Here is a 222793-nt window from a genome sequence, read left to right as displayed (position 1 = left end):
ACGTCGTAGCCGGCGTCTTTTTGGGGGGAGACGTAGAAGGGGGAGAGCCAGATCGCGTCGATGTCCAGTTCGGCCAGGGTGGGGATTTCGGCGGTGATGCCGGGCAGGTCTCCGATGCCGTCCCCGCGCAGGTCGCGGAAGGAGCGGGGGTAGATCTGGTAGATGACCGAGGAGCGCCACCACTGCCTCTCCCGCTCGGGGGAGGCTTCATGGACCGGTACCAGGGCGGCACCGGGGAGGTCGACGGACGGGACGGCGATAGAGCTCAGCATGCCTTGCATCCTAGAGGAAGGTACGCCCCATCATGCAAACGCTTCCACATTCGGTCAGAATGCGCCTTCATGGAAAACTCCGCGCTCTCGCCTGTTGTTATACCCATTCCAGCAGTACGCGGTTCGGAGCGGGAAAAACTAGCTGTGTGTGACTGGACGCACAGTGCGCACACGCTTACACTTGCGTCCATGCCGTCGTCCGGATCCCGGACAGGCACCAATTACCTCCCCGGCATTCCGGGGCCAGAACACAGAAGAGGTACACCAATGAAGGTGCGCACAACGGGTACGACGGCGTTTGGCCGCCGTACCTTTACTCTCGGTGCGGTGTCGGTCACCGCTGCCCTCGTCCTGAGCGCCTGCGGCGGCGGCTCGGATACCGGTGAAGGGGCGGAATCCAGCGACCTCGCGTCGGCCGGAGCCACCACCCTGACCATGTGGGTGGACGCCGAACGCTCCCCGGCCCTGACTGAGGTCACGGAGAAGTTCAAGGAAGACACCGGCATTGAAGTCAAGCTGGTCACCAAGGACTTCCAGCAGGTGTCCGACGACTTCATTACCCAGGTGCCCACGGGCAAGGGTCCGGACCTGATCGTCGGTCCGCACGACTGGCTGGGCAAGTTCGTGCAGAACGGTGTTGTGGCACCGATCGAACTCGGGGACAAGGCAGGCCAGTTCCAGGAAAGCGCCATCAAGGCCATGACCTATGAGGGCAACACCTACGGCGTGCCCTACTCGATCGAGAACATCGGCCTGCTGCGCAACACCGACCTGGTCAGCGAACCTGCCGCCACCATGGACGAGGTCATTGCCAACGGAAAGGCCGCCGTTGCTGACGGCAAGGCAGAGTTCCCGTTCCTGGTCCAGATGGACCCCAAGCAGGGCGACCCCTACCACCTGTACCCGCTGCAGACCTCCATGGGCGTACCGGTCTTCGGCACCGACGAGACCGGCAGCTACGACGCCTCCAAGCTCGAACTCGGCAACCCCGGCGGCGTTGAATTCGCTGAGAAGCTGGTGGCCTGGGGCGATTCCGGCGAACGCATCTTCAACTCCAGCATTACCCCGGATATCGCCAAGGAGAAGTTCAACGCCGGCGCCTCGCCGTACCTCCTGACCGGACCGTGGAACGTGCCCGACGCCGTTGCGGCCGGCATCAACCTGGCCGTTGACCCGCTGCCCACCGCCGGTGACGCACCGGCACAGCCGTTCGTCGGCGTCAACGGGTTCTTCATCAGCTCCAAGAGCCAGAACGCACTGGCCGCAAACGAATTCGCCCTGAACTACCTCACCACCGAGGCTGTCCAGGACTCAATGTTCGAAGCCGGCGGCCGGCCCCCGGCCCTGACCGCGTCCTTCGACAAGGCCGCTGCCGACCCGATTGTTGCAGCGTTCGGCGAGATCGGCGCCAACGGCGTACCGATGCCCGCCATCCCGGAAATGGAAGCCGTCTGGGCCGACTGGGGCGGCACGCAGCTGGCCCTGATCAAGGGCGAAGCCGACCCGGCCACAGCCTGGCCCGCCATGGTCTCCAACATTGAGTCCAAAATCAGCAAGTAGCGGCACCTAACACGCCGCAGGCGCCAAGTGGCCCGAACGGGTTCGTCCTGTTCGGGCCACTTGTAGGAGAACTTCATGGCAGTTTCAACGGACGCACCCGTCCGCCCCCTCAAACCCGCCCCCGCCAAAACGCGGCGCCGGAGTCCTGACTCGCTGGCCGGAACGCTGGCGAAGATCGTACTGCTTGGCCTGGTGGACGCCTTCGCGGTCTACGTCCTTATGGCACTGTTCCTGAACGAACAGTGGCTGGTGTTCGGCGTGGCCGCGGCAGTCACTGTGATCATCAACTGGATCTATCTGCGCCGCGGCGGACTGCCGGCCAAGTACCTCGCCCCTGGTGTCCTCTTCCTGCTGGTCTTCCAGGTTTTTGTGGTGGTCTACAGCGGCTACGTCGCCTTCACCAACTACGGTGACGGGCACAACAGCACCAAGGAAGATGCCGTCGCAGCGATTCAGCTGACGGCCCAGCAGCGGGTCCCGGACTCACCGGCGTATGCCGTTTCGGTCGTTGAACAGGGGGATGAGCTGTTCCTGCTGGTCACGGATCCCGACGGCGCCGTGCAGCTGGGCGGCGCGGATCAGCCCCTCGAAGAAGTTGCCGGAGCGCAGATGGGCGGGGCCGGCAAAGCGACCGGCGCCGAGGGTTATGAAACCCTCGCCTTCAACGACCTGCTGAACCGGCAGTCGGAAATCCTGGAACTCAAGGTTCCGTTCTCCGAGGACCTCGACGACGGCACGCTTCAGACTGCCGACGGCTCCAATGCCTACGTCTACAAGCCGGTCCTGGTGTATGACGAGGCCGCCGACACCTTCACCAACACTGAGACCGGGACTGTCTACCGCGACGGCGGGGAGGGATCCTTCGTCTCCGACGCGGGGGAGCGGCTGGCCACCGGCTGGAAGATTAACGTCGGCTTCGAGAACTTCGAACGGGCGGTCACCGACCCGGAGCTCCGCGGCCCCCTGATGAGCGTAATCGGCTGGACGTTCACCTTCGCCGTTGCCTCCGTGGCACTGTGCTTCGGATTGGGACTGTTCCTGGCCATCACGTTCAACCACCCCACGCTCCGCGGCAAGAAGATCTACCGTGTGCTGATGATCATGCCCTACGCGTTCCCGGCTTTCCTGGCCGGGCTCGTCTGGTCCGGCATGCTCAACCAGGAGTTTGGCTTCATCAACGGCACCTTCTTCGGAGGTGCTTCCATCCCCTGGCTGAACGATCCCTGGCTGGCCAAGGCCAGCGTGCTGCTGGTGAACACCTGGCTTGGCTTCCCCTATATGTTCCTGGTCTGTACCGGCGCGCTGCAGTCGCTGCCGGAAGAGGTCAATGAGGCCGCCAGGATGGACGGCGCCGGAGCCTGGCGGATCTTCAAGTCCATCAAGCTGCCGCTGCTGCTGGTCTCCACCGCTCCGCTGCTGATCTCAACGTTTGCGTTCAACTTCAACAATTTCAACGTGATCTTTATGCTCACCGGCGGCGGACCGCGCTTCCCGGGGACCAGCCAGGACATCGGTGCCACCGACCTGCTGATCACGGTGGTCTACAAGGTTGCCTTCGGCCAGGGCACCGGGCGTGACTACGGGCTGGCCAGTGCGCTGGCAATCCTGATCTTCATCATTGTGGCCGTTATCTCCGCTGTCAGCTTCAGGCAGACCAAGTCGCTGGAAGAAGTAAATTCATGAGTACCTCCACCGCCCTTCCTCCCCGCCCGGATGCCCCGGCGGTGCCTGCCGCACCGGCAGCCCGGCCGTCCCGCCGCAGGTTCGGTGCCTGGTTCAAGGACACCGGGTGGAGGCACCTGGTTGGTCTGGTGATGACCGCCTTCGCGCTGCTGCCGCTGGCCTACGTCCTCTCCGCCGCGCTGAGCCCCACCGGTACCCTGGTGGCTTCATCCGGTCTGTTCCGCGACATCGGGTTTGCGAACTTCCAGGCACTGTTTACCGACCCGCAGAAGCCGTTTGGCCGCTGGTTCCTGAACACACTGGTGATCGGGCTGATCACCAGTGCCGCCACTGTTTTCCTCGGAGCGCTTGCCGCCTACTGTTTTTCACGGATGCGTTTCACCGGCAGGCGCATGGGCCTGCTGAGCCTGCTGCTGCTGCAGATGTTCCCTCAGATGCTCGGGGTTGTAGCCATCTTCCTGCTGCTCTCCGGCATTTCTGATGTGGTTCCGTGGCTGGGGCTGGGCAGCCAGATCGGCCTGATCATGGTGTACCTGGGCGGAGCGCTGGGCGTAAACACCTACCTGATGTACGGCTTCTTCAACACGGTTCCCAAAACCCTGGACGAAGCCGCGCGGATCGATGGTGCCGGCCATTTCCAGATTTTCTTCACCATCATCCTTCGGCTGGTCACCCCCATCCTGGCGATTGTTGGCCTGCTGACCTTCATCACCACCACGGGGGAGTTCATGATCGCCTCGATTGTGCTGAACGATCCCGACAGCCAGACCCTCGCCGTCGGGCTCTACTCCTTTGTTGGGGATAACCAGTCCCGCACCTGGGGAGTCTTCTCCGCCGGTGCCGTGCTCGCCGCCGTGCCTGTGATGGCACTGTTCCTGTTCCTGCAGCGCTACATCGCTTCGGGCCTGGTTGCGGGGGCCGTGAAGGGGTAGTCGCAGCGCTGCGGGGAGCCTAGAAGCCCACGACGCCGTGGGGGACATAGTGCTCGGACAGCAGGGCCAGGTCCTCGGCAGTGAGCTCCAGATCCAGGGCGGCGACGTCGTCGTCCAGCTGTGCCAGGCTGGTGACGCCGATCAGGGGTGCCGTGACCACCGGGTGCCCGAGCACCCAGGCCAGTGCAACCTGCGCCCGTGACACCCCATGGGCGTCTGCAACCGTGCCGACTGCGTCCGAAATCCTGCGGTCGGTTTCCTCGTGTGCCCCGTACATGGCATCGGCCAGGGCATCGTGTCCGCGGCGCCGGCTCTCGACATGCCAGGGCCGGGCAAGCCGCCCCCGGGCCAAGGGACAGTAAGCCAGCACACCGATGCCCTCGTCGAGGCAGAGCGGGTACATTTCCCGTTCCTCCTCGCGGTAAATGAGGTTGTAATGGTCCTGCATGGTGACGAAACCGGTCCAGCCGTTCTGCCGCTGCAGGTGCACAGCCTTGGCCAGCTGCCAGGCGTAGGTGGTGGATGCACCCAGGTACCGGACCTTCCCGTCCTGCACCAGCTGGTCCAGGGTGGAAAGGGTCTCCTCCAGTGGTGTAGATCCGTCCCAGCGGTGGATTTGGTACAGATCGATGTAGTCCGTTCCCAGCCGCCGCAATGACTCTTCGACCTGCCAGAGGATGTGCTTGCGGGAGAGTCCCCAGCCGTTGGGTCCGGGCGCCATTTCTCCGTGTGCCTTGGTTGCAATCACAACTTCCTCCCGGCGGGCGTACTCCCGCAGGGCCTGGCCCAGGATCCTTTCGCTGTCTCCGGCGGAGTAGACGTTCGCAGTGTCGAACAGATTGATTCCCAGCTCCAGGCCACGGCGGATGAGGTTCATGGATTCTTCCTCGCGCAGGGTCCAGGCATGGGTGCCGCGGTTGGGGTCTCCGAAACCCAGGCAACCCAGCCCGATGGCTGAAACGGTGGCCCCGGAACGGCCAAGCTTTACGTAGCGCATCGGGTTCATGGGCCTGGCCTCCAGAACGTTCGGCGGCGGTATTCCAGCCGTGGGGCCGGTAAAGCCGATGCTACGGCGGCCCCGGTCTCCGGGTACAGGGGTCTAGCCCGGCTCGGGCCTCCCGGACCTATACTGGGCCATGGCTTCCGCTACCGACCTCCCGGCCGCTGATACACGTGCACTGACTGGAACAGCGGGCGGGGTCCTGATGGCCTACCTGCAGGCGCAATACGCGGAAATGCTCAGCCAGGAGCAGCGGCTGCGGACAGAGGAGCCGGAGGCCGTGCACAAAATGCGTGTCAGTACCCGCAGGATGCGCTCGGTACTCGCCAGCTACCGCAAAATGCTGCACCCGGAGTCGGCAAACGGCATTCGGGATGAACTCAAATGGTTGTCCCAGCTCCTCGGTGCCGCACGCGATGCCCAGGTAATGCGCCACCGCCTGCAGGAACTCCTCGCTGCGCAGCCGGAGTTCCTGGTCAAGGGGCCGGTTTCGGTGAGGATTGACGAGGAGCTGCTCGGAGACTATTCCGCTGCGCTCGCTGCCATCCGCCGGGGACTCGACTCCCCGCGCTACGCCGCGCTGGTGCGGGACCTGGGTGTGCTCGTGGCCGCTCCCCAGCTGACCGGCCGCGCCGAACGGCCCGCAGCCAAAGCGGGGAAGAAACTGGTTCGGAAGGACCTGCGGCGGCTGAAAAACCGCGTTCGTGCCGCCAAACAGGAAACCGGGGGCGCAGCACGGTCAGAGCTCCTCCACGAGGCACGCAAGGATGCCAAGAGACTTCGCTACGCAGCAGAAGCGTTCGTGCCCGTTGGCGGCAAAGCTGCCGAATCAATGGTGGAAGCGGCCGAAGGCATCCAGAAGGTGCTGGGAGAGCACCAGGACAGTGTGGTCACCCAGGACCTGCTGCTCCGTCTGAGCCGGCGTCCAGGCCGGGGAGGCGGCGGCTTTACCTACGGACGGCTGCACGCCGTGGAGGAGCAGCGGCTGAAGGCAGCGGAAAAGCGTTTTCGCCGCCTGTGGAAGGGCTTTGCCGGAGCGCACGGCTGGTAGCCGGCGCCCCGGGTGGCAGTCCTGCTCCAGTCTTAGGCAGCGGTGTCCTTGATAACGGTGTAGGAAGCGACGGCGTTGGGTGCCTGCATGCCCGGGGCCTGGTCATCGGAGTGGGATGCCTTGAACGAGTCAGACTTCAGCCAGGCCAGGAAGCTCTCCTTGGAATCAAATTCCATGGTGGAGAGGTAAGTGTTGGAGGAACCTTCGGGACGCATCAGCGTGCTGCGTCCGAGCCCTGGAACTCCCTCAAGATGCGCCATGCTGTCGATGAAGGCCTTTTCAAAGGCTTCCGCGGTATCCGGCGTGATTTCCAGGGTATTGACTACCACATACATGTTTGGGGCATCCTTTCAGGAACACTGGTGCCTTGGGCAACCAATTTTGGTGACACGCTGTCAGGATACTCCCTTCGCGCCTTCGCTCTGGACGCCGCAGACCGCCGCAACCTACTCTGCCAGTGAGCGCTCGCGCCGGTTTGGGGCACCATCCCGGCAGCGCAGCGCCGCCACTGACGGAGGAATCCGATGGAATCTCCCTGGGCGCCGCTTCGCAGTAAATGGTTCCTGGTCCTCTGGCTGGCGCAGCTGGGCTCCAACATTGGCAGCTGGATGCAGACGGTGGGAGCACAGTGGTTCCTGGTGGAGACCGGCGCCAGCCCGGTCCTGGTGTCCTTGGTGCAGTCTGCGTCCCTGGCGCCGGCTCTCCTGCTTGGGCTGGTCGCCGGTGTGCTGGCTGATGCCTTCAACCGCCGCCGCCTGATCCTGGGGAGCAACCTGTTCGCTGCCGGTGCCGGCTGCCTGCTGACGGGAATCGCGGCACTGGGGCTGCTGGGGCCCGATTCCCTGCTCCTCTACACATTCCTCATCGGCTGCGGCGTAGCCCTGAGTTCGCCGGCCTGGCAGGCGGTCACCCCGTCGCTGGTGCCCCGCGAGCAGATCCGTTCTGCCTCCGCTCTGGGGTCCGTAGCGGTAAACACCGCACGGGCAATCGGGCCCGCCCTGGGTGGCCTGCTGGTCTCGGTGGCCGGCCCTGCTTTTGTGTTCGGCGTCAACGCCGTGTCCTTTATTGGTACGGCTCTGGCGGTGTTCCTCTGGCGCAGCGCACCCCAGAGTCCTGAAGACCGTGAACATTTTGGCGAGGCCATGGGTGCGGGGGTGCGGTACATCCGGGCAGCTCCGCGCATCCGGCGGATCCTGCTGCGGTGCATCCTCTTTATGGTTCCGGCCAGCGCGCTCTATGCGCTCCTGCCCGTTGCCGTAAACGGGCACCTGGGCCTGGGGTCCTCCGGATACGGTCTGCTGCTGGCAGCACTTGGAAGCGGGGCAATCCTGGGTGTGGTGCTGCTTTCAAGGACCCGCGCACTGCTCAATGACACAGCGCTGCTGGGTGCGTCCGCGGCGGTGTTTGCCGCCGCGGTCTTCTCCGCGGGGTACCTTCCGCCCCTGCCGCTGGGCCTGTTGCTGGTGCTGGCGGGCATGGCGTGGATCAACACGCTCTCCACCCTGAACAGTGCCATGCAGCTAACGCTGCCCGAATGGGTCCGTGCACGGGGACTCTCGGTCTACCTGATGGTGCTCACCGGCACCCAGGCTCTTGGGTCGGTACTTTGGGGCTCGCTGGCCACCGCCTACGGTTACGCCCCCGTACTGGCGGCCTCCGCCGTCGTGCTCCTGCTCGTTGCGCTCAGCGTCCTGCCGCTTCCCCTGCTTCCCGGAACCGGGAAACTGGACCGCAGCGTTCCGGAACCGGACCTCGGCCTGGAAGTCGAGGCGGAGCCCAACCCCGGGGACGGGCCCGTGACCATCCTGGTGGCCTACGAACTTGAGCCCGGCAAAGCATCCGAGTTTGTGGAGTCGATGCGCGAGGTCCGGCTTTCCCGGCTGCGCACCGGTGCGACGACGTGGGAGCTGGTCCACTCTGTCACGGACTCCCGCCAGTTCAGGGAGATCTACGACGTCCCAACCTGGCGGGAGTACATGCGCCAGGAACACCAGCGCCTCACCGGTGCGGACCGGCAGAACATTGAACACGCAGCGTCCCTCGCGGAGGAGGAACCGCGCACGCGCTGGTTCCTCCCCACCTCGGTCTAGTCCTCGGCCTCCGCCAGTGCTGCCCGGACCCTTGGGGCCACTTCGGTGCCGTACAGCTCGATGCACTTCATAAGGTTGGCGTGCGGCAGGGTGCCCAGGCTGTACTTCAGGTCGAACCGGGACAGCTCCAGTGTTCGTGCCGTGCGCGTGATCTTGTCCGCAACCGTTTCCGGGGAGCCGATGAACAGGGCTCCGTCCGGTCCGGCACCGGCCTCGTACTCGGCCCGTGTGACAGGGGGCCAGCCCCGTTCGCGGCCGATCCGGTTCTGCATCTGGGCGTAGTGCGGCCAGGCTTCGTCGAGGGCCTGTTCGTCAGTAGCGGCGATGTAACCGGGGGAATGCGCTCCGATCGGCAGGGACGGCTTGCCGAATTCCTTCAGCGCCCGCTTGTACAGCGATACGAAAGGCGTGAAGCGCGCGGGTTCCCCTCCGATAATCGCCAGCATCAGCGGCAGCTCATAGTGCGCCGCGCGCACCACTGACTGCGGGGTACCGCCCACTGCTATCCAGGTGGGGATTCGTCCGTGCCCGGTCTGCGGGTACACCTGCACGCCGCGCATCGGAGGGCGGATGCTGCCTTCCCACGTGACCGGCTCTTCGCCCAGCAGGCGGGTGAAAAGATCAAGTTTCTCTTCGAACAGCACCTCGTAGTCCGCTAGGTCAAAGCCGAACAGCGGGAAGGATTCGGTGAAGGAGCCGCGGCCCAGGATTACTTCGGCCCGGCCGCTGGACACGGCGTCCAGGGTGGCGAAGCGCTCGTAGACCCTGATGGGGTCATCGGAGGAAAGCACGGTCACGGCGGAGCCGAGCCGGATGCGGCTGGTCTGTCCGGCAATTGCCGCAAGGACGGTTTCAGGCGAGGTCACCGCGAAGTCGTCGCGGTGGTGCTCTCCGATTCCGATGAAGTCCAGGCCCACGGAGTCGGCCAGCACGGCTTCAGCCACCACATTGCGGATCACTTCATGCATGGGCAGCTTCGCTCCGTCCGCCGCCTGCGTCACGTCTCCGAACGTGTCCAGTCCCAGTTCAATCTGCTGTGCCACTACCGCCGCCTTGTCGTCGTAAATATGCGTATGCATCTATTGTTGCGCACAACCGCCGCAGTGGCCGGGCTATTCCCGTGCCCGGCCGGGCGGCGTCCGTCCGGCGCGCCGGGGATCGGCCGTGCAGGGTGCCCCCCGCCCGGCAGATAGACTTGGAACGGCCCGGAGCCGGTGCTCCGTGCGGGGGCGGAAGAACGATCCACCAACCGAGGACTAGTTGAGGAATTTTGCGAGACTTTAGTGCACGCCTGGCCACCGCCGAGGAGATTGCGGACTGGGACAAGCTGGTTCAGTCCAACCCAAACGGCGGCAACGTCCTGCAATCAGCCGCTTACGCCGAGGTCAAGTCACACCACGGCTGGAACCCTATCCACGTTGTGTTCAGCTGCCCGGAATACACCTCCTACAACCTGGTCATCGAGAAGAAGGTTCCCGTCCTGGGCAGCCTCTGGTACCTCATCAAGGGCCCTGATGCAGCTGCTCCAGAGGACGTGCCGGCCATGGCCCGGGCGCTGGGCCGGTTCATCAAGGAAACCCGCCGCCGCGTCTTCGCGCTGAAAGTGGAGCCGGACATTATTGACGGTGACGACATCCGGGAGCTCTTCTCTTCCGCCGGCTTCGTCAAGACGTTCAACCTGCAGCCGAACGACTCCACCGCTCTGCTGGACACCACCCCGGACACCGAGCAGATCCTCAAGAACATCTCCTCCCGCGCCCGCAATGCGGTCCGCCGCGCCATCCGTGAAGGCGCCGACGTGCGCCGCGTGGAGCCCACCGAGGAAAACATGCGGGCCATGTACAAGCTGATGAGCCACATCGAGGACCGCTCCGATGCCCGGATGCGCTCCTACGAGTACTACCACCGGTTCTGGTCCAACTTCGTGGCCGCCGGACAGGGCCGCTTCTACTTTGCGTTCGACGAAGACGGCGAACCCACCGTTGGTGCCTTCGTCATCGCCTATGGGAAAAAGGGAACTTACAAGGACGGCGGGTCCAAGCCGCGCCGCAAGCAGTACGGTGATTCCCACCTTGTGCAGTGGACCGCGCTCACGGAACTCAAGGAAGACTTCGGAATTGAGGAATACGATTTCTGCGGCACTCCGCCCAGCAGCGAGCTGAAGAACAAGGAACACCCGCACCACGGGCTGGGACTGTTCAAGACGAGTTTCTCCAAGACCGTCACGGACTTTGCCGGGTGCTGGGACCTGGTGCTGGACCCGCTCCGGTACCGGATCTGGAACACCATCGGGGAACGGGTGACGCGCCAGATTTACTGGCGTCGCCACCACCAGCCGTTCTACTAAACCGCATTCACCAGGAGGGAAGCAGGGGTGGACACCGTGGATAACGACGACGACCGCCGCAAGCCTGCGCCCGCGAACGATCCGGTCGTGGGGTTGATTCCCATCATCAAGGTGCCCGAGCGCCGCGAGGGGGAGAAATCCAGGAGGCCGCCGGCAGCTGCACCGGGTGCCCCGGTGGAGGGGCCAGGCGCCAAGACGCCCGCAGCAGGCCTGCCCGCGGTGCCCGGAACCGGCGGAATCCGCAGCACTAAGCCGAAGCCCCCGCCTGCCACTTCCTCGGTTCCCAGGATGCCGAAGGGTTCCTCCAAAGCCGCTGCGGCACGCAAGGCTGGTGAGGCCAGGGCCGGCGACCCCAAAGCAGGGCGTCCTGCCGGCACTGTGCCGCGGACCGGTAAGCCCAGGGCCCGCAAGACGACCCCCCGCCAGCACAGTCCCTCGGCCGCGCAGCGGACGGATTCATCCTCCGCTGCAGCCCGGCGCGTTCTCCGCAGGCTGGTGCAGGGCGAGACTCCGCCCACGCAGGCCATGTCCATCGTGGAGCGGCTTGCCGGCAGTCCGTACGCCAACCCGCGGGTACGCTCCGGCGGCCCGGACGCCAGTGCCCGAAAGACCCTGGACCTGGCACTGGGCATGGCGGAGACCATGTTCCGTTACGGGGCGGGTGCCCTTGAAGTGGAAACCGCGATGATCGCCGTCACGGCCGCATACGGCCTGGAGAGCATCGAGGTGGACATCACCAATCAGTCCGTCCTGCTCAACTATTCGCCCAAGGACCAGACACCCATCACCGTGATGCGTGTGGTGCGTTCCTGGACCAACAACTACGCCGGGCTGGCGCTGGTCCATCGTCTGGTGACGGACATCGTGGACGGTAATGTCACCCGTGCGGAGGCATCGCAGCAGCTAAACGCGATTGTCCACAAGCCCAAGCCCTTCCCCCGGTGGGCCGTTACGGCCTCAGCCGGGCTCTTCTCTGCAGCCATCGTCGCGTTCATTGGCGGCGGGCCACTCGGTTCGCTTGTTGGCTTCGTCAGTACGATCCTGGTGAGCCTGCTCCAGCGGGTTCTAGGCCGCTGGCGCGTTCCGGATTTCTTCACTACGGCGGCGAGCGGGTTCCTGGTAACCGCGGTCGCCATGCTGTTCTGGTGGCTGGATGCCACTGACGTGGCCGACGTCGATATGGCGCCTGGAATCGTCGTAGCGGGCGGAATCCTGCTGCTGCTTCCCACGGGTCGTCTGGTTTCCGCGGTGCAGGATGCCATCAACGGCTTCCCTGTCACTGCCGCGGGCCGTTTCCTCTCCGCCTTCCTGACCTTCGGCGCGATTGTGGCGGGCATCGCCGTCGCGCTGGTCGCTGGAGCCCTGGCCGGGATGCCGCGCCTGGAAGTGACCGAGGTGGCTTCCTCCCAGTACCCGTTTGCCGTGACCGTCCTCGCACTGGCCGTTGCCCTGGCTACGATCAGCATCACCGAACAGTCGCCGGCGAACCTGGTGCTGCCAACAGTGCTCATTGGAGCGGGCGGGTTCCTGGTGTCCGTCGCCTCCGAAGCGGTCGGAATCGGGCCCCGGCTGACTCCGGCGATCGCCGCGATCGTGATCGGCATGGCCTCACGCATCGTGGCGCTTCGAATGGGGGCCCCGCAGCTGGTAATCGCCGTCCCGGCGATTCTGTTCCTGTTCCCCGGACTAAGCATCTTCCGCTCGATGTACGGGCTGAGCATTGGACTCGAGGACATTTCTAACGGGGTGATTGGCCTCTTCAACGCACTGACCGTGATCCTTGCGATTGCGGGGGGAGTGGTCTTCGGCGACAACCTGGCCCGGCCGCTGACCCGGAACCTGAACGGCAACGACCGCCGTAACCGACGCCGCTAGCGCAGGGGTGCGCGGGCTTAGAGGATCTTGCCGATGGGGGTGCGCTTCTCTGCCTGGAAGGTGTCTTCCGTGCGGCCGTCGGCCCAGTAACCGGAGAGCGAGACCCGGCTGCGGTCAAGCTTATGCCGGTTGAAGAATATGTCCCGCAGCCCCTTCATCGCCTCACGCTCGCCGTGGGCAAACACCTGCACATCGCCCGGATGCCAGGGCAGGGCGTCGACGGCGGCGATCAGCAGGTTACCGGTGGGCTTGGCGCCGCCGCGGTACAGCCAAGTGACTACTACACCGGCGGGGGCGGTTAGCGGGAGCTCATCAGCGGGACCGTCAACTTCAATAAATGCGTGTCCGACGGCGCCTTGGGGCAGGGCTTCAAGAGCAGCGGCAGTGGCCGGCAGGGCTGATTCGTCTGCTGCGAACAGGTACCAGTCCGCTTCGGGATCCGGTGCGAAACCGCCTCCCGGTCCGCCGAACGTCAGGACGTCTCCCGGCTGGGCGTTCTCGGCCCATGGGCCGGCAAGGCCTGCGTCTCCGTGCACTACGAAGTCCATTGCCAGTTCCCGCCGGGCCATGTCCACCCAGCGGACGGTGTAGGTGCGCGAGACAGGCCAGTCCTCACGTGGTGTCTGCTCCCTCAGCGTCTCCAATGAGACGGACCCGTCCAGCGGGCGGCCGTCGCGGCCAAACCAGATCTTGCAGTACGCGTCGGTGCTCTCACTCGGAGTGAAAGTATCGAAGCCAGCGCCCCCGGCAACGATGCGCACCAGATGCGGCGAGAGCTGCTCGCGGCGCAGCACAGTCATGGTGTGGGTTGGCCGTGCACGCCGGGCCGGAGCCGGAACGCGGGTGGCAGGGGCATCAGGCATTGCTGTGTCTCTCCTTGACTTGCGGTAGTTCCTCTACCGTACCCCGGGCAGTCTCCAGTCAATTGGTGAAGCTCCCTGCTCCCGCAGCAGGGCGTTAACCCTGCTGAACGGACGTGAGCCGAAGAATCCCCTGGACGCGGAGAGCGGACTGGGATGCGCGGACTCGATCCGTGCCGTCGTGCCAAGCAGCGGTGACAGCGCCTGGGCCTGGCGTCCCCACAGAACAGCTACGAGCGGTGCAGGCGACCCGTCCGCGCGCCGGCGTGCGGCAAGGGTGCGGACAGCAAGTTCCGTGATGGGTTCCCAGCCCAGGTTCCGGTGGGAGTTTGCCTGCCCGGCGTCCACGCTCAGGGCACGGTTGAGCAGGAGGACACCTTGGTCTGCCCAGGCGCTGAGATCACCGTGCGCCGCAGGCTCTATCCCAAGGTCGTCCTTCAGCTCCCTGTATATGTTCACGAGGGAACGCGGCAGCGGCCGTACCGTGGGGGCGACGGAAAAGCTGAGCCCGACGGCATGTCCGGGTGTGGGATAGGGGTCCTGGCCAATGATGAGGACCTTGACCCGTTCCGCCGGGAGGGCAAAAGCACGCAGGATGCTCTCAGGCGGCGGGAGGATGTGCGTTCCACTCCTGCGGCGGCGCTCAAGTTCATCACCGATGCTGTGGAGCCGGGCAGCCTCGGGAGCCAGTGCCTCTGCCCAGTCCGGGGCCATGAGGTCCGCCAGGGAGCTGCCGGTTGTGAACGGGACGGGAGTCTCCGGTGCGTTCGCGGCGGCAGAAGCGGCGGCGTCGAGGTCAAAGAGGGTGGGTTCAGGACTGCTGTTCACCCTTCCAGTCTTGGGCATAGCGGGCCAGGATCCCAGCCGGAGTGCGGCAGCGCTTGAATGACAACGGTGTTATTCCGGTTTACGATTACAGGTGGAAGCACACTCTTTACCCAGGCCATGCCCTTTTGCGCCTGTGTCCGGGTACAGCAGGAAACGGGGACCATAGATTGGCAGGATCAGCCGAAGCCGCGGCGTTTTCACTCGACGGTGCGGTCGATCCCCAGAGTCCCCTCAGCGAACGGGACCAGCAAATGCTCGCCCTTGAGCGCTCGTGGTGGAAGTACTCCGGTGCAAAAGAGCAGGCCATCCGCGACTTGTTTGGCATGTCGGCCACGAGTTACTACCAGGTCCTTAACGCCCTGATCGACACCGAGGAAGCACTGGCGCACGATCCCATGCTGGTAAAACGCCTGCGTAGACTGCGTACTACACGCCAGCTCGCGCGTACCGCCCGCCGCATGGGCACGGACGCCTAGGGCAATTCCCCTTATACCAAGGACAGACAACGCAGCCATGAGCCAATACCCCAGGGATGAGTTCGATAAGGTCCCGGAGACCTCGACCCGCCAAGGCGTTCACCGTGAGCGGTTGATTCCGGCGCGCTCCAGCGGTGTTGGCCTCATCATTACCGTGGGTGTCCTTGCCCTCCTCGTGGGTCTTGCCGCGTACTTCGTCCTTCCAAGGCTCGGCATCGGCGCAGACAGCAGTGCCAGTCCCGGGGTGTCCGAGTCGACTAATCCCGCTGCGGAAGAATCCCAGGAGCCGCAGGAGTCTCCGAGCCCCAGTGTTTCGCCCTCTCCTGCAGAGACCCCAACCCCGACTCCCACTCCCACTCCGACCCCGGAGGCCGTGCCGGCGGATAAGACGCAGCCTGTTGTTGTGCTGAACGCCAGCGGCATTTCCGGCCTCGGTGCCGGGATCTCCGGCCGGATCGGTGCTGACGGGTGGACCACTGCCCAGGTGGGCAACTGGGCAGGCGCGCCGCTCCAGACATCCGTCATCTTCTACAACGGTGAAGCGCAGCGGGTCAATGCTGAGGAGCTCTCGGCACTACTGGGCATTCCGACAATTACGGACTCTCCCGAGTTCTCCTTCGTCACCGTTGTGGCGGGACCGGGCTTCCAGTGAACCTCCGCGCACGGACCATTAGTTAAGACTCAATAACTATCCTCTTTTCCCCGGGGTGCGCCGTTCTACGCGTGGTTAGAGTAAGGGCCAGCCGTTTCGGGACGGCAGGTAAACCACCTTGCCGTTCCGGTTCGGCTGCTGCCGTGGAACACCATCGCGGGAGTGGAGCCGAAAAGGGGAGAAAGAGAATGGCGCAGGGGATCGTCAAATGGTTCAACGGAGAAAAGGGCTACGGCTTCATCACTGTTGACGAGGCCAAAACCGACGTATTTGTCCACTGGTCTGCAATCCAGTCCGCCGGTTACCGGACGCTGGAAGAAGGACAGAGGGTGGAATTCGAGATAGGTGAAGGCCAGAAGGGGCCGCAGGCCGAGGACGTCCGGACGGTCTAATCACTAACCAGCACGTCCTGCCCGAAAACGCGGTGAGCCGGTGTCCCTGAGGGGCATCGGCTCACTCGTCTTCGGAAGCGCTTGGGATCCGGCGCTTACTCCCGGAGGGGAACCCCGCGGGAGTCAGTCCGGAAGGACTGGGCCCCGGCGAGAATCATGATTCCTTCGACGAAACCCCAGATGGCACCGAAGCCGAAGGTGAAGAAGGTGACAAGGAGCTGCACGACTCCCAGCGTGGTGTACCCGAGGTAAAAGCGGTGTATCCCCAGCCCGCCGAGGAAGATCCCCAGCAAGCCGGCCGCAAGCCGGGACTTGGGTTCGGGGAAGCCGTAGTACGGTCCGGCGGCGCCCTGTGGATATCCCTGCGGGTAGGCGCCGGGCGGAGGGACCTGCTGATAGGGCCCGGGGGCCTGGGATTGGTGGTACCCCTGCGGGGGCTGCTGGTATCCGTGCGGAGCCTGCTGGTATCCCGGCTGCGGTGCCTGCTGATACCCCTGTGGTGCTTCCTGGTAGCCGGGCTGCTGCGGATCGTACTCCCCCGGGGGTTTGCCGTATGGAGGCGGCGGGGGAGTGGCACTGGCGCCGTGCGCCTGGGGTGCAGGGGTATGTTCTCCGCCGTTTTGCTCGGCAGAAGAATCGTTCGGGGGCTGGTCGGTCGCCATGGCCTGCTCCTGGAGTTTGTCGTTAAGCCACTGCCTGCAATCGGAGCAGGGGGCACAACCTCCAATCTACGCTTGCGGCGCGGGCTGCGGGGGTATGACCCGGCGGTTTCTCCGCGCTTTCCTCAGCCAGCCTCCGATCAGGGCGCTGCGCCGGTCACAGGGGCGCGTGACTGCTTGCACTCAAAGGTTGGGAGTGCTAATTATTGAGTTAGCACTCTTGCGGACTGACTGCTAAGTCAGCGGCGTTGAGTGAACCAGCAAGCCACTGGGGTGAGGGATTAGGGATGCGCGTAAAGAGATCGTGCTCCTGCTCCCGTCCGTCGCGGGCACTCCAGCCAGGAATGCAACACCCAAGCATGACTGTTCCGGAAGGACGATAGCCGTTATGGCCAAGATCATTGCATTTGACGAAGAGGCACGCCGCGGCCTCGAGCGGGGTCTGAACACCCTCGCCGACGCCGTCAAGGTCACCCTCGGCCCGCGTGGCCGCAACGTCGTACTCGAAAAGAAGTGGGGTGCCCCCACGATCACCAACGATGGCGTTTCCATCGCCAAGGAGATCGAGCTGGACGATCCCTACGAGAAGATCGGCGCTGAGCTGGTCAAGGAAGTTGCCAAGAAGACGGACGACGTCGCAGGCGACGGCACCACCACGGCAACCGTCCTGGCACAGGCACTGGTCAAGGAAGGCCTGCGCAACGTTGCTGCCGGCGCCGATCCCCTGGGCCTGAAGCGCGGCATCGAGAAGGCAGTTGCGGCTGTTACCGCCGAGCTGCTCGCCTCCGCGAAGGAAATCGAGACCAAGGAGCAGATCGCCGCTACGGCTTCCATCTCCGCCGGTGACCAGCAGATTGGCGACCTGATCGCCGAAGCACTGGACAAGGTGGGCAAGGAAGGCGTCATCACCGTCGAGGAGTCCAACACCTTCGGCCTGGAGCTCGAGCTCACCGAGGGCATGCGCTTCGACAAGGGCTACATCTCCGGCTACTTCGTCACCGACGCAGAGCGCCAGGAAACGGTCCTCGAAGACCCGTACATCCTGATCGTGAACTCCAAGATCTCCTCGGTGAAGGACCTCGTCGCTGTCCTCGAGAAGGTCATGCAGTCCGGCAAGCCGCTGCTGATCATCGCCGAAGACGTTGAAGGCGAAGCCCTGGCTACCCTGGTGGTCAACAAGATCCGCGGCACCTTCAAGTCCGTTGCCGTCAAGGCTCCGGGCTTCGGCGACCGCCGCAAGGCCCAGCTCGCAGACATCGCCATCCTCACCGGTGGCCAGGTCATCGCCGAGGAAGTTGGCCTTAAGCTGGAGAACGCCACGCTGGACCTGCTCGGCAAGGCACGCAAGGTTGTTGTCACCAAGGACGAGACCACCATCGTTGAAGGTGCTGGCGACCCCGAGGAGATCGCCGGCCGCGTCAACCAGATCCGCGCTGAGATCGAGAACTCCGACTCCGACTACGACCGCGAGAAGCTGCAGGAGCGCCTGGCCAAGCTGGCCGGCGGCGTCGCAGTTATCAAGGCCGGTGCCGCTACCGAGGTCGAGCTCAAGGAACGCAAGCACCGCATCGAAGATGCAGTGCGCAACGCCAAGGCAGCTGTCGAAGAAGGCATCGTTGCCGGCGGTGGCGTAGCCCTGATCCAGGCTGGTCAGAAGGCCTTCGCGAACCTGGTCCTGGAAGGCGACGAAGCTACCGGCGCCAACATCGTCAAGGTTGCCATTGACGCTCCGCTGAAGCAGATCGCCTTCAACGCCGGCCTCGAGCCCGGTGTTGTGGTGGACAAGGTCCGCGGCCTGGCTGAAGGCTTCGGCCTGAACGCTGCCACCGGCGAATACGAGGACCTGCTGGCTGCCGGCGTCAACGACCCGGTAAAGGTCACCCGTTCCGCACTGCAGAACGCGGCATCCATCGCCGGCCTGTTCCTCACCACCGAAGCCGTTGTTGCTGACAAGCCCGAAAAGGCTGCACCGGCAATGGGCGGCGGAGACGACATGGGCGGCATGGGCGGTATGGGCGGCTTCTAAGCCCCTTCCGCAGCCGGGTTTCTGCCCGGCCTGCACAACCCCAAACAGGAGCGCGGTACCCCCGGGTACCGCGCTCCTGCGTGTTTGAAGCGAATGACGAGAATCGGTTTACCGGTGATCGAAGCGAGTCGGAGGAGGTGGCGGCCTAAGGCCCGCCCGGGTGTTCCTCATTGTCCGGGTCCTGGTCCGGCGAGCCATCGGCCGGGATGAACGGCAATCGGATGGACATGGTCGCTCCGCCGCCCTCCGTTTCGGTGAGCCGAACGGTGCCGTCGTGCTGGGCTACCAGGGCTGCGACGATCGCAAGGCCCAGCCCCGTACCGCCCGTCTCACGGTAGCGGGACGAATCAGCCCGGTAGAAACGCTCGAATACCCGCGCAGCGTCCTCTTCGGAGATGCCGGGGCCATGGTCCCGGACTTCAAGTACGGCATCCATCCGGTTGTGGATCACTGGTGCCACACCGACGGCTACTTCGATGGGACTGCCGGGCGGGGTGTAACGCAGGGCATTCGTCATCAGGTTGGCCACCACCTGCCGCAGCCTTGCTTCGTCGCCCATGGTCGGTGCGCTGCGCGGGGAATTGCCGTCCAGGCCGATCACCCGGATCTCCCGGTCAGGAGCGCTGGCCCGGGCATCAAGTGCTGCATCATTGCCCAGAATCATCAGGTCCACCGGCTGGTACTCCAGAGGGCGCTGCTCGTCGACCCGGGCAAGGGTCAGCAGGTCTTCGACCAGCTGGCCCATGCGTTTGGCTTCGCTCTCAATGCGGCCCATGGCCGCAGCAACGTCCTCAGGTTTCTGCAGGGCACCCTGGCGGTACAGTTCGGAAAAACCCCGGATGGTAACCAGCGGAGTCCGCAGTTCATGCGAGGCGTCCTGGACGAACCTGCGCATCTTTTGCTCAGAGGCGGTGCGCGCTGCGAAGGCCGTTTCGATGTGGGCCAGCATGGCGTTGAGGGAACGTGAAAGCCGGCCGATTTCGGTGGCAGGGTTGCCCACTTCCACACGGCGGGAGAGATCACCGGCGGCGATGGCGGCCGCTGTCTTCTCCACTTGGCTCAACGGCCTGAACTGGCGGGTCACGGCCCAGTAAGCGATACCGGTGGCGCCCAGTGTCCCGAGCAGACCCACCGAGAAGACCAGCGAGGCCGCCTCATCCACCGTTTCCGCAACTGAGTCCAGGGGGACGGCGACGGCGATCGAGCCGGGGAAATTGGCTATGTGGAAGACCTTCACCCGCCAGCCCTTGCTGCCCGGGGCGGTACCGGGGACGTCGAATCCGCGGCCGCCCAGGGCATCCACGTCCTCAGACGTGAGCGGGTCGATGACGGGGGTGTCGAAGGTTGGCTCCGAATGGGTTTCCGGACCGTGCGTGCCGTCTTCGTTGAGGTACAAACCGTAGAAGCGGAACAGGGACGCGTCCGTGCTTGCGCTGCCTGAGACCAGATACCGGGAGATCGCCCCGGCGTTGTCCTGGATATCGGTGTCCAGCCGGCTGATCAGGATCTGGCGGAGCACATAGATGGTTGCCAGTCCGGTGATGGTAACCGTCACGACCATCAATACGGCCATGATGACCACCAGCTGCGACCGCAGCGAGGCGGACTTCCAGCGCCGGAGCAAGGCTTAGCGCTTCTCCGTCGTACGCAGCAGGTACCCCACGCCGCGCTTGGTCTGGATCAGTGCCGGCGCATCGGGGCTGCGGTCAATCTTCCGGCGGAGATAGGAAATATAGGACTCCACGATCGACGCGTCGCCGTTGAAGTCGTACTCCCAAACGTGGTCCAGGATCTGTGCCTTGGACAGCACGCGGTTGGGATTGAGCATCAGGTAGCGCAGCAGCTTGAACTCGGTGGGGGAGAGCTCGATCGTCACTCCGCCCCGGCGCACCTCGTGGGCGTCGTCGTCGAGCTCCAGGTCTTCCACGCGGATGACGGCGTCGTCATCGTCAAGCGGCTGGGTGCGGCGCAGGACGGCGCGGATCCGTGCCACGACCTCATCCAGGCTGAAGGGCTTGGTTACGTAGTCATCCCCGCCCACGGTGAGGCCGGTGACCTTGTCCTCCGTGTCGTCCCGGGCGGTGAGGAACACTACCGGGAAATGCCGTCCGGCGGCACGCAGGCGGCGGGTCAGGGTGAAGCCGTCCATATCGGGAAGCATGACGTCGAGTACGGCGAGGTCGGGGCTGTGTTCATCCACCGCGGCCAGTGCCTCGCGGCCGTTACCCGCAGCGACGACGTCGAAGCCGGCAAAGCGCAGCGACGTGGAGAGAAGCTCACGGATGTTGGGTTCGTCATCGACAACAAGGAGCCTGGCCTCAGGAGCAGATTTAGTCACGTGTCCTAGTTTCTAGCATTTGGCTGATGGTTCCCTGAATGCTAACTCAGCGTCTGCTGGATGAATAGCGGGAACTGCAGTCAGCTGGGGACACGCTTAGAGGGTGAAGTTGGGGATGAATGGCTGCTTTCGGAGGACCACCGGGAGCCGGGACCGGGGAGCATGGTTTGTAAGCAAAGTGCAGCTGAACCGGCGAAAGGGAACAAGATGCTGGGAACGACACCCGGGCCCAGGCAGCTCTCTCTCCGGCATGCGGGAACCGAAACCGGCACGCCGCCGACAGGCAGCCGGCCACCGGCCGGCGACCCGGCACCGCGGGACGCAGCCGCACCCGGAACAGCAGCAGAGCGCAGCAGGCCGCTCCCGCGCAGTGGCCCAATGCTGCAGGAGCGTGGTTTTTCCTGCTCCGTCCGGGCCGCGCACGAGCGTGAGCGGGGCAGCAGCGGCGTCGTCGAGCGCGTGCAGCAGCCTGGCGCGGGAGAGGACGAGCGGATTCGGGCGCGGGGGGCCCGGGACTACGGCGAAGTGCGGCATGTGGCTGGATCCGGCTCGGCGGGACGTGGATGCCCGAAGCCGCGCTGAAGCGCGCCCGGAAGCAGTTTCAAGATATCCGCTGCCAATCCCGGGGCGCTATTATGTGACGCCGTCCCAGGTGTGTGAGGCGGGCAGCCGGATGAGCCAGGAACTCTGTTCCTGGGGGCGTCAGGATCCTGTGAAGGCGGAAACGATGTCGCGGTACGCCATTCCGGAGGTCACCGGCTCAAGCGTGGCATGTTTCTCGTCGGGATAACCAGCGCTGGGCCGATGAAGAGGCGAATTGAAGGGAGCTAGGCGGGCTTTTCGATGTCCGCGGCGTCCTGGATGGAGTAGGCGTAGCCCTGCTCGGCGAGGAAACGCTGCCGTTTGGCCGCGAAGTCCTGGTCCAGGGTGTCCCGCGCGACGACGGTGTAGAAGTGAGCAGCCCGGCCATCTGACTTCGGGCGCAGCAGGCGGCCGAGCCGCTGGGCTTCCTCCTGGCGGGAGCCGAAGGAACCGGAGACCTGGATGGCCACCGAAGCTTCCGGCAGATCGATGGAGAAGTTGGCAACCTTGGACACAACCAAGGTCTTCAGTTTGCCTTCGCGGAAGTCGTTGAACAGCCGCTGGCGTTCCTTGACCGGCGTTCCGCCCTTGATTACGGGTGCGTCCAGCCGCTCAGCCAGCTCATCCAGCTGGTCGATGTACTGCCCGATCACCAGGATCTGGTCGCCCTCATGCCGGCGCACCAGGTCCTGCACCACCTTGGACTTCGTTTCCGAAGTCGAACACAGACGGTACTTGTCCCCGTCCTCGGCCATGGCATAGGCAACCCGTTCATCCCGCGGCAGGTCCACCCGCACCTCGATGCACTCGGCCGGGGCGATATAGCCCTGCGCCTCGATGTCCTTCCAGGGAGCGTCGTACCGTTTGGGGCCAATGAGGGAAAAGACTTCGCCCTCGCGTCCGTCTTCGCGGACCAGGGTGGCAGTCAGGCCAAGCCGGCGCCTGGCCTGCAGATCCGCTGTCATCCGGAAGATGGGTGCCGGAAGCAGATGCACCTCGTCATAGATGATCAGGCCCCAGTCATTGGCGTCGAGCAGTTCAAGATGCGGGTAAAGCCCGCCGCGCTTGAGGGTGAGCACCTGGTAGGTGGCGATGGTGACGGGACGGACTTCCTTGACCGCACCCGAATATTCGCCAATCTCGTCTTCGGTAAGCGAGGTCCGCTTGAGCAGCTCATCTTTCCACTGCCGGGCCGAGACCGTATTGGTGACCAGGATCAGCGTGGTGGTGGAACTGGTGGCCATCGCTGCGGCACCAACGAGTGTCTTGCCGGCACCGCAGGGCAGCACAACCACCCCGGAGCCGCCGGCCCAGAAGTTCTCGGTGGCAACCTTCTGGTAGGGCCGCAGTGTCCACCCATCGTCGTTCAGGAGGATCGGGTGCGGGGTGCCGTCCACATATCCCGCAAGGTCTTCAGCCGGCCAGCCCAGCTTCAGCAGCAGCTGCTTGAGCTGCCCGCGCATGGCGGACTGGACAACTACGGTCTCACCGTCGATCCGCGGCCCAAGCAGCGGCTGGATCTTCTTGGCGTGAAAGACCTCTTCAAGCACGGGGTAGTCATTGGTGCGCAGCACCAGTCCGTGCTGGGGGTCTTTCTCCAGCCGCAGCCGCCCGTAGCGGGACATGGTCTCTTCGATGTCCACCAGGAGGGTGTGCGGCACGGGAAAGCGTGAATAGGTCAGAAGCGTGTTCAGCACCTGCTCGGCGTCCAGCCCCGCGGCACGTGCGTTCCAGAGTCCCAGCGGGGTGAGGCGGTAGCTGTGGATGTGCTCCGGTGCGCGCTCAAGCTCCGCGAAAGCGGCAATCGCGTGCCGCGCTTCCACAGCCTGGGGATGGTCCACTTCCAGCAAGATGGTCTTGTCGCTCTGGACGATCAACGGTCCGTCAACCATGTGCTGGGCTGCCCTCCACTATTTCCACATCCATTATCCGATGTATCGACACTACGCGTTCAACGTCCCTGCGCGGATCGAAGACCCTTACCCGGCCTTCACTTACGGAAAGAGGAACGAAGATCTCCTGCCGTTCATTCCCCTGGCTGTCCACAACACCCATTCGGACCGAGGACTTGGTCCGAATGGCCTTGCGCAGCGTTTCCAGCCCTACCAGCGGAACGGATTCATCTCCCTTTGGCGCCACCGCGGGTCCTCTCCCGCGGAGGGCCGCCAGCTGCGCTTCAAGGTCGTCCTCGCCGAGTTCCCACTGGTTTATCCGGGTGGGGGAGGACGACGGCGCCGGCACGGGCGGGCGGGCGTGGGAACCGTTCGCTTCGCGGGCGCGTCCTTCCATGACCGGGGAGTAGCCCAGATCGCGGATCGCCAGGGCGAGCTCCTGCGGAGTAGCGGCCGAAGAGATCACAGTGGGTGCAATCCTCGTCAGTCCCAGTGCCCCGGCACGGGGGTCTGCCATGAGTGCGTTCAGCCCGGTTTCGTCGTCACTGCGAAGGTAGGACCAGGCTGCACCGATGCGCAGCCGCCCGTGCCGTGCTGCCGTGTCCTCCACCAGATAGCGCAGCGGCTGCGGGACCTCCGTGGCCGAATAGTGGGCCAGGAACTCAAGGATCGACGCCGCATCCATGTCAGCGTCCAGGGCCCGCCGGACCGAATTCGCGGAGAAACGGTAGATGGTCGCTGGTCCCTGCCCCTCGGCGTCGGCCACCAGGGAAAGCTGGCGGGCCACCTTTGGCTCCAGGTAACCGGGGGCAACCGCGGTCAGGTCCGCCTGCAGCAGGAAGGAGCTCAGCGGTTCGGGAAGTGCCTCCCGCAGCCTCGCCGCGGCGCGGTCAAAATCTCCGGCGGCAACGGCGTGCCCCAGCTCGGTCAGGGCGCCGGACCCAACCAGTCCCAGCTGGGCGGCTTCCTTCAACATGCCCGGAACCAGGCGGGCGAACCGGCGCTGCAGCCGCGGCTGGTGCCAGGTCAGGGCACCGATCAGGTCTTCGGCGTCGTAGGCTCCCGAATGTGCTTCCTCAAGCGACTCAGCCGCAGCAAGGGAAGCGAACATCTCCAGCATCCGGCGGCGGACAAGCGGTGCATCGGGACGGGAGAGTTCCCCCGCCAAAGCGTTGACGGAGCCGCCGCCTGGAAGCGGCGCACCGATAAGTGACGGCGCCCGTTCCGCGTCCAGCCAGGCTTTCACCAGATGCTGCCACTGCAGCTCGCGGTCCAGCGTGGGCCAGTCTGTTTCCGCGGCGCCCCAGCGGGACGTGGCCGCATCCAGCACGAGGAGCCCGGACAGTGCCGAGAGCTCAAGGAGCCAGGCAGTGGCCAGTGCATCCAGCCGGAGGGCATCGGACACCCGCCTGACTTCCCGGACGCCGACGCCGCCTGAGCGCAGGGTCCCCACGGGTGCTTCGGCTGCCACTGCCAGCAGTTCGGTGACCAGCCGGAGTGTTTCCGCCACGGCACCGTACGCGGCGTTATCCCGCAGGTTGTGGGGCACCGGGCGCGGAGTCGGCGGAACAGGATCCAGCTGGAAGTCCGAGACGATTACGTGCCCCCGGGACGCCTGGCCAACCGGCCGCGGCAGCTCCACATGCAGGGCGTCCAGGGGGACAAGGAGACCATGCGCCACCAGCCACTCCACAGGGGTGGGGGACGGATTGTCCAGCACCGCGCGGCTGATCGCAGCCTTGCGGGGGATGGTTCCCACCGGCGAGTACTTGAACCGGCGCAGCAGGTCGTGGGTCTGGGGCGGGGCATCGGCCAGCAGTGCTTCCCAGCCGGCGGGGTCTGACACCAGATGGTGGAGGGAATGGGCTGCGGTGGACGGCGTATCTGCTTTTTCAATGGGCAGCCCGCGCTGGCGCAGGCCTTCGACAATGCCAACGAGGCGCTGACCGAACTCAGGCTGCTGGGCAGCGAGCGTTGAATAAGGGCGTCCCAGCCCTGCCGGGTAGGCGCCCAGTGCTTCACCCAGAACCGAAACCGGGAGATAGAACTTGCGTCCGGCGTCGGCTTTTGGTGCACCGGGATGAGGTGTGGCGCGGCGCAGCAGGGCCAGTGAATGCAGGTAGCTCAGGATCACGTCCAGGGACTTGATTGTCGATCCGGAGATGGAGGCCTTCAGCCACGAGGCCGTTGTGCTCAGGTGGGAGTCTTCGTTCGTTGTCAGGTCCAGGGCTTCCAATACCTGGAGCTGTGGTGCCGTGAGTTTTTCAAGCACGCGCTGTACGCTGATGCGCGTAGAAGCGCGGGCGGCCAGGGCCTGGAAATCCGGTACCGGAGGCAATGCCAGATCCGGCCGGGCGGTAAGGAGCTCACGCAGTTGTTCGTCACTGCGCGCTGCAAGGTCTTCGGCCAATGCTCGGATCGCGGACATCGTCCAATACGTTACCCGAGTGGGACCGAAAACAAACGGGTTAGCCTCGGCGCCGCCGCACGATTGAGTCAATTACCAGCCCGGCCATCAGCAGGAAAGCTATGGGCAGGGCGTAAAACGCCCCGGCGGCGAACCCGGGCCAGATGACTTCTCCGCGGAATGCTTCCAGCAGGAGCGCGGCAAGGCTGCCAACACCGGCCACAGCCAGGATGCCGGCCAGCACGGTCATTACAACCCTCAGCGGTGAACGCTTGGAATGCACCGGAGCTGTACCGGCGGTTGCAGTGAGTTTTTCCCCGCCGATGCGGGGGGTGGTTTCGCGGCCGTTTGAGGCGGCGTTTGCGGGGTTTGAACCCAAGTGCTCCATGGTCTTTAACGCTAACAGCTAAAAATCCGTGAACCCAAAGCCGGGCACGCCGAGGATTAGGGAGCTCGGGATATTCTAATGGGAAGACTCTTCCCCGTAGTATCTCAACAGGCATCCGCCGCCCGCATGATCCAGTGCTGGCATGGAAGCGGCCGGATGACTACGCGCGGATGTACCACCCTTTCATCACGAGATGCGCTCGAGAGACTGCATCCCACAGCAAAGAACGAGGTAAGCGAAGTGCCCATCGGCAAGGTCAAGTGGTTCGACACTGGCAAGGGATTCGGATTCCTGGCCACTGACGACGGCCAGGAAGTCTTCCTGCACGCATCTGCGCTTCCCGCTGGCGTGAGCGAGGTGAAGCCCGGAACGCGCATGGAGTTTGGTGTGGCTGACGGACGGCGTGGCCCGCAGGCTCTCTCGGCCCGGATCCTGGAAGCGCCGCCGTCGGTGGTCAAGGCCACCCGCAAGCCTGCCGACGACATGGCCGTGATTACCGAAGACCTCATTAAACTGTTGGATGGAATCTCCAACGGACTGCGCCGGGGCAGGTACCCCGAGAAGAAGCATTCGGCCAAGGTGGCTGCAGTGCTGCGGGCCGTTGCCGACGACCTTGATGCATAGGGGCAGAACCACCGAGTGAAAACCACCGACGCGACCAATACCGACCAGACGCCGAAGCCTGCCGCGCGGAAACCTCCGCGCAAACCGTCGAAGCCTGACGCAGTGCTGGCCGCTGCCGTGGAAAGCGCGCGGGCAGCTCTGCTGGAAGTCGTGCCGGAGGAACAGGTGGGGGAATGGCTGAGCGTCGTTCCCGATGCAGACCGGCTCGTGACCCACCGGTTCCGGGCCAACCGTCCCGGCTACCGGGGTTGGGAATGGTATGCCACCGTGGCACGCGTGCCGCGCGGCAAGGTTGCCACTGTCTGCGAAGTGGGCCTGCTGCCCTCAGCCGACGCGGTACTGGCCCCTGAGTGGGTGCCGTGGTCTGAGCGGGTCCGCCCCGAAGACGTCGCAACCCAGGAACCGGGCGAAGAAGCCGCAGCTGGGAGCCAGCCTGATGGTGCCCCGGTGAAGGATCCCGAAGCAGCAGCGGAGGCTTCCCCGGCTGAAACTGAACCTGAAACTGAAGCGGAAGATGAACAGGAAGCCGCAGCGTCACCTGCGGCCGTGGAGGACGAATAAGCGGTGAGTGCATGGAACGCGGTTCACGATCCCGGACGGGAGAAGTGAACCCAAAATGTTCCGTTCGCTTCGAATCTTCAACTACCGCATCTGGTTCCTTGGAGCCCTGGTCTCCAACATCGGAACCTGGATGCAGCGCACCGCCCAGGACTGGCTTGTCTATGACATCCTGACGAACCAGGACGCCGCGGCCATGGGTATTGTCATGGCCCTCCAGCTTGGACCGCAGCTGCTGCTGGCGCCGTGGGCCGGGCTGGTGGCAGATACCTATGACCGGCGCAAGGTGCTGCTCACCACGCAGGTCTCCATGGCGGCGCTTGGTGCCGGACTGGGCCTGCTGGTCCTCTCCGGCCACGCACATCTGTGGCATGTCTACGCTTTCGCCCTGGCGCTGGGCGTGGTCTCCGCCGTTGATGCCCCGGCCCGCCAGAGCTTTGTCTCCGAAGTTGTCAGCGAGGAGAACCTTCCCAATGCCGTCGCGCTGAACAGTGCGTCCTTCAACGGCGCGCGGATGGTCGGTCCGGCAGCCGCCGGCCTGCTTACCGTTGCCGTCGGACCGGGATGGGTCTTCCTTATTAACACCGTGACCTTCGCGGCAATGGTCCTGGCACTGCTGAAGATGCGTTCTTCCGAGCTGCGCGTGCTGCCCAAGGCCCCACCCGGCAAGGGCCGCATCCGCGCCGGACTGAAATATGTGCGCTACCGTCCGGACCTGGTGATGGTCCTGGTGGCGATCTTCATCGTGGGTACCTTCGGGCTTAACTTCGCTGTCTATATAGCTGCCATGGCACGTACCGAGTTCGGTCAGGATGCCGGGATCTTCGGGCTGCTGAACTCGATCATGGCCATCGGGTCCGTTGCCGGTGCGCTGCTGTCTGCACGCCGTGACAAGCCGCGGCTCCGGTTCATCTTCGGAGCAGCCGGCGCTTTTGGAGTTGCCTGCATGCTGGCCGCACTTTCGCCGAATCTCTGGATCTTTGCGCTTTCCCTGATTCCGGTGGGACTGTTTGCCCTCACCCTGATGACCAGTGCCAACGCCTACGTGCAGACCACCACAACGCCGGTGATGCGCGGCAGGGTCATGGCCCTGTACTTCGCGATTTTCCTCGGCGGCACCCCGCTGGGAGCACCGATCGTGGGCTGGGTTTCCAATGCCTTCGGTCCACGCTGGAGCCTGGGTGTTGCGGCTGCCTCCGGTCTCATTACCGCCGTGATCGGCCTGGTCTGGGCCTGGCGGGCCCACCATCTGCGACTGCACTACGACCGCACGATGCCGCGGCGCCTCTACCTGACAAGCAACGCCACTGAGTCCATAACCGAAGAGGACCCCAGACCGTAGAACGGTGCTGGGGCCCTCTCTAGGCGGCCACGGCCGCGTACGTTGTGTCTAGGAATGCTCGATCACGTAATCGATGCACTGCAGCAGGGCACTGACGTCGTCCGGCTCGATCGCGACGAAGGTGGCGATGCGAAGCTGGTTGCGTCCAAGCTTCCGGTACGGCTCCACATCCACCACGCCGTTGGCCCGCAGCGTCTTCGCGATCGCAGCGGCGTCGATTGAATCGTCGAAGTCGATGGTGGCAATGACGTTGGAGCGGTCCTCGGGCCGGGAGACGAACGGCGTTGCGACGCCTGACTTCTCAGCCCAGGAGTAGATGCGTCCGGCAGAGTCCGCAGTGCGGCCTGCAGCAAACTTCAGGCCGCCGTTGGAGTTCAGCCACTTGATCTGGGCATCCAGGGTGACCAGCGTGGAGAGCGACGGCGTGTTGTACGTCTGGTTCAGGCGGGAGTTGTCGATCGCCGTCTGCAGGTTCAGGAAGTCCGGGATCCAGCGGCCGGAGGCATTGATCCTGGCTGCGCGCTCAATCGCGGCGGGTGAGAACATGCCAAGCCACAGGCCGCCGTCGGAAGCGAAGTTCTTCTGGGGCGCGAAGTAATAGACGTCGGCTTCGGCCAGATCGACGTCGAGCCCGCCTGCTGCGGACGTCGCATCGATCAGGACCAGTGAGCCGGCGTCAGCCCCGGCCACCCGGCGGACCGGGGCAGCTACACCGGTGGAGGTTTCATTCTGCGGCCAGGCATAGACATCAACGCCGGCCTCGGCCGCAGCCTCGGGGCGGGTGCCCGGTTCGGCCTTGATGATGCTGGATGAAGCCAGGAACGGGGCCTTGTTCGTCGCGGCGGCGAACTTGGAACCGAATTCACCGAAGGAGAGGTGCTGAGCCTTGTTCTCAACGAGGCCGAAGGACGCGATGTCCCAGAAAGCGGTCGAGCCGCCGACGCCGAGGACTACCTCGTAGCCTTCGGGGGCAGAGAACAGGGAGGAGAGTCCTTCGCGGACGCTGCCCACCAGGTTCCGCACCGGAGCCTGTCGGTGGGACGTGCCCAGAAGCCTGGTCCCTGCGTCGGAGAGGGCCTGGATCTGCTCGGGCCGGACCTTGGACGGGCCGGCACCGAACCGACCATCCTTGGGGAGGAGTTCTGCGGGAATCGTAACGGCGGTTTCGCCCATTTTCTGTATGCTCCAAGCGGGTTGGCAGGGTGCTTCACGTACCTTTCCATTCAACACCCGGCGGCCGTACCGGTCCTATTTGTGACCGCTGGGAAGTGAGCGATTCACAGGGGTGGATAATTCTGTCCGTCTTGCGCCGATGGGCTAACGTGGAGACGAAACCGGCGGCGCGGTCTGTGCCGCAGCGGTTATTCACTTCCGCACGATTGCTAGGAGCGGCTGGTCATGACGGACCTCATCGACACAACTGAGATGTATCTTCGAACCATCCTTGAGCTCGAAGAAGAGAACATCGTCGCACTGCGGGCACGCATTGCAGAGCGTCTGCGCCATTCCGGCCCAACCGTTTCACAGACCATCGGGCGCATGGAGCGCGACGGGCTGGTAGTCGTTTCCGGTACCCGTCAGCTTGAACTGACGGATCTGGGCCGCAGGCGAGCCACAGAAGTGATGCGCAAGCACCGGCTCGCCGAACGGCTGCTGGCTGACGTGATCGGCCTGGACTGGGCGTACGTCCATGACGAGGCGTGCCGGTGGGAACACGTTATGAGTGAGCGGGTGGAGCGCCGTCTCTACGATCTGCTCGGCAAGCCCACCGAGTCTCCCTACGGAAATCCAATCCCCGGCCTGGAAGCACTGGGCGGAGCCGCCGCCGTTCCTCCCGCGATGCCCTACCAGGACCTTCTCTCCGCCGTCGGGACGGCAGGTGCAGGGCAGTCGATGGTCCTGGAACGGCTCGCCGAACCTATCCAGGTGGATCCGGAGCTCCTGACCCAGCTCGACGAAGCCGGGCTGCGGCCCGGTGCCACCATCACTGCCGAGGTTGTGGGAGGCTACGTCTCAGTCCGCGTCCCGGGGATCGAAGGCGCCCTTGAGCTTCCCGCTGAAGTCGCTTCGCACGTGTTTGTCTCCGCCTCCGGTTCGTGACCTTCCGCCGCTGAAGGTAACGGAATGGTATCTTTCAGGCTTTTTCCCCTATAGTGGCTTCTGACTACAGCAACAACACCGTTAACCGGTCCAACAGCCTAACCCTGCCACTGGACCGCAGGTGCCACCGTTCGCGGGCAGGGGCGGAGGACCCAACAACCGGCAGCCCAGCTGCCTTGGGGTGAAGCCTCCGAGCACCACAGGAACATCCAGGACTGGATATCCCTGTGCGTCGGGGGCCGAGTTTCTCTACTCGAATCCGACAGCTAACTTCGCAGGCTTGTAGAGAGGGAACCACTTGTCGAAGCATGCTGCTTCGGGCAGGCGCAGGGCCGAATCACCGGCCATGGAACTGCGCCCACGCACCGCTAACCGGTCCGCCGGCAGGCGCCGCGCCGAACCTGCCCACCGCCCACTGGGCGGTTCCGCCCAGAAATTTGCCATCACCGCTGCGGCTTCCGGACTCGTCCTCACCGTCGTAATGCCTACGACGGCGGCCGCCACGGACCCCGTCATGGAACCGGAGCCCACAGCAGCGGAGATGCCGGTCTCGGCTGATCCGGATGCGGTCCTGTCCTTTGACCGGGCGGCGCTGACTTCCAAGTTCGATCCCGACGCCAAGCTTCGCGGGCTGACTGTCGCAGGGGCGGACGTCATCCCGGCTGCGGCCAAGGGGACGCTGGCCAACCCGCTGGACTCCGAGCCCGTCCAGACCTCCGCTTTCGGTTACCGGGTCAGCCCGATCACCGGCGCAGCCGGAGAGCTGCACACGGGTCAGGACTACGCGGCAGCCTGCGGGACCGAGGTGACCGCCGCCGCTGCCGGGACTGTGAAGTCGGCCGGCTGGCATCCGTACGGTGGCGGAAACCGTGTTGTTCTCGACCACGGCAACGGAGTGGAGACGACCTATAACCATCTCTCCGCCATGAGCGTCTCGGTAGGCGACACCGTGGAGCGCGGACACCTTGTTGGCGCCAGCGGAAGCACCGGCGCATCGACGGGATGCCACCTGCACTTCGAAGTACTCGTAAATGGCACTCCAGTCGACCCCCTGGCCTGGTTGTGACCGCCGCAATACCCTTTCGTGACCTGAGCGTGACATTTCAGTGATGTTGTTATATTCTCGTCACCGTGCCTGATTCGCCAAAGATCAGGCACTCTCGAACAGATAGCCGAGCTCTGCCACTGTCCGAGATCCGTTCGCAAAATCGCATGGCAGAGGCGGGGGAACCAATTTCGGGTTTCGCAAGAAGCCCTAGGGGTTAAGTTGCCGGACTTAGCAGTCCAGCAACCGGGTGACTCCCATCCGAATCCGACAGCTCACCTCGTAGGCATTGGGAGAGGCAAAAACTGTGTCATCAGTCAATTCTGGCCGCCGTCGTGCAGCCACCCCGCAGGTAAGCACGCTTACCGCACTGTCCAAGGCCGTAACCGCTAACGCAGGTTCGGTAGGCCGCCAGGCAGCCGTCGTCGTCGCAGCTTCCGGCCTTGTTCTGGCCGCCGGCATGCCGGCCCAGGCAGCTCCGGTTTCCACCGATCGGCAGGCTCTCGAAGCCACCCCCCTCAACGTTGTGACCTCGAACGGAACCGTCACGGTTTCCGAGCAGGCACCCTTCGAACTTCCGGTCCAGCCGCTGGCCGGCTCCCTCTCCGGAGCCGAGACCCGCGCACAGATCGCCGCCGCAGAGCAGGCAGCAGCCGAAGAAGCAGCAGCTGTTGCTGCCGCTGCCCAGCAGGAGGCCGTAGCCGCTGCTGAGGTGGCTGCCCAGCAGACCGCCGCTGCCCCGGCTCAGGCCGCCGGCAACGTCACCACCGCATCTTCCGCTCCCGCAGCGCCCGAGGTTGGCGCCAGCGGCGTCGCCGCCGGGCTCGTCGCCTCCGCCTACGCCCAGATCGGCGTTGCCCAGGACTGCACCGCCATGGTTGAGAACGCTCTGCGTTCGGTTGGCAAGTCCGTTGGCGACCTCGCACCGGGCCAGTTCTTCGCCTTCGGCGCAGTTGTTGGCAGCCCGCAGGCCGGCGACCTCGTTATCACCGGCGGCCACGTAGCTATCTACGTAGGCAACGGCCAGGTCATCAGCGGTGGCCTCAACGGCATGAACACCGGTCTGCACTCCCTGTCTGATCTTCCCGGCGCAAGCTTCGTCCGCGTCAGCTGACGCTCAGTTGCCAGAACCAACGGAGAAAACCCCTAAATGACCACGTCAACTGAGCGTGCGCGCCACCGCGCGCCTGTACAGCGCAACAACTCCCTGTCCGCCCTTGCTGACGCTGTCAGCAGTGCCGGCAACGTTGGCCGCCAGGCAGCCGTCATTGCGGCCGCTTCCGGCCTCGTCCTGAGCACGGGCGTTGCAGCAAACGCTGCGGGCCCTGAAATTTCCCGTGACGTGCAGACCAGCAAGCTGGACCTGTCTTCGATCCCTCTGCAGGTTCCGGCCGACGCAATCGGTCCTGACCTGACACTTACACCCGTTCCGGGCGTAACCGTGGCTCCCGAAGTTGCTGTCCAGTCCCAGGAAGTAGCCGTCCAGGCAACTGAGGAAACCGTGCAGGCGGCTCCCGCAGCCAACGGCACTTCCACGGCAGCTCCGGCCGCCGCGCCGGTTGCTTCCCCGGCTGCCGCTCCCGCAGCTGCCTCCGGTACCGCCGCAACCATCGCAGCTGCTGCATACGCACAGCTTGGTGTTATGCAGGACTGCACCATGCTTGCCACAAACGCACTGGCTGCTGCCGGCATCAACTTCCACGACTGGCCTGCCGGCTACCTGTCCCTGGGCCGCACGGTGAGTGCTGCCGAGGCAATTCCCGGCGACCTGATCTACTACGCCGACGGCGGCATGGGCGTTGCCCACATCGCTGTCTACGTTGGTAACGGTCAGGCCGTCCATGGAGGGTTCTTCGGCAACCAGACCGTTGTTGCTCCCGCTGAGCTTGGTTCCGGCGGAGTCTACATCCGCGTAGGCGGCTAATAGCTTTACGGACTCTGACACAGTTCCATGAAGGGCCCTGCTGGGAACAGCAGGGCCCTTCGCCGTTTCCAATGCTGCCCCGCGGCATGCTGAAGCCTCCGCCCAACTGTTCTCGTGCCCTTTAAATAGCGGGATCGGGCTTGGCGGCTTACCCTTGCAGTGAACATTCGAAGTACCGCGGCGCCGGTAAACACGATTTCTCTCCGGCTGGCGGGTGGGGCGAAGAGGAACGTGCATGCGAACCCTTGTTCTGAATGCGGGCTATGAGCCGCTGGCGGTAGTGACCTTTCGGCGTGCCCTGGTCCTCGTGCTGTCCGGAAAAGCGAGTGTGCTGGCTGAGAGCGGTGACCCGGTAGTTGGCCCAGGCGACGTCTTTGGGCGGCCTTCCGTAATCCTCCTAAACCGCTACGTGAACATTCCTTACCGTGATTCGACTGTGGCCACCCGCCGTGGCGTACTGCGCAGGGACGGGCATTCGTGCGCTTATTGTGGAAAAGCAGCATCTACCGTCGACCACGTAGTACCCAAATCGCGCGGCGGCCAGGACAGCTGGGAAAACATGGTGGCGTGCTGCCTGCGCTGCAACAACAACAAAGGGGACAAGACTCTGAACCAGTTGGGTTGGAAGCTGCGGTTTACACCGCGGGCTCCCCGGGGAACCAGATGGCAGATCCGTGAGCTGGAACGGCCGGCGGAACAATGGAGCCCGTTCCTTGGGGACACCGCAGCATGAGCGGACCCGGCGAAGAGAGTTTCAACGCGGTAATCCTGGCCGGCGGTCGTTCCTCCCGGCTTGGGGGCGAGCCAAAGGCGGGACTCCTGGTCAACGGGGAACCCCTCCTGGTACGCACCCTGCGGGCGGCTGGTGACGCTGTTCAAACCGCAGTCGTGGGCCCGCCCGGGCTGGCCGGCCTGCTGTCCGGAGTTCCTTTCGCCGGAGTCATAGTGCGTGAAGATCCTCCATTCTCCGGACCCGCTGCGGCGGTGGGAGCTGCGGTCACTGCCCTCACAGAGCTGCAGGACGAGAACCCTCCAAGTCCGTGGACCCTGGTCCTGGCCTGTGACATGCCGGAGTCAGCGCGCGCCGTTGACGCGCTTCTGGAAGCGGCGCGGCTGGGTCCGCCGCAGTCCGTGCTCGCGGTGGATTCAAGCGGGAAGGCACAGCCGTTGGCCGGGATCTACCGGACAGATGACCTGCTTGCAGCGGTAACCGGATCTCCGGACGGGCTGGCAAATCTTTCAATGTTCAGCATGCTTGCTAGGGTGCAGTGGAGAGAGGTTGCCGTCCCGGAAGGAAGTACCGCGGACGTGGACACCTGGGCCGATGCCGGGAAATGGGGTATTCAGCGCGGACCACGTACCGCCTGACTCCGTCCCGGGCCCGCAGCCGCAGTCAAGGACGAAGGAGCCAAGATGGGAACCCAGCAGCAGGAACTCGAGGATTGGACGCAGCGTTTGCTGCGGGCCTTCGAACTCGATGAGACGCAGGTGGACATCAATGCGGTACTGGACCTGGCCGCCGCAGCAGCGCACAATGTGGTTCGTCCGGCAGCACCCCTGACGACTTTCGTTGCCGGCCTTGCCGCGGGACTCGCGGCAGGGAGCGGCCAGGCCGATGAATCCGTGGCAATACGGGCGGCGATCCGTGCAGCCCAGCGCGAATGCGATGCGGTCTCAACACAGGAGGAAACCCAGTGAACGGTCCTGTCCCGGTGATACTTCCCCTGCAGCCGAACACGTCATGGGAACAGGCCCGCAGGGCGGCCTACGCTGCGGCCCGTCCCCTTCCTTTTGAAACGGTGCCCCTTGCCGAAGCCCTGGGACACACTCTTGCCTCCGACGCCGTGGCCCTGCACGCCGTGCCGCACTACGCCTCTTCTGCGATGGATGGCTGGGCCGTGTCCGGACCGGAACCGTGGACGATCGTGGTGCCCGAACCTGACCCCGAGCCGTGGCAGATCCACAAGGAATCCGGACGCCGTCCGCTGAAGTCAGGGGAGGCAGTGTCCATCCTGACCGGAGGGCTTGTCCCAGCCGGTGCTGAGGCCATCCTGCGGTCCGAGAACGGCATCCTGAACCCCACTGAGCCGGCGACGCTCGTTACTGCAGCCACAGCCAGGGAGGACGAGCCCCGCCTGGGCGAGCACATCCGGCCGGCCGGAGAAGAAGCTGCTGCCGGGGAAACCACCATCCCCGCCGGGACTGTGCTCAATCCGGCGCACATCGCCCTGGCGGCGGTCTGCGGCCATGACATGCTTCCGGTCCTGCGGGCACCGCGCGTGTCCCTGCTCTTCACAGGGGATGAAGTCATCGAGTCCGGCCTGCCGGACTCCGGGCAGGTTCGCGACACCTTCGGGCCGCAGCTGCCGCAGCTCGTTGAGATGCTGGGAGCACGTGTGGATGCCGTCCGGCGCCTCCCGGACCGACTCGATGACGTTATTGCGGCGCTGAGCACCGACGCTGTGGACGAAACCTCGCTGGCAATGTCTTCAGGGGACGTCCTGGTGACCACCGGCGGCACCGGAATATCCGACGCCGACCACCTGCGGCGCGCACTGGAGGCCGTTGAGGCTGAACTGCTGATTGACGGTATTGCGATGCGGCCAGGTCATCCGACGCTGCTGGCCCGGCTGCCCGACGGCCGGTTTGTCGTAGCGCTGCCCGGCAACCCGCTCGCAGCCATGATGGCCGTCTTCACCGTGCTCCAGCCGCTGCTGGAAGGTCTCCGCGGAGCGGCGCCGGCGCCCGAACACCATGTCCTCGCGGGTGTGGACGTTGCGCCACTGCCGGGGCGCACCCGCCTGGTTCCGTGCCGGATCCAGGACGGGCGCGCTCTTCCCTCGCAGTACTTCAGGTCCGGCATGCTGCGGGGCCTCGCAGAGGCCGACGCAATTATGGTGCTGCCTGAAGAGGGCTGCACCGCAGACCAGTCTGTTAGTGCGCTGCAGCTGCCGTGGCCGGTGAAGCAGCCTCCAGCCGGATAATCACGGACTTGGACGTTGGGGTGCCGCTGACTTCGGCGACGGAGTCCAGCGGCACCAGCACGTTTGCCTCAGGGTAGTAGGCCGCTGCGCAGCCAACAGGCGTGTTGTAGGCAACCGCCCGGAAGGACTCGGCACGGCGTTCGACGCCGTCCTCATACTCCGAAACCATGTCCACCATGTCCCCGTCCTTGAGCCCGGCGGCCGCCAGATCCTGCTTGTTGACGAATACCACGCGGCGTCCGCCGTAGATGCCGCGGTAACGGTCGTCCTTGGCGTAGATGGTGGTGTTGTACTGGTCATGGGCCCGCAGGGTCTGCAGGATCAGCCGGCCTTCGGGCACCTTCGGGTAGGCAAGTTCGTTGGCGGTGAACCGGGCTTTACCGGTCTCCGTGGCGAATTTGCGTCCGTCGCGGGGGCCGTTGGGCAGGACGAATCCGCCTCCGCCGTGCTTGATCTTCGCCTCGAAACCCTCAAAACCGGGAATGACGTTTTCAATGTGCCGGCGGATGAGCGAGTAATCGGCACGCGCGCCAATCCAGTCCAGCTGGGGAGCGTTCGCACGGAACGGGGCGTTGTCTCCGGTGAAGAGGCGTTCCGAGAGCTCACAAACAATCGCGACCTCAGACCGGACCTGCGGACCCGGAGGATCCAGCCTGCCCTGGGAGGCATGAACTGCGCTCATCGAGTCTTCAACGGTGACCCGCTGGTCTCCGCCGGCCTGGGTGTCGCGGTCTGTCCGTCCCAGTGCGGGCAGGATGAGGGCGCGGCGGCCGTGCACCAGATGGGACTTGTTGAGCTTGGTGGAAACCTGGACAGTGAGTGCCGTGTTGCGGAGGGCGTCCTCGGTGACCGCGGAATCCGGAGTTGCCCGAATGAAGTTGCCGCCCATGGCCATAAAGACCCGCACCTTCGAATCCCGCATGGCACGGATCGCATTGACCGTGTCGAACCCGTGCCGCCGCGGCGATGCGAAGCCGAATTCGGCGTCGAGCCGGTCGTGGAAGGGCTCAGGCATCCGCTCGAAGATGCCCATGGTGCGGTCGCCCTGAACGTTGGAGTGCCCGCGGACCGGGCAGACACCGGCGCCGGGGCGGCCGACGTTGCCCTGCAGGAGCAGGACATTGACAATGTCGCGCAGCATCGGCACGGAGTGCTTGTGCTGCGTCAGGCCCATGGCCCAGCACACCACAGTGGATTTTGAGGCGGTCAGCCTGGCGCCGGTGGTCTCAATCTGCGGGCGCGTCAGACCGCTGGCGAGGCAGATCTCATCCCAGGATGTTTTCCGGAGCTCAGCCAGGTAGGCATCCAGGCCATCGGTGTAGGCACTGATGAATGCATGGTCGAAGACATTGCCGTGCTTTTCCTCCTGCTCCAGCAGGTACTTGCCAAGGCCCTGGAAAAGCGCCTGGTCACCGCCGAGGCGGATCTGCAGGAAGTCGTCCGCGAGCTGGGTGCCGCCGCCGAACTTGGTTCCGAGCAGGCCCGACGCCGTCTGCGGGTTGTCGAAGCGCAGCAGGCCCGCTTCCGGCAGGGGATTTACCGCAATGATTGTGGCGCCGTTCTTCTTGGCACGTTCCAGGGCGGTCAGCATGCGCGGGTGGTTGGTGCCGGGATTCTGCCCGGCCACGATGATCAGGTCGGAGTTTTGCACGTCGTCCAGAGTGACGGTTCCCTTGCCTATGCCCAGCGTTTCGGTCAGCGCGGAGCCCGAGGATTCATGGCACATGTTGGAGCAGTCGGGCAGGTTGTTGGTTCCGAGGCCGCGGACCATGAGCTGGTACAGGAACGCTGCCTCATTGGAGGTGCGGCCCGAGGTGTAGAAGACGGCCTCGTCCGGGCTGTCCATTGCAGCCAGTTCCTCGACAATGATGCTGTAGGCGGCATCCCAGCCGATGGGACGGTAGTGCGTGTCGCCGGCCTCCAGCACCATGGGGTGGGTCAGGCGTCCCTGCTGTCCCAGCCAGTAATCGTCCTTTTCAAGCATGTCGGCCACGGAATGCTCGGCAAAGAACTCCGGTGGAACCTTGCGCTTGGTGGCCTCTTCGGCCACAGCCTTGGCGCCGTTCTCGCAGAATTCGGCTGCGTGCCGCTTGTCGCCTTCAGGCCAGGCGCATCCGGGACAGTCAAAACCCTTTTTCTGGTTGACGTTCAGCAGCGTCTTGGCGCTGCGCAGCGGTCCCATCTGGTCGAAGGAAATACGCAGGGAGTTGATGACTGCCGGCAGTCCGACGGCATGGGTTTTCGGATCACCGACCCGCAGCTCTGATTCGTTGATTCCATCTTTCGGAGCCTTGCTTGGCACAGCCACCACGTCCTTGTGTAGGAAATCCCCTAGTCTGAAGTGAGGCCAGTCTAAGACTTATTGAGGAGCGATGGGATGGGACGGGTTTCACGGCGTGCCCGCGTCACGAGGTTCCGCACGGACGGCACGGTGAGCCGGCGCGATGACGTGCTCGCCGGAGAGGAGCCGCTGGAGATCCGTTTCCAGGGCAAATCCTTCACCGTAACCATGCGTACTCCCGGCGACGACTTTGACCTGGTGGCCGGTTTCCTGGTCTCTGAGGGTGTTATCTGGGAAGCCGGCCAGCTGATCTCCATGCGGTACTGCGCCGGCGTGGACGAGGAGGGCCAGCAGACCTTCAACGTGGTCGATGTGCAGCTGCGGCCCGGGACGGCCTTGCCGGATACCGGCATGGAGCGGCATGTCTACACCTCCAGTTCCTGCGGTATCTGCGGCACGGCGTCCATCGAAGCGGTGCGGAAATCGTCCCATTTCGACGTCGCGGACGACGGCGTCCGGGTGCCGCTTGAGGTCCTGGCCGCTTTGCCCGACCGGCTGCGCGAAAGCCAGGCGCTGTTCGAGAAGACCGGAGGCGTCCACGCGGCCGGACTGTTCACCGCCGACGGGGAACTGCTGTGCCTGCGTGAAGACGTGGGACGGCACAACGCCGTGGACAAGGTGGTGGGCTGGGCGCTGCGTGCAGGAATGCTGCCGCTGCGCGGCAAGGTCCTGCAGATATCCGGACGGGCATCTTTTGAACTTGTTCAAAAAGCCCAGCTCGCCGGCATCCCGGTGCTGGCTGCCGTTTCCGCGCCGTCGTCGCTGTCAGTAGAACTGGCGCACGACGCCGGGATGACACTTGTTGGCTTCAGCCGCGGCAACTCGCTCAACTGCTACTGCTATCCGGAGCGGATCGAGGCGCACGCGACCGTCGGCGTCCAGTAAAGGCCTAGCTTGCCGGGAGCTTTACCTCGGCGCAGGTTCCCTTGCCCATCTCGGATGTGATGCAGAGCTTGCCGCCGTGCTGGTTGACGATGTCCTGGACGATTGACAGGCCGAGTCCCGTTCCCGGGATGGCAGCCGACGTTGCGTTGGACGCCCGGAAGAACCGGCTGAAGAGTTTTGGGAGGTCTTCCTCGGGGATCCCAATTCCGGTGTCACGGACGCACACGCGGATCATGGGCGGGCTGCCGTCTTCGGCCTCGGCCAGGTCTGCTCCGATCCGAACGGAGCCGTTGGGCGGCGTGAATTTCACCGCGTTGGAGATCAGGTTGGAGAAAACGCGTTCAAGCTGCTCCCTGTCTCCGTCCAGCCTCAAATCCAGCCGGAGCTCCGGATCGGTTTCATCCAGGGTCAGGGTGATGTTCCGGCTGGTTGCCGACGGCGTCAGGGATGCGATCACCGGTTCAAGGAGATCCCGCAGCACAAGCTCTTCGACGTCCATCCGGGTTTCCTCAGCATCGGAACGGGAGATGGTGAGCAAATCCCCGATGAGGTGGTTCAGCCGGTTGGCGTTGCGGCCGACGATTTCGAGCATCTGGGCAATCTCCGGGGAGATTCCCTCTCCCGTGGTGTCAAGAATGAGGTCCAGGTAGCCGGTGATGGAGGTCAGGGGAGTGCGCAGCTCGTGGTTGATGGTGGCCACGAAGTCTGTCTTTTCCCGGTCCAGTTCCCGCTGCCGCGCCAGCACTGTTCGCTGCGCAGTGATCAAATGGCCCTGCACCAGTCCGTGTGCCAGGTTGCCGCTGACGTGCTGGATCAGTGACAGCTCAGTGGGTGTCCAGACGCGTTCTTCGTACTCTCCGGCCAGCCAGATGATGCCGAAAGGGCGGTCTCCGTGGCCCAGCGGAACAATTACCGATGTGCGAAGCCCAGCCTCGCGCGGCGCCGGGTACAGGATGGGGTGTGTGTCGCAGTCCGGGTCCAGATGGTCACGGGCGGCAAGCATCTTGCCGTTTCCCCACAGCAGCCTGGCCACCTGGCCCGCCTGTTCCGGATTCGGAACCGGGATCTGCGCACTGGTGCCAGGACGGCTCCAGCAGTTTTCCAGGGCTGGCACACGCTCATCGGCAAAGGTGGTCAGGAGCACATGGTCTGCGCCGAACGCGTCCCCCAAACCCGACACAACGGCGTCGGCCATGACATGCGGGTCATTGGTTGCCCGAACTGCGGCGGAAATGACACGGGTTTTCCCGCGCAGGAGTGCATTGACCTCGCGGCGGCGGCGTACGGCCAGTGATTCGGCGCGGATGAGGGCTGCCCGGTAGGTAAGTTCGTCCATGGAAACCGGAGCGAGGACGAAATCGGTGATTCCCCGGCGGACCATGTCCTCAACATCAAGCAGCTCACCGGAGGAGATGAGAATTACCGGCGGCCCGGAACCGTCAGCAGCGGGCAGGAGCCAGCGCCGGAGATCAGGCCCGGCCGCCTCTAAGGCAGCGGTATCCACCACGGCCAGGACCGGCAGCGGTCCCTCGGCATCCCCGCCGCGGCGGACGGGACGCAGCCGGGCATGCCCAAGGGCCCGTTCAACGTCGGCCGTCAGCGATGAGTCACCGACGGCGACCAGCGCCGGCAGGTCTTCGCTGAGGCTGTCCGCGAACATGCTCTCCTGGGTTGGCGCCGTCGGCATAGCGGCCTTTCGTTCAGTGGCCCGGGCGGGTGCGGGCAGTTTGCAGTGTATCCCAGCGTGAGCTGTGTTACCCGTGGTGCAGGGCACAACCGAGCGTGTCCTTATTCCGGCCTTGTGGGAAGGGAATTCGCCGATGCAGGGCGGTGTTATGTCCTCGGGTCGCGGCCCGTACAGCGACTAGGCTGGAAGGCAGCGCTAAGTAAGGAAGACAAGACATGAGCATGGAAGGCGCGGCCTGGAGTTCGCTGCACAAGATCTCCACCGCCAAGGGCACCGACCGGAAAATCTCGCGCGAGACATTGAAGCGCATTCTGGCCTTCGCATCGCCGTACCGCCGGCAGCTGATCGGGTTCCTGGTCCTGTCCACCGGCGGAGCGTTCCTGGCTGTGGCAACACCGGTCCTGGCAGGGGAAGTGGTCAATGCGATCGTGGCCGGTTCATCGGTGGACACCGTGATCTGGCTGGCCGCACTCATCGCCCTGGTCGCAATTGCAGACGCCGCGGTATCCCTGGCTACGCGCTGGTTCTCCTCCAAAATCGGTGAACAGGTGATCCTGGACCTTCGCACCGCTGTCTTCGACCACGTGCAGCGCATGCCAATTGCATTCTTTACGCGTACCCGCACAGGGGCCCTGGTGAGCCGGCTCAACAATGACGTGATCGGCGCCCAGCAGGCCTTCAGCGGCACGCTCTCGGGGGTGGTCAGCAACCTCGTTGCCCTCATCCTCACCCTGATCGTTATGCTCACGACGTCGTGGCAGGTCACTGTCCTTGCCATGCTTCTGCTGCCGGTGTTCCTGATCCCGGCCCGCCGGATGGGGAGCAGGCTTGCCGCCCTGCGGCGTGAAGCCGCGAACCACAACGCTTCCATGGGCACCCAGATGACGGAGCGTTTCTCCGCGCCGGGCGCCACACTCGTCAAGCTGTTTGGCCGGCCGGACCAGGAATCGACGGAGTTCGCCGTCCGCGCGGCACGGGTGCGCGACATCGGCGTCAAGACCGCCATGATGCAGACGGTCTTTGTCACCGCACTGACCCTTGTTTCCGCCCTGGCCCTGGCTCTCGTCTACGGTCTTGGCGGCTGGTTCGCCCTGCAGGGAACCCTGAACACCGGTGACGTGGTGACTCTGGCCCTGCTGCTGACGCGCCTGTACGCACCGCTGACTTCCCTGGCCAACGCCCGGGTGGAAATCATGAGTGCCGTGGTCAGTTTTGAACGGGTCTTCGAGATTCTGGACCTCAAGCCGCTGATCCGTGAAAAAGAGAATCCCGCACCCGTCCCGCAGGGACCGCTGGGAGTTGAGTTCGACGACGTGACTTTCGCGTATCCGACGGCGGACAAGGTCTCCCTTGCATCCCTGGAGGACGTTGCAGTCCTGGACAGCCGAGGCGGCGAAGACGTCCTGCACAGTGTCTCCTTCCGGGTTGAGCCGGGACAGACGGTGGCGCTGGTGGGCAGCTCGGGCGCGGGCAAGTCAACGATTGCCCAGCTGCTCTCCCGCCTGTACGACGTCGATTCAGGCGCCGTGCGCTTCTCCGGCACCGATGTGCGGGACTTGAGCTTTGAAGGAATGCGCTCCGCGCTGGGCATGGTGACCCAGGACGGGCACCTGTTCCACGAGACCATCCGCTCGAATCTGCTGCTGGCGAACCCGGGTGCCTCGGATGAGGAGATTTGGGATGCACTCCGGCGGGCACGGCTGGAGGAAATGATCCGTTCGCTTCCCGACGGACTCGAAACCATGGTGGGGGAGCGAGGCTACCGTCTCTCCGGCGGAGAACGGCAGCGCATGACCATTGCCCGGCTGCTGCTGGCCCAGCCGCGGATCGTGGTCCTGGATGAGGCGACGGCCGCGCTGGACTCGACGTCGGAAGCCGCGGTTCAGGCTGCCCTGACCGAGGCACTGGAAGGGCGCACCGCCGTCGTGATTGCCCACCGGCTCTCCACGATCCGCAACGCCGACCGGATCCTGGTGATCGAGGACGGGCGGATCGCCGAACAGGGAACCCAAACGGAGCTGCTGGCGAAGGGCGGACGTTACGCCGAGCTCTACAACACCCAGTTCGCAGCGGCGGAGCCCGAGGCTGTCGGCGGGCAGGGACAGGCATAAAAAAGTGCCCCCGGCCGGAATCGAACCGACGACCTGCCCTTTAGGAGAGGGCCGCTCTATCCTACTGAGCTACGGAGGCGTGGCCGCCGGCGTCCGGCAGCGATAAACAGCTTACCTGTTTTCGGCTCCGGGTGCCGCGCGGCCTGCACGGACGCCCTGCCGGGGCGTGGCCGGACGGGCGGATGGGTCCGGATGGTGGCCGTCGGCGCCGTCGATCCGCTGTAGGTAGGTGTTGTAGGCCTGCCGCATTCCGGTGAGGAAGCCGTGGATCGTCTCCAGCTCTGCCTCGGAGTAGCGGTCCATCACCTCAGTAGTAAGGGCACCCAGCGGTCCGAAGTACGCTCCGGCAAGCTCGCGGGCAAGTGGTTCAAAGTGAAGCGTGACTTTGCGCCGGTCCTCTTCCGAGCGTGCGCGGTGGATATGCCCGATTTTCTCCAGGCGGTCAATGACTGCGGTCGTGGCCCCGGTGGACGTGCCCAGCAGGGCGCTCAGGCGCCCGGCAGTGAGCGGTTCCCCCCGGACCTCTGCCTCCATCACCAGGGTAAGTGCCCGCATGTCCGTGGAATTCAATCCGTGGTTGTGGGCGAATGCGTCCGCAACCAACTGGCCATCCAGGCCCATGCCACGGACAGCATTGACTATCTCCCGACGCAGCGCGTTCATCTCCACCATCACATAGTAGCTTCACGTTGAAGTATCTCTAAATAAGAGATACTTTTTTCTCTAGTTACTTTGCTTCCTACCACCAGGAGTACCACCCATGAGCTCGAAGATAGTTAAATCCGCGAGAGCAGCGTTAATCACGCTGTTCCTCGGCCTGGTGGTGATCGTGGGGCTCTTCTCCATCCCGGTCCCCGAGAATGAGTCCTCCACGGTGGGCCAGCTCAGCGACAAGTACCAGGTCACCCAGGTGCAGGAGCTGCTCAAGGAGTTCCCTGATGCGCAGCAGTCCACCGCGCTCGTTGTCGTTTCGCGCGAAGACGGCGGCGAAATGACGGAGACAGACATTGCGGGCATCGCTGACATTAGTGCGGCGGCAACGGAAGCCGGCGTCGGAGCCCCTCCCGCGCAGGTTCCGCCGCTGGTCTCCGAGAACGGCGTTGTGGCCCTTATCCCCGTTACCCTGCAGGCTGCCAGTGACGACGGCGATGCCGTGGGCGATGAAGTCGCAGCCCTGCGTGAGGCAGTCAGCGACGCCGCGCCCCAGGGTCTGAAGGCCGAACTCACCGGCGGAGCTGCGTTTACCGCCGACCTTGCCGGTGTTTTCGCCGGCGCAAACTTCACCCTCCTGGCGGTCACGGCTGCAGTTGTGGCACTGCTGCTGATCATCACCTACCGTTCGCCGTGGCTGTGGATCGTGCCCCTGGCCATCGTGGGCACCATCGAACAGCTTTCCCTCCGCATGGTGGACGTGCTTGCGCCGCTCGCGGGGATTGAGGTTGACCCGTCCGCCGTCGGCATCACCAGTGTCCTGGTGTTCGGTGCCGCGACGAACTACGCCCTTCTGCTTATCGCCCGCTACCGGGAAGAACTCCGGGTACACGACAGCGTCTACGCTGCGATGGGCAAGGCACTCAGCCGCACCCGCGAAGCGATCATCGCCTCCGGCGGCACCGTCATCCTGGCGCTGCTGACCCTGCTCTTCACGGACACCATGAGCTACCGCGGCCTTGGCTTCTCTGCAGCGGTGGGCATCGTCTTTGCCATCCTCAGTGCGCTCTTCCTGCTTCCAGTGGCTCTGGTGCTGCTGGGACGCAAGCTGTTCTGGCCGTTCGTGCCCAAGGTCGGAGACCCGGCACGTGAAGGCAAGTTCTGGGGCAAGCTGGGCGACGCAACGGCCCGTAAGCCGAAGACGATCGCCGGCATCGCCGTCATCGTCCTGCTGGTCATGGCCAGCGGTCTCTTCAGCGCCAAGATCGGCCTGAGCGAAAACGAACAGTTCACTGACAAGCCCGAAGCGGTGACTGCCGCAGAGACGCTTTCCGAAGGCTTCGCCGCAGGTTCAACCTTCCCGGTGATCGTGCTGGTGGACTCGGATGAAGCAGAAGCGGCAGCCGAAGAGCTGGGCAGTGTGGACGGCGTGGACAACGCCACCGTCATTGCCGAGCACGACGGGCTGACCCGGATCGACCTGATTACCGCCTACGAAGCCGGCACCGACGAGGCCAACACCTTCATCCGGGACCTTCGCTCGGACCTCGCGGAAAACCCGGACTACGGAGCCCTGGTAGGTGGCGAGGCAGCCGAGCGGGTTGACCAGCTGGACGCAAATACGCATGACGTGACGCTGGTTGTTTCCCTGGTCATCATCCTGGTGTTCCTCGTGCTGCTGGTGCTGCTGCGGTCCCTGGTAGCCCCGTTCCTGCTGGTCGCCTCCGTGCTGCTGACCTTCTTCGCGGCAAGCGGCCTGAGCTGGCTGCTGTTCGAGAACGTGCTGGGCTTCCCGGCGCTGGACACCCTGACACTGCTGTACAGCTTCCTGTTCCTGGTGGCCCTGGGTGTTGACTACAACATCTTCCTGGTCACCCGGGCCCGGGAGAACGCCGGCACCATGGGAACCAAGAAGGGCATGCTGGCAGCACTGCGCTCCACCGGCGGCGTGATTACCAGTGCAGGCATCCTGCTGGCCGCGGTATTCGTGGTGCTCGGTGTGCTGCCGCTGGTCACCCTGACCCAGGTGGGCATCACCGTGGCGATCGGCGTCCTGTTCGACACCCTGATCGTGCGGACCGTTATTGTGCCGGCCCTAGTGTTTGTCCTCGGTGACAAGTTCTGGTGGCCGTCCCGGCCGGGCGCTAAAAACGGCAAACACGGACGCCACCAGGCTGAGCCCGAGGAGGACCCAGCGGGCGACCGTGAGGATGCTGGCCAGGCCAGCGTCACCGGCCGCTAGCTCCGCGGACCCCAGAACGCCGTCAATGGCGACGTTCTCCCAGAGATCCGCTATGACAAAGAGGATCGGAAAGGCCCACAACACCCAGCGGAGCGAACGCCGCCGGGTATTGAGCCCGATGATCAGCAGCCACGCGAATCCGAAGATCAGGGGAAAGAGGGTGCCTGCCGTTTTGTGGACGTAGCTGAGCTGGCCCAGCGCATCGGCATCCAACGCCGAGCGCAGGGCCGCCAGGTACTCCATGTCGTACCCGCCGATCAGCGAGTCCGGCATGGCCAGGCCCCCGGAAAGCTGGGTCATCTGGTCCAGCACCAGCAGGTGGTAGTACCAGAACATAAACAGCGCGGTGGCCGCCGCGGCAATCACGACCAAATTGGCGTTGGTCTTGGCCTGCTGCGGCGTCCGCTGCGTTGTTGGATTGGCAGGGACCTGTGCCCCTGCCGGAAGCTGTGCCTTGTCGCCGTGCTTGGCGGCGCGCTGTGCCGGAGTTTTACCCATACCTCCAGTATGGCGGAGGCCTGCCCGCTCCTTGCTGCATGTGGCAGCCGGGCTAGGCTAAGGGCATGAGTGCCTACGCCGCCGAAGAAGATTTCGCCCTGGCCGCCTCCCTGGTCCGTGAGGCAGGGGCGCTCGCCCTGGCCATGCGCCGCGAAGGGCTGACCGGGAAACAAAAAACCTCAGTCTCAGACGTAGTGACCGCAGCTGACCATGCTGCGGAAGAACTCGTCCTCGAGACCCTCCGCCGGCTGCGGCCAGAGGACGGGATCCTCGGTGAAGAGGGTGCCAGCCACGAGGGGACCTCCGGGCGCACGTGGGTCATCGATCCTGTGGACGGCACCTACAATTTCCTCTCCGGCTCTACCTACTGGTGTTCTGCGCTCGCTCTGCGGGACGATCGGGAAGCGGACACGGTGAGCGGGAACCCGCCCGTGCTGCTTGGTGCGATCTTCCAGCCCCAGGAGGACCGGCTGTGGCTGGGCGGACCCGGGCATCCGGCAACCCTGAACGGTGAAGAGCTTCCCGCGTTGAAGGATGCCGACCTGGACCGGCTCAGCGCCGGCACCTACCTCCACCCGACCTGGCTGAAGCGCGAAGATGTTGCCGGCCCCTGGACCCGTGCGGCCTCAGGCGCAGCAACCCTGCGCATGCTGGGTTCGGGATCCTGTGACCTCGGTTCCGTGGCAACGGGCCGGCTGGGCCTCTGGTTCCAGCACAGCTGCCCCGAATGGGACTGGCTGCCGGGCAAGGCAATCGTTGAAGCGGCTTCCGGCACGACGGCGGTGATCGAGGTCCGCGGCTTCCGCTGGTACATAGCCGGACCCGCAGCAGCCGTCCGCGAAGTCCAGCGCCGGCTGGCGGACAGCTAGGCAAAAGGTCCAGGGACCGGACGCCGGAAACGGCGTTCGGGAAAATGTCCGGGCCAGCACCTAGACTTAAAACCACCATGGACTATCTCTTTGATCCGTACTTTTCCACGCCCGCGAAGACCAAGGCCTCCGCGGACTCCGCAGACGAGCAGGGCGGCCAGGACAAAACGGCGGAAGCTGCCAGGCAGGATGCAGGGCATTCCCGCGGCCGTTCCCCGCGCGTGGATGAAGCACGGGCCGCGGATCTGCTGCGCGGTCTGAACCCGCAGCAGGAGGAGGCCGTGAAGCACGCGGGATCGCCGCTGCTCATCGTGGCCGGCGCCGGGTCGGGCAAGACCAGGGTGCTCAGCCACCGGATCGCCTACCTGATGGCTACCGGCCGCTCCAATCCCGGCCAGATCCTGGCCATCACGTTCACCAACAAGGCCGCAGCGGAAATGCGTGAGCGGATTGAATCGCTTGTGGGCGGGGTGGCCAAGACCATGTGGATCTCCACCTTCCACTCATCCTGCGTGCGCATCCTCCGCCGCGAGGCCAAAGCCGTGGGGATGAACTCCAACTTCTCCATCTATGACTCCGCAGACACCCTCCGGCTGATCACGCTGGTGGCCAAGGGCCTGGACCTGGACCCCAAGCGGTTCGCGCCCAAGGCGATCGCCAATAAGATTTCGGGGCTCAAAAACGAACTCATCGACGACGAGTCCTATGCGTCCAGCGCCAACTATTCGGATCCGTTCGAGCAGGCCGTGGCCCAGGTCTACACCGGGTACACCCAGCGCATGCGCCAGGCCAACGCCATGGACTTCGACGACCTGATCGCCCAGACCGTCTACATGTTCCGGGCCTTCCCCGGTGTGGCGGAGTACTACCGGCGGCGCTTCCGGCACATTCTGGTCGACGAGTACCAGGACACCAACCACGCCCAGTACGCCCTGGTCCGTGAACTCGTTGGGGTGGAAGGCGAAGGCCACCTGGACATTCCGCCCGCCGAACTCACCGTTGTCGGCGACTCCGACCAGTCCATCTACGCCTTCCGCGGCGCAGATGTCCGCAACATCGTGGACTTTGAGAAGGACTACCCTTCCGCCCGGACCATCCTGCTGGAACAGAACTACCGCTCCACGCAGACCATCCTCTCGGCGGCGAATGCGGTGATTTCCCGCAACCCCAACCGGCCGGAAAAGAAGCTCTGGACCGCCGAAGGGGACGGCGCCAAGATCGTGGGCTACGTGGGGGAGAACGAGCACGAGGAAGCCCGGTTCATCGCCGAGGAGATCGACCGGCTGCAGGACGAAGAGAACCTGCGGCCCGGCGACGTCGCCATCTTCTACCGCACCAACGCCCAGTCCCGTTCACTTGAAGACGTGCTGGTGCGCGTCGGCCTGCCGTACAAAGTGGTGGGCGGCACCAGGTTCTACGAGCGCAAGGAAATCAAGGACGCGCTGGCGTACCTGCGCGTGCTGGCCAACCAGGACGACGTCGTGAACCTGCGGCGCATTCTCAACGAGCCCAAGCGCGGCATAGGCGACCGCGCGGAGTATTCCGTGGCCGCATTGGCCGAGCGGGAACGGATCAGCTTTATGACGGCACTGCGCCGGGCTGAAGAGGCTCCCGGCCTGGCCACGCGGTCACTGAATGCCGTGAACGGATTCGTGAAGCTGATTGACGACTTGGCGGAAGTCGCATCCGGATCCGGAGCATCCGCAGCACTGGAAGCCGTGCTGGAACAGACCGGTTACCTGGCGCAGCTGCGTTCCAGCGCCGATCCCCAGGACGAATCGCGGGTGGAAAACCTGGCTGAACTGGTCGCCGTCGTGCGTGAATTCGAACGCGACAATCCCGAGGGGACGCTTGAGCAGTTCCTGGAGCAGGTGTCCCTGGTCGCGGATGCGGACCAGATTCCGGACGCCCCGGAAGGCTCCGCCGAGGAAGTCGCCGCCGCCGTCGAGGAATCCCGCCGTCAGGGCGTTGTCACGCTGATGACGCTGCACACCGCCAAGGGCCTGGAGTTCCCGGTGGTGTTCCTGACTGGTATGGAACAGGGCATCTTCCCGCACCAGCGCTCCGCTACCGATCCCGCAGAGCTGGCAGAAGAGCGGCGCCTGGCTTACGTGGGACTGACCCGCGCCCGCCAGCGGCTCTACCTGACCCGGTCCGAGGTGCGGAGCATGTGGGGGCAGAGCCAGTACAACCCGGCCAGCCAGTTCGTGGGGGAGGTGCCTGCGGACCTCATCGAATGGAAGCGTGAAGGCATGGACCGCCCAACCTGGGGAGGCGGCGGAAGCATCACCTCCAGCCGGTACAGCGGCTCACACTGGGGCGCGGGCTCGTCCTCATCAACGGGCGGCAGCATTGCGGCCGCACCGGTGTCCAAGGCCATGGGCCGCGTCCAGCCGCAGAAGGAAGTCATTTCGGTGGCGGTCGGAGACAAGGTCAACCACACATCCTTTGGCCACGGCACCGTGCTCGCCGTTGAAGGGGCGGGGGATAAGACGGTGGCGAAGGTTAAGTTCGACGCCGGGGAGAAGCGCCTGCTCCTGCGATACGCCCCGCTGACCAAGGAGTCCTAGCACACAAGGTCTCCATAACGGACAGCCGGATTTTCTACAAACCATAGAACTGTGCCCTTCATCACTAAAGCGGTAGTCTGTGAGGGGCCTGAAGAGCCGAGGGACTAAAGTTCCAATGGGGCAGCCCGGCTTCATGCATCTGCTTCGCGATCAGCTGATCGAATGTAAACCTACTTCGACGTAGAAGGACACTAGCCCGTGGACCTGTTTGAATATCAGGCGCGCGATCTGTTTGAGGCGCACGGTGTACCCGTGCTCGCCGGAATCGTGGCGCACACTCCTGAAGAAGCCAAAGCTGCAGCCGAGAAGATTGGCGGCGTTGTAGTCGTCAAGGCACAGGTGAAGGTTGGCGGCCGCGGCAAGGCCGGCGGCGTCAAGGTGGCAAAGACCGCTGACGAAGCCTTCGAGCACGCCAGCAACATCCTCGGGATGGACATCAAGGGCCACACGGTCAAGAAGGTCATGATCGCCCAGGGTGCCGACATCGCCGAGGAGTTCTACTTCTCCGTCCTGCTGGACCGCGCCAACCGCAACTACCTGGCCATGTGCTCGGTTGAAGGCGGCATGGAAATCGAGCAGCTCGCCGTTGAGCGTCCCGACGCCCTTGCCCGCGTCGCCGTTGACCCGGCAGTTGGCATCGATCAGGCCAAGGCCGAAGAAATCGTCGACGCAGCCGGCTTCGCTCCGGAACTGCGCGAAGGCGTGGTCAACGCCATCCTGAAGCTCTGGGATGTCTTCACCAAGGAAGACGCCACACTCGTGGAGGTCAACCCGCTGGTCAAGACCGGTGCAGGCGACATCGTTGCCCTGGACGGCAAGGTCTCCCTGGACGAGAACGCTGACTTCCGCCAGCCCGGCCACGCCGAGCTGGAAGACAAGGATGCAGCCGACCCGCTGGAAGCCAAGGCCAAGGCGAACGACCTCAACTACGTCAAGCTCGACGGCGAAGTTGGCATCATCGGTAACGGTGCCGGCCTGGTTATGTCCACGCTCGACGTCGTTGCCTACGCCGGCGAAAAGCACGGCAACGTCAAGCCCGCCAACTTCCTGGACATCGGCGGCGGCGCCTCCGCAGCCGTGATGGCTGCCGGCCTGGACGTCATCCTCAACGATGAGCAGGTCAAGTCTGTCTTCGTGAACGTCTTCGGTGGAATCACCGCCTGTGACGCCGTTGCCAGCGGCATCGTCAAGGCTCTGGAGATCCTCGGCGACGAGGCCAACAAGCCGCTCGTAGTCCGCCTGGACGGCAACAACGTCGAGGAAGGCCGCCGCATCCTGGCCGAGGCCAACCACCCGCTGGTCACCCTCGCAACCACCATGGACAACGGCGCCGACAAGGCTGCCGAGCTCGCCAACGCAGCTCGCTGACCGAGCCGATCCCCAGAAAGAGAATTCACATATGTCTATCTTCTTGAACAAGGACTCCAAGGTCATCGTTCAGGGCATCACCGGCGGCGAAGGCACCAAGCACACCGCCCTGATGCTCAAGGCCGGGACCCAGGTTGTGGGCGGCGTCAACGCCCGCAAGGCCGGCACCACCGTGACGCACGGCGATGTTGAGCTGCCCGTCTTCGGCACCGTTACCGAGGCCATGGAGAAGACCGAGGCTGACGTCTCGATCGTCTTCGTCCCCCCGGCATTCACCAAGGACGCCGTGATGGAAGCAATCGACGCCGGCATCGGCCTCGTTGTGGTCATCACCGAAGGTGTTCCCGTCCAGGATTCGGCTGAGTTCTGGGCACACGCCCAGTCCAAGGTCGACGCCGACGGCAACCAGGTCACCCGCATCATCGGCCCGAACTGCCCCGGCATCATCACCCCCGGCGAAGCACTGGTCGGCATCACGCCGAACAACATCACCGGCAAGGGCCCGATCGGTCTGGTCTCCAAGTCCGGCACCCTGACCTACCAGATGATGTACGAACTGCGCGACCTCGGCTTCTCCACCGCCATCGGCATCGGCGGCGACCCGGTCATCGGCACCACCCACATCGACGCCCTCGCAGCCTTCGAAGCTGACCCCGAGACCAAGGCGATCGTGATGATCGGCGAAATCGGCGGCGACGCCGAAGAGCGCGCAGCCGAGTTCATCAAGGCCAACGTCACCAAGCCGGTTGTCGGCTACGTGGCCGGCTTCACCGCTCCCGAAGGCAAGACCATGGGCCACGCCGGCGCCATCGTCTCCGGTTCCGCAGGAACCGCCCAGGCCAAGAAGGAAGCCCTTGAAGCTGCAGGCGTGAAGGTCGGCAAGACGCCGTCCGAGACCGCTGAACTGCTGCGCGAAGTCTTCGCTTCGCTCTAAGCTCCACCAGCACGGCCCCCGTGCCCGGATTCATTTCCGGTGCACGGGGGTTTTGTGCGTTCACCATCAGAAAGACAATTCAATGAGTTCCAAGCCAGCCGCTTCCCGCAAAGTACCGGGGGACCACCGCCGGGCACTGCGCCGGGCCACCTGGATAGCCACCCTTGGCGGTTTTCTCTTCGGTTACGACACCGGAGTGATCAACGGGGCGCTGCCTTACATGCAGGATGATCTGGGGCTGACCCCCTTCACTGAAGGCCTGATCACCTCCAGCCTGCTCTTCGGTGCCGCATTTGGCGCCGTTGGAGCCGGACAGCTCGCGGACCGGCTGGGCCGCCGCCGCCTCCTGCTGATCCTGGCCGTAGTCTTTATGGCCGGTGCCGCGGGCACCGCTGCTGCGCCGGGCGTGGGACTGATGGTGCTCGCCCGCGTTGTGCTGGGCCTAGCCGTCGGCGGCGCGTCCGCCGTCGTGCCCATGTTCCTCGCCGAGCTGGCCCCGGCGTCCCGCCGCGGCCAGCTGGTCACCCGCGACCAGCTGATGATCGTTACCGGCCAGCTGGCGGCCTTTGTCTGCAACGCGGTGATCGGCAACCTCTGGGGTGAAGAGGGCAATGTCTGGCGGTGGATGCTGCTCGTGGCCACCGTTCCGGCAGTCGCGCTCTGGATCGGCATGCACTTCGTGCCGGAGAGCCCGCGCTGGCTGGGGTCAAAGGGCCGATACGCGCAGATGCTGACGGCGCTGCAGGAAATCCGCAGTGCTGAAGAAGCCCAGGCGGAGTACGAAGAGATCAAGGGGCTGGCAGGCACCACACGCACAGGCCGGCTGAAGGACTTCGCCGAGCCGTGGCTGCTGCGGGTGCTGCTGATCGGCATGGGACTCTCCATCGTCCAGCAGATCACCGGAGTCAACGCGATCATCTACTACGGCACCCAGATTTTGGCTGACGCCGGCTTCGGCACCGAAGCTGCGCTGACGGCCAACATAGCGAACGGCGTTGTCTCCGTTGCCGCCGCCCTGATCGGCATCTGGCTGCTGGGTAAGGTATCGCGCCGGCCCATGCTCATCACCGGCCTGCTGGGTACCACCACCACCCTTGCGCTCATCGGTGCTGCCTCGCTCCTCATGCCCGAAGGCACCGCCCGCGGTTTCACCGTCCTGTCCCTGACTGTCCTGTTCCTGGCCTTCCAGCAGGGTGCTGTCTCCCCGGTGACTTGGCTGATGCTGGCGGAGATCTTCCCGCTGCGCGTCCGTGGCCTGGGCATTGGGCTGTCCGTGTTCGTTCAGTGGATGGCCAACTTCGCGGTCGGCTTCTCCTTCCCCATGCTGATGGCCGCCCTGGGTATTTCCAACACGTTCTTCATCTTCGTTGCCCTGGGCATCTGCGCGGTGCTGTTCGTCAAGCGGTTCATGCCGGAGACCCGCGGTCTGTCCCTGGAAGAGGTCGAGCTTAAGCTGCGCAAGGCCTAACCCCGGGTGCGGCCCTTTTGCCGGGCCGCACCCGGGCCCGGTTACTGCACCACCGGGTAGTCGGCAATCACGGGCAGGGACACCGACGCCGTGAAGGACGTCAGCGCCGTGACCTTCGGGGATGTGTAGACCGAAGAGCTCGGCGTCACCTGCAGCACCAGCCTGCTTTGCGGCGTCACCAGGTAGGAGATTTCCTCCAACGGGACGGTGACCGTCCGTTCGGTGCCGTCCAGAATGAGCGGCACCGGCGTCACCTGGTTACCTGCCACCAGTGAGCTGCGGGACTTGTCGATAATCTGGACGTACACATGTGTGTTCGGGGTCCGCGAAGTTCCGCGGTAGGTGAGCGTCAGCTGCGGCGCACCAAAGACCTGGGTTGCCGCGGCCGGGGCGGTGACGGGAGCGTTGACGGCTACCGGCGCCCAGGCCGCCGCAATGACGCCTCCGCTGACGGCAGCGGGGGAGAGAAGCAGGGTTCCCTTCCCGGTTCCGGTCAGTGAACCGACGGGAGCGGGATAACCGTCCGCGGCACGGCTGGTTCCGAGCTGGTCGATGAACTCAAAACCGGGACCGGTTGAAACATCGTTGCCGTCCAGATGCTTGCTGAACCAGTTCAGGACGGCGCCGGTGATCCGGTCCTGTCCGGCCACGCCGGAAGTGCACAGTCCGTGTCCGCCGCAGAACTGCAGCATCTTCACTTCGGTGCCGGCTGACTTGATCAGGTTGTAGTTCCGGGTGGCTTCGTTGAGCGTAAACAGGGTGTCCACAGTGCCCTGGATTATCAGTGTGGGCGCAGTGATCGACGTGAACATGCTCTGCGGAGTCAGGGATTCGAAGTACGCCAGGGACTCCGGACTCAGGGTGTTCGGATAGCGCATTCCCTCGCGGCAGGCCTTGCGCACCGGCGCGGCAAGGGCGCCGCTGTTGCCGACCAGTTCGCCCAGCTGGCCGGTAAGGGTACCTTCCAGGCAGAGCAGGCTGCCCCAGCCGGATTTAAATGACCCTTCCTTGTACAGGCTGGTGGTCAGGTTGTTCCACGCGATCGTCGGCGCGATGGCGTCCACCCTGTCATCCATGGAAGCAAGGACAAACTGGATGCCGCCGCCGTAGGACGCTCCGGCCATGCCCAGTACCGGATCGCCGGGAGCATCCAGGGCGGCCTCGGGCTGGTTGGCGATGAAATCAATGAGGACCTGCCCGTCCCGGCCCTCATAGGCGGGATTGTTGACGTACGCCTCGCCGCCGCTGAAACCGAAACCGCGGGGATCCCAGGTCAGCACGTTGTAGCCGGCTTCCCGCAGCGGGGCGAGTCCGATGGAACCTATCAGGGTACTGGTGGAAGTGGACGGGATACGCCCGCCGGGCAGGCCGAATCCGGGGCCGACCATGACCGTCGGTGCCTTTTCGCCCGCCTGCAGGCCCAGGGCGGGGAAGAAATTGGTGTGTATCGGCGTCCCGTCGAAGGACTGGACTACGACGTCGGTGCGGACCTTGGGTGCTGCGGCACCCGCGTCCGGATCCGTCAGCGCCGAGGCAGGCGGGGCTGCCAGGACGGAGGCGGCCACAAGGGTACCCGCAGCGAGCAGGGCTGGGAGCTTGCGCAGAGGAGACCTCATTCGGTGACTTCCTTGTCAGAGAGGTGTAAAGCTACCGGTCGGTAGGTAGCCAGAGACTAGGATCCCTAACGACTGGGAGACAAGACCCTGGCCCTACTTCGGGGGCTTTTCGGCGGGAACCGCTTATCCACGCACTCCGTCAGGAGGGGCCTAGGTGACAGGATTTCCGGTGGCGGCCAGCGCCGGGTCCGAGGAACATGCAGAGGTGATCTGCAGCGTCTGTTCGTAATCGGTGGCCGAGAACTTCACGATGCCGCCCGCAAAGGATGCCGTGAAGGTGTAGGCGGTTTCCGGCGGCGCATCAGGTCCCGGGGTCAGCGCTGAGAGCATATCCGCACCCGAGCCCAGCAGGACCCGCTGGGCACGGTCACGGGCGGATTCGGGGGAGGCAGGTGCGGGGCCGGCCAGCTGGAGTTCCAGCAAATGGCGCCGCGGTCCTGCGGCGCTCCCGGTTCCCTGAGTCACGGCTGTCCCGGACGAAGCCGGGCAGCCCACGGGCCGCGGTACCGGAGGAGTACCTGGCCTCAGTGCGCTGCCATCCTGGTAGGTCCAGCCGGCCGGGTCCAGTGCATCCGTCAGGGACCCGGCCAGCACCTGCTGTTCTTCGCCGAGCTCAGCGGCGGTAAGTTCGGCGCCGCCGGCTGGGGGACCGGCGGCGGGGGCAGCAGGCGGCATGGGGGATACCGAGCCTGCTGCCAGCACGATCCCGGCGGCTACGACGCACATGGAGCGTGGATCTGGCCTTCTCATCTGCGGCATTTTGCCGGTGAGAAGAAAATCTGTCGAGAGTAGTACGGCCTAGGCTGCCCTGACGCAGCCGGGAATGCGCTTCCACGTGCGGCGGCAGAGTGTCCGCGGTACCCGTGCCTGTGGAGCCAGACAGACTGGCAGACCCTTGCAGTGCCTAAGCATTTTCCACCCGTTTCTTGCTCGTATCCTGCCATCAAAGCCGTGTCCGGCAGCGGAGCCTTCCCAGGGGAACTGGACTGGGAACTGAACCGGGTCTCGGGCTGCCGTTGGCCCTCACTGCCCACGGTAATCCAGAATTCGTGATCCGCACATGGGGAGAACTACCCATGCACCTGGCTTTCCCTTACGCCGTTAGGCTGGTATGAGAACCTTTGCCCGCTTACAGAAAGGCCATTATGCGCGCCACCATCATCCACGGTCCCGGCGATATCCGCGTTGAAGACAGGGAGTATCCGCAGGTGCTGCGCGATGGCGACGCGGTTGTCCGGGTGAGCGCGGCCTGTGTCTGCGGATCCGACTTGTGGCCCTACCGCGGTATCCGCGAAACCCGCGAGCCGCGGGCGATTGGCCATGAATTCGTGGGTGTAGTTGAAAGCGTGGGAACCGGCGTTGCGTCTCTGGCCCCGGGCGACTTTGTGATTGCTCCGTTTACCGGTAACTGCGGGAAATGCCCGCCCTGCCGCTCCGGCGTCACGGTCGCGTGCGAAGAACTGGTCAGATGGGGAAGCACAGATACCCGCGGGGACTTTGTCCAGGGTGCGCAGGGCGAAGCGGTCCGGGTGCCCAATGCGGAGGCAACCCTGGTGAAGGTTCCCGGCGTCGTTGATCCCGATGACGCACTGCTGGCTGACCTGCTTACGCTCTCCGATGTTATGGGCACCGGCCACCACGCTGCCGTCAGCGCAGGCGTGGGTCCGGGGCAAACCGTAGTCGTGGTGGGAGACGGTGCGGTCGGCCTCTGCGCCGTCCTGGCCGCCTCGCGACTGGGCGCCGGGCGGATCATCGCCATGTCCCGGCACGAGGACCGGGCAGCGCTTGCCCGCGAATTCGGAGCCACCGACGTCGTAGCCGAACGCGGCAGGGAAGGCGCGGCCCGGGTCCGTGAGCTGCTCGGCGGCGTGCCCGCGGATGCAGTGCTGGAATGCGTTGGGACGGCGGAGTCGATGGACCAGGCCCTGCGCTGCACCCGTCCCGGCGGGCGCGTCGGATTCGTCGGAGTGCCCGCGGGCGGGGCGGAACTGCCCATTGGAGTACTTTTCGCCAAGAACATCACGGTGGGCGGCGGGATGGCGCCTGTGCGCACCTATCTGCCGGAGCTCCTCGAAGACGTTCTGGCGGGAAAGATCCATCCCGGCAGGGTGTTTGACTCCGTGCTGTCCCTGGAGAAGGCCCCGGAAGCTTATGCGGCCATGGACCAGCGGCAGGCCGTGAAAGTCATGCTCAAGCCGTAAAAATGCTCAGCCTCCTGTGATTCTTTGCACAACTGCAATTTTGCAGTTGTGAAAATTACCCCCTGATGACAAAGTAGTTCGGTGAGTCAACTACTTTCCCTCCGCGATCGCAAGCGCGCCGAAACCTGGGCGGCGCTGCACGCCGCCGCGGCCCGCCGCGCCGTCGAAGACGGACTGGAAGGGGTGAACGTTGAAGTCGTCGCCGAAGAGGCAGGTGTTTCAGCGCGGACGTTCTTCAACTATTTCCCGTGCAAGGAAGATGCCGTCCTGGGCCTCCGGGATCCGTGGGTGGACCCGGCCATGCTCGAGTCCTTCGACATCGAAGGGGACCTGCTGGCCGAAGTCAGCACGCTGATGCTCTCCGTCCTGCGCACCATCCAGGGTGGGGAAGACTCCGCTGAACAGCGGGCCCGCATCTATGAGGCCTTCCCGCACCTGCGTCATCAGCGCTACCAGTACATCCTCAAGGTCGAGCAGCTGGTCCTTGAGACTGTCCGGAACCAGCTGGCTGAATCCCGCCGCTGGCGCGAGCAGGGACCTGACTCCGGCTGGTATGGACACGACGTCGACGACGTCGCCTTCACCATCGTCCTCACCGCCAGCACCCGCATGCGCTACGTCATGCAAAAAACCTGGCTTACCCCCACTTCCACCGCACAGTTCGAGGCCCTCGACCAGGGCCTCGAACTCCTCCGAGACGTCTTCAAGGAACTTCTATGACGAAAACAGCTGCCAAAGCAGCTCCCACGAGCAACGGGAAGAAACCCAGCCTCGTCCTGGTATTCACCGCACTGGTCCTGGCCATGCTCCTTTCAGCGCTGAACCAGACCATCCTCGGCACCGCACTGCCCACGATCGTGGGTGAACTCAACGGTGCCAACCTCATGCTCTGGGTCATCACGGCCTTCATCCTGGCCTCCACGGTGATGATGCCCATCTACGGCAAACTGGGCGACCTGATCGGACGCAAGTACCTCCTGGTCGCGGCGATCATCATCTTCCTGGCAGGTTCCGTTGTCGGCGCACTGTCACCGGACATGACCTGGCTGATCATTGCCCGCGTCATCCAGGGCATTGGTGCCGGCGGCCTGATGATCCTGTCCCAGGCGATCATTGCCGACGTCGTGCCTGCCCGTGAGCGTGGCAAGTACATGGGCTGGATGGGCGGCGTCTTCGCGTTCTCGTCCGTAGTTGGCCCGCTCATCGGCGGCTGGCTGACCGAGGGTCCGGGCTGGCGCTGGGCGTTCTGGTTCAACATCCCCGTCGGCGTGCTGGCACTGCTGGGAGCACTGTTCTTCCTCAAGCCGCGTGCCGTGACGTCACGTCCCAGGATCGACCTGTGGGGCATGGTCTTTATTGCGCTGGCCACCACCGGCCTGGTGCTGGTGAGCAGCTGGGGCGGCAGCACCTACGAATGGACCGACCCGGTAATCCTGGGCCTGGTCGCCGGTACCATTGTTTCCGCCGTCGTCTTCGTGATGGTTGAACGCCGCACCGCCGAGCCGATCATCCCGATGGAACTGTTCCGGGACCGGAACTTCAACCTCTCCACCGCCTCCGGTCTGCTGACTTCCGTGGCCATGTTCGGCGCCATCGGCTACCTGCCCACGTACCTGCAGATGGCCACCGGCGCCAGCGCCACCGAGGCCGGCATGCTGATGATCCCCATGATGGGTGCCCTCCTGTTCAGCTCAGTGCTGTCCGGTTCACTGGTCTCCAAGACCGGACGCTACAAGTGGATGCCCATTGCAGGCTCGGCCATCATGATCCTGGCGCTGCTGCTGATGGGGTCCATCACAGCCGACTCGCCTGTCTGGCAGCTGTGCGTCTACATCGCCGTCCTTGGCCTTGGCCTGGGCCTGAACATGCAGATCCTGGTGCTGGTGGTGCAGAACTCCTTCCCCATGCGGCAGGTGGGCACCGCCACGGCAGCGAACAACTACTTCCGCCAGATCGGTGCCACCCTGGGCTCGGCCGTAGTCGGCAGCCTCTTCGCGCACCGGCTTTCGGACCTGCTCGGCGAGCGGCTTCCCGCCAGCGCCGCCTCGGCAACCGGAGGCGGCAATTCGCTGACGCCGAAGCTTGTCCATGAGCTGCCCGAAGCCATTCAGGACATCATCATCCGGTCCTACAATGAGGCCCTGATTCCGCTGTTCCTCTTTATGGTGCCCATGGCAGTTGTAGCGACGATCCTGTGCCTGTTCATCAAGGAGAAGCCGCTGGCTACCCGCCTTGAGCCGGAAGTCATGCCCGAAGCCATCGGTGAAGGCAACGTCCTGATCAGCGCCGAGGACGAGGGCAACGGCCCCAGCACCACGGAGCTTCGCCAGATCAGCGCGTCCACTCCGCGCTAGCAGACGCTGGGAGGGGCGGCTAGAGCGGGCCGGTCCCGAACAGCAGGCCCAGGGCGTAGGTGACTGCAGCAGCACCCAGTCCAATACCGAGCTGGCGCAGTCCGCGCTTGAGCGGGGACGCCCCGGAGAGCAGCCCGACAATTGACCCGGTCAGCAGGAGGGCGATGCCCACCAGGACGCAGGAAAGGACGACGGCGGACAACCCGCCCATCCCGAACAGGTATGGCAGGACGGGAATGATGGCGCCGGAGGAGAAGAAGCAGAAGCTGGACAGGCCTGCTCCGATACCCGTGCCGACGGTCTCATGGTCCTCTCCGCTGGCTTCCTGCATTTTCTCCGGCTGGAGGGACAGGGACGGGTCGCAGTCGCAGGTATACAGCCCCATGCGTTCGGCCGCGCGGTGCTCGGCGGCTTCCCTGGACATGCCCCTGGCCCGGTAAACCAGCACCAGTTCATTGGCATCGATGTCCAGGGATTTCGCAGCGGACAGCGTCACCTGGGTAGGCCGGGAGGCTTCCAGGAGTTCCCGCTGCGAACGGACTGAGACGTACTCCCCGGCACCCATCGACAGTGCTCCGGCAAGAAGGCCGGCAATACCGCTGAACAGGACGAAAGTGCTTGATGCTCCGGTGGCCCCAATTGCCATCACCAGTGCGAGGTTGGAGACCAGGCCGTCGTTCGCACCGAAGACAGCGGCCCGGAAGTTGCCCGAGAGGCGGGTGCGTCCGCGCGTGGCCAGGCCACGGACCACTTCTTCATGGATCTGTTCATCAGCTGCCATGGCGCTGGTGGCGCTGGGGTCGTCGCTGTAGGGGGAGCGGCCCTCCGCGCGCTGCGCGAGTGCCAGCACAAAGACAGAACCGAACCGCCGGGCCAGCAGGCCAAGGAGCCGGTTGCGGAAGGAGGGGCGCATCGGCTTGTCCGCTTCCGGTCCGAGCAGGCGGCGCCAGTGCTCTTCATGGCGGCCCTCCGCCTCGGCCAGGGCCAGAAGGATGTCCCGTTCCTCTCCGTCGCGGCGTTCGGCGAGGTAGCGGTAGGTAGCAGCTTCAGCCTGCTCATCGGCAAGGTACTGGCGCCAGCGGCGTCGTTCGGCGCTGGTGGGCTTGGATCGCTCAGGGGGTGACTGCCCGTGAGTTGGTGGGATGTTCACACACGCTCCTGGTCACGGCCGGAGCAAAAAGGGGGCGCTCCGGCCAGCTTGATAACTGGCCGAAGGTCTCGCTCGCCGGGTGCCGTGCACCGCGGTGGAGTGCCGGGCTGCTGCTGCAGCCAGTATGTCGACAGTCCTCGGAAATCCGTTCCAATTTTTGTGCGGCCGAAGCCGAAACTAAGATTGGACGTGTACCGGAGCTACTCCCCTTCAGCTTTCAAGTGTAGCCCAGGCCAGCCGCGATTCCCCTCAGGAGGGTGAACGAAAAATGCAGGTCTTCCCCGCCCGCCCAGGGGGCATGCGCCCCGCCCAGCAGCGGATAGAGTTCAACCGTGAGTAAAGCTTCCAAGGGATTCCCTGACTTTCACCGGCCGTGGACACGCCATTATGCGGAAGGCGTGCCGCAGAACCTAAAGCTCCCCGAAGGGTCCCTGGTGGACATGGTCGAGGACTCAATCAGCAAATACGGTTCCAAACCCGCGCTGCAGTTCTTCGGTGCCACCACAAGCTACCGCGATATGGGCGACCAGATCCGGCGGGCCGCCGCCGGGCTGAAACGCCTTGGGGTCAAGCGCGGTGACCGTGTGGCACTGGTACTTCCCAACGCCCCGCAGCACGTTGTGGCGTTCTACGCCGTCCTGCGCCTGGGCGCGGTGGTGGTGGAACACAACCCGCTCTACACCGACCGCGAGCTGCGGCACCAGTTTGAGGACCACGGCGCCACGGTGGCGGTGGTCTGGGACAAGACAGTTGACCGGATCCAGTCCCTGCCGGCAGACATTCCCGTCCGGACCATCGTTTCCGTAGACCTGATCAGCGCCATGCCGCGAACCACGCAGCTGGCGCTGAAGCTCCCCATCCCGGCCGCCCGCCGCAGCCGTGCAGCGCTGGCTCCGGAGAAGAAGCCCCGCAGCGCCGGCCGCCGCGTCGTGGCGTGGAAGGATCTCCTGGACCACAGGCCGCTGCCGCGGCGCCACCCGCATCCTAAGGCAGCGGACCTGGCTGCCATCCAGTACACCTCCGGCACCACAGCGGACCCCAAGGGGGCAATGCTCACCCACGCCAACCTGATGGCCAATGCTGCCCAGGGACGGGCATGGATTCCGGGACTTCGGATGGGCAGGGAAACCGTCTACGGCGTACTGCCCATGTTCCACGCGTACGGCCTGACGCTCAGCCTCACCTTCGCGATGAGCATTGGGGCGAGGCTGGTCCTTTTCCCGAAGTTCGACGTAGACCTGGTCCTGAAGGCGGCCAAGAAGACGCCCCCGACCTTCCTGCCCGCGGTTCCGCCCATTTACGACCGGATTGTGGCCGGGGCCCAGGAGCAGGGCATCTCCCTGAAGGGAGTCCGGTTCGCGATCTCCGGTGCCATGAACCTCCCGGCAGCAACCGTGGATGCCTGGGAAAAGGCCACCGGCGGCTATCTGATCGAAGGCTACGGACTGACCGAAACCTCGCCGGTGGCATTGGGAAACCCGATGGGCCCCACCCGCAAGGCCGGCACCGTGGGAGTGCCGTTCCCGCTGACGGACATCAAGGTGGTTGACCCGGAGGATCCAACCAGGGAACGCCACCGCGGCGAAGCCGGTGAGCTGCTGATCCGCGGACCCCAGGTCTTCCAGGGGTACTGGAACAAACCCGCCGAAACTCGGGCCGCACTGCTCGACGGCGGCTGGTTCCGTACCGGTGATATCGTCTCGGTGGACGACGACGACTTCGTGACCATCCGGGACCGGATCAAGGAACTTATCATCACGGGCGGTTTCAACGTCTCTCCGACAGAAGTCGAGGAAGCACTGAAACGCCACCCGGCCGTCGCCGAGGCTGCCGTGGTGGGGCTGACCCGGACCGGCGGCGGAGAAGACGTGGTGGCTGCCGTCGTTGCCCGTCCTGACATGCAATTCGACCCCGATGAGCTGCGTTCGCACGTCCGCAAGGAGCTGGCAGCGTACAAGGTTCCCCGCCGAATCGTGCAGATACCGGACCTGCCAAGGTCGCTGATCGGCAAGGTCCTCCGGAGGCACGTCAAGGAATCACTGCAGACCAAGGACGCCGGCCCTGAAGCCGGACCCACAACCTAGACGGGAAAACACATGGACAGCCAACCCGGCTCCAGTTCGAACCTGACCGAGTCGAGGAGGCTGCAGGGGTACTGGAACGACGGCCTCGGCCACGCTGCGCTGCGTTCGGCACAGCTTCTGCTGGTCCTGCTGCTCGTTGGCGTGGCGGTTTATGCCCTGACCCGGGTGACGCTGGTGGTCATTCCGGTGCTGCTCGCCCTGATCCTTGCAGCGGCTATTGCACCGTTCGTGAACTGGCTGCGGCGCAAGGGCTGGCCGGGAGCACTCGCAACCGGCACATCCTTCCTGCTGCTCCTTATTGTCTTCGGCGGTTTGGTCACCGGAATCGTGTTTGCGGTGCGGAGCGAGTGGTCCACACTCGTGGACCAGGCGGTCGCGGGATTCGATGAGCTGTACAGGCTGGTGCAGGAAGGCCCGTTTGCAGTCGACGATTCCGCCATGCAGGAAGCCCGCGACGCCGTACTGGACTTCGCGACGTCCTCGACGGTGGGCAGCGGGGCACTGGCCGGGTTGTCCGCTGCCGGTTCCTTCGCCACCGGGTTCGTGCTCATGGCCGTGGTGCTGTTCTTCTTCCTGAAGGACGGGGACAAGATCTGGGCGTTCGTCCTGCGCTGGTTCAGCGGGGAACGGCACCGGAAGGCATCACTTGCCGGCGCAAGGGCCATGGAAGTCCTGGGCGGCTACGTCCGCGGGACGGCCATCGTCGCCGCCGTCGACGCCATCTGCATCGGCGCTGCCCTGTTCATTCTTGGGGTGCCCCTGGCTCTCCCGCTTTCCGTGATTGTGTTCGTTGGTTCCTTCATCCCGCTGGTCGGAGCGACTGCGGCCGGCATCCTGGCGGCCCTGATTGCCCTGGTGGCCAACGGCCCGGTGGTGGCCCTGATCGTGGTGATCGTGATCATCGCGGTGAACCAGCTCGAAGGCAACTTCCTGCAGCCGGTGGTGATGGGCCGGACCCTGAGCATCCACGCGCTGGTGATCCTTCTTGCACTGACCGCCGGAACGATCCTTGCCGGCATCGTCGGAGCGATCCTGTCCGTGCCGATAGCAGCCGTCTCGTGGGCCGTGATCAAGGTCTGGATTGGTGAGGACCAGGGCGACCCCGCGGAGGTCCCTGAAGTTGCGTCCGACGACGGCGAGTCCCCGGAAATGGGAAGCACCGGGGCCGGACGGGCAGGGGATTAACCGTCCGGACCCGGTGCAGTACTGGGGAACCGGCCGCAGCCGGCATATGTCGCTGGGAAACTATTGTTTACTTACGCTAGTGCGCGGCTGTGGCACCGGTCAATTAGTGTGAAGTATGCCGCCTCGGCACTGCTTGCGTAATGACCGGACGGCGGTTACAAACGCGCTTCCCGGGATCCCGGCGGGCACTGATTACCGGGTTGGAAGGACGGCTGGATTGATGAAGGCACTGTCGGTGGAACCGAGCAACGCTCCAATCGCCATCGGATCCAGGATCCGCACCGCCAGGCAGGCACGCCACCTCACCATCGAACAGGTCGCGGAGTCAACCGGACTGACCAAGGGTTTCCTGAGCCGGGTGGAACGGGATCTCACCTCACCGTCCGTGGCGTCGCTGGTCACGCTCTGCCAGGTGCTTTCAATTTCGATCGGTGACCTGTTCCTTCCGCCGCAGACCACGCTGGTGCGCTGGCCGGACGCGCCGGGAATCAACCTCGGCGGCAGCGGAATCAACGAGCGGCTGCTGACTCCGCGCACCGAACGCCAGGTCCAGGTGATCCGTTCGGAAATCGGCCCGGGAGGCAGCGGTGAAACGGACCTGTACTCCGTGGACTGTTCGGTTGAGGTGCTGCACGTCGTCGAGGGCAGGCTTGACCTTATCTTCGCAGCCGAGACCATGAACCTTGCCGCCGGTGACACCGTGACCTTCCCGGGCAAGGAATCACATTCCTGGCGCAACCCGGACACCGGGGCCGCCGCCGTCGTAATTTGGACACTGGTTAGCCCCGGCTCCGCCTAGCAACCTTCCCAACGGGCACCGCGGCGCGCAGAGTGGGCGCATGCACCCGGACCGCGATCTTGCTGAACGCCGTATTGCCCGTTTCCTGGCCCAGCGTCTGCCTCCGTATCTGTGGACTTCGCTTGCGCCGCTGCAGGCCGAGGTCTGGGACTGTCCCGGCGAACCGGTCAGCTTCGCCGAGGCTGCTGAACAGGCGTACCGGCCCGTTTCGCCCGGCGCACGCTGGGGTAAACCGTGGCGCACCACCTGGTTCCGGCTGACCGGGACGGTCCCTGCTCCGGCCCCCGGCTTCGCAGCTGAAGCGCTGGTCGATTTGGGCTTCAGCGCCGATATGCCCGGGTTCCAGGCCGAGGGACTGGTTTACGACGCCGGCGGCAGGGTGCTGAAGGCGCTCGAGGCGACCAACATGGCAGTGCCGCTGGAGCAGGAGCCCGGCAGCGCACTGCTGCTCTGGGTAGAGGCCGCCGCCACCCCGAACGTCATAGGGGATTTCAGTTTCCGTCCCACCCCGCTGGGCAGCTGGGACACTGCCGGTGAAGAACCGCTGTACGTCTTCCGGCGGGCAGACACGGCGCTGCTGGATGAACAGGTTTGGAACCTTGCCCAGGACTTCTCCGTGCTGTGGGGCCTGATGCATGAGCTGCCGATGGACTCACCCCGCCGGCATGATCTCCTGCGGGCCATGGAACGGGCCGCCGCCGCGGTCGCACCGGAGGACGTTTCCGGGACGGCGGGCAGGGCCCGTGCGCTGCTGGAAGAGGCGCTGAGCGCCCCGGCCGCCTCCAGCGCCCACCGGATCCACGCGGTCGGCCATGCCCACATTGACAGCGCCTGGCTGTGGCCGGTGCGGGAAACCCGGCGGAAGGTGGCACGCACCTTCTCGAACGTCCTGGCGCTGATGGATACCGATCCCGACTTCGTCTTCACAGCCTCCTCCGCGCAGCAGTATGCCTGGCTGGAGGAGGACCATCCGGAGCTGTTCGCACGGGTGGCCGCGCGGGTTGCTGAAGGCCGGTTTGTGCCCGCCGGGGGCATGTGGGTGGAAGCGGACACGAACCTTCCGTCCGGAGAATCGCTGGTACGGCAGTTCACCTTTGGGAAAAGGTATTTCCTGGAGGCCTTTGGGGTCGAGCCGCTGGACGTCTGGCTGCCGGACTCATTCGGCTATTCCGGTGCCCTTCCGCAGCTGATCCGCGCGGCCGGCTCCCGGTGGTTCCTCACCCAGAAACTGAGCTGGAACGAGTCCGATGTGATGCCGCACCACACGTTCCTCTGGGAAGGAATCGACGGCACCCGGGTGTTCACGCACTTCCCGCCGGTGGACACCTACAACTCTGCGCTAACCGGGCAGGAACTTGCGCGGGCCCAGCGGCAGTTCCGGGAAAAGGGGGCCACGAACCTTTCGCTGGTGCCTTTCGGGTGGGGCGACGGGGGCGGCGGGCCGACCCGGGAAATGCTGGCGGCCGCCTACCGCACCGCATCCCTGGAGGGATCTCCCCGGGTACAGCTCTCCAGTCCCCGGTCCTTCTTCGAGGCAGCGGAAGGGGACTACGCGGATCCGCCGGTGTGGTCAGGCGAGATGTACCTGCAGTTCCACCGCGGCACCTACACATCCCAGGCACGCACCAAACGCGGCAACCGGCGCAGCGAAGCCCTGCTGCATGAGGCTGAACTGTGGGCGGCCACGGCAGCGGTGCGCTGCGGCACGGACTACCCGTACCAGGAGCTGGACGCCGCGTGGAAAACGGTGCTGCTGGGACAGTTCCATGACATCCTGCCCGGTTCTTCCATCGCCTGGGTCTACGAGGACGCAGAGCGGGAGTATGCCGGGGCAGCCGCGCATTTGGAGCGGATCATTGCCCGGGCCCAGCGGGTTCTGGCGGGGGAGGGGAATGCGGTCCTCACGTTCAATGCCGCGCCGGTAAGACTCCGGGGCATCCCGGCTATGGGCGGTGAGGCCGAAACGGCCGCTCCCGCTGCGGCGCGGCTGGAAGCCGGCGACGGCGGGTGGCAGCTGTCCTCGGATCATCTCACCGCCCGGGTCAGTTCGACAGGGGCCATCACCTCGCTGCGCGGGGACAGCGGACGGGAGCTGGTGGTTCCCGGTGAAGTAGCCAACCACTTCCAGCTCTTCCGCGACACTCCCAACCAATGGGACGCCTGGGACATTGACGCGGCAGACCGGACGGCGCCCGTGTCCCTGCACGGGGTGATGACCGGTTCCGGGGACCGTTCAATGACATTCAAGTACAAGTTTGGGAGCTCAGCGGTGACCCAGACTCTCTCGCTCAGCCCGGACGGGAGGGCCCTGGACCTAGACATTGAGGCTGACTGGCATGAGGAGCAAAAACTGCTCAAGCTGGGATTCCCGCTGGCAGTGCTGGCGGACCGGGCCTCAGCTGAGATCCAGTTCGGCCACGTCCAGCGTCCCACCCACGAAAACACGTCCTGGGACCATGCCCGCTTCGAGGTTCCGGCCCACCGGTGGATCCATGCGGGCGAACACGGAAGGGGTGCCTCGCTGGCCAACGATTCCACCTACGGCTACGACATCACCCGGACCGGGACCAGGGACGCCGGAACCGGAACCCTGCTGCGTGCCTCCCTGCTGCGTGCACCGCTTTTCCCGGACCCGGGTGCGGACCAGGGGGTGCATACCTTCAGGTTTTCACTTCGCCCGGACGCGACCGTGGCGGAGGCAGTGCAGGACGGTTACCGGCTCAATCTCCCGCTGCGGACCGTGGCTGGCGCTGGCGCTGGAAGCGTCCCTCCGCTCGCTGTCCTCACGCCGTCCAGCGTCCTGGTCGAGACAGTGAAGCTGGCAGATGACCGCAGCGGCGACGTCGTCCTGCGGCTCTACGAATCGCTGGGAGGCCACACCAGCGCGGTGCTCACAGCCGGCTTCGCCGCCCGGGCGGCAGCAGCGACCGATCTGCTGGAACGTCCGGCCGCCGCGGGCGCGGAAATTCCACGCCGCGCGGACGGACGCTGGGACCTCGAGTTCAGGCCCTTTGAAGTGAAGACCGTGCGCCTGCTCCGATGAGCCGCTCCAGGTAGGCCACGGCGCCGGTGATGTCCGTGCCAGAAGACCGGTAGCCAATGTAGCCGTCGGGCCGGATCACCAGGACTTCCGGCCGGCGCGGTGAGAGGCCCAGCCGCTCAAACGCCAGTCCGCTCACGTCTTCGATGACGCCCGGGCCGGAGGGGGTGAGCTTGCTGCCCACCACCAGGCGCTGCACGGTGAGCAGCCGGCCGAGCCCGGCCAGGGCAGCATGGATCTGCTGCGGAGTATCCTCAGGCCAGCCGGGTCCGGTCAGCAGAAGGTGGAATCCGGGGGCGGCCACCAGGTCCTGCAGCCGCCGTTCCTTCTCCTGGTAATGCACAACGGCGTCAGGCAGCCGGTCGCCGGGCCTCGGCCCGGAGGTCAGCAGCGCCGGGCGCCGGTTCAGCGCGGATTCAGTCATGGTGCTGCCGCGGTAATGGATGCCGAGCTGGGACATGGTGCGGAACGCCCGGCTGCGCAGCCGCTCGTTCGCAGCGATGGACGGCGCCAGGGCAGGCAGCAGCTTGGTACGCGGGAGTTTCTTCAGTCCGCTTCGGCTCGTTGCCAGTTTGAAGAGGCGATCGGTGAACCCGACGATTCCGCGGGCCACCGGCCGGCGTTCAGCGTCGTAGCTGTCGATCAGCTCGTCCGTAGCCAGCCCCCGTGCGCCCAGGGCGAGCTTCCAGCCCAGGTTCAGCGCATCCTGGATACCGGTGTTCATTCCCTGACCGCCAATGGGGGAATGAACGTGGGCGGCGTCGCCGGCCAGGAACACGGAGCCCGACTGGAAGAATTCGGCCATCTGGTGCGAGAGCCGGAAACTGCTGATCCACTTCGGATCGTGCAGGACCAGGCCGCCGCCGGAGAACTTGTCGGCAACCGCCTGCAGGGATTCAAGGGTCACTGCGCTGTTGTCCCCGCGCTCCTTCAGGCTGATCATCCGCCACGAAGCAGGCCGGCCCAGGGGGAAGAGGACCATAAAACCGTCCTCTGTGGGGTAAGCGTGTACAGCGCCGGGATCTGCGCCGTCCACCTCAAGGTCAGCGAGGACAAATGTGTCGGCGTAGCCGGAGCCGCGGAAATCCATCCCGGCGCGGCGGCGCACGGTGCTTTCGGCGCCGTCCGCACCCACGATGTACCGGGCGCGGATCCGGTCAATTCCACGGTCCTGGCGCTGTACCCGTGCTTCCATGCCCGCGAAGGGATCGTCGGGAACCAGGCGTTCAAGTTCCAGCAGCTCGGCTCCCCGCTCAACACGCACTCCGCGGCTGGCCAGGTAGGAGAGCAGGATCTGTTCGGTCTCGGACTGCGGCAGGAACAGCAGCTGCTGGTGGGCGGAGTCTTCAATGCCGACGTCGAACAGTCCAACCGAGACTGTCTCCTCCGGAAGGTGCAGCTTCAGCTGATGCGCCGGGGTTCCCCTGCCGGCCATGGCGGCACTGATCCCGAAGGGCCGCAGCGCCTCCAGGGTGCGCGGCTGCACTGCCAGTGCACGGGACTGGGTCGAGGGACCCTGCCGCCGGTCGATGATCCTAAAGCTCGTTCCGTAGCCGGAAAGCTGGGCTGCGAGGGCCAGCCCGGTGGGCCCGGCACCCACGATCAGGACATCGACGTCGTAGTTCATTCCATCATTGTTCGCATAGGAAACCCGGTCCGCCATAGTCACAGCCTAGTCTTGACGCCGATCGCGGTTCCACTTTAGCCTTCCGATAAACATTTGATGCCTATTAGATAACTCCTAGCTGGGTTTCCGGTAGGCTCGGGCCCTCGGCACCCAACGAACCGGAGAGGCACTCAATGGATTCACCACAGACGCAGCCGCGCATCAACGTGGACGGCAAAGTCGGCCCGATCGACGCCGCCAAAGTCCCGCGCTATGCCGGTGCCGCCACGTACGCCCGCCTTCCGCGGCTGGACCAGGTGGAACGCGCCGACGTCGCTGTCCTCGGCGTGCCGTTCGACACCGGAGTTTCCTACCGCCCGGGCGCCCGCTTCGGTGCAAACCACATCCGTGAGGCGTCCCGGCTGCTGCGCCCGTACAACCCGGCGCAGGACACCTCGCCGTTCGCTAACCTGCAGGTTGCGGATGCCGGTGACCTCGCCGTGAACCCGTTCAACATTAACGAGGCCATTGAAACAGTCCAGGCCGGGGCACTGGACCTGACGGCGGACGGTGCCCGGCTGCTGACCCTCGGAGGGGACCACACCATCGCCCTGCCCCTGCTGCGCGCCGCGTCCGAACGGGCCGGGGAACCTGTGGCGCTGCTGCACTTTGACGCACATCTGGACACCTGGGACAGCTACTTCGGCGCCGAATACACCCACGGCACACCTTTCCGCCGTGCTGTGGAGGAAGGGATCCTGGACACCGAGGCGATCTCCCATGTGGGTACCCGCGGCCCGCTGTACGGCAAGAAGGACCTTGAAGACGACCGCCGCTTCGGCTTCGGGATCATCACCAGTTCCGACGTTTTCCGCCAGGGTGTGGATGAAGTGGTGGCGAAGCTCCGGGACCGGATCGGCGGCCGCCCGCTCTACATCTCCGTTGACATCGACGTGCTGGACCCTGCCCACGCACCCGGAACGGGAACTCCGGAAGCCGGCGGCATGACCAGCCGGGAACTGCTGGAGATCCTCCGCGGTCTGCGCGGAATGAACCTTGTTGGAGCGGATGTGGTGGAAGTGGCACCTGCCTACGATCACGCGGACATTACCGGTGTGGCTGCCTCCCACGTGGCGTACGACCTGATTACGCTCATGGGGCTCACCAAGTGAGTGCCGGTATGGGTGCCGGCAGCACCGTGGCCGACGGCGTGGTCCGCAACGGCGGCGACCTGGTGGTGGAGACCCTGGAAGCGCTGGGCGCCACCACGGTGTTCGGCATTCCGGGCCAGCATGCCCTGGGACTGTTCGATGCGCTTTCCCGCTCCACCCTTGAATTCGTCTCCTCGCGGGTCGAAAACAATGCAGCCTTTGCCGCCGACGGGTTCACCCGCGCTACGGGCAAGGTGGGTGTGCTCTTCCTTTCAACGGGCCCGGGTGCCCTCACGTCGCTGGCCGGGCTGCAGGAAGCCTATGCCACCGGGGTGCCCATGATCGTGGTTGCCAGCCAGATCCCGATCGAAGGCCTCGGAGCGCGGCGGCGGGGAATGCTTCACCAGCTGGATGACCAGAAAGCCTCGGCGGCCAACGTCACCAAGAGCCAGCGCCTCATCCAGCATGCCTCGGGCATTCCGTCGGCTATCCAGGACGCCTGGACCGAAGCTATCTCCGCACCCATGGGGCCGGTCTGGATCGAGGTGCCGCAGAACGTCCTGCTGGCCCCGGTCGTGGTGCCGGCAGTGGAGGACGCGCTCGCCGAACCGTTCGACAATCCGCCCCGCAGTGAACTTGTCACTGAAGCGGTGAAGTGGCTGGCCGGCGCCCGCCGTCCGGCAGTCATCGCCGGCGGAGGCACCCGGCGCGGCCGGGGCGAAGAATCGCTGCTGTCCCTGGCCGAGAAGCTCCGTGCGCCGGTGATCTGCACCCCGGGCGGCAAGGGAGCCTTCCCCTGGAACCATCCGCTGTCCCTGCAGTCCTGGGTGGAGGACCGGTGGGCCACTGACCTGCTTGAAGACGCGGACGTCCTGCTGGTGGTGGGTTCCTCGCTGGGGGAGATCACCTCCAACTACTTCACCTTCGCGCCGCGCGGGCGCATCATCCAGATCGATGCCGAGCCTCGGGTCCTTGAGTCCAATGGGCCGGCGCTCGGAATCCGGGCAGATGCCGGACAGGCACTGGCTGCGCTCGACGCCGCGCTGCCGGTGCCGGCCACGGCTCCGGACTGGCACGGGCAAAGCGCCGAAGAGATCACCGCGGACACCCTGGCAAGGATTTCTGACCGGCTCGATGCCCAGGACCTGGCGCCGGAGCGCAAGTTCATGGCAGACATCCGCGAGGCGGTTCCGGCGGACATGCAGACCTTTTGGGACATGACAATTGCCGCGTACTGGGCATGGAGCTGCTGGGACACCAAGACCGGCGCGTTCCACTCCGCCCAGGGTGCGGGCGGGCTCGGCTTTGGCTATCCCGCAGCCCTCGGTGCCGCTGTGGGAACCGGTGAACGGGTGCTCGCCGTATCCGGCGACGGATCGGCGATGTATTCGATTTCCGAACTCGCCACTGCCCGCCAGCACGGCGCCCCGGTCACCTGGCTGATTGTTGACGACGGCGGCTACGGGGTGCTGCGTGAGTACATGGTGGACGCGTTCGGGAAAGCCACCGCCACGGAGCTGGCCGGGCCGGATTTCGTGAAGCTGGCCGAGTCCTTCGGGATTCCGGCGCGGCGTGCAGAACCAGGAGGGGTACGGGAAGCCCTGGAGGAGTCGTTCGCGCAGGAAGGTCCGAACGTCGTGGTTGTCCAGACGGTGCTGCGCCTCTTCGCCCCCACCCACCTGGCGCCGTAACTTCGGAAATCTCCCAGAGTGCTGGGTTAAAGTTCTATTAGGCAACTAAACCTGGGAGGTTCCGTGACGAAACCCGGCCGGACTAGGCAGCCGCGTGCTGCCAGGAGAGGATTCCAGGCATGGAATTCCTGATCATGCTTATCGGACTGCTCTTTGGCACGGTGCTGGTGGTGGGGATCGGCGAACGCATCCGCCTGCCCTATCCGGTGCTGATGCTGATCTTCTCTGCGCTGTTCGCTTTCCTGCCGGTCATTCCGGAAATCCATATCGACCCGGAACTGATCCTGCCCCTGTTCCTTCCCCCGCTGCTCTACGCCGCAGCCCAGCGCAGCTCCTGGTCCGTATTCCGGCTCCGCTGGCGCTCCCTGGTGCTGTTGGCGGTCGCGCTGGTGGCAGTAACGGTGGGAGTGGTTGCCGGAGTCTCGTGGGCCATTGTCCCCGCGCTGGGCCTGCCGGCCGCGATAGCGCTTGGGGCAATCGTTGCCCCTCCGGACCCCGTGGCCGTCGAAGCCGTGGCCGGCAAGGTGAACATGCCCCGCAGGCTCATTACCGTCCTGCAGACTGAAGGCCTCTTCAACGACGCCATAGCGATCGTGATCTTCCAGGCGGCCGTGGCCGCTGCGGTGAGCGGCGGGGACGTGGGCTGGTCCATTGTTCCGAGTTTCCTCATCGGAGCTGCCGGCGCCGTCGTCCTTGGGCTGGGAATGGGCTGGCTGGTCGGTGCGCTGAACCGCTTTGTGCCCAACCTGGTGGCGCGGTCCGCAGTCACGCTGGTGGCGCCCTACGCGGTGTATGTCCTGGCCGAGGAGCTGCACTTCTCCGGTGTGGTCGCGGTTGTGGTCACGGCACTGGAACTGGGCCGCCGCGCCCGGCCGCAGGACTCGGAAGAGCGGCTCACCCGTACGGCGTTTTGGGAAGTCGTCGAGCTGCTGACCACCGGTGTTGCCTTTGGCCTGGTGGGCATCGAAATGCGGTACGTCATCGAAGACGAGGGCCGCGAGATCTTCGGTTACATTCCCGGCGTCGCAGCCGTATGTGCTGCCGTAGTGCTCGTCCGTTTCCTGTGGATGTACTGCCTGTACCGGTTCGGCGGGACAGAACGGCGCAACCGGGTGCCGGGTTCGGCCAAGGAAGTCCTGGTGCTTACCTGGTGCGGCATGCGCGGACTGGCGACGCTGGCGCTGGCGCTGGCACTGCCGTCCACCACACTCGCGGGGGAGCCCCTTCCCGGCCGGAACTTCATGATCATCGCAGCCGGATCCGTCCTGCTGGTCACCCTGGTGCTGCCCGGCCTCACCCTGCCGTGGCTCATGCGCCGGCTTAAACTGCCCAGCGACCACGGAGCTGTTGCCCGGCAGGAACGCGAACTCGCACGGCGGGCTGAACGGGTGGCCATGGAGACCATGAAACGGTCCAAGGCGGGAGACAAACTGCCGCCTGAACGCCGTGCCGCGCTGGCCCGCCGGATGTCCTCCCTGCACTCCATCCTGGAACGTGACTCCGAAGCCGATCCGCAGAAGATGCTCCAGCTCAAAGCCACCCTGGAGATCATGGATGCCGTACAGCGTGAAGCGCTTGCAGCGGCCCGGAAGGAAGTGCTGGCTGCCCGCAACCAGTCCGGAATGGACCCGGAGGCAGTGGACAGGGTGCTGCGGCGCCTGGATCTGCGCACCGTGACCCTGGACCGCGGCGGCCACTAGGAGCACCGCCCGGCTACTGCATGGTGAAGCGCTTTGCCACCAGGCCGGCCAGGCGCCGGGACCGGAACAGGCGCGCCAGCCCGGCATTGCGCGCCTGCATCAGCCGCGGCGGCAGCGGACGCCCGAGTGCCATGTTCAGGCGGGCCTGGGCGGAAGCGACGACGGCGGCCCGCCGGCGCCGCAGGTCAAAGGCAGCCAGCTGCCGGGTTACGTCGGCCCCGCCCACGGCAGCGCTGAGCAGCGGCGCCAGCTCTGCAGCGTCCAGCCAGCCCAGCGTCATGCCCTGCCCTCCGATTGGACTGACCTCGTGGGCGGCGTCGCCAATCAGCACCGTCCGGCCGTGCACCAGCTGCCGCAGGGCGGTTGTCCGCACTGAAAAGGCACTGAGCATGGTGCTGGCACCGGCATCGGGTTTCTTCCCGGTGCGGGCGGCCACGATTGTTGCCAGGTCCTTGGCATCGGCGTCAGACAGAAGCGTCCGGGTGTGCGCTACCCAGCGGCGTTTTCCGCCGGGAAGCGGGAAGGACTCCACAATTCCCTCCGGTTCCAGGTACAGGACGCCCACCGGCCCGTCTCCCGTGGTGTCCGGGAAATCACCCATGAGATAGGAATCCCGCAGCAGGGTGCCCGTGGCTTCGATCCCCAGCAGCCCCCGGACAGGGGAGCGGGCGCCGTCGGCGGCAACTACCCAGGAAGCGCGAAGGGAGAATTCTCCGCCCGGGCCGGCACCGGTGAGCGTGACCCCGGCGCCGTCGTCCCTCAGCCCCGTGACCTGGTGCCCTCGCTGCAGCGCATCCGGGTCCAGCTCCCGCAGCCTGGCCTCGAGCACCGTCTCGGTGCGTTCCTGCGGCAGCGCCACGACATAGGGATAGGCAGTGGAGGTCTTGCTGAAGCTGATGGAGATCAGGTCCCGGTCCCGGGTCCGGGCTGCCCCGCGGCGGATCTGCACCCCTTCGGCTGCGAGCTGCCCGGCGACTCCGGTTGCTTCCAGCGCAGCCATGCCGGGGGGATGGATGCCGATGGCCCGGGAATGGGAGCTGCGCTCCGTCCGCCGTTCCAGCACCCGCACCCGCAGCCCGTCCTGCAGCGCCAGGATGGCCAGTACCAGTCCCACCGGGCCGCCGCCCACAACTGCGACGTCAACGTCCCGCAGGTCCCCGTGACCGGAAGCAGCCATCACCGGCCGCTCCGGTACAGCAGCAGGTTCTGCCACGGGCGCTGCTGCCGGGTTTCCCACCCGGCGGGCGCAACCGCAGCCAGTTCCCCGGCGGTATAGCTGCGCCGGATCGAGGTCAGGCCGTCCTCACGGATGAAGGACCCGTGGAAGAACGGAAGGGTGCCCGCCGAAAACAATGCGTAGCCCCACCGGCTGCGCTCAATGTCGCTGTGCAGGGCCAGTGACCCGGCGAGTTTCTCCGAATCGGCGAGCAGGCCCCGGAACGCCGCATCATCGAGGTGGTGAAGCACGTGGTTGGAGAGCACGACGTCGAACACCGCACCTTCCGCCGCCAGGTCGGAACTGAGCGCGGCGCGGAAGGACAGGCCGGGCACCGGCCGCCGCGAGGCATAGGCGTGGGCACGTTCATCGGGATCGATGCCCGTGACCTGTACGGCGAGTCCGTCCCGGCGGGCCCAGCGCGCCAGCGCACGGGCCAGGTCCCCGCCGCCTGCTCCGATATCCAGGACCGTGCCCCCGCCCTTCACGGCCAGGACCGGGCGCACATACCGCCGGTAGTTGCGGCGCCAGCCGGACACGACGGCGTTGATCACCGGGAACTGGGCATAGGTGCGTTCCAGCCGGGCCAGGTCGCAGTCGGGGCTGTCCATCTGCTCTGCTGCGTTCACTGCCCGCCGGCTCAGGTCCGGCGGCAGGAACGGCGGTGTTTCGGTGTTCAGCAGGCTCACCGGATTATCCGACTGGCGCGGGAACCGGCTCAGCAGCCAGGGTGTGTTCCTCGGCTGCCGCTGCCGTTCCGGGCACACGCGTGAACAGCCCCGTTTCGACCGTCAGGCCCGGGCCAAAGGCCATGGAGCAGATCCGCTCGTTGCCCCCGTTGAACGGCTGGTCCAGGATGTGCTTGAGCACGAACATGACGGTAGCGGAGCTCATGTTGCCGAAGTCCCGGAGGGTTTCCCGCGCGGGCACCAGCTGCTCTTCGCTGAGCTCCAGTTTTGCTTCCACCTTGTCCAGGATGCTGCGGCCGCCGGGATGGATGGCCCAGTGCTCAATGTCGTTGTACGCCAGCGGGGCCAGGGAGGGATCCCGGGCCAGCAGCGGTTCAAGGGCGCCGACAATGTGGTCGTCAATGATGTGGGGAACATAGGTGCCCAGCACCATTTCGAAACCGTGGTCGCCAATGTTCCAGGCCATCGATTCCTCACCGACCGGCGTCAGTGTGGTTTCAAAGTGGTCCAGGACGATTGCCGGGCTCTCACCGGGAAGGTCGCGAGCGGTGATGACCGCGGCGGCGGCGCCGTCGGCGAACAGGGAGGAACCCATGATGATGTCAGGGTCGTTGGAGGAGCGGACATGCAGGGAGCAGAGTTCTGCGCTGACAACCAGTACCACGGCGTTGGGGTCGGCGTCGCAGAAGGACTTCGCTGCGCGCATTGCCGGGAAAGCCGCGTAGCAGCCCATGAACCCGAGGTGGTAACGCTGCACCGACGGGTTCAGGCCCAGGGCACGTACCAGTTTGTAGTCAGGGCCGGGATTGAAGAACCCGGTGCAGGAAACCGTGATGACGTGGGTGACATCCGCGGCAGTGATGCCGGGGCAGTTCTCGACGGCCTTGCGGCCGGCTTCAATAAAGAGTTTGGTGGCTTCGGTGGCAAAAATGTCGTTGCGGGTCTTGGTGGAGGGCATCAGCAGCAGTCCGGTCTTCGGATCGAAGAACTGCGGGTTTTCAGCCGTGGAGGAGAGAGTCAGCTCCTCCAGTGCCGTGCGGCGGGTGTCAATGGCAGCGGAATTGAAGCAGGTGTTCACAAGGCGGGTGCCCAGCCGGGTGAGTCCCGGCTGCGCGGCGAAAACATCGCGGACCTGGTTCTGAACCAGGACAGTAGAAGGGACAGCAGTTTCCAGTGATCTGAGCGTAACTGTCATCCTCCATTGTTAGGTGAACTACCTTCCGGGCACAATGGCACCGCGTGGCGTACCCGGTGTGTCCGGGGTCTGAAACCGTGCTGGAACACAATGGCCTGTGCATTTGTGCAGATACGCCATGCGGGATTGGCGATTGAGCGAGGTCACCGCGGGCACCATACTCTTCCTTACTCCGCCGGATGCCTTTGTGCCCGGTTGAGGCCGCAGTGTCAACGTGGACACCAAAGGAGAGAATGGATGAGCACTGATAATCCCAGGCGGACCGCACGCCAGAAGGCGCCGGTGCCGGAGGGCCTGCGCAAGGTCGTCGTGGCCTCCATGGCCGGAACAGTCGTTGAATGGTACGAATTCTTCCTCTACGCAGCGGCATCGACGCTGGTCTTTGCGCGGCTGTTCTTCCCCAACGCCAACACCGAACTGGACGGCATCATTGCCGCCTTCGTGACCTACGCCGTCGGGTTCGTTGCCCGCCCGGTGGGCGGAATCGTCTTCGGCCACTTCGGTGACAAGTTCGGCCGGAAGAAGCTGCTGCAGCTAAGCATCATCCTGGTGGGCGTCTCCACCTTCCTGATGGGCTGCCTGCCCGGCTTCGACTCGATTGGCTACTGGGCTCCGGCCATGCTGGTGGCGCTGCGCTTTGTCCAGGGCTTTGCCGTGGGCGGGGAATGGGGCGGAGCCGTGCTGCTGGTTGCAGAGCACAGCCCGAACAAATCCCGCGGTTTCTGGTCCAGCTGGCCGCAGTCAGCGGTTCCCATGGGCAACCTGCTGGCCACCGGTGTGCTGTTCCTGCTCTCCGCCACCCTCACCGATGAGGCCTTCCTGGGCTGGGGCTGGCGCGTGGCGTTCTGGCTCTCGGCAGTGATTGTGCTGGTGGGCTACTACATCCGCACCAAGGTCTCCGACGCACCGATCTTCCTCGAAGCACAGAAAGAGGTCGAAACCGAGGCGAAGGGCTACGGCGTCATGGAAGTCTTCCGCCGCTACCCGCGCGGTGTATTCACCGCCATGGGCCTGCGTTTCGCGGAGAACATCCTCTACTACCTGGTGGTCACGTTCTCCATCACGTATCTGAGGACAGTGGTGGAAACGGACACCTCGCGCATCCTCCTGCTGCTGCTGATTGCACACTTTATCCACTTCTGTGCAGTTCCGGTGGCAGGAAAGATGTCCGATGCGCTGGGCCGGCGGCCGGTATACCTTGCCGGTGCTGTCCTCGGCGCAACGTGGGGTTTCTTCGCCTTCCCCATGATGGATACGGCAAACGACCTGATGATCCTCTCGGCCGTCACCATCGGACTGCTGTTCCACGCCCTGATGTACGCCGGGCAGCCGTCCATCATGGCCGAAATGTTCCCCACCCGGATGCGTTACTCCGGGGTTTCGCTGGGCTACCAGGTCACCTCGATCGTCGCCGGGTCGCTGGCGCCGATCATCGCGACCTCCCTGCTGGCCCGGTACGACTCGTCCACCCCGGTGGCGCTGTACCTGCTTGGCGCCTGCATTGTGACGGCGATATCAGTCCTGGTGCTGCGGGAAACCAACGGCATCTCACTGCACGACGTCGATGCCGCCGACGCGAAGGGCACGGCAGACCTGCTGGCCGCGTCCAAGGCTGCAGAGGAAAAGCCCAGCCAGACGCCGGCCGACAAGTAGGCTGCACGCAAAAGCCGCTGCCCGTCAGAAGTCCAGATGCTCCTGACGGTCAGCGGCTTCTGCGTGGACGGCTTCAATGACTGCCTGCACCCGCCGGGAACGCAGGGCCTCCGGGCGGGCCACGGCCCAGATGGGCAGGCGGCGTTCAAAGGATTCCGCCAGCACGGGAACAAAACCGTCCCGGCCAGCCACCATGAAGTTCGGCAGCAGCCCAACGCCGGCTTCCCGGCGCACCGCTTCGACCTGGGCGAAGATGCTGGTGGCCTGGAAACTGGAACGAGGTTCGGGCAGCCCGGTGGAACGGTGGCCGAGTTCCTCGACGAGGAGGGCGGATTCGACGTAGGAGACAAAACAGTGTTTGGCCAGGTCCGCCGGTACATGCGGGGTTCCGTGGCGCTGGAGGTAGCCTGGAGCGGCGTAGAGCCGCAGGACATAGTGGCCCAGCAGGATCGCCTGGGCGGTCCTGACATCGGTGTGGCCAACCACCACCTCCAGGTCAACGCCGGAGCGGTTCTGGCTGACCTTCCGGGTAGCTGAGAACATTTCCACGCTGATGTTCGGATGCGAGGCCTGAAGCCGGACCAGTGCCGGGGTCACGAACTCGGCGCCGAACCCGTCCACGGTACTGATCCGCACAACTCCTGCCAGCGGGTCAGCGTCCTTGGCCAGTGTGCAGCGCAGCGCGCCCAGGCTCTCCTCGATGGCTTCGGCTGCCCGGACCGCCTCGGCTCCAAGCGCCGTCAGTTCCCAGCCGCGGGGCGTGCGGGAGAGTGTTCTTCCGCCCAGCTGTTTCTCCAGGGCGATGATCCGCCGCGAAACGGTGGTGTGCGTGGTTCCGAGGGTTTCGGCCACGGCGGTGAAGCGGCCCAGCCTCGCCACGGTGAGGAGGATCAGCAAATCGTCGGGACTGGGCAGGCGGCCGGCGGTGTCCAGGATGCTTCCTCCTCCCACAGCTGTGCACGGCTGCACATAGGGTCTGTGGATTCTGGTCTTGAACGCACTCTAGCGCAGGTGCCAGTCTGGTTCCGCGGCGGACGCGCGGCAGCACCAGAGCAGCACAGACCCAGCACAACTCAGGCAGCACCAACTAGGCAAAGGAGCTTAGCGATGGCGGAAGTGGGATGGATCGGACTGGGGAACATGGGTGCCCCGATGGCCGCGAACCTGGTGAAGGCGGGCCACAATGTCCGTGGCTTCGACCTCAGCCCCCGGGCAGTGGCTGCGGCAGAAGCCGCAGGAGTGCAGGCCGTGGGCAGCATCGCCGAGGCAGTTGCCGGCGCCGACGTCGTGTTCACGATGCTTCCCAAGGGGGAGCATTCCCGTGCGGTGTACCTTGAGCCGGACGGCGTGCTGGCATCCGCGTCCACGGAGACGCTTCTGGTTGACTCCTCAACGATCGACGTCGAGTCTGCACAGGTAATTCACGACGCCGCTGCTGCCGCGGGATTCCGGTTTGTCGATGCCCCGGTCTCCGGCGGGATGAGCGGCGCCGAGGCCGGAACGCTCACCTTTATGGTGGGCGGGGCCGAGGACGCGGTGGCCGATGCGTCCGGGTTCATTGAGCCGATGGCAGGGAATGTGATTCCCACCGGAGGACCCACCACCGGGCAGGCCGCAAAGATCTGCAACAACCTCATGCTCTTCATCAACCTCGCCGCGACGGCAGAAGGGGCTGTCCTTGCAGACCGGCTCGGACTGGACAAGCAGGTGTTCTGGGACATCGCCTCTGTCTCTTCCGGGGACAGCTGGGCGCTGCGCACCTGGTACCCCGTGCCCGGCGTTGTAGGCACGGCGGCGTCGAACAATGACTTTGAACCGACCTTCACCACCGAGCTGGCGAACAAGGACATCAACCTGGCGATCGCCGCTGCGCAGGACACCGGCACCCCGCTGGAGATCGGTGAGCACGTCCAGCAGCTGTTCTCCCGGCTGATCGACGCCGGCCACGCCGGCAAGGACTGCTCCATGATCGTCAAACTCGTGGACGGTTCACTCACCGGCACGCCCGACCAGGTCCCCGCGCCCTAACGGCGCCGTACGAATCGAGAACCCATGCAGCGCATTCCCCACGTCATCAACGGACAACACGTCACCGACGCTGAGCGGTACGGCCGGGTGTTCAATCCCGCTACCGGCAGCCAGGAGAAGGAAGTGGCCCTGGCCTCGGCAGCCCGCGTCGAAGAAGCGATCCAGGCCGCCCAGGCAGCGCTCCCGGCCTGGCGGGCCACCTCGCTGGCACGCCGGACAGCGATCTTCTTCAAGGTCCGCGAGCTGCTGACCGAACGCAAGGCCGAGCTCGCGGCGATCCTCACCAGCGAACACGGCAAGGTCCTCTCCGACGCCGAAGGCGAGATTACCCGCGGCCTGGAGAACATCGAGTTCGCCTCGGCGCTGGCCCTGAGCCTGAAGGGCGAACGCTCCGAACAGGTCGCCTCCGGCGTCGACGTCCATTCAATCCGCCAGCCGGTGGGCGTGGTCGCCTGCATCACGCCGTTCAACTTCCCGGCCATGGTCCCGCTGTGGATGATCGGCAGCGCCCTGGCCTGCGGCAACACAGTGCTGCTGAAGCCCAGCGAAAAGGACCCCTCGGCGTCCGTGTTCATTGCGGAACTCTTCGCCGAGGCAGGCCTGCCGGACGGTGTGCTCAACGTGGTGCACGGGGACAAGGAAGCCGTGGACGTGCTGCTGGAACACCCGGGCGTGAAGGCGGTCAGCTTCGTGGGATCCACCCCCATCGCCCGCACCATCTACCGGCGGGCAGCGGAACACGGAAAGCGGGTGCAGGCCCTGGGCGGTGCCAAGAACCACATGGTGGTGCTGCCGGACGCGGACCTGGACATGGCTGCCGACGCCGCGGTCTCGGCTGCCTACGGCTCGGCAGGGGAGCGCTGCATGGCTGTGAGCGTGCTGGTCGCGGTGGGCAGCATCGCCGATGACCTCGTGGAGGCTGTGCGCTCGCGGATGGTGGACCTGAAGATTGGACCGGGAACCGACCCGTCCTCCCAGATGGGACCGCTGATTACTGCGGAGCACCGTGACAAGGTTGCCTCCTACGTCGCCGGTGCGGCCGAGGAAGGCGCCACCGTGGTGGTCGACGGGCGGGACGAGCAGTTCGACGGCGGCGGCTTCTTCCTGGGCGTCAGCCTGCTTGACCATGTGAAGCCGGGTATGAGGGCCTACGACGACGAGATCTTCGGTCCGGTACTCTCCGTGGTCCGGGTGGAGACGTACGCCGATGCGGTCCAGCTGGTGAACGAGAACCAGTACGGCAACGGTACCGCGATCTTTACGCGCGACGGCGGCGCCGCCCGGGCATTCGAGTTCGACGTCGAGGCCGGCATGGTGGGCGTCAACGTGCCCATTCCGGTGCCCGTGGGATCGTTCTCCTTCGGCGGATGGAAGGACTCGCTCTTCGGGGATACCCACATGTACGGACCGGATTCGATCCGTTTCTACACCCGGGGCAAGGTGGTTACCACCCGCTGGCCCGACCCGTCGACGTCGGAAATCGACCTCGGTTTCCCGCAGGTGCTGTAGCCCGGTCAGGCGCGTCGGATCTGGGGCAGCAGTGGGGCCGTGCCGCGCTGCTGCCCCAGCAGGAGAAGTGCCAGCACTGCCTGCACGGCGAGCCCGGATACCAGCAGGACCAGCGCGCCGGCTGTGCTGCTGTTTCCCTCCGGCGGAACTACCAGCAGCCCGGCCGCCAGTCCCGCGTGCACGGCCGCAGCTGTCACCAGAGCTGCCGCACGCAGGCGGAAACTGTGGGAGACCGGTGCCGAATCCAGGACTGAGGCAGTGAAGAGGCAGCCAGTCGCCGCCAGATAGGCGGTGACCATCCAGTGCACCGGCATGGATTCCTGCATGGCACCCAGCAGCGGGGTGTGGAACATGCCCCACATGCCGGCGGCAACCAGCGCTGTGGCCGTCACCGGGTGCGTGAGGAACCTGGCCAGCGGCCCGTTGACCGCGCGGCGCAGGCGTGCTGCCGGAACGTCGTCGAGCGTCAGCAGTGCCAGATCGGCCGGGCGTGAAACCACAATCAGCAGCGGCCCGGCCATCCCGGCCAGGACGTGGGAGAGAGCCAGCGCACCGAAGTCCGAATGTGCCCATCCGGCCAGGGGTTCAAGCACGGTGAGCAGCACGGCCAGGACTCCGGCAATAAAGCACACCAGCCGCCAGGGCGGCCACTGGCCGGACTTTTTGGAAACCACTCCGGCCCAGTACGCGGCGACGGCTGCAACCGCCGGAATCAGGAACAGGGACTCCGCGGGAAAGTCGCCGTGGTTATGCATGCGGTACTTCCCTGCGGGTCGTGAAACGCACTGCCTGGGAGGCCGTCATGCTTTCGAAGCTAACACCGCGCCGGTCCCGGTTGAACCCTGAAGCGAAAACCGGAACGTTGACAGATCCGGATCAGCGGCGAGGATGGACACCATGTGGACGGGGACGCTTGAATTCGATCTGCTGCTTGACGATGTCCATTCGCTGAAGCAAAAACGGTCACTGGTGCGCCCACTGGTTGCTGAACTGCAGCGCAAGTACTCTGTCTCCGCTGCCGAGACGGGCCAGCTGGACCTGCACCGGCGCGCAGAAGTCGGCATTGGGATCGTGGCTGCGGACCGGGCCCACGTCGTCGAAGTCCTGGACAGTGCTGAACGGCTGGTGGCATACCGGCCAGAAGTACAGCTGCTCAGTACCCGCAGGCGGGTACTGAGCAGCGAGGACGAGTAAACGGAACTGGACTGGACGGCGAGGGGAAGACCCAAAGGGTTGCAGGCACGCTGCGGGACGGCGGTAACTAGCCGGCGGGTGTTCCCCGGGGCGAGCAGGGCCCGGGGAACGCGTGCCTAGTACGCCTTGACCCGCTGCTCCACGAGCAGGTGGATCAGCGCGAACTTCTTCTCGCTGTCGATAGCCCTCAGCGCCGCCTCAACGGCAGCCGGCACATCGGCGTCGTTCTCCACCCGCACACCAAAGCCGCCGAACGCCTGCGCCATCAGCGCGAAGTCCGGGTTCTTCAGCTGGGTGCCGGAGATCCGGCCAGGGTAGTGGCGTTCCTGGTGCGTACGGATGGTGCCGTACTCCTGGTTGTCCATCACGATCACCAGCGGTGTGGCACCGTACTGGGCCGCTGTGGCAAGTTCCTGCCCGTTCATCATGAACTCGCCGTCACCGGCAATCGTGACGACCCTGCGTCCGGGTTCCGCCAGCGACGCCGCGATGGCGGAAGGTACTGAATAGCCCATTGAACCGTTCCGGGCGCTGAGCATCGAGGCGTAGCGGCGGGTGGGGAAGTAACGGTGAGCCCAGTTGGTGTGCTCTCCGGCGCCCAGCGTGATGACCGCATCCTCCGGCAGGCTGGGCACCAGGTTGGCCATGAGGGTGTCCATCCGGGCGGGGCCGTTGGCGGGCTCAGCCGGCGGCAGGGCAGCGAACTTCTCCTGTTCCTGCCGCATGCGGGAGGTCCACGCCTTCCACTCGTCCTTGACCGGCAGGTCCATCATCACCAGGTCCCGGACGAAGACATCCGGCTTGGCGACGATCTGGTAGGACACGGGACCGGAGCGGCCCCGCAGCGAGGGGTCGATGGTGACCAGGAAGTTCTTTTTCTCCCAGTCCTGCCGGACCACAAAACCATCGGTAATCACATCGCCGGGGACGGTGCCCACAAAGATCAGCAGGTCGGTTTCCTCGAGCAGGTCGTAGGTGGGCTTGGGGCGGCCGTAGCCGATCGGCCCAACGTACGACGGCGAGTCGAAGGAGACGGTGCCCTCGCAGCGCCATTCCGCGGCGGCAGGAAGGTGGTGTTCTTCCAGCCAGCGGGTGAGGGTTTCGGCACCCTCCTGCGTCCAGTCATTGCCGCCGGTGACGAACAACGGCTTGTCCGCGTCCTTCAGTGCAGCCTGCAGGGCCTTCCAGTCCGTTACGGTCATGCCGCCAGGGGCCACCGGGATGGGCGGATGGAGGGCGCCGCTGATTTCTTCCCGGATGATGTCTTCCGGCAGGCCGATGACGACGGGGCCGGGGCGTCCGCTCATGGCCGAGAAGAACGCCTCTGCCACGATCTCGGACGCGCGCTCGGGGTGGTCCAGGACCATGACGCGCTTGGCCCCGGTATCAAACCAGGCCTTGATGTCGAATTCCTGGAAAGCTTCGCGATCCCGGTGCTCGAAGGGGATGAGGCCCACGAAAAGCACCATGGGTGTGGAGTCCTGCCACGCAGTATGAAGTCCCACGTGCGCATTAGCCGCCCCTGGCCCGCGGGTGACCATGGCGACGCCGGGGCGCTGGTTCATTTTTCCGTCAGCCTCGGCCATGTAAGCCGCGCCGCCCTCGTGCCGGCACACCACGGTCTCGATGGGACTTTCGTGCAGCCCGTCCAGGACGTCAAGGAAGCTTTCTCCGGGCACCACATAGGTGCGCTGAACGCCATGGGCAATAAGGGAATCGACAATGACATGGCCGGCGGACTTCACCCCCTGCCCCTGGGCAGCGGAAGGACGTACCGGAGCACTCTGAGTCATCTTCGACCTTTCTTCATTAAGACTTACGACTGTGGCTTCCGGCGCGGCGTTGCGGCGGAGCGGGCGTTCCTATGTTGTACCCCATGCGCTCCCAGGTTCCGCAGATGATGTGCCAATGTGTCAGCGAAGGCTTTGCATGCAGCATCCGTGGGGGTGCGGGATTCTCGGCAAAAGGGGCCGTCATGAGGAACAATTGGGCGGGTGAGTCTCACCGTGCCTTCCCAGTCCCAGCCCAGCCCTGCCGCTTCCGCCCAGCTGGACGGCGCCGACCGGATCTATGCGCAGATAGCCGCCGAGCTTGGCGTGGCGTCCTGGCAGGTGCGTGCCGCCGTCGAACTGCTGGACAGCGGCTCCACCGTTCCCTTCATTGCGCGCTACCGCAAGGAAGCGACCGGCACCCTTGACGACACCCAGCTGCGGGAACTCGACGAGCGCCTGCGGTACCTGCGCGAACTCAGCGACCGCCGCCGGGCCATCCTGGAAGCCATCCAGTCCCAGGGCAAGCTCACGGACCAGCTGCGTACGGCGATTGAAGCCGCAGACACCAAGTCCCGGCTGGAAGACATCTACCTGCCCTACAAGACCAAACGGCGGACCAAAGCCCAGATCGCCCGCGAAGCCGGCCTGGAACCGCTGGCCGATGCCCTGCTCGCCAACCCTTCCCTGGTTCCGGAAACGGAGGCCGCCCGCTATGTAGGGGAGGGCGTCCCGGATGCTGCCGAAGCCCTTGCCGGTGCCCGCGCAATCCTGGTGGAGCGTGCCGGGCAGGACGCCGACCTGCTGACGGACGCGCGCGAGAAGCTCTGGAAACAGGGAAGGCTGCGCTCGCAGGTCCGCCCCGGGAAGGAAAGCGAGGGGCAAAAGTACGCCGATTACTTCGACTTCGCGCAGGCGCCGTCGGGCATGCCGTCCCACCGGGTGCTGGCCCTGCTGCGTGCTGAAAAGGAAGGCATCGTAGAGCTGGGGCTCGCCGAAGCCGATCCCGCGGACGGGGATGCCCTCGCTGCAGCCCGGCAGCGCTTTGAGAATTCAGTGGCTTCCCGGTTGGGAGTGGCTGCCCGCGGTGGCGCAGCCGATCCGTGGCTGCGCCAGACCGTGCAGCTGGCCTGGCGCCGGATCCTGGCCAAGCTCTCCGTTGATCTGCGGGTGCGCCTGTTCCAGGACGCGGAAACCGAGGCTGTCCGGGTCTTCGCCGCGAACCTGCGCGACGTCCTCCTCGCTGCTCCGGCCGGCAACCGTGCCACCCTCGGGCTGGACCCGGGGCTGCGCACGGGCGTGAAGGTCGCCGTCGTGGACGGCACCGGGAAAGTGGTGGACACAGACACCGTCTATCCGCACGCTCCTGCCCGCCGCTGGGACGAGGCACTGTCCCGGCTGGCAGCACTGGTGCGCAAACACCGGGTGGAGCTGGTGGCCATTGGCAACGGCACAGCGTCGAGGGAAACGGACAAACTGGCTGCTGAACTTATCCTGGCGGTGCCGGAGGCAAAGCTGCAAAAACTGGTCGTCTCCGAGGCCGGCGCCTCCGTGTACTCGGCGTCGGCACTCGCGGCCGCAGAGCTGCCGGGTATGGACGTGTCCCTCCGCGGCGCCGTCTCGATTGGCCGCCGGCTGCAGGACCCGCTGGCCGAACTGGTGAAGATCGATCCGAAGTCGATCGGTGTGGGGCAGTACCAGCACGACGTCACCGCAGCGAAGCTGGACCGTTCCCTGGACGCTGTGGTGGAAGACTGCGTCAACGCCGTGGGGGTGGACCTGAACACGGCCTCGCCGGCATTGCTGAGCCGGGTGGCCGGCATTGGTGAGCTGCTGAGCGAGAACATTGTGGCCTACCGCAACGCCAACGGTCCCTTTGCCAGGCGGGCAGACCTGAAGAAGGTTCCGCGCCTGGGCGCCAAGGCCTTTGAACAGTGCGCGGGATTCCTGCGCATCACCGGAGGAACCGAGCCGCTCGATGCCTCCAGCGTGCACCCGGAGTCCTACCGGATTGCCCGGCGCATCCTCGACGCCGCCAACGCCAGGATGTCCCCGGCCGGTGCCGATCTCTCCGGCCTTGACCCTGCGGCCTTCGTCGACGAGTCCACCGGCCTGCCCACGGTCCTGGACATCATGGCGGAGCTGCGCAAGCCCGGACGTGACCCGCGTCCGGCGTTCCAGACGGCAACCTTCTCCGAGGGGATCGAGAAGATCTCCGACCTGCGGCCGGGGATGGTGCTCGACGGCGTGGTTACCAACGTGGCAGCCTTCGGCGCCTTCGTGGACATTGGCGTGCACCAGGACGGGCTGATGCACATCTCGGCCATGTCCTCCAGCTTTGTTTCAGACCCGCGCGATGTGGTGAAGTCCGGCCAGGTGGTGAAGGTCAAGGTCATGGAGGCGGACCCTGAACGCAAAAGGATCTCACTGACCCTGCGGCTGGAGGATGAGGTGCCCGCTGCCGGGGAGAGCTCCGGCGGCCCGCGCCCCCGTGTTGTCTCCAGACCGCAGGGCAAGAACCAGCAGGGCAAGAACCAGCAGGGCGGGGCAAAACCCAGGGGAAGCAAGACAGGCAACGCGCCGCGGAAGCCCGCGGCTCCGGACAGCGCAATGGCCGAAGCCCTGCGCCGTGCCGGCCTAGCCTAGGGCCGTTCGGAGCGGCTAACCGTCCGCACTGTCCGGTTCGTTCAAGGCGTCCTCGGGGTGCCGTGCCTGCCCTCCCGGTTCGTCGTCATCGCCGGAATGCGCCGGCGGCACCGTTCCGGCTGCATGGGTGCCCTGCGCCTCACGGATGTTTCCGGCGGATTCCTGTTCCTGCCCGGGCATACGCGGAGCGCCGGTGGGTTCCGGCTGCGGAGCGCTGGGGCCCAGGGGATCCTCGGCCTCGTTGGCCGGACCGGTGGGTTCGGTGGTCATAGCAAGTCCTTTCGGATGGGGTGTGCTAGCCGGCGTCGGTCTGGCCAAGCAGGCTGTCCTGCAGGTTCTGCAGCAGCTCGCGCGGCGAGGCGCAGACCTGTTTGGCTCCGGCGTCGAGCAGTTCCGCTTCGCTGGTACCGCCGCAGGTCAGGCCGATAGTTGGGATCCCAAGAGCCGCAGCGGACTTTACGTCCCACACGGAGTCGCCCACGAATACGGTCGCCTCCGCCTCCAGATCAGCGGAATCCAGCGCCGCCTGGAGGATGTCCGGAGCAGGTTTGCTCTCATCCGCATCGGAGGAGCTGGTGGCGCTGCTGATCGCATCGTCGGCATCGATTGCCCGGCGCAGTGCCTGCAGTTCCGGTTCGGAGGCAGAAGAAGCCAGCACGACGGCGAGGTCGCGGGACGCGCACGCGCGCAGGAGTTCGGCGGCGCCGTCGAAAGCACGGAGGAAAGGCCAGGAGGTGGAGAAGATCGCCCCGTGGCTTGAGTCGAGTTTTTCCTCCACCTCGGCTTCGGGGTCGCTGCCGAGCAGATGCCCAATCAGTTTGTCCCTGCCCATGCCGATGGCCCGGTGAATGTTCGCCATCGGAATGTCATAGTCCAGCCGCCGGAAGGCCTGCCACCAGGCGACGGTGTGGAGGTAATTGGAATCAACGAGTGTGCCGTCCACATCGAACAGCACTCCGCGCAGCGGCCGGGAGCTTTCAGTCATCACGTATCCCTCGGGTTGGCTGCAGTGTGTCTGAAGAGTCTAACGAGGTCATGCCTCATCGGGTGCGGACACGGGCTTGCCGGGCGGTCCGAGGAAAGCGATCAGCTCATATTCCAGGGCACTGGTATTGCGCAGTTCGCATTCCCACACCACCAGCGCTTCCCAGCCTGCTGTCCGCAGTGCCTGCAGCGCAGCCGCGTCGCGGGCTACCGTCCGGGCCCGTTTGGCGGCCCAGAACTCCGGGTTGGTCGCGGGGGCATGGGTGCCCGCCGGGCATGAGTGGGTGTGCCAGAAACACCCGTTGACGAAAATGACTTTGCGCCGGCCGGCGAAAACCAGGTCCGGTTTGCCGGGCAGCGCACCCCCGCGGGCTGCACCGTGCAGCCGGAAGCGGTAGCCGGCCCGGTGCAGCAGCTGCCTCACCTTGAGCTCGGGTTTGGTGTTCTTGGACCGGATGCGGGACATGTTCCGGCTGCGCTGTTCTGCGGAGACCGTATCTGCCATGCCGCCAGTCTAGGTCCAGCTGCAGGTTTGCCGTCGGCAGCCGGCGGAAAGGCCGGAGCTCCTAGGCAACGGGTCCTCCGCGGGCATATGTTGGCTGTGGTGTTGCCGGCGAGAGGACAGCAGTTCCATGGCCCACATCAGAATCTTGGCGACCGGGGGAACCATCGCGTCGCACTCGGGGCGGGACGGCGCCGCATCGGTTGGACGCGCGGAGGACATCACGGCATCCCTGTCCGGGCGGCACAGTTACTCCGTCCAGGACATCACGAATGCCAACAGTTTCCGGCTGCGTCTTGCGGAGGTCCGCGCGGTTGCCGAGGCTGTCCAGGCTGCCGTGGCGGACGAGGGGGTGGACGGCGTCGTAGTTACCCATGGCACGGACACCATGGAAGAAACAGCCTTTCTGCTGGACCTGGTCCATGACTCGCGCAAACCCGTCGTCTTCACGGGAGCCCAGCGTCCGGCGGACAGCCCGATGGCAGACGGCCCGGCGAACTTGGAAGAGGCCGTCACCGCCGCTGCGGCCAGTGGGCTGCGCGGAGCGGGTGTCCTCGTGTCCTTTGCCGGTCAGATCCGGTCCGCCCGCGGCATCCGCAAGACCCATACGGTGGCAGCAAACCCGTTTGGGGGCGGCGTCGAGGTGGCGCACTTCGTTGCCGGTGCACTTCACATCACCGCCGTTCCGGTCCGCCCGGCCCCGCTGCCGCTGCCCGGCGAGGACTTCGACAACGTCCGGGTGGAGATCATCGTGTGCGCGTTGGGGACCACCCCGGACCTGTTCAGCCATGCAGTCCATACCGGCGCTGACGCCGTTGTGCTGGCAGGCACGGGAGTCGGCAACGCCGGTGCCGGTTTTGCCGAGGCGGTGCAGGACGCCGTGCGCGGCGGATGCCCCGTAATCCTGTGCAGCCGGGTGCCCGCAGGTCCGGTGGTTCCTGCCTATGGTGCGGGAGGCGGACTGGACCTGGTGCGCGCCGGTGCCATTCCGGGAGGAGACCTGGCACCCACCCAGGCGCGGATGCTCGCGGCCCTGCTCACGTCGCTGCCCGCCACACAGGATGAAATCCTCCAGGCACTGACCACCGGCACTTCACGGAATAACTAGGGCTGCCGTGCCTAGGTCTCGATCCGGCATCGACCGCCAACAGTTGCCGTCCAGGGGGTCCTAAAATCCATCAGTCGGCTTAGTATTAACGGCACTGATGGTACCCCTTACAAGGAGGTAAGAGATGTCGGGCTACTTCAAGCTGGTGGACGCCCACGACGGCGCTTTCCGGATTAAGCTCATTTCCGGCGACGGAGCACTCATGGCAGTGTCCGCGATGTTCCCCACCAAGGAAGCCGCGGCTGCGGGCATTGAGCAGCTGCGGGAGATCGCAGGAACCGGACCAGTTGTGGACCACAGCAGGGATGCCGATGTCGTGGCAGAGGCCAACCGCAATACCGGCAGGGCCAAGGCTTCCTGACCTGCCGCAGGCAAGACGTTTAGGCCTTTCGTTCCCGACGCCCGTTTAGGACGCCGGGAACGGGAGGCCTTTGTTATGACTGCCCCTCATCTCCCTCCGCGGCGTCCTGGGAATGTTCCCGGCCGGCTTCCGGCTCGGACGTTTCTCCGCCTTCAGACGGGCTTTCGTTGTGCGTGCGGTCTTCGTCATTCGGAGTGGTGCTCATGAGTGCCTCCAATAGCTGGGTTTTGGCCTCGGTTTTTCAAGTCTAGGAACCTGCGGTCCGTCCCAACAGGGGCGGCGGGTGTCCCGGATGGTCCCTAGGCAGAGTCCGGAAGTGCCGGTAGCGTGAGCGGATGCAGCCAAAAGACGCAGATGTCATTGTGGTGGGGGCCGGGCTTGCCGGGCTGGTGGCCACGGCCGAACTGGTGGACGCCGGGCGTTCCGTGATCCTGGTGGAGCAGGAAGGCGAGCAGAGCCTGGGCGGGCAGGCCTGGTGGTCCTTCGGAGGGCTCTTCTTCGTGGACTCCCCTGAACAGCGACGTCTGCGGGTGAAGGATTCGGTGGAACTGGCCTGGCAGGACTGGCAGGGGACAGCCGGGTTCGACCGGGATGAGGATTACTGGCCGCGGCGCTGGGCCGAGGCATACGTCCACTTTGCCGCCGGTGAAAAGCGGGCGTGGCTGCACCAGATGGGACACCGGGTCTTTCCCGTCGTGGGCTGGGCGGAACGTGGCGGCTACGGAGCCACCGGACCGGGCAACTCCGTGCCGCGGTTTCACATCACGTGGGGAACCGGTCCCGGAATCACCGCACCCTTTGAATCCAGGGTGCGCGACGGCGTCGAACGCGGTCTGGTGCGCTTGGCCTGCAATCACCGCATGCAGTCCCTGGTCAGCACCGCAGGAGTGGTCACGGGCGTACGCGGATCGGTCCTGGAAACGACGGCGTCGCCGCGGGGCCGGTTTGCAGAGCGGAACACGGTGGGCGACTTTGAGTACTCCGCCGGCGCTGTAATAGTCACGACCGGCGGGATAGGCGGGGACCATGACCTGGTGCGGTCCGCGTGGCCGTCACGGCTGGGAACGCCGCCCGGGGCAATGCTCAGCGGCGTGCCCAAACACGTGGACGGACACGGGATCAAAGCTGCCCAGGCAGCAGGCGGACGGGTGATCAACCCCGACCGCATGTGGCACTACGTAGAGGGAATCAAGAACTGGGATCCGGTTTGGCCAAACCATGGGATCAGGATCCTGCCGGGACCGTCCTCCCTGTGGCTCGACGCCGCCGGAAACCGGCTGCCCGTCCCGCTCTTCCCGGGCTTCGACACCCTGGGCACACTCGAGCACCTTCGGCGCACGGGACATGACTACAGCTGGTTCGTATTGAACAAGGCGATCATCCGCAAGGAATTCGCGCTTTCCGGCTCGGAGCAGAATCCCGACCTGACCGGCAAATCAGTCCGCGGTGTCCTCGGCCGGGCTACCGCAGACATCCCCGGACCGGTCCAGAAGTTCCTGGACCACGGTGAGGACTTCCTCACGGCCGGCAGCGTCCCGGAACTGGTGGCGGCGATGAACGCCCTGGCCAAGTCCTCCACGGACGGCAACGCCCCTGTTCTGTCAGTGGAAGCCGTACTGAACGAACTCCAGGCGCGCGACCGGGAGATCGCCAACCCATTCAGCAAGGACGGCCAGGTCACTGCCATCCGGGGCGCACGGGCCTACCTGGGGGACCGGCTAATCCGGACCGCAGCCCCCAGGCCGATCCTGGAGCCCAGGGACGGTCCGCTGATTGCCGTCCGGCTCTCCGTCCTGACGCGCAAGACCCTGGGAGGACTTGAAACCGATCTTGACTCCCGCGTGCTTGATGCGGAGGGTAAACCAATTCCGGGCTTGTTCGCCGCCGGGGAGGCTGCAGGCTTTGGCGGCGGAGGCATGCACGGATACCGCTCCCTGGAAGGAACGTTCCTGGGTGGCTGCCTGTTTAGCGGCCGGGCAGCCGGACGGGCGGCGTCCCGATAAACCCGGGAGGCAAGAAGGGCCGGTACCGCGTATGCGGTACCGGCCCTTCTTCAGACTCGGGAAGGTTAGGCTCCCGGGTTGTACTTCCTGAACTGGCGGAAAGCCTTCGACGCGTTGAAGTACTCGGTGGACGGCTTCATCCACAGCATGACGACGGCGACGATCGGCAGCAGGATGCTGAGCACGGTCAGGAGAGTCATCAGGGCGCCGGCCGTGGACAGGTTAATCAGGCCGAACGCGCCAAGGGCCGCGAAGACGGTGGCAACGATGCGCGCCCAGTTGTGCCCCTTGCGGATGAAGAAGGCAACCAGGAGTGCGATTACCACGCTGATGGCGGAGAAGAAGATGGTGATGGCCGCAGTAACCGCGATGATGGCGTCCATCTCCGAGCCGCTGATCGGCGTGGTGCTGGTCTCCGCGAGCATTTCCTTGAACTCAGAGGAGTTCATCCAGGAAAGAGTCACGGGAATGCTGATGACCGAGACGACTGCCGCGGCGATCAGCAACCAGAATCCCAGGTCAACCTGCTTCGGGCGCACCGGCGCAGGCGGTGCTGCGGGTGCCTGGTTGCTTGAGTACGCGTTGTAGCTGTAGTTGTTTGCCGGAGGCTGCTGCTCGGACATGATTCCCCTCATTGAAGTCTGCGATGCACGTATTTACCGGCAGTTGTGGAAACCACCGATGCATGACAAGACCAGCCTACTGAGCAGGAGTTCTTTCTACCTCCCCAAAAAGGCGGAGTTTTCAGGAAAAGTCCCACTGGTCACTGGGCCGCCGGAACTAGAAACGGCTTTGCCCGTGTTTAGGCGGAAGCAATCCGGTGCTTGAGGCCAAGGCGTACCGAGGACCACTCACTGTCCAGGATCGAAAACACAACCACATCACGCCGTGAGCCGTCCACCCAGATTTCGTTGGACCGCAGCACCCCGTCCTGTTTGGCTCCCAGCCGGGCTATCGCGGCCCGGGAGGCGTGGTTGTGCCAATGGGTACGGAATTCAACCGCAATGCAGTCCAGTTCCTCGAACGCACGGGTAAGGAGCAGGTACTTCATCTCTGCGTTGATCCCGGTTCGCTGGGCGCTCGCGGCAAGCCAGGTGGAACCAATCTCTACCCGGCGGTGCTCGGCCTTGATGTTCATGTAGGTGGTCATGCCGCAGAGCGCACCGGTATCCAGCCGCCGAATCGCCCAGGGCGCCATTGTCCCGGCTGCCTGCTGCTGCAGTCTGGACTGGACCTCCGCGGCCATGCCCTCCGGAGTCGGAATGCGGGTGTACCAGAGGTTCCACAGATCCCCGTCCCGGACGGCTTCAATCAATCCGGGAACATGATCAGCAGAGAGCGGTTCCAGACGGACCGTTTTGCCCTCTATCGGGACGGGCGTTGAAAAACCGGCAACAGGCATCGACATAAGGCCAATCCTAGGATTCAGGGAACTCCACGGCGGCGATCAGCGGGAACGTCGGAGTGGCGGATCCGCCTTCGGGCTCGATCGTCAGCGCTGCGCCGCCGGCAGGCACAAGATCTCCCGTGAGCCAGGTCCGGACTGCTCCGCCGGAGAACCGCACATCGGGCAGCGCAGCTCCATCATCCAGGAGCCAGAGCTGATATTCCTTGCCGGTTCCCGGGTCCGGCAGTCCGGAGGCTACGAACAGGGCGGAATCCTGCTCCCTGGAGTAGACGAGCGTTGCCGGCTCGCCATTGACGTCAACACTCTCCGCGGTGACGTCAGCCGCGGTCAGCAGCCGATTCTCGCGTTGCTGTTCCTGGGCCGCCGCCTGTTCCTGCTGCTGGCGCTCCTGTTCAGCTCCCAGACTCCAGCCGGCAACGGCGATTCCCGGTATGAGCACTGCGGCGGCAGCAGCTGCCAGCAGCCGCCGGTTCCGGCGCTGCCGTCGCTCCTGCAGCGAGGAAACCCTATTACCCGGCGGGGCTGCAGGCTCCTCGACAGGAACTGCTTTCAGCCGGCTATCGGTCCCGGGCCTAATACCGTGGATAGCTGAAAGCACGGACGCCCTCAGCTCAGCGGGCGGCTCCGCCGCCGCGGCTGATGCGAGGTGTTCACTGGCCTCGGCGTAGCCCGCAACCTCCTCGCGGCACTGGGGACAACGGGCCAGGTGCTTCTCGAAAGCCGCGCGCTCCGCAGGTTCAAGTGCATCCACGGCGTACAGGGCAGCCAGCTCATGCAGATCGGCGGCGCCTGCGCCGTCGGTGTAACCGTTGTTCATGGCTGTCCCCCCAACGCCGACCGCAGGTTGCGTAAGCCGTCCCGGATCCGTGCCTTGGCTGTGCCCAGGGGGATATCAAGCTGCCGGGCGACCTCTTGGTATGTGCATCCCTGATAGTAGGCCAGGCCAAGAGCCTCACGTTGAAGCGGCGTCAGCGCGGTAAGCCCGGCACGGACCTCTGTCACGTCCATAGCCTCTTCGACTTCCTGCCAGGTTTGGTCCGGTGACGTGATGTTCTGGCGGCGTTCATAGACTTCTTCACGGTCCCGTTCCTTCACAACCTGCCGAATCCTGTCCACGGCGCGCCGGTGCGCCAGCGTACACAGCCAGCCCAGCACGGTGCCGCGTTCCGGGACGAAACTGCCCGACTGCTGCCAGGCCATGAAGTACACCTCCTGGGTGACTTCGGCTGCCATCTCAGGAGAGCGGGTGACTCGCAGAGCCAAACCGTAGACCTTCGGGGAAGTGGCATCGTAGAGCGCTGCGAAGGCGGCTTCGTCTCCCAGGCTGCTGCGCTGCATCAGCTCCACGAGCAGCTCAGCGCCTGCCGGATCCCGGGGCTGCCTGCGGCCGGTATCAGGATCGGTCATCGGCTCCCACTGGGTATCCCTTCGGCGGATCCCCGGCTTCGGGGCGTTTCTGAACTCTGCCACATCCACCTCCGCGGGCGCCACCTCATCCTTCCCGGACAAGGCCCGGGACGGGGAGGGTAACAACTCGCTCTGTGAAACCGGATCCGGCATGCCCCTAATTCGGTGCCGGAGGCCCGGCGGATGCCACCGGCGCAAAAGTATTTCGGCAGGGGACCCATCCGGCAGATCATCTGCTCCGAATGAGTGCTGTATCCGCGCAAAACGTGCGCACCGTCACAGAAGGAGCACACCATGAACACGAAGACGCGACTGCTTGCCGTTCCAGCCCTGGCACTGGGTGCGCTGGCGCTCTCCTCCGCTCCAGCGCTTGCCCACGGGGACGACTTGTGGTCCGGCCAGGCCACCCTTGGCACCATGAACAACTCCGGAACTACCGGACAGGCCATGGTCGATGTACACGGTATGGACGCCACCGTCACCGTCAATGTGTCCGGAGCGGCCGAGACATTTATGGACGGGCCCTTTCCCCACGCCCAGCACATCCACATTGCAGCCCAGGGAACCTGCCCGGGGCCGGACGCAGACACGGACGGCGACGGCGTGGTCAACACCACCGAGGGCCACCCCTTCTATGGGCACATCGGAACATCGCTGACCACTGAAGGCGACACCAGCGCGGACTCAGCGCTCGCCGTCGAACGCTTCCCGGGCGGGTCGTCCTACACCTACGAGCGGACGCTCGAACTGACTCCCGAGACCGCCGCGTCGCTGAAGGACGGTTCCGCCGTAGTGGTGGTCCATGGTGTGGACCCGGAGCGGATGCCTGAGGCAGCAGCGGCCAAGATGTCCGACCTGGACCCCGCACTGCCTGCCGCTGCAACCCTTCCGGCCGCCTGCGGCACCCTTGCCGCCTCCCAGATGGCAGCAATGCCGGAAGGGGGAGCTGCCACGGGCATCGAGGCCGGGGCATCGAACTCCGCAGGGCTGACCGTCGCCGGAGCCGGAGCCGGACTCACCGCGCTGGCCCTGGGAATCGCAGCGGTTGCCCGCCGCCGTACCCGTGCCTGAGATATGGCCGCCTCGGGTTCCGGCCACCGCGCAGGGAGAACTCTCTGCGCGGTGGCCGGCGTACTTCTCGCTGCGGGCTGCGCTGGCAGTCCTTCTGAAACCGGTCTTTCGGACAGGCCGGAGAGCGCTGCGGCAGCCGCGTCGCCGTCTGCCGCGCTGCCGCCTCCCGCATCCAGTCCAGCGCCGGAGGCTGCGCAGCGCCCGTCCCCGCCGGAATCCCTGCACATCCCGGCCACCGGCACGCAGTCCCGGTTGCTGCACCTGGGGCTCCGGGACGACGGGTCACTTGACGTGCCGCCGGAACCGCCTGGATCTCCGGCGGGCTGGTATACCGGTTCACCGGCGCCCGGGCAGCAGGGTCCGGCAGTGCTCCTGGGACACGTGAACGCCACGGGCGGCGGGCCGGGTGTGTTTGCCGACCTGAAGTCCCTGAAGGCGGGAGACGTCATTGAAGTGGGACGCGAGGACGGCACCACAGCTGTATTCACCGTTGACCGTGGGGAGCAGTACGGGAAGGAGGGGTTCCCGACCCTCGAGGTCTACGGGAACACAGAAGGGGCAGAACTGCGCCTCATAACCTGCGACGGGTTCGATCCCGCCACCGGAGAGTTCGAGGACAACTACGTGGTGTATGCCGTGCTGGATCCCGGGGCCGGTGGTGCAGGGGAATAATCGGGAACCCCAGCCCCTTGGATAGATGCAATAACATGTATCTATCCAAGGTCGAGGAAGGTGCCGTCGTGGCCGAACGCAGGATTGTTGCAGTAACCGCCGGGCTGGGGACGCCCTCATCCAGCCGAATGCTCTCCGACCAGCTGGGCGTTGCAGTCCAGGCCCGGCTGCAGGAGCTGGGACACGATGCCGCGCTCACCACGTATGAGCTGCGCGAATACGCCGTGGATATCGCGAACGCGATGGTTTCGGGCTACGCGGCGCCGAAACTGGAGGCGCTGCTGAACGAAGTGTCCGACGCCGATGCCCTGATCGCCGTCTCGCCTGTCTTCAGTGCTTCGATGAGCGGCCTGTTCAAATCCTTCTTTGATGTCATGGACAAGAACGCGCTGGACGGCAAACCCGTACTCGTCGGCGCAACGGGTGGCAGCGCCCGGCACTCGATGGTGCTGGACTTCGCCCTGCGTCCGCTCTTCGCGTACCTGCGGGCCCGGGTTGCCCCAACGGCTGTTTACGCTGCACCGGATGACTGGGGCGCCGGCAGTGCTGGAGTGCTTGACCTGGACGGGAGGGTTCGCCGTGCCGGCGCCGAACTGGTGGCCCTGCTCGGCGATGCGCCGGCGGCTAAACCGCGGCGGGCTCCCAGTGAGTCACTGCCCTTTGAGGAACTGCTGGCCCAAATCCAGCCGCGGAGCTAGGCATTATCGGCGGAGGGGATCTAAAGCGCCCAGCTCCGGCGCCGAGGTTCCCTCCGCGATGGAATCTGCCAGGAGGCGGCCGCTGACAGGGCCGAGGACGACGCCCCACATCCCGTGTCCACCGGCTGCATAGACCCTGTTGGAGCGCAGTCGCCCCAACACGGGCAGGCCGTCTGAGGTAACCGGACGGGAACCCACCCAGGTGTCCCGGAGGGAGGAGAAATCCACCCCGTGAAGCACGGGACTGGCCGCCGCAACGATGGACTTTACCCGTGCCTGCACCAGTTGCCCGTCCGGGCTGCGGAATTCCATGGTTCCCGCGATGCGCATGCCGTCTTGGTACGGGGTAGCAACCACACGCTCTTTCGGCAGGTAGATCGGCCCGTCCAACGGGAATGCCGAGTCCACGGTGAAGGAATAGCCGCGTCCGGCCTGAAGTGGGACGCGCAGCCCCCATTGGCGGGCCAGGCGGGGGAGCCAGGCTCCTGAAGCGAGGACCAGCACATCGGCTTGGAGGACCCCTCCCTGGGAAGAAACGACTTGGACACCTTTGGCGGATTCCGCAGTTGTAACGGCCTTCCAGCCCTCCAGTACACGCCCGCCCCTTCGGCGGACGGCCGCACACAATCCCTGCACGAAGACTCCGGGGTCCACATAGCCCTGGCCCAGCACGGTTAATGAACTGGTGATAGCCCTTGAAAACTGCGGTATGTGGGCTGCGGGACCCACGCTGAGAGGCTGGCCCAGCGCTGCAAGTTCGCCGAGATGCTCCCGAAAGTGCGCGGCGTCGCCTTCATTGCGAAAGCCGACGGCGTAGGGAGCCGGGGTGACGGACGGTATTTCGGCCTCCACCGCCATTTCCTTGAACGCTTTGTCCGCCTGCCTACAGAGCGGCACCAGTGCCTCGGCGGTCCGCCGCCAGCGGGATGGGGTCATGTTCCGGGCAAACCTTGCCAGGAAATGCCATAGCGCCGGATTGGGCTGCATTGGTATGTGCAGCGGTGCATCCGGCCGGAAGAGCCCTTCAACGCCGTGTTTCCACGCTCCGGGTTCAGCCAGGGGAGTCACGAGTCCCGGTACTACCCAACCCGCGTTCCCCCAGCTCGCTCCGGAACCTGGACGGCCGGCATCGACGACCGTTACCTTCAGGCCCCGTTCCTGCAGGTGCCAGGCCGTGGACAGGCCTACGATCCCCGCCCCGACAATTACGGCACTCGACGGCGCCGTAGAAGATGACTGTTCCAAGTTGCTCCTAGAGGTGTCGGCTCATCCGTTTTTCGGCCAGCACTGACAGCCAGGTGGCGGGAATGGATATTGCCGCGTACAGCATTCCGGCTGCTATGAAGGCCGGCAGGTATTTGAAGGTTGACGAGCCTGTTGAATACGCCTGGCTCATGAGTTCGGGGACTGCAACGGTGTATGCGAGCGAGGTGGCTTGGAAGAGCAGCACAGCGAATCCCATCAGCGATGGCAGCGCGATCCTTAGCCCCTGCGGGATCACGATGAACCTCAGGCGGTCGCCGGCACTTAGCCCCAGCGCGTCAGCGCCCTCAACTTCTCCGGAGGGGACCGCCTGGATACCTCCGCGGATCAGTTCGGCGGTGTACGCGGCGGTGGTCCAGGTCAGGGCCAGGCAGGCCGAAACCAGTGACGACAAAGTGATTTGGACGTTCGGCAGGCCGTAGTACATAAGCTGCAGGAGCACCAGCGCCGGGGCGCCGCGGCCCACCTCGACGAAGAACACCGAAATCCACCGCAATACCCGGTTGGGGGTTACGACGCCGAAGGAAAGAAGGAGGCCAAGCGGAAGACCCAGCAGCAGGCTCGAGACCGTGAGCACCAGGCTTGTCTGGAGTCCTCCCAGCATGGTGGGAAGCAGGGCTGTGACGTCTGGGAGGAGTCCGTTCACCGGGCCACCACCTTCCGCATTTTGGTGTCGAGGTGTCGGGACAGGACGCCCATGGGCAGGCTGAGGGCAATGTAGACACCCGCTGCGATAAAGAAGATGAGAATGCCCTCGCCGGACTGGCGGGCATACTGATTGGACATGTAGACGATTTCCGCCACGCCAATGGTGGAGGCGATGGAGGAATCCTTCAGCAGGCCGATGCTGTACGTGGTGTAGGAGGGGATCGCGGTGCGCCAGGCCTGGGGACCCACCACGCGGCGCCAAAGGGTCGTCCGTGTGAACCCCAAGGCACTGGAGGCTTCCCATTGTCCGGAATGCACGGAACTGATCGCCCCGCGGAATATCTCGGCGAGGTAGGCGGCCGAGACGAGCCCGAGTCCGATTACTCCGGCCTGCAGGGCGGTAAGGCGGAGCGCGCCGACCGATACGCCGTAGTACAGGATGAAGAGCCAAACGACCGGCGGGACGCCCCGCAGCAGGTCGATGATTCCACGACTAAGCAGCCACAGCAGGCGGTTTCCGCTGCGCAGGCCTGCCAGCAGCGGCAAAGCGGCGACTGTGCCGAGTGCCAGGGAAAGCACCGTCACAAGGATGGTCATGGGCAAACCGATCAGGATGGCCTGGAGCATCTGCATGGGATCAGCGCTCCAGGACGGCACGCAGGAAGCGGCGGGTCCGTTCGTGCTGCGGATCGCTCATGACCTCGTGGGGATCTCCGGATTCGATGATGCCGCCGTCGGCCATGACCACCAGCTCATCAGCCACATTGGCCGCGAAGCCCATCTCGTGGGTGACCACAATCATCGTCATGCCCTCGGCAGCCAGCTCCTTCATTACTTCCAGCACCTCGACGCCGACTTCCGGGTCCAGCGCGGATGTGGGTTCGTCGAACAGCATGACGCGCGGACCGAGTGCCAGCGCCCTTGCGATCGCGATTCGCTGCTGCTGCCCGCCGGAACACCTGGCGGGGTACTGGTCGGCCTTATCTGCCAGGCCCATCCTGGTGAGCAGTTCCATTGACTTGGCATTGGCCTCTTCACGGCTGCGCCCGAGTACCCGTTCCTGCGGCAGGCTGATATTCCGCAGTACGGACATGTGCGGGAACAGGTTGAAGTGCTGGAAGACCATGCCTGCACTGCGCCGAAGCGCGGCTAGATTCCGGGCTGATACCTTGGCCCCGGCATTGATGAGGTGGCCGTCAATCTCAATCTCACCGCTGTCCGGTTTCTCCAGCAGGTTCATGCAGCGCAGCACTGTGCTTTTGCCGGCGCCGCTGGGACCGATCATTGCTGTTACCGAACCTTCCGGGACGGACAGCGAGACATCACGCAGGACTACGTGGTCGCCGTAGGCCTTGGCGAGGTTCCGGACCTGGACTACCAGGTTGGTCGATACGGGAGCGATACGGGACATGGTGCGGTCCATCCTTCTACTTCGTGATGCGGACCGGTTGCCCCAGGTCCGCAGCGGCCACTGCACGGGCAACGGCCAGGTCTTCCCACGGCATGCCTGTGGTCTTGAATACGGCGGGTACGCCTTCCCGACGGGACCTGCGGCCCGTCACCAGGTCAGTCAGGGTGATCAGGTCCGGCGGGTCAGCCATTGCTCCCAGCTGCACGGCCTGGATGACGTCTCCGGCTTCCCGGAGTGCGGAATCGCAAGATTCGACAACGACGGCGCTGCGCCCCATCAGCGCCTCGTCGACTTCACGGGCGCTCGGCTCGTGTGAACCGACGGCGATCACCACAGTGTTGGAAGAAACGAGACCCGAATCAAAGAGCGGTTCCCTCGCCGCAGTGCAGCAGATGATTACATCCGCTTGCGCTGCTGCTCCGGCGTCCGCAGCGCGTGCAGCAAGCCCGAGTTCACGCTGTGCACGCGCTGCGAGCGAGGCCGCCGCCTCGGGATTTCGCCCAACCACTGCAACCTCGCTGATGGTGAAGACGTCGTCGAAGGTCCGGACGTGTTCCCACGCCTGCACGCCCGTGCCGAAGACCACTATTCTCATTCCGTCGCTCTCCACGAGCAGGCGGGCTCCGAAGGCGGAAACAGCAGAAGTCCTCAGGTTGGTCAGCTCGATCCCATCCAGCACCGCCCTTGGTTCGTTGTTCGGCCCCCCGAACAGGACATACAGTCCCTGGATAACGGGAGCATTCCGTGACGCGTTCTCCGGAGTGATGGTCAGCAGTTTCGTGCCGACCGCACCGTCGAAGGCAGAGGGCATTTGCAGGAACTGGCCGGAGGGAAGCTCCACGCGGGTCCGTGGAGAGTCCTTCTCCGGATCCAGTCCGGAGAGCAGCGCGGTGTGCAGGGCATCCACCGCTCCGGAAGGACTTAGGGCCCCGCGCAGCCGGGCACCGTCGATAAACCGGACCGTTGCGGCATCCATTTGTTTTCCAGCGCCTTACTGGATCAGCCGGGGTTCGCCGGTTTCCGCTGCGGATTCAGGTAGACCGTTGGCGGTCAGGATCTCGGCGACCGTGCCGTCCTCCTTCATCTTCTCGATGCTGGCGTCCAGCGCCTCGGTAAGACTTGTGTTTCCCTTCGTGTGCGGGAAGCCGATCTGTGCAGCGTCCTTGGACGCAATAACCCGGTCGTCCGGCTCAACAACTTCCACCGAGAAGTCTGGGGAATCCTTGTACATCTGTGCTGCGGAGCCGAATCCGTCCAGGCCTACCTGGATGCGGCCGGACTTCAAGTCAGCCTGCATTTCCACGGCGCTCGGATAGATGGTGAGCGCATCACCCAGCACAGCCTTCATATCGGCAACCCACAGGTAACCGTCAACCGTTCCCACCTTGAGCGATTCCATGGCGGGAATGGAGGTAACGCCGTCGGCGGAGATGGATGACATGTCGTCGGTGTAGACCGGTGCGGAGAGGTCCACGATTTCGGCGCGCTGGGCGGTGCGGTAATAGCAGCCGATCGCAACGTCGGCGCGGTTGCTCTGAACAGCGGGGATAGTGCCGGCATATGAGGTTGGTTCGAGCTTGAGCTCCAAGCAGTTCTCTTCCGCGAACGCGGCGATCAGGTCTGCGTCGGCACCCGTTGCCTTGCCGTTGGAGACGGAGGAGAAGGGTGGGAATTCAGGGGCTGCCACGGTCAGCACGCCCTCCTGCAGCGTCTCGACTTCGTGCTGGGGCACGCAGTCATCGGCAACGGAGGAGGCAGAGGTATCACCGCCGCAGGCAGTGAGGGCCAGTACCGCAAAGCTGGTGGCGGCGAGGGCGAGAGTGCGTTTAGCCATTGGTCTGTCCTTTGAGTGGAGTAGGGTGAGATATGACCTGTAATACACAACCGGTTGTCGATAACTCTCGGGGTATGCGGATTCGATGTCAAGGTTTTTCTGTATATGGCGCTGTCCAGAGGCGAAATTCATTGACAAATATGGCCTATCCTGATTTCGACAAGATAAGGGGCTCTTCTTATGCTCGAAAGTGATTCCGCCCCCGTGATTGGACTTCACGGGCTCACCCTCCACCGGGGCACCCTCAAAGACGAGGCGCTTGCCGTAGTCCGGTCCGCCTTGCTGTCCGGAGACATGAAGCCGGGACGTATTTATTCGGCAAACTCACTGGCGGCCCAGTTGGGGGTTTCCAACAGTCCTGTGCGCGAAGCAATGATGGATTTGGCCGGCAAGGGACTGCTCGAAGTCGTACGCAATCGTGGCTTCCGCGTTGTGGAAATGACGGATGCCGACCGGCAGGAGGTTTACGACCTGCGGATGCTGGTGGAAGTCCCGGCGGTTGTACAGGCAGCGCAGCGCGGCCTCAGCAACAAGGAGCAGTCGGAGGTCCGGCGTCTGCTGCAGGAAGTGCTGGACACAGCCGAGACCGGCGATCTGCGCAACTATTTGGATGCCGACCAGGCCCTGCATATGGGCATAGTTGCCCTGCTTGGGAATCGCCGACTGTACGGCATCGTCGAAAACCTGCGCGACCAGAGCCGGGTGCGCGGTTCCTATCACCTAACTGAACGCGGCGTCCTCGCGCAGAGCGCACAGGAACACCTCCCGATAGTCGAGGCCCTGATTTCCGGCGAGTCAGAGGTGCTTCAGCGGCTCATGGTGGAGCACCTCTCCTACGCCCGACCGTAATCCGGAGGAAGGTGCGGCGGCCTCCACCAGTGCCTCCAGGAGCCGCTCGACGCTTGCCCGCCGCAGCATCGCCGGCCTGGCCATAGCGACAATCGTCCTTTCTGCGCCCGAACCTAACCGCATGATGGTCCTGTCGGCTGGGTACAGGGCGAGCATGGATGCCGTGGCCAGCGTTGCCCCGGTGCCCTGGTCTGCGAGTGCCAAGGCAAGAGCCGTATCCATAACCGTGTGTTCAGTCTCCGGGACAATGTCCTCGGTTTCGAGGGCGGAGCGTGCAGCCCGGCCGAACGCTGAGGCAGCTGGCGGCAGTATCCAATGGCGGGCTTCGGCTGGCCGGCCTGCGGCGCCGGGCCGGCCAGCCGCGCACACCACCAGAAGGTCTTCCCGCACCAGCGCCCGCCGGGTGATTTCCGCCGGGGTCTTCACCGGAACAGCGCTGTATTCCAGCCCCAGGGCGGCGTCAACACTGCCGGACAGGATAGCGGCGAGGGCGTGGTCCGGCTCTACTTCCCGGAGTTCAACCCGCAGTTGCGGATCTGTCCTCGCCAGCAGGCCCAGTGCGGGAACCGCGCAGGCGAGAGCGGCGGAGCCGAACACACCCAGCCTGACTGCCGAATCGATTCCAGATCCCATCTCGTCCAGGGCGGCCGAGGCTTCCGATTCGGCTGCGAGCACCCCGAGAATGTGCCGGTGGAGGATTCGGCCGGCATCAGAGAGAAGCAGCCGTCGTCCGTCGCGGATAAAAAGCGACTGGCCGGTTTCCTTTTGCAGTGCCGTCATCTGCTGCGAAATAGCGCCAACGGTGTAGCCCAGCTGTTCGGCAGCTCCGCGCATGGACCCTTGCTCAGCCACCGCAGCAAGCATCCTCAGTTGTCCCAAGGTCCAGTTCCTCATGCGAGCTCCTGCGTTTAGCTTTCCTAAAGGATTTTGGAAAGAAAATTTAGCTTGACCTTCTCAAGGCGCCATCTAGAGTGTTATATATAACCCGTAACCAATAGCCGAAATAATCCACTTAGCTTAGCGGCTTACGGTTTCATCCTTTCTTCTCGTGCTGTTGGATCGACCGCAACGGCACCCTTCCCCATCTCAAGAGGAGGTCCGCCTTGGCGAACCAGGTGGTATCACTCTCCGGAGAAACGACGCAGCCAAGCAGGGCAGACGTCGTCATTATCGGCGGGGGAATAATGGGGGTCAGCATCGCCTACCACTTGGCGTCCGCAGGAGTCCGCGGGGTTGTTGTCATAGAACGTGCGGCTCTGGGCTCCGGGTCGTCCGCCAAGCCGTTAGGCGGGGTGCGTGCAACGTTCTCCGATCCGGCGAACGTCGCCCTCGGGAAGCGCAGCTTGGACGCCTACAAACGTTTTGGCGAAGAATTCGGAGCAGACATTGGGCTGCGTCAGGTTGGCTACCTCTTTCTCTGCCGCAGCGAGGCTGAAGTGCTGGACTGTGAGGCAAGTGTTGCCGTGCAGAATTCGTTTGGCAGCAACTCCAGGATGATCTCCGGCGCCGAGGCAGCGCGGATCAACCCATTCCTTGATCCGGAAGTGCTGCTTGCCGCATCCTTCTCCCCGCAGGACGGTTATGCCGAGCCTTCCCGTGCAGTTGCGGCATACGCCGCCGCGGCACAGGCGGCCGGGGTCCGGTTCCTGACCGGGACGGAGGTCCTGGCAGTGGAAACCGCGGCGGGGTCCATTCGCTCGGTCACCACCAACCGGGGGACCATCCGGACGGATTCCGTTATCTGTGCTGCCGGCGCCTGGTCCCGCCACGTTGGCCAGATGGTGGGAGTGGAGCTGCCTGTCACGCCCGTTCGCAGGCAAATTGGCATGACACGCCAGCAGCCGCAGCCGTATCCGGAAGTCCCGTTCACGTTGGATCTCTCAACCACGATGTACTTCCACAACTATGGCAACGGCATGCTGCTCGGGATCTCTAACCAGCAGGCACCGGGTTTCGGACGGGATTTCAGTTTCGAGTGGCTGGGGGAGTTCAACGCGGCCGCACGGATCTGCGCGCCGTCCCTGGCCGAACCGGACCTGGAGTTCGGCTGGGCGGGGCTGTATGAAAACACCCCGGACCACAACGCCCTGATCGGTGCTTCCGACGAAGTATCGGGCTTCTTCTACGCCACCGGTTTCTCCGGACACGGATTCCTGCAGGGGCCCGCCGTTGGGGAACTGGTCCGCGACCTCTATCTCGGCCGACAGGGGTTCATGGATGTTTCAACTTTCTCCGTAACCAGGTTCCACAACGACGACGAAACGCTGGTACGCGAAGTCCACATCATTTGATTGCCGGACCACGGCCAACCGGACTAGTCACTCCCCAGGAAGGACAAAGATGAGTTTCCACCACCTCTGGCAGCTGAGGGCGGAGTTCGCCCGCAGGCTGTCAGCCATGTACGGCACAGAGGTCCCGGCCTACAACACCCTGGTAGACGTTTCAACACAGGTGAACCAGGCCTACCTCCTACAGCACGGAGCGGACGCGGAGCGCCTAGGCAGCATCGACCGCGTCACAGCGGAAAGGCATGGCGCCATCCGTGTTGGGTCCGAACGCGAAATGTCCCAGGTGGCACGGATCTTCGCAGCATTCGGCATGTACCCGGTGGGCTTCTACGATCTCCGTGACGCCTCCAAATCAGCAGTGCCCGTGGTCTCTACAGCGTTCCGTCCCGTCACGGCAGATGAACTGGCCCGCAATCCGTTTCGGGTTTTCACATCAATGCTCGCGGTGGAGGACCCCCGGTTCTTTGACCCGGCCCTGCAGAGCGAACTCAAGGATTTCTTTGACCGCCGGGAACTCTTCGGCCAGGAGCTCCTGGAGCTGGCTGACCGCGCCGCCGCCGGCAGCGGACTCGAGGAAGAGGAAGCCGGACGGCTGCTGGAGCTGGCAACCGGGGCCTTCGAGCTCTCCGCTGAACCCGTGGACCATGACTGGTACCGGCGGCTGGAGGCGATCTCCGCGGTCGCCTCGGACATTGGGGGAGTCACCAGCACCCACATTAACCACCTCACTCCGCGGGTCCTGGACATTGACGCCCTTTATGCAGGCATGGAAGCCCTCGGAATCACCATGATCGACGAAATCCAGGGTCCGCCGCGGTGGGACGGACCGGACGTCCTGCTGCGGCAGACATCCTTCCGTGCCTTGGGTGAGGAACGGCTCTTCCGTTATCCCGACGGTTCCGTCCGGAAGGGGGAGCTCCGGGTGCGGTTTGGAGAAGTCGAAGCCCGCGGCATTGCCCTGACGCCTGCCGGCAGGGACCTCTACGACCGGATGGTCGCGGATGTGGACCGGCGTCTGCAGGATGGCTCTTCCCAGGACAGCCAGGGCGCTGCACGCGCTGTCTGGGAGGAGAACCTGCCCCGCACGGAAAAGGAGCTGGCCGCCCGCGGCCTGGCCTACTTCACCTTTACCGCGGACAATGCAGCCGCAGCCGGCCTGCCCCAAGGCCCGTTCACACTGGCTGAACTGATCGAGTCAGGGGCCGCCGTACCCGAGCCGATCGTCTACGAGGATTTCCTGCCCCGCTCCGCAGCCGGAATCTTCCAGTCCAATCTCACTGACGAGGGATCGAAAAATGAATCCGAACTGGCAGCGGACTACGACATGGCGCGGATGTCCGGCATTATCGGGCGCCCCGTGCACGATCCCTATGAGCTGTACCAGCGCCAGCAGGACGGCTCGGTGCGGGCCCTTGCGGATGCTCTCGGCATAGATCTCCTCCCCTCCCCGGCCGAAGCCGCTGCGGCAGCAACCGGCGCGGGCAACTGAACGAACACCACGTCCATCTATCCGTTTGGCATTCGGTGCCATCCATCCACAGACAGGAACCCACATGACTTCGATCGCCCAGACCACGGAGCTGGCCCCACGCATCCAGAACGCACTTGCTGCCTGCGGTGTTACGAATGACGCCTACGGCGAGGACCGCGCCACCCGTTCGCCGCTGACCGGCGAACCCCTCGTCAGTCTGCGCAACACTACGGACGAAGAGGTGGAGGCAGCCATCGCGGCAGCCCATTCCGCCTTCCTCTCATGGCGGGAGGTTCCCGCTCCGGTACGCGGAAATGTGGTCAAGCGGTGGGGCGAGCTGTTGACCGAGCATAAGGAGGACCTGGCCGCGATTGTCCAGGCCGAGGCCGGCAAGATCACCTCGGAAGCGCTCGGCGAAGTGCAGGAGATGATCGACATCTGCGACTTCGCAGTCGGGCAGTCCCGCATGCTTTACGGCAAGACCATGCCGTCGGAGCGGCCGGGTCACCGGCTGATGGAAACCTGGCATCCACTCGGGGTGGTGGGTGTGATTTCGGCATTCAACTTCCCGGTCGCCGTGTACTCATGGAACACCGCCCTGGCCTTGATCGCCGGTGACACAGTGGTCTGGAAGCCGTCCGGCACGACCATGCTCTCCGCGCTGGCCACCAACGCCCTCCTAGCGAGAGCGGTGGCCGAAAGCGGCGCACCGGCTGAGATCCATCAGCTCATCGTGACTGACCGCGGCGGAGCGCAGCGGCTCATTGAGGACGAGCGTGTAGCACTGGTATCCGCGACCGGGTCCGTGCGAATGGGCCGGGAAATCGCTCCGAAGGTGGCAGAGCGCTTTGGCCGGACCATCCTGGAGCTGGGCGGAAACAACGGTGCAATCATCACCCCGAGTGCTGATTTGGATCTGGCACTGCGCGGCATTGTGTTTGCCGCCGTCGGGACCGCAGGGCAGCGCTGCACCTCGATGCGGCGGCTGATTGTGCACGAATCGATCGTGGAGGAACTCATCGGGAAACTCGTTGCCGCCTACTCGAGCCTGAACATTGGCCTTCCGCTCGATGAGAACAACCTCGTGGGTCCGCTGATCAACGAAGCGAGCTACGACGCAATGCAGCGGGCCCTGGCCCAGGCCAGGGAAGAAAGCGGTACGGTGCTCACCGGCGGGGAACGCGTGCTCGCCGAAACCTACCCGGAGGCGTACTACGTGGAGCCGGCCATCGTCCGGATGCCGGAACAGAGCCGCGTGGTGCACGATGAAACCTTCGCTCCGATCCTCTACGTCATGACCTACACCGACTTCGATGAGGCCATCGCTCTGCACAATGCCGTTCCGCAGGGACTCTCTTCGGCGGTGTTCACCCAGGACCAGGCCGAAGCGGAGCGGTTCCTCTCCGCGTCCGGTTCGGACTGCGGGATCGCAAACGTCAACATAGGTACCTCCGGTGCCGAGATCGGCGGGGCCTTCGGCGGCGAAAAGGAGACCGGCGGCGGGCGGGAATCCGGATCGGACTCGTGGAAGGCATACATGCGCCAGGCCACTAATACCGTCAACTACTCCGGACAGCTGCCGCTGGCCCAGGGCGTGGAGTTCCTCTAAAAGCTGTTGGTCTTACACCTACTACCCAGGCGGGTTACGCAGAAGGAGCAGCGCAAAAGTGGTCGATGATGTTTTCAATTCGATGGACGAGTGGGGACCGGAAAAGATCGTCGCGGTCAGCGACACCAAGACCGGAATGAAGGGCGTCCTGGTCATCGACAACACAGCCCGTGGGATAGGCAAGGGCGGCATCCGCATGCTGCCGACCGTATCGGTCCGGGAAATCGCCCGGCTCGCGCGGGTGATGACTTGGAAGTGGGCAGGTGTGGACCTGTTCTACGGCGGGGCAAAGGCTGGTATTCAGGCCGATCCGCAATCCCCGTACAAAGAGGAAATCCTCCGCGCCTTCGTCCGCAGGCTCAGCAATGAGGTGCCCGCAGAGTACGTCTTCGGGCTGGATATGGGCCTAACGGAAGACGATGCGGCAATCATCAACGATGAGCTGGGGGACCGGGGCGCAGCGGTGGGAACCCCTTATGAGCTAGGCGGAATACCGTACGACAAGCTGGGCATCACCGGTTACGGGGTTGCCGAGGTAGTGGACCAGGCCGCCGTCAGGATCGGCTTGGAAGGGCGGCGCGTGGCACTCCAGGGGTTCGGAGCGGTGGGCCACGCCGCCGCGGCCCGCCTGCATGCCTTGGACTACAGTGTGGTCTCGATTTCCACGGCCGCGGGGGCGCTGCATGACCCCGCTGGACTGGATGTGCCGCTGCTGCTGCAGCTCCGGGAGGACCGGGGAGACACGCTGGTCGATGCTCTGCCGCAGCTTCGGATCGAACCCGGTTCAGAGCTGCTGGTGGACGCCGACATTGCGGTTCCGGCCGCGCTGCAGGACGTGATCACCGTCAACAACGCGGCGGACATCAAGGCACGTCTTCTTGTAGAGGGAGCCAACCTGCCGACTTCTCCTGACGCGCAGACGCTGCTGCACCGGCGTGGCGTGACCGTCATCCCAGACTTTGTGGCCAATGCCGGAGGAGTGGTGAGCGCTGCCTTCGCCATGGATGCAAGGTACTCGGCGTTCAGACCGGAAACCGAGCAGATCTTCACCACGGTGTCGGCGAAACTGCGGACGAACGCCGACCAGGTCCTGGATGAGACGCTCCGGCGCGGCGGGACGAGTCACGAGGCGGCCCGGGCAATGGCACAGGAACGGGTCCTTGTGGCGATGGAGCTGCGGGGCAAACCGCGGCGAAACAGGACGGCTCTTCCCGCTCTTTCGGCCAGCCGCTAGCCGTGGTGACCGTGAGTGCAGAAACTGACCTGCCTGCCCTGCTGGCCGAACTCCGCCAGGCGTTGAAGGGCGAGGTGGACGGCGGCCCTTCGCGCCGTGCGCAGTACTCATCTGATGCGTCCAACTATCGGATCGCCCCGCTGGCAGTCGTCCTTCCCCGGGATGAGGACGATGTCCGTGCTGCGTTGAAGATTGCCGGCCGCCACCAGGTGCCTGTTACTGTCCGCGGCGGCGGGACCTCCTGCGCAGGCAACGCAGTAGGCCCGGGGCTGGTGCTGGACATGAGCAGGTCTATGAACAGGATCATTTCCATCGACCCGGAGACCCGGACGGCGGTGGTACAGCCGGGCGTCGTACTCTCAGATTTGCAGGCAGCAGCTGCCGCCTTTGGACTGCGTTTTGGGCCAGACCCGTCCACGGCCACGCGCTGCACGCTGGGCGGGATGATTGGGAACAACGCCTGCGGGCCGCACGGCCTGGCTTACGGCCGCACGGCAGACAGTGTGCTGGGCCTGCGGCTTCTGACCGGTGACGGCCGGGTGCTGGAACTTGGTGCAGGGCGGGAAAGCTTCGACCAGGTGCCGGGTTTGGAGCAGTTTGTGCTGGCTCGTCTGGAGACCATACGCACCGAATTTGGTCGGTTCAGCCGTCAGATTTCCGGCTACAGCCTGGAACACCTCCTGCCGGAGAATGGCAGGAACCTGGTCGCAGCCCTGACGGGAACGGAGGGGACCTGCGGCATCATTCTCGAGGCCCGACTGCAGCTGGTCCAGCGTTCGCCGGCGCCGGCACTTGCCGTGCTGGGGTACCCGGACATGGCTGCAGCAGCAGATGCTGTTCCGGGCCTGCTCCCGCACGGACCGCTGGCGCTCGAAGGGCTGGACAGTGCGCTGGTGGAAAGTGTCCGCCGATCCGGCGCCGATTTGCCGGATCTCCCGGCAGGCGGCGGCTGGCTGATGGCGGAAGTCGGCGGCGCCACCGAATCCGAAGCAGTTGCCTCAGCCCAGGCGATGGTTCGTGATGGCGGGGCGCTGGACGCTGTGGTCCTGCCATCAGGGCCAGAGGCGCGGAAACTGTGGCAGGTCCGGGCTGATGGTGCCGGACTCGCCGGAAGGACGGCCGGGGGCCTGCAGGCATGGCCGGGTTGGGAAGACTCTGCAGTTCCTCCGGAACATCTGGGCGATTATCTGCGCTCACTGACGGCGCTGATGGAAAAGCACCGGCTTTCCGGGCTCGCCTACGGCCACTTCGGTGACGGCTGTGTTCACCTGCGTATCGACTTTCCACTCGACGCGGATGGAAAAGCCATGCGGGCCTTCCTTTTCGCTGCGGCGGAGCTCGCGGCCTCCTACGGCGGTTCCCTCTCCGGCGAACATGGTGACGGACGGGCGCGCAGTGAACTCCTGGGCGCGATGTATTCCGCAGAAGCTATTGCCGCATTCGCCGCGTTCAAGGCGCTGTTCGATCCGCAGGGGATTCTTAATCCGGGGGTGGTAGTGGATCCGGACCCACTGGATGCCGCACTGAGACGGCCTCAGGCCGTTGAGGTGCGGGCGGGAGACGGATTCGCCTTCTCCCACGACGCCGGCAGCGTCACCGATGCGCTGCACCGCTGCGTGGGCGTAGGCAAATGCAGGGCGGATCTTCGCGCTGAAGGAGGGTTTATGTGTCCTTCCTACCAAGCCACGCGCGACGAGGCAGAATCGACCCGAGGCAGGGCGAGGGTACTGCAGGAGATGCTCAACGGTGGAATCATCGAGATCGGCTGGTCAGCACCGGAAGTCCATGAGGTCCTCGACCTGTGCCTGAGCTGCAAAGCCTGCGCCAACGATTGTCCCACCGGCATCGACATGGCGATGTACAAGTCCGAGGCCCTGCATCAGACCTACAAGGGCCGGGTCCGGCCCCTGACTCACTACACCTTCGGAAGGCTCCCGGCCTGGCTGCGGCTGGCCGGACCCGTGGCACCACTGATCAACCTAGCTGGAAGAATCCCCGGCTTTGGGCGGCTTGCCATGCGTCTGGCTGGCGCTGACCCGCGCCGTGCCCTTCCCAAACTCCCTAACCGTCCGTTCCGAGCCCTGCACCAAGCCCGTAACCGGCCAACGGAGAACGGGCCCGAATCGGGGCACCCGGTGCTGCTCTGGGTAGACTCCTTCTCCGACACACTCAGCCCCGACGTCGCCAAAGCGGCTTTGAAACTCCTCACCGCGGCCGGCTGCGACGTCCAGCTGGCCGGGCCGGGAGCGTGCTGCGGCCTGACTCTCATCACCACCGGCCAGCTGACAGCGGCAAAAGCGAAACTCAGCCGGACCCTTGATCTGCTGTACCCCCATGTCCAGGCTGGTCGAGTCATCGTCGGGCTGGAACCATCCTGCACCGCGGTGCTCCGCTCGGACATTCTGGAGCTGTTGCCGCAGGACCCGCGTGCCCAGGCGGTGTCACGGGCGACCAAGACCGTAGCGGAACTCCTCGACTCCATTGGGTGGACACCGCCGCAGGTTGGGGAGGCACTGCTGGTGCAGCCGCACTGCCATCATCACGCCGTCATGGGCTACAGCGCGGACCTCGCCTTGCTGGAGAAGGCTGGATGCGACGTCGAAGTATCTTCCGGCTGCTGCGGCCTGGCAGGCAACTTCGGTATGGAAAGGGGACACTACGAGATCTCCGCGAAGATCGCCGGCGACGGGATTCTTAGCCGGGCTGCCGCAGACCCGGACCGGGCTGTGCTGGCTGACGGCTTCAGCTGCCGAACCCAGGTTGCTGACCTGGCGGGGCTCCCGGCACGCCACCTGGTGCAGGTCTTGGCCGACGCTTTGGATAAACCGGAGGACTCCCGCCTCTGAGCGGCCCGGGCACTGACACGGCACAGGCCCCGGTCCTAGACTGGCGCAGGGGACCACACCGCTACGAGCAGGGGCCAACGCCATGGACGCCGCACCGGTCATAACTATCCTCCCGGAAGCACCAGCGCATCTGGCTGATGCCGTGCGCGACGGCGGCGGGGTCACCGCACCGCTGTCCGACCAAACCACGGGGCTGATAGTGCTGGCCGGAGAATCCCTGGCTGACCTGACGGACATCCTGAAGAGCCACCCGGCCATCCGCTGGATCCAGGTCTACCTTGCCGGAGCGGACGCCTGGGTTCCGCTGATTCAGCAGTACCCGGAGATTCGGTGGACCAGTGCCAAGGGTGCGTACGGTCAGCCCGTAGGGGAGTATGCGCTGACCCTGACGCTGGCCATGCTCCGTGCGGTCCCCACCTTCGCGCGGGCCAGGAGCTGGGGCCCGCCGCAGGGGACATCCCTGTATGGAAAACGGGTGGTGATCGTCGGGGCAGGCGGCGTGGGCCGGGAGATCCTGCGCCTCGTGGGCATCTTCACCCCGCACATCACGGTGGTCCGCCGCCATGACGAGCCGGTGCCGGGAGCCGAACGCACCGTCACCGACGCCGGGCTGGATGACGCGCTCGGAGGCAGCGACGTCGTAATCCTGGCCGCAGCGATGACCACCGCAACCCGGCACCTGATCGATGCGAGGCGGCTGGGGCAGATGTCACCCCATGCCGTGCTCATCAACGTTGCCCGCGGACCGCTGGTGGACACCGATGCCCTGATCGCAGCACTTGCCGAGGGCCGCCTCGCCGGAGCGGCGCTGGACGTCACGGACCCGCAGCCGTTGCCGGACGGCCATCCGCTGTGGAGTGAGCCGCACGCCCTGATCAGTCCGCACACAGCCGAAACCGAGGCAATGATCCGCCCGCACCTGGCCGCGAGGGTCCGCGAGAATGTCCGGAGCTTCCGGAACGGCGATCCGCTGGCCGGCCTGGTGGACCCGGCGAAGGGCTATTAGGGCTGCCGCTCCACGAACGCCAGGACGCGGGCGGGGCTGGCTGTGCCTCCCACGATCTTGAGCGGGGACACCACCACCATGGCGCCGGTGGCGGGCAGCTGCGCAAGGTTCTGCAGCAGCGTGACGCCGTACTTGTTGTTGCCCAGCAGGTAGTAGTGCGCCGGGAAGGGCGGGTCGAAGGCGCCCGCGTTGCCGGCGTCGATTCCCACAGTCTCCACGCCCAGGCCAGCGATTGGAGTCTCCTCCGCCAGCCACTTGGCGCAGGCGGCGGAGATGCCGGGGGTGTGCGAACCGGTCTCGTCGAAGTTCAGGAAGGCGTCGGCGTCGTCAACGAATTTGTCCCAGCCGGTGCGCAGCAGCAGCCAGGCACCCTTGGGCAGGGCACCGTGCTCGGCTTCCCAGGCCTGGATGTGTTCCGGTTCCACCAGGAAATCGGGGTCCGCGGCAGCTTCGGCACTGAAATCCAGCACGACGGCGGGGCCCACCAGCCGCTTCACGGGGATCTGGGAGACATCGTCACCGTCGCGCCCGGTGATCCAGTGCGACGGCGCGTCCACGTGGGTGCCAATGTGCTCGCCGGTGTGGATGTTGTTGTGCTTCCAGAACGGTCCCGGCTCATCGAAGGCACTGACCTGCTCCAGGCTGAAGTCGATCAGGTTCACGAAGGGATCGGGCAGCTTGAGGGTGGGGATGGTGCTGCTCAACGGTGCGGTGAGGTCAACAACTTCGAGCGCACCGCCGTCGAGCGCAGCGATGAGGTGCTGGAGCAACCCGGGTTCCGTGCGGGGGAGAGACATGGTTCGTATTCCTGTCCGAGGCCGAAAACGTTTGCCTGAGAATACCCGGCACAGGGCCGGGACGGCGTTCATGGGTCGATACATGACGCGGCCCAAGTTGGGCAGGCCCCGCTGCCGGGCCATACAGTTCTAGGAAATAAGCCGCACAGAGTTACAGGAGCTTCCCCTCGATGGACAACGTTGCCGAAGCCATTGGCCGCACCCTCGCCCAGCTCGGAGCCAGCCACGCCTTTGGTGTGGTCGGCAGCGGCAACTTCCACCTGACCAATGCCCTGCGAGCGAACGGCGTTCCGTTCACCGCCGCCCGGCATGAGGGCGGTGCCGCCACCATGGCTGATGCCTACTCCCGAATGTCCGGCCTGGTCTCCGTGCTGACCACCCACCAGGGCTGCGGGCTAACCAACGCCGCCACCGGCATCGGCGAAGCCGCGAAGTCGCGCACGCCCATGATCGTCCTGACCGCCGACGCCGCCGCGCCGGCAGTGCGGTCAAACTTCCGGATCGACCAGGACGGACTGGCACGCAGCCTGGGCGCTGTTCCGGAGCGGGTCCATTCGGCCGCCAGTGCAGTAGCGGACACCATCCGGGCGTTCCGCACCGCCCAGAACGAACGCCGGACAGTGGTGCTGAGCGTGCCGCTGGATGTCCAGTCCCAGCCGGTTCCCGCAGGCCTCCCGGACCGTGCGGTCCCGGTGCCGCCCACCGGGTTCGTCCGGCCCAATGCCACCCTGGTGCGGGGGCTGGCGGACATCCTCGGCACTGCTAAGCGTCCGGTCTTCGTTGCCGGCCGCGGTGCCCGGGACGCGGGTCCGGAGCTGAGGGCCCTCGCCGCCCAGTCGGGTGCGCTCCTTGCCACCAGCGCCGTCGCGAACGGACTCTTCAACGGCGAGGAATTCAACCTCGGCATCGCCGGAGGCTTCTCCGCGCCGGAGACTGCAGCGCTTATCAGCGAGGCGGACCTGATTATTGGCTGGGGCTGCACCCTGAATATGTGGACCATGCGGCACGGTTCGCTGATCAACCCCGACGCCGTTGTGGTCCAGGTGGACCTGGAGGACTCCGCACTCGGAGCCAACCGGGAGATCCACCTCGGCGTTATCGGCGACTGCGCTGCAACCGCCGCCGATGTCCTGGCAGAGCTGCAGGCAACGGTTTCCGAACCGGCCGAAAAGTACCGGACCCCGGAGACGGCGGCGCGGATCGCCGCTGGTTCACGCTGGCAGGACGTTCCGCTAGAGGACCTCTCCACCGCAGACCGGATCGACCCGCGGGTCCTCACCCTTGAACTCGACGACCTGCTGCCCGCTGAACGGCTGGTGTCCGTGGATTCCGGCAACTTCATGGGCTATCCCTCCACCCACCTAGCAGTGCCGGACGAGTTCGGTTTCTGCTTCACCCAGGCGTTCCAGTCCATTGGCCTGGGCCTGGGCACCGCGGTCGGGGCGGCGCTGGCCCGCCCGGACCGGCTTCCGGTGCTTGGCACCGGCGACGGAGGCTTCCTGATGGCCATCTCCGAGCTCGAAACAGCTGTACGCCTGAACCTGCCGCTGGTGGCCATCGTCTACAACGACGCCGCCTACGGTGCCGAGGTCCACCACTTTGGGGCAGGCGGCGCCGAAGCGGACATGGAGACGGTGACCTTCCCGGACACGGACATTGCCGCAATCGCCCGCGGCTATGGCGCTGAGGGCATCACCGTCCGCACGCGCGGTGACCTTGCCGCAGTCCGCCAGTGGCTGGAGGGTCCGCGGACCGTGCCGCTGGTTATCGATGCAAAGATCGCGTCCGACGGCGGTGCCTGGTGGCTGGCGGAGGCGTTCAAGGGGCACTAGTCCCGGCTTTCCTCCCGGGCCGGACGCAGCCTCGCCGGGGTGCCGCCGGGCGGGAGGGGCGGAAACTCACAGGTGAACTCGCCGCGGTAGCCGAACAGGAAGCCGAAAACAGGGTTCCGCACCTGGAGCTGGATGGTGAAAACCTGGCGCTCGTCGTCGTAGGCCTCATACAGATCCGCGGTGCCGGTCAGGAACCGCGGCACCGTGAAACGCACCGGACCCTCATAGAAGCGGAGGTCCGTCGACCGCAGGTGCAGGGAGCCGTCCGAGCGCACTGAAAGGTCCAGGTCGGTGGCCAGGTGCTGGTGTGTGCCGAGGTAATCCACCACGGTGCCCCTGCTGCCCAGGATCATGGTCGCATCAAAGCGGCGGGGTCTTCCCGCCCGTGCTTCAAGGGTCCGCGTGAACGTCACCGTCGTCCGGCCCAGACCGTCCACGTACGGGTAGTTCTCAATAGTGAAGGGAACGTTGTTCCCATGCTCGGGGAAAAGGATGTTCCGGAAGGCTCCGAGATTCAGGAACGGCACGGTCCACCATGCTCCGCGGCGCAGCTCGGAGAACACGCCGCGGCCCACGCAGGCATAGCCGGCACCGGGATCTACTCCGAAACGAAGCTGCAGCATGGGGTGCAGCCGCTCAAAGTCCGCTCCCAGCGCGCGGGCAAAAATGGAGGGTCCGGTATTCATGCCGGTTCCTTCAAGGACGCGAGAGACGACGGCGCCACGCCGGTCTTGCCGTCCCGTGCCCGGCGCAGGCACCGGGCGGCCCGGGGGACTTCCCGGCGGGCGGGAGCCAGGCATGCGGCGGCGACGGCGGACCCTGCCACCAGGCCAGCCGCCGGCCCGGGTCGGACGGCACAGAGGGTGACTGCCGCCGCAACCGCGGCGGCGCGTGCCCCGGCGTCGAGCAGCCAGGCGTTCCGGGTGCGCTCCGGCGCCAGGCCTTCTTCAGCCCACAGCCGCAGGCGGTCAAAGCTCCATGCCGTGGCCCAGCCAAGCGCTGGCCGGATTAGGGGCGCGTCCAGCCAGCGCCCCAGGCGGCCCCACCCGGGGGAGTAGTCGTATCCGGTGATGAACCGGGTCCTCTCTCCGTCAGGGACGTAGCGCCAGTAACCTGCGCCGGGGCCGATGGGTGAGAGCGGATCCGCGGTGGTGAACTTTAAGACCGAGGTGGCGTGGCCCTGGGCTCCTGTCCGCGTGCCAAGGGACGTACCGGTTCCATGGATTGTGTGGAAGGGAAGGCGGAATTCGTACCGGAACGTCAGCGGTTCGGCGGCGTTCGTGGCAATGATGCGGCTGAACCGAAGGTCCCACCGGGAATGGCAGGACAAATCCTGCGTGAGATGCCACAGCCGGTCCATCGGCGCGCTCACGGGTATTTCAACGTAGATCCGTTTCCCCATGCCCGGAGACTACCTGCATGAGCGGTCCCGACGGCGGTACGGCCGGTTACATCCCAGGCGTGTCCTGGGTGTCCGGGCCGTCCTTCCAGCCCAGGTTGGCGGCCATCCGCTGCATTACGGAAACCAGCGCCGTGTACTCTTCCTCCGAAACATCAACGGTCAGCTGCTCCCGGATGCGCTCGACGGCGCCGCGGAGGTTCTCCAGGCTGCGCGTCCCCAGATCTGTCAGTGCGTACTCCTGCTCACGCAGTTCCACCCAGCCGCTTTCGGCGAGTTCTTCGATCATCTCAGCGGAGGTCCCGGCTTCCACCGTGGGAAAGAAGGGTTTGAGCTGATCGGAGAGCTCCTTCTCGCTGGCGGGCCCGTTGGTGAGCAGATTCATCATCTGCCACTGCCTGCGGGTGACGCCGTGCTCCTCAAAACTTGCGCCGAACTGCTCATCGACCAGCTGGTCCAGCAGTTTGAGCCAAAAGCCTATGGGACGTTCCTGGGTAGCCATCCACCCACTGTACAAACCGGGACCGGTGCTGGGAATGGCTCCCTAGAGGCGGGCCTGCATTCCGCAGGAAGGGCAGGGACCGGAACGGGCCAGCTCCACGCACACCACGCAGACCGGCAGATGGGCGTTGTCGCTGCGCAGCGGCCGGTTGGGCATGGTTTTGCCGCAGTACGGCTTGGGGCGCCTGGCATGCTGCATAGCCCGGCGCTTGCAGGGGGTGCAGAAGACGTGCACCAGCTCGTCGCTGTCTTCAGGGGGCGTTTCGGCGGGACGGACGTCCGCGTTCGGACGGATGGCTTCTTTGAGACTCAAGTCTGTCTTTTCCTTGCTGGTCTTCGGGTGCCGGCCCGGGTCCGGCAACATTCCCAAAATACCCATTTCTACAAGGGGTAGAAATTCTGGCGGAAGCCGCGCAGGCGCGGAAATCCGCGGATGCCGGGTGAAACGCTGTGCAGGAATTCACTGCTGAATGTGGCGTGGGCGGAGTTCGGGCTGATCCGGCGGTTACTGCAGGAGTTCCCGGATGTCCTCAGCCGTCAGGGCGGAACTGAACACTGCGTCGTCGTCCAGTACGGAGGAGAACAGTGCGGCCTTCTGCTCCTTGAGTGCCATGACTTTTTCCTCGATGGTTCCGCGGGCCACCATCCGGTAGACCATCACCGAACGGGTCTGTCCGATGCGGTGCGTGCGGTCCACGGCCTGCGCTTCCGTGGCCGGGTTCCACCAGGGGTCCAGGAGGAAGACGTAGTCGGCTTCGGTTAGGTTCAGCCCGAAACCGCCCGCTTTCAGGCTGATCAAAAAGACCGGGGCCTGGCCGTCCTTGAAGGCGGCGATGACTTCAGCGCGGTTCCGGGTGGAGCCGTCCAGGTAGGTGTAGGTGATTCCGGCGTCGTCCAGCCGCTGGGCAGCCAGTTTCAGGAAGGACGTGAACTGGCTGAACACCAGTGCCCGGTGCCCTTCAGCGGTGACGTCCTGGAGCTGTTCGAGCAGGGCATCGAGCTTGGCGGAGGGGACCCCTGCGTTTTCCGGGTCCACCAGCGAGGCGTCCAGGCTGAGCATCCGCAGCAGGGTCAGCGACCGGAACACGATCATCCGGTTCCGGTCCATGTCCTCAATCAGGCCCATCAGCTTCTGCCGCTCGCGCTGCAGATGCGTCTCATAGATCTTGCGGTGCTTCGGGGTGAGGTCCACCTCCAGCACCTGCTCCTGCTTGGCAGGCAGATCCGAAGCGACTGCTTCCTTGGTGCGGCGCAGCATCAGCGGCTTGATCCGGCGGCGCAGCTTTCCCAGCTGGGCCATGTCCTGGGACTTCTCGATCCGGCGCTGGTACTCCTCGGCGAACCGCCGGGCGGATGGGAAGAGTCCCGGCGCCACGATCGCGAACATGGACCAGAGCTCCATCAGGTTGTTCTCCATTGGAGTTCCCGTAATGGCAAGTTTGAAGGGAGCCGGCAGGTCCCTGGCGCACTGGTTGGCCCGGGTGGTGCGGTTCTTCACGAACTGGGCTTCATCCAGGATCAGCCCATCCCACTCCTGGGTCCGGTAGGCAGCGAAGTCGAGCCGGAACACCGCATAGGACGTCACCACAATGTCCGCACCGTCGATCAGGTCGCCCAGCTTGCGGCGGGACTTGTTGCTTGTGTCCGGGATCGAGACGGCACGCAGGCCCGGGGTGAACCTGGCAGCTTCGGAAATCCAGTTCGGTACCACTGAGGTGGGGGCAACCACCAGGAAAGGCCGGCGGGGCCCGTTCCCTGCTGGTCCGGCCAGCTGCACTTCCCGGGCGCGGGCAATGAGCGCCAGCGCCTGCAGGGTCTTGCCCAGTCCCATGTCATCAGCCAGGACACCCCCGAGCCCGTGCTCCCAGAGGAAGGACAGCCAGTTATAGCCCTGAACCTGATAGGGCCTCAGCTCTGCCCGCAGTCCCGCCGGCAGAGGGGCAGGTTCCACGGATTCGAGTTCCAGCAGCCCGCTGACCGCGGCGCGCCACGCTGCTGCCTGCTCGGTTTCCTCCGCCAGTTCCTCCAGCTCAGCCCAGAGTCCGGCCTGGTACCTGCTGATACCCAGCTCTCCGGTGTCCCACTCCTGCAGGGCCTGGGCTTCTTCGATCAGGGCATGCAGCCGTTCAAATTCGGGCCGGTCCAGGGACAGGTAGGTGTTGTCCACAAGTTTGATCTTGGTCTTGCCCTTGGCGATGGCCTTGAATACATCGGCGAAGGCGACCTGCCGGCCTTCGACCGTGATCATCACCGCCAGGTCGAACCAGTCCCGGCGTTCGGTTTCAACGGTGGTGATCTTCAGCTGCGGAGCGGACGTCAGCTCCCGGTAGTCCGGCCGTTCACCCAGGATGTCCACGCGGATGCCGTCCGCTTTCTGCAGCTTCGGCAGGGTGTACTCACTGAACTCGGCGGTTTCGATCTCGTGCAGCACGGTGTTGTGCGGTGCAGACCCCAGCACCTTCCGTGCCGTTTCCAGAAGCTCGGTCTCCGCTCCCACGTCCCGCGCGGCCGGGTCTGACGGGGAGGGGCGCGTATCCAGGGCAATCCGGATGGAGGTGGTTCCCTGCCGGTATTCGTATTCCCAGCCCAGGGCCAGCTCGTCCTCCGGCTGGAAGGCGGCAGTCAGGACCAGGACCGGCGGCTCAACCTCCGGGAACTGGACCGATTCGTCGCTGCTGGTCACCGGGAGCACCTGGCGCAGCTTCGGATAGAACTTCTCCAGGAACAGGCCGGTGTCTGACTCCGGGATGGTCACCGGGGCGTTGCCGGCCAGCAGTGTCCGGTCCTGTTCCGTCAGGGTCCGCGGGCTCGGTGCCAGCAGGATCATGCCGCTGGCGGCCTGGACATACAGGCCGTGGCTTCCGATGATGCCGGCAGTATCCAGCGGGTAGGACTGTCCGTCGATTTCCAGGCTGGGCAGCAGCTGCAGCGGGCCGTGCTCCTGCGCAGCAGAGCGGACATCGAGGGCAAGTATGGCTTCGGAGCCGACGTGCACCGTGACGTCTTTTTTGGTGCCGACGAACTCCACGCCCAGCCGCCGGGCTTCGCTAAGCAGCTGCCACAACAGGGGGTTGGCGAAGTCGTCCAGGTAAAGCCATGAGTCGTTCTGGCCGAAATAGCTCACGCCGTTGGACCGGTGCAGGGCAGGGAACTGGGAAAACCAGCGGTGCTGCTCCGGATCCAGCTTCAGTCCGTAGGTCTGATAGGCCAGGTTCGTCCACGCCAGGTTGTTCTTGACCCAGGCGCCGCGGGCATTGCGGACCACCGGCCGGACTCCCAGCCGCCAAGCCGGTGCCCGGACAGTCCGTCGGGATGCGGGCGGCCCCCACACTCCTGAGGAACCGCCGTCGCGCCGCCGCAGTTCAAACTGCAGGCCCAGGGGAGTGATTCGGCTGGGTTCGCTGCTGGTGCTGCCCTCCAGCAGGCTTTGCAGGGACGCCTGCCAGGCGGGCACGGCAGGCTGGGCGGAGGCGCTGCGCAGTTCCTGCCGGCCGATGAGGTGCTCGGTGTTGCTCTGCAGGGCCGCGGCAGCCACATGCTTGCAGTCGTACCCCACCGGGCAACTGCAGTGGTTGTCCACCAACCGGTAATCGCCCTGGCGTTTGGCTTCGAGGACCAGCATGGTGCTGTAAGGGGTGCTGGCATGGCCGCGGACCCGGGCACGCAGGACATGGCCGGCGCCGTCCCAGTCCAGGGATTCGACGGACCCTCCCTTGGCATAACCCTGGCCCCGCTGGAACGCGGAACCACCCACCACTCGGATGATGTCGGTGACATCGATCAGGGGCATGGTGTCGGGCATGGTTTTATCGTCTCACGCAGTCCTGACACGCTGGGCCGTTCGTCATAACTGCAGGTCAGGGGATGTGGTGAGGTCGGTTTGGCCTTTTGGTTCCCTAAACAGGTAGCATCACCTGTAACGCAGATCACAAAGGCGTGATCTGCGTGCAACGCTTGGATCACCGCTGGAAAGCCCCGGGATCACCCTCCGCCGGCACAGGCCGAGCGAACAAAACCGTACACCGCAGCCGTGAACTCTGCCGGCGGTTCAAGCCGCAGCTGAATCACCGATGGCTCATCGGCAGCGTCCACTTCGATTTCCCGGGGCCACGGCTGCCCCGGCGCCTCGCTGAGCAGTGTCGTCGAGCCGATCCTCACATTGACCATGCCCGAGCCGCCGCTGGGAGTTACCAGAATGCGGACGACGGCGGTGCGGCCGTCCGCTGCAACCTCCAGTTCCGGTGCCAGGGCAAAGGAGGCGACGGCGTCGACCTCCTGCTGCAGACAGTCCTGCCCGTGTGCCTGGGCGACGGTTCGGTAGGGGTCGGCTGCGGGAATAATGAGTTCCCCCGCAGCCCCCTCCACTTCGGTCTCCAAGTCCAGGCGGACGGCGGCGTCGAAGCCTGGTCCGTTATTGCTGCATGCCGCCTCCGGCAGTTCAACCGGCAGTGCCACACGGCCGCCGGGACGGAGCGTGGTGGCATCGCCGTCGGCGGGAGTCCATGGCGCGGGGCTGGAGTAGGCGGCGGTTTCCAGCTGGGCTGCGGTGATCACCATATCCGTCCCCGTGTTGTTCTCCACCAGCACATTCAGGCTCCGTTCCCCGAAGCTCAGCCTGCTCGCGGCGAGGCTGGCGCTGGCTGCAGGTGGGTCTTCCGGTGCCTCGGGAGCCTGTGCGGGCAGCAGCGCCGGTACGGTCTGGATGAGGACACCGAGGGCAACGGTGAAGATCACGGCCGCGAAAATACGGCTGACCACCGTCTGGTTGAGCCGGTGCGCCAGCCGCGCCGCCGCGAGTGAGGCGGCCATCGCCATGGCGGCGAAGCTCAGGGCCAGGGACCAGTCGATGGCCAGGCCATCCAGGTGCGCCGCGAATCCCGACGCTGAATTGACGGCGATGATCACCAGCGAGGTGCCGACGGCGCGGGCCATGGGTACGCCCAGCAGCAGGGTCAGCGCCGGAATGATCAGGAAACCGCCGCCTACCCCGAGCATCCCCGTGAGGAACCCGACCATCAGTCCCACCGGAATGCCGCGCAGCGCCAGTCCACCCCAGCTGCCGTTCTCCGCGGGCCGCACTGGGGGAGCAGGGTTCCGGGCGCTCGCCAGCATCCGTATCCCGGCGATGATCATGATCAGGGCAAAGCACAGCATCAGCCAGTCAGGGTTCAGCAGTTCTCCCACTGCAGCCCCGGCCCAGGATGCCGGGACGCCCGGCACAGCGATCATCAGCACCAGTGGCCAGCTCACTTCCCGGCGCAGCCGCGGCACTGCGCCGGCCAGCGATGCCAGTCCGACGACGATCAGCGAGGTGGGTACGGCATCTTCCGGGTCCAGTCCCACCACATAAACCAGGGCGGGCACGGCAATGATGGCGCCGCCCGCGCCGACCAGGCCCACGATGGCGCCAACCACCAGTCCCACTGCCAGGCCGAGCAGCACCGTCTCCATGGAGCAACATTCCCAGATTGCGGCGGCGGGGCATAGAGGCGGCCATATACCCCCGGGGGTGTTTTGCATACCCCCATGGGTATATGGGATTGTTGAAGTTCCCCCCACTTCCTCCGAAAGGACCCCCATGACTGCGAACACCCCCGCGGCCGTAACCTCCGTTGATGCGCAGACCCTCCGCACCTGGATGAAGGACCCGGACGACCTGATCGTCATCGACGTCCGTTTCGCCGCAGAGTTCGAAGCCATGCACATCCGCGGTTCCTACAACGTGCCGCTTCCGCTGCTGTCCGAGCACACCGATGAACTCGCCGAGCGCCTGGGCAAGCGCGTTGTGCTCGTCTGCCAGTCCGGCACCCGTGCCGAGCAGGCCCGCACCCGCCTTGGCAGTGCCGGCATCGGTTCGGCGCACGTCCTGACCGGCGGCGTCCCCGCCTTCGCAGCGGCCGGCGGCGACGTCGTCCGCGGCCAGAAGCGCTGGGACCTCGAACGTCAGGTGCGCATGGTGGCCGGCTCCGCCGTCGTTCTGGGCCTGGCCGGCGGACGTTTTGTCTCGCCGAAACTCCGCGTGCTCGCCGGCGGCATCGGCGCCGGCCTGACCTTCTCCGCTGCAACCAACTCCTGCGCCATGGGCGCGGCGCTGGCCAGGATGCCGTGGAACAAGACTGCTTCCGAGCCGACGCGTGAGTCGGCCATCCGGTCGCTGCCCAAGCAGGGCGGACCCGCAGCCTCATGACCCCCACCCTGGTGCTGGTGCTCAGCCTGTCCCTGCTGATCGGACTGTCGCTTGGCCTGCTGGGCGGCGGCGGTTCGATCCTGACTGTGCCGATCCTGGTCTACGTCGCCGGGTTCGGCGCCAGGGAAGCAATCGCATCCTCACTGTTCGTGGTGGGCGTGACCTCCGCGGTAAGCGTGATAGGCCATGCCCGCAACGGCCGTGTGCGCTGGCGGACCGGACTGATCTTCGGTGCCGCCGGCATGGCCGGAGCGTTCGTGGGGGGCCTGCTGGGCAGCCGCATTCCTTCCGTGGTGCTGATGATCGCGTTCTCGCTCATGATGATCGCGACGTCGATCGCCATGCTCCGCGGCCGGCGCAAGGCCGACCCGGACAAGGCTTACTCCGACTTGCCGATCCTTCGCATCCTTGCCGACGGTGCCGTTGTTGGCCTGGTGACCGGCCTGGTTGGCGCCGGCGGCGGGTTCCTGGTGGTGCCCGCCCTGGCCCTGCTCGGCGGCATGCCGATGGCGATCGCTGTGGGTACCTCGCTGGTGGTTATTGCCATGAAATCCTTCGCTGGCCTGGCCGGATACCTGACCACCGTGCAGATCGACTGGAGCATGACCCTGGCCGTCACGGCCATGGCGATTGTCGGCTCACTCATCGGAGCCAAACTGGTCGGCCGGATTCCCGAGGCCGCCCTGCGGAAGGCCTTCGGCTGGTTCGTACTGGCCATGGGCGCGTTTGTCCTGGTGCAGGAAATCCTGGGCATGTAACAACGCGGCGTCGAGCACAAAACACCCGGCTGGGTTTACCAGCCGGGTGCTTTTGTGTACTTGCTTCCGGGCCGGTGCCGGGGTGTCGGTGCGGTACATGGTGCGTGGTGCAGAAACTGGGTCCCGGGACAGCGAAAAACCCCGGCCCGCGAGAAGCGGACCGGGGTTATATCGCTGGTGCTACGAAGCGTGCGCGGCAGCCCAGGCGGGGTAGGCGCCTTCGAGCTCGACGACGTCGTACCCGGCGTTGCGCAGGGCGTGGCCGACGATCGAGCTGCGCATGCCGCTGGCGCAGTACGCCACGATCTTGCCTTCGGAAGGCAGCTCGTCCAGGTTCCACAGGGCGCGTCCGCCGTGCAGCTGGTGCGAGCCCGGGATGTTGCCGGCCGCGTGCTCGGTGCGGGCGCGGACGTCGAGCACCATTGCTGCGTCGAACGAATCAAGGTCCGTGGCGGAGATGGTGGCCGGTGCTGCCTGCGGGAGTCCCTCCAGGCTGGTGACGAACCCGGCGACGTCGTCAATGCCGACGCGTGCCAGCGAATCGCGGACGGCGTGGGCCTGGTCCTGGTCTGCGGTGAGCAGGATCAGCGGACGCGTGCGTTCGGACTCAGGGTCCACGGCCCAGGCGCCGAAGCTGGCGGTCTTGCCGCCGGCGGGGATGTGCAGGGCGCCGGGGACCGTGCCCTCGTGCAGTTCGGGAACGCTGCGGGTGTCCACGAAGGTGGCTACGCGGGTCTCGAGCCTGGTCACGACGTCGGCGGCCGGGATTTCAGCCAGCGGTTCGCGCGGGCCCATCACTGCCGGACCCTGCTTGTTCTGCTTCTTCATCCGGGCGAAGTAGGCGTGGGCCTCGGGCTGTCCGTCGAGGAGTTCGTTGATGAAGCCCTGCTCATCATTGGCCGCGAGGTAGGGGCCCCACCAGGCGTAGAGGCGCTCGTAGCCCACGGTGGAGGAGGGGATGGCGCCCAGTGCCTTGCCGCAGGCGCTGCCCGCGCCGTGGCCGGGGTGGACCTGAACGTAGTCGGGCAGGGTGAGGAACTTGTCCCGCAGGCTGGCGAACATCTGCTTGGCGCCTTCGAAACGGGTATCGACGCCGCCGGCTGCTTCATCGAGCAGGTCGGGACGGCCGAGGTCACCGGCGAAGACGAAGTCGCCGGAAAGCAGGTAGCCGGCCTGATCGGTGAACGCACCGTCGGTGACCAGGTAGGAGAGGTGCTCGGGGGTGTGGCCGGGGGTGTGGAGGGCCTTGATGGTGAGGTTGCCGATCGTGATGGCATCGCCGTCGTACATCCGGGTACCGTCGAAACCGTACTGCCAGTCAGCTCCGCCTTCGCCGGAGATGTAGATCTGTGCGCCGGTGGCGGCGGCCAGTTCGCGCGTGCCGGAGAGGTAGTCGGCGTGGATGTGGGTCTCGGTCACCGCGGTGATCTTCATGCCGTTCGCAGCAGCGAGTTCAAGGTAGGGGGCGACGTCGCGGCGGGCGTCGACGACGATCGCCTCGCCCAGGCGCTGGCAGCCGATGAAGTAGCTGGCCTGTGCCAGGTCCTCGTCGTAGATGCGTTCGATAAGCATGGGTACTCCTTTGGGGGATCGGGGTACCTCCACGGTAATACCCCCTAGGGTATAAATCCAAATACCCAAGGGGGTATATCCGCTGATCGAACGGCCGGATTTCCTCCGGAACAGCGCCGGTGGTGATTTGCTCGGCGAGCAGCTTTCCGGTGGCCGGGCCCAGGACGATTCCCCACATCCCGTGGCCGCCGGCTACATAGACTCCCGGAGCCCTGGTGGCGCCCACCAGTGGAAGGCCGTCCGGCGTGACCGGCCGCGGGCCAACCCAGATGTCCTCCAGGTCATCCAGGTCCATGTTGGTGAACAGCGGACGCACCGAGGCGAGGATCGCGTCAATGCGCCCCGTCTGCAGCGGCTCATCCGGCCCGCGGAACTCCATGGTTCCGGCGATCCGCAGCCTGCCCTGGTAGGGGGTGCAGGCCACCCGGCGTGCCGGGAAGTAGATGGGGAATTCGGCAGGCTGGTCAGTTGCCACGCTGAAGGAGTAGCCGCGGCCGGCCTGTACCAGCGTCTTCACGCCCAATGGCCGCGCCAGGCGGGGGAGCCAGGCGCCTGTGGCGAGGACAACGACGTCGGCCGTTACCGGTTCCTGCGCGTACGTTTCCACCGCGATGCCATGGGGGCCGTGCCGCAGTGACTGCACTTCGGCACCCGTAAGGATTCGGCCGCCCCGGGACTGGACGGCTTCCGCGAGGGCCTGCACGAACGGGCCGGGCTCAATAAAGCGCTGGCCTTCCATGGCGAAGACTGATTCAACGTTGCCGGAGAGCTGGGGGACCTTCAGCTGGGCGTCCTGGAGCCGGTTTAGCGGAACGGACTGCCCGGCCTTCTCCACGTGGTGGATCTCCTGGATGAACGGCGCACTCTGGGCATCCTTCTCAAACCCGATGATGAACGGGCCCTTGTGTGTGGAGGCCTGGACCCCGGCGGCCGTCAGTTCGTCAAAGGCTTCAAGTGCCATCCTGTCGATCGGTGTCAGTGCGGACATGGTGCGGGCCCAGGCGCGTGGGGTGGCATGGGCGGCGAAACGCAGCAGGAAGGAGAACAGCTCTGGGTCCAGCCGGGCCGGAATGTGCAGGGGTGCCGAGGGGTCCAGCAGTGCCTTGGCGCCGTAGCTCCAGAGCGACGGGTCCGAAAGCGGCATGGCCATGCCCGGCGTCAGCCAGCCCGCATTTCCCCAGGATGCTCCGGCGCCGATCCCGGAGCGGTCCAGGACGGTGACCTCTACTCCGCGTTCCTGCAGGTGCCAGGCGGTGGAGAGGCCCACCATTCCTGCTCCAACAACGACGGCGGTGCGGGGTGCTTCGGCGCGGGGGTACATGGCGGCTCCTTAACGTGGTCAGTCTTGCGGCCATCGTCGAATAATCCACGTCGTGGGAGCAATGGTTTTGCAGGAGATTCTGTATAGGCTCCGCGTTATGAGTGAAGATTTGATAATCGGAGTTTCCGTAGGGGCTGGACCGAAGGAACGGCGGGTGCTGGATCCGGTTGACCGGAGGATCCTGGAGCTGCTCCGCTCCGATGCGCGGATGCCCAACAATGCGGTTGCGGCCGCCGTCGGCATTGCTCCTTCCACCTGCCATGGCCGAATCCGGGCGCTGCAGGAGCAAGGCGTGATCCGGGGTTTCCATGCAGACGTGGATCCCGCGGCTACCGGACGTGGCCTGCAGGCAATGATCGCCATCCGGCTGCACGCCCACGCACGTTCAAACCTGGCCACCTTCAAGGACTATCTCGCGCAGCTGCCGGGTGTGGAGAGCATCTTTTTCGTCACCGGGGACCGGGACTTCCTCATCCATGTGGCGCTCGCTGACTCCGGGGCGCTCCGGGACCTGGTGGCAAACAACATCAGCGTTCATCCCGAGGTTGCGGGTACCAACACCAGCGTGATCTTCGAGTATGTATCCGTAAAACAGTCTGTCCGCTAGTGTGCTGCACTCGGTACCCGTCCGGGGCCGTGGATGATGTGCTACTTTTGACCTGATAAATCTGATTTATTAGTGGTCCATGCCATATCAAATCAGATGTAATGGAGCGTCTGAGGAGTTTGGCCATGCCATTGGCGAACAATCTTTATCCCCCGCTGGTCGTTATGGGCGTCCAGGGATCGGGCAAATCCACCGCGGGCCAGGCGATTGCCGCCGAACTCGGAATGCCGTTCCTTGACGGAGACGACCTGCACCCCGCCAGCAACAAAGCCAAGATGGCATCAGGCCATCCGCTGACTGACGAGGACCGCGAACCCTGGCTGCGTGCCATCGGCCGCGAGCTCGAAGCAGGACTGCAGAACGGCACCGCCACCGTGGTTGCCTGTTCGGCACTGAAACGGAAGTACCGGGACCTCATCCGGTCCTACGCTCCGACCGTCGAGTTCGTCCACCTTGAGGGATCCCGCGAGCTGATCGCTGAGCGGCTTTCCCGGCGCGACCACGAGTACATGCCGCCGAGTCTCCTCGACTCCCAGTTCGAAACCCTTGAACCACTCGGCGAGGACGAGGCCGGAATCCGGCTGAGCATCACGCTGAGCCTCGACGAAATTGCCGCTGGTGCGGCAGCCGCAGTCGGACCCGCCGGGCGTTAGCCCGGACTTTCCCCACTGAGTTACTTACCCCACCAAGTCACTCTCACCATCCTGATAGGACAACGATGACCGATCTTGAGCTCAACTGGACGCTGGGTACTCCCGGCCTCCTGCTGATCGCCGTCGCAGCAATTGCCCTGCTGCTCGTGATGATCATGAAATTCCGTATCCACGCCTTCCTGGCGCTGATCCTGGTCAGCCTCCTGACCGCGGTTGCGACAGGCGTGCAGGCCGGGGACATTGTCCCCACCATGCTCAGCGGCTTCAGTTCCACGCTCGGAACCGTGGCGCTTTTGGTGGGCCTCGGCGCCATGCTGGGCCGCATGCTGGAGGTTTCCGGCGGCGCTGAAGTGCTGACCAATGCGCTGATCAACAAGTTCGGCCAGAAGCGCGCCTCGCTGGCACTCTCGGTGGCCTCGCTGCTGTTCGGTTTCCCGATCTTCTTCGACGCCGGCCTTGTGGTCATGCTGCCGATCATCTTCACCGTTGCCCGCCGCATGGGCGGATCGCTGCTGACCTACGCCTTCCCTGCAGCCGCGGCTTTCTCCGCCATGCACATCTTCGTTCCGCCGCATCCCGGCCCCGTGGCCGCCACCGGCCTGCTGGGCGCCGACGTCGGACTGGTCCTGATCTTCGGCCTGATCGTTGCAATTCCCACCTGGTACCTCGCCGGTTACCTGTTCGGCCACTTCCTGGGCCGCAAGTTCAACATCCCGGTGCCGTCCATCCTCGATGCGCCCAAGGGTTCGGTCGAGTCCGAGTTCCGCTCCTCGCCGAGCCTGGGCACCATCATTACGCTGCTGCTGCTCCCGTTCGTCCTGATCTTCCTGAACACCGGCCTGAACATGGCTGACGCCGCCGACCTCGTTTCCCTTGACGACACCTGGGTGCAGATCCTGCGCATGCTCGGTGAAACTCCGGTTGCCCTGCTGATCACCGTCTTCCTTGCCATGTGGCTGCTCGGCCGCCGCCAGGGCAAGAACGGCACCCTGATCGAAACCGTGGTTGACTCCGCACTCGGCCCGGTCTGCTCCATCATCCTGATCACCGGTGCCGGCGGTATGTTCGGCGGTGTCCTGCGCGCCAGCGGCATTGGCAACGCGATTGCGGATTCGCTGGACGCTGTCGGTCTGCCGGTTATCGTGGCCGGCTTCGTGATCGCTGCGATCGTCCGTGTTGCGCAGGGTTCGGCCACCGTTGCCCTGACGACCGCCGCCGCCCTGGTGCAGCCGGTTGTGCTGGATAACCCCGACTTCAACGCGGTACAGACCGTGGCGATCGTGCTGGCACTCGCTGCCGGTTCCGTCTTCGCCGGCCACGTCAACGACTCGGGCTTCTGGCTGGTCAGCCGGTTCTTCCAGATGGACACCAAGACCACGCTGAAGACCTGGACCGTTGGCCAGGCGCTGATCGGCGTCGTCGGGTTCGTCCTGGCGCTGGCGATTTACCTGGTCGCGTCCGGGTTCTAGTACATCCATCCGGCCGGGAGCAGCTCTGTTCCCGGCCGTTTTGGTACCCGGATTCACCGGGTGCCGGAGAGGAGCCGCAGTTTTGGCTGCCAACATGTTTGATATTTCCGGGCGGATTGCCCTGGTCACCGGATCCAGCCGGGGCATTGGCAACGCGATTGCCCGCGGGCTCGCAGGTGCGGGCGCCGTCGTCGTGCTCAATGGCCTGGATGCCGACCGGCTGGAAGGAGCGCGGGCTGCGCTGGCCGCGGAGTTTGGAGAGGACCGCGTCTTCGCGCGCCGGTTCGACGTCACCGACGCTGTTGCGGCGGCCGACGGCGTGGCCTGGGTAGAGCGCGAAATCGGTCCGCTGGACATCCTGGTCAACAACGCCGGTGTGCAGCACCGTGTGCCGATGCTGGAGCTCGACGTCGAGGACTGGGAACGCGTGATGCGTACCAACCTGACCAGCGCGTTCCTGGTGGGGCGTGAAGCTGCCCGGCACATGATTCCGCGCGGGCGGGGCAAGATCATCAACATCGCCTCGGTGCAGGCGGATCTGGCACGGCCTACCATCGCTCCGTACACGGCATCCAAGGGCGGTATCCGGAACCTGACCCGTGCGATGACGGCGGAATGGGCTGCCGAAGGGCTGCAGGTCAACGCGATCGCCCCGGGGTACATCCACACCGAGATGACCCAGAACCTGGTCGACGACGAGGCCTTCAACTCCTGGATCCTCGGCCGTACTCCGGCCCGACGGTGGGGGAGCGTGGAGGACATCGTCGGTCCGGCGATCTGGCTGGCATCGGATGCGTCGAACTTCGTCAACGGGCAGGTCGTCTTCATTGACGGCGGCATGACCACAGTGGTGTGAAAGGCAGGACCATGGAGATTCTTGGAGTAGTAGCGCACGGTGCGGGTGACCTGCGGGTTGAACCCGTTGAGCTGGATGCCCCGGCCGCCGATGAGGCCGTTGTGGAGATCGCGTACGGCGGAGTGTGCGGGTCCGACCTGCACTACTGGCAGCACGGCGCTGCCGGTGAGTCGGTTCTGAAGGCTCCGATGCTTCTGGGCCACGAGGTTGTGGGGCGGGTTGTCCGCGCTGCCGCTGACGGATCCGGGCCTGCTGAGGGTGCCGCTGTGGCGGTTCATCCGGCGACTCCCGGTCCCGGTGACGGGTCCCGGTATCCCGAGGACCGGCCGAACCTTTCTCCCGGTTGCACTTATCTGGGCAGCGCAGCCCGGTTCCCTCACACCGAGGGTGCTTTTGCCCGCTTTGTGAACCTTCCGACCAGGATGCTGCGGGTGCTGCCGGAGACGCTTCCGATGCGCCGTGCCGCGCTGATCGAGCCTGCGGCGGTGGCCTGGCATGCGGTTTCGCGTGCCGGCGATGTGCGGGGGAAACGGGTATTGGTCACCGGGTCCGGTCCGATTGGTGCGCTCATCACTGCGGTGCTGAAGACCCGGGGCGCTGCAGAGATCATTACGACGGATATGCACGAGTTCCCGCTGCAGACCGCTCGCGCGGTTGGAGCGTCGCGGAGCCTGCTCGCAACCGACGCGGAAGCGATTGCGGCCGTGGATGCCGACATCTGCTTTGAGTCGTCGGGAAGCTACCGGGGCCTGATGTCTGCCGTTCAGGGTGCGACGCGTGGCGGACGCGTGGTCATGGTAGGTCTGCTGCCGTCGGGCGAACAGCCTGCGCTGATTTCCCTGGCAATTACACGGGAACTCGAGCTGGTTGGGTCCTTCCGGTTCAACGACGAGATCGACGAGGTGATCGCTGCCCTGGCCGACGGCAGCCTGCAGATCGATCCGGTTATCACCCACGAGTTCGCTGTAGAGGATGCACTGGAGGCCTTTGCGGTCGCGAAGGATGCTTCGGTGAGCAGCAAGGTGCTGCTGCGCTTCGGCGAGTGACGGCGGCGGCAGCGGCATAGACTCAGCCGCTTTCCCCGGTGGTGGTGCTCGTGCAAGTGGCGATGTCCCCGCTCCCGGGGAGAGCCGGCGAGGCGGATAGGTAAGCGTGCCCGGTGGGCGTGGTGATGCGGACCTTGTGCCGTGGCTGGGGCAGCTGGGGTGGCTGGGGTACTGCTTCTGGCGGCCGAGGCGGCCGTTGCGGTTGGAACGGTTGTTGCGGCAGCTGTTGCGGCTGGAGGGTGGTGGAGTTCCAGCCGGGTGCTTGCTTGGCATGGTTGCATGCTTCGCAGAGGCCCTGCCCGTTGGTGTAGGTGGTAGGACCGCCCTCGGCGTGGGACTGGATGTGGTCGATGTGGCGGATCGGTGCATCGCACCAGGGTGTGCGGCAGGTTTGGTCCCGAGTCCGGATGAGTCTGGCCAGCCCGGGCGGAAACGCCCGTGCCCGGGACTCCATCGCGGCCAGCTCGCCCGAGACCGGGTCCAGGTACAACCGCCGCAGCATCACCACATCCGCCGGTTCCGGACCACCCGGCTCGCCGATCTGGGGACTGTTGCCGGGCCCAGGTGCGGTCTGGTGCGAACTGTTGCTGTTTCCTGGTGCGGTCTGGGGACTGTTGCCGTTTCTGGGTGGGCTCTGGGGACTGTTGCTGCTTCCTGGCGGGGCCTGGGGACTGCCGCGTCCGAGCGGGCTGCGAGGTCTGCTGCTGTTTCTCTGGGTACTGTTGCCGCTTCGGAGCGGATTGAGGGGCACGGTGCTGTGTCCTGGCGGGTTGGTCAGGGCTTTGCTGATCAGTTCCCTGGCCCAGTACCCCGGAACGGTCCCGTAGCCGGGGAAGTATGCCGGCTCGTCCGGCCCTGACTGCCGGAACAAGGACCGGTCCGTGATAACCAGCTGCACCTCTACCGGTACCCGGTCTGCACTGCCCTGCCCGGTGACGCGTTCAACCAGGGTGTCGGCCATGATCTGACCGCGCCCGCGCTCATCCCCTGAGGCCCGCAACCCATCCGCTGCCCGGGACAACGCCGCATACACGGCCACACCCTGCGCGACGGGCAGCAGAGCGCTCAGATACGACATGGTGTCCGGGGCCGGACGGCAGGACACGTACCGGTCTGCCACGGCCTTGGCGTTGCGCTTCACCTGGGAAGCCTGATCCAGGGCCTGGGTAACCGTCCGGATCCGGGCGATCAACCTGCGGTCACCCAGCCCTTCGAGCTTGTCCGGGTCCTTGCAGATCAGCTCATCAACCCGGGCACGGTCTTCCAGGTCCAGGCACGCGGTTTCGCGGACCAGCAGGGTGGCACGCCATTCACTGAGCACCCCGGCCGACAAGGCCGCCAGGGTATAAGGCATCTCGTGGACCAGGGCCTTGCCAAAGCCCAGATGCCGGGCGCCGCGGTGCGGTGAGTCCCTGCGGGCCAGAGCGACCTGCGCTCCGATCCCACGGCCCAGCTGATCGGCAGGCACCCCGGCACGGGACTGCGCGCGTCTCTGCGAAGCGTCAAACGCTGCCGCGGCTCGTGCCTGCACCGCCGCAGCAGCTGACTTCAACTCCTCCAACACCCGCATCAAATCAACAAGGTCGGAGTCGGCGATCTCAGTGGCGATGTCCGCTTCGTGCACGGGATCCTGCAGGTAATGCAGCCAAGCAGTGACGTTCTCACGGAGCGAGTTCGTTGCGGGAGACGAAACAGGGAGGGGGTGGTCACGGCGACCAGGAGTGAGAGGTTGCCCGGCATCGCTCAGCGACGGCCCGGTCTGGTCGGGCATAGCCGTGGATCGGCCTTTGACGGGCAGCCGCGGATCGAAGCTGCAGTTCTCGGTGCCCTCTAGGCTCTTGGAGCGCCGGTGCAGACTCGGCGAGGCGCCTGTTGATGTCGGTGCCGCAATCGGAGGCACTGCTTCCATTTCCAACATGCCCACACGCTATAAATGCACGGCTCCCGTGTGGCCAGTAGGTCCAGCGCCTGTGGATAAGGATTTCTGCGCGCCGAGAGATGCCATGGCTGTGGAGGAATAGAGGGCTGGGCTGACGGGCTCGAGTTGCTGCCGCTGCCGCTGCCGCTGCCGCTGCCGCTGCCGCATCGCCGCTGCCGCTGCCGCATCGCGCCGCATCGCGCCGCATCGCCGCTGCCGCTGCCGCATCGCGCCCGCATCGCCGCTGCCGCATCGCGCCCGCATCGCCGCTGCCGCATCGCGCCCGCATCGCCGCTGCCGCCGGGCTACCGTGCCGCAGACAGCAACCCCCGTCAGCCCGCTCCCGCGGCGTTCCCGGCGTTCCCGACGTCCCCGACGTTCCCGACGTTCCCGACGTCCGCCGTCGAACTACCCCTCCACAGCCCCCGGCTGCCGCTCTGGCTGCGTGAAGATCCTCGGCTCATCCCGCCAGACACCCTCGACCTCAGACTTTGTCCGGCGCATGATCTGGTCCATGGCTTCGCGTGCGGCGTCGGGGTTGCCGGCCTGGATGGCGTTCGCGACGTCGACGTGCCACTGCAGCGCCTCCTCGTGCGGACGGGACGGCATCAAACCGTAGTCGGTGCGGCCCCGCAGCACCTCGGCGATCATGGACTGCATCTGTGCGAACATCTCGTTCCCCGAGGCGGCCAGAACCAGGGCGTGATAGTGAATGTCGAGCTCCAGGAACTGCTGCAGATCACCGGCCCGCCCCACCGCACGCATCTTTGCGGCAACGGCCATCAGCTCTGCAGCCATGTCCTCGGGTGCGTGTTCGGCGGCCAGTTCGGCTGCGGCAGGCTCGACGGCGGAACGGAGCTCGGTCAGCGAGCGCAGCTGCGCACCCTTGCCGGGGACTGAGGCAAGCCGCCAGCGCACGATGTACGGGTCAAAAACGTTCCAGGATGTCTCCGGCAGCACGCGGATCCCGACCCGTTTGACCGTCTCCACCAACCCCAGGGACTGCAGCACCCGGACAGCTTCACGGGCAACGGAGCGGGATACGTTCAGCTCGGTCTCGAGCTGTTCCGAGAGCATGGTGTCTCCGGGCTTCAGCTCCCCGGAAACGACCCGCCGCCCCAAAGACTCGATAACCAGGCTGTGCAGGCGCGAACTCATGCGGGTCTCGGGGTTGAAGTCACCGTTTCATCATAGGCAGTTCCGGGCTCAGGGCTGGGGTTTGACTACCGGAAACAGTCCGTCGGGTTCCTCGCCTTCCTCGTAGTGGCTGGCGGCCGGACCAACAATCAGCGGGTCCGGAGCATGCGCGACCCGGCGGTCCTTGTTGGGGTAATCCACACTGTCGAGGACAAATCGCATGGCTTCGAGGCGGGCCCGTTTCTTGTCGTTGGACTTCACCACTGTCCATGGCGCATCTCCGGTGTCCGTGTAGAAGAACATGGCTTCCTTGGCCTGGGTGTAGTCATCCCACTTATCCAGGCTGGCAAGGTCGGTGGGGGAGAGCTTCCACTGCTTGACCGGATCTGTTTCCCTCGCGGCAAACCGGGCCAGCTGCTCGGCGCGGCCAACGGAGAACCAGAGCTTGCGCAGCAGTACCCCTGAATTCACGAGCATGCGTTCCAGTTCGGGAACCTCCCGCATGAATTCCAGGTACTGGGCCGGCGTGCAGTAGTTCATCACGCGTTCGACGCCGGCACGGTTGTACCAGGACCGGTCCATCATCACGATCTCCCCGCCGCTGGGCAGCCGGGCGATGTAGCGCTGGAAGTACCACTGCGTGCGTTCCTGGTCGCTGGGCTTTTCGAGCGCCACCACCCGAGATCCGCGGGGATTCAGATGCTCATTGAACCGCTTGATGGCACCGCCCTTGCCGGCAGCGTCACGGCCTTCGAAGATGATGAGCATCTTCTGCCCGGTGTCCTTGACCCACAGCTGCATCTTCAGCAGCTCGATCTGCAGTTGCCGTTTCTGCCGTTCGTAGCTTCGGCGGCTGAGTTTCTTGGTGTATGGATAGTTGTGCCGCCAGGCAGCGTCGTCGCCCTTGTCCCGAACCTTGGCGGTCTTTGAATCAAGTTCCCCGAGCTCATCAAGCTCTGCCGCGTAGTCCTCCGCGACCGAGACCCGGCTTTTCCCGCCGTCGGATGAGGCTTGGCGTTCGGTGAGTTCTTCCGCAAGCTCATCCTCTGCCTTCCCAATGCGGGCAGAGGTTTTAGTGCCTGACTGTGAGCCGTTCTTACCCGTGGCCATGTGCATCTCCTTGCGACGGCTTTGACCCGAATCTACGCGGCCCAAGGCGCCCAGCGGAAGGGTGGCGCTTGGAAGGGCCAGGCTCGGGACCCCGCGAGCCTGCACGGGAACGGCATTCGGGGCACGGATAATTAGGGGCGATGAAACACCTGCGCCCCGCCCTGCTGTCCCTTGCCGTCCTCCCCGTAATTCTCTTCGGAACTGCCTGCGTCCCCCAGGAGACGGATTCGGCAGCACAGCTGCCGGCCTCACCGGCCGCTTCTTCCTCAATAACAGAGCCACAGGCCGGAACGGCGCTGGAACAGCTGAGCGGGATTCCCATCAAGGGCCGCGCTCCAAAGACCGGTTACAGCCGCGAAGAGTTCGGGCCCGCCTGGGCGGACGTGGACCATAACGGCTGCGACACCCGGAACGACATTCTTGCCCGCGACCTGACAAATGAGACGTTCAAACCCGGCACCAAGGACTGCGTTGTCGCATCAGGAACCTTCGTTGATCCCTACACCGGGAGCACCATCAGCTTCGTGCGTGGAAACACTACGAGCACGGCCGTGCAGATCGACCACGTTGTAGCGCTCTCGGACGCGTGGCAAAAGGGCGCCCAGCAGCTCTCGGCGGAGGAACGCCGCCAGCTGGCCAACGATCCGCTGAACCTCTTTGCCGCTGACGGCCCGGCGAACGGCGCCAAATCGGATTCCGACGCCGCTACCTGGCTGCCGCCGAACAAGGCCTTCCGCTGCGAGTATGTCGCACGCCAGACTGCGGTCAAGGCGGAGTACCGGCTGTGGATGACGCAGGCAGAACACGATGCCATCGCCTCTGTCCTTGCTTCCTGCCCGGACGAACCCGTTCCGGCCCGCGAGGGAACAGCGTCCCGGACTGTCGGTCCGGCGCCGGAGGCTGCCGTATCCAGTACGACGCCGATGTACGCCAATTGTGCGGCCGTCAAGGCTGCCGGAGCAGCACCAATCCGTCCGGGAGATCCCGGCTGGGATCCGAAGTTCGACGGCGACGGCGACGGAATTGGCTGCACGTCCTGACCGGATTTCGGGTCATGGAAACCAGCAGGTGAACCTGCGGACAAAACCTGTCCGCGATGCGTTTCAATCCGGACTCAAGCTGTCCTGATAAGCGTCGTTTCGCCCCTTGACCGCTTCTAGCGTTGAGGCAGTTCTGCAACAGTGGGAGCGGCCACGTATCCACGGAAGCTCCCGTTCGCGGAAGGAAGCGGACGAGCGGAAACGGTCCTGCGGAAGCGGACCGGCGGATGCTGCCCGGCGGAAGCGTCAGAAGTGCTGAGGGATGATGAACATGAGCTTGATGGAGATAGAGCTGGCGAAGCTGGATTACCGGCAACGCATGGTTGAAGCAGAGCAGTACAGGCAGGAACGGCAGAGAGTCGACCGCCTCCGTGGGACCGGCCGCCTGACCCGAAGGGCGAAGATGGACATCCCGGTCTTCGGATTCAGGATTGGCGGTTTCCGGTACCGGCTCTGGTTCACCCGGACTGTCGCGCTGTAGCTCCAAGGACCCTGGACGAATCCGTGAGGGGAACCGGTCTGGGCAAGCGGCTGTACGCAGCCCTCGTGCAGCGGCTGGGGAGCAGGGCTACGGCACCCTGGTGGCGGGCATGACGCTGCCCAACCCGGCCAGCGAAGCGCTGCACGGCTCACTGGGGTTCACTCTGGTGGGAGTCTTCCGCCGGGTCGGGATCAAGCACGGCGCCTGGCACGACGTGGGCTGGATGCAGCTGGACCTGCTGCCCGGATCGCCGCCTGACAGCGAGGGCTATTCCATCCGCTCCAGTACAAAGAGCGGAATCTCCCGGTCGGTCCTGGCCTGGTAATCGGCATAGGGCGGGTACGCCGCAACGGCACGCTCCCACCACACTGCCTTCTCGTCCCCGGTCACTTCACGGGCCTGCATGTCCCATTTCTGCGGTCCGTCCTGCAGCTCCACGTGCGGGTTCGCCACGATGTTGAAGTACCAGACGGGATGCTTCGGAGCGCCGCCCATGGACGCGACCACCGCGTAATCGCCGTCGTGCTCCACCCGCATGAGCGGAGTCTTGCGCAGCTTGCCGCTCTTGGCACCCTTGGTGGTCAGCAGTACCACCGGGCGTCCGTTCAGGGTGGTGCCGCGGGTGCCGCCGGAGGACTCGATTTCCTCGGCCTGGTCGCGGGAGCGCTTGGAGGTGCTGGGGGCATATTCACCGGTTAGAGGCATGCGCCCCAGTTAACACCCAAGTCCGGACGGTGCACCACCCCGGATCTCAGGAAGCGGAGGGAGCCGCCGGTGGCGTGAAGATCCACGGTTCCCGCGGTAGCCGGCCCGGATCGAAAACCTCCAGCGCTTCAGGGAGGGTGCCGGGAAGCCCGAGCGAGCCCAGGATCATCGCCGCTGCCTCCGGTGCGGAAATCCCCAGGTCCGCCAGCGCGCCCAGGGTGACGGCGCCGTCGCGCTTGGCCAGCCGCTTGCCGCTCTCAGAGAGGACGAGCGGCACGTGGACGTATTCCACCGGCGGCAGGCCGAGCAGCGAGGCGAGGTAGGCCTGGCGGGGTGTGGAGGAGAGCAGATCGTCCCCGCGGACCACCTGGTCAATGCCCTGGGCTGCATCATCGACCACGACGGCGAGGTTGTACGGCGGAACCCCGTCGTTGCGCAGGAGCACCAGGTCATCCACCACACCGGTGTAGTCCCCGTACAGGGCGTCATGAACCGTGTACTCACTGACATCGGCACGCAGGCGCAGGGCCGGAGGACGTTCGAGGCGGCGCCGGGCGCGTTCAGCTTCGGAGAGGTTGCGGCAGGTGCCGGGGTATGCGCCGGGCGGAGAGTGCGGGGCGCGCGGCGCGTCGGAGATTTCCGCGCGGGTGCAGAAGCATTCGTAGACGCGGCCGTCGGCACGCAGCTTCTCGATGGCATCCAGATACACCGGGGTGCGGTCGGACTGCCGGATCACCTCTCCGTCCCAGTCGAGCCCGACGGCGGCAAGATCCCGCAGCTGCACAGCTTCCGCCCCGGCGCGGGCGCGGTCCAGGTCCTCCACGCGCAGGATGAAGTCCCTGCCGGTGCTGCGGGCGAACAGCCATGCCAGCAGGGCAGTGCGGAGGTTGCCCACGTGCAGTTCGCCGGACGGGCTGGGGGCGAAGCGGCCCGCGCCGGTCACGGCAGAGGACGGGGAAAGATGAGGGAGCACGCCTTCCAGCCTACAAAGCCCGGACGGCTTCCGCGCACGCCGGCAGCCGTTAGACTGTCCGGCACCATCACCGGAGCAAGGAGACAGTTATGCCCGACTACGGCCGCGACCTGCTCTTTGGCGCCTTCATCACACCGGTGGCATCGCCTCCGCTGCGGGCAGTCGAGCTGGCTGTAACAGCGGAAGAGGCCGGACTGGACCTGGCCGCTTTCCAGGACCATCCCTATCAGCCGCGGTTCCTGGATACATGGACACTGATGTCCTACGCAGCCGCGCGGACCTCGCGGATCCGGCTGGTGCCCGACGTGCTGAACCTGCCGCTGCGGCAGCCGGTCATTATTGCCCGCAGCGCTGCCAGCCTGGACCTGCTCAGCGGCGGACGGCTCGAGCTCGGACTGGGGACTGGAGCCTTCTGGGACGCCATTGCCGCAGCAGGCGGCGAGCGGCTTGCCCCGGGGGACGCCGTCACCGGACTTGAGGACGCGATCAGCATCATCCGCGGTATTTGGGACACCGGGGCCACCGCTCCTCTCCGGGTCGACGGAAAAATCCACCAGGTTCACGGAGCCAAGCGGGGTCCGGCACCGGCACACGACGTCGGAATCTGGCTCGGTGCCTACAAGCCGCGCATGCTGCGCCTCACCGGAGCGGCAGCGGACGGCTGGCTGCCGTCGCTGGGATACCTGCGCGGAGGCCCGCCGGACCTGGCTGCGCTGAATGCGGTGATCGACGACGGCGCAGCCTCCGCCGGGAGGGACCCCGGCTCGGTGCGGCGGCTGCTGAACATCAGCGGGTCCTTTGGCTCCACCAACCGGGGACTGCTGCAGGGACCGCCGGGCCAGTGGGCCGACGAACTAACGGACATGGCACTGCAGTACGGGATCTCAGGCTTCATCCTGGCCTCTGATGACGCTGAGGAGATCACCCGGTTCGGTACCGAGGTGGCCCCGGAGGTCCGGGAACGAGTGGAAAGGGCCCGGACGCACAGTCACGGCTGAGCGGAGCCGCGCCCTTCCGCACGCAGGACACAGGGCCCTAGTGTGGGGCCATGACATCGGAGCTGCTGCTGCCCGCCCTGAACGCCGCACGCAAGGGCAAGGAAGAAGGCGGAATACCCATCGGCGCCGCCCTCTTCGTGGACGGCACGATTGTTTCCACCGGACGGAACCGGCGCCAGCAACTCGGCAGCGTCATCCGGCACGCAGAAATGGACTGCCTGGAACACGCCGGACGCCTTCCTGCAGGTTCCTACACCAGGGCCACAATGGTCACCACGCTCTCTCCGTGCGACATGTGCACCGGGGCCATCCTGCTGTACCGGATTCCACGCGTCATCATCGGTGAAAACCGCAGTTTCCGCGGACCCGAAGACCTGCTGAGGCAGCGGGGCGTGCAGGTTGAGGTCCTCGACGATCCGGCCTGCGCCATGCTCATGGAGGAATTCATGACGGATTACCCGACGCTCTGGAACGAAGACGTCGGGATGCTCTAGTTTTCCTTGCCGGTTGCTCCGGCGTCGTGAAGGATGACCCCAGCGGGGGGAACCATCTGCAACGGCGCAGGAAGGATCGGAACAAGGCATGAGAAGACTGACTACCTTGGGAATTGCCGTGGCACTGGCACTGGTCGCAGCACCGGCCACCGCCACTGCCACATCCACAGCGGCACCGCCGGTGACCGAACTGGGCGGCACACTGGCCAACGGAGCAACGTGGGCAGCGGAAGTACCCGCCGGCTGGAACGGGAAACTGGTGCTGTACAGCCACGGGTTCCGTCCCGGGCCGGATAACCCGGCCTGGGACCCTGGCTTTGACTCCACCGCTCAGGCCCTGACGGACCGCGGATTCGCCGTGGCGGCGTCGTCGTATGCCAGCGCCGGATGGGCGCTGGGAACAGCCGTCCAGGACCAGCTGGACACGCTGGCGGCATTCTCCGCGGCAGCAGGGGAACCGGACCGCACCATCGCTTTCGGTACGTCCATGGGAGGGCTGGTCAGCAGCCTGATCGCCGAAACCCCGGACAGCGGAGTGGACGGGGCAGTGAGCACCTGCGGGCTGCTCGGCGGCGGCATCAACCTGAACAACTACCAGCTGGACGGCATCCACGCGCTCGCCGAACTGCTGCTGCCGGGCCAGGACCTGCAGCTGACCGGCTTCCGCACGTCCGCGGAAGCCGGAGACACCATCACCGCCCTGATGCAGGCGGTGCAGCAGGCGCAGGCCACTCCGGAGGGACGGGCCAAGGTTGCGCTCGCCGCGGCACTGATGAATACGCCCACCTGGTTCAGCGGCGAAAGCGCTCCGGACCGCAGGGACTTCGCGGCCCAGCAGGAAGCGCAATACAACTGGCTGCTGCAGACCATTCCGTTCGTAGTCGGTTCCCGCGTTTCGATTGTCACTGCGGCCGACGGCGACAGCGGCTGGAACCAGGGCGTGGACTACCGTGCCCTGCTGCAGCAATCCGCACAGAGGCAGCAGGTGGACGCTCTCTACCGTACCGCCGGACTGGACCTGAAGCGGGACCTGCGCACGCTCACCGCTGCTGCGGACATTGAGCCGGATGAGGAAGCCCTCGACTGGATGGACCGCACCTCCACACCCCAGGGAGACCTGCAGATCCCGGTCCTGACCATGCACACCCTGGCGGACATCCTGGCGCCGGTGGAATACATGGAGGAATATGCCGAAACCGTGCGGGAGGCACGGGCGACGCCGCTGCTGCGGCAGTCGTTCGTCGAACGGACAGGGCACTGCACCTTCACGGACGCTGAGCGGGTGGCGGCCGTGCTGGCAATGGATGAGCGGCTGGATACCGGCCGGTGGGCCAACCTCGCCGATCCCCGGCAGCTGGACCGGCGGGCCGAGTCCCTGGGGCTCGGGGAAGCTGACTTCATTCAGTACAAGCCGGCCGAGTTCATCAATGACCGCGTCTGGAACCCGGGCACGGGACACGGCCACGGGCCGGGCAAGGGGCATGGGCCAGGCAAAGGCCACGGTCCCGGGAAAGGCCACGACCCCGGGAAAGGGAGCGGACACGGCCCGGGGAAGGGCAACGGACCGGGCCATGGCCGCTAGCCCCTCCATCAGACCGGCTTAGCTTTCCCGCGTTTACGTCCTGGAGCGGACCTCGTTGGCCAGAGTGCTGACGTTCCCGTTCCAGGGCGTGCCGTGCCCGGGCAGCACCCAGCCGACGTCTGAGAGCTGGGTGAGCTTATCCAGCACGTCCAGAGCCTGCGCCGGATCGTCGGTGAACGGCGACGGCTGCAGGCCGGCCTTGCCGGAGAGCACATTGCGGGTGGTGAGCGCGTCACCCACAAACAGCGCCTTGGCCTCCGGGACGTGGATGGCCACACTGCCGGGCGAGTGCCCGGGAAGGCCAATGATCCGCGGTGATCCCGGAAGGCCGAGGACATCTCCGTCTGCAACCGGCACGACGTCGGTGAGGTAGGTGGTGCGCCAGCCCTGTTTCCGGACAGAGTAGGCCAGGAACCGGGCGGTAGGGCCCGGCCGCATGCTGCCGGCGGAGCCCGGAGCAGGCTTGTAGCGCTTCGTTCCGCGCGCCCGGGCCTCATCCGCGGCATGGACATAGACGGGTACGCCGGTTTCCCGGCGCAGCCGCTCGGCAAAACCAATGTGGTCCGTGTCCCCGTGGGTCAGCACGACGCCGCGGATATCGGTCAGTGGACGGCCCAGGGCTGCCAGTTCCTGCTGCAGGTCCCGCCAATGGCCGGCGAGCCCGGCGTCGATCACCGTGATGCCGTCGTCGGTCACCACCAGGTAGGCGGCAACTATGTCGTTGCCGATCCGGTGCAGGTTTGGTCCGAGCTTCATGGCTTCTCCTTCTGGCAGACCGGCGTGTCCGGCCACATGGCTAACCTAATTAGCTATGATGGCTAATGTCAATAGCCAACGATTGTCAGGAGAAGCCATGCCGGCACCCCAGCGCACGTCGCTTGAAGCCATTGTGGAAGCGGGCAGGGCTGCCCTGGAAGGCGGCGGTCCTGAATACGTCACCATGAACGCGGTCGCGGAGCGGGTGGGTGTCCGGGCGCCCTCCCTTTATAAGCGGGTGAAAGACCGGGAGGCACTGCTTGCCCTGATCGCCCGGGCAACGCTGGAGGAGCTTCGTGAACTTATGCAGGCTGAGGACTCGCTGGCCGGACTTGCCCGTGCGTACCGGTCCTTCGCCCATCAGCGGCCGGAAGCGTTTCGGCTGATCCAGACGCGGGCGGCCTCGCCCGATGACCTGGCCCGTGCCAGCGAACCGGTCCTCGCCGCAGCCCGTTCCGCCGTCGGGGAAGCAGATGCACTGGAAGCGGCGCGGTTTATGACGGCGTGGCTGACCGGCTTCATCACCATGGAGCTGGCCGGTGCCTTCCGCCTGGGCGGTGACCTGGACCGGGCCTTCGAGTACGGCGTCGAGCGGGTCGCCGCAGCCCTGGGGGACTGAGGCGGCCCGCCCGCCGTCGTACTGTTTGGTTGCGCGCCTAGATTCCTTCGCCCGGCTGCGGCCGGGCGCTGTAGGGGATCAGCGGATTCGCCGCGCGGGCCTGGATCTGCTGAACCACCCAGGTGTTGCCGTCCGGGTCCGAGAAACCGAACATAGTGCCGCCGTCGCGTTCGTCGATGACGTTCACGCCGCCGGCCTCCACGCCGCGGGCTACCAGTTCCTCGCGGGCGGCCCGGGCGTCGGGAACCACCAGCTGGAGGCCCTTCAGTGAACCGGGTTCCATCTGCTCCTCGCCGGGAAGGGAACCGATGACGATTGAGCAGCCCGAACCGGGCGGTGTGAGCTGGGCGAAGGCCATGTGCTCGTTGACGGTGTGATGGTCCAGGTCGAATCCGATCTGGTCGGAATAAAAGGCGATGCTGCGGTCAAGGTCGCTGACCGGGACGCGGATTACTTCCAGGGTCCAGTCCATGGCTCCTCCAAGAGTGGTCGTGTGGACTCAGGCCGTGGCGAATGCCAGCAGCTGCTCGAGCTTGTCGTACCCCTCGGCCATGCCGGATTCCATACCCGAGGACACGAAGTTATCCCGCGTCTCCACTGAGGGATAGACCGAATGTCCCACCAGGCGGGACCGGCCGTCGGGAAGGTCCTCGAACCGCAGGTAATCCAGGCTCGCCTGGTCCGGGTAACCCTCAAACTCGAAGGTCTGCAGGATGAACTCGTCTGCCCGGATGTTGTGGAACACGCCGCGGAAGGCGTACTCCTCCCCGCCCTCGCTCTGGACGAACCGGTATGAGCCGCCGGGGGTCGCCTCGAAGGCATCGATCCGGGTGTCCAGGCCCTCCGGCCCGACCCACTGGACGTAGGAATCCGGGCTGACGTGGGCGCGGAACACCTCCCGTGCCGGGTAGTCGAACTCCCGGACGTAGTCGATGTATGGGACGCCGTCGGGAACGGTGACTTCCAGTGCGTTGGTCATGATGCCTCCTGGGGGCTCCTGGCGCCGGCAAGGGACGCGAGCAGTTCTTCGAGGCGGTCATATCCCTGGCCCAGACCGTCTTCCATGCCTGAGGATGCCATACCGTCGCGGGCCTCCATGGTGGGATACACGCCGTGTGAAGTGAGACGGGTCCTGCCGTTTCCCAGATCCTCGAATGTCAGGGATTCAATGCTGACGACGTCCGGGTAGCCGGAGAATTCGAAGGTCTGGATCGCGAATTCGTTTTCCCGGACCGTGTGGAAGATTCCGCTGAAATCGTAGGGAACGCCGTCCGGGCCGGTATGGGTGTACTTGTAGGTGCCGCCGGTAACGAAGTCGTAGTGGTCCATTTCCATCTTCATTCCACGCGGACCAAGCCACTGGCTGATCAGTTCAGGATCCCGGTGGGCGTTGAAGACGTCTGCTACGGGGAAGTCCACCTCCCGTGAGTAGTCAATATAAGGGACGCCGTCCGGTACGGACAGCTGTAGTGCGTTCGTCATGTCTGGGTGTCCTTTGCCTGCTGGCCGTGCTGCACGGCCTCGGATTTAAGCACGGCATCCAGGCTGCGGAACTGCCCCTCGAGGACCAGCCGGTACCGGTCGATCCAGGCGGTAAGCGCCTCCAGCCGTGCAGGGTTCAGGTGGACGGGCCGGCGCTGTGCATCCCGTGACCGGGTGACCAGCTGCGCCTGCTCAAGAACCTGAATGTGCTTCGAAACCGCCTGCTTGCTGATTTCGAAGGGTTCCGCCAGTTCGTTGACCGTTGCCGGGCCCCGGGAGAGCCTGGCGATGATCCGCCGCCGTGCCGGATCGGCCAGGGCCAGAAACGCCCGGTCGAGCAGCACGTCCTCTGAGGCTTTGTTCATGGGTAGCCAACGTTCGCGTCGCTTCAAACTGCTGTAATCAATCTCTGCTTTGATCAACCTTTCGGTTGATTACGGACGAAGCTACGCCCGCCGGCTGTCCGGCGCAAGAGGATTTGGGAAGAAAAAATGGCAATCGTTGCCAGCAACTTCACAGGGGGCTCCCGGCGACGCAGCGGGGCAGCAGGCGTACCGTGTTTTCTTCTGGTCGGGCGCACCAGGGGCCCGCCGCAGCGGGAAGGGACAGACCATGAGCTCAATGGACCACAGCCAGGCAGTTCATCGGCACCACAACGAGACCGGCTTCCACTGGCCGAGTTTCGCACTGGGTCTAGTCCTGCTGCTGTTTGTGCTGGCACAGGGCGAGGACAACGGAGCTCCCGGCTACGTCGGGATGGCCGGGCTCATCTTCCTGATCACGGGGCTCTACTCCGTGGTGTCCCGCAGGCGATCATGGATGCGGCTGACCACCCGGACAGCGGCCTGGATAGTTGCGGCCGGGGGAGCCGTCCTAATGCTGCTGGCGCTGGTTCTGCGGCTTGCAGGAATGTGACGGCGGTTCGTTTCCTTGGTGTCCGGCGGCATGGCTAGGCTGGGCGGATGCTCACCGACAACCGCATTGACCCGCCCGACGCTGCGGGCGAAAGAGAAACCCTCAACGGCTTCCTGGACTACCTGCGCGCCAGCGCCGTATACAAGGCACAGGGGCTGAGCGACGCCGACGCCGCCCGCCGCGTCCTTCCGTCCCTCACCACCGTGTCTGGCCTGCTCCGCCACCTCGCCGATGTCGAACGGAGCTGGTTCCGCGAACGTATGGACGGCCAGGACGGCGTTCCCTCCCGCTGGAGCGACGAAGACCCCGACGGCGAATTCCGCGTCTCCGAGTCCGACAGCCTTGCCGGGATCATCGCGGACTACGAGGCAGCCTGCGCCGAGTCCCGCGAGGTGGCTGCCCGGTACGCCCTGGACGATGTGGCCCGGGCAGAGACGTGCCCGCACAACCTGCGCTGGATCCTGGTCCATATGGTCGAGGAAACCGGAAGGCACTGCGGCCACCTCGACGTCGTGCGGGAACTGCTCGACGGCGTGACCGGGGAGTAAACGAAGGCGCGTTTGTCCTCGGGCAGCTCCGCTCACGGAAGCAATGTCAGAGGCGGCTCCTAGTGTTGGCCGCAGCAGAGACAAAGTGTCCTGCGGCGGCCCCACGGCCGTCCTGCTTTTGCATCCTATGGGGGATCCGCAATGGAAAACGCAACCTATTCACCCGCGCCGGCACCGCTGCCGGCCCCACCGGCCAAGCCCGGCAAGGGCCTGGCTGTCACCGCCCTGGTCCTGGGCATCGTGGCCTTCGCCCTGTGCTGGGTTCCGGTGCTGAACAACCTCTTCCTGTTCGTTGGCATCGCGGGCCTCGGCTTCGCCGTCGCCGCCCTTGTTGTCGCCTCCAAGCGGAGGGCGCCGAAGGGTATGCCGATTGCCGGCCTCATCCTCAGCGTCCTTTCGATCATCGGCGTGTTCGCGACCCAGGCTCTGTACTCAGCTGCCATCGATTCAGTAGTCGAGAGCATTGAGGACGGATCCGACGGCGTTGTCGCAGCAACGGAAGAGGAGCAGGAAGAAGCCGGCACCCAGTCCCTGGCGATTGGCGATTCTGCGGAAATCGGCGAGTACACGGTCACCGTCACCGGCGTGAACCTGAACGCGAACGAACAGGTCCTGGCTGAAAACCAGTTCAACGAGCCTCCGGCCGGGCAGTACGTCCTGGTGGACATGGCCGTGGTCTACAACGGCGCTGAGGAAGGCGATCCGTGGATTGACCTCAGCACGGAGTTCGCCGGTTCCGACGCTCGCCAGTACTCCACCACTACATGCAGCGCGGTGTCGCCCAACCCTGCGCACGAGGTTCCGACCCTCACCAACGGCGGCGCCGGCGACTATTCCGTCTGCTTCGATGTGCCGGCCGAGGCAGTGAACGATGCGAAGGTCCTGGTGAAGACCTCATTCTCGTTCAAGGATGACCGGGTGTACTGGGCCGCTCAGTAGCCCGCCGGCAAAAGGCGCCTTAAACTGAACGGCTCCCCGGCTGTCGCCAGGGAGTCGTTCCAAGGTCCGGCCGATGAACCTACTGGTCCCGGCCAAGTGGACCTGTTCTGGTCCCGCCTTAAGGAACCATTTCCAGTTAAGCACCGGCACATAAAAAGGGAACCCCCGTGCTTCAACTTTTTTCTGGCCGATGACCGTCGACCAGCATTTGCGCAGGTCAGCGTTGCAGATGTCAGAACAGAACGTGATAAACACAAGCTATGGCAACCACAGCATTTAAGCAGTCCCCTGTCCGCACCGCCGGCGAGCTCCCCGCCACCGGCAGCTCCGCTCCGGCCTTCGACCTGGTCGGTACCGATCTCGCCCCCGTCACCGCCGGTGACTTCGCCGGCCGCCGCGTAGTCCTCAACATCTTCCCGAGCGTGGACACAGGCGTCTGCGCTGCCAGCGTCCGCCGGTTCAACGAAATTGCTGCCGGACTGGAGAACACCACGGTGATCTGCGTTTCAAAGGACCTGCCGTTCGCCCTCGGCCGCTTCTGCGGATCGGAAGGCATCGAGAACGTAGTGGCAGCATCCGCATTCCGCAGCAGCTTTGGCGAGGACTTCGGCCTGACCCAGACCGAAGGTCCGCTGGCCGGCCTGCTGGCCCGCGCCGTCGTCGTAATTGATGCAGACGGCACCGTTGTGCACTCCCAGCTGGTTCCGGAAATCACCACCGAACCGGATTACGACGCCGCCGTGGCGGCTCTCGCGTAGCCTCCGCCTTCAACATTCGGGCCCGTTCCACATACCGTGGTGCGGGCCCTTTTTGTGTTTCCGCAGGTCAGCGGGCCGCCTCGGGTCCCTTAGGATGGTTCGGGGTGGCCGCTGGAGCTGCCGTGAACCTAAATACCGGACCACATTGGGGGGAACGATGGACAGGGAACAAGGACAGCCTGAATCGGCGGACGGCTGGCCGGGAACCAATCAGCGGGCAGACGCCGCAGAGCCGGCCTCAGTGGAAGGTCCGGCGGAAACAGCTGCGGACTCTGTACCTGAAGGCCGTTCGGCCGAGGTGTCCGGGTTTGCATCGCCCGGCCCTGCTGCACCTTATCCGTCCTACGCCGGCGCCCAGACCCCGCCCCAACCCAACCCTTACGCCGGCATTCCAGGTGGACCCCAGGGCCCCGCGTACCCTCCGGCGCCTTCACACGGTCCTGCATCAGGTCAGGGGTACGGTTCCGGGTATCCCGGCTACCAGGGCCAGCCCGGGTACCCCGGTCAGTTTGGGCAGCCGGGTCAGTTTGCTCAGCCAGGTCAATCTGGCTATCCGGGCCAGCCGGGCTATCCCGGCTACGGCAGCTACACTCCGCCGCCGCCCACGCCTGGCAAGGGACTGGCAATCGCAGCGTTGGTCCTGGCCATTCTGGCACTGCTGATCTGCTGGATTCCCCTGGTGAATTTCGTATCCTTCCCGCTGGCAGCCGTCGCCGTGGGGCTCGGCATCCCGGCACTGGTCAAGGGGATTAAGGGCCGAAACATCGCCAAACCGCTTTCCATCGCAGCCTTGTCCATTGCCGCGCTGTCCATGGTCGCAGCCATTGTCGTAAACACCGTCGTCGTCGATTCCCTCCGGGACGCCGGCCTCTGGGAGGACAACGGGCCAGGTACCGAGACCAGCGCGGAGTCCTTCGCGGAGTTCCTGGAAGAGTCCGAAGAGCTGTCGGAATCGGCGCAAAACGATTATGCCTACGAGTATTCAGCCGGTTATATCGCCGAAAAGGTTGCCCAGCCTGCCAACGCTGCCGGAGACGAAGTGACCGTGGGCGATTACACCGTGACGCTGGTTGAGCTTGACCGGGACGCCGAGGCTGAAGTCCTGGACCGCGACCCCTCTGCCGGTGCACCGGATCACAATTACGTCATCGCCCGGTTCAGCGCCGTCTACAACGGTGAGGGGGATGGGCGGCCCTGGCTGGACCTGCCGGCGGAACTGGTGGGGACGGACAACAAGATCTACTCCGTGATGGGCTGCTCCATGAGCCTGGGTATGCGGACTGTTGACCAGGAGCTGCTCAGCAAGGGGGACACCGTGACGCAGGAAGCGTGCTTTGACGTCCCGGACAGTGCCCTGGGCGAAGACAGCCGGTTGAGCATGCGCATGATCCTCGCCGAACAGAACAATGACGAAGTGTTCTGGCGGCTGCCGTAGCCAGCGAAACAGATCACAACGGTCCCGCGGCACACCGCCGCGGGACCGTTTTGTCTGCCGGCAGCCGCCCGGCGGGTGCAGGAGGTGGTACGCCTGCTCAGCCCTGCTGCGCCGCCCACTGCGCCACGCGTGCTGCGCTTTCTTCCTCTGACAGGTCCTCGACCCGGGTCATGATGGTCCAGCGGATTCCGAAGGGATCGCGGATGCTGGCGAACCTGTCCCCGGAGACGAACGTTTCCAGCGGTTCCCGCACCACGGCGCCGGCTGCCTCCGCGCGTGCCACCACGGAATCGGCATCGGAACAGTAGAAGCCAAGGGAATAGCAGGCTGCGTCCGGTTCCGGCGGGTTCACTAAACCGTATTCAGGGTTCGGTTCGCCGAGCTGGAGGTGTCCGCTGCCGAGGTCGAGGTCTGCGTGGACGGTTACGCCGTTCATTTCCGTCACGTCCACGACCCTTGCGCCGAAAACGTCCTGGTAAAAACGGATTGCGTCAGCTGCTCGCGGGACGGCGACGAACGGTGTGAGACTGGTCAGGCCGCGGGGAATGCCGTCGGTGGTGTGCCGGCCGGTGACTCCGGGGCGATTGTTGTGGTTCTGGGTTGTAGTCATGGAATCAGGCTAGGAACGCAGACAGCCCGGCGGCTTGGCAATTTGCGACAACCGGGTGTTTTTTCCCGGCGAGAGGCGACCTGTGGAGGAGGAGCGATGCAGCAGCAGTGGCGCGGCCCGCTGTATCCGGCCCGGCTGCCCTCGTTCCACCGGGTACCCCCGCCGGCACTGCTGGCAGACCGCATCCGCTGGTTCTGGATCCCCGAGTGGGACCTGGCACCCGGACGGACCTCCAGGCAGGAGGTCCTGCCCTTCCCGGCGCTGAACCTGGTGGTGGAGCCTGCCGGGACGAGGCTTTACGGACCGGCAACGCGCCGTTCCGTCCGTGATCTGCAAGGCACCGGCTGGGCCTTCGGACTGCTGCTGCGCCCGGCGGCGGTTCCGCTCCTGTGCGCAGACCCGGGAGCGCTGAAGGATGCCAGCACCGCACTGGAGCGGCCGGGGCTGCGGATGCCCGTCACCGCCGCAATGGAGTCAAAGGCGAACGACGACGACGGCGGTGCCCGCCGCGCTGCGGCTGTTGCGGCGGCGTCGGCCTGGGTGGAAGCTGCCTTGCCCAAACCTCCGCCGGAGAGCCTGCTGGCCAACCGCTTTGAGGACTTGATCGAGGCGGATCCATCCCTCACGCGCGTGGACCAGGCCGCTGACCTGCTGGGAGTTTCGGTACGCAGCCTGCAGCGGATTGCCCGGAAGCATGTGGGCCTGCCGCCGCTGGCGATGATCCGCCGCTACCGGCTGCAGGAGGCGGCCGATCGGCTGCGCACCGATCCGGACCTGGGGATTGCCGACGTCGCTGCCGAGCTGGGCTACGCCGACCACGCCCATCTGACGGATGTGTTCCGCGAGGTGCTGGGTTTCACGCCGAGCGAATACCGGCGGTCCGCGGAGCGGGGGGACGGGAAGTAACAGGCATTGACCGTGGTGCTTCCCGGTGCGACGCTCGTGCCGGGCAGGCACTCGTGCGGGGAGGCGGAGGGAAGCAGCTATGGGGAACCGGAATAGTGCACGGTATGCCCTCAGTGAGCCGGCACACGACGTGGTCTTTGTGCAGGGACCGGCATCAAACTGGGTCATTCTGCGCCGGGGCCGGGAGTTCACGCTGGTGGACGGAGGGTATCCGGGAGACCGGGACCTGGTGCTTGCCTCGATCCGCGGGGCAGGACTGGAGCCTGCCGCGGCATCGGCCGTGCTGGTCACCCACGCCCATGTGGACCACACGGGCGCAGCCGCGTTCTTCGCCAGGGCCTTCGGCACGCCGGTGCTGTGCAGTCCGGCTGAACTGGAGCTGTTGCACGGCCGGGAGAAGGCGCAGGTTTCTCCTGCCCAGGTGCTCGCCCGTGCCTGGCGTCCCCGGGTGCTGGCCTGGGGTGCGCAGGTGCTTGGTGCCGGCGGGCTTGGCCGGGTGGCGATTCCCGACGCCCGGTCCTGGACCGACGCCGGACTCGCGGAGCTGCCCGGCAGTCCCGTGGCCGTGCCAACCGCAGGACACACTCCGGGGCACACCTCTTTCCTCCTGCCAGCGGCACGCGCGGTGGTCACCGGAGATGCGCTGGTCACCGGGCACCGGATCAGCGGTCGAACCGGGCCGCAGCTGCTGCACACGATGTTCCACTCCGACGGCGCCGGGGCGGACCGCGCGCTGCTCACCCTGGCCCGGCTGGACGCGTCGCTGCTGCTCCCGGGGCACGGGCCCGCGCTGCGGATCAGCATTCGGGACGCGGTGAACACCGCCAGGGCCCGGTCCGTGCGCGGCCGGCCGCGCGCCGCCGTCGTGCTGCCTGGCCGGGGGCGCGCAGGGTGGGCCGGGGAACCGGGCTACGGGCGGGTGGGGACCGCACCTGAGCTGCCGGGACCGCCGGCTTAGGCCGCCGACTTAGCCGGGCGATGTAAAAAGCATGTTACGAAGTCCAGATTGTTGAACAAAAACGCTGGCGGATTGTTCAACAACCCTTAGACTGCTGGAAGCCCCTGTGGCGCCCCCCACATTCTCCAGTGATCGGAAAAACCATGGAACCCAAGCCGACGAAAGTGAAGGTCCGGCCGAACGCCAAGCGCACGGCACTCCTCGGAGCCATGTTCCTTATGGCCACCAGTGCCATCGGGCCAGGCTTCATCACCCAGACAACCGTCTTTACGGTCCAACTTGGCGCGGCGTTCGCGTTCGCGATCCTGGTCTCGATCCTCGTGGACATCGCGGTCCAGATGAACGTCTGGCGCATCATCGGCGTCTCCGGGCTGCGCGCCCAGACCCTGGGCAACAAGGTGCTGCCCGGCGCGGGCTGGCTGCTGGCCGGCCTGGTCTTCATCGGCGGTCTGGTGTTCAACATCGGCAACATCGCGGGCACCGGACTGGGCATGAACGCCATGCTTGGTATGGACACCAAGGTGGGCGGGGCCATCTCCGCCGCCGTCGCGATCTTCATTTTCCTGTCCAAGAAGGCCGGACTGGCGCTGGACCGGATCGTGGTGGCGCTGGGTGCCGTCATGATCCTGCTGATGATTTATGTTGCGATCTCCGCTGCTCCGCCGGTGGGCGAAGCGCTGAAGAACACCGTGCTGCCCGAGCAGGTGGACTTCCTGACCATCACCACCCTGATCGGCGGCACCGTCGGCGGCTACATCACCTACGCCGGTGCGCACCGCCTGCTGGACTCCGGCACCACCGGGCCCGGACACGTCAAGGACATCACCAGGGTCTCGCTGCTGGGCATCATCGTCACCGGCGTCATGCGGATGCTGCTCTTCCTGGCCATCCTTGGCGTGGTGGCCGGCGGCGTCACCCTGGCCGGAGATAATCTCGCAGCCGACGCATTCCGGCACGCAGCCGGCGAAATCGGCCTGCGCATGTTCGGCATCGTCTTCTGGGCTGCGGCCCTGACATCGGTGATCGGTGCGGCGTACACATCGGTCTCCTTCATCACCACCCCCGCTACGAAGGACCGCACCCGCAGCCTGATCACGGTGGCGTTCATTGCTTTCTGCACCGCCGCCTACCTGCTGCTCGGCCAGGCACCGCAGACCCTGCTGGTCTTCGCCGGTGCGTTCAACGGCCTGATCCTGCCGCTGGGCTTCGGCATCCTGCTCTGGGCAGCCTGGCGGCGCCGTGACCTGCTGCAAGGGTACGAGTACCCGAAGTGGCTACTGGCCATCGGCGTCCTGGCCTGGGCACTGACCCTGTTCCTCGGCTGGAACTCGCTCTCCGGTCTCGCTGCACTCTGGGAGTAGGCGCAATCTGCGGCGCGGGCCCGGCCCGCGCCGCCCACGGAAGGATGAACGCATGACGAAACCTGCAACACTGGCCGCCCTCGACCCGGCGGCCCTGTCCCCGGCCGAGGCCCGGGAACTGTTCCGGAACGGGCTGGTGACGCCGACGGCGGGCTGGTCCGCCGGCTACGCGCAGGCGAACCTGATCATCGTGCCTAAAGCGCAGGCCTTTGACGTGCTGCTCTTCGCCCAGCGCAATCCCAAGTCCTGCCCCATCCTGGGTGTGCTCGACGCCGGGGAGACCAGCGGTCCGCTGCTGGCCGGCGGGGACATCCGCACCGACGTGCCGCGGTACACGGTGTACGTGAACGGGGAGAAGACCGCGGACCCGACGGACATCACCGGCTACTGGCGCGATGACCTGGTCACCTTCATCGTTGGCTGCAGCTTCACCTTCGAAGCGGCACTGCAGGAGGGCGGCATCCGGATCGCGCACATCGACCAGGGCACCAACGTGCCGATGTACCGCACCTCGGTGCGCTGCGAGCCGTCCGGTGAGATGTCCGGCCCGCTGGTGGTTTCGATGCGCCCGGTGCCCGCCTCCCAGGTGGCCGACGCCGTGCGGATCACCTCCCGTTACCCGGCCGTGCACGGGGCTCCCGTGCATGTGGGCAATCCTGCGGAGATTGGCATTGCGGACCTGGGCCGGCCCGACTTCGGCGACCCGGTGGACATCCCGGCGGGGCATATCCCGGTGTTCTGGGCCTGCGGGGTCACTCCGCAGGCGGCGGTCATGGAGTCGAAGCCGGCGCTGGCGATTGGCCATGCGCCGGGCCACATGCTGATTACCGACGCCCGGGACAGCGCGTACCTGGTGCCGTAACGACCTGTTGCGGGCGACTCGGGGCGGGAGCCTTACCGGCTGTCCGCCGCGAGGTGTTCCAGCAGCTCCGCCTCGGCGGCGTCGAGGTAGCCGCGGAGCGTCTCCGCTGCCTTCTTCCGCTTTCCGGCCCGCAGCAGCTCCACGATCTTCGCGTTCTGCTCCACGTAGTGGGAATGGAAGTCCGGTTCGCTGCGCATGGCATAAAAGACCAGCCGCATCTCGGCCAGCACCCGGGACATCATTTCCTGCAGCTGGGAGCTGCCGGACATCGCGATGATGGCCTCATGGAAGGCCTGGTTTGCGGCCGCCATCTCCGCCACGGACCCAAGGGACTTCGCTTCCCGGGCAGCGGCGATCACCGCATCCAGCCTTTCGAGATCCAGTTCCTGGCCCCACAGCGCAGCCGACGGCTCCAGCATGCGGCGCACCTGGTAGATCCGCCGCACCGCGTCCGCACCGGGAGAAGCCACAAAGACGCCGCGGTTCGGGTAGCGGCTCACCACGCCTTCGCCGCTGAGCACGGTGAAGGCCTCGCGCAGCGTGTTCCGCGAAATGTTCAGGGACGAGGCCAGCTGCTGCTCAGAGAGCTTGGTTCCGGGGAGCAGGTTCCCGGCGGCGATCTGTCCGCGAAGCACGTCCGCCGCCCACAGGGTGATGTTGGCGTGCGAGGCGCGGTGGGCAGCGTCGTCGAGGTTCAGAAGCATCCATCCAACCTAACGGGTGGAGCAGCGGCTGCGGTGTATCCGCCGCCGCTGTTACGGCTCACCTCAGCCAATCTCGCCCAGGGCATCGCCGCGGCCGATGGCGGCACCGGGTTCCAGCGAAGCCCGGCTGAAGCTGCCGGAGCGGTGGGCACGGACGGTGGTTTCCATCTTCATCGCCTCCAGCACGGCCACCGGATCGCCCTCGGTGAGCTCGGCGCCGTCGTCAGCGAGCCACTTGACCAGGTTCCCGGCCATCGGCGAGGCCAGCCGGGCGGCGTCGGCGGTGTGCGGGGCAGCAGCGGCACCGTCTGTGGCGCCCGTTCCGCCGGAGCGCAGCGCGTTCAGCAGGGCAGCGGGGAGCCCGACGGCGACGGCGCGGCCGTCAATGTCCACGGTGATGGTTTCGCGGGCGGTGCCCGCTGCGGCGGCGATGTGCGGGGAAGCGGCCAGCGGCTCGGCGAACTCGGATTCGATCCAGGTGGTGTAGACGCCCAGCTCCCCGTCGCGGTTGAACGCCTCCGAGCGGACCACGGCCTGGTGGAACGGCACCACGGTGGGGACACCCCGGATCACCAGTTCGTCCAGTGCAGCCTTGGCACGGCGCAGGGCCTGCGGGCGGTCTTCGCCCCAGACGATCAGCTTGGCCATCAGGGAGTCGTACTCGCTGGGCACCACGGAGCCGGAACGCACACCGGTGTCAATCCGGATGCCGGGGCCGGTGGGCGGTTCGAAGGCGTCCACCGGGCCGGGGCCGGGCAGGAACCCGCGTGCCGGATCCTCGGCGTTGAGCCGGAACTCGAAAGCGTGCCCGTGCGGAGCCGGGTCCTCGGTGATGGACAGCGGCAGGCCGTCGGCGATGCGGAACTGCTCGCGGACCAGGTCCACGCCGGCGGTCTCTTCAGTGACCGGGTGTTCCACCTGGAGGCGGGTGTTGACCTCCAGGAAGCTGATCAGTCCGTCGGGGGAGACCAGGTATTCAACGGTGCCGGCACCGGTGTAGCCGGCCTCGCGGCAGATGGCCTTGGCGGATTCGTGAATGGTGGTGCGCTGCTCGTCGGTGAGGAACGGTGCCGGGGCTTCCTCCACGAGTTTCTGGTTCCGGCGCTGCAGGGAGCAGTCGCGGGTTCCTACGACGACGACGTTGCCGTGCGTATCGGCCAGCACCTGCGCTTCGACGTGGCGCGGCTTGTCCAGGAACCGTTCGGCGAAGCATTCGCCGCGGCCGAAGGCTGATACTGCTTCGCGGACCGCGGACTCGAACGCATCCTCGACGTCCTCCAGCCGGCGGGCGATCTTCATGCCGCGCCCGCCGCCGCCGAAGGCAGCTTTGATGGCTACCGGCAGGCCGTGCTCCTCGGCGAAGGCGCGCACCTGCTCGGCGCTTTCGGCCGGACCCTCAGTGCCGGGCACCAGCGGCGCCCCGGCGCGGACGGCGATCTCCCGGGCGGTGACCTTGTTCCCCAGATCGCGGATGGCCTGCGGGGACGGGCCGATCCAGGTGAGTCCGGCGTCGAGCACCGCCTGTGCGAAGTCGGCATTCTCGGACAGGAACCCGTAACCCGGGTGGACGGCGTCCGCACCGGCCTTCCGGGCGGCGTCGATCAGCTTGGGAATGTTCAGATAGGTGTCGGCTCCGGACGCGCCGCCCAGCGGGAAGGCCTCGTCGGCGAGGCGCACGTGCAGCGCATCGGCGTCGGGATCCGAATACACGGCGGCTGAGGCGATGCCGGCGTCAGCGCAGGCGCGGGCCACGCGGACGGCGATCTCGCCGCGGTTGGCGATCAGGACCTTTTTCATGCGGGTGTTCATTCGGTTCCTTCGGGAAACAGTCCGGCCGCTTGCTCCGCGCTGAACGGAGCGAGGGTATCGGGATCAACAAACATAAAGTTCACGGGGTGTCCGGGCGGCAGCTGGGCGGCCACGGGCAGGTCCTCGGGGATGACGACGGCGATCACCGGATAGCCGCCGGTGACCGGGTGGTCGGCGAGGAACAGGACAGGAAGGCCGGACGGCGGCACCTGCAGCGAGCCGGCCACCACGCCTTCGCTGGGCAGTTCACCCTCGCGGCTGCGGGTCAGCGGACTTGCCTGCTGATCCTCCGGGTCCAGGGCCAGCCGGACGCCGATCCGGTTCGACTCGCTGGTGGTGAGCCAGGTCTGTGCTGCCAGTGCGGCGGCGGCGTCGGCGCTGAACCAGTCCTGCCGGGGGCCGGCGGTGATCCGCAGCAGGGCCGGTGCCGACCCGTCGCCCAGGCTGCCCGGGGTGCCGGCAGCGGCCAGGACCGGGGGCTCCGGGTCGCCGACGTGCAGGTTGCTCTCCGCCGGGCTCACCGGGAGGCGGGTGCCTGCCGCCAGCGGTGCCGGACCGATGCCGCTCATCGAGTCGGTGCTGCGGCTGCCCAGTACCGGGTCCACGCCCAGCCCGCCGCGGACGGCAAGGTAGGCGCGCACCCCGCGGACCGGAGTTCCCAGGATCAGGGTTTCCCCGTCCAGGAGGGCGAACGGTGCGGCGTGCGGAGCCTGACGGCTGCGAGCCCCGGCAGGGTCGATGATGTTCGCGGGGAGCTCGGCGCCGGTGAGCGCGAGGACGGCGTCGCCGTGTGCGGTGAGTTCCAGTCCGCCAAGAAGGTTCTCGACGACGGCGGCATCGGCCGGGTTGCCGACCAGCCGGTTGGCCTGCCGGGCCGCACGGGGGTCGGCGGCGCCGGCGGCGGAGACGCCCAAGTCCGCATAGCCGGGGCGGCCGAGGTCTTGGATGAGTGACTGGAGGCCTGGGTTTCTGACTTCCAAGACGGTAGCGGCGATTCCATCGCCCCTTAGACACCTCGCTCGTTCCTCGCTCGGCGATGCGGGGCTCACGGAATCACCGCTACCGCTCGCAGCCTGCCCATCGGACTCGGCCTGGGAAGAAGAGGAGGTGGCGGAGATGAGTTCACGGACAGGGGTGAACTGGACTGAATCGCCGGGGAGAACAAGAGCAGGGCTCTCACGGGAGAGGTCCCACATAGGGGCCGCAGTGCGGCCGATGAGCTGCCAGCCGCCGGGAGATTCGCGGGGATAGACAGCTGAATAGTCGCCGGCGAGAGCGACAGCACCCGGAGGGACAGCGGTGCGGGGGGAGGAACGGCGGGGGACGTTCAGGGCAGGGTCGCCGCCGGTGAGGTAAGTGAAGCCAGGGGCGAAACCGCCGAAGCCGCCGGTCCAGGCCGTGCCGGTGTGGGCGTTGACCACAGCCTCCTCGGAAAGCCCGGTGAGGCGTGCCACCTCCGCGAGGTCGGCGCCGTCGTACACCGTTTCAATGGTGACGGTCCGCGGCTCGGCCGCATCAGCGCGTGTGAAGTCCAGGGACCTGAGCAGCGGGAAGCCGGCCACGGTGTCGCGGCGGCTGGCGAAGCGGACCAGCACAGTGGTGGCTGCGGCCAAAGCATCCACCTGGCCGGGCAGCGGGTGTGCCTTCAGCTGCGTGTGGAGGGCGACGACGTCGGTCAGTGAGCCGAGTTCGACCAGCAGTGCGCGGGTGCCGGCTGGCCGGATGCCGGTGTTGGTTCCGGCAGTGCCGACCGCAGTGTGCGGGCCGCTCATACGAAGCTCTGGATGCTGACGCCGGCTTCCTCGAGGCCGGCACGGACGGCGCGGGCCATGGCGACGGCGCCGGGGGTATCGCCGTGCACGCAGATGGATTCGGCGTTCATCGGAATCTCGGAGCCGTCGATGGCGATGATGGTGCCTTCGGTGGCCAGCCGGATCATGTTGGCGGTGACCTGGTCGGCGTCGTGAATGACGGCGTCGGGCTCGCGGCGGGAGACCAAGGTGCCGTCCGGGTTGTAGTTGCGGTCCGCGAACGCTTCCGCGACTCCGCGCATCCCGGCGTCGGCGGCCTTGTCCAGGGCGATGGCGCCGGGGAGCAGCAGGACGGGGAGTTCCTTGTTGAAGGCCCGGATCGCGTCGATGACCGCCTGGGCGTGGTGCTCGTGGTGCACGATCGTGTTGTAGAGGGCGCCGTGCGGCTTGACGTACTGGATGTCAGCACCGGCGTGCTGGGCCAGGGCCTGCAGGGCGCCGAGCTGGTAGAGCACGTCGTCGGCCAGTTCAGTGGGGGAGCAGTCCAGGAAGCGGCGGCCAAAGCCTGCCAGGTCCCGGTAGCCCACGTGCGCGCCGATGGTGACGCCGGCCGCCACGGCGTCGCGGCAGGTCTGGGCAATGACGGAGGGGTCGCCGGCGTGGAAGCCGCAGGCTACGTTCGCGGAGGAGACGGACTCGAAGACGGCGGCGTCGTCGCCCATCTCCCAGTTGCCGAACGATTCGCCGACGTCGCTGTTCAGGTCAATGATCGGCATGGCAGGTCCTTACGCGCCTCGGGAACGGGGTCCTCCAAGTGTGCGGGATCACGCCCGATTGTTCAACAATCCATGGGGGTATGTTGCGGTGGGCGTCTTGAACTGCCCCTGAACGCGGCAACGGCCCGTTCCAGGGGGTGGGCCGTTGCTGCGTTGCATGTCTAGCGGTCGAGCTTCGCCTGAATCTCTTCCCAGGACGGCTCGGACGCGCCCTGGTTCCAGGGCAGGTAGGCCAGTGCCCTGCCCATGGCGCAGGTGTTGGACAGGGCAGAGAACACCAGACCGCCGCTGATGCCGCCGGCCAGGACCCGGAACTTCGGGGAGGCAACGCGCCCGGCGAGCAGGCCCAGGCCGACGAGGCTTCCGGCAGCGAAACGCACCTGGCGTTCCATGTCCCAGACCTGCCGGCCGCGGACCACGGAACCGCCGGCCTTCTCGACGTCGTCAACGCTGCCGGTGAGAACCTGCCCGCCCTGCAGCCCTGCTGCGGCGAGGCGCTCGTGGGCCTGCTTTGCCCGCACACCGGACTGGCACATAAGCACGACGCCGTCATCCAGCCGGGCGGCCAGCTCAACCGTGTGTGCCGAGAGCATGGGCAGCGGAATGTTGTGGGAGCCCGGGATGTGTGCGGACTCGAACTCAGCGGGATTGCGGACATCGATGACGGTGAGGTTCGGGTTGTCCCCGAGGAGCGCTGTGAAGGTCTGCGCGTCGATGGTCTTGGTGGTCTCTGCGGTGGCAGCGGGGGACATCCGGATCCTTCGGTTGGAGTGGCCGGAGTGAAGCACCCACCCTAGGGTCCCAATCTGGGAGAAGTCCGGAGATGTTACGCCGTATGGCCGCTGGCGCTGCTAGTTCCCCATGGGCCAGTCGGAATCGCGCTGCGCCCGGACCGCCCCGCTGCGCCTAATGCGCCCGACGATGAGCAGGAACAGGAGGGCAGGCACCGCGACCATGATCCATCTCAGCGGGATCACCGCTGCATCCAGTGCCTGTTCCAGGGTCGGGTCATGTTCTGTGTAGGCAAGCACGTTGCCCAGCAGCATTACAGCTCCGTGCACCACCGAAGGAGCCATCGCCGCAGCGGACAGTGCAACGCCCCAGTGCCGTGACCTGGGCGAGGGATCCACAACGGCGTCCTGCGTCGCTTTGTAGAAGGGCGGGACAATCACAAACGGCACCACCAGCCAGAGCGATGACACAGCGAGCCCGGTCAGCAGCACCCCCAGGTCGTAGGCGGGGGTGCCGGGCTGAGAATTCATGCCGATGACCAGCCCTGAGATTCCCAGCAAAACGATCAGGCCGGCCAGCGCGCCGCCTAGCGTGACCGATTTGCGCTTGGGTTCCTCCTCATCAAGCTCTTCCGCGGCCACGTTCCTCTGCTCATCATCCAGCGGAGTGCGATGCGGGCCCATACCGCGTCCATCCAAAAATGCCACTTACGTTCCCCCAGTTTGCTGTCTTTGGACGAAAAGAATACCGCGGTATCGTTGCGGCGATTTCGTACGTGCTGGGAGCGCTATCTGGCGTTCCTTATTGCAGATCGGCGAGAACGGCGTAGACAACGTAGTTGTCTTGCCAGAGCCCGGTGGCGCTGTCGAATCCATCGCAGGTGATCAGGCGCAGCTGCGGATCGGGGGTGTTTCCGTAAACGGGTTGCCGGCGGCATATTGCGCGTGATGCTGAGGGGTCCCACTCGAACAGAAGCTCATCCTGTGTCGCAATAACGCACTGATGAACATCCCTGGGGCGTGGTGTGTCGCGATAACGCTGCTCCAGCCCGCCGAATAGGACGTTATTGCAGCACAGGATGAATCCCTGGCCATCATGACCGCGTTATTGCGACACAGGACGAGCCAAGGAATCCGGCGAGAGCCAACCGAGGCACGGGGTCAGAGCTGGCAGGGCCAGGGCTGCCGGGAGCCGTGTGGAGTGGATATAGAAACAGGCACACCCGGTGATGAACTGCTCTCCGCACGCGCCTCTCTGCCGCTCAATGTCAGCCCCCGCACGGCCTCCAGGTTTTACCGCCCGGTGCGTAACAGCGGGGCCCGGACCGCTGCGGCGGACGGAAGGTCGGGACGCAGGCCGGTCCCCGAAACGGATCATTACAACGTATGCATTCCACCCCCGCATTGCGTTTGGATAACGTTCCGGAAACCCCTTGCCGTGATCCACGTCACGGGGATATGTTGTGCTCGCCTACAAATTGTCGGTAGGGGTATCGACAGGGGCGCTACAGCGTTGTATCCGCTCGATCCAGCCGTCCGGGTCACAAGGATGTTTCCCGTAGTCTCGCCGTGCAGTGCCTTGCCGGCGGCAGGATCCTTTTCAAAGGTTCGACCATGAGCAAAAGAAAGAATGTTTCGGCCCTCTTCCTGGCGTTCGGCCTGGCAGCAGGTATGGCGGCCTGCGCGCCGGCCGGCACCACCAACAGCGAGAGCGAGGGAGACGGCGTCGAATGCAACGTGGGCATCTCGATGCCCACCCGCAGCCTTGAACGCTGGATCAACGACGGCGAGGGCCTGAAGGAAAACCTTGAAGGCCGGGACTGCACCGTCGACCTGCAGTACGCCGATGACAAAACCGACCAGCAGATCAGCCAGATCCAGAACCAGGTGGCCGGCGGCGCCAAGATCCTGGTAGTCGCAGCGATCGACGGCGAAACGCTGGCCCCGGTCCTGGAAGACGCCAAGTCCCAGGACGTCACCGTGATCGCCTATGACCGGCTGATCAACGGCACAGACGCCGTGGACTACTACGCCACATTCGACAACTACCAGGTGGGCCAGCTTCAGGGCCAGTTCATCGAGGAGGAGCTTGGCTTGGCCGACGGCGAGGGCCCGTACAACCTTGAGCCGTTCGCCGGCAGTCCGGATGACAACAACGCCAAGTTCTTCTTCTCCGGTGCCTGGGACGTGCTGCTTCCCTACGTGGAGAGCGGCCAGCTGGTGGTTCCCTCCGGCAAGTCCCCGGCGTCCAATGACGACTGGACCTCCATCGGCATCCTCGGCTGGGGATCCGCGGACGCGCAGGCGGAAATGGATAACCGCCTGCAGTCCTTCTACACCGGCGGCGACAAGGTCGACGTCGTGCTTTCTCCCAATGACAGCCTGGCGCTGGGCATCGAGCAGTCCCTGGCGAGTGCCGGATACACGCCGGGCACGGACTGGCCGGTGATCACCGGCCAGGACGGCGACGTCGCGAACATCAAGGCAATCCTGGGTGACCAGCAGTCCATGACGGTATGGAAGGACACCCGTGAACTGGGTGCCCAGGTGGACACCATGATCGAGCAGATAGTCAACGGCGACGAGGTGGAGGTCACTGACACCGAGACCTATGACAACGGGGTGAAGGTGGTTCCCACCTACATCCTTGAGCCGCAGGTCGTGGTTAAGGACGAGGTCCAGTCGAAGCTGGTGGACTCCGGCTTCGTGGAGGCCGGCGACGTCGGTCTCTAGGGCAGCCCGCCCCGCGGGGCACGACGACGACGGCGCCCGCCACCGCCGTCGTGCCCCGCACCCTCCGGAAAGAACAGGCAAGAAATGATCGATCAGGACGTCATCCTTTCCATGGACGGCATCGTGAAGGAGTTCAACGGCGTCCGCGCGCTCGACGGCGTGTCCGTCGCCGTTCGGCGCGGTGAGGTGCACGGAATCTGCGGCGAGAACGGCGCCGGGAAATCCACGCTGATGAACGTGCTCAGTGGCGTGTACCCGCACGGCAGCTATTCCGGCACCATCTCCCTGGACGGGGAGGAGGTCCGCTACGGCTCCATCAATGACAGCGAGCGGGACGGGGTGGTGATCATCCACCAGGAGCTGGCGCTCAGTCCGTTCCTGTCCATCGCGGAGAACATTTTCCTGGGCAACGAGGTGCAGCGCGGCGGGGTGATCGACTGGAACCAGACCAACCTGCAGGCCGCCGCCTTGCTCAAACGCGTTGGGCTGGATGAGAACCCGGCCACGAAGATCCTGGAACTCGGAGTGGGCAAGCAGCAGCTGGTGGAAATCGCCAAGGCGCTGTCCAAGGAAGTGAAGCTGCTGATCCTGGATGAGCCGACGGCGGCACTGAACGACGGCGACTCGGCGCACCTTTTGGGGCTGATCGACCAGCTGCGCGAGGGCGGTATCACCTCCATTGTCATCTCGCACAAGCTCAAGGAAATCCGGGCTATCGCGGACACCGTCACCGTCATCCGCGACGGGAAAACGATCGACTCCTTCCCTGTGGAGGACAACGGTGAAATTGAAACCCGGATCATCCGTGCCATGGTCGGCCGGCCGCTGGACAGCCAGTTCCCGGACCGGGACCCGCAGGTTGGGGAGGAGAAGTTCCGGGTGGAGGACTGGACGGTCCACCACCCGATCGACGTCGACCGCGTGGTGGTCAACGATGTGTCCTTTAACGTGCGCTCCGGGGAGATCGTCGGGTTTGCCGGGCTGATGGGTGCCGGGCGCACCGAGCTGGCGATGAGCATCTTCGGCCGGTCCTGGGGGACCGGGGTGTCCGGGCGGGTCTATAAGGACGGCGTCGAGATCCAGACCCGGTCGGTGGGGGAGGCCATCCGGCACGGACTGGCGTACGTCAGCGAGGACCGCAAGCGGTACGGGCTGAACCTCATCGGGTCCGTGGTGGTGAACGTGTCCGCTGCGGCACTGGGGAAACTGGCCCGGCTGGGCGTGATCGACAAACACCGCGAATACGCCGTGGCGGATGACTACCGGCAGAAGATGAACATCCGCACACCGTCAGTGGCGTCCGTGGTGGCGAACCTGTCCGGCGGAAACCAGCAGAAGGTGGTGCTGAGCAAATGGATCTATTCCGGACCGGACGTGCTGATCCTGGACGAACCCACCCGGGGCATCGACGTCGGCGCCAAGTTCGAGATTTACGGAATCATCAACGAGATGGCCGCGCAGGGCAAAGCCGTGATCGTCATTTCAAGCGAGCTGCCGGAGCTGATCGGGCTCTGCGACCGCATCTACACCATCGCCGAAGGCCGGCTCACCGCCGAAGTTCCCCGCGAAGACGCCACGCAGGAAGAACTGATGCGGCATATGACGGCCGCCAGGACCGGATCAGGGACGGCAGCCCGTCCAGAATCCGCCCGAATTGAAGGAGCGCAGGGCCAGTGACCACAACTACTCCTGAACAGGCCAAGACACCGGCCCCGCCGCCTGCCGGAGGCAACGGCCGGAAACGGATGCGGATCGACCTGAGCCAGTACGGCATCCTCGCCGCACTGGTGGTGATCGTGCTGCTGTTCCAGGTCCTCACCGGCGGCCGGCTGCTGTATCCGGGCAACGTCAGCAACCTCATCCAGCAGAACGCGTACGTGCTGATCCTGGCGATCGGCATGGTCATGGTGATCATTGCCGGGCACATCGATCTGTCCGTGGGCTCGGTGGTCGCCACAGTGGGGGCCATCGCCGCCCTGGCGATGAACAACTGGGGCATGCCCTGGTGGGCCGCCGTCATTCTCTCCCTGCTGGTGGGGGCACTGATCGGGGCGTGGCAGGGATTCTGGGTGGCGTTCGTGGGGATACCCGCGTTCATTGTCACGCTGGCCGGCATGCTGGTGTTCCGCGGGGTCGCGCTGATCCTGCTGACAGGCGGCACCATCAGTGGCCTGCCCCGGCCGTTCAACGCGATCGGCAACGGGACGCTGCCGGCCACCGGCACCCCGGACCTGCTCACACTGGGCATCGGAGCGCTCGCGTCCGTGGCACTGGTGGTGCAGCAGCTGAAGGCCCGCAGCGACCTGCGGAAGCTGGACCTGCCGCGGGAACGGACGGCGTCGTTCGTGTTCAAGAACGCCGTGGCCGTGGCCGCGATCATGTACCTCTGCTATCTGCTGGCCTTCAACCGCGGCACGCCGATCATCCTGATCATCCTCGCGGCCCTGGTGCTGGCATATTCGTTCCTGCTGAACCGGACCGTGTTTGGCCGGCACATCTACGCGATGGGCGGGAACCTGAACGCGGCCATGATGTCCGGGGTGAAGACCCGCTGGGTGAACTTTATGGTGTTCGTGAACATGGGTTTCCTGGCCGGTCTCGCCGCCGTGGTTAGTACGGCGCGTGCCGGCGGTGCCGTGGCGTCGGCCGGCGGCGGTTTCGAGCTGGACGCGATTGCTGCCGTGTTCATCGGCGGTGCCTCGGTGCAGGGCGGTGTGGGCACTGTGGTGGGTGCGGTGATCGGCGGTCTGGTGATGGGCGTGCTGAACCAAGGCCTGTCCATCCTGTCCGTCGACGCCGCGTGGCAGCAGGTCATCAAGGGTCTGGTGCTGCTGCTGGCCGTTGCTGTCGGGTTTGCCCGGCGGGGGAGGAGAGCGCGGTAGGCGGGGTCCAGTAGGCTTCCCGCCATGGGGAATACACACACGCCCGAAGGGGCGGGCCACGACTACTACCGGCGGCCTGCGGACGGCGTGGAGCCGCAGCGTTCGATGCAGATGCCTTCCGTGCAGATTGTCGACGACGGCGCGGGGAACGGAGGTTCTGTGCACGTCGGCGCTGGAGCTGACGCGGCCGGGGCCGGTGGCAGTGAGCGTTCCGGTATTCAGGAGCTAGGTCAGGCGGAACCTGCGGGCGCGGTTCCCGCTCCTGTCCCGGTCTGGCAGCGATTCAACTTTGCGCTCACTGCAGCCTGGACCCTTGTCGCAGTCCTGCTGGCCGTAGGCCTGGCGTGGCTGACCGGTGCGTTCTCCGCGCCGCAGATGTACTACGACCCGTCCACTAACCAGCCTTCCGACGGCTCCAGTACCGTCATCACGATGAACCTCTACAGCATGGGCCCGTTCATGTTCCTGTTCGGGATCCTGGGGGCTTTCACGCTGCTGGTGGTGCAGAGTGCGCGGTTCCGGCGGCCGGGCCGGTAACCCGTCTCTGGTCGGGTACGCCCGGTGAGGGAAGGATGCCCGGTAAGCGGGGTTCGGTAGGCTACCCGGCATGGGGAACACACAGACGCCTGACGGGACAGACTACGACTACTACCGGCGGCCCGCGGACGGCATTGAACCAGAGTGGCAGCGGCAGCCATCCGTGCAGATTGTTGATGACGGAGCCGGCACCGGTGCGGTGCCTGGCTCTGCCGGGGCAGCCGGCGATGGGCGGGAACCAATGGAGCCGAGGCCCACGGGGCCTGCGGGTGTGCCGCCGGACTCTCTGCCGTTCTGGCAGCGGTTCAACCTTGCGCTGGCGGCAGCGTGGGTCTTGGTCGGGCTGCTTTTGGCGGCGGGTCTGGCATGGTTCACCGGGGTTCTGCCCCCGTCGCAGATGATCTTCGACCCTTCGGGGAACAACTTGAATCCTCCCTCGAGCGTGATCGTCATGAACCTCCAAAGCATGGGTTCGCTGCCATTCCTGTTCGGACTTATGGGCGCGTTCACCCTGCTGACGGTGCAGGCGGCGGGGTTCCGGCGGAAGGCCCGGTCCTAGCACCGGCCGCACCCGTTTAGTCTTCTCGCGGGTGTCTTGGGCTGCTGCGACATGTGACCGTCAGTTTGCTGACTCGGACGAGTCGCGCACTGTAGGATTGTAGACAAGTTACAGTGCTGCCTTCGCTGGACTGCGCGTCCTCGGAAGGCCCCTAGCGAAGTGTGGTTTCCGTTGGCAATCTTTGAGCCCGTAGTCCGCGAGTCAACGCCGTCGATCATTGCCGGAAAACTGAGGACTGCCATTGGCCGGGGGCAGATTCCGGCCGGCAGCCAGCTGGTGGAAACCGAGCTGGCACGGGAGCTGGGCGTGAGCCGCGGACCGTTGCGGGAAGCCATGCAGCGCCTCACCCAGGAGGGCCTGCTGATCAGCATCCGAAACCGCGGGATCTTCGTCATCACCATGACGGAGGAGGAAGTGCAGGACATGTACGTGGCGCGCACCGCCGTCGAACGTGCCGCAGCCGAACTGATCCTGCAGAAGGACGGCGGCAAGGACATCGCCGCACAGCTTTCACGCGTGGTCAAAGCCATGAAAAAGGCGGCCGACAAAGCGGACCTCGATGCGATGTCCGAAGCGGACATGGAGTACCACTCCACGCTGGTGGCAGCAGCTCAAAGCCCGCGCCTGAGCCGGATGCACAACACCTTTCTCACCGAGACCCGTATGTGCCTCACCGCTCTGGAACAGCGTTATCCTGACCCACACACCCGGGTGGGTGAACACCAGGCGATTGCCGATGCGCTGGCGAAGGACGATCAGGATCTGGTTGGAAGACTGCTGATCCGGCACATGGACGATGCCCTGGACCGGCTGACCGGCAGCGGGAGCGCTGACGCCGCAACTGCCTAGCGGGCGGCTATTCCGTGCCGAAGGCTCGTCAACAAACAGACCCGTGCCGCAGGCACATCAGCGCATAGGCCCGCGCCGCGGCCAGCAGTTCGGCCATACTCACTGATTCGTTCACCTGATGCGCCTGGTCATTGAGGCCACCCGGTCCCATCACAATGACCGGAACGCCGAAGTCCCGGGCAATGAACCCGCCGTCGCACGCGGCGGTCCAGCCCGTGACAGCACTGTCCACCCCAACTTCCGCCAACGTGGAGACGGCACCCGCAACCAGGGGATGGCCGGAGGCAGTGCGGAACCCGGGCATCTCCATCGTGACAGTGCCTTCAACGGTAATGCCGTCCGAGTTGATCCCCGCTGCCCGGATCCCGGCGAGAAGCGAGGCAAGGATTTCCTCCGGATCCTCGCCGGGCATCAGCCGCCGGTCCAAGGACAGATGGCAGGAATCGGCGACCATCGAGGTGCCGGTTCCGCCGCGGATCATGCCGGTGTTCCAGGAACCCGAACCCAGCAGGGGATCGGCATCAGCCTGCAGCCGGGTGTGGTCCGCACGGACCAGATCCAGGATCCGTGCCGCCGCATCGATGGCGTTGCGGCCGTCCGCAGGTCGCCCGGAGTGTGCTGACTTCCCGGTGACGTGCAGTTCGAGATAACTGTCGCCGCGGCAGGCTATGACTGTTTCGAGGTCTGTTGGTTCGGCCACCACGCACGCGGAATAGGGGAACGGGCCGGTGCCCGCGGTGAAGGCCCGGATGCCGAGACCGAGGTCTTCCTCATCCACGGTGCACGCAAGGGCAGCGGGCCCTGGCAGCTCGACGCCGGCAGTCCGCAGCGCCCGCAGCGCAACCAGCACCGCAGCCAGGCCGCCCTTCATGTCCGTGGATCCCCGGCCATACAGCCGCCCGCCGCGGACATACGGTTCAAACGCAGGCCGGTCCCAGCCGGAACCGGCGGGCACAACGTCGGAATGCCCCAGAAAGAGCAGCCCCGGCTGGGTGCCGCCCGGCAGCACGGCAGTGAGGTTCGGCCGGTCGGGAGCCACCTCGGACACCATCACTTCCAGCCCGGCCGCCCGGGCGAACTCCGCCAGCACCACGACGGTGGCAGCTTCGGTTCCACCGGGGTTTTCCCCGCCGGCAGAAATCAGCTCCGAGGCAAGCGCCACCAGTTCGTCTTCCCGGATGAGCTCCAGGACGGTCTCTTCCATAACGGAGGGCTGAACGCTCACGCACCCGCCCCGGAATCCAGCCCCGCCAGCTCCCGGTCCATCGCCCGGCGCAGCCGGAGAATGCCTTCCTCAGCCCGCTCCGGAGTCGTGGACGCGAAGCACAGCCGCAGGGCGTCGTCGAACTTCCCGCTGGGAGACAGCGCCGGCCCCGGGATAAAGGCAACCCCTTCCGCCAGTGCCGTCTCGAACAGCTTCTGCGTGGAAATCCGCGCGTCCGGTCCCTGCAGGGTGAGCCAGAGGAAAAAGCCGCCCTCGGGATCGGTGGTGGTGATGCGGCTGCCCAGATGCCGGTGCAGATTTTCCTGCATGGCGTCCTTGCGGCGCTTGTACTCGGTGCGCAGCCCGGCCAGGTGGTCGTTCAGGCCGCCGCGGCGGATGAACTCGGCGACGAGGTGCTGGGCAGGGACATTGGTGCAGGTGTCCATGGCCTGCTTGGCGTTGATGACCAGCTGCCGGAGTGAGGGATCGGTGTCCACCCAGCCCACGCGCAGGCCGGGTGCCAGGATCTTGGAGAACGTGCGGACCGAGAAGAGCAGCGGATCGCCCGGGCTCAGTGCCTGCAGCGACGGCAGATCCTCACCCTGGAAACGGAGCAGGCCGTAGGGGTCGTCGTCGATGATGACGGCGTTCCACTCGTGGGCCAGTTCCAGCAGCCGGTGCCTCCGCTCCAGGGAGAGGGTGACGCCGGAGGGATTCTGGAAGTTGGGGATCGTGTAAATGGCCTTCGGCGTCCGCCCGGCCGCGGCGATAAGCTCCGGCAGGGCCTCCACGATCAGACCGTCTTGGTCCACCGGGGCTTCCAGCAGGTCCGCGCCGTAGCTCAGCGCGGTGGCGCTGCCGTTGGTGTAGGTGGGGCTCTCCACGATCACCAGGTCACCGGGATTGATGAAGATCTTGCAGGCCAGGTCCAGGCCCTGCATGCCTCCTGCGGTGATGGTGATGCGGTCGGCGTCCACAGGGTCCGCGGTTCCGGCCAGATAGTCCACCAGCGCCTCCAGCAGCACCGGTTCGCCCTCGGTGGCGCCGTAGGTCAGGGAGCTGTGGTCCAGCACCTGTGCGGCAATATCCCTGAACTCCTCCAGCGGCACTGCTTCGTCGGCCGGGGAACCCATGGCGAAACGGACAATGTCATGTGTCTGGGAGGCGAGCAGCGAGGTACTTGAATCGATCACGGAGCCCACCAGTCCGGCGGCACGGTCTGCCAGGGGAAGTGCGGCACGGGAGCGGGCGGCGTAGGAGTTCACGGTCATCGGTTAGCTGCCTTTCTGGAGCAGTTCGCGCGGGAAGCTGGTGAGTGTTTCCACGCCGTCGGAACTGACGCAGATTGATTCGGAAAGTTCGTAGCCGTAGCCTTCCATCCACATGCCGCCAATGAGGTGGAAGGTCATGTTCTCCGCGAGGATGGTCCCGTCCTCGGAGCGGAGGGAGATGGTGCGCTCGCCCCAGTCCGGCGGATAGCCGATCCCGATCGAATAGCCGATGCGGGACGGCTTCTCCAGTCCGTACTTGCCCAGGGTCCGGTTCCAGGTGCGGGCCAGTTCGCTGACCGGTACTCCGGGCTGGATTTCGGTGAGCACCGCGTCCAGCCCGTCAGCAACGGCGTCGGCCAGTTTCCCGAGCCGGGGCGAGGGAGTGCCGAGTACCACCGTGCGCGCCAGCGGGGCGTGATAGCGGCGGTATGCTCCGGCGAGTTCCACCACCACCGCCTGCCCGGCCTGGAAATGGTCCTCGCTCCAGGTCAGGTGCGGGGTGTCTGCCGCTTCGCCGGTGGGGAGCATCGGCACAATCGCCGGGTAGTCCCCGCCGGTGCCGTCCACACCGGTGATCTGTGCCTGGCTGATGGCCGCGGCGGCGTCGCACTGGCGGATGCCGACGGCGATGCTTGCAACGGCGGCTTCCATGGCACCGTTGCAGATCCGCGCGGCGTGGCGCATCAGTTCCAGCTCAGTGGGCGACTTGACCGACCGGACCCAGTTCACCAGCTCGAAGCAATCCACCAGCGTCCACTCCGGCAGTGCATTGACCAGGGCACGGTAACCCTTGGGGGAGAAGAAGTGGGAGTCCATCTCCAGGCCCACACACCCCGCTGCAGCCGGGGCAATCAGCGCGCGCTCGCGGAGGGCGAAGGCAATCCAGTCAAAGGGATGCAGGTGCGGACGGTGCACGTAGCGTTCGGGGTAGCCCACGATGTTCTCCGGCGGAAGCCAGCTGGTGCGTGATGCTCCGCCGGCGTCCATTTCCCGGGCGAAGAAGAGCATCGGCCCGTCGGCGGGTACAAAGAGGACCTGGGGTGTGTAGAAAGACCACGCGTTGTACCCGGTGAGGTAGTAGAGGTTCGCCGGGTCAGTCACCAGCAGGGCAGAGAGACCCTGCCGGGCCATGCGCGCACGGACCCCGGCAAGCCGGGCGTCGTATTCCTCTTGGCTGAACAGCAAACGGGTACCTCCACATAGCTGGAAACTGCTGGAACGGCGGTTAGACGGATGAACTCACATAGCCGCGCTGCTTGTCCACCACGTTCTCCGGGATACTGCCGGCGGACCAGCGCTGGAGGTTCGTGAGGAACTGCAGCGCCAGGGTGTTCCGCCAGCCCCGGATGTCCCCGGACATATGTGCGGAAACGTGCACGTTCTCCATGCCCCAGAACGGGTGGGAGGCGGGCACTGGCTCTTCGCGGAAGACATCCAGGGACGCGGCCGCGATTTGGCCGGTTCGGAGCGCCTGCAGCAGGGCGTCTTCATCCACGAGGGCTCCGCGGCCCACGTTGACCAGGTGGGCGGAGGGCTTCATGGCGGCCAGGACGGCGCCGTCCACCAGATCCCGGGTCTGTTCGGTGAGAGGTGCCGCCAGGACCAGATGGTCCGCCCAGCCGGCGTGTTCTGCCAGCTCGGTGCTGGGAATCACCGTGCCGAAGTCCGGGTCGTCCTCCCGTGCGGTCCGTCCCACGCCGCGGACGGAGAGCCCGACGGCGCGCAGCAGCCTTGCGGTGGCCCGCCCGATTCCGCCGGTGCCTACCACCAGGGCGCGCGAGCCGTGTGTACCGGTGAGTTCCCGGTGCTGCCACACTGCCTCCTGCTGCAGCCGCTTGGAAAGATGCAGCTGCTTGTCCTGCGCGAGGACGGACGCGAGGACAAACTCGGCGATCGGCTGGTCGAAGACGCCGTGGGCGTTCGTCAGAACCACATCCGAACGTCGAAGGTCCTCAAAGAGCATGGCATCCACGCCGGCGGCTGCCACGTGGACCCATTCCAGCGAATCGGCATAGGGCCAGGCATCGGCCAGCGCGGAGGAGAAAAAGTCCCAGAGGAACAGGGCCCGGGCTCCCGGCATCGCGTTGGCGAGGCCGGCGGCGTCGGTGATCCTCACGTCTGCCAGGGCCTGGATCTCCGCCAGATTACTGGGCAGGGGCTGGCCGGGGGCCGCTAGGATAACCAGGCGCGGTTTGCTCACAGTGTTACTCACGCCACAACCGTATCCCCATTGCAGGATTGTTGACAATAGACATGTGTGAGCTGCATCATGGCCGCATGACTTCCCTCAGCCCCGCCCTCAAGCAAGCCACTCCCGTGATCGTGGACCACGCCCTCGGCTGCTGGATCCACGGCACCGACGGCCGGGACTACCTGGACTTCACCACCGGCATCGGCGTCACCAGCACCGGTCACTGCCATCCCAAAGTAGTGGAAGCCGCGCGGGAACAGGTCGGGAAGATCATCCACGCGCAGTACACCACCGTGATGCACAAACCGCTGCTGGAACTGACGGAAAAGCTCGGCGAAGTCCTTCCAACCGGACTGGACTCAGTGTTCTACGCGAACTCCGGCTCGGAAGCTGTCGAGGCCGCCGTCCGGCTGGCCCGCATGGCCACGGGACGGCCCAACATCGTGGTGTTCCAGGGCGGGTTCCACGGCCGCACGGTCGCCGCAGCATCCCTGACGACGGCGGGCACCAAGTTCTCCGCCGGCTTCGCACCGCTCATGGCCGGCGTCCACATGGCCGCCTTCCCCTACGCCTACCGCTATGGCTGGGACGAAGACACCGCCGTCGCGTTCGCCCTGCAGGAACTGGACTACCTGCTGCAGACCCGCACCGATCCGAAGGACACCGCCGCGTTCCTGATCGAACCGGCACTTGGCGACGGCGGCTACCTGCCCACCCCGCCGGCCTTCCTGGAGGGCCTGCGGGAACGTGCGGACAAGTACGGCATCCAGCTGATCATTGACGAAGTGCAGGCCGGCGTCGGCCGCATGGGCAAGTTCTGGGGCCACCAGTACTCCAGCGCCGTCCCGGACATCCTCATCACCGCCAAGGGCATCGCCTCCGGCTTCCCCATTTCAGCGATCGCTGCGTCCACGGACACCATGTCCAAGGCCTGGCCCGGTTCCCAGGGCGGAACCTACGGCGGCAACGCCGTGTCTGCCGCCGCCGGCGTCGCGACCCTGGAAGTGGTGCAGGAAGAAAACCTGGTGGAGAACTCCCGGATCCGCGGCGAACAGCTGCAGGCCGGGCTGCTGGAGATCCAGGAACGGTTCCCGGTGATCGGCAACGTCCGCGGGCTGGGGCTGATGCAGGGCATCGAGTTCACCGGCCAGGACGGATCGCCCGACGCCGCGACTGCCGCGGCCGTGCAGCAGGCGACCACGGAGCAGGGTCTGCTGACACTGACCTGCGGACCGGCGGGCAACGTGGTCCGGTTGATTCCGGCGCTGGTGGTCTCGGCCGAGGAAATCGCCACCGGGTTGGAACGCTTCGAAGCTGCGCTCGCCGCGGTCGCGGGTGCTGTGCCGGCCGCGGCCGGAACAGCGGCTGCCACCACTTCGGCAACCACGGAGCGCCGATGACAAAAACCGGCCTGGCCGCCCCGTCTGCAGCTGCCGCCAGCACACCGGATGCCGGTGCGCTGCTGGATTTGCTGGCCGCGGCGGGAGTCGAGGCCGACGGGTCGTCGCGGCGGCTGGCGGAGTATTCCTTCGACGCCTCCAACTACCGGGTGCCGCCGCTGGCGGTGGTGTTCCCGCGGTCGGCGGAGGACGTCGTCGCTGTCCTGAAGGTGTGCCGGGAGACCGGGATGCCGCTGATCAGCCGCGGCGGCGGCACGTCCATGGCCGGCAACGCGGTTGGCCCCGGCGTCGTGCTGGACTTCTCCCGGCATATGAACGGGATCGGTGCCGTGGACGAGGACGCCCGAACAGCGGTCGTGGAACCCGGCGTCGTGCTTGCGGTCCTGACCCGCGAAGTCGAGCGCGCCACCGGCAACCGGTTCAGTTTTGCCCCCGATCCTTCCTCCAGGAACCGTGCCACTGTGGGCGGGGCGCTGGGCAACGACGCCTGCGGCAACCACTCGGTGCGCTACGGCCGCACCTCGGACCATGTGGCGGAGCTCGACGTCGTCACGGCCGACGGCGCGCAGCTCACCGCCACTGCCACGGGCATACGGGCCACCCATCCCGGGGATACGTACTCCGAACAGCGCGCCGCAGCCCTGACCGCGGGGTTGAAGGATCTGGCGCATACCAACCTGGCCGGTTTCCGGACCGAACTCGGCCGGATCCAGCGTCAGGTCTCCGGCTATCACCTGGCCAACCTGCTGCCGGAACACGGCTTCAACGTCGCCCGGGCGCTCGTGGGGTCGGAGGGAACCTGCGCGGTGATCGTCGGGGCGCGGATGAAGCTGGTGCCCAAGCCGGCCAGCGCGCTGCTGGTCTGCCTCGGGTACGAGGACGTGGTGGAAGCCGCCCGGGACATCGGAACCATCCTCGAGTTTTCGCCCGCCGCCGTCGAGGGCATCGACGAAGCGATTGTGGACACCATGCGCTTCCGCCGCGGCGCGAACTCGGTGACCGGCCTGCCCGCGGGCAGGGCCTGGCTGTACGTTGACCTCGACGGCGACGACCCCGCCTCAGTGCAGGCCGACGCGGACCGGCTGCTGGCCCGGCTGCAGGAAAACGGCCGGCTGGTGGAAGGGCGTCCGGTGCCCGACGGCGTCGAACGGGCATCGCTGTGGCGGGTGCGGGAGGACGGGGCCGGGCTGTCCTCGCGGCTGTCTACCGGAGGGGAGTCGTGGCCGGGATGGGAGGATTCCGCCGTCGCGCCGGAGAACCTGGCCGACTATCTGGCGGACTTCCGGGAGCTGCTGGACCGCTTTGGCCTGCAGGGCGTGATGTACGGGCACTTCGGTGCGGGCTGTATGCACATCCGCATTACCTATGATCTGCGTACCGATGCCGGCCGGGCTGTGTTCCGGGAGTTCTCCCGGGAAGCAGCGGAGCTGGTGGTGCGGCACGGCGGATCACTCTCCGGGGAACATGGTGACGGCCGGGCGCGGTCCGAGCTGCTGCCGCTGATGTATTCGCCGCGGATGCTGGCCGCCTTTGCTGCGTACCGGCTGCTCTGGGACCCGGACGGGATCCTGAACCCCGGCTCGCTGACGGACCCGGATCCGATCGACGCGCATCTGGCCCTGCAAGGCGTGCCCAGCCGGGAATGGCGGACCAGCTTTGATCTGCGGCCGCTGCACTCCGGTGGCGGATCGACTGCTGAAACCGACGATCCCGGTACGTCGGCCGGAGCCGCGGTGGACCCCTTTGTCCATGCGGTGCAGAGCTGCATCGGAGTGGGCCGCTGCCGTACCGACACAGGCGGGGTGATGTGCCCAAGCTACCGGGCCACCCGGGATGAGAAGGACTCCACCCGGGGACGGGCGCGGGTGCTGCAGGAAATGGTCCGCGGTGCACACACTGTGGAGGAGGGATGGAAGTCCGAGGAGGTCCGTGAAGTCCTGGATCTTTGCCTCTCCTGCAAAGCCTGCTCCACCGACTGTCCCACCGGCGTGGATATGGCCACGTACAAGTCGGAGTTCTTTGACCACTACTACCGGGGGAAGCTCCGGCCCATGTCGCACTTTTCGCTGGGCTGGCTGCCGCGCTGGCTGAAGCTCACCGGACGGGTGGCGCCGCTGGTCAACGCTGTGCTGGCCACGCCGCTGGGGAAGGTGGTTGCCCGGTTGGGCGGGCTGACCACCGAGCGGTCGCTGCCGCGTTTTGCGTCTGCGGGGGCGTGGCGGAGGGAAGTCGCTGCGGCTTCTTCGACGCCGGGCGCATCGGGCGGAACCGGGAATGAGGTGCGCGGCGCAGAGACGAGCAGCGCGGCCGTGACAGGCGCACCCAACCGGAAGGCCGGCGTCGTGCTCTTTGTGGACACCTTCACCCGGGGTTTCCGCCCCGAGGTGGCCGGTGCGGCCGCCCGCGTCCTGGAAGGGGCGGGGGAGCGGACGGAATGCTCCGCCGATGCGTGCTGCGGCCTGACCTGGATTTCCACCGGGCAGCTCGGCACGTCGAAGAAGATGCTCGCGAAAGCCGCCGCTGCGCTGGATGACGGAACCGAGCGGCCAATCGTCGTCGTCGAGCCCAGCTGCGCCGCCGCGCTCCGGAAGGACCTGCCCGAACTGGTGCATACCGATCAGGCCCGCCGGGTCGCCGCCCGGGTGCGCAGCTTCGCCGGGTACGTGGGCGAGCTTGCGGCCTCCGGGTGGACACCGGCGCCGGCTGCCGCGCTGCCGGAGAAGGTGGTGCTGCAGACGCACTGCCACGAGTACTCCGTCTTCGGTGCCGGAACGCAGAAGACCGCGCTCGCAGCTCTCGGGATTCCGCAGGTGGTGGACGCTGCCGGATGCTGCGGCGTCGCCGGGAACTTCGGGTTCGAGAAAGACCACTACGAGGTCAGCATGCAGGTGGCCGAACAGGCGCTGGCACCCGCGCTGCGCGGCACGGAGGCCGGAACCGTGGTCCTCACCGACGGTTTCTCCTGCGCCATGCAGGTTCAGCAGCTCGACGCCGCCCGGCCCGGCACCCACCTGGCCCAGCTCCTTGACCCCGGCACCGGGCCCGCCCCGGGTGCCCCAACCAGCTTCCCGACCCCTCAAGCAAAGGACTCCCAAGAATGACAACGCAAACCAGCACCACCTCCCGCGCTGCCCGGGACGCCGTCGCCAAGGTCAGCACCGGCCTGTTCATTGACGGGCAGTGGAGCGATGCCGCGTCCGGTGCGCGGTTCAACGTCGTGAATCCCGCTACCGAAGAGGTCATCGCCACGGTGGCCGACGGCGGTCCGGAGGACGCGCAGCGCGCGATCGAAACCGCCGGGCGGGTGCAGAAGGAATGGGCCGCGACGGCGCCGCGGGAGCGCAGCGAGATCCTGCGCCGTGCTTATGAGCTGATCATGGCCCGGCAGGATGAACTGGCGCTGATCATGACCACGGAGATGGGCAAACCGCTGGCCGAGGCCAAGGGCGAGGTGGCATACGCTGCCGAGTTCTTCCGCTGGTTCTCCGAGGAAGCCGTGCGGATCGGCGGGGACTTCTCCTCCACAGGCGACGGGAAGACCCGGATCCTGGTGTCCAAGGAACCCGTGGGGCCGTGTGTGCTGGTGACGCCGTGGAATTTCCCGTTGGCTATGGGCACCCGGAAGATCGGCCCGGCCATCGCGGCGGGCTGCACCATGGTGTTCAAGCCGGCCAACCTGACGCCGCTGTCCTCGCTGGCGCTGGTGGACATCCTGGTGGAAGCCGGGCTGCCCGCCGGAGTCCTGAACGTGGTGTGCACGTCGAAGGCGTCCTCGGTTGTGTCGCCGTGGATGTCCAGCGGCATTGCCCGGAAGGTCAGCTTCACCGGCTCCACCGCCGTGGGCGTGCGGCTGCTGGAGCAGGCCGCGGAGCATGTGATGCGCTCCTCGATGGAACTGGGCGGCAACGCACCGTTCATTGTCTTCGAGGACGCGGACCTGGACCGTGCCGTGGACGGCGCCGTGGCCGCGAAAATGCGGAACATGGGGGAGGCCTGCACCGCCGCGAACCGGCTGCTTGTGCAGCGTTCGGTCGCGGATGAGTTCGCCCGCCGGCTCGCCGCCCGTCTGGGCGCGCTCTCGGTGGGTGACGGCGCGGAGCCGGGCACCGACGTCGGGCCCCTGGTGGAGGAGAAAGCGCTGGCGAAGGTGCAGGAACTGGTGGACGACGCCGTCGCCAAGGGTGCGGAGGTGGTTTGCGGAGGTTCGCGGCCGGAGCGGCCCGGGTACTTCTACGCGCCGACGGTCCTGTCCGGGGTGAGCCCGGAGTCGGACCTGATGAACGAGGAGATCTTCGGTCCGGTGGCGCCGGTCATCCCGTTCGATACCGAGGAAGAGGTCACCCGGCTGGCGAACGATACGCCGTGGGGCCTGGTCGGCTACCTGTTCACGCAGGACGTGGACCGCGGCTTCCGGATGGGCGAGGCGCTGGAGGTGGGTATGGTCGGGTTGAACACCGGCATTGTCTCCAACCCGGCAGCACCGTTCGGCGGCGTCAAGGCATCCGGCCTGGGCCGTGAAGGCGGACGCGTGGGGATCGAAGAGTTCCTGGAAACGAAGTACCTTGCCATGCCCAGGACCTAAGTCGAAGGCCCGGCAGGGGATCGGGCAGCAGAGCAGCACACGGCACCACCGCAGCAGCCAATCACTCGTATGAAGGATGGACCGATGTCAGCTAACTCCCAGCCCCGAAATGCACCAGCCCCGGTTCCGGGCGCCGAACCCGAAGGCAGGGAAGCGAAAAAGACCCTGCACCGGTCCATCCTCGGCTCAGCCCTGGGCAACGCCGTTGAGTGGTTCGACTACGGGGTCTACGGCTACCTGACCATTTACATGGCCGTGAACTTCTTCGGATCGGAAGACGGCGACGGCGGCCTGGGCGTCACGCTCACGCTCGCCACCCTGGCGTTGTCCTTCCTGGTGCGTCCGCTGGGCGGTCTGATCCTGGGCCCGCTGGGAGACAAGGTAGGCCGGCAGAAGGTCATGGTCCTCACCGTGACGCTGATGACCCTGGCCACCGGGTGCATCGGGCTGCTGCCGACGTTTGAAACGGCGGGTCTGCTGGCGCCGGTGCTGCTGCTGATCTGTCGACTTGTGCAGGGTTTCTCTGCCGGCGGCGAGTACGGCGGCGCTGCGGTGTATATGGCGGAGTCGGCTCCGGATAAGCGCCGTGGTTTCTTCGGTTCGTTCCTTGAGTTCGGCACCACGGTGGGCTTCATCCTCGCGGCGATTGTCTGCACCATTACCATCACGCTCGTCGGCGACGAGGGGATGCTGGAGGGCTGGTGGCGGCTCCCGTTCCTGCTGACCATTCCGCTGGGTCTGACGGCACTGTGGATTCGGACCCGGCTGGTGGAGGCTCCGGTATTCGCGGAGGCTTCGGCGCACCGGGAGACCCTGAAGTCCCCGCTGCGGCAGGTGCTGGCGCAGAACTGGCGGCAGCTGCTGGTCCTGGCCGGGTTTGTGGTGCTGCTGAACGTGGCGTTCTACCTGATCCTTGGATACATGCCCACTTATATGAGCGGCCAGCTGGGGCACAGCACGGCGCAGGGCAACTGGATGCTGGTGGCCGTGATGGCACTGATGCTGCTGGCGATTCCGCCGGTCGGTGCGCTCTCTGACCGGATCGGCCGCAAGCCGCTGCTGCTGACCGCGGCTGTTGGCTACATTGTGCTGTCGGTCCCGGCGATCATGCTGCTGGGTGTGGAGAGCCTGATCCTGCAGTTCCTCGGCCTGGCTGTGCTGGGCTTCCTGCTGGTGATCCTGGTGTCCTCGGTGTCATCGACGCTTCCGGCGCTGTTCCCGACGGCGGTCCGGTACACGGGCTTTGCCCTGGCCTATAACTTCTCTACGGCGTTCTTTGCCGGTCCGTCGCAGACCATCGCCAACCAGTTGATCGAGACGACCGGGAACCAGCTGGTGCCGGGCTGGTACATGGCGATTGCCGGTGTGATCGGTCTGGTGAGCATCCTGTGCATGCGGGAAACGGCGCAGGCGACGCTGCGCGGCGAAGTGATTCCCGGTGCTCCGGATTCAGTTGGGTGGCCGAAGAAGGTTTATCTGGAGGAGAACCGGGTGGATGCTGAGGAGCGGCGGGCTTCGTTCCAGGATGGGGTTTAGGGAAAGCAGCGGAACCGGCGCCTGTCAGCCCGTGGACCTGGGATCCAAAGTAATTTCCAACCGCTGCACCTGAGGCGGCTCGACCGGGTTCAGCTGCGCCAGGCAGCGCAGGTCCCCGTGCTCCCCGGGCAGCATCCACCGAAGCTCGGCGGGCGCATCTCCGCCGGTGGTGTGCGCTTCTTCGGCGTGCAGCGGACCAGCCGCAGTGCGTAGGCGCAGCCAGTCCCGGCGGCGTTCGTCCCAAGGACGGTCCTGATCCATGTTGGAGGCGAACTGGGCCCGCAGGAGACGCTCGGCTTCCGCTGTGGGGCTGGATAGCCATACAGTCAGTGCGTCCCGGGCGGCCTGCAGCTCCGGCCAGGTTCCGGGGCCAGCAGGCCCTGCAACTCCGGCGCGATCTTCATCCTCGGGCGCCGCCGAAGGTGCGTGGCCTGCCGGATCGGCAGGAGCCGCAGGTTCCTCCGGTACAAGACCGAGCGTCATGTCCAAGGCGCGGGTCACGGCTTCCCCGACCCGGGAGTAGGTGGCGTTCTCCAGGCCCAGAGCTATGGTCCCGGTTTCCGGATGCCACCGCATGTGCGTACTGAAGCCGGGATAACCGCCGGAATGCGAGACGATTCGCCCGGCGGCTGGGTGCTCCAGGATATCGAGGCCGAAGCCGTAGCCGCGGCGGGTACCGGGCAGGTCCTGGGGACGCAGCGGTATTGGACGGTGGATCCGCTGCATCTCTGCCCGGTCAACCAGATCCAGGGGCCCGGCATCCAGGCCGGCATCCACCGGCCCGCCGGACAGCGGCCCGGTGGCTGACATCCCGGCGGTTGACGGATCGGAGGCAAAAGCGGGGCCGGCCGCCAGCCAGGCTGCCCAGCGCCGCAGGTCCTGCAGGGTGGAAAAGAGGCCGCCGATGGGCGAGAACTGGCCGGGCCCGGTGAACGGCAGCACCTGCCAGCCACCATCCGGTGTGCGCCGAAAGCCCCGCACTGCCGGGACCTGCAGCTCCTCAGCCGCGAAGGCCGTGTCCGTCAGTCCCAGCGGGCGCAGCAGGCTGCCGGTCACCAGGGTGCGGTAGTCCGTTCCTGCGGCCCGTTCCAGGATCCGTCCCAGCAGGGCGTAGCCGAGGTTTGAATAGCGGAAGCGGGCACCCGGAGCTGAGGCCAATCGGATGCCCCCGGCCAGCAGCGCATCGAACTGTTCCGCCGGCATGGATTCCTGCCGGTCTGCCCAGGGATCATCTTCGGGCAGGCCGGAGGACATGGTCAGCAGGTGCCGGACGGTGACCGGTCCGTCTGCGGCAAACTCTCCAGTGAACCGAAGCCCGGGAAGCCACTCACGGACATCCGCCTCCAGATCCAGCCGGCCGGCGCGGCGCAGCACCAGCGCTGCCGCGGCGGTGAAGCTTTTGGTGCAGGAGGCGATGCGGAAGGCCGTCCGTTCTCCGGGAGGATGCCCGGCGTCGTCGACGGCGCCGCGCAGCACCTGGACCCGCGGACGGCCCGGGCGGCTCACTTCGGCCGCGAGCGCCGGGGCGATGCCCTCCTCGAAACGCGCCTGGAACAGGGCTGCCAGCTGAGCTTCCGGCCACACGTCCTCCACCGGCCGCCCGGACGCTCTGGCCGCCTGGGATGCCGTAAACGAGTCATCAGACATGGGCCAGGAAATCCTGCAGCACCTTCTGTCCGCCCCGGACTGAGGCGACCGGCACCCGTTCGTCGACTCCGTGCACTCCCTCCGGGATGCGCCCGTCCGGGTCCGCGGTGAGCGGTGCAAAGCCGTAGCACTGGATACCCAGCCGGGAAAATGCCTTCGCGTCGGTGCCGCCGCCCATGCACATAGGCACCACCACCGCCTCCGGATCGTGCCGCACCAGGGCCTGGCGCATAGCGTCGAACCACGGGGAATCCACGGGGGACTGCAGCGGGCTCTCGCGGGTCAGGAAGGAAAGGCTGACGTCCGGGCCCAGCAGATCCTTAACCGTGGCCAGCGTTTCCTCCTCCGTGCCGGGCAGGCAGCGGATATCGACGTCGGCTTCCGCAACGCCGGGAATGACGTTCGTTTTGTATCCGGCGCGCAGAACCGTGGGCGTTGCCGAGCAGCGGACGGTCACGCCCGCGACCCGTCCCGCCTCGCCCATGGCGTCTATGGCTGCGTCCACACCGGCCTCGCTGCCCAGATCCGCGTCGAACCCGAGCGCCGCCGTCGTCTGCTCGATATAGGCGCGGACCACGGGTACCAGCACCTGCGGCCAGCGGTGATTGCCCAGGCGGTCCAGTGCGGAAACCAGGTTCCGCACCGCGTTGACCGGAACCGGACGGGAGCCGTGGCCGGAAACGCCCTCGGCACGGACCCGGATGTGCATGGTGCCGCGCTCACCGGCACCTACCGGATAGAGCCGTACGGTGCGTCCGCCGGCCCCGGTGAGCAGCGTGGCGGTGCCGCCGGATTCACCGATCGCGGCCTCGACCCCGGCGAACAGCCCGGGATGCTCGGTGGCCAGCCAGTCGGCGCCGTAGGCACCTTTGTCCTCTTCATCGGCGACGAAGGCGACGACGATGTCCCGGGCCGGCTGCTGGCCGGAGTCCGCCCAGTTCAGCAGGGTGGCCAGGGTCATGGCCGCCATGTCCTTCATGTCCGCGGCGCCGCGTCCGTAGATCCAGCCGTCCCGGATGAGTCCCTGGAAGGGCGGGACGCTCCACTGCTCCGGTTCGGCAGGTACAACATCCAGGTGCGCGTGCACCAGCAGGGCAGGCAGCGAACGGTCCACCCCCGGCACGCGCACCACCACGGACTGCCGGGTTTCCTCAGGTCCCAGGACCACCGGATCCAGGCCCGCTGCTGAAAGCCGGGCAGCGATCCACAGGGCCGCCTCCCGCTCTCCGTTGCTCTTGCCTTCGCCGTAGTTGGACGTGTCGAAGCGGATCAGTTCTGCGCAGAGTTCTGCCGGATCGTGCATGCGGGTCCCTTCAGGTGTTTACAAGACAGTAACCAAAATAGGTGAAAAATCTGTTGATTCGGGCACCTTCAGTAATTAGTGTTCAACCAGCGATTTCCACGCGATCGAATTTCAAACCCGATTGCCCGGCGCAGATTACGCTATGCCCAAAACCGGGACCGTGGACACGCAAAATACATTTATTTGCATATTCCGCTGGCGAATAAGTCCAGCTTGTTACGGAGGAAATCGAAAATTGCAGCCGTATATCCCGCACCTGCGCAGGCCCCGCTTCCGTTCCTCCACGGCTGCCGCCGCCCTGGGCGTGGCGGCAGCCCTCGCCGTCCCTATGGCCGCGGCGGCACCGGCACAGGCCGCGGAGGACACCGCCCCGATGCTCAAGCTCGCCATGACCGGGGACATTGACACCCTGAACCCCTTTATCTCCATCCTCGCCACAAGCTCGAATGTGCTGCGGCTGCAGTATGAGCCGCTCGTCGCCTACGGTGCGGAGGCCAATGAGGAAGTTCCGGGGATGGCTGAGAGCTGGGAGACCTCCGAGGACGGGACCGTCTGGACCTTCAGCCTGCCCGAGGGCCGGCAATGGTCCGACGGGGAGGCTATCACCGCCGAAGACGCGGAGTGGACCTACAACGCGATTCTGGACAATGACGATTTGAAGCAGGCCAACGGTTCGGTGCTCAGCAGTGTTGAATCGGTTGAAGCCGAGGATGACACCACGCTGGTGATCACCCTGACCGAAGCGCAGGCCGTCAACCCGGGCACCGAGCTGCCGATTGTCCCCGAGCATGTGTGGGCCGAGCTGGAGGATCCGGCCGGCTACGCCAATGACAAGGACACGGTGGGATCGGGTCCGTTCGTGGTGGACAGCTACGACAAGGCGGCCGGCGTCACCATGTCCACCAACCCGAACTACTGGCGCGGAGCAGCGAAGATCTCCGGCGTCACCTGGATTCCGTACAAGAACTCCGACGCCGCCGTGCAGGCACTGCGCACCGGCGAAATCGACATTGTCAGCGGCCTGACGCCGGCCCAGTACCAGGCACTTGAGGACGAGCCGAACATCACCACCAACGCCGGTACCGGGCGCCGCTACCAGGCAATAGGTATCAACCCCGGCGCCCAGACCGCCGACGGCACCCCCATGGGGGACGGACACCCGGCACTGCAGGACGTGCAGGTGCGCCGGGCCGTGGCCCTGGCCATCGACAGTGACACCCTGCTGGAGAAGGTCCTCCAGGGCCTCGGAGACAAGGCCACGGGCGAGATTCCGATGACCTACCCGCTCTACCACTGGGATACCGATGAGCTGCCGCTCGCCTATGACCCGGATGCCGCCAACAAGCTGCTGGACGAGGCCGGATACGAAATGGGTTCCGACGGTATCCGCCTGGACAAGGATGGCACCCCGCTGTCCATGCGCCTGATGGGCCGCAACTCAGACCCGACCCACCAGCAGATGGCAGACTACGTCAAACCCTGGCTCAAGGAAATCGGCATTGACGTTTCCGTGGAAATGAAGGCTCCCGCCCAGGTGAATGATGATTCCACCGTCGGCAACTACGATCTCTACTTCACGGGCTGGGGAATCGGTCCGGATCCGGACTTCCAGCTGTCCATTAACCAGTGCAGCTCGCGCCCGAATGCGGACGGCACCGGTGCGACGTCGGAAAACAATTTCTGCGACCCGGAGTTCGACGAACTGTACAAGGCCCAGCACGCCGAACTGGACCAGGAAAAGCGCAGTGAGCTGGTGGCCCAGGCCCAGGAAATGATTTACAACGCCGCTGTCAACAAAGTCCTTTACTACGCCAACAGCCTTGAGGCCTACCGTTCAGACCGCTGGGAGCCGTTCGTCACCCAGCCGGCAGAGGGCGGCGTCATCACCAGCCAGAACGGTCCGTGGAGCTACTACCAGGCCACTCCGGTCGGGGAGCTGTCCGAGGCCGGAGCCGTCACGGACACCAACAGCAACACCGGAATGATCATCGGTGTTGCCGGGGGCGTGCTGGTGGCCGGACTCGTGGCGTTCCTGCTGGTCCGCCGCCGCTCCGCCACCGCGGACGACCGCGAGTAGCCGTGGCGGAAGCACTCAGCGAGCAGGACCTGGCTCCCGCCCGCCAAGACACCGATGCGCCGCGCCGGAACACTTCCTGGCTGCACTACATCGGTGTCAAGGCGGGCGGGGCAGCCGTCTCGCTTGTCATGGTGGTGGTCCTCGGGTTCTTCGCGTTCCGCATCCTTCCCGGGGACCCGGTGCGTTCGCTCGCGGACGGCCGGCAGGTTACTGCCGAACAAATGGACATTCTGCGCCGCGAATACGGCCTGGACCAGCCCCTGATCGGCCAGTTCTGGCGGTACCTGACGGACCTGTTCCAGGGAAAGCTGGGGGAGTCCTACACGTACAACCGGCCGGTGCTTGAACTGATTGGCGACCGCCTGGGTCCCACCCTCCTGCTGACCGGAACCGCTGCGCTGATCTCCGTGGTGCTGGGCCTGTGGCTGGGGCAGAAAGCGGCATGGCGGCGCGGGACCCTGTTCGACAAGACCCAGACCGGGCTGGCCCTGATCTTCTGGTCAGTGCCGACGTTCTGGCTTGGCCTGTTGCTGCTGCTGCTCTTCGCCGGCACCCTGAACTGGTTCCCCACCGGCGGCATGGTCACGGCGGGAAGCAGTGCCGGCGGACTGGAACGGGTCCTGGACATCGCGCACCATATGGTCCTGCCGGTTGTGACCATGGTGGCCGTGGTCTACGCCCAGTACCTGATGGTGATGCGGGCGTCGCTGCTGGAGGAAATGACGTCCGACTACCTGACCACAGCCCGGGCCAAGGGGCTGCGGGATGATGAGGTCCGGCGGAAGCATGCAGTGCCCAATGCCCTGCTGCCCGCCGTCACCCTGATCTTCCTGACCCTGGGCGGGCTGATCGGCGGCGCCGTGACGGTGGAGACCGTGTTTTCCTGGCCCGGCCTCGGTTACCTGACCTTCCAGGCTTTGTCCGCGCCGGACTTCCCGCTCCTGCAGGGGACGTTCGTGGTCTTTTCCTCGATCGTGATCCTGATGAACTTCGCCGCGGACCTGCTGTACCGCGTGCTCGATCCCCGATTGAGGGCCTCATGAACGCAACCCGCACGGCCTCGCGGGCGGCCTGGGAACGCCGCCGTGCCGCCGCCGCTGACGGCTGGAAACAGTTCCGCAGCAACAGGGCCGGGCTCACCGGCCTGATTGTCCTGCTCATTGTGGTGGCGCTTGCGCTGCTTGCCCCGGTGCTGGCGCCTGAATCGACACTGGACGTGACCCGGCTCGAATCCCTGCAGAATGAGCCGCCGTCGCTGGCCAACCCGCTGGGCACGGACCCGTCCGGCCGCAGCGTGCTGGCCATGCTGCTGTGGGGCTCCCGGGTGTCCCTGCTGGTCGGCTTCGCCGCCACCGCGGTGTCCATGGTGATCGGCACCGTGGTCGGCATGGCCGCCGGGCATTTCACCGGCGCCACGCAGGCAGTCCTGATGCGGATCATCGATTTCTTCCTGGTGGTGCCCTCGCTCGTGCTGGCAATCGTGCTCTCAAGCGTCCTCGGCGCCGGAGTGGTCACCATCGTCGCGGCGATCGGCATCACCTCCTGGGCTTCCACCGCCCGCCTGGTGAGGGCCCAGACCCTCACCATCGAGTCCCGGCCGTACATCGACCGGTCCTGGGCCCTCGGAGCCGGCGACGCGCACGTCATTGGCCGGCACGTACTGCCGGCCGTGCTGCCGCTGGTGCTGGCCAACACCACACTGACCGTCGGCTCGGCCATCATCGCCGAGTCCACCCTCAGCTTCCTGGGCCTGGGCGACTCCAGCAGCATCTCCTGGGGGTCCATGCTGAAATCCGCCCTGGACACCGGAGCCGCAACCGCCGGGTTCTGGTGGTTCGTGCTCCCGCCCGGCGTGGCGATCGTCGTCGTCGTGCTCTGCTTTACCCTGGTGGGCCGTGCCCTGGAATCCGTTGTTAACCCCACCCTGCGAGGACGCTGATGCCCCGGCTGGCTTTTGAAGATATCCGCGTTACCTACACGATCCGCAGCGAGGAGGGTCCCCGGGATCTGGTGGCCGTCGACGGCGTCTCGCTGGTCCTCGAGCCCGGTTCCACGCTGGGCCTGGCCGGTGAATCAGGCTGCGGCAAGTCCACCCTGGCCATGTCCGTGCTGCGCCTGCTGCCGGCCAACGCCCGGGTGGAGGGGCGGATTATGCTCGGCGAGGAGAACGTCTCGGACCTGAGCTGGGGCCGGCTGCGCGCGGTGCGCTGGACCTCCGCCGCCGTCGTGTTCCAGGGCGCCATGCACTCGCTGAACCCGGTGCAGCGCATCGGGGACCAGATTGAGGAGGCGCTGCGCATCCATGCCCGTGAACTGGATCCGGCGTACCGCGAGGAGAAAGCCCGGCGCGCGCGGGTAACCGAACTGCTCGGCCTCGTCGATCTGCCCCGGGCGAAAGCGGAGTCCTATCCGCACGAGCTCTCCGGCGGGCAGAAGCAGCGTGTCATGATCGCCATGGCCCTGGCCTGCGAACCGGAACTGATCATCGCCGATGAGCCCACCACGGCCCTGGACGTCATTGTTCAGGACCAGGTGCTGCAGGTGCTCACCGGGCTGGTGGCCAGCCGCGGCCTGTCGCTGGTCATGATCAGCCACGACCTGTCCGTGCTCGCGTCGACCTGTGAGCGGATCGCGGTGATGCAGAACGGCCGGATCGTGGAGGAGGGCCCGGCGGAATCGGTGATGCACGGCCCGCAGCATCCCCACACCCAGGCCCTGGCCGCAGCGTTCCCCACCATCGGGGACCCGGCGTCCCGCATGCGCCTGCCCGGTTACGCGGCGGAGCCGGCGGCTCCGGACCCGAATGCGGCGCCTGTCCTGGAGGCACGGAACGTCTCGGTGAGTTTCGCCGGACGCGGCGCCGGAACGGTCAAAGCGGTCGACGGCGTGAGCATCGCCTGCCGCCGCGGGGAAATCGTGGCCCTGGTCGGCCAGTCCGGTTCCGGGAAAACGACGCTGGCGCGGACCCTGCTGGGCCTGCAGAAACCGACCGGCGGTGAACTGCTCTTTGACGGCAGCCCGCTGCCGCACCGCCGGCGTGCCCTGAAGGCGTACCGGCGGGCGGTGCAGTTTGTGCTGCAGGATCCCACCGCCGCGCTGAACCCGAAGCACACCGTCTACGAGTCGGTGGCCGAGGGGCCGCGGCTGCACAAACTGCCCGGAGACGAGGCGCAGCTGGTGGCCGAAGCGCTGGCCAAGGCGGAGCTGAGCCCGCCGGAGCGGTTCGGCCCGGCCCTGCCGCAGGAACTCTCCGGCGGGCAGCGCCAGCGTGTGGTGATAGCCGGAGCGCTGGCCCTGAACCCGGAGTTCCTGGTGGCCGATGAGCCGGTGGCCAGCCTGGATGCTTCGGTCCGGGCGGAAATCCTGGCCCTGCTGCTGCGGCTGCGTTCCGAGCTGGGGCTCGGCGCGCTGGTCATCACGCACGACCTGGGCCTGGCCTGGAACATCGCGGACCGGGTGGTGGTCATGTACCAGGGACGGATTGTGGAGGAAGGCCCGGTGGAGCAGGTCCTGCTGGATCCGCAGCACGAGTACACCCGCCGGCTGCTGAGCGTCGTGCCCACCGCGGGCGGCTCCGCTGTGGAGGGCACAGCTGCGGGCGGTTTTTCCGGCGGAACTGCCGTCGGGGAACCGGCGTGAGCGGGCCGGCCCCTCCGGGGCTGGGCCCGCATCCGGAGCTGGGCCCGCTGCGGCCCGGAGCGCGGGTGGGGCTGGTGGCCCCCAGCGGCCCGCCGAAACCGGAACAGTTGGAGCGGGCTGAGGAGGTGCTGCGCGGCTGGGGCCTGGAGGCGGTGCGGGGCAAGCACCTGCTGGACCGCCACCCCCGTGCCGGCTACCTTGCCGGGAGCGATGCCGACCGTGCGAGTGACCTGCAGGACGCCTGGTGCGACGATTCGCTGGACGCCGTCCTGTGCGTGCGCGGCGGCTACGGTGCGGTCCGGTTGCTGGATCTGCTGGACGTGCCCAAGCTGGCCTCGGCCCGGCCAAAGCCGCTGCTGGGTTCCTCGGACATCACGGCCCTGCATGTGTTTTGGGCCGAGGAGCTGGGCCTGGCCACCTGGTTCACTCCGATGGTGGCCACCGGAGCGTTCCTGGACGATCCGGTGGCCGCCGCGGGCGTGCGCCGCGCCCTGTTTGAACCGTACGCGGGCACGTCCTACACGGGCCCCGCAGCCGAGGCGCTGGTGCCCGGCACCGCACACGGGGTCCTGACCGGCGGAAACCTCGCGCTGCTGGCCATGCTCAACGGTGCACGAACCCGGAAACCGGTGGACAACACCGGGGGCATCGGGCTGCTGGAGGACGTCACTGAAGAGCCGTACCGGCTGGACGGGATGCTGCAGACCCTGCTGCGCTCCGGCTGGTTCGACGGCCTCACCGGCCTGGCGCTGGGTTCCTGGTCCGAGTGCGGCGACCTCGCCGAGGTACGGGCCCTGTGCGTCGAACTGCTGGCTCCGCTCGGTATTCCGCTGGTCTGGGAACTGGGCTTCGGGCATGGCCCCGCCGCGCACAGCATCCCGCTCGGCGTCCCCGCCACCCTGACGGCAGGCCCGCAGCCGCAGCTGGTGCTGGACTAATGGACCTGACCGGCAAGCTGCAGGACCTGCTCGGCGCCGCCGTCGGGCAGGGCATGGTGCCCTCGGCGGTGTGCGCAGTAGCGCTCGACGGCGAGGCGCTGCCGGTGCTCTCCGCCGGCCAGGCGCTGCGCTTCGGCGCTGGCGGTGCGCTGCTGCCGGCTGCGGAACAGGTGCCGGCCGAACCCGGGACCTGGTACGACCTCGCCTCGGTGACCAAACCCTTCTCCGCCGTCGCCGTCCTGGCCCTGGTGCGGGACGGGCTCCTGGACCTGGACGAGCCGGTGGCCGCCCGGCTGCCCGCCTTCGCCGCCGCCGGCGCGGCGGATCCGGGGAAGCAGCTCGTGACGCTGCGGCACCTGCTTACCCATACCTCGGGGCTGCCGGGCATCTGGGACGGCTGGCGGCAGCCGCTGCCGGACCGGCGGGCCGCCCTGGCCTCCCTGCTCTCCGTTCCGCTGGCTGCGGAGCCCGGTACCGGTTTCAGCTATTCGTGCGTGGGCTACAACACCGCCATGGCGCTCGCCGAAACTGCCACCGGTACGGCCTGGGAGGCACTCATTCAGCAACTCGTCCTGGATCCCCTGGAGCAGGATGGGGACATCACATTCCGGCCCGACCCCGGACACTGCGCTGCCACGGAATGCGGCACACCGGACGGACGCGCCCTGGTCCGCGGTGAAGTGCATGACGAATCCGCCCATGCCCTTGGCGGGGCAGCGGCCAACGCCGGACTGTTCGGCACGGCCTCGGGCGCCCTCCGGTTCGCCGAGGCGCTGCGCGGTGGCTTCCCGGAGATACTGCCCGGGCCACTGGCGGACCTGCTGTGGCAGGACCAGCTCGACCTCATGCTGGGCCCGGCCGCAGCGGAAGCGCGCACCGGCGTCGGCTACGGACAGTCCCTGGGCCTCCGGATCGGCCAGCTCGGCTGGATGGGAGCGGATGCTGCGGACGCCCGCGGGCACAACGGTTTTACCGGCACCTGCTTCCTGACTGACCGGCAACGCCGACTCAGCGTGGTCCTGCTGACCAACCGGGTGCACCCCACCCGCGACGGGACCGGCGTCGTCCCGCTGCAGAAAGCGGTCAGCGAGGCCGTTTACGCCGCTGCGTAGAATCCCCATCCATTCCTCCACCAGGAGAGTCCATGCCTGTTTTATCCGATTACAGCGACGGCACACCCGAGGTCGCGTTCTGCCTGCTGCGTCCCGACGGCGGCACGGCCGCCTCCCGCGGTGCGGACACTGCCTTCTACTCGGCCAGCACCATCAAACTGGCCGTGCTGCTGGCGGTCCTGCAGGCGGTGGACCGCGGTGAGCTGGCGCTGGAAACGCAGCTCGCCGCCCGGGACACATTCTCCAGTGCCGTGCCCGACGGCGGTGAGTTCGGCTTCCCGGGCGACGAGGCGGACCCGGGGATGCCGGCGGGGGGTACCGAGATGTCCCTGGCCGCCGTGCTGGACCGGATGATCACTGTCTCCTCGAACGCTGCCACGAACATGGCCGTGGACCTGGTGGGGTTCGACGCCGTGAACCGTGCCCTTGCCGGCACCGGCGCAGCGTCCTCGTTTATGCAGCGCTACATCGGCGACCTGGCCGCTTTGGAGGCCGGACTCACCCATCAGGTCACCGCGGCGGACCTGGCCCGCACCATGCACTCGCTGATCTGCGGAAAGGTGCTCGGGCCGGAGTCCACGGAGTTCGCGCTGGGTCTCCTGGCGCGGCAGGAGTTCGCCTGGATTGCTGCCGGCCTTGCCCCGGACACGGTCCAGGGCAGCAAATCCGGCTGGGTGACCGGCATCAGCCATGATGTTGCGTTCTTCGCCCCGGCTGGCACTCCGCTGCAGGCACCGTTGGAGCGGGCGTGGGTGCTGGCAGTCTGTACTCGCGGTTATGAGGCGGATGCCGGCCAGGAGATCATTGCTGCTGTTGCTGGGTTGGCTGCTGCCGTCGTGGGTCCGGAGTTCAGCGCCGTGGTGCCGGGGCTAGGTTAGTACAGCTAGGCCGGATCGGTGCGGATGCCGGCGGCGGCCAGCCCGGGGTGCAGGCCGGTGATGCCCTGTCCGGGAACTGACGGCAGGTGCAGGACGGGTCCGTCGTAGCGGACGCCGCCGTCGACCGACGGGACCGCGGGCCACAGGCCGCCGTCGAGGTCCTGGCCGCTGCGCCCAGGGAACTCCGTGCCCAGTCCCGCGGCGGCGGCGAGTGCGGCACCGGCTCCGGCGCCCACAGTGCTCTCGAGCATGCAGCCGACCAGTATGCCCAGGCCGTGCCCGCGGGCCGCGGCGAGCAGCCGGACGGCGGGATAGATGCCGCCTGTCTTGGCCAGCTTGAGATTCACCAGCGTCGCCGCGCGGTGTTTCAGCAGGGGTGCCAGGTCCCGTTCGTCCTGTACGGATTCGTCGGCCATGACGGGCACGTCGACGGCGGCCCGCACGCGGGCCAATCCGGCCCAGTCCGCGGCGGCCACTGGCTGTTCAACCAGCTCTAGCCCGACCCCTGCGGCCGCCATGGCGTTGAGCACCTGTATCGCTTCGTCCGGGATGTAGGCCTGGTTCGCGTCGACCCGCAGCCGCACCGCTGGGCCCACCGCAGCGCGGACAGCAGTCAGCCCGGCCACGGCGTCCAGGTCGGCGCGGAGCTTGACCTTGAGGCAGCGAAAACCTTTCTGCACCCATCCGGTTGCCGTTGCTGCCAGTGTCTGAGGTTCCGCGGCGGAGAGAGTCATGTCCGTGAGCACGGTGTCTTCCAGCTTCGGCCCGGCGACCTGCGGATACGTGGCTGCCAGGAACCGGTGCAGGGGCTGTCCGGCGGTTACCGCCGCGAGGTCATGCAGGGCGCAGTCGAGTCCCATCCGTACCGCGGACGGCACCGGCGCTCCGGCGATGCGGCGCACCAGGCGGTCCAGGTCGCTGATGGGCCGGCCGATCACCAGGGGAGCGAGGTCCTGCCGCGCCCGGGCCAGCACCTCTGTGGTGCTGACCCCGGTCACCCGGCTGACCGGCGTCTCGCCCCATCCGCTGCGTCCGTCCGAGTCCTGCAGCCGGAACAGCACTGTTTCCAGGACGGAGGACGTCCGGACGGCGGTGCTGAAGGTTCCGGTCAGCGGGAGGCTGAGGGGGTAGAGGTCTAGCGCGGTGATTAGTCCCATGAATGCTGTTCCTGTCCGTGCTGCGCCGGGATCAGAGGTCCTTTCTTCCACGTGGCTCCTGATGGATCATAGACGGATCGCGAAGTCTGAGTTCTTGGGGGATGCAAATTGGAAATCGTACTGGGCGTCGCTGAGATATTGGCAGCCATTGGCACAGTTGGTGCGTTGTTCTTCATCCTTAGGCAGACGCGCCATACGAGTGCCACTTTGGAACAGACCCAGGGGATGCTGACCATCGAGCAGAGAAGGGAACAGCGCACGCTTGCTGAACAAGCTCAGCGACAGGCTGCAGGACTCGTGTGCTGGCCCGTCAAAATCGTTGCTGGTGCCGGGGCTGGGGAATGGGGTGTGGAACTTGTGAATGCTTCTCCTGCACCCGTCTTCGCCTGTCTGATTGACAGGCCGGAGGGCTTGACCAAAAAGGGTCGTACAATTCAGCCGATCAAGAGCAGCGCCGCTATTCTTGCTCCGGGGCGCTATTTCGTTCAGGAAAGCGTCAAGAACAGCTTCCCTGTTGTCTTACAGGAAAGCACCATTACGGAGCCCATCTTGGGCAATATAAATTTCTCCGCTGTTCTGACTTTTACGGACAGTAACGGAATGACATGGCAGCGAGATATTGACGGAACTCTGTCTGAGTTGGTGAAGAGCTAGCGTCGGGAGCCAGCGGCGCGTTGTGCATCAAGCATCTGTCGGGCGGGAAGTTGCCTGAATCACGTTCCTGTCTGCGCTCCAACGTCCGTCGCATGCCCGTTCGTCCAGTGCTGGATCACGGCATCAAAAGGGCGGGGGGAAGCGTCGTGCTCCAGCAGCGCACCGGCGACGGGGCTGGCCTTGGACGTATCGTCGGTACATACAGGCGGTTCCATCCCGAACGGGCCGTCCATCACTTACCGGGTGTTGTTGATCCGAAGCTGCACCGTAGCAGTGGACACCGTTGGCCTGGTGCTGAAGCTCTCCTCTATTGGCGGAATGGCTGAAGCTCACCGGCGCAGATTGGCGAACGGCAGCGATGAGTATGTAAGCATAAATTCCTCGATAAGTTCCGTTTCCATTTCGCTTGCCGGCCTGTCAAGAACCGGCAACCACGCAATTCGCAGGTCTTGGGAGTCTGCCAATTGCCATATGCAGCGTCCGCCCCAGTGCCCGACGGGTTCACCATTGCCAAACCTGACGAATTCAGTGATCCGCTTACGCAGCCCTCGGTTTCCGCTGCCCTTATCTGCCTTCCCTATGTAAAGGGTGTCAGCGGAGTGCGACAGTTTCCCCGTCAGGACGTCCTTATCCATAGTTGGATTTTTTCCTTTGAACCATCCGCCTACACTTGCGTCCAGTACATGGGGAATTTGGTTGTCGTAGCGGAGTACTGCGTATATCCCAGGCTCTCTGGGTACCTCCAGCAGGTCCAATTCACGGAATCGCCTGAAGCCGAGGAAACCACGGTTCTTCAAGTCGCATTCGTCGAAAGTGGTCACTGCGATTCTCCTTGGTTCGGTTGTGCATACTTCGTGTGCTTCATGTAGTGAGTTCAAGTAGTGGTGGGGAGGGCGGACCCTTGGGGCGCCACTCGGAGCACTTCCGATGAGCGGCCGAGTCTGATTTCATGAAAACAATAACGAACACCCCTCTACTCTGATCGGATACTCATCATGACACCTGCCGAGTATGAGTCTCAGATTGCCGCCTACTTTGCTCACCGCGGATACCGCACTCAGCAAACAGAGATATCTGGTGACTACGGTGTCGATGTTTTCGCTGAAAATGCGGATGAACGATTGGCCATCCAGGTCAAAATGTACGGGACCGCTCGACGAGTGAACCGGCAGATGGTGATGGAGCTCCATGGCGCCAAAGACTATTTCGACTGCGACCGGGCAGTCATAGCAACTGACGGCGAACTACTTCCGGATGCCCGCGAAGTCGCTGCAAAGCTCGGTATTCAGGTCCTAACTGTGCCAGCGGTCATGTCCAACTTATCTGCGACTGATGCTAATTACGTAAGCCTTGGATCCGCCTCTGGGGAACCAAACTCGGACTCCAGCCTGAGTGGTGGAGAAGCACTCTCGTTCGATCAAATATGGACACATCATGTTATGCCCCTAGCTGGACAGCTACTCCGAGGAAAAGGAGACAGAACTAATATCATCGAAAAAGTCGATTGGGCAGGCGTCTGACGTACAAGTTCCTCGGGAAGGAGTAGTCGAAACGATATCGAGATTTTCCGACTTGCTATCAACCATCTTTTGCGGAACAGAAGCATCACCCGTGACGAGATCAACCAGAACTATGCAAAACGTGCCTCGTCTGGCGTTGTCCTCATTCTCTCGCAGGTGCCAATGTTCGAGCTCACAGATAGTCCGCAAACTTTGACCCTCCGGCCCAACAGTTTGCTCTGACCCGGGATCGTGGACAATTCGAGTCCTCACTCCGGCATCTTCGCGCAGACCGTTTTAGACAGACGTACCAGGACTCCTGAATTGAGTGGCGTAACCTGAACAGGTGGGAAACATGGGGGAAGCCGGTGGCATCGTGCCGGGCCAGTACGAGCAATTGCACACCCGAGGGCTCAGAGGGCAGCTAGAGAATAATCCTGAACTTCACCCGATATTCGAGCCCGTTCCTTCCACCGAATCTCCGACCATCCTCGCCCAGCACATCGCGGACAAAGTTCGCGTCCTCTTGGACGGCGCCGACCCCGAAGACAGGGTGGCGCTGGCTAACGCGGTCCTAGCGAGCATCTCCTCGGATCTGGTAGAACCCGGCCCCACCCAGCTCCTTTCTCTCTTCCCACAGGAAACGCTGAAGCGCCGGCAGCTCCGCCGTCCATCCACACCGCTGCGCAAACCAGCGCTCCTGACCAACGGCAAGGATGACCCCAACCTCGCCGCAGAACTACGCGCAGAGATGGGATCCGCCAACAGAGTCGACCTGCTGTGTGCATTCATCCGCTGGACCGGCCTGCGCCTCCTCGAACCTGCGCTCGAAGACCTTCGCGACCGCGGCATCTCCATCCGGGTCATCACCAGCACCTACATGGGAGCTACCGAACGGCGAGCGATCGATGAGCTAGTGCTCAAGTACGGCGCCGAAGTCCGGATCAACTACGAAACCCACGCCACCCGCCTTCACGCCAAGGCCTGGTTGTTCCGTCGGAACACCGGATTCGATACGGCTTACGTCGGCAGCTCAAACCTGAGTGCTCCCGCAATGCTGGACGGGCTCGAATGGAACGTGAAGCTCTCCTCCGTCTGCACCCCGGACCTGCTCCGCAAATTCGAGATCACCTTCGACAGCTACTGGGAGCAGCCGGCCTTCCAGCCCTACGACCCAGCCGCCGACGGCGACCGACTCGACGCCGCACTGGCCCGCAACGGCGGCCGCCAGACCGCCCGCCCAGACAGCACCACGGGATTGGAGATCCAGCCGTATCTTCATCAGCAGGAAATGCTGGAGAACCTCGACGCGGCCCGCACCGTCGACGACCAGCACCGAAACCTGCTGGTGGCCGCAACAGGAACCGGCAAGACCGTGATCGCGGCACTGGACTACAAACGGCTGTGCGAGGTCGAAGGCCGCGAACTGTCGCTGCTGTTCGTCGCCCACCGGCAGGAGATCCTTAAGCAGTCACTGCGCACCTACCGGGACGTCATGCAGCGCGGGTCGTTCGGTGAGCTCTACGTTGGCGACCACAAACCGTCACAGTGGAAGCAGGTCTTCGCGAGCGTGCAGTCACTCTCCGCGCTGGGACTGGACAAGCTCGATCCGCAGCAGTTCGACGTCGTCGTCATCGATGAGTTCCACCACGCCGAAGCTCCCACGTACCGCCGGCTGGTGGACCACCTTCAGCCGCATGAACTCCTTGGACTGACTGCCACACCCGAACGCGGTGACGGGATCAACGTAGCCGATCAGTTCTTCGGCGGACGGATCGCCGGGGAGCTGCGGCTGTGGGACGCGCTCGACGCCGATCTCCTCGTCCCGTTCCATTACTTCGGAGTGGCGGATGACGTCGACCTCAGCCAGGTGGAGTGGAAACGCGGGAACTACGACATCACCCAGCTGGATGCCCTCTACACCGGCAACGACGTCCGCGCCGCCAAGGTCATCGCTGAACTTCGGGACAAGGTAACCAGCACCAGAGACATGCGCGCGCTCGGGTTCTGCGTCTCGGTGCAGCACGCCCAGTACATGGCAGAGGTTTTCAACCGTGCCGGCATCGCCTCACAGGCAGTCTCCGGTGAGACACCCGAGGCGGATCGCGCCGCAGCCCTGCGCAAACTCCGGGACCGGGAGCTGAACTGCCTCTTCGCCGTCGACCTCTTCAATGAGGGCCTCGATCTGCCCGAGATCGACACGATTCTGCTGCTGCGGCCCACGCAGAGCGCGACTGTCTTCATCCAGCAGCTGGGCCGCGGCCTGCGCCGTGCGAAGGACAAAGCGGTCCTCACCGTGCTGGACTACATCGGCCAGCAGCGCCGTGAGTTCCGGTTCGACGCCAAGCTGAGGGCCCTCACAGGTCTCCGGCGCAAGGCATTGGAGAAGGCGGTGGAGGACGGGTTCCCGTACCTGCCGTCCGGCTCGCAGATCATCCTCGACCGGGTGGCGCAGCAGACCGTGCTGAACAACATCCGGGAACAACTGCGCGTCAACCGGAAGCAACTGGTGGCGGAGGTCCGGTCCTACGGGGAGCACCAGCTGGAGGACTATCTCCGGGAGTCCGGGCGGGACCTGCCCGACGTGTACCGCAAAACCGGGGATTCCTGGACCTCGCTCATCCGGGAAGCCGGGCTTGTGGACATTGGCCAAGCGCACGACGTCGTACTGGCCTCCCAGCCGGACGAGACTTCAGACCTGGAAGAGGACCTGCTGCGTCGGATGACGGCGATGCTCTGTATCGATGACCCGGAACGGGCGGAGATCTACACGAAACTGGTCTCGGAGAACGCACCCCGCTACGAGGAGCTGAGCGACAGGGAACAGATCCAGGCCCGGATGCTCTTCTTTGCACTGTGGCCGAATGGGGGAGGGCACACATCGTACGACGCCGGACTCCAGTTCCTCCGCAGCTATCCGTTGGTCTGTGCGGAGATCCGGCAGCTGGCCGCCCTGGGCATCCAGCGTTCCGGCTACGCGCCGAAGGGGCTCGGCCTGGGGCTGCAGCAGATCCCGCTGTACTCGCACGCCACCTACCGGCGGGAGGAAGTCCTGGCGGCGCTGGGGTACTTCGCACTGGGCGGCAAGACGAGCCACCGGGAAGGTGTTGCCTGGTGTGCTGAGACGAAGACCGATGCATTCTTTGTGACGCTGGAGAAGGACGAGAAGGAACGGGCGGCGTCCGTCATGTACAAGGACTATGCGATGAGCCCGGATGTTTTCCACTGGGAGTCGCAGAACGCTACGTCTCCGGAGAGCGTGACCGGCCAGCGGTACATCAACCACAAGTCTCTGGGGTCGAAGGTTCTGCTCTTCACCCGGCCCCGGCAGCGGGATGAGAACGGGATGACGATGCCTTACACCTGCCTCGGGCAGCTGGACTACATGTCGCATTCCGGGTCGAAGCCGGTCGGTATTGTGTGGAAGCTGCACCGGGCCATGCCTGCGGACGTTTATGTTGAGGCCAGTGCTGTCGCGCAGTAACCAATTGGAAAAGATCCTAATCGAATCGTCCTCGTGTCGGTGGGCTAGCCACTCATATGCCCTGGATATCCTAAAGCGGTCCACGGTAGCCGAAACACGCAGGGCGAGTTACGGGGGCGTGGGGCGTGCCGGTCGGGAAACAATGGTGTCTCCGTGACGAGAACCATCGACTGTCCACCCGGGCTCGTGGGCTTTTCCGCTGTCTAGTGAAGGACTTAGCTTGCGAATTATTGACAATGTGAGTGATTTGCTTGGAGATGATCTCCGTGCTGAGATTGTGCGTGGCTCGAAAGTCCGAATTGCGGCTTCCACCTTCTCGATCTTCGCCTTCGAGGCACTACGCAAAGAACTGGAACAGGTATCTGAGCTGCAGTTCATCTTCACCTCGCCCTCATTCGTTCCGGAGAAGGTAACGGACAAACTGAGAAAAGAACGTCGGGAGTTCTTTATTCCGCCAGGACAGGCCGAGTCGAGTCTCTATAGCTCAGAATTCGAAATCAAGCTACGCAACAGGCTCACACAACGGGCAATCGCGAAGGAGTGCGCCGACTGGGTCCGCCGTAAAGTAACGTTCCGGTCGAACGCAACGGGCAACCCCATGCAGTCGTTCGCTATCTTGGACGACAGGGCTGTTTACTCGCCGCTTCAAGGATTCACGACTGCTGATCTGGGCTACGAACCGGGGAACGCCGTCTCCAACATGGTGCATCGAATCGACAATGCACCATGGACTGCCCAGTACGTCCAATTGTTCGACCAGATCTGGCACAACAGCGACCAACTGGAGGACGTCACTGAAGCCGTGCGCGAACACATGGCCAGTGTCTACGCAGAGAATTCCCCGGAGCGCGTTTACTTCCTAATCCTCTACAACCTCTTCTCGGAGTTCCTCGAGGACATGAACGAGGACGTGCTCCCGAATGACCGCACTGGCTACCAGGAAACACAGGTCTGGCAGAGTCTCTACGCTTTCCAGCGTGATGCCGCGACGGGGATTATCAACAAACTGGAAACCTATAACGGCTGCATCCTGGCAGACAGCGTAGGGCTCGGCAAGACCTTCACAGCCCTAGCAGTCATTAAATATTACGAGCTGCGCAACAAGTCGGTCCTCGTGCTGTGCCCGAAGAAACTCGCAGAAAACTGGACGAACTACAACGCCAACCTGACGACCAATATCTTCGCCAGCGACCGGTTCAACTACGACGTACTCGCACATACAGATCTATCGCGCGAGCGCGGTGAGTCCCTCGGGCTCCGGCTCGATCGCATTAATTGGGGCAACTACGACCTGGTAGTCATCGACGAGTCACACAACTTCCGTAACGCCGATTATGCCGAGGAAAAGGAATCTCGCTATCAGAGGTTGATGCGGAAAGTGATGCGCGAAGGCGTGAAGACCAAGGTTTTGATGCTCTCGGCTACCCCTGTGAACAACAGGTTCAACGACTTGAAAAACCAGCTGCAGCTCGCATACGAAGGGGAATCAGAGAACCTCACACGTCACCTGAACATCTCTACGAGCGTCGACAAGCTTTTCCGAGACGCACAGCGCGTTTTCAATGAGTGGTCCAAGCTTGCCCCCGAGCACCGGACGACCCACCGTATTCTTGAGATGCTCGATTTTGATTTTTTTACGCTCCTCGACTCGGTCACAATCGCGCGTTCACGTAAGCACATTCAAGCCTTTTATGACACAGCAGAGATCGGCGCCTTTCCGGAACGGCTTCCCCCATGTTCCGTACGCGAACCTTTAACGGACCTGCCGGACGTACCAAACTTCAATGAAATCTTCGGACAGCTGCAACGCTTGACTCTCGCTATGTACACGCCCTTGGGATACGTCTTTCCCAGCCGTATTGGAAAGTATGAAGATCTCTACAATGTCACGGCTGGCAACACCCGCTCCAGCATCGGACAGCAGGGACGCGAGCAGGGTCTAAAAAAGCTTATGACTGTCAACCTCCTCAAGCGCCTCGAAAGCTCCGTTGATGCGTTTCGGTTGACTCTGACCAAGATTCAAAGTGCAGCAGAACGAACTCTCGACCGGCTGGATGCGCATACAAGTTTGCAGGCCGCTTTCGATGCCTCACCAGTCAACGATCTGGACCTGGATCTCGACGACGTTGACGACGCTAACATCCAGGCACTCTCTTTCGGCGAGAAGATCAAGATAGACCTCAACGACGTCGACATCGATTCGTGGAGCCGCGACCTGCGAAACGACCGTGAGGCGTTAGGAACACTGCTCGACGAAATGCATAAGGTTACGCCGCAGCACGATCGCAAGCTCCAAAAACTGAAGCAGCTCATCACGGAAAAAGCCGAGCAACCGATCAACGACGGCAACCGCAAAGTGCTTATTTTTTCTGCTTTCGCAGATACCGCGGAGTACCTTTATCGCGAAGTCGCACCTGCACTGGCCGCCGCCGGACTTGAAACCGCCCTGATCACCGGTGGAGGAAGCGGCGCTCGAACGACGCTCGGCCCCGGACATGATTTCCAGCAGGTGATGTCCCTATTTTCACCCCGCTCAAAGCAGCGCCATCTCACCATGCCGAACGACACCCGCGAGTTGGACGTACTCATCGGCACCGATGTGATCAGCGAAGGGCAAAATCTCCAGGACTGTGATTACCTGATCAACTACGACATCCATTGGAACCCCGTCAGGATCGTTCAACGATTCGGGCGCGTCGACCGGATCGGCTCGATTAATAAGGTCATACAACTGGTCAATTTCTGGCCGGACATCTCCCTTGATGAGTACATCAACCTGAAAGAGCGTGTCGAGAACCGCATGGTCATCGCTGACCTTGCTGGCTCCGCCAACGACAACATTCTCACGCTCGAAAGTAACGATGCAGCGTTCAGGAGGGAACAGCTTCGAAAGCTCCAGGATGAAGTTATTGAACTCGAAGACGTCCGCGCGGGCGTCTCGATCACCGACCTCGGACTGAACGACTTCCGGATGGACCTGCTCGGGTATGTCAAGGAATACGGCGACCCTGGCACCGCACCGAAGGGGCTGCACGCCGTCGTACCTGCTGATCGGTCCATCGGCTTGGAACCAGGGGTAATCTTCGCTCTGCGAAACGTGAACGCCGATGAAACGATCAACAGGGGCAACCGCCTTCATCCCCACTATCTCGTCTACCTCGATGACGACGGCAACGTGATTGCAGACCATACCCAGGTCAAGGCGGTGCTTGACCTGGTCCGAGCAGGGTCCCGCCCCTATACGGCTCCTGTCGCCGGCGCAGTACGCGCCTTCAACCAAGCAACCAATGAGGGTACCGAGATGGGCAAATACTCGGACCTCCTCACCGACGCGATTCATTCAATGATCAACGTCACGGAGGAACGCGATATCGACAGCCTGTTCACTGGAGGCCAGACCACGGCCCTTACCCAGAGCATCGCCGGACTGAATGATTTTGAGCTCATTGCATTCATTGCGCTCGTCGACCTGCCAAGGGAGTCCTAACGGTGGACGAAGGATCAGTGCATCTGCTGTACAAGTGGCCATCTGGAGCGGAGTTCGGCAGTCGGGTGCCGAAGGAGAAGATCTATGACCAGGTCGGGTTCCCGGCTCTGGCACGGGAGAAGTTCGTTTCGGAAGTGCAGCGGATTGTCTGGACCCACAAGCTCGCGCCTGCCACGGTCAACCTGCCCGGTACCCTTGAAGTTGCAGAAATCCAGGTTTTCCGGATCGACGCTAAGGGAGGCGAGGTGTCGGATTCAGTGCTGTCCGCCATCGACAAGGCAGTTAAGTTTCCTATCATCTTCGAGTTGGTCGGCGGTGAGGGCGAGAACCGGAAGATCTGTATGGCAGCAGCCCACAAGCAGATCCGCACAGGTACTCCTGCGCTCAGCCAGCACTTCAGGACGGCGTGGCAGCGCCTCGCAGCAGATCGCTCGCCCCTCCCGGCCGCCATAGATTTGGGGGGCTTATACACAGCCTTGCTGACACCCTTGCTGCCTGTGGCAACACGCGCGGGAGACGACGTGTCTGAGGTGGCTGCCAGACTGGTCTCTGTACGTAAACTCGAACGAGAAATAGCAACGCTGGAACGCAAGCTCCGGACCGAGCCGCAGCTAAACCGCAAGATCGAGTTACGGCGCACCCTTAAAATCAAACAAGCTGAGCTGGAACAACAAAGGTAACTGGTGGAGAAACTACGCATGACGTCGCCCGACCTGACACAGGTCAACATCGAGACCCTCTCAGCGATGTTCCCGAATGCCATCACCGAGACGTTGGATGACGCCGGGAACGTTCAGAAATCGGTCGACTTCGACCTGTTGCGCCAAGAGCTCTCCGACCATGTCGTTGAGGGTCCTCAGGAACGGTACCGACTGGAATGGCCCGGCAAACGAGCATCCGCATTTGCCGCGAACGCTCCAATCGCCAAGACCCTTCGCCCGGTTCGTGAAGAGTCGGTCAACTTCGACACCACGAAGAACCTCGTTATCGATGGGGATAACCTCGACGCGCTGAAGCTACTTCAAGAGTCGTACCTGAACCAGGTCAAGCTCATCTACATCGATCCGCCGTACAACACTGGGCGGGACTTCATCTACGACGACGACTTCGCGGAGAACACGCAGGAATTCCTAAGCCGGTCCGGCCAAACAGATGAGGACGGCCGGCGACTCGTTGCCCTGACGGACACTGACGGCCGGTACCATTCCGACTGGCTCAGCATGATGTACCCGAGACTGAAACTCGCTAGGAACCTGCTTCGCGACGACGGCGTCATCTTCATCTCAATCGATGACCACGAAGTCGACAACCTCCGGAAACTTTGTGCTGAAATCTTCGGTGCCCAAAACTTTGTTGCGCAGATTATATGGCAGAAGGTATTTTCTCCCAAAAACTCAGCCCAGTGGTTTTCGGAAGACCATGACTACGTTCTTGTATTCGCCCGAAACAAGTCGAACTGGATCCCGAATCTTCTTCCACGAACGGCCGAAATGGATGCGAGATACAAGAACCCCGACGGTGATCCAAGGGGGCCTTGGGCCTCCTCCGATCTTGCAGCGCGGAACAGATACGACGCTGGGTTGTATCCGATAGAAACCCCTTCTGGTCGAGTAATATCCGGACCACCCCGGGGGAGCTATTGGCGGTTTTCGAAGAAACGGTTCGACGAGCTCAGATCAGAGGGTCGAATTTGGTGGGGTGCAAGTCCGGATAGCGTGCCACGCCTAAAGCGTTATCTTTCGGAAGTGTCTGGTGGGCGCACCCCGCAAACGTTGTGGCCGTATTCTGAAGTTGGACACACCCAAGACGCGAAAAAGACTCTACTCAAGTATGTCCCTTTCCAACACACTGAAAACGTATTGAATTCGGTCAAGCCAGTTCAGCTCATCCAACGAATACTCCAGCTCGCAACCCGTCCAGATAAAGAAGATATCGTTCTGGATTTCTTCAGCGGCAGCGGAACGACGCCGCACGCAGTCCTAGCTCAAAACGCCCTAGACGGGGGTAATCGCCGGTACATCGCCGTGCAGATCGATGAGCCGTTGAGCGTCCCAGAGCCCACTTTCGACTCGATCCTAGGCATGAGTCTCGAACGCCTTAAGAATGTAGGCGCGGAACTCTCCGGTCAGATGCAGACCCCGGACGTAGGCTACCGCCTGGTACGCGTGGACTCGACCAACATGGCAGACGTGCTGAGAGCGCCGGATGATACGAATCAGCTTGCGCTGGACGGTCTTGAAAACAGCGTGAAGGAAGGGCGGTCAGGCGAGGACCTTCTATTTCAGGTTCTTCTGGACTGGGGTGTTGACCTCACAGCTGCCATCAACGTCGAACAAGTGGGGGGACACCAGGTTTTCGACGTTGACGACGGTGCCCTGCTCGCCTGCTTCGGGGACAGCCTCGGGGAGGAAGTTCTGCGCACGATGGCGAAACGTTCCCCCTTACGTGCAGTTCTCCTCGACTCCGGTTTCTCTTCCGATGATGCGCGGATCAACGCCGAGCAAATCTTTCGTGAACTATCGCCGATGACTGAGCTCAAAGCTATTTGACAGCCGATATGCCTCGCTCAGGGACAGCCGATGCCTGCATATGACGCGTATATCTAGCTGATGAGCACTCGAGTGAAAACCCTACGTACAGCCGACAACTAAGGTTATTTGTGGAAAAACTACGCATGACGTCGCCCGACCTGACGAAGACGAACATCGATAAGCTCGCCGAGCTGCTTCCGACTGTGGTTACGGAGGTGCTCGACGATGAGGGCAACCTGACCCCCGGGATCAATTTCGACCTGCTCCGCCAGGAGCTTTCGGATCACATCGTTGAGGGTCCGCAGGAGCGTTACCAGCTCGATTGGCCTGGAAAGCGAGCAGCTGGCTTCGCCGCCAACGCCCCAATCGCCAAGACTCTTCGTCCGGTTCGTGAAGAGTCTGTCGACTTCGACACTACCAAGAACCTATTCGTCGAAGGGGACAATCTAGACGCACTTAAGCTCCTCCAGGAGTCGTATCTCGGCAAGGTCAAGTTGATCTATATTGATCCGCCGTACAACACTGGAAACGACTTTGTCTACGAAGATGATTACGCGGAAACAACAGATGAGTACTTGCTTCGCTCTGGTCAGATTGACGCCGGAGGAACGCGATTAGTTTCTAATTCCGACACGAACGGGCGCTTTCATTCCGACTGGATGAGCATGATGTATTCGCGTCTCAAACTTGCCCGAAACCTTTTGTCGGACGATGGTGTCCTCATGATTTCTATCGACGACAATGAGAGTGCCAACCTCAGGAAAATTGGCGAAGAGATATTTGGCGCCAAAAATTTTATAACCCAAATCTCTGTCCAAGTAAATCCCAGAGGTCGCCATCTCGATCGGTTTGTTGCGAAGACTCATGAGTCGCTCATGGTCTTTGTCAGGAACTCATCGTCTGAATCGTTGACCGGAATTGTCAAGGACGGCCGTATGGCTGAAGAGTATCAGCGAAGTGACCAACGTGGTCCTTATAGATTGTTAGGTCTGAGGAACCGAAACCAAGCATTCAACCCTCAGACACGGCCAAATCTCTATTATCCACTATATGTTTCCCCGCAGGACGGAAGTGTATCAACGAACTGCACGGAGGAGCATACTGAAGAGGTTCTTCCGGATGCACCAGACGGAACACCGACTTGCTGGACCTGGGGGCGTGAGCGGGTGGCCCGTGATCATTTGATGCTGGTAGCAGAACGCGGTCATGGTGGCTGGCGGATTTTCCGGAAGGACTACCTTTACGGGGCCACCGGTGAAGTTGCCAAGACACTTGTTAAATCCATCTGGCTCGAACGGGAGTTCGTCAATGATTATGGGCGTAAGTCGGTAAAGTCATTGTTTGGTGATGCGCTGATGGACTTTCCAAAATCGCCCCATTTTATGAAGCGAATTATCGATATCGCGGCTGGCCCAGGAAGTCTAATTCTTGATTTCTTTGCAGGAAGTGCTTCCATGGCACATGCAGTGATGATGGCCAACGCGGAAGATTCGGGTGCTCGCAAGTTCATAATGGTACAACTTGACGAAGTTCCCGATCCGAAATCTGCAGCCGCAAAGGCTGGCTATGTATCCATATCTGAATTGTCTAGGGAGCGTATCCGGCGGGCAGGTATCGAGGAAAGAAAAAAATCGGGGCTTGCTGCTGATCAAGTCGACTTCGGTTTTAGAAGTTTCAGAGTTGATAGCACAAATTTGCGGGATGTATCTCGGTCGCCAGAAGAGACAGGGCAACTTGAGCTGGATGAACTTGAGAGTAGCGTGAAACCCGACCGGACGGGCGACGACTTGTTATTTCAAGTGATGCTCGATTGGGGGTTGGATCTCTCGATGGCAGTCACCGTAGATAACATTATGGGAAATGAAGTCTTCGTGGTGGAGGACGGCGCATTGATAGCTTGTTTCGAGGCTGCGATTGATCCTCTGGTGGTGCGCGCTATCGCTGCACATAAACCCTTGCGTGCCGTTTTCCTCGATTCGGGTTTTGGGTCTGATGATGCGCGGATCAATGCCGAACAGATCTTTCGTGAGCTCTCCCCATCGACAGATGTGAAAGCGATTTGATACCGATGCGACTCCAGTTTAAGGTCCAGCAGTACCAGACAGAAGCCGTGGATGCTGTAGTTGACGTCTTCGCAGGGCAGCCGAAGTATGATGGCGTTGCATACCGCATTGATCCCGGTAACGCTAAGCCGGCAAACATCCCCGCGCTGTTCGAAACTAGTCAGGCGCCCGACGCAGGTCTCAAGAATGCAGAGATTGATCTGTCACCTTCACAGCTCCTACGTAACGTTCACCACGTTCAAAGGTCGCGCAATCTTCCCTTAGCTTCCAAGCTTGTGGACAGCAAAGCAGCGCCAAATGTTCCCAACTTGGACATCGAGATGGAGACCGGTACCGGCAAGACCTACGTCTATATCAAGACGATGATGGAGCTGCACAAGCGCTTTGGATGGTCGAAGTTCATTGTGGTGGTTCCCTCCATCGCGATACGTGAAGGTGTGAGGAAGACTTTCGACGTCACGGCGGATCATTTCCAACAGGCCTATGGGACAAAACCACGTGCGTTTATCTACAATTCCTCTCAGCTGCATGACCTGGAGCGGTTTAGCTCCGACTCTGGGGTGCAGGTGATGATTATCAATATCCAGGCATTCAATGCGACTGGGAAAGACAATCGCCGTATTTATGAAGCGCTTGATGACTTCCAGTCGCGGCGTCCGATCGATGTAATCAAAGCGAATCGCCCGATCGTCATTGTTGATGAACCGCAGAAGATCGGCGCAGACAAATCCCTGAATGCTCTGGCAGAATTCAATGCACTCATGATGCTGAGATATTCCGCTACGCACAAGGTCCAGCACACAAAGGTTCATCGCCTCGATGCCCTCGACGCATATAATCAGAAGCTTGTGAAGAAGATCGGCGTTCGCGGCATTACGGTCCGAGGACTAGCCGGTTCCACGGCATATTTGTACCTGGAGGCTATTGAGGTATCTAAGGGAGCCAAGCCCCGAGCCCGCGTCGAAATCGAGGTCCAAACCAAGAGCGGACACATCAAGAGGCAGGTTAAGCGCCTCGATGCAGGAGCGAACCTCGGCGACGTATCCCGAGGGATCGCGGCGTACAAAGACTTGCTGATCACTGACGTCGACGCCAACCGGGACGTAATTGAGCTCAGCAATGGCGACACAGTATTCGCTGGTCAGCTGGCCGACCGGGACGCGACGGTCGAGACTAAGCGCCGCATCCAGATCCGGGAGGTTATTCGCGCCCACTTCGACAAGGAACGCGAACTTTTCAGCATGGGAGTCAAGGTCCTTTCGCTCTTTTTCATCGACGAGGTGGCTAAGTACCGCGACTATGAGCGACAGGACACACTAGGGGAGTACGCGCGCATATTCGAAGAAGAGTACGTGCAGATCCGCGACGAAGTTCTGAGCGAGCTCGAGCTCGACGAGTCTACGGCCCAGTACCATCGCTATCTTCGTCGAGATGAGGTAGGTGCAGTTCACGAGGGCTACTTCTCGGTGGACAAAAAGACCAAAAAACTGGTTGACGGGAAGGTCAGCGGACGGGGCGACGACAAGGGCCAGTCCATCGATACGGATGCCTACGATCTCATCCTGAAGAACAAGGAGCGCTTGCTGTCCTTCGACGAGCCAGTCCGCTTTATCTTCTCCCATTCCGCCTTGCGCGAAGGCTGGGACAACCCCAATGTGTTCGTTATGGGCATGCTGAAGAAGAGCGACAACACGGTTTCACGGCGTCAGGAGATCGGTCGCGGTCTGCGGCTGGCCGTGGACCAGCACGGTGAGCGGATGGACAACCCGGTTACTGTCCACGACATCAACGAGTTGACTGTCGTCACCGACGAGTCCTATACAGACTTCGTTTCCGGTCTTCAAAAAGAGATCAGCGCCTCAGTGGCGTCACGCCCACGCCAGGCAAGCATCAAGTTTTTCACAGGAAAGGCCATCCACACAGACTCCGGCGAGTCGATCGTGGAAGAGGAGGTGGCGCAGGCACTTTACAAGTACCTCATCAAGAACGACTACCTCAACGAAGATGACACTATTTCGGAGACGTATAAAGCGGCCAAAGAAGCTGGAGCACTGGCCGAGACCTCATCTCAGGTGCTGAAGCCAGTCATTGACTTCGTCTGGCCTCTAGTGGACATGCTTTACCTTCCCATCCCCGTTCCGATGGACGACCGCACGCCGAAGAGAATCCCGCTGAACGAGGCGAACTTCGCCAAGAGGGAGTTCCAGGACCTTTGGGGCCGGATCAACCACAAAGCTGTTTACCAGGTCGAGTTTGATTCCACTGAGTTGGTTAGCAAGTGCATCAAGGCCATAGACACTCTCTTGAATGTAGCCTCAATGCAGTATGTAATTCAGACGGGGCAGCAGCGTGTCTCAATGGATGCCGATGACCTGGCTACGGGTGCAGGATTTGCGGTCTCGAATACGGAGACTCACACGGAGACAGTCAGCATTGGATCTCAGGTCAAGTACGATCTGCTCGGAGAGATTGCAGAGAAAACGCAGCTAACGCGTCGCACGATCGCAGCCATTCTTCGTGGGATTCGCGCTGACACCTTTGCGAAGTTCCGGCTGAACGCCGAGCAGTTCATCACAGAGACGTCGCGTTTGATTAACGAACAAAAGGCTACTGTGATCGTGGAGCACCTGCGCTACGACGCTATCGAGGATCGATTCGATTCGTCCATCTTTACTCAAAACCAGACGAAGCAGGACTTTGCTCGAGCTGGAGACAAGTTGAAGAAGCACGTTTACGACTATGTTGTCACTGATTCCGACGTCGAGCGTGACTTCGTGGCTGAACTCGACACCAGCAAAGAGGTGGCGGTCTACGCCAAGTTGCCAAGAGGGTTCTTCATTCCCACCCCCGTAGGAAATTACAACCCTGACTGGGCCATCGCGTTTACAGAAGGAAGCGTGAAGCACGTGTATTTCGTCGCCGAAACCAAGGGCTCACTTTCAACCCTGCAGCTCAAAGGCATTGAGGAAGCCAAAATTGAATGTGCACGCCGTTTCTTTGCTTCGCTTAGCGAGGACAGCGGTGAAGACGTGAAGTATGACGTTGTCACAGACTATTCCGAGCTCATGCAGCTAGTCACAGCTTAACGGAGGCTACGTTCGTCGTGGGCCAGGGCATCACCCCGGCTCACGACGAATGGCACTGCTCTCTAGAACCGGCGGTTAATAGCCCGGCCGGAAGGTCAGTGGCAGACACTGGCGGCTCGTCACCCAATCAAGGTTCCCGCCGATCTAGATCGATCTCCTGGTTCTGCCACTCCCCGTAGGCGAGCCCGGTAGATTGCAGCCTCCAAGCCGTGCGCCCGTTGGAGTTTCGGCGGGATACGATGGCCGATGCCGCAGACGGTGAAGCGAAGACCTGATTACGCGAAAACACAGCGATGGTTCCGTCAGCCGACGAAATCAGGGTGCCATCCTTGACAAGTTTTTCCCGAAGCCGTCTGTAGCCATCTTCTTCGACTCCGATCCAAGAGGCTCTGACAAGCGACCCCTCGAGCACCGTGAACTCACCATCGACTTCTTGAGCGGTCGCTACGATTCCGTACCTTTTGAGGCTCATTTCAAATAGCGGCGAGACAACGGGATGAGAGGAACTAGGTTCAGTCGGATTCGACGGTGTTACGGAGACTGTCGTATTCCGGAATAAGTTGACACCCAGGACCGGCAGGACAATTTTGGCTTGGGCGATGAAGTACTCCATGTCCGAGACGTACGACTCCGGAAGCGGCAACGGGGCCGGTGCAGTGCCGTTTATCAAGCGGGCGCGGTTGGCCTGCTGGGCCAAGGTGATGAGGCGAGATTCCAGGTAGCGGGCATGCGCCTTGGTTAGGTTTGCGTCCTTGCTCGTGAGAACAATGGCGCGGTCCCAGAAGTCTTTTCCGCCCTGTTCCTCCGCACGGGAATGTTGATACAGTCGCTTGCTGACATCGTCGCCTTCGCCGATATAGGCAAGCGAACCGCCCACGCTGTCCGGGTCATCGCCAAGCAGGAGATAGATTCCGGTTCGGCTGGCCTCAGGTCGCTTCAACAGTGTTCCGAGGTCGGAGCGCGGAGCGGCAACGATGTGTCCCGTCCAGTTCATAATTTCGGCCGTCAACAAACCACCAGGCGTGCCGTCGGCCAGGAATAGACGGACTGATTTGCCGGCACTCATCTGAATAATCCCCTTATAGACCTTCTACCGCGGCACATGAGACTGTGTCTGCGTTCGGTTCTATTGCTGCAGCCGCATTCCGTGAAGCAACTGTGTAGGCGTCTTACTTTACTAGGCCGCATGCGGCACGCCGCCGAATAAGGCGCTGAGTGGGATGGTCCAGTCCTGTGGACTGGGCTTAGGCCTACCGTGAAACCGTATCGGGCGCAGGAGCGTGTGCGCCTCGCGGGCGTAGATTCAGGGCCGGGACCTGGCTATTCTCCGGGACGAGACCCAGCAAATCATCCTGCCGCGCCTGGCCCAACGCCAGACGGTAGGTTGCAAGTCCGGAAAGCATCTGCTTCGTCCGTACAACGTCCCTGCTCAGGGGATGATCGAGTAACCGACGTTCTATCTTGTTGTCGCCACGGTGTATCCAATGAGGTGAGAACTCTTTGTATGCATTCTCAGACTCAGCGACGGACTGGGATGCCAGCCGAAAAACAGTTGCCCAGGGATTTTGGTTATTGGAACCGAAAACGGCATCTCCATGCTCCGCCGCTACATTTTTGCGCACGGCATGGCCAAGATAGCGGTGAACCCGTCCCTCCCGCTGCTCAAAATCAACCGGATTGGACGGCACGTTCCAATGCATCACTGAGTGTGACCACCAATGAAAATCGATGCCTTCCTGGCCGACTGAAGTTGACGCCAATACAAACGGCCAGAAGGGGCTGTTGAATGACCGGCGGACTTCCGGCATGCGGGCTGAATCGCCGTCCTCTGAGCGGGAGTTGCTGTAGCGGACTGCGAAGCGGACCCCCATTCGAAGGTCGTCGTGTGAGCTATCCGGATACTTCGCCTGCATGGGTGCGGGGCGCAGAGTGAGGGCACCACGGATGTCCTTCGCCAGCAGCATGAGCTGCTCGCCGGTGAGCTCACCCGGGGGCTGCTGACTCCGCAGCTGGAACACATATTCATCAAGCACGGACTGCAGGTTTCCTGCCTCGCAATACCTCAACACCCTCTGCCAAGGTTCACCATCCGGATACAGCCGGACCAGGAGTTCGGCCACATCAAGCCGGTTGAACAGAGAACGGAGGCCGGAAACGCCGATCAGAGCGGCTTGATAGACATCGCTCTGGTCCATTCCTTCGGGCGCTATGCGCAGAAGGGAGCGGTAAACGCAGTTGGCGGGCGAATTCGCCGACAGATCAGCAACCTCAGCATCCCAGCCCAGGAAACCTCCAGCCGCTACCTCAAGCATCCGGTCAACGTGCTGGAGGTAGGCAGTGTCCTCCCGTCCGCCGTCGTCAATCTTGCTGGAGTCAGCAGCGTCCTCGGAACCGGAGTCCCGCACGATGGCCTCGGCGATCTCTCGAAACTTCTTCGACACAGCATCCTTTTTGTCCCATGTCTTAGGGAAGCCACCCGGAACGCTGAAATAAGATGCCCAGGATCCTAGCCGCCCGGCATCGCCCTCCGGCGCTCCCGAGATTAGCTGAGCTGCCGCGGCAGTGCGTTCCCTGAGCTCCGTACCCGTCACGCGGCGGCTGGCTGACCTTGCAGCCGACAAGGGATCACCGGCTGAGCTGAGACCTACGTGGGGGACGAACAACGCCAGCGTCGACATCCGCTGCGGTTCCCCGTCTTTGACGGCATAGCGGAACCGGCCGCGGAACTTCCGTCGGGCTTCGGGAGAGTTTTCTCCGTGCTCGGACCCTTGGAGTATTTCCCGCTCCGCCTCATAGGAAAGCAGTGTGGTAATCGCTGTGGGGGCAGCATTCCAGGAAGTGAATATCAGCTGTTTTGTCACGGCGGCCTGCCCGGTGTAGGGGCCGGACGGTTCCAGATAGGGAAGCGACGGCGGAATCCACAGCAGCTGCCACCATTTCTGGCCGACAGTGTGGTCACGAATGGCGCGCAACTTCGCGCTGTCGGTCTCCAGCGGCTCGTACCGGCGGTATTTGTCCGGATCGATGGTGGCCAGCTTGGTGAGGAGCGGCTGCAGCTCTTCACGCTTTTGGGCAGTTTCACGACCGATTTTGTAGCCGCTGAGAAAGTGAGCGAAATATGGAATGGATTTCCAGTACTCCAGCACGTTGCCCGAACGTGTCGCCCGCGAGACCTCGGACAAGGACCGATAACTGGAGAGGTCTCCGGGCTTTACTTCGGTTGGTGCCATATCGATGACCTTGAGCATGTCGTCCCTGCCCAGCTGGGGCCGCTCGGTCCGGGACATAAACCGGAGCAGCGAGCGTTCTATCCGGTCAGTCACGTTCTCATCAACGGATTGACCGGTGAGCTGCCGGCGTCGCGTTTCGAAATCGGTAGTCAGACTGCCCAAGTAGCCTTCCTCGCCGCGGCTGAGGAAGTCCAACAATTGAAGGAAATCGGAGGAATGGTCATCCCCGTCGGTATCAGCGGCCGCGGTGTGAGCTTTGTACGGAGTTGCGGAGAGCAGAAGCAGCTTCGCGCCGTCGTACTCCAGGAACTGGCGGGCCAGTTCATTGGCCTCATCAATCTGGTCGTCGTCCGCGGGCGGCCGCAGCAGATCGCGGAAGCGCTGGAACTCGTCCAGAATGATCAGATCCGGTTCCAGGCAGTTCAGGCCAGCCCGCGCCAAGTCGGACCGCAAACCGCCAATGATGCTGTTCATGGATTTGCGCTGAACGTCCCGGTCAGCTGCCTCATTCAATAGTTCCCGCTTGAACGCCGGCAGGTTTCCGCTGGCAGAGGCCAGAGTTAGAAACTCCTCTGCGATCTGGGGCATGAACCCGTCCGGGTTCTTGGTCTTAATACGGCCGAGCTGCCATTCAAACGAACCGGTTCCGGCAGTAGCGCGCAGCAGTTCCACTGCATGTGTCCGGTTCTGCGGAGTGATGACGCTGAGCTGTTCCAGGAGCGCGAACAGCATGGCCCGTTCTGGGCGCTGCCCAGTGGTATTTGTGACCTTGAACGAGGTACCGGGAGTCAAGGAAATGAAATTGACCCGCTTATTCATGCCCTGGGCCGGCTCACCCTGCAGCAGGTCCAACTCTCCTGGGAGCATGGTCAGCCGTCCGGATTCGATGATGTCCGGCTGGCCGGTAACGTTCAGCCGAGCCAGGTTCTGTTTGGCCAGATCGGAATTGGAACAGACATAGACGACGTCGATGCGATCCACGCCTGAGGCGGTCCGGTCCAGTTCGGCGATGACTTTGGCGATGACGCCGCGGGCAACCATGCTTTTCCCGAGCCCTGTTTCATCGGCGACGAGAAACCGGTCTGCCGGCTGGATGTCGCGGTAAAGCCGGTGGAAAACATGGTCTACGGTGCGCCGCTGGAATCCCCGCAGGCTGTTCAGCGCCGGGAGCGGATCAAAGACCATGGGACATTTCCTTCACTTGCAGGGCTTCGACTGCAGCGGACCAGAGGGCTTGGAGCTGCAGTACCTCATCACTGTCCCCGTTCAGCTGCACCAGGCGTTGAATCACCGGTTCCAGATCGCTGAACACGTCCGGGGCATTGGGATTCTCCAGCGCAGTGATCAGAGCTTCGTACAGTCCGGCCGATGAACCTGTCTCATATCCTGAACGGAAATGCCAAGACAAGCCGGCAAGGCCTGAACCGGGTGGAGCGTCTTCCGGTGACAGGAAGAGGAGTAGGAACTGCCGCAGCTTGTCAGGGTTGTCCAGCTGCCGGGCAATGACCTCCTCCAGGCGGCCCTCCGGATCGGTGCGCAGAACACCCTGCACAACGGCCGTCGCGCTCAGCCCGGACTCTTTGTCGGTGAGACCCAGTACTAGATAGGGCGTCACATCTGCCAGCGGTACCTGTCGAAAAACCAAATTCGTGGCCGGGCGTTCGGAAGGCCCCAGGACCTCGAAGACCGGTGTGCGAAGCGTCACCAACCGGACGGTGGCACTGAACTGCGGCGGAGGCGTCCAATGGTGCTCCAAGCTGACCGCATACCGTCCGGATGTTTCAGCTCCCTGCTCCTCTACGGCATCAAGGACGAAGCTTCCAGCCGCTGCCCTTTGGAGCTCTGTCTCGAGCCGAAAACGAGTCTTGTCGTCCTCGCCGGGGCGCTGGCCGCCACCGCCCGCATAGTCCGTGAATGGGACGTCTTTGAGGCTGTTCAGGATTTCATCCACACCGATTCTGGATTTGAGTCCCTTCATCTCAACCAGGAACTCCACATTCTTGTTGAAGCCAGCATCGGTGGCATTGCTCGAGCCGAGAAGCACATGGGTCTGGAACCCATAGTCACAGAAGTAAGCCTTGGCGTGGAGCCCGGTAAGGTCACCCGCAGAGTTGGGAACCCCGTCGTCGCCCGTTTCAGGCGTGACTGTGTCGTCGAACGAGCGGAAGCGGATGCGTTTGTTCCCGATGACTTGAGAGGAGATCAGGTCCAACTGACCCGCACGGGAATACACATGGGCTTCTCCCGTGCGGGTATCGATGAAGCGACTGAGCAGGGTGTCGTCCAGGAACGGCGAGATGACCAGCTTCTTGTATCCGATGGTTTTCGCCGCAGCTGGGTCGGGATTCAGGCCCGTGGCGGTCTGCGGGTTGCGCAGGTAACTGACCAGGGACGAAGGCTCCGGCTCGGACTGAACACCGAGTGGACGGAACGATAGCGAGGAAATGTGCTCCGGCAACTCCCACTCAACCGTGGCGATTCGCTCAGCGAGGTCATTGATGCGGTTGACCCGTGTTTGATCCAGCGGCACGGAGGCCATGGGACTCAGCCTTGTGAGGAACTGCGACAGGGGAGTGTTGCCAGGCTGCGCAGATTCCGAGGGCGCACCATCGAGCCGGACCAGGAGATCCCAGCTGGTGTCCGGGGTGAGGTTGCGGCTGCTGCACAGGAACCGGTAGCGGCGTTCGCCGTCGTCGTCGTTTTGAAACTCCAGTACCCAGACCTTTGGGTGGAAGAGGCCGCCCCGCTTAGCGCTGACCTGGTGAATCATTGGCTCGAGCAGTGCCAGCAAGTCCGATGCATCCTGTGGAACCCGGATATTCCCGGCCTGGCAGAAGATGTCCACGCGGTCTGCGACTTTTCGGAGCGCGGTCAGAACTGCGACCGAATTCGTGAACTGCTCCCCGGACCCGGACACGAAACTCAGTGGGACGGCCAGAGCACTGGCCATGTCCAGAGTGAAGGTGGTGCCCACGGCATGAACCAACCGGAACCCGGCCGGCGGACGCAGCTGCTGAGTGAGAGCCTGCCTGTTCCCGGCATCAAGCATGTGGAAGTTCCTGTCTGCGGGCCAGCCCGTCGTGGATGTCGCGGATGGTCCGCCGGACCTGAGTCCAGCGGAATGTGAGGGCTGAGACTCGCTCCGGCGGGGCCCAGGCACGGAGGCGCTGCTGGTTGCGGAAGCGAGAGTTGGCTTTCTTCATGAGACGTTCTCGGTCCTCAACAGCCCGGCGCAGCGCGGAGTTGTCCGCTATGGGTGTCGAAAAGTCTTGAGCCGCAGCAGCGATGGCGCGGGCGAAGTCGAGGGTGCTGCTGCGGATCGCAGGGTTGACGGTCTGCACTCTTTCCAGGAAGGAGGCAGTGTCCCAGCCTTCGAGCAAGTGTCTCTTCGCAGCCCGCTCCATCTCCCAGGACTGCAGCAGCTCATCGGTAGCCTCTGTTGAGATGCCGCTGCCGGGAAGAGTCCTGGCAGCAAGTTCGGCCAGCAAATGCTGGTAGAGGATGTTGGCACCGTTGTGCACAAACGAAAAAAGTTCAGCGTCGCGAAGCCATTGGGCAGTGTGAGCGTCGGCAGTTCGGGCGGCCGGTTCCTCCCATGGACCATAGGTGTTGTCCGCGAGCGGAACCGGGGACATCACCAGATGTGCCAGCAGTGTCCCCCGACAGGAAGCGAGCAGGCGTTCCTGGAGCCATGATGCTTCGGCATGAGTGAGCGCTAGGCCGTGCTCTTCTGTACTGGGAAAGCCTTCGGGCGGCTTGGGCAGGGACTGGTCCCAGATCACCGTTGATTCGCTGCCGTTGGAGCTTTCCGAGCTGCGCCGGGCTGCGCACATGGCCTCGGCGACTCCTGCCCGGTCGATATCCGGGTGCACAATCTCATACCGGCGAAGTGCGGACCAGTAGGCCGCTGACGGAAGCTGGCGGACCTTATTGCCGGCCGAGCTGCCAATGAACCCGGTGGTGGAGATTTCGCCAAGCCTGTCGATCAGTGCGCGTTCGGACTTCTCTGCGCGGGACTTTAGGATTTCCGGTTGGGTTGTTCCCGCCGCGGCGGTCAGATAGGCCCATGGAACGAGCAGAAGGTAGCGGGCACCGGCGTGCAGGACTGAAGTTCCGGGGAAAAGGGTATTGCTGATGACATCCCGAATTTGCCCGATGCCCAGATCATCGATGGTCTCCGGCGTGGAAAAGAGTTTTACCAACTCCCGCATGCGGTTGTTTTCGTCAGTGTTGGCATCAAGCCAAGAAATGTGGGAAGTCATTGATCAAATCGTATTGGGTATGTGTCGCAGGCTTTCAGGCTACCTTGGTCGCCACCCCCGTTCCACAGACCTGCTAATCAGTGCTTATTGGACGTGTCGGTATATCGACTTCGAGGATTCGGTGTGCCACCCCCTTGGCGCCCCCATTCTTGCGCGCGCACAATAAGCCTCTTGTATCTCTGAGATATATCTGTAGCATCTCTGTTATGCAGGTCACACCATGACGCCCACCGACAACGTCCTCCCGCTGCCCACGGGAAACGCGAACCCCGCCAAAGACGCAACCCAATCCCAGCCGGAACGGATCCGCAGCATGATCCGCCGGCAGATCATCCGCGCCGAACTGCGGCCGGGACAGATCTTCACGGAGCCGGATCTTGCCCGCGAATACGGCGTCTCCAAGACCCCGGTCCGCGAAGCCCTGCAGATGCTCACCGTCGAAGGCCTGGTCAGTGTGCTGCCGCGCAAGGGCTACATGGTTCGCAGCCTCAGCTTCCACGACGTCCGCGAAGTCATGGACCTGCGGCTCATCCTTGAGCCCCCGCTGGTGGCCGCCGCAGCCCGCAATGTCACCGCCGAACTCGTGTCCGAACTCCGCGCCCGCATCGAAGACCAGTTCCGCGATGGAAACACCCTGGAAGAGCGGCTCTCCGCTGCCCGCGATTTCCACGTCGCCTGTGCCCATGCCTCCCGCAACACCCGCGCGGCAGCCATGGACCGCAGCCTCACCGACGAGGTCATGCGCTTCTACCACCTGATGCCCATGGCCCACGATCACTTCTCCTCCACAGAAGAACGCACCGCCCACGAAGCGATCTTCGACGCCGTCGCCACAGGCAACGCCGAAGCAGCGCAGCAGCTCATGCACGACCATCTGCTTGAAGCCAACGCCGCCATGATCCGCACCTTCTACAACGCAGGACCGCTCTAGCCCCGAACTCCTAACCCCCACCAGTACCCGCCCACCCGAAAGGCAACGCAATGAAGCGTTCACTCAGCACCCTCGGTACCGCCACCCTGCTCACCACCGGAATCTTCCTCACCTCCTGCGGCTCCGACGCCGGAACCGGCGACGGCGGGGGAGAAGGGCCGGTCAAGATCGGCATCTCCCAGCTCATGGACATTGAAGCCCTCGATGACACCCGCGAAGGCTTCATCAAGGGCATGAGCGAAAACGGCTACCCCGAAGGCGAGGGCGTGGAGTACGACTACCAGAACGCGCAGGGCGACCAGGCCACGGCCACCCAGATCGCTGCCGGCTTCGCGTCGTCGGACCTTGACCTGGTCTTCGCCATCGCCACCCCGGCAGCCCAGAGCGTGGCGCAGGCCGTCGGCAACATCCCCGTGGTCTTCTCTGCCGTCACCGAGCCGGTGGAAGCCGGGATCGTCGAATCATGGGACGCCCCCGGAGCCAACATCACCGGCACCAGCAATCTCGGCCCGGTGGAAGACCAGATCGCCCTGATCAAGGAACTCGCACCCGAAGCCAAGACCATCGGCGTCGTCTATTCCTCCGGTGAGGTGAACTCCCGCGTGCAGGTGGACCTGGCCCGGGAAGCCGCCGAAGAACTCGGTATGGAACTGAAGGAGGCCGCCATCTCCGCGACCTCCGAGGTGCAGCAGGCTGCCCAGTCCCTGGACGTGGACGCGCTCTACGTGCCGACGGACTCGCACGTGGTTGCCGCCATCGACAGTGTGGTGGAAGCCGCCGAAACGAAGCAGATTCCCCTCGTCGTCGGCGACAGTGCCTCCGTGGAAGCCGGCGGCGTCGCCACCTACGGGCTGGACTACGAACAGCTTGGCTACCAGACCGCGCTCATGGCCATCAAGATCCTCGAAGGCGAAGACCCGGCCGGCATGCCGGTGGAAAAGCAGACCGAATCCCTGCTGGTGCTCAACAAGTCCGCAGCGGCACGCATGGGCGTCACTCTCCCGCAGGACATGCTCGACGCCGCCGACACCGTCATTGACTGACCGCACCCTTTCGAAAGCAGCCATGAAGCGCCGAATTCCCCAGTACTCCGAACTCCGCGAACTCGTCCAGTTCAAGGCCTTCGACCCCGACAGGCGGCGCGCACGCCTCTCCAGGGCCAACACCATCGCGGACCTGCGGGACATCGCCAGGCGGCGGGTCCCGGCGGCGGCGTTCGAGTACGTGGACGGCGGTTCCTTCGCCGAGCATTCGCTGCGCCGGAACCGGGACGCGTTCGACGCTGTCGAATTCAACCCCCGGGTGCTGCGCGACGTTTCCACGGTGGACCTGCGCACCAAGATCGCCGGAGCGCACGCCGCAATGCCGGTGGGCATCGCGCCCACCGGGCTCACCCGGCTGATGCACGCCGAAGGTGAGGTCGCCGGGGCGCAGGCGGCGGCGTCGTTCGGAATTCCGTTCTCGCTCTCCACGATGGGCACGGTGTCCATCGAGGAGGTCGCTCGGGAAGTGCCCGACGCCGAGCGATGGTTCCAGCTCTACCTCTGGAAGGACCGCCCCCGGTCCCTGGACCTGATCCGCCGCGCGGAAGCTGCCGGGTTCGGGGCGCTGGTCGTCACCGTGGACACCCCGGTCTCCGGCGCCCGGCACCGCGACACCCGCAACGGCATGACGCTGCCGCCCACCCTCACGGCCAAGACCATGCTCGATGCCTCCTACCGGCCGGAATGGTGGTTCAACTTCCTGACCACCAAGCCGCTGGGCTTCGCCAACTTTGAGGGGGAGCGGACGTCGGTGGCCGAGCAGGTCAACACGATGTTCGATCCGTCGCTGAACCTGGATGACCTGGCCTGGCTGCGGGAGAACTGGTCCGGGAAGCTGATCGTGAAGGGCATCCAGTCAGCGTCCGACGCCGTCGACGTCCTGGCCCGCGGCGCGGACGCGCTGGTGGTTTCCAACCACGGGGGCCGGCAGCTGGACCGTGCGCCGGTTCCGTTGAAAGTCTTGCCGGAGATCCGCGCCGCCGTCGGGCCCGAAGCGCACCTGATCTTGGAC

The 222793-nt window shown here is 64.8% G+C and carries 190 protein-coding genes, 1 tRNA gene, 1 pseudogene and 2 riboswitches (1 of these 194 only partly in view); of the genes and pseudogenes, 110 read left to right on the top strand and 82 right to left on the bottom strand.

Features of this window, described 5'->3' with window-relative positions; all coding sequences use genetic code 11:
* Positions 1-272 (bottom strand): alpha-amylase family glycosyl hydrolase (locus FYJ28_RS07460; protein ID WP_268234990.1); only part of this gene is annotated, 272 nt, incomplete at its 3' end.
* Between the two features lie 267 nt (positions 273-539).
* On the opposite strand from FYJ28_RS07460, the gene FYJ28_RS07455 reads away from it, so the two are divergent.
* From FYJ28_RS07455 to FYJ28_RS07445, 3 genes are all read left to right on the top strand, one after another.
* Positions 540-1832, top strand: a complete 1293-nt coding sequence (locus tag FYJ28_RS07455; RefSeq protein ID WP_055239893.1) for a sugar ABC transporter substrate-binding protein — start codon at positions 540-542, stop codon at positions 1830-1832.
* Between the two features lie 75 nt (positions 1833-1907).
* Positions 1908-3515, top strand: a complete 1608-nt coding sequence (locus tag FYJ28_RS07450) for an ABC transporter permease subunit (RefSeq protein WP_154578790.1) — start codon at positions 1908-1910, stop codon at positions 3513-3515.
* Positions 3512-4447 carry a sugar ABC transporter permease gene (locus FYJ28_RS07445; RefSeq protein WP_055239895.1) on the top strand — a complete coding sequence of 312 codons (936 nt, stop codon included), beginning with the start codon at positions 3512-3514 and terminating at the stop codon, positions 4445-4447. The genes FYJ28_RS07450 and FYJ28_RS07445 overlap by 4 nt, the downstream gene beginning before the upstream one ends.
* 19 nt (positions 4448-4466) lie before the next feature.
* On the opposite strand, the gene FYJ28_RS07440 is transcribed toward FYJ28_RS07445, so the two are convergent.
* A complete protein-coding gene (locus FYJ28_RS07440; protein ID WP_055240092.1) occupies positions 4467-5444 on the bottom strand; it encodes an aldo/keto reductase in 978 nt (325 codons plus the stop codon).
* Positions 5445-5583: 139 nt separating this feature from the next.
* Between FYJ28_RS07440 and FYJ28_RS07435 the strand changes: the two genes are divergently transcribed.
* Entirely contained in the window at positions 5584-6498 is a 915-nt protein-coding gene (locus tag FYJ28_RS07435; RefSeq protein WP_154578789.1) for a CHAD domain-containing protein, read from the top strand.
* 32 nt (positions 6499-6530) lie between these two features.
* Here FYJ28_RS07435 and FYJ28_RS07430 read toward each other — a convergent pair whose 3' ends face one another.
* A complete protein-coding gene (locus FYJ28_RS07430; RefSeq protein ID WP_055239897.1) occupies positions 6531-6833 on the bottom strand; it encodes an antibiotic biosynthesis monooxygenase family protein in 303 nt (100 codons plus the stop codon).
* Between the two features lie 189 nt (positions 6834-7022).
* On the opposite strand from FYJ28_RS07430, the gene FYJ28_RS07425 reads away from it, so the two are divergent.
* On the top strand, positions 7023-8588 hold the full coding sequence (locus FYJ28_RS07425; protein ID WP_055239898.1) for an MFS transporter: 1566 nt from the start codon (positions 7023-7025) through the stop codon (positions 8586-8588).
* Here the strand turns inward: FYJ28_RS07425 and FYJ28_RS07420 are convergent.
* Positions 8585-9667 carry an LLM class flavin-dependent oxidoreductase gene (locus FYJ28_RS07420; protein WP_055239899.1) on the bottom strand — a complete coding sequence of 361 codons (1083 nt, stop codon included), beginning with the start codon at positions 9665-9667 and terminating at the stop codon, positions 8585-8587. The genes FYJ28_RS07425 and FYJ28_RS07420 overlap by 4 nt on opposite strands.
* A 191-nt stretch (positions 9668-9858) precedes the next feature.
* On the opposite strand from FYJ28_RS07420, the gene FYJ28_RS07415 reads away from it, so the two are divergent.
* Together FYJ28_RS07415 and FYJ28_RS07410 are read left to right on the top strand one after the other, a co-directional pair.
* Complete coding sequence (locus FYJ28_RS07415; RefSeq protein WP_055239900.1) at positions 9859-10935, top strand: lipid II:glycine glycyltransferase FemX; 1077 nt, start codon at positions 9859-9861, stop codon at positions 10933-10935.
* Between the two features lie 288 nt (positions 10936-11223).
* A complete protein-coding gene (locus tag FYJ28_RS07410; protein WP_154578870.1) occupies positions 11224-12810 on the top strand; it encodes a threonine/serine exporter family protein in 1587 nt (528 codons plus the stop codon).
* A 17-nt stretch (positions 12811-12827) separates the two neighbouring features.
* On the opposite strand, the gene FYJ28_RS07405 is transcribed toward FYJ28_RS07410, so the two are convergent.
* Both FYJ28_RS07405 and FYJ28_RS07400 read right to left on the bottom strand, forming a co-directional pair.
* On the bottom strand, positions 12828-13673 hold the full coding sequence (locus tag FYJ28_RS07405) for a siderophore-interacting protein (RefSeq protein ID WP_055239901.1): 846 nt from the start codon (positions 13671-13673) through the stop codon (positions 12828-12830).
* 33 nt (positions 13674-13706) lie between these two features.
* Positions 13707-14498: a uracil-DNA glycosylase gene (locus FYJ28_RS07400; RefSeq protein ID WP_442778578.1), complete on the bottom strand. Its 792-nt coding sequence runs from the start codon at positions 14496-14498 to the stop codon at positions 13707-13709.
* A 167-nt stretch (positions 14499-14665) separates the two neighbouring features.
* Between FYJ28_RS07400 and FYJ28_RS07395 the strand changes: the two genes are divergently transcribed.
* The 3 genes from FYJ28_RS07395 (at position 14666) to FYJ28_RS07385 (ending at position 16018) form a co-directional block, all read left to right on the top strand.
* Positions 14666-14974: a DUF3263 domain-containing protein gene (locus tag FYJ28_RS07395; protein WP_154578787.1), complete on the top strand. Its 309-nt coding sequence runs from the start codon at positions 14666-14668 to the stop codon at positions 14972-14974.
* A 37-nt stretch (positions 14975-15011) separates the two neighbouring features.
* Positions 15012-15626 (top strand): LytR C-terminal domain-containing protein, encoded by a 615-nt coding sequence (locus FYJ28_RS07390; protein ID WP_082413339.1) that lies wholly within the window; start codon positions 15012-15014, stop codon positions 15624-15626.
* Positions 15627-15814: 188 nt separating this feature from the next.
* Positions 15815-16018, top strand: coding sequence for a cold-shock protein (locus tag FYJ28_RS07385; RefSeq protein ID WP_055239904.1), 204 nt, complete (start codon positions 15815-15817; stop codon positions 16016-16018).
* 95 nt (positions 16019-16113) lie between these two features.
* Here the strand turns inward: FYJ28_RS07385 and FYJ28_RS07380 are convergent, their stop codons facing one another.
* Positions 16114-16680, bottom strand: a complete 567-nt coding sequence (locus FYJ28_RS07380; RefSeq protein ID WP_154578786.1) for a TM2 domain-containing protein — start codon at positions 16678-16680, stop codon at positions 16114-16116.
* A gap of 385 nt (positions 16681-17065) precedes the next feature.
* Between FYJ28_RS07380 and groL the strand changes: the two genes are divergently transcribed.
* The gene (gene groL, locus FYJ28_RS07375) at positions 17066-18703 is read left to right on the top strand and encodes a chaperonin GroEL (protein WP_055239906.1); all 1638 of its coding nucleotides are present in this window, start codon (positions 17066-17068) and stop codon (positions 18701-18703) included.
* A 145-nt stretch (positions 18704-18848) separates the two neighbouring features.
* Here the strand turns inward: groL and FYJ28_RS07370 are convergent, their stop codons facing one another.
* The 5 genes from FYJ28_RS07370 to FYJ28_RS07350 all read right to left on the bottom strand — a co-directional run bounded on the left by FYJ28_RS07370 (position 18849) and on the right by FYJ28_RS07350 (position 26310).
* Complete coding sequence (locus FYJ28_RS07370; protein WP_326831578.1) at positions 18849-20327, bottom strand: sensor histidine kinase; 1479 nt, start codon at positions 20325-20327, stop codon at positions 18849-18851.
* 3 nt (positions 20328-20330) lie between these two features.
* The gene (locus tag FYJ28_RS07365) at positions 20331-21041 is read right to left on the bottom strand and encodes a response regulator transcription factor (protein WP_055239908.1); all 711 of its coding nucleotides are present in this window, start codon (positions 21039-21041) and stop codon (positions 20331-20333) included.
* A gap of 827 nt (positions 21042-21868) precedes the next feature.
* Entirely contained in the window at positions 21869-23515 is a 1647-nt protein-coding gene (locus FYJ28_RS07360) for a DNA repair helicase XPB (protein ID WP_154578785.1), read from the bottom strand.
* Positions 23508-25943: a helicase-associated domain-containing protein gene (locus tag FYJ28_RS07355; protein ID WP_154578784.1), complete on the bottom strand. Its 2436-nt coding sequence runs from the start codon at positions 25941-25943 to the stop codon at positions 23508-23510. Before FYJ28_RS07355 ends, FYJ28_RS07360 begins: the two co-directional genes overlap by 8 nt.
* Positions 25944-25983: 40 nt before the next feature.
* Complete coding sequence (locus FYJ28_RS07350; RefSeq protein WP_152969867.1) at positions 25984-26310, bottom strand: hypothetical protein; 327 nt, start codon at positions 26308-26310, stop codon at positions 25984-25986.
* Between the two features lie 240 nt (positions 26311-26550).
* Between FYJ28_RS07350 and FYJ28_RS07345 the strand changes: the two genes are divergently transcribed.
* From FYJ28_RS07345 to FYJ28_RS07335, 3 genes are read left to right on the top strand one after another with little or no spacing between them, the layout of a single operon-like run.
* Entirely contained in the window at positions 26551-26934 is a 384-nt protein-coding gene (locus tag FYJ28_RS07345; RefSeq protein ID WP_326831577.1) for a cold-shock protein, read from the top strand.
* 15 nt (positions 26935-26949) lie between these two features.
* Positions 26950-27495 carry a DUF3027 domain-containing protein gene (locus FYJ28_RS07340; protein ID WP_326831576.1) on the top strand — a complete coding sequence of 182 codons (546 nt, stop codon included), beginning with the start codon at positions 26950-26952 and terminating at the stop codon, positions 27493-27495.
* Between the two features lie 55 nt (positions 27496-27550).
* The gene (locus tag FYJ28_RS07335) at positions 27551-28834 is read left to right on the top strand and encodes an MFS transporter (protein WP_154578782.1); all 1284 of its coding nucleotides are present in this window, start codon (positions 27551-27553) and stop codon (positions 28832-28834) included.
* 48 nt (positions 28835-28882) lie between these two features.
* On the opposite strand, the gene serC is transcribed toward FYJ28_RS07335, so the two are convergent.
* A complete protein-coding gene (gene serC, locus FYJ28_RS07330; protein WP_154578781.1) occupies positions 28883-30007 on the bottom strand; it encodes a phosphoserine transaminase in 1125 nt (374 codons plus the stop codon).
* A 225-nt stretch (positions 30008-30232) separates the two neighbouring features.
* Between serC and FYJ28_RS07325 the strand changes: the two genes are divergently transcribed.
* From FYJ28_RS07325 to FYJ28_RS07295, 8 genes are all read left to right on the top strand, one after another.
* Entirely contained in the window at positions 30233-30934 is a 702-nt protein-coding gene (locus FYJ28_RS07325) for a metal-dependent transcriptional regulator (RefSeq protein WP_154578780.1), read from the top strand.
* 85 nt (positions 30935-31019) lie between these two features.
* A riboswitch (cyclic di-AMP (ydaO/yuaA leader) is annotated at positions 31020-31231 on the top strand.
* 1 nt (position 31232) lies between these two features.
* Complete coding sequence (locus FYJ28_RS07320; RefSeq protein ID WP_229780303.1) at positions 31233-32000, top strand: M23 family metallopeptidase; 768 nt, start codon at positions 31233-31235, stop codon at positions 31998-32000.
* A gap of 125 nt (positions 32001-32125) precedes the next feature.
* Positions 32126-32282, top strand: a riboswitch (cyclic di-AMP (ydaO/yuaA leader).
* Positions 32283-32286: 4 nt separating this feature from the next.
* The gene (locus FYJ28_RS17535) at positions 32287-33093 is read left to right on the top strand and encodes an NlpC/P60 family protein (protein WP_055239919.1); all 807 of its coding nucleotides are present in this window, start codon (positions 32287-32289) and stop codon (positions 33091-33093) included.
* A 36-nt stretch (positions 33094-33129) separates the two neighbouring features.
* Positions 33130-33903, top strand: a complete 774-nt coding sequence (locus FYJ28_RS07310) for an NlpC/P60 family protein (protein WP_154578778.1) — start codon at positions 33130-33132, stop codon at positions 33901-33903.
* Between the two features lie 235 nt (positions 33904-34138).
* Positions 34139-34636 carry an HNH endonuclease gene (locus FYJ28_RS07305; protein ID WP_055239921.1) on the top strand — a complete coding sequence of 166 codons (498 nt, stop codon included), beginning with the start codon at positions 34139-34141 and terminating at the stop codon, positions 34634-34636.
* Positions 34633-35271: a molybdenum cofactor guanylyltransferase gene (gene mobA, locus FYJ28_RS07300; protein ID WP_055239922.1), complete on the top strand. Its 639-nt coding sequence runs from the start codon at positions 34633-34635 to the stop codon at positions 35269-35271. The genes FYJ28_RS07305 and mobA overlap by 4 nt, the downstream gene beginning before the upstream one ends.
* A gap of 45 nt (positions 35272-35316) precedes the next feature.
* Positions 35317-35601, top strand: coding sequence for a DUF6457 domain-containing protein (locus FYJ28_RS17315; RefSeq protein ID WP_055239923.1), 285 nt, complete (start codon positions 35317-35319; stop codon positions 35599-35601).
* Entirely contained in the window at positions 35598-36887 is a 1290-nt protein-coding gene (locus tag FYJ28_RS07295) for a molybdopterin molybdotransferase MoeA (RefSeq protein ID WP_195840618.1), read from the top strand. The genes FYJ28_RS17315 and FYJ28_RS07295 overlap by 4 nt, the downstream gene beginning before the upstream one ends.
* Here the strand turns inward: FYJ28_RS07295 and FYJ28_RS07290 are convergent.
* The gene (locus FYJ28_RS07290; protein WP_326831575.1) at positions 36838-39189 is read right to left on the bottom strand and encodes an FdhF/YdeP family oxidoreductase; all 2352 of its coding nucleotides are present in this window, start codon (positions 39187-39189) and stop codon (positions 36838-36840) included. The two genes, FYJ28_RS07295 and FYJ28_RS07290, sit on opposite strands and share 50 nt — an antisense overlap.
* 75 nt (positions 39190-39264) lie before the next feature.
* On the opposite strand from FYJ28_RS07290, the gene fdhD reads away from it, so the two are divergent.
* The gene (gene fdhD, locus FYJ28_RS07285) at positions 39265-40113 is read left to right on the top strand and encodes a formate dehydrogenase accessory sulfurtransferase FdhD (protein ID WP_154578776.1); all 849 of its coding nucleotides are present in this window, start codon (positions 39265-39267) and stop codon (positions 40111-40113) included.
* 4 nt (positions 40114-40117) lie between these two features.
* Here the strand turns inward: fdhD and FYJ28_RS07280 are convergent, their stop codons facing one another.
* The gene (locus FYJ28_RS07280; RefSeq protein ID WP_055239927.1) at positions 40118-41773 is read right to left on the bottom strand and encodes an ATP-binding protein; all 1656 of its coding nucleotides are present in this window, start codon (positions 41771-41773) and stop codon (positions 40118-40120) included.
* A 242-nt stretch (positions 41774-42015) separates the two neighbouring features.
* Here FYJ28_RS07280 and FYJ28_RS07275 point away from each other — a divergent pair, with 242 nt between their 5' ends.
* Positions 42016-43911, top strand: coding sequence for an ABC transporter ATP-binding protein (locus tag FYJ28_RS07275; RefSeq protein ID WP_154578775.1), 1896 nt, complete (start codon positions 42016-42018; stop codon positions 43909-43911).
* A 5-nt stretch (positions 43912-43916) separates the two neighbouring features.
* Here FYJ28_RS07275 and FYJ28_RS07270 read toward each other — a convergent pair.
* Positions 43917-43990, bottom strand: a tRNA-Arg gene (locus FYJ28_RS07270).
* Positions 43991-44022: 32 nt separating this feature from the next.
* A complete protein-coding gene (locus FYJ28_RS07265; RefSeq protein ID WP_160317909.1) occupies positions 44023-44574 on the bottom strand; it encodes a MarR family winged helix-turn-helix transcriptional regulator in 552 nt (183 codons plus the stop codon).
* Positions 44575-44671: 97 nt separating this feature from the next.
* On the opposite strand from FYJ28_RS07265, the pseudogene FYJ28_RS07260 reads away from it, so the two are divergent.
* Positions 44672-46639 (top strand): annotated as a pseudogene (locus FYJ28_RS07260) (MMPL family transporter); the annotation flags it as partial.
* Positions 46640-46657: 18 nt separating this feature from the next.
* Here FYJ28_RS07260 and FYJ28_RS17310 read toward each other — a convergent pair.
* On the bottom strand, positions 46658-47302 hold the full coding sequence (locus tag FYJ28_RS17310; protein ID WP_154578773.1) for a hypothetical protein: 645 nt from the start codon (positions 47300-47302) through the stop codon (positions 46658-46660).
* Positions 47303-47367: 65 nt separating this feature from the next.
* Between FYJ28_RS17310 and FYJ28_RS07250 the strand changes: the two genes are divergently transcribed.
* From FYJ28_RS07250 to FYJ28_RS07230, 5 genes are all read left to right on the top strand, one after another.
* Positions 47368-48171 (top strand): inositol monophosphatase family protein, encoded by an 804-nt coding sequence (locus tag FYJ28_RS07250; protein WP_055239931.1) that lies wholly within the window; start codon positions 47368-47370, stop codon positions 48169-48171.
* Positions 48172-48248: 77 nt separating this feature from the next.
* A complete protein-coding gene (gene pcrA / locus FYJ28_RS07245; RefSeq protein WP_055239932.1) occupies positions 48249-50741 on the top strand; it encodes a DNA helicase PcrA in 2493 nt (830 codons plus the stop codon).
* Between the two features lie 198 nt (positions 50742-50939).
* On the top strand, positions 50940-52109 hold the full coding sequence (gene sucC / locus FYJ28_RS07240) for an ADP-forming succinate--CoA ligase subunit beta (protein WP_055239933.1): 1170 nt from the start codon (positions 50940-50942) through the stop codon (positions 52107-52109).
* 31 nt (positions 52110-52140) lie between these two features.
* Positions 52141-53043, top strand: coding sequence for a succinate--CoA ligase subunit alpha (sucD, locus tag FYJ28_RS07235; protein ID WP_055239934.1), 903 nt, complete (start codon positions 52141-52143; stop codon positions 53041-53043).
* A gap of 82 nt (positions 53044-53125) precedes the next feature.
* The gene (locus FYJ28_RS07230; protein ID WP_154578772.1) at positions 53126-54511 is read left to right on the top strand and encodes a sugar porter family MFS transporter; all 1386 of its coding nucleotides are present in this window, start codon (positions 53126-53128) and stop codon (positions 54509-54511) included.
* Positions 54512-54552: 41 nt separating this feature from the next.
* Here the strand turns inward: FYJ28_RS07230 and FYJ28_RS07225 are convergent, their stop codons facing one another.
* Together FYJ28_RS07225 and FYJ28_RS07220 are read right to left on the bottom strand one after the other, a co-directional pair.
* A complete protein-coding gene (locus tag FYJ28_RS07225) occupies positions 54553-56127 on the bottom strand; it encodes an alpha/beta hydrolase (protein WP_154578771.1) in 1575 nt (524 codons plus the stop codon).
* Positions 56128-56277: 150 nt separating this feature from the next.
* The gene (locus tag FYJ28_RS07220) at positions 56278-56877 is read right to left on the bottom strand and encodes a hypothetical protein (protein ID WP_154578770.1); all 600 of its coding nucleotides are present in this window, start codon (positions 56875-56877) and stop codon (positions 56278-56280) included.
* A 395-nt stretch (positions 56878-57272) separates the two neighbouring features.
* Between FYJ28_RS07220 and FYJ28_RS07215 the strand changes: the two genes are divergently transcribed.
* The 3 genes from FYJ28_RS07215 (at position 57273) to FYJ28_RS07205 (ending at position 60682) form a co-directional block, all read left to right on the top strand.
* Positions 57273-58328 (top strand): zinc-binding dehydrogenase, encoded by a 1056-nt coding sequence (locus tag FYJ28_RS07215; protein WP_154578769.1) that lies wholly within the window; start codon positions 57273-57275, stop codon positions 58326-58328.
* Between the two features lie 81 nt (positions 58329-58409).
* Positions 58410-59048, top strand: coding sequence for a TetR/AcrR family transcriptional regulator (locus tag FYJ28_RS07210; RefSeq protein ID WP_055239939.1), 639 nt, complete (start codon positions 58410-58412; stop codon positions 59046-59048).
* On the top strand, positions 59045-60682 hold the full coding sequence (locus FYJ28_RS07205; RefSeq protein WP_154578768.1) for an MDR family MFS transporter: 1638 nt from the start codon (positions 59045-59047) through the stop codon (positions 60680-60682). Before FYJ28_RS07210 ends, FYJ28_RS07205 begins: the two co-directional genes overlap by 4 nt.
* 19 nt (positions 60683-60701) lie before the next feature.
* Here FYJ28_RS07205 and FYJ28_RS07200 read toward each other — a convergent pair whose 3' ends face one another.
* Positions 60702-61826: a VIT1/CCC1 transporter family protein gene (locus tag FYJ28_RS07200; protein ID WP_442778580.1), complete on the bottom strand. Its 1125-nt coding sequence runs from the start codon at positions 61824-61826 to the stop codon at positions 60702-60704.
* Between the two features lie 338 nt (positions 61827-62164).
* On the opposite strand from FYJ28_RS07200, the gene FYJ28_RS07195 reads away from it, so the two are divergent.
* The 4 genes from FYJ28_RS07195 to FYJ28_RS07180 all read left to right on the top strand — a co-directional run bounded on the left by FYJ28_RS07195 (position 62165) and on the right by FYJ28_RS07180 (position 68943).
* Positions 62165-63916, top strand: coding sequence for a long-chain-fatty-acid--CoA ligase (locus tag FYJ28_RS07195; protein WP_326831573.1), 1752 nt, complete (start codon positions 62165-62167; stop codon positions 63914-63916).
* Between the two features lie 12 nt (positions 63917-63928).
* A complete protein-coding gene (locus tag FYJ28_RS07190) occupies positions 63929-65101 on the top strand; it encodes an AI-2E family transporter (RefSeq protein WP_154578767.1) in 1173 nt (390 codons plus the stop codon).
* Between the two features lie 220 nt (positions 65102-65321).
* The gene (locus tag FYJ28_RS07185) at positions 65322-65900 is read left to right on the top strand and encodes a helix-turn-helix domain-containing protein (RefSeq protein WP_055239943.1); all 579 of its coding nucleotides are present in this window, start codon (positions 65322-65324) and stop codon (positions 65898-65900) included.
* A 40-nt stretch (positions 65901-65940) separates the two neighbouring features.
* Positions 65941-68943 carry an alpha-mannosidase gene (locus FYJ28_RS07180; protein ID WP_154578766.1) on the top strand — a complete coding sequence of 1001 codons (3003 nt, stop codon included), beginning with the start codon at positions 65941-65943 and terminating at the stop codon, positions 68941-68943.
* Here the strand turns inward: FYJ28_RS07180 and FYJ28_RS07175 are convergent.
* The gene (locus FYJ28_RS07175; protein WP_229780302.1) at positions 68903-70603 is read right to left on the bottom strand and encodes an FAD-dependent monooxygenase; all 1701 of its coding nucleotides are present in this window, start codon (positions 70601-70603) and stop codon (positions 68903-68905) included. The two genes, FYJ28_RS07180 and FYJ28_RS07175, sit on opposite strands and share 41 nt — an antisense overlap.
* 137 nt (positions 70604-70740) lie before the next feature.
* Between FYJ28_RS07175 and speB the strand changes: the two genes are divergently transcribed.
* The 3 genes from speB to FYJ28_RS07160 all read left to right on the top strand — a co-directional run bounded on the left by speB (position 70741) and on the right by FYJ28_RS07160 (position 75088).
* Positions 70741-71718, top strand: a complete 978-nt coding sequence (speB, locus tag FYJ28_RS07170; protein WP_055239946.1) for an agmatinase — start codon at positions 70741-70743, stop codon at positions 71716-71718.
* An 8-nt stretch (positions 71719-71726) separates the two neighbouring features.
* Positions 71727-73388 carry a thiamine pyrophosphate-binding protein gene (locus FYJ28_RS07165; protein WP_154578862.1) on the top strand — a complete coding sequence of 554 codons (1662 nt, stop codon included), beginning with the start codon at positions 71727-71729 and terminating at the stop codon, positions 73386-73388.
* Between the two features lie 119 nt (positions 73389-73507).
* Positions 73508-75088 carry a Na+/H+ antiporter gene (locus tag FYJ28_RS07160; protein WP_154578765.1) on the top strand — a complete coding sequence of 527 codons (1581 nt, stop codon included), beginning with the start codon at positions 73508-73510 and terminating at the stop codon, positions 75086-75088.
* 13 nt (positions 75089-75101) lie between these two features.
* Here FYJ28_RS07160 and FYJ28_RS07155 read toward each other — a convergent pair whose 3' ends face one another.
* Genes FYJ28_RS07155 through FYJ28_RS07145 form a run of 3 tightly spaced genes read right to left on the bottom strand, consistent with a single transcriptional unit; the run spans position 75102 to position 78188 of the window.
* Entirely contained in the window at positions 75102-76301 is a 1200-nt protein-coding gene (locus FYJ28_RS07155; protein WP_326831572.1) for an FAD-dependent oxidoreductase, read from the bottom strand.
* A complete protein-coding gene (locus FYJ28_RS07150; RefSeq protein ID WP_326831571.1) occupies positions 76265-76993 on the bottom strand; it encodes a class I SAM-dependent methyltransferase in 729 nt (242 codons plus the stop codon). The genes FYJ28_RS07155 and FYJ28_RS07150 overlap by 37 nt, the downstream gene beginning before the upstream one ends.
* Before the next feature lie 4 nt (positions 76994-76997).
* On the bottom strand, positions 76998-78188 hold the full coding sequence (locus FYJ28_RS07145; RefSeq protein WP_154578764.1) for a type III polyketide synthase: 1191 nt from the start codon (positions 78186-78188) through the stop codon (positions 76998-77000).
* Between the two features lie 237 nt (positions 78189-78425).
* On the opposite strand from FYJ28_RS07145, the gene FYJ28_RS07140 reads away from it, so the two are divergent.
* Complete coding sequence (locus FYJ28_RS07140; RefSeq protein WP_055239951.1) at positions 78426-79841, top strand: MFS transporter; 1416 nt, start codon at positions 78426-78428, stop codon at positions 79839-79841.
* Positions 79842-79865: 24 nt separating this feature from the next.
* On the opposite strand, the gene FYJ28_RS07135 is transcribed toward FYJ28_RS07140, so the two are convergent.
* Positions 79866-80792: a LysR family transcriptional regulator gene (locus FYJ28_RS07135; protein WP_326831570.1), complete on the bottom strand. Its 927-nt coding sequence runs from the start codon at positions 80790-80792 to the stop codon at positions 79866-79868.
* A 156-nt stretch (positions 80793-80948) separates the two neighbouring features.
* Here FYJ28_RS07135 and mmsB (FYJ28_RS07130) point away from each other — a divergent pair, with 156 nt between their 5' ends.
* A complete protein-coding gene (mmsB, locus tag FYJ28_RS07130) occupies positions 80949-81869 on the top strand; it encodes a 3-hydroxyisobutyrate dehydrogenase (RefSeq protein ID WP_154578763.1) in 921 nt (306 codons plus the stop codon).
* Between the two features lie 24 nt (positions 81870-81893).
* Positions 81894-83378, top strand: coding sequence for a CoA-acylating methylmalonate-semialdehyde dehydrogenase (locus tag FYJ28_RS07125; RefSeq protein ID WP_055239953.1), 1485 nt, complete (start codon positions 81894-81896; stop codon positions 83376-83378).
* 5 nt (positions 83379-83383) lie between these two features.
* Here the strand turns inward: FYJ28_RS07125 and FYJ28_RS07120 are convergent, their stop codons facing one another.
* A complete protein-coding gene (locus tag FYJ28_RS07120) occupies positions 83384-84133 on the bottom strand; it encodes a cytochrome c oxidase assembly protein (protein ID WP_055239954.1) in 750 nt (249 codons plus the stop codon).
* Positions 84134-84275: 142 nt separating this feature from the next.
* Between FYJ28_RS07120 and FYJ28_RS07115 the strand changes: the two genes are divergently transcribed.
* On the top strand, positions 84276-84572 hold the full coding sequence (locus tag FYJ28_RS07115) for a DUF503 domain-containing protein (protein WP_055240099.1): 297 nt from the start codon (positions 84276-84278) through the stop codon (positions 84570-84572).
* Positions 84573-84688: 116 nt separating this feature from the next.
* Here the strand turns inward: FYJ28_RS07115 and FYJ28_RS07110 are convergent, their stop codons facing one another.
* Positions 84689-86365 (bottom strand): thiamine pyrophosphate-dependent enzyme, encoded by a 1677-nt coding sequence (locus tag FYJ28_RS07110; protein WP_154578762.1) that lies wholly within the window; start codon positions 86363-86365, stop codon positions 84689-84691.
* Positions 86366-86578: 213 nt separating this feature from the next.
* On the opposite strand from FYJ28_RS07110, the gene FYJ28_RS07105 reads away from it, so the two are divergent.
* Positions 86579-88987, top strand: coding sequence for a Tex family protein (locus tag FYJ28_RS07105; RefSeq protein ID WP_326831582.1), 2409 nt, complete (start codon positions 86579-86581; stop codon positions 88985-88987).
* 15 nt (positions 88988-89002) lie between these two features.
* Here the strand turns inward: FYJ28_RS07105 and FYJ28_RS07100 are convergent, their stop codons facing one another.
* The 3 genes from FYJ28_RS07100 to FYJ28_RS07090 are packed head-to-tail and all read right to left on the bottom strand — an operon-like array spanning position 89003 to position 90476.
* Entirely contained in the window at positions 89003-89257 is a 255-nt protein-coding gene (locus tag FYJ28_RS07100; protein WP_154578761.1) for a hypothetical protein, read from the bottom strand.
* 25 nt (positions 89258-89282) lie between these two features.
* On the bottom strand, positions 89283-89972 hold the full coding sequence (locus FYJ28_RS07095; protein ID WP_154578760.1) for an HAD family hydrolase: 690 nt from the start codon (positions 89970-89972) through the stop codon (positions 89283-89285).
* 48 nt (positions 89973-90020) lie between these two features.
* On the bottom strand, positions 90021-90476 hold the full coding sequence (locus tag FYJ28_RS07090) for a very short patch repair endonuclease (RefSeq protein ID WP_154578759.1): 456 nt from the start codon (positions 90474-90476) through the stop codon (positions 90021-90023).
* Positions 90477-90603: 127 nt separating this feature from the next.
* Between FYJ28_RS07090 and FYJ28_RS07085 the strand changes: the two genes are divergently transcribed.
* Together FYJ28_RS07085 and FYJ28_RS07080 are read left to right on the top strand one after the other, a co-directional pair.
* On the top strand, positions 90604-91581 hold the full coding sequence (locus FYJ28_RS07085) for an asparaginase (RefSeq protein WP_154578758.1): 978 nt from the start codon (positions 90604-90606) through the stop codon (positions 91579-91581).
* 124 nt (positions 91582-91705) lie between these two features.
* Positions 91706-91942: a YegP family protein gene (locus FYJ28_RS07080; protein ID WP_055239963.1), complete on the top strand. Its 237-nt coding sequence runs from the start codon at positions 91706-91708 to the stop codon at positions 91940-91942.
* Between the two features lie 73 nt (positions 91943-92015).
* Here the strand turns inward: FYJ28_RS07080 and FYJ28_RS17530 are convergent, their stop codons facing one another.
* Entirely contained in the window at positions 92016-92147 is a 132-nt protein-coding gene (locus FYJ28_RS17530; protein ID WP_268234988.1) for a hypothetical protein, read from the bottom strand.
* A 130-nt stretch (positions 92148-92277) separates the two neighbouring features.
* Here FYJ28_RS17530 and FYJ28_RS07075 point away from each other — a divergent pair, with 130 nt between their 5' ends.
* Positions 92278-93945: an FAD-binding dehydrogenase gene (locus FYJ28_RS07075; RefSeq protein WP_154578757.1), complete on the top strand. Its 1668-nt coding sequence runs from the start codon at positions 92278-92280 to the stop codon at positions 93943-93945.
* A gap of 65 nt (positions 93946-94010) precedes the next feature.
* Here the strand turns inward: FYJ28_RS07075 and FYJ28_RS07070 are convergent, their stop codons facing one another.
* The 4 genes from FYJ28_RS07070 to FYJ28_RS07055 form a co-directional block, all read right to left on the bottom strand.
* On the bottom strand, positions 94011-94568 hold the full coding sequence (locus FYJ28_RS07070) for a hypothetical protein (protein WP_154578756.1): 558 nt from the start codon (positions 94566-94568) through the stop codon (positions 94011-94013).
* Between the two features lie 179 nt (positions 94569-94747).
* On the bottom strand, positions 94748-95353 hold the full coding sequence (locus FYJ28_RS07065; RefSeq protein ID WP_442778577.1) for a GNAT family N-acetyltransferase: 606 nt from the start codon (positions 95351-95353) through the stop codon (positions 94748-94750).
* A gap of 10 nt (positions 95354-95363) precedes the next feature.
* On the bottom strand, positions 95364-96170 hold the full coding sequence (locus FYJ28_RS07060; RefSeq protein ID WP_154578755.1) for an anti-sigma factor domain-containing protein: 807 nt from the start codon (positions 96168-96170) through the stop codon (positions 95364-95366).
* The gene (locus FYJ28_RS07055; RefSeq protein WP_055240102.1) at positions 96167-96760 is read right to left on the bottom strand and encodes a sigma-70 family RNA polymerase sigma factor; all 594 of its coding nucleotides are present in this window, start codon (positions 96758-96760) and stop codon (positions 96167-96169) included. Before FYJ28_RS07055 ends, FYJ28_RS07060 begins: the two co-directional genes overlap by 4 nt.
* Positions 96761-97054: 294 nt before the next feature.
* Here FYJ28_RS07055 and FYJ28_RS07050 point away from each other — a divergent pair, with 294 nt between their 5' ends.
* Genes FYJ28_RS07050 through FYJ28_RS07040 form a run of 3 tightly spaced genes read left to right on the top strand, consistent with a single transcriptional unit; the run spans position 97055 to position 99201 of the window.
* A complete protein-coding gene (locus tag FYJ28_RS07050; RefSeq protein ID WP_154578754.1) occupies positions 97055-97831 on the top strand; it encodes a hypothetical protein in 777 nt (258 codons plus the stop codon).
* A gap of 51 nt (positions 97832-97882) precedes the next feature.
* Complete coding sequence (locus FYJ28_RS07045) at positions 97883-98503, top strand: class F sortase (protein WP_235472008.1); 621 nt, start codon at positions 97883-97885, stop codon at positions 98501-98503.
* Positions 98504-98538: 35 nt separating this feature from the next.
* On the top strand, positions 98539-99201 hold the full coding sequence (locus FYJ28_RS07040) for an FMN reductase (protein ID WP_154578753.1): 663 nt from the start codon (positions 98539-98541) through the stop codon (positions 99199-99201).
* A 3-nt stretch (positions 99202-99204) separates the two neighbouring features.
* Here the strand turns inward: FYJ28_RS07040 and FYJ28_RS07035 are convergent, their stop codons facing one another.
* The 6 genes from FYJ28_RS07035 to FYJ28_RS07010 are packed head-to-tail and all read right to left on the bottom strand — an operon-like array spanning position 99205 to position 104357.
* A complete protein-coding gene (locus FYJ28_RS07035) occupies positions 99205-100446 on the bottom strand; it encodes an NAD(P)/FAD-dependent oxidoreductase (RefSeq protein ID WP_055239970.1) in 1242 nt (413 codons plus the stop codon).
* 7 nt (positions 100447-100453) lie between these two features.
* A complete protein-coding gene (locus FYJ28_RS07030) occupies positions 100454-101110 on the bottom strand; it encodes an amino acid ABC transporter permease (RefSeq protein ID WP_326831568.1) in 657 nt (218 codons plus the stop codon).
* Complete coding sequence (locus FYJ28_RS07025; protein WP_154578752.1) at positions 101107-101745, bottom strand: amino acid ABC transporter permease; 639 nt, start codon at positions 101743-101745, stop codon at positions 101107-101109. Before FYJ28_RS07025 ends, FYJ28_RS07030 begins: the two co-directional genes overlap by 4 nt.
* A 4-nt stretch (positions 101746-101749) precedes the next feature.
* On the bottom strand, positions 101750-102523 hold the full coding sequence (locus FYJ28_RS07020) for an amino acid ABC transporter ATP-binding protein (protein ID WP_055240104.1): 774 nt from the start codon (positions 102521-102523) through the stop codon (positions 101750-101752).
* 16 nt (positions 102524-102539) lie between these two features.
* Complete coding sequence (locus FYJ28_RS07015; protein WP_154578751.1) at positions 102540-103499, bottom strand: ornithine cyclodeaminase family protein; 960 nt, start codon at positions 103497-103499, stop codon at positions 102540-102542.
* Positions 103500-103514: 15 nt separating this feature from the next.
* Positions 103515-104357 (bottom strand): substrate-binding periplasmic protein, encoded by an 843-nt coding sequence (locus FYJ28_RS07010; RefSeq protein ID WP_195840617.1) that lies wholly within the window; start codon positions 104355-104357, stop codon positions 103515-103517.
* A gap of 180 nt (positions 104358-104537) precedes the next feature.
* On the opposite strand from FYJ28_RS07010, the gene FYJ28_RS07005 reads away from it, so the two are divergent.
* Positions 104538-105206, top strand: coding sequence for a GntR family transcriptional regulator (locus tag FYJ28_RS07005; RefSeq protein ID WP_055239974.1), 669 nt, complete (start codon positions 104538-104540; stop codon positions 105204-105206).
* On the opposite strand, the gene FYJ28_RS07000 is transcribed toward FYJ28_RS07005, so the two are convergent.
* Complete coding sequence (locus FYJ28_RS07000) at positions 105153-106100, bottom strand: LysR family transcriptional regulator (protein WP_082413347.1); 948 nt, start codon at positions 106098-106100, stop codon at positions 105153-105155. The two genes, FYJ28_RS07005 and FYJ28_RS07000, sit on opposite strands and share 54 nt — an antisense overlap.
* 209 nt (positions 106101-106309) lie before the next feature.
* Here FYJ28_RS07000 and FYJ28_RS06995 point away from each other — a divergent pair, with 209 nt between their 5' ends.
* From FYJ28_RS06995 to FYJ28_RS06970, 6 genes are all read left to right on the top strand, one after another.
* Complete coding sequence (locus FYJ28_RS06995; protein WP_229780301.1) at positions 106310-107497, top strand: NAD(P)/FAD-dependent oxidoreductase; 1188 nt, start codon at positions 106310-106312, stop codon at positions 107495-107497.
* 49 nt (positions 107498-107546) lie between these two features.
* Positions 107547-108983, top strand: coding sequence for a 2-oxoadipate dioxygenase/decarboxylase (gene hglS, locus FYJ28_RS06990; protein WP_154578749.1), 1437 nt, complete (start codon positions 107547-107549; stop codon positions 108981-108983).
* A 64-nt stretch (positions 108984-109047) separates the two neighbouring features.
* A complete protein-coding gene (gene amaB, locus FYJ28_RS06985; RefSeq protein ID WP_154578748.1) occupies positions 109048-110574 on the top strand; it encodes an L-piperidine-6-carboxylate dehydrogenase in 1527 nt (508 codons plus the stop codon).
* A 58-nt stretch (positions 110575-110632) separates the two neighbouring features.
* Positions 110633-111808 carry a Glu/Leu/Phe/Val family dehydrogenase gene (locus tag FYJ28_RS06980; RefSeq protein WP_326831567.1) on the top strand — a complete coding sequence of 392 codons (1176 nt, stop codon included), beginning with the start codon at positions 110633-110635 and terminating at the stop codon, positions 111806-111808.
* Between the two features lie 11 nt (positions 111809-111819).
* Positions 111820-114654, top strand: coding sequence for an FAD-binding and (Fe-S)-binding domain-containing protein (locus tag FYJ28_RS06975; protein WP_326831566.1), 2835 nt, complete (start codon positions 111820-111822; stop codon positions 114652-114654).
* Positions 114655-114736: 82 nt separating this feature from the next.
* Positions 114737-115660, top strand: a complete 924-nt coding sequence (locus tag FYJ28_RS06970; RefSeq protein WP_154578747.1) for a D-isomer specific 2-hydroxyacid dehydrogenase family protein — start codon at positions 114737-114739, stop codon at positions 115658-115660.
* On the opposite strand, the gene FYJ28_RS06965 is transcribed toward FYJ28_RS06970, so the two are convergent.
* Positions 115657-116457 carry a cyclase family protein gene (locus FYJ28_RS06965; protein ID WP_154578746.1) on the bottom strand — a complete coding sequence of 267 codons (801 nt, stop codon included), beginning with the start codon at positions 116455-116457 and terminating at the stop codon, positions 115657-115659. The genes FYJ28_RS06970 and FYJ28_RS06965 overlap by 4 nt on opposite strands.
* A gap of 170 nt (positions 116458-116627) precedes the next feature.
* Between FYJ28_RS06965 and FYJ28_RS06960 the strand changes: the two genes are divergently transcribed.
* A complete protein-coding gene (locus tag FYJ28_RS06960) occupies positions 116628-118289 on the top strand; it encodes a thiamine pyrophosphate-binding protein (protein WP_154578745.1) in 1662 nt (553 codons plus the stop codon).
* Here the strand turns inward: FYJ28_RS06960 and FYJ28_RS06955 are convergent.
* The 6 genes from FYJ28_RS06955 to FYJ28_RS06930 form a co-directional block, all read right to left on the bottom strand.
* Positions 118286-118975: a DUF4166 domain-containing protein gene (locus tag FYJ28_RS06955; protein WP_154578744.1), complete on the bottom strand. Its 690-nt coding sequence runs from the start codon at positions 118973-118975 to the stop codon at positions 118286-118288. The two genes, FYJ28_RS06960 and FYJ28_RS06955, sit on opposite strands and share 4 nt — an antisense overlap.
* Positions 118972-119691 (bottom strand): hypothetical protein, encoded by a 720-nt coding sequence (locus FYJ28_RS06950; RefSeq protein ID WP_154578743.1) that lies wholly within the window; start codon positions 119689-119691, stop codon positions 118972-118974. The genes FYJ28_RS06955 and FYJ28_RS06950 overlap by 4 nt, the downstream gene beginning before the upstream one ends.
* A 46-nt stretch (positions 119692-119737) precedes the next feature.
* Entirely contained in the window at positions 119738-120190 is a 453-nt protein-coding gene (locus tag FYJ28_RS06945; protein WP_055239983.1) for a MarR family winged helix-turn-helix transcriptional regulator, read from the bottom strand.
* Between the two features lie 42 nt (positions 120191-120232).
* Positions 120233-120502 carry a hypothetical protein gene (locus FYJ28_RS06940; RefSeq protein ID WP_152969873.1) on the bottom strand — a complete coding sequence of 90 codons (270 nt, stop codon included), beginning with the start codon at positions 120500-120502 and terminating at the stop codon, positions 120233-120235.
* A 192-nt stretch (positions 120503-120694) separates the two neighbouring features.
* A complete protein-coding gene (locus FYJ28_RS06935) occupies positions 120695-123991 on the bottom strand; it encodes a DEAD/DEAH box helicase (RefSeq protein ID WP_154578742.1) in 3297 nt (1098 codons plus the stop codon).
* A gap of 179 nt (positions 123992-124170) precedes the next feature.
* The gene (locus tag FYJ28_RS06930) at positions 124171-125640 is read right to left on the bottom strand and encodes a sulfite exporter TauE/SafE family protein (protein ID WP_154578741.1); all 1470 of its coding nucleotides are present in this window, start codon (positions 125638-125640) and stop codon (positions 124171-124173) included.
* Positions 125641-125767: 127 nt separating this feature from the next.
* Here FYJ28_RS06930 and FYJ28_RS06925 point away from each other — a divergent pair, with 127 nt between their 5' ends.
* Positions 125768-126376: a rhodanese-like domain-containing protein gene (locus tag FYJ28_RS06925; RefSeq protein ID WP_154578740.1), complete on the top strand. Its 609-nt coding sequence runs from the start codon at positions 125768-125770 to the stop codon at positions 126374-126376.
* On the top strand, positions 126373-127134 hold the full coding sequence (locus tag FYJ28_RS06920; protein WP_154578739.1) for a sulfite exporter TauE/SafE family protein: 762 nt from the start codon (positions 126373-126375) through the stop codon (positions 127132-127134). Before FYJ28_RS06925 ends, FYJ28_RS06920 begins: the two co-directional genes overlap by 4 nt.
* Before the next feature lie 180 nt (positions 127135-127314).
* On the opposite strand, the gene FYJ28_RS06915 is transcribed toward FYJ28_RS06920, so the two are convergent.
* On the bottom strand, positions 127315-128706 hold the full coding sequence (locus FYJ28_RS06915) for an MBL fold metallo-hydrolase (protein WP_154578738.1): 1392 nt from the start codon (positions 128704-128706) through the stop codon (positions 127315-127317).
* Positions 128588-130027 (bottom strand): NAD(P)/FAD-dependent oxidoreductase, encoded by a 1440-nt coding sequence (locus FYJ28_RS06910; protein ID WP_154578737.1) that lies wholly within the window; start codon positions 130025-130027, stop codon positions 128588-128590. The genes FYJ28_RS06915 and FYJ28_RS06910 overlap by 119 nt, the downstream gene beginning before the upstream one ends.
* 97 nt (positions 130028-130124) lie before the next feature.
* Here FYJ28_RS06910 and FYJ28_RS06905 point away from each other — a divergent pair, with 97 nt between their 5' ends.
* The 5 genes from FYJ28_RS06905 to FYJ28_RS06885 all read left to right on the top strand — a co-directional run bounded on the left by FYJ28_RS06905 (position 130125) and on the right by FYJ28_RS06885 (position 134658).
* Positions 130125-130634 carry an Lrp/AsnC family transcriptional regulator gene (locus tag FYJ28_RS06905; RefSeq protein WP_154578736.1) on the top strand — a complete coding sequence of 170 codons (510 nt, stop codon included), beginning with the start codon at positions 130125-130127 and terminating at the stop codon, positions 130632-130634.
* A 125-nt stretch (positions 130635-130759) separates the two neighbouring features.
* Positions 130760-131287 (top strand): gluconokinase, encoded by a 528-nt coding sequence (locus tag FYJ28_RS06900; protein ID WP_055239990.1) that lies wholly within the window; start codon positions 130760-130762, stop codon positions 131285-131287.
* A 65-nt stretch (positions 131288-131352) separates the two neighbouring features.
* The gene (locus FYJ28_RS06895) at positions 131353-132756 is read left to right on the top strand and encodes a GntP family permease (protein WP_154578735.1); all 1404 of its coding nucleotides are present in this window, start codon (positions 131353-131355) and stop codon (positions 132754-132756) included.
* A 94-nt stretch (positions 132757-132850) separates the two neighbouring features.
* On the top strand, positions 132851-133612 hold the full coding sequence (locus FYJ28_RS06890) for an SDR family oxidoreductase (RefSeq protein ID WP_055240108.1): 762 nt from the start codon (positions 132851-132853) through the stop codon (positions 133610-133612).
* Positions 133613-133623: 11 nt separating this feature from the next.
* Positions 133624-134658, top strand: a complete 1035-nt coding sequence (locus FYJ28_RS06885) for an L-idonate 5-dehydrogenase (protein ID WP_055239992.1) — start codon at positions 133624-133626, stop codon at positions 134656-134658.
* Between the two features lie 22 nt (positions 134659-134680).
* Here the strand turns inward: FYJ28_RS06885 and FYJ28_RS17305 are convergent, their stop codons facing one another.
* The 3 genes from FYJ28_RS17305 to ppk2 form a co-directional block, all read right to left on the bottom strand.
* Positions 134681-136576 carry an HNH endonuclease gene (locus tag FYJ28_RS17305; RefSeq protein ID WP_229780300.1) on the bottom strand — a complete coding sequence of 632 codons (1896 nt, stop codon included), beginning with the start codon at positions 136574-136576 and terminating at the stop codon, positions 134681-134683.
* 408 nt (positions 136577-136984) lie between these two features.
* Entirely contained in the window at positions 136985-137734 is a 750-nt protein-coding gene (locus tag FYJ28_RS06875; RefSeq protein ID WP_055239994.1) for a FadR/GntR family transcriptional regulator, read from the bottom strand.
* Between the two features lie 48 nt (positions 137735-137782).
* On the bottom strand, positions 137783-138823 hold the full coding sequence (gene ppk2, locus FYJ28_RS06870; RefSeq protein ID WP_055239995.1) for a polyphosphate kinase 2: 1041 nt from the start codon (positions 138821-138823) through the stop codon (positions 137783-137785).
* Between the two features lie 140 nt (positions 138824-138963).
* On the opposite strand from ppk2, the gene FYJ28_RS06865 reads away from it, so the two are divergent.
* The 3 genes from FYJ28_RS06865 to FYJ28_RS06855 all read left to right on the top strand — a co-directional run bounded on the left by FYJ28_RS06865 (position 138964) and on the right by FYJ28_RS06855 (position 140669).
* Positions 138964-139863 carry a GmrSD restriction endonuclease domain-containing protein gene (locus FYJ28_RS06865; protein ID WP_154578734.1) on the top strand — a complete coding sequence of 300 codons (900 nt, stop codon included), beginning with the start codon at positions 138964-138966 and terminating at the stop codon, positions 139861-139863.
* A gap of 271 nt (positions 139864-140134) precedes the next feature.
* Positions 140135-140344 carry a hypothetical protein gene (locus FYJ28_RS06860; RefSeq protein ID WP_154578733.1) on the top strand — a complete coding sequence of 70 codons (210 nt, stop codon included), beginning with the start codon at positions 140135-140137 and terminating at the stop codon, positions 140342-140344.
* 109 nt (positions 140345-140453) lie between these two features.
* Positions 140454-140669: a GNAT family N-acetyltransferase gene (locus FYJ28_RS06855; protein ID WP_154578732.1), complete on the top strand. Its 216-nt coding sequence runs from the start codon at positions 140454-140456 to the stop codon at positions 140667-140669.
* On the opposite strand, the gene FYJ28_RS06850 is transcribed toward FYJ28_RS06855, so the two are convergent.
* Together FYJ28_RS06850 and gluQRS are read right to left on the bottom strand one after the other, a co-directional pair.
* A complete protein-coding gene (locus FYJ28_RS06850; RefSeq protein ID WP_154578731.1) occupies positions 140612-141049 on the bottom strand; it encodes a nitroreductase family deazaflavin-dependent oxidoreductase in 438 nt (145 codons plus the stop codon). The genes FYJ28_RS06855 and FYJ28_RS06850 overlap by 58 nt on opposite strands.
* 46 nt (positions 141050-141095) lie before the next feature.
* Complete coding sequence (gene gluQRS / locus FYJ28_RS06845) at positions 141096-141992, bottom strand: tRNA glutamyl-Q(34) synthetase GluQRS (protein ID WP_326831581.1); 897 nt, start codon at positions 141990-141992, stop codon at positions 141096-141098.
* A 119-nt stretch (positions 141993-142111) separates the two neighbouring features.
* Between gluQRS and FYJ28_RS06840 the strand changes: the two genes are divergently transcribed.
* The 3 genes from FYJ28_RS06840 (at position 142112) to FYJ28_RS06830 (ending at position 145096) form a co-directional block, all read left to right on the top strand.
* Positions 142112-143020 (top strand): LLM class flavin-dependent oxidoreductase, encoded by a 909-nt coding sequence (locus tag FYJ28_RS06840; protein WP_154578729.1) that lies wholly within the window; start codon positions 142112-142114, stop codon positions 143018-143020.
* A gap of 50 nt (positions 143021-143070) precedes the next feature.
* Positions 143071-143514: a nucleoside deaminase gene (locus tag FYJ28_RS06835; protein WP_055240001.1), complete on the top strand. Its 444-nt coding sequence runs from the start codon at positions 143071-143073 to the stop codon at positions 143512-143514.
* Between the two features lie 88 nt (positions 143515-143602).
* Positions 143603-145096 carry an alpha/beta hydrolase family protein gene (locus tag FYJ28_RS06830; RefSeq protein WP_195840616.1) on the top strand — a complete coding sequence of 498 codons (1494 nt, stop codon included), beginning with the start codon at positions 143603-143605 and terminating at the stop codon, positions 145094-145096.
* A gap of 33 nt (positions 145097-145129) precedes the next feature.
* Here FYJ28_RS06830 and FYJ28_RS06825 read toward each other — a convergent pair whose 3' ends face one another.
* On the bottom strand, positions 145130-145852 hold the full coding sequence (locus FYJ28_RS06825) for an MBL fold metallo-hydrolase (protein ID WP_154578728.1): 723 nt from the start codon (positions 145850-145852) through the stop codon (positions 145130-145132).
* Between the two features lie 97 nt (positions 145853-145949).
* On the opposite strand from FYJ28_RS06825, the gene FYJ28_RS06820 reads away from it, so the two are divergent.
* Entirely contained in the window at positions 145950-146471 is a 522-nt protein-coding gene (locus FYJ28_RS06820; RefSeq protein ID WP_055240003.1) for a TetR/AcrR family transcriptional regulator, read from the top strand.
* A gap of 37 nt (positions 146472-146508) precedes the next feature.
* Here the strand turns inward: FYJ28_RS06820 and FYJ28_RS06815 are convergent, their stop codons facing one another.
* Genes FYJ28_RS06815 through FYJ28_RS06800 form a run of 4 tightly spaced genes read right to left on the bottom strand, consistent with a single transcriptional unit; the run spans position 146509 to position 148318 of the window.
* Positions 146509-146943 carry a VOC family protein gene (locus tag FYJ28_RS06815; protein ID WP_154578727.1) on the bottom strand — a complete coding sequence of 145 codons (435 nt, stop codon included), beginning with the start codon at positions 146941-146943 and terminating at the stop codon, positions 146509-146511.
* A gap of 27 nt (positions 146944-146970) precedes the next feature.
* Positions 146971-147450 (bottom strand): SRPBCC family protein, encoded by a 480-nt coding sequence (locus FYJ28_RS06810; protein ID WP_055240004.1) that lies wholly within the window; start codon positions 147448-147450, stop codon positions 146971-146973.
* Positions 147447-147953 (bottom strand): SRPBCC family protein, encoded by a 507-nt coding sequence (locus tag FYJ28_RS06805; protein WP_055240005.1) that lies wholly within the window; start codon positions 147951-147953, stop codon positions 147447-147449. The genes FYJ28_RS06810 and FYJ28_RS06805 overlap by 4 nt, the downstream gene beginning before the upstream one ends.
* Positions 147950-148318 carry an ArsR/SmtB family transcription factor gene (locus tag FYJ28_RS06800; protein ID WP_055240006.1) on the bottom strand — a complete coding sequence of 123 codons (369 nt, stop codon included), beginning with the start codon at positions 148316-148318 and terminating at the stop codon, positions 147950-147952. Before FYJ28_RS06800 ends, FYJ28_RS06805 begins: the two co-directional genes overlap by 4 nt.
* Before the next feature lie 247 nt (positions 148319-148565).
* Between FYJ28_RS06800 and FYJ28_RS06795 the strand changes: the two genes are divergently transcribed.
* From FYJ28_RS06795 to FYJ28_RS06775, 5 genes are all read left to right on the top strand, one after another.
* Complete coding sequence (locus tag FYJ28_RS06795; protein WP_055240007.1) at positions 148566-148868, top strand: hypothetical protein; 303 nt, start codon at positions 148566-148568, stop codon at positions 148866-148868.
* A 47-nt stretch (positions 148869-148915) separates the two neighbouring features.
* On the top strand, positions 148916-149416 hold the full coding sequence (locus tag FYJ28_RS06790; RefSeq protein ID WP_055240008.1) for a DinB family protein: 501 nt from the start codon (positions 148916-148918) through the stop codon (positions 149414-149416).
* A gap of 141 nt (positions 149417-149557) precedes the next feature.
* On the top strand, positions 149558-150355 hold the full coding sequence (locus FYJ28_RS06785; RefSeq protein WP_154578726.1) for a DUF4190 domain-containing protein: 798 nt from the start codon (positions 149558-149560) through the stop codon (positions 150353-150355).
* A gap of 260 nt (positions 150356-150615) precedes the next feature.
* Positions 150616-151113, top strand: coding sequence for a thiol peroxidase (tpx, locus tag FYJ28_RS06780; protein WP_055240010.1), 498 nt, complete (start codon positions 150616-150618; stop codon positions 151111-151113).
* Between the two features lie 679 nt (positions 151114-151792).
* Complete coding sequence (locus FYJ28_RS06775; protein WP_154578725.1) at positions 151793-152548, top strand: hypothetical protein; 756 nt, start codon at positions 151793-151795, stop codon at positions 152546-152548.
* A 97-nt stretch (positions 152549-152645) separates the two neighbouring features.
* On the opposite strand, the gene FYJ28_RS06770 is transcribed toward FYJ28_RS06775, so the two are convergent.
* The gene (locus tag FYJ28_RS06770) at positions 152646-153158 is read right to left on the bottom strand and encodes a VOC family protein (RefSeq protein WP_154578724.1); all 513 of its coding nucleotides are present in this window, start codon (positions 153156-153158) and stop codon (positions 152646-152648) included.
* Positions 153159-153254: 96 nt separating this feature from the next.
* On the opposite strand from FYJ28_RS06770, the gene FYJ28_RS06765 reads away from it, so the two are divergent.
* The 4 genes from FYJ28_RS06765 (at position 153255) to FYJ28_RS06750 (ending at position 157245) form a co-directional block, all read left to right on the top strand.
* Complete coding sequence (locus FYJ28_RS06765; RefSeq protein WP_154578723.1) at positions 153255-154064, top strand: AraC family transcriptional regulator; 810 nt, start codon at positions 153255-153257, stop codon at positions 154062-154064.
* 79 nt (positions 154065-154143) lie between these two features.
* Complete coding sequence (locus FYJ28_RS06760) at positions 154144-155022, top strand: MBL fold metallo-hydrolase (RefSeq protein ID WP_154578722.1); 879 nt, start codon at positions 154144-154146, stop codon at positions 155020-155022.
* Positions 155023-155165: 143 nt separating this feature from the next.
* Positions 155166-156383 (top strand): NRAMP family divalent metal transporter, encoded by a 1218-nt coding sequence (locus FYJ28_RS06755; RefSeq protein WP_229780299.1) that lies wholly within the window; start codon positions 155166-155168, stop codon positions 156381-156383.
* A gap of 52 nt (positions 156384-156435) precedes the next feature.
* Positions 156436-157245, top strand: a complete 810-nt coding sequence (locus FYJ28_RS06750; protein ID WP_154578721.1) for a putative hydro-lyase — start codon at positions 156436-156438, stop codon at positions 157243-157245.
* 32 nt (positions 157246-157277) lie between these two features.
* On the opposite strand, the gene FYJ28_RS06745 is transcribed toward FYJ28_RS06750, so the two are convergent.
* The 6 genes from FYJ28_RS06745 to FYJ28_RS06720 form a co-directional block, all read right to left on the bottom strand.
* Positions 157278-157949, bottom strand: coding sequence for a GntR family transcriptional regulator (locus FYJ28_RS06745; RefSeq protein ID WP_154578720.1), 672 nt, complete (start codon positions 157947-157949; stop codon positions 157278-157280).
* A 63-nt stretch (positions 157950-158012) separates the two neighbouring features.
* Complete coding sequence (locus tag FYJ28_RS06740; RefSeq protein ID WP_154578850.1) at positions 158013-159746, bottom strand: acetyl/propionyl/methylcrotonyl-CoA carboxylase subunit alpha; 1734 nt, start codon at positions 159744-159746, stop codon at positions 158013-158015.
* 8 nt (positions 159747-159754) lie between these two features.
* Positions 159755-161530: a carboxyltransferase domain-containing protein gene (locus FYJ28_RS06735; RefSeq protein WP_154578719.1), complete on the bottom strand. Its 1776-nt coding sequence runs from the start codon at positions 161528-161530 to the stop codon at positions 159755-159757.
* Positions 161527-162285, bottom strand: a complete 759-nt coding sequence (locus FYJ28_RS06730; RefSeq protein WP_154578718.1) for a LamB/YcsF family protein — start codon at positions 162283-162285, stop codon at positions 161527-161529. Before FYJ28_RS06730 ends, FYJ28_RS06735 begins: the two co-directional genes overlap by 4 nt.
* A 161-nt stretch (positions 162286-162446) precedes the next feature.
* Entirely contained in the window at positions 162447-163037 is a 591-nt protein-coding gene (locus FYJ28_RS06725) for a rhodanese-like domain-containing protein (RefSeq protein WP_154578717.1), read from the bottom strand.
* A 99-nt stretch (positions 163038-163136) separates the two neighbouring features.
* Positions 163137-163700 carry a hypothetical protein gene (locus tag FYJ28_RS06720; RefSeq protein ID WP_154578716.1) on the bottom strand — a complete coding sequence of 188 codons (564 nt, stop codon included), beginning with the start codon at positions 163698-163700 and terminating at the stop codon, positions 163137-163139.
* 930 nt (positions 163701-164630) lie between these two features.
* On the opposite strand from FYJ28_RS06720, the gene chvE reads away from it, so the two are divergent.
* The 6 genes from chvE (at position 164631) to FYJ28_RS06690 (ending at position 170576) form a co-directional block, all read left to right on the top strand.
* Positions 164631-165749: a multiple monosaccharide ABC transporter substrate-binding protein gene (gene chvE, locus FYJ28_RS06715; RefSeq protein WP_154578715.1), complete on the top strand. Its 1119-nt coding sequence runs from the start codon at positions 164631-164633 to the stop codon at positions 165747-165749.
* Between the two features lie 84 nt (positions 165750-165833).
* Entirely contained in the window at positions 165834-167426 is a 1593-nt protein-coding gene (mmsA, locus tag FYJ28_RS06710) for a multiple monosaccharide ABC transporter ATP-binding protein (protein WP_154578714.1), read from the top strand.
* The gene (mmsB, locus tag FYJ28_RS06705) at positions 167423-168631 is read left to right on the top strand and encodes a multiple monosaccharide ABC transporter permease (protein ID WP_442778576.1); all 1209 of its coding nucleotides are present in this window, start codon (positions 167423-167425) and stop codon (positions 168629-168631) included. Before mmsA ends, mmsB (FYJ28_RS06705) begins: the two co-directional genes overlap by 4 nt.
* A 24-nt stretch (positions 168632-168655) precedes the next feature.
* Positions 168656-169168: a hypothetical protein gene (locus FYJ28_RS06700; protein ID WP_154578713.1), complete on the top strand. Its 513-nt coding sequence runs from the start codon at positions 168656-168658 to the stop codon at positions 169166-169168.
* Between the two features lie 70 nt (positions 169169-169238).
* Positions 169239-169727, top strand: a complete 489-nt coding sequence (locus tag FYJ28_RS06695; protein WP_055240021.1) for a hypothetical protein — start codon at positions 169239-169241, stop codon at positions 169725-169727.
* A 171-nt stretch (positions 169728-169898) separates the two neighbouring features.
* Positions 169899-170576, top strand: a complete 678-nt coding sequence (locus FYJ28_RS06690; protein ID WP_154578712.1) for a GntR family transcriptional regulator — start codon at positions 169899-169901, stop codon at positions 170574-170576.
* A 28-nt stretch (positions 170577-170604) separates the two neighbouring features.
* Here the strand turns inward: FYJ28_RS06690 and FYJ28_RS06685 are convergent, their stop codons facing one another.
* From FYJ28_RS06685 to FYJ28_RS06670, 4 genes are read right to left on the bottom strand one after another with little or no spacing between them, the layout of a single operon-like run.
* On the bottom strand, positions 170605-171801 hold the full coding sequence (locus FYJ28_RS06685; protein WP_326831565.1) for a M20 family metallopeptidase: 1197 nt from the start codon (positions 171799-171801) through the stop codon (positions 170605-170607).
* Positions 171798-173051: an aminotransferase-like domain-containing protein gene (locus FYJ28_RS06680; protein ID WP_154578711.1), complete on the bottom strand. Its 1254-nt coding sequence runs from the start codon at positions 173049-173051 to the stop codon at positions 171798-171800. Before FYJ28_RS06680 ends, FYJ28_RS06685 begins: the two co-directional genes overlap by 4 nt.
* Positions 173052-173054: 3 nt before the next feature.
* Positions 173055-174236, bottom strand: a complete 1182-nt coding sequence (locus FYJ28_RS06675; RefSeq protein ID WP_154578710.1) for a M24 family metallopeptidase — start codon at positions 174234-174236, stop codon at positions 173055-173057.
* Positions 174237-174276: 40 nt separating this feature from the next.
* Positions 174277-175263: a D-2-hydroxyacid dehydrogenase gene (locus tag FYJ28_RS06670; RefSeq protein ID WP_326831564.1), complete on the bottom strand. Its 987-nt coding sequence runs from the start codon at positions 175261-175263 to the stop codon at positions 174277-174279.
* 65 nt (positions 175264-175328) lie between these two features.
* Between FYJ28_RS06670 and FYJ28_RS06665 the strand changes: the two genes are divergently transcribed.
* From FYJ28_RS06665 to FYJ28_RS06650, 4 genes are all read left to right on the top strand, one after another.
* Positions 175329-176642 (top strand): aspartate aminotransferase family protein, encoded by a 1314-nt coding sequence (locus FYJ28_RS06665; protein ID WP_154578709.1) that lies wholly within the window; start codon positions 175329-175331, stop codon positions 176640-176642.
* A complete protein-coding gene (locus FYJ28_RS06660) occupies positions 176639-179743 on the top strand; it encodes an FAD-binding and (Fe-S)-binding domain-containing protein (protein WP_154578708.1) in 3105 nt (1034 codons plus the stop codon). Before FYJ28_RS06665 ends, FYJ28_RS06660 begins: the two co-directional genes overlap by 4 nt.
* Positions 179740-181224: an NAD-dependent succinate-semialdehyde dehydrogenase gene (locus tag FYJ28_RS06655; RefSeq protein ID WP_154578707.1), complete on the top strand. Its 1485-nt coding sequence runs from the start codon at positions 179740-179742 to the stop codon at positions 181222-181224. The genes FYJ28_RS06660 and FYJ28_RS06655 overlap by 4 nt, the downstream gene beginning before the upstream one ends.
* Positions 181225-181308: 84 nt before the next feature.
* The gene (locus tag FYJ28_RS06650; protein WP_154578706.1) at positions 181309-182760 is read left to right on the top strand and encodes an MFS transporter; all 1452 of its coding nucleotides are present in this window, start codon (positions 181309-181311) and stop codon (positions 182758-182760) included.
* A 24-nt stretch (positions 182761-182784) separates the two neighbouring features.
* On the opposite strand, the gene FYJ28_RS06645 is transcribed toward FYJ28_RS06650, so the two are convergent.
* Positions 182785-184407, bottom strand: a complete 1623-nt coding sequence (locus tag FYJ28_RS06645) for a serine hydrolase domain-containing protein (protein ID WP_154578705.1) — start codon at positions 184405-184407, stop codon at positions 182785-182787.
* Positions 184400-185710 carry a M20/M25/M40 family metallo-hydrolase gene (locus tag FYJ28_RS06640; protein ID WP_154578704.1) on the bottom strand — a complete coding sequence of 437 codons (1311 nt, stop codon included), beginning with the start codon at positions 185708-185710 and terminating at the stop codon, positions 184400-184402. Before FYJ28_RS06640 ends, FYJ28_RS06645 begins: the two co-directional genes overlap by 8 nt.
* Positions 185711-185945: 235 nt before the next feature.
* Between FYJ28_RS06640 and FYJ28_RS06635 the strand changes: the two genes are divergently transcribed.
* From FYJ28_RS06635 to FYJ28_RS06605, 7 genes are read left to right on the top strand one after another with little or no spacing between them, the layout of a single operon-like run.
* Positions 185946-187787 carry an ABC transporter substrate-binding protein gene (locus FYJ28_RS06635; RefSeq protein ID WP_195840615.1) on the top strand — a complete coding sequence of 614 codons (1842 nt, stop codon included), beginning with the start codon at positions 185946-185948 and terminating at the stop codon, positions 187785-187787.
* A 2-nt stretch (positions 187788-187789) separates the two neighbouring features.
* A complete protein-coding gene (locus tag FYJ28_RS06630; RefSeq protein WP_326831563.1) occupies positions 187790-188830 on the top strand; it encodes an ABC transporter permease in 1041 nt (346 codons plus the stop codon).
* On the top strand, positions 188827-189726 hold the full coding sequence (locus FYJ28_RS06625) for an ABC transporter permease (RefSeq protein ID WP_154578702.1): 900 nt from the start codon (positions 188827-188829) through the stop codon (positions 189724-189726). The genes FYJ28_RS06630 and FYJ28_RS06625 overlap by 4 nt, the downstream gene beginning before the upstream one ends.
* On the top strand, positions 189726-191426 hold the full coding sequence (locus FYJ28_RS06620; protein WP_154578701.1) for a dipeptide ABC transporter ATP-binding protein: 1701 nt from the start codon (positions 189726-189728) through the stop codon (positions 191424-191426). Before FYJ28_RS06625 ends, FYJ28_RS06620 begins: the two co-directional genes overlap by 1 nt.
* Positions 191423-192364 (top strand): S66 peptidase family protein, encoded by a 942-nt coding sequence (locus tag FYJ28_RS06615; RefSeq protein ID WP_326831562.1) that lies wholly within the window; start codon positions 191423-191425, stop codon positions 192362-192364. Before FYJ28_RS06620 ends, FYJ28_RS06615 begins: the two co-directional genes overlap by 4 nt.
* Positions 192364-193476 carry a serine hydrolase domain-containing protein gene (locus tag FYJ28_RS06610; protein WP_154578700.1) on the top strand — a complete coding sequence of 371 codons (1113 nt, stop codon included), beginning with the start codon at positions 192364-192366 and terminating at the stop codon, positions 193474-193476. Before FYJ28_RS06615 ends, FYJ28_RS06610 begins: the two co-directional genes overlap by 1 nt.
* Positions 193477-193508: 32 nt before the next feature.
* Entirely contained in the window at positions 193509-194354 is an 846-nt protein-coding gene (locus tag FYJ28_RS06605) for a serine hydrolase (protein WP_154578699.1), read from the top strand.
* Between the two features lie 5 nt (positions 194355-194359).
* Here the strand turns inward: FYJ28_RS06605 and FYJ28_RS06600 are convergent, their stop codons facing one another.
* A complete protein-coding gene (locus FYJ28_RS06600; RefSeq protein ID WP_154578698.1) occupies positions 194360-195511 on the bottom strand; it encodes a mandelate racemase/muconate lactonizing enzyme family protein in 1152 nt (383 codons plus the stop codon).
* Positions 195512-195619: 108 nt separating this feature from the next.
* Between FYJ28_RS06600 and FYJ28_RS06595 the strand changes: the two genes are divergently transcribed.
* The gene (locus FYJ28_RS06595) at positions 195620-196165 is read left to right on the top strand and encodes a hypothetical protein (RefSeq protein ID WP_154578697.1); all 546 of its coding nucleotides are present in this window, start codon (positions 195620-195622) and stop codon (positions 196163-196165) included.
* Between the two features lie 59 nt (positions 196166-196224).
* On the opposite strand, the gene FYJ28_RS06590 is transcribed toward FYJ28_RS06595, so the two are convergent.
* Both FYJ28_RS06590 and FYJ28_RS06585 read right to left on the bottom strand, forming a co-directional pair.
* A complete protein-coding gene (locus FYJ28_RS06590) occupies positions 196225-196380 on the bottom strand; it encodes a hypothetical protein (RefSeq protein WP_154578696.1) in 156 nt (51 codons plus the stop codon).
* A gap of 114 nt (positions 196381-196494) precedes the next feature.
* The gene (locus FYJ28_RS06585) at positions 196495-196986 is read right to left on the bottom strand and encodes a hypothetical protein (protein WP_326831561.1); all 492 of its coding nucleotides are present in this window, start codon (positions 196984-196986) and stop codon (positions 196495-196497) included.
* 174 nt (positions 196987-197160) lie between these two features.
* Between FYJ28_RS06585 and FYJ28_RS06580 the strand changes: the two genes are divergently transcribed.
* From FYJ28_RS06580 to FYJ28_RS06550, 7 genes are all read left to right on the top strand, one after another.
* Positions 197161-197685, top strand: coding sequence for a restriction endonuclease (locus tag FYJ28_RS06580; protein ID WP_154578695.1), 525 nt, complete (start codon positions 197161-197163; stop codon positions 197683-197685).
* Positions 197686-198019: 334 nt separating this feature from the next.
* Positions 198020-201148, top strand: a complete 3129-nt coding sequence (locus FYJ28_RS06575) for a DUF3427 domain-containing protein (RefSeq protein ID WP_154578694.1) — start codon at positions 198020-198022, stop codon at positions 201146-201148.
* A gap of 220 nt (positions 201149-201368) precedes the next feature.
* On the top strand, positions 201369-204635 hold the full coding sequence (locus FYJ28_RS06570) for a helicase-related protein (protein ID WP_154578693.1): 3267 nt from the start codon (positions 201369-201371) through the stop codon (positions 204633-204635).
* A gap of 2 nt (positions 204636-204637) precedes the next feature.
* Entirely contained in the window at positions 204638-205315 is a 678-nt protein-coding gene (locus FYJ28_RS06565) for a DUF4391 domain-containing protein (protein ID WP_326831560.1), read from the top strand.
* 18 nt (positions 205316-205333) lie between these two features.
* On the top strand, positions 205334-207184 hold the full coding sequence (locus tag FYJ28_RS06560) for a site-specific DNA-methyltransferase (protein WP_154578692.1): 1851 nt from the start codon (positions 205334-205336) through the stop codon (positions 207182-207184).
* A gap of 110 nt (positions 207185-207294) precedes the next feature.
* Positions 207295-209229: a site-specific DNA-methyltransferase gene (locus tag FYJ28_RS06555; RefSeq protein ID WP_326831559.1), complete on the top strand. Its 1935-nt coding sequence runs from the start codon at positions 207295-207297 to the stop codon at positions 209227-209229.
* A gap of 47 nt (positions 209230-209276) precedes the next feature.
* The gene (locus tag FYJ28_RS06550) at positions 209277-212315 is read left to right on the top strand and encodes a type III restriction-modification system endonuclease (RefSeq protein ID WP_326831558.1); all 3039 of its coding nucleotides are present in this window, start codon (positions 209277-209279) and stop codon (positions 212313-212315) included.
* Between the two features lie 127 nt (positions 212316-212442).
* On the opposite strand, the gene FYJ28_RS06545 is transcribed toward FYJ28_RS06550, so the two are convergent.
* The 4 genes from FYJ28_RS06545 to FYJ28_RS06530 form a co-directional block, all read right to left on the bottom strand.
* Positions 212443-213381: a GIY-YIG nuclease family protein gene (locus FYJ28_RS06545; RefSeq protein WP_154578690.1), complete on the bottom strand. Its 939-nt coding sequence runs from the start codon at positions 213379-213381 to the stop codon at positions 212443-212445.
* A 184-nt stretch (positions 213382-213565) separates the two neighbouring features.
* On the bottom strand, positions 213566-216730 hold the full coding sequence (locus tag FYJ28_RS06540) for a helicase-related protein (RefSeq protein ID WP_154578689.1): 3165 nt from the start codon (positions 216728-216730) through the stop codon (positions 213566-213568).
* A complete protein-coding gene (locus FYJ28_RS06535; protein ID WP_154578688.1) occupies positions 216720-218594 on the bottom strand; it encodes a phospholipase D family protein in 1875 nt (624 codons plus the stop codon). The genes FYJ28_RS06540 and FYJ28_RS06535 overlap by 11 nt, the downstream gene beginning before the upstream one ends.
* On the bottom strand, positions 218587-219807 hold the full coding sequence (locus FYJ28_RS06530; protein ID WP_154578687.1) for a DUF6361 family protein: 1221 nt from the start codon (positions 219805-219807) through the stop codon (positions 218587-218589). The genes FYJ28_RS06535 and FYJ28_RS06530 overlap by 8 nt, the downstream gene beginning before the upstream one ends.
* A gap of 220 nt (positions 219808-220027) precedes the next feature.
* Here FYJ28_RS06530 and FYJ28_RS06525 point away from each other — a divergent pair, with 220 nt between their 5' ends.
* The 3 genes in view from FYJ28_RS06525 to FYJ28_RS06515 are tightly spaced (at most 50 nt apart) and all read left to right on the top strand, a layout consistent with a single transcriptional unit that may run on beyond the window.
* Positions 220028-220738: a GntR family transcriptional regulator gene (locus FYJ28_RS06525; RefSeq protein ID WP_154578686.1), complete on the top strand. Its 711-nt coding sequence runs from the start codon at positions 220028-220030 to the stop codon at positions 220736-220738.
* A gap of 50 nt (positions 220739-220788) precedes the next feature.
* Positions 220789-221781 (top strand): ABC transporter substrate-binding protein, encoded by a 993-nt coding sequence (locus FYJ28_RS06520; protein WP_154578685.1) that lies wholly within the window; start codon positions 220789-220791, stop codon positions 221779-221781.
* Positions 221782-221803: 22 nt separating this feature from the next.
* A protein-coding gene (locus tag FYJ28_RS06515) for an alpha-hydroxy acid oxidase (RefSeq protein WP_154578684.1) crosses the window boundary here: on the top strand, positions 221804-222793 show its 5' portion. It continues 237 nt past the right edge of the window; the window shows 990 of its 1227 coding nt (coding positions 1-990); it begins with the start codon at positions 221804-221806; its stop codon lies beyond the right edge, outside the window.

The organism is Arthrobacter sp. BL-252-APC-1A, from assembly GCF_009696625.1.
GTDB lineage: Bacteria > Actinomycetota > Actinomycetes > Actinomycetales > Micrococcaceae > Arthrobacter_B.
This window is presented reverse-complemented; position numbering and strand designations above follow the sequence as displayed.

Bases quoted from the DNA above. Each gene is read 5' to 3' on its own strand.
- FYJ28_RS07455 (WP_055239893.1), top strand. From the start codon at position 540: ATGAAGGTGCGCACAACGGGTACGACGGCGTTTGGCCGCCGTACCTTT.
- FYJ28_RS07450 (WP_154578790.1), top strand. From the start codon at position 1,908: ATGGCAGTTTCAACGGACGCACCCGTCCGCCCCCTCAAACCCGCCCCC.
- FYJ28_RS07445 (WP_055239895.1), top strand. From the start codon at position 3,512: ATGAGTACCTCCACCGCCCTTCCTCCCCGCCCGGATGCCCCGGCGGTG.
- FYJ28_RS07440 (WP_055240092.1), bottom strand. From the start codon at position 5,444: ATGCGCTACGTAAAGCTTGGCCGTTCCGGGGCCACCGTTTCAGCCATC.
- FYJ28_RS07435 (WP_154578789.1), top strand. From the start codon at position 5,584: ATGGCTTCCGCTACCGACCTCCCGGCCGCTGATACACGTGCACTGACT.
- FYJ28_RS07430 (WP_055239897.1), bottom strand. From the start codon at position 6,833: ATGTATGTGGTAGTCAATACCCTGGAAATCACGCCGGATACCGCGGAA.
- FYJ28_RS07425 (WP_055239898.1), top strand. From the start codon at position 7,023: ATGGAATCTCCCTGGGCGCCGCTTCGCAGTAAATGGTTCCTGGTCCTC.
- FYJ28_RS07420 (WP_055239899.1), bottom strand. From the start codon at position 9,667: ATGCATACGCATATTTACGACGACAAGGCGGCGGTAGTGGCACAGCAG.
- FYJ28_RS07410 (WP_154578870.1), top strand. From the start codon at position 11,224: ATGCCGAAGGGTTCCTCCAAAGCCGCTGCGGCACGCAAGGCTGGTGAG.
- FYJ28_RS07405 (WP_055239901.1), bottom strand. From the start codon at position 13,673: ATGCCTGATGCCCCTGCCACCCGCGTTCCGGCTCCGGCCCGGCGTGCA.
- FYJ28_RS07390 (WP_082413339.1), top strand. From the start codon at position 15,012: ATGAGCCAATACCCCAGGGATGAGTTCGATAAGGTCCCGGAGACCTCG.
- FYJ28_RS07385 (WP_055239904.1), top strand. From the start codon at position 15,815: ATGGCGCAGGGGATCGTCAAATGGTTCAACGGAGAAAAGGGCTACGGC.
- FYJ28_RS07380 (WP_154578786.1), bottom strand. From the start codon at position 16,680: ATGGCGACCGACCAGCCCCCGAACGATTCTTCTGCCGAGCAAAACGGC.
- groL (WP_055239906.1), top strand. From the start codon at position 17,066: ATGGCCAAGATCATTGCATTTGACGAAGAGGCACGCCGCGGCCTCGAG.
- FYJ28_RS07360 (WP_154578785.1), bottom strand. From the start codon at position 23,515: ATGGTTGACGGACCGTTGATCGTCCAGAGCGACAAGACCATCTTGCTG.
- FYJ28_RS07355 (WP_154578784.1), bottom strand. From the start codon at position 25,943: ATGTCCGCGATCCGAGCATTGGCCGAAGACCTTGCAGCGCGCAGTGAC.
- FYJ28_RS07350 (WP_152969867.1), bottom strand. From the start codon at position 26,310: ATGGAGCACTTGGGTTCAAACCCCGCAAACGCCGCCTCAAACGGCCGC.
- FYJ28_RS07335 (WP_154578782.1), top strand. From the start codon at position 27,551: ATGTTCCGTTCGCTTCGAATCTTCAACTACCGCATCTGGTTCCTTGGA.
- serC (WP_154578781.1), bottom strand. From the start codon at position 30,007: ATGGGCGAAACCGCCGTTACGATTCCCGCAGAACTCCTCCCCAAGGAT.
- FYJ28_RS07325 (WP_154578780.1), top strand. From the start codon at position 30,233: ATGACGGACCTCATCGACACAACTGAGATGTATCTTCGAACCATCCTT.
- FYJ28_RS07310 (WP_154578778.1), top strand. From the start codon at position 33,130: ATGACCACGTCAACTGAGCGTGCGCGCCACCGCGCGCCTGTACAGCGC.
- FYJ28_RS07305 (WP_055239921.1), top strand. From the start codon at position 34,139: ATGCGAACCCTTGTTCTGAATGCGGGCTATGAGCCGCTGGCGGTAGTG.
- mobA (WP_055239922.1), top strand. From the start codon at position 34,633: ATGAGCGGACCCGGCGAAGAGAGTTTCAACGCGGTAATCCTGGCCGGC.
- FYJ28_RS17315 (WP_055239923.1), top strand. From the start codon at position 35,317: ATGGGAACCCAGCAGCAGGAACTCGAGGATTGGACGCAGCGTTTGCTG.
- fdhD (WP_154578776.1), top strand. From the start codon at position 39,265: ATGGGACGGGTTTCACGGCGTGCCCGCGTCACGAGGTTCCGCACGGAC.
- FYJ28_RS07280 (WP_055239927.1), bottom strand. From the start codon at position 41,773: ATGTTCGCGGACAGCCTCAGCGAAGACCTGCCGGCGCTGGTCGCCGTC.
- FYJ28_RS07275 (WP_154578775.1), top strand. From the start codon at position 42,016: ATGAGCATGGAAGGCGCGGCCTGGAGTTCGCTGCACAAGATCTCCACC.
- FYJ28_RS07265 (WP_160317909.1), bottom strand. From the start codon at position 44,574: ATGAACGCGCTGCGTCGGGAGATAGTCAATGCTGTCCGTGGCATGGGC.
- FYJ28_RS17310 (WP_154578773.1), bottom strand. From the start codon at position 47,302: ATGGGTAAAACTCCGGCACAGCGCGCCGCCAAGCACGGCGACAAGGCA.
- FYJ28_RS07250 (WP_055239931.1), top strand. From the start codon at position 47,368: ATGAGTGCCTACGCCGCCGAAGAAGATTTCGCCCTGGCCGCCTCCCTG.
- pcrA (WP_055239932.1), top strand. From the start codon at position 48,249: ATGGACTATCTCTTTGATCCGTACTTTTCCACGCCCGCGAAGACCAAG.
- sucD (WP_055239934.1), top strand. From the start codon at position 52,141: ATGTCTATCTTCTTGAACAAGGACTCCAAGGTCATCGTTCAGGGCATC.
- FYJ28_RS07230 (WP_154578772.1), top strand. From the start codon at position 53,126: ATGAGTTCCAAGCCAGCCGCTTCCCGCAAAGTACCGGGGGACCACCGC.
- FYJ28_RS07225 (WP_154578771.1), bottom strand. From the start codon at position 56,127: ATGAGGTCTCCTCTGCGCAAGCTCCCAGCCCTGCTCGCTGCGGGTACC.
- FYJ28_RS07220 (WP_154578770.1), bottom strand. From the start codon at position 56,877: ATGAGAAGGCCAGATCCACGCTCCATGTGCGTCGTAGCCGCCGGGATC.
- FYJ28_RS07215 (WP_154578769.1), top strand. From the start codon at position 57,273: ATGCGCGCCACCATCATCCACGGTCCCGGCGATATCCGCGTTGAAGAC.
- FYJ28_RS07205 (WP_154578768.1), top strand. From the start codon at position 59,045: ATGACGAAAACAGCTGCCAAAGCAGCTCCCACGAGCAACGGGAAGAAA.
- FYJ28_RS07190 (WP_154578767.1), top strand. From the start codon at position 63,929: ATGGACAGCCAACCCGGCTCCAGTTCGAACCTGACCGAGTCGAGGAGG.
- FYJ28_RS07185 (WP_055239943.1), top strand. From the start codon at position 65,322: ATGAAGGCACTGTCGGTGGAACCGAGCAACGCTCCAATCGCCATCGGA.
- FYJ28_RS07180 (WP_154578766.1), top strand. From the start codon at position 65,941: ATGCACCCGGACCGCGATCTTGCTGAACGCCGTATTGCCCGTTTCCTG.
- FYJ28_RS07175 (WP_229780302.1), bottom strand. From the start codon at position 70,603: ATGGCGGACCGGGTTTCCTATGCGAACAATGATGGAATGAACTACGAC.
- speB (WP_055239946.1), top strand. From the start codon at position 70,741: ATGGATTCACCACAGACGCAGCCGCGCATCAACGTGGACGGCAAAGTC.
- FYJ28_RS07165 (WP_154578862.1), top strand. From the start codon at position 71,727: ATGGGTGCCGGCAGCACCGTGGCCGACGGCGTGGTCCGCAACGGCGGC.
- FYJ28_RS07160 (WP_154578765.1), top strand. From the start codon at position 73,508: ATGGAATTCCTGATCATGCTTATCGGACTGCTCTTTGGCACGGTGCTG.
- FYJ28_RS07145 (WP_154578764.1), bottom strand. From the start codon at position 78,188: ATGACAGTTACGCTCAGATCACTGGAAACTGCTGTCCCTTCTACTGTC.
- FYJ28_RS07140 (WP_055239951.1), top strand. From the start codon at position 78,426: ATGAGCACTGATAATCCCAGGCGGACCGCACGCCAGAAGGCGCCGGTG.
- mmsB (WP_154578763.1), top strand. From the start codon at position 80,949: ATGGCGGAAGTGGGATGGATCGGACTGGGGAACATGGGTGCCCCGATG.
- FYJ28_RS07125 (WP_055239953.1), top strand. From the start codon at position 81,894: ATGCAGCGCATTCCCCACGTCATCAACGGACAACACGTCACCGACGCT.
- FYJ28_RS07120 (WP_055239954.1), bottom strand. From the start codon at position 84,133: ATGCATAACCACGGCGACTTTCCCGCGGAGTCCCTGTTCCTGATTCCG.
- FYJ28_RS07115 (WP_055240099.1), top strand. From the start codon at position 84,276: ATGTGGACGGGGACGCTTGAATTCGATCTGCTGCTTGACGATGTCCAT.
- FYJ28_RS07110 (WP_154578762.1), bottom strand. From the start codon at position 86,365: ATGACTCAGAGTGCTCCGGTACGTCCTTCCGCTGCCCAGGGGCAGGGG.
- FYJ28_RS07100 (WP_154578761.1), bottom strand. From the start codon at position 89,257: ATGACCACCGAACCCACCGGTCCGGCCAACGAGGCCGAGGATCCCCTG.
- FYJ28_RS07095 (WP_154578760.1), bottom strand. From the start codon at position 89,972: ATGACTGAAAGCTCCCGGCCGCTGCGCGGAGTGCTGTTCGATGTGGAC.
- FYJ28_RS07090 (WP_154578759.1), bottom strand. From the start codon at position 90,476: ATGGCAGATACGGTCTCCGCAGAACAGCGCAGCCGGAACATGTCCCGC.
- FYJ28_RS07085 (WP_154578758.1), top strand. From the start codon at position 90,604: ATGGCCCACATCAGAATCTTGGCGACCGGGGGAACCATCGCGTCGCAC.
- FYJ28_RS07080 (WP_055239963.1), top strand. From the start codon at position 91,706: ATGTCGGGCTACTTCAAGCTGGTGGACGCCCACGACGGCGCTTTCCGG.
- FYJ28_RS17530 (WP_268234988.1), bottom strand. From the start codon at position 92,147: ATGAGCACCACTCCGAATGACGAAGACCGCACGCACAACGAAAGCCCG.
- FYJ28_RS07075 (WP_154578757.1), top strand. From the start codon at position 92,278: ATGCAGCCAAAAGACGCAGATGTCATTGTGGTGGGGGCCGGGCTTGCC.
- FYJ28_RS07070 (WP_154578756.1), bottom strand. From the start codon at position 94,568: ATGTCCGAGCAGCAGCCTCCGGCAAACAACTACAGCTACAACGCGTAC.
- FYJ28_RS07065 (WP_442778577.1), bottom strand. From the start codon at position 95,353: ATGTCGATGCCTGTTGCCGGTTTTTCAACGCCCGTCCCGATAGAGGGC.
- FYJ28_RS07060 (WP_154578755.1), bottom strand. From the start codon at position 96,170: ATGAACAACGGTTACACCGACGGCGCAGGCGCCGCCGATCTGCATGAG.
- FYJ28_RS07055 (WP_055240102.1), bottom strand. From the start codon at position 96,760: ATGACCGATCCTGATACCGGCCGCAGGCAGCCCCGGGATCCGGCAGGC.
- FYJ28_RS07050 (WP_154578754.1), top strand. From the start codon at position 97,055: ATGAACACGAAGACGCGACTGCTTGCCGTTCCAGCCCTGGCACTGGGT.
- FYJ28_RS07040 (WP_154578753.1), top strand. From the start codon at position 98,539: ATGTATCTATCCAAGGTCGAGGAAGGTGCCGTCGTGGCCGAACGCAGG.
- FYJ28_RS07025 (WP_154578752.1), bottom strand. From the start codon at position 101,745: ATGCAGATGCTCCAGGCCATCCTGATCGGTTTGCCCATGACCATCCTT.
- FYJ28_RS07020 (WP_055240104.1), bottom strand. From the start codon at position 102,523: ATGTCCCGTATCGCTCCCGTATCGACCAACCTGGTAGTCCAGGTCCGG.
- FYJ28_RS07015 (WP_154578751.1), bottom strand. From the start codon at position 103,499: ATGGATGCCGCAACGGTCCGGTTTATCGACGGTGCCCGGCTGCGCGGG.
- FYJ28_RS07010 (WP_195840617.1), bottom strand. From the start codon at position 104,357: ATGGCTAAACGCACTCTCGCCCTCGCCGCCACCAGCTTTGCGGTACTG.
- FYJ28_RS07005 (WP_055239974.1), top strand. From the start codon at position 104,538: ATGCTCGAAAGTGATTCCGCCCCCGTGATTGGACTTCACGGGCTCACC.
- FYJ28_RS07000 (WP_082413347.1), bottom strand. From the start codon at position 106,100: ATGAGGAACTGGACCTTGGGACAACTGAGGATGCTTGCTGCGGTGGCT.
- hglS (WP_154578749.1), top strand. From the start codon at position 107,547: ATGAGTTTCCACCACCTCTGGCAGCTGAGGGCGGAGTTCGCCCGCAGG.
- amaB (WP_154578748.1), top strand. From the start codon at position 109,048: ATGACTTCGATCGCCCAGACCACGGAGCTGGCCCCACGCATCCAGAAC.
- FYJ28_RS06970 (WP_154578747.1), top strand. From the start codon at position 114,737: ATGGACGCCGCACCGGTCATAACTATCCTCCCGGAAGCACCAGCGCAT.
- FYJ28_RS06965 (WP_154578746.1), bottom strand. From the start codon at position 116,457: ATGTCTCTCCCCCGCACGGAACCCGGGTTGCTCCAGCACCTCATCGCT.
- FYJ28_RS06960 (WP_154578745.1), top strand. From the start codon at position 116,628: ATGGACAACGTTGCCGAAGCCATTGGCCGCACCCTCGCCCAGCTCGGA.
- FYJ28_RS06955 (WP_154578744.1), bottom strand. From the start codon at position 118,975: ATGAATACCGGACCCTCCATTTTTGCCCGCGCGCTGGGAGCGGACTTT.
- FYJ28_RS06950 (WP_154578743.1), bottom strand. From the start codon at position 119,691: ATGGGGAAACGGATCTACGTTGAAATACCCGTGAGCGCGCCGATGGAC.
- FYJ28_RS06945 (WP_055239983.1), bottom strand. From the start codon at position 120,190: ATGGCTACCCAGGAACGTCCCATAGGCTTTTGGCTCAAACTGCTGGAC.
- FYJ28_RS06935 (WP_154578742.1), bottom strand. From the start codon at position 123,991: ATGCCCGACACCATGCCCCTGATCGATGTCACCGACATCATCCGAGTG.
- FYJ28_RS06930 (WP_154578741.1), bottom strand. From the start codon at position 125,640: ATGGAGACGGTGCTGCTCGGCCTGGCAGTGGGACTGGTGGTTGGCGCC.
- FYJ28_RS06925 (WP_154578740.1), top strand. From the start codon at position 125,768: ATGACTGCGAACACCCCCGCGGCCGTAACCTCCGTTGATGCGCAGACC.
- FYJ28_RS06920 (WP_154578739.1), top strand. From the start codon at position 126,373: ATGACCCCCACCCTGGTGCTGGTGCTCAGCCTGTCCCTGCTGATCGGA.
- FYJ28_RS06915 (WP_154578738.1), bottom strand. From the start codon at position 128,706: ATGCTTATCGAACGCATCTACGACGAGGACCTGGCACAGGCCAGCTAC.
- FYJ28_RS06910 (WP_154578737.1), bottom strand. From the start codon at position 130,027: ATGTACCCCCGCGCCGAAGCACCCCGCACCGCCGTCGTTGTTGGAGCA.
- FYJ28_RS06905 (WP_154578736.1), top strand. From the start codon at position 130,125: ATGAGTGAAGATTTGATAATCGGAGTTTCCGTAGGGGCTGGACCGAAG.
- FYJ28_RS06900 (WP_055239990.1), top strand. From the start codon at position 130,760: ATGCCATTGGCGAACAATCTTTATCCCCCGCTGGTCGTTATGGGCGTC.
- FYJ28_RS06895 (WP_154578735.1), top strand. From the start codon at position 131,353: ATGACCGATCTTGAGCTCAACTGGACGCTGGGTACTCCCGGCCTCCTG.
- FYJ28_RS06890 (WP_055240108.1), top strand. From the start codon at position 132,851: ATGTTTGATATTTCCGGGCGGATTGCCCTGGTCACCGGATCCAGCCGG.
- FYJ28_RS06885 (WP_055239992.1), top strand. From the start codon at position 133,624: ATGGAGATTCTTGGAGTAGTAGCGCACGGTGCGGGTGACCTGCGGGTT.
- FYJ28_RS17305 (WP_229780300.1), bottom strand. From the start codon at position 136,576: ATGTTGGAAATGGAAGCAGTGCCTCCGATTGCGGCACCGACATCAACA.
- FYJ28_RS06875 (WP_055239994.1), bottom strand. From the start codon at position 137,734: ATGAGTTCGCGCCTGCACAGCCTGGTTATCGAGTCTTTGGGGCGGCGG.
- ppk2 (WP_055239995.1), bottom strand. From the start codon at position 138,823: ATGGCCACGGGTAAGAACGGCTCACAGTCAGGCACTAAAACCTCTGCC.
- FYJ28_RS06865 (WP_154578734.1), top strand. From the start codon at position 138,964: ATGAAACACCTGCGCCCCGCCCTGCTGTCCCTTGCCGTCCTCCCCGTA.
- FYJ28_RS06860 (WP_154578733.1), top strand. From the start codon at position 140,135: ATGAGCTTGATGGAGATAGAGCTGGCGAAGCTGGATTACCGGCAACGC.
- FYJ28_RS06855 (WP_154578732.1), top strand. From the start codon at position 140,454: ATGACGCTGCCCAACCCGGCCAGCGAAGCGCTGCACGGCTCACTGGGG.
- FYJ28_RS06850 (WP_154578731.1), bottom strand. From the start codon at position 141,049: ATGCCTCTAACCGGTGAATATGCCCCCAGCACCTCCAAGCGCTCCCGC.
- FYJ28_RS06840 (WP_154578729.1), top strand. From the start codon at position 142,112: ATGCCCGACTACGGCCGCGACCTGCTCTTTGGCGCCTTCATCACACCG.
- FYJ28_RS06835 (WP_055240001.1), top strand. From the start codon at position 143,071: ATGACATCGGAGCTGCTGCTGCCCGCCCTGAACGCCGCACGCAAGGGC.
- FYJ28_RS06830 (WP_195840616.1), top strand. From the start codon at position 143,603: ATGAGAAGACTGACTACCTTGGGAATTGCCGTGGCACTGGCACTGGTC.
- FYJ28_RS06825 (WP_154578728.1), bottom strand. From the start codon at position 145,852: ATGAAGCTCGGACCAAACCTGCACCGGATCGGCAACGACATAGTTGCC.
- FYJ28_RS06820 (WP_055240003.1), top strand. From the start codon at position 145,950: ATGCCGGCACCCCAGCGCACGTCGCTTGAAGCCATTGTGGAAGCGGGC.
- FYJ28_RS06815 (WP_154578727.1), bottom strand. From the start codon at position 146,943: ATGGACTGGACCCTGGAAGTAATCCGCGTCCCGGTCAGCGACCTTGAC.
- FYJ28_RS06810 (WP_055240004.1), bottom strand. From the start codon at position 147,450: ATGACCAACGCACTGGAAGTCACCGTTCCCGACGGCGTCCCATACATC.
- FYJ28_RS06805 (WP_055240005.1), bottom strand. From the start codon at position 147,953: ATGACGAACGCACTACAGCTGTCCGTACCGGACGGCGTCCCTTATATT.
- FYJ28_RS06800 (WP_055240006.1), bottom strand. From the start codon at position 148,318: ATGAACAAAGCCTCAGAGGACGTGCTGCTCGACCGGGCGTTTCTGGCC.
- FYJ28_RS06795 (WP_055240007.1), top strand. From the start codon at position 148,566: ATGAGCTCAATGGACCACAGCCAGGCAGTTCATCGGCACCACAACGAG.
- FYJ28_RS06790 (WP_055240008.1), top strand. From the start codon at position 148,916: ATGCTCACCGACAACCGCATTGACCCGCCCGACGCTGCGGGCGAAAGA.
- FYJ28_RS06785 (WP_154578726.1), top strand. From the start codon at position 149,558: ATGGAAAACGCAACCTATTCACCCGCGCCGGCACCGCTGCCGGCCCCA.
- tpx (WP_055240010.1), top strand. From the start codon at position 150,616: ATGGCAACCACAGCATTTAAGCAGTCCCCTGTCCGCACCGCCGGCGAG.
- FYJ28_RS06770 (WP_154578724.1), bottom strand. From the start codon at position 153,158: ATGACTACAACCCAGAACCACAACAATCGCCCCGGAGTCACCGGCCGG.
- FYJ28_RS06765 (WP_154578723.1), top strand. From the start codon at position 153,255: ATGCAGCAGCAGTGGCGCGGCCCGCTGTATCCGGCCCGGCTGCCCTCG.
- FYJ28_RS06760 (WP_154578722.1), top strand. From the start codon at position 154,144: ATGGGGAACCGGAATAGTGCACGGTATGCCCTCAGTGAGCCGGCACAC.
- FYJ28_RS06755 (WP_229780299.1), top strand. From the start codon at position 155,166: ATGGAACCCAAGCCGACGAAAGTGAAGGTCCGGCCGAACGCCAAGCGC.
- FYJ28_RS06750 (WP_154578721.1), top strand. From the start codon at position 156,436: ATGACGAAACCTGCAACACTGGCCGCCCTCGACCCGGCGGCCCTGTCC.
- FYJ28_RS06745 (WP_154578720.1), bottom strand. From the start codon at position 157,949: ATGCTTCTGAACCTCGACGACGCTGCCCACCGCGCCTCGCACGCCAAC.
- FYJ28_RS06740 (WP_154578850.1), bottom strand. From the start codon at position 159,746: ATGAAAAAGGTCCTGATCGCCAACCGCGGCGAGATCGCCGTCCGCGTG.
- FYJ28_RS06735 (WP_154578719.1), bottom strand. From the start codon at position 161,530: ATGAGCGGCCCGCACACTGCGGTCGGCACTGCCGGAACCAACACCGGC.
- FYJ28_RS06730 (WP_154578718.1), bottom strand. From the start codon at position 162,285: ATGCCGATCATTGACCTGAACAGCGACGTCGGCGAATCGTTCGGCAAC.
- FYJ28_RS06725 (WP_154578717.1), bottom strand. From the start codon at position 163,037: ATGTCCCCCGCTGCCACCGCAGAGACCACCAAGACCATCGACGCGCAG.
- FYJ28_RS06720 (WP_154578716.1), bottom strand. From the start codon at position 163,700: ATGGGCCCGCATCGCACTCCGCTGGATGATGAGCAGAGGAACGTGGCC.
- chvE (WP_154578715.1), top strand. From the start codon at position 164,631: ATGAGCAAAAGAAAGAATGTTTCGGCCCTCTTCCTGGCGTTCGGCCTG.
- mmsA (WP_154578714.1), top strand. From the start codon at position 165,834: ATGATCGATCAGGACGTCATCCTTTCCATGGACGGCATCGTGAAGGAG.
- FYJ28_RS06700 (WP_154578713.1), top strand. From the start codon at position 168,656: ATGGGGAATACACACACGCCCGAAGGGGCGGGCCACGACTACTACCGG.
- FYJ28_RS06695 (WP_055240021.1), top strand. From the start codon at position 169,239: ATGGGGAACACACAGACGCCTGACGGGACAGACTACGACTACTACCGG.
- FYJ28_RS06680 (WP_154578711.1), bottom strand. From the start codon at position 173,051: ATGACCGTGAACTCCTACGCCGCCCGCTCCCGTGCCGCACTTCCCCTG.
- FYJ28_RS06665 (WP_154578709.1), top strand. From the start codon at position 175,329: ATGACTTCCCTCAGCCCCGCCCTCAAGCAAGCCACTCCCGTGATCGTG.
- FYJ28_RS06660 (WP_154578708.1), top strand. From the start codon at position 176,639: ATGACAAAAACCGGCCTGGCCGCCCCGTCTGCAGCTGCCGCCAGCACA.
- FYJ28_RS06655 (WP_154578707.1), top strand. From the start codon at position 179,740: ATGACAACGCAAACCAGCACCACCTCCCGCGCTGCCCGGGACGCCGTC.
- FYJ28_RS06650 (WP_154578706.1), top strand. From the start codon at position 181,309: ATGTCAGCTAACTCCCAGCCCCGAAATGCACCAGCCCCGGTTCCGGGC.
- FYJ28_RS06645 (WP_154578705.1), bottom strand. From the start codon at position 184,407: ATGTCTGATGACTCGTTTACGGCATCCCAGGCGGCCAGAGCGTCCGGG.
- FYJ28_RS06640 (WP_154578704.1), bottom strand. From the start codon at position 185,710: ATGCACGATCCGGCAGAACTCTGCGCAGAACTGATCCGCTTCGACACG.
- FYJ28_RS06625 (WP_154578702.1), top strand. From the start codon at position 188,827: ATGAACGCAACCCGCACGGCCTCGCGGGCGGCCTGGGAACGCCGCCGT.
- FYJ28_RS06620 (WP_154578701.1), top strand. From the start codon at position 189,726: ATGCCCCGGCTGGCTTTTGAAGATATCCGCGTTACCTACACGATCCGC.
- FYJ28_RS06610 (WP_154578700.1), top strand. From the start codon at position 192,364: ATGGACCTGACCGGCAAGCTGCAGGACCTGCTCGGCGCCGCCGTCGGG.
- FYJ28_RS06605 (WP_154578699.1), top strand. From the start codon at position 193,509: ATGCCTGTTTTATCCGATTACAGCGACGGCACACCCGAGGTCGCGTTC.
- FYJ28_RS06600 (WP_154578698.1), bottom strand. From the start codon at position 195,511: ATGGGACTAATCACCGCGCTAGACCTCTACCCCCTCAGCCTCCCGCTG.
- FYJ28_RS06590 (WP_154578696.1), bottom strand. From the start codon at position 196,380: ATGGAACCGCCTGTATGTACCGACGATACGTCCAAGGCCAGCCCCGTC.
- FYJ28_RS06580 (WP_154578695.1), top strand. From the start codon at position 197,161: ATGACACCTGCCGAGTATGAGTCTCAGATTGCCGCCTACTTTGCTCAC.
- FYJ28_RS06575 (WP_154578694.1), top strand. From the start codon at position 198,020: ATGGGGGAAGCCGGTGGCATCGTGCCGGGCCAGTACGAGCAATTGCAC.
- FYJ28_RS06560 (WP_154578692.1), top strand. From the start codon at position 205,334: ATGACGTCGCCCGACCTGACACAGGTCAACATCGAGACCCTCTCAGCG.
- FYJ28_RS06545 (WP_154578690.1), bottom strand. From the start codon at position 213,381: ATGAGTGCCGGCAAATCAGTCCGTCTATTCCTGGCCGACGGCACGCCT.
- FYJ28_RS06540 (WP_154578689.1), bottom strand. From the start codon at position 216,730: ATGGTCTTTGATCCGCTCCCGGCGCTGAACAGCCTGCGGGGATTCCAG.
- FYJ28_RS06535 (WP_154578688.1), bottom strand. From the start codon at position 218,594: ATGCTTGATGCCGGGAACAGGCAGGCTCTCACTCAGCAGCTGCGTCCG.
- FYJ28_RS06530 (WP_154578687.1), bottom strand. From the start codon at position 219,807: ATGACTTCCCACATTTCTTGGCTTGATGCCAACACTGACGAAAACAAC.
- FYJ28_RS06525 (WP_154578686.1), top strand. From the start codon at position 220,028: ATGACGCCCACCGACAACGTCCTCCCGCTGCCCACGGGAAACGCGAAC.
- FYJ28_RS06520 (WP_154578685.1), top strand. From the start codon at position 220,789: ATGAAGCGTTCACTCAGCACCCTCGGTACCGCCACCCTGCTCACCACC.